Origin of the sequence: Micromonospora sp. DT63, from assembly GCF_049841615.1 — a bacterium.
GTDB lineage: Bacteria > Actinomycetota > Actinomycetes > Mycobacteriales > Micromonosporaceae > Micromonospora.
In genome coordinates, this window is the sequence record NZ_JBNCKQ010000003.1 from 168225 (window position 1) to 396296 (window position 228072).

Genomic DNA, 228072 nt, shown 5'->3' on the forward strand with positions numbered 1-228072 from the left:
TACGCCCAGCGGTTGCTGACTCTCGCGGTGCTGGCCCTGGCCGCGGCGGCGCTGGTGGCGGTGGCCTTCGCCTCCGTGCTGACCTCGCTCTACGCCAGTAAGAAGACCGGAGCCGACTTCCGGGATCTGGTCACGGCGCTGTCCTACCTGATGTTGCCGATGATCTTCTTCACCGGCCTCAGCGCGCTGATCAGCGCGGTACTCAACACCCGGGGGCACTTCGCCGCCCCGATGTGGGCGCCGATCCTGAACAACATCGTGGTGATCGCCACGGCGGGCCTCTACATCGCGATCTTCGGCGCGACGATCGTCAAGCCGGACGAGATGACCACCGGCCGGATCCTGCTGATCGGCGGCGGCACCCTGCTCGGTGTCGCCATCCAGGCCGCCGGGCTGCTGCCAGCCCTGCGCAAGGTCGGTTTCCGCTGGAAGCTCCGGTTCGACTTCCGCACCCTCGGGCTGCGTGAGCTGGGCCGCCTCGGCGGCTGGATGTTCTGCTACGTCGCGGTCAGCCAGGTCGGCCTGATCGTGCTGTTCAACCTGCTGAACCGGGCCGGTAAGGAGAACGCCGCCGGCCCACTGATCTACAACAACGTGTTCCTGCTGCTGATGATGGCGCACGGCATCATCGCCGTCTCGATCATCACGGCGCTGATGCCCCGGATGAGCGCGGCGGCGGCCGACGGCCGGTACGCCGACGTCGCCGCCGACCTGTCCCGCGGCACCCGAACCGTCTCGGCGGTGCTCGCCCCGATCGCGGTCTGCTACGCGGTGCTGGCCACCCCGCTGGCCGTGACGCTGTTCCGCTACGGCGCGTTCACCGACGAGAACGCCGCCGACACCTCACTGGTGCTGCTGCTCGCGGCGCTGGCGCTGGTGCCGTTCGCGATCAGTCAGCTCTTCACCTTCGCCTTCTACGCCCTGCCGGACACCCGCACCCCGGCGCTGATCAACATTCCGGTGGTGGCGCTGCGCATCGGGGTGCAGGTGGTGCTCTACGTCGCCTTCGCCGCACACTTCGCGGCGGCCGGGATGATGATCGGTAACGCCGTGTCCTACCTGGCGGCGGCGTTCGCCTCCGCCTGGCTGCTGCGGCCCCGGGTCGGCCGGATCGGGATGGGCGCCATCCTGCGTACCCTCGGCCGGGTCGTCGTGGCCGCGTTGGGCTCCGCCCTGGTCGGCCTGCTGGTGGTGAGCCTGCTGCCCGGGGGCGACACGCCGAGCTGGATGCAGGCCGTGGTCCAACTCGTCATCGGTGGCGCGGTGATCGGCGGGACGTACCTCGGTCTCGCCACGGTGCTGCGGATCGGGGAGATCACCGAGGTCGTCGGCATGGTCCGCCGCCGCCTCGGTCGCTGAGCGCAAGAAGACGGGCAACCGAGAGTCACAGCCACACGGAACGTGACAGCGGATCACCAGGCTGGGGACGCACCTGTGGATAACTCCGCGATTCGCCGGTCAGCAACCGGATCGGCCTGTGGATAACCAGCCGTACGGCTGAGCGTGGTCGCCCGATCGGCGGGAACAGGCGGTTGGCGGAGGGCACCACGCCAGGTCCAGCCCCAACGTCGGTCACTTGCGGTGAAGCCGTAGATTGGCTAGTACATGTGCCAGCAACGTGGCTGACAACGGTCGTAACCGGACGACTTCCCCGACTCCCGGCACCCCGCCGAGTACGGCAAGAAGATGACATGTCGGGGAGACGGGCAACCCGGGTAAGGTCGCTCTCGACGGGTACGGCAGGCGCCGACGCTGCGCGTCGACACCGGTTGGCCGGTTCCTTCGACGGCAGAGCGGGAAGCCACATGCCCAGCAGTGCGGGTCCATCGATCGACACGATCACCGAGGGAGGACGGGTGACCCAGGTCGGCGAGGGTCAGGAGGCGGACGAGAGCGCTCCTCCGGTCATGACCTTCGGTGCTCCCACGGCCGGTGAAATTCTCGCCGAGCGTTACGAGCTGGTCGAGCACATCAACAACGACAGCGCGGGTCGGCTGGTCTGGCGCGGGGTCGACGTCATCCTGCGCCGCCCCGTCGCGGTGGTGCTGCGCTACCCGGGTGGCGACTCCGCCACCGAGATGCTCCAGGCCGCCGTCGCGGCGAGCCGGGTCATCCACCCCAACCTGGTCGGCGTCTACGACGCCATCGACGAGGCCGAGCGGGCGTACGTGGTCCGTGAGTGGGTGGACGGTCAGTCGTTGCGCGACCTGGCCGCCGACGGTCCGTTGGACCCGGCACGGGCCACCGCGATCGGCAACGCCGTCGCCAGCGCGCTCGCCGCGGTGCACGCCACCGGAATGGTGCACGGCAACGTCCACCCCGGCACCGTCATGATCAGCGACGAGGGTCGCGTGGTCCTGGCCGACGCGCGCACCGACGGCGACGACAGCCAGGAGAGTGACATCCGGGCGGTCGGCGGCGTCCTCTACTTCGCACTGACCGGTCACTGGCCGCACGCCGAGGCACCGCTGCGCGGCGCCACCGCCGGCCATGGTCGGGCCGCCATCCCGGACGCGGTCCGGGACGCCGGGGGCACCCTCGCGGCACCCCGCCAGGTTCGGGCCGGGGTGCCCGCGTACCTGGACGACCTGACCATGGATCTGCTCGACGCCGAGATCGCGCCGCCGTCGTCCGACGTGCTGGCGGCCGAGTTGGCCCGGCTGGACGTGCCCACCGAGGAGGAGCACTACCTCGACAACGGTGGGCCACTGCGCTTCGCCGCCGACACCGAGGACGAGCCGTCGCCGCTGGCCGCGGCCGGTGGTCGCAAGGTCGCCATCGGCATCGCCGGCCTGCTGGCGGTCGCCCTGGTCGGTTTGCTCATCGGGATCAGCGCGCTCGGCGACGGCGACAAGGACCCGCAGAACACCGCCGGGCCCACGCCCACCGCCAGCGCTCCGGCCGGCGACGCCACCCCGGCGGCCGCCACGGTCCGCAACCTCGGCGTGCAGGGCATCCGGATCATCGACCCGGACAGCAGCAAGCGCGACGAACTCGGCGGCGCCGACAAGATCATCGACGGTGACAACGACAAGGGTTGGGAGACCGACCGCTACCCGAACGCCACGTACGGGAACCTCAAGGCCGGCATGGGTGTCTGGCTGGACCTGGGCTCGCCGCACACGGTGAAGTCGGTGCAGGCCGTGCTCTCCGGTCGAGGCGCCACCGCGAAGCTGCTCGCCGGCACGACCACCTACCCGTCGACCTCCGGCGGCGACAAGCAGATGGTGGCGAACTACAAGACCGAGATCGGTGTCCTGAAGGAGCACGACGGCACCACGATGACCTTCAACGGCTTCAACGCCGACCAGAAGTACCGCTACCTGCTGCTCTGGTTCACCGAGCTGCCGGCCATCGGCGACGAGGACGGCTTCCGGCTCGGCGTGCAGGAGATTACGGTCCAGGGTTCGTGATCCGGCCAGCACGACCCGGGCACCGCATCCGCTGGACGTGGTGATGGACGGGCGCGACGCGGCAACGGACCTCGAGCTGCTGCGCGCCCACGTCGCCGGTGACCGGGACGCCTTCGCGGTGCTGTTCCACAGGCACCGCGACCGGCTCTGGGCGGTGGCCCTGCGGACGCTCGGCGACCGCGAGGAGGCCGCCGACGCCCTCCAGGACGCCCTTCTGTCGGCACACCGGGCGGCTGGCCGTTTCCGTGGCGACTCCGCAGTCACCACGTGGCTGCACCGCATCGTGGTGAACGCCTGCCTGGACCGGATCCGACGCCGGCAGGCGCACCCCACCGTGCCACTACCCGACGGCAACCGGTCCGGCGACGGATCCGGCACCGGCGGTGTCGAGCCGGCCGCGCCCGCACAGGACCACGACACGGCGCTTGTCGTCCGCGCCGCGCTCGCCGCGCTGCCGATCGAGCAGCGGGCCGCCCTGGTGCTGGTGGACGTGCAGGGTTACCCGGTGGCCGAGGTGGCCCGCATCCTCGGTGTCGCCGAGGGGACTGTGAAGAGCCGCTGCGCGCGGGGGCGGGCACGGTTGGCGGTGCTGCTCGGGCACCTGCGGCCGGCGACGCCGTCGCAGCCGGCCCCGGCCGGACGGAACGCGGACGTGCCCGGCGTCACGCCGGGGAACCCGCGCCCGGCCGAGGGCGTCGGATCAGGGTCGGTTCGGTACCGGCAGGACGCCAACCAGGAGGACGCGTGACGAACGAGGGGTTCAGGGAGGTCGACACCGACCTGCTCGCTGACTACCTCGGCGGCGCGTTGGACGGCACACCACAGCAGGCCCGGATCGCCCGGCTGGTCGACACGGAGCCGGCGTGGGCAGAGGCGTACGCGCTGCTTGCTCCCGCGGTGACGCAGGTCCGCGCCGAGCTGGCCCGCTGGGCCGAGCCCTCCCCGGAGCTGCCCCCGGCCGTCGCCGAACGGATCTCCGCCGCGCTGGCCGCGGCCGACACCCCGACTGACGACGCCCCGGCCACCCTCGGCGGCGCCACCGGCTCGCCCGAGCTGACTGCTCCCGCGACGCCGGTCAGTGTCCCGGCGCAGGGCGGCCGTCGCCCCGGCGGCCCGTCGCCGACCGAGTCGGGGCGCGGCAGAGCCACCGGCCCGGGTCGCCGGCACCGCCGCTGGGCTCGGACCGTCACTCCGGTGGCCGCCGCGGCTGTCGCTGTCGTCGCTGTCGGTCTGGGCCTTGCGCAACTGTCGACGAACACCACGGACAGCGGCGCCATGGACCGCCCGGCCGCCGCACCAGGTGCGGCAGCGGCCGGGGCGGCCCGCACCTCCGGGCCCGCGCTGCACAGCGGAACCGACTACACCCCGCAGACTCTCGGCCAGACGGCGACCACACGGCCGTCGCCGCTGCTGGGGAACGGCAGCGACGGCCGCAGCGAGCAGCAGGGGGTGGACGCCGAAGGGGGTCGACGGCCGGCCCCTGACGGATCGGACCAGCTGGCCCGGCTGAGCGGCGAGGCGGCGTTGACCGGCTGCCTGTCGGCCGTGGCGGCGGAGCACGGCTCGGCCCCGCTGGTCGTCGAGGTGATCGACTACGCACGGTTCCAGGGCGAGCAGGCGCTGGTCATCCGGTTCACCGACGCGACGGGGGTCCGTTGGGCGTGGGTGAGCGGCCCCGAGTGTGGTGTACCCGGGTCCGGCTCGGACAGCCGGTATTCGTCGCGGGTAGGGTGAATCCGCGGTCATCGGTGCGATGTGCGTCCACGTGACGTGACCCACCGGATGCCCGGCTCGGGAATCCCCGCTTCGTACGATGACGTTCTGGAAGTCAGCTGCCGGCACCCCCCAGGCGTCGGCACTCGGATCAGCATCGGTGCGCGCGCCGACGCCGAACACACACAACTCGGGAGACGGCAGTGGACGAGGTCCGCAACCTGATCATCATCGGCTCCGGCCCGGCCGGTTACACGGCGGCGGTCTATGCGGCGCGCGCCAACCTGAAGCCGCTGATCATTGAGGGCGTGCAGTCCGGTGGCGCGCTGATGACCACTACCGAGGTGGAAAACTTCCCGGGCTTCGCCGACGGCATCCTCGGCCCCGAGCTGATGGACAACATGCGCAAGCAGGCCGAGCGGTTCGGCGCCGAGTTCCTCACCGACGACGTGACCCGGGTGGAGCTGGTCGACACCGGCGACGCCGGCTCCGGCGCGGTGAGCACCGTGTGGGTCGGCGAGACCGCCTACCGGGCCCGCTCCGTCATCCTCTCCACCGGTTCGGCCTGGCGTCCGCTGGGTGTGCCGGGTGAGCAGGAATACCTCGGCCACGGTGTCTCCTCGTGCGCCACCTGTGACGGCTTCTTCTTCCGCAACCAGCACATCGTCGTCGTCGGCGGTGGTGACTCGGCGATGGAGGAGGCCAGCTTCCTCACCCGCTTCGCCGACTCGGTCACCATCATCCACCGGCGGGACTCGTTCCGGGCCAGCAAGATCATGGCCGACCGGGCGCTGAGCAACGACAAGATCAAGGTCGAGTGGAACAGCACGGTCGAAGAGGTCCTGGGCGCCGACGGCAAGGTCACCGGCGTACGGGTCCGCAACGTGCACACCGGCGAGACCAAGGTGCTCGACGTGACAGGCGTGTTCGTGGCCATCGGTCACGACCCGCGCAGTGAGCTCTTCCAGGGCCAGGTCGAGCTGGACGACGAGGGTTACGTGAAGGTCCAGGCGCCCGGCACCCGGACGAGCGTGCCCGGCGTCTTCGCCGCCGGTGACGTGGTCGACCACACCTACCGCCAGGCGATCACCGCGGCCGGCACCGGCTGTGCCGCCGCGCTCGACGCCGAGCGGTTCATCGCGACGCTCAGCTGAAACAGGAAACACATCCCGGAGGAGGGCAATAGTGGGAAATACCAAGGCGGTCACGGACGCGAGCTTCGTCGCTGACGTGCTGCAGGCCGACAAGCCGGTGCTGGTGGACTTCTGGGCCGAGTGGTGCGGGCCGTGCCGCAAGGTGTCGCCGCTGCTCGAGGAGATCGCGGGCGAGATGGGCGACCAGGTCACCATCGTCAAGCTCAACATCGACGAGAACCCGGAGACCGCCCGGGCCTACCGGGTCATGTCGGTGCCGACCCTCACCGTCTTCAAGAACGGCCAGCCCGTGCAGTCGATCGCCGGCGCCAAGCCGAAGGGCGAGCTGGTCCGGCTCATCGAGTCGGCCCTCTGATCCGCAGAGACACCACCGAACCCCGTACCCGCTCGTCGGGTGCGGGGTTCGCTGTCTCCCCGGTCGGCACGGACGGAGTTTTTCCAGGCCGAGCCACCTGGCCGCCCCGGAGCGCATAACCTCAAGCCGGGGCCGCCCGGCCAGCCAGATTCGTGCAGAGGGGGTCGTGCGTGCGTCCGATCCGAGCCGGAGACCGGGGACCCGCGGTCACGGAGATCCGTACCATCCTCACCGGCCTCGACCTGCTCGCCGCCGCCGGTCCGCACACCGACGAATTCGACCTGGACACCGAACGCGCGGTCCGGGCGTTCCAGCAGTCCCGTGGGCTCAGCGTGGACGGCCGGGTCGGCTCGGAGACCTGGGGCGCGTTGGACGCCGCACGCTGGCGGCTCGGCGCCCGCACCCTCTACCACGCGATCCCCGAGCCGCTCACCGGCGAGGACGTCCGGTCGCTGCAGGAACGACTGCTGGAGATGGGGTACGACGTCGGCCGCGCCGACGCCATCTACGGCATCCGGACCTCCCGTGCGGTGGCCCAGTTCCAGCGCGAGGTCGGGCTCACCCCCGACGGCTCCTGCGGGCCGCACACCATGGACGCGCTGCGCCGGATCGGTCGCAAGGTCGTCGGCGGCCGCCCCCAGTGGTTGCGCGAGTCCGACGCGATCCGCCAGTCCGGGCCGGCGCTGGTCGGCAAGACGGTGGTCATCGACCCCGGCCACGGCGGCACCGATCCGGGCATGGTGGTGCCGGACGGGCCGCTGCGCTGGACGGAGGCGGACCTCGTACACGACCTGGCGAGCCGGTTGGAGGGGCGGCTCGCCGCGTCCGGGGTGCGGGTTCAGCTCACCCGCGGTCCCGCGCCCGACAAGTGCCTGCCGGACACCGACCGGGCGCTGCTGGCGAATTCGCTCGGCGCCGACGTCTTCATCTCGCTGCACCTGGACGGGCACGCCAACCCGGACGCGGAAGGGGTGGCGACCTACCACTACGGCACCGACAACGGGGTGACGTCGGCGACAGGTGAGCGGCTGGCCGGATTGGTGCAGCGGGAGATCGTGGCGCGGACCGGGCTGCGGGACTGCCGTACCCACGCCAAGGCGTGGGACCTGCTGCGGCTGACGCGGATGCCGGCGGTCCGGGTCGAGGTCGGCTACCTCACCTCGCCCGTGGACCGCGCCCGGCTCGTCGACCCCCGCTTTCGGGACCGGGTGGTGGAGGCGATCGTGGCCGCGGTGCAGCGGATGTACTACCCGATCGAACGGGACGTGCCGACCGGCTCCCTCGACGTCAGCGAGCTGCGCGCGGTGGTGACCGCCGGCACGGTGGTCGACTGACGACCGTGCCGCGTCAGCCGCTGGTGGAGCGGGTGGCCGGGGCGGGCCGGACCGGCCGGAGCAGGGTCTCCGGGCTCATCGACCCGAGCAGCTTCTCCAGCGCGTACTCGACGTCGGACTTCCAGCTCAGGGCCGTACGCAGTTCGAGGCGCAGTCGGGGGAACCGGGGATGCGGACGTACCGTCTTGAAGCCGACGGAGAGGAAGAAGTCGGCCGGCGCCACGCACCCGCCCGCCGGATCGTCCGCGTCACCGAACTTGGCGTCCCCGAACGCCTCGATCGCCTTGATCCCCCGCTTGGTCAGGTCCCGGGCGACGCCCTGCACCAGCATGCGACCCAACCCGCCGCCGGCGAACGCGGCGACCACGTTGGCGGTCATCAACAGGGCGGCGTCGGCGGAGACCGGCGACGTCGGGAAGGCCATCGAGCGGGGCACGTAGGCGGGCGGGGCGTACATCACGAAGCCCGCCGGCATGCCGTCGACGTACGCGAGCTTGCCGCAGGAGCCCCACTCCAGCAGGGTCTGGGAGACCCACGCCTCCTTCTCCAGGCCCGGGTCGCCGGCGGCGCAGGCCCGATCGGCCGAGACCGGATCCAGCTCCCAGTAGACGCACTGGCGGCAGGGGCGCGGAAGGTCCTCCAGCGTGTCGAGGGTCAGGCTGACCAGACGTCGCGACATATGGCGCATCCCCACAATAGGCTCGGTCGTGAGGCCGGCATGGAACGACAGTGCCGCCTTCCTGCCCCCGACGAGCGATCGTACGCCGCCGATCGACCGGACGGGAGGGGACGCGCAAATGCCCACCACACCGGGGACGTCCGCCATGTGGTCGATCCGTCCCGGCACGGCGGCAGCCTGGTCACGGCCGACTAGGATCGACAATCGGTGTCCCGTCGCCATGGTCAGGAGCGTGCGGGGTACCCGGGGCGGGAGCCACCCGAGCAGCGATCGAGGTGAGGTCATGACCGGCACGACACTCGACGACTACACCGACCGGTACGCCCGGCGGGTACGCGGGATGACCGCCTCCGAGATCCGAGCACTCTTCGCGGTGGCCAGTCGACCCGAGGTCGTCTCCCTCGCCGGTGGCGCCCCGTACATCGCCGCGCTGCCGCTCGACGCGGTCGGCGAGATGCTGGGCCGCCTCGGCTCCGAGCACGGGGTGACCACCCTGCAGTACGGCATCGGGCAGGGCACCCTGGAGCTGCGCGAGCGGATCTGCGAGGTCATGTCGCTCTCCGGGATCGACGCCGCGTGCGGTGCCTCACCGGAGGACGTGGTGGTCACGGTGGGCGGGCAGCAGGCGCTCGACCTGGTGGCCCGCCTCTTCCTCGACCCCGGTGACGTGGTGCTCGCGGAGGGCCCGACGTACGTCGGCGCCCTCGGGGTGTTCCAGGCCGCCCAGGCGCAGGTGGTGCACGTGCCGATGGACGCCGACGGGCTGATCCCCGAGGCGTTGGAGACGGCGATCGCCGACCTCGCGCGTACCGGCCGGCGGGTCAAGTTCCTCTACACCATCCCCACCTACCAGAACCCGGCCGGCGTGACGCTCAGCGAGGAGCGCCGGGAACGCGTGCTGGACATCTGCGAGCGCGCCGGCCTGCTCGTGATCGAGGACGATCCGTACGGCCAGCTGGGTTTCGAGGGTGAGGCCCCGGCGCCGCTGCGGGCCCGGCGGCGCGACGGTGTCTTCTACCTCAGCACCTTCTCCAAGACGTTCGCTCCCGGCCTGCGGGTCGGTTGGATCCTGGCGCCCCACGCGGTCCGCGACAAGCTGGTCATCGCGAGCGAGGCGCAGATCCTCTGCCCCAGCGGCTACGCGCAGGCCGCCGTGGCCACCTACCTCGGCACCATGCCGTGGCGGCAACAGCTCAAGGTCTACCGCGAGGTCTACCGCGAACGCCGCGACGCGCTGCTCGACGCGCTGGCCGATCTGATGCCCGAGGGCACCAGCTGGACGACCCCGGCCGGTGGCCTCTTCGTGTGGGCCACCCTGCCGGAGGGGCTCGATTCGAAGGCGATGATGCCGCGCGCCATCGCCGCCCGGGTCGCCTACGTGCCCGGCACCGGCTTCTACGCCGACGGCACGGGCACCGGCGCCATGCGGCTGAACTTCAGCTTCCCGCCCCCGGAGCGGATCCGCGAAGGCGTCCGCCGACTCGCCGGCGTCATGGAGCAGGAGATCGCGACGCGCCGTGTCTTCGGTGCCGTGGGCGGTGCCGCCGGCCGTCGGGGCCGGCCCGGCTCCGACGTGCCGGGTCCCGACTTGGCATGATGCCGGCATGGGTACGACCGCTGCCGAGCGCTTCTCCGTGACCGATTCCGCCGTCGCGGCCGACCTGCGTGTGCTGGTGCTCGCCGGCGGGCTCTCCTACGAACGGGACGTGTCGCTGCGCTCCGGTCGTCGGGTGCTCGACGCTCTGCGTGCCGTAGGCGTCGAGGCCGAGCTGCGGGATGCCGACGTGGCACTCCTGCCCGCCCTCGCGGCCGACCCACCGGACGCGGTGGTGATCGCCCTGCACGGCGCCACCGGGGAGGACGGCTCGCTGCGGGGGGTGCTGGACCTGTGCGGCATCCCGTACGTCGGCTGTGACGCCCGGGCCTCCCGGCTCGCCTGGGACAAGCCCTCCGCGAAAGCGGTCCTGCGCGAGGCAGGCATCCCCACTCCCGACTGGGTGGCCCTGCCGCACGACCGCTTCTCCGAACTGGGGGCGGTCGCCGTGCTGGACCGGATCGCCGACCGGCTCGGTCTTCCGCTCATGGTCAAGCCGACGCAGGGCGGCTCCGGTCTGGGCGCCGCGGTGGTCCGGGACGCCGCGTCACTTCCGGCAGCGATGGTCGGTTGCTTCGCGTACGACTCGACGGCCCTGGTGGAGCGGTACGTGCCCGGCATGGACGTGGCGGTCTCCGTGATCGACCTCGGGGACGGCCCGCAGGCGCTGCCGCCGGTGGAGATCGTGCCGCGCAACGGCGTGTACGACTACGCCGCCCGCTACACCGCCGGTCGAACCACGTGGCACGCTCCGGCCCGGCTGGAGCCGGAGGTGGCCGCGTCGGTGGCCGAGGTCGCTCTCGCCGCGCACACCGCGCTCGGTCTGCGGGACCTGTCCCGGGTCGACGTGATCGTGGACGCCGCCGGCAAGCCGCACGTGCTGGAGGTCAACGTCTCGCCCGGCATGACGGAGACGTCGCTGCTGCCGCTGGCCGTCCAGGCCGCCGGCCTGGACTTCGGCCGCCTCCTGGGTTCGCTGGTGACCCGGGCCGCCGCCCGTCTCACGGCCTGACTCTGGCCTCGACCCGTCGCACGGCCCGCGGCCGTGGGTCGGCGGGTGTCCTACGCGCGGACCTCTCGCCGACCCACTGCCGAACCGACGGTCAGCGCGTCGTGCGCACGTCGGGTGGGATGCGCCCGTCGTCGGTGACGATGGTGGGGGCGCTGCGCGGAGCCGGGATGACCGGGCGGTGCTCATGGCCTGCTAACTCGGGGGCCGTCTCGGGATCGGCCACGGCCTCGGCTGCCGGACTGTCGGAGGGCGTCGACGCGGCAGTGGACGCCGCCTCGACGTCGGTCGCCGGCTCGTCGGAGGGCGCGGCTCCCCGGTTGGCGTCCAGGACCGGGGCCTTCGGGCCGCCGCCCACGTCCCCGCCAGCGCCGGGGGCGGAAGCATCGGCGGCGTCGGGGCTGCCTTCGACTGCTGGTTCCGGAATCTCCTCGGCCGCCTCGATGACCGACACGGTCTCCTCCTGGGCGGCTGCGGCATGGGCCGCCGCCGCGGCGGACTGGGCCAGCAGGCTCGACGGCGCCTGCCACTGGATGCGAGGCGGCTCGGCCAACGGCCGGCCACCGAACTCGGCGAGCCAGGCAGCGACGAGCGCCAGATTTTCCCGCCACTGCTCCTCGGAGATCGGCGGCAGGATCGAATCCCACAGGGACAGGAAGGTCCCCCGCAACTGAAGCCGGCCGTACGGTCGAGCGAGGAACCACATGTGCAGGTGGGCGGAGCCGTCGCCCCATCGGTTGACGTGCACCCGCGCCACGCCGTCCAACGACCGGATGGCCCGCTCAAGACGTACCGTCATCACGCCCAGCTCGGCGGCGAGCAGATTCGGCAGGTCACCCAGGTCGAGGTGGGTCCGCGATTCCAGGATGAGCACCATCGGCAGGCCGGTCGGCCGGTCCATGGCGCGGACCCGCCATCGCTCTCCCACCCAGATGTAGGCGTCGTCCGGCGCGTTGCAGGCGGTGCATTCCCGGAGGCCCTCGCCCTTGCGTGGCGGTTCGACCGGGACCGGGTCGTCGAGCTGCTTCACGCGGAGGTCGCCCTCGAAGGGGAACGAGGGCCACTGGGTGAAGTCCGGGACTGAGGGAGGGGTGTCGTGCACGACGCTGACCCTAACCGAGTCTGGGACCGCTGTCCCTACCTGTTCGACAGGTCCCGGCCCTTCCGATCAGTGCTCTTCGTCAATCGCTGCTCCCGTCGACGCAGACCGCCAGAGCGATATCCACAGGCTGCCGAGATCGCGAACACAGGCCGTCATCCACAGGCTGGCACCCGCTTTCACGCGGGGTTTCACGTGAAACGAGGGGTACCTGTGGACAACGGGTGTGGATAACTTTTCCGCCCCTCAGTCGTTGCTGGCGCACCCCGTCGTCACCATCTTGATGAAGGGGTGTCGGAGTGGTCTCGCTCGGAGGGACGGGGGCCTCGGCGGCGTGCCCGTGGCCTCGCGGACGGTGCCGAGCGGTCGCCGTTTCACGTGAAACGGGATCGCTCTGAAGCGGTCCTGCGGCGAACGCCCTTCCGGGCAGACGAACAGATGCCCCACTGCGCCCCTCTCAGTGAGCCGCTGCCGCCCCGAAGACCGAGAAGGGTGCCTCAGGTCGACCTACTGCTCCGCGAGCGCTCTCGTCGCTCGTGGAGGTCATCAGCCTCCGGGCTGGCCCTCACGGACTCCGCGCGCCGACGGTGTGCCGGTTCCACGCGCTCAGCCGCAGGCGATTCGACGCTGCCCCTCGCTGACACGGGAGCGGGCGGGCCCCCGTCGACCTCGCAACGGTCGAGCCCTCGTGGCCGTGGCGCAGACGTCGGCGCTCACTCCCGCGACCTCGCAGGCGTGGGCTCCTACTGACATTCGCGGCCGGCCCACGTTGGTTCCGCCGAGTCGGCACTCGGCTTCCGGCCTCACGACTCCTGCGGTTCCAGGACCACGCTGTCACGCCGCGAAGATCGCCTGAGCCTCTCGGCACACCGCGCCGGCCAAGCGTCGTCTGCTCCCCGATGCGCTCCAACAGGTCCAGAGCCTCACCGAGGACCTACCTTCCCGGCCGCTGGTCCGGATACCGCGCCGCCGAGACCTCACCATCACGAAGCAGTTGTGGGCATCGGTACCGCCAGGTGCCGGCCATCCCGGTCTTGCGCTGGACAGCGCGCCGCCAAGGTGCCCAGCCTCCCGGCCCAAGCCCAGGGGCGCCGCGCCGGGTGTCCGCCATCCCGGCCGAAGCCCAGGGGCCCCGCGCTGTGGTGTTCGCCATCCCGGCCAGGTCTGGGCACTGCCCCGCCGACGTGCCGACCGTCCCGGCCTCGGTCTGGAGCATCGCGCCGCCGACGACATCGGCCATCCCGGCCTACCGAACCCTCATCAGCCGCACCGAGACGGCACCGTTCGTGCCCCGCCGCCCGGCACGGCGCCGGCGTCCCAGCCGAACGCCGAAGCCGGGTGGGCCCGGCCAGTCGAGAGGAGCGGTTCCTGGCCGCTGGATGAGCGATGCCGTTTCACGTGAAACGAGGACGGATGCGGAACGGCCGCGCACCCGAGGGGAAGCGCGGCCGTGAGTGGAGACGGGAGGCTCAGTCCTCCGTCTCCTCCTCCTGCGGAACGCCGATGATGCCGACGATCCGCTCCAGGTCGTCCACCGTGGCGAACTCGATCGTGATCTTGCCCTTGCTCCGGCCGATGTCCACCTTCACCCGGGTGTCGAAGCGGTCCGACAGCCGATCGGCGAGATCCGACAGCGCGGGCGCGTGCGGCTTCGGACGCCGCTTGGCAGCTTGGCCCTTCGCGGAGCCGTCGTTCAGGGTGAGGGCCACGATCTCCTCGGTCGCCCGTACGGACAGCCCTTCGGCCACGATCCGCAACGCCAACTGCTCCTGGGCCTCCGAGTCGTCGAGGCTCAACAGCGCGCGGGCGTGACCGGCGGACAGGATGCCCGCGGCAACCCGACGCTGCACCTGGGCCGGCAGGTTCAGGAGCCGGATCGTGTTGGAGATCTGCGGCCGGCTGCGGCCGATCCGGCGGGCCAACTCCTCGTGGGTGGCACCGAACTCCTCCAGCAGCTGCTGGTACGCGGCGGCCTCTTCCAACGGGTTCAGGTTGGCCCGATGGATGTTCTCCAGCAGCGCGTCGCGGAGCATCGCGTCGTCACGGGTGTCCCGGACGATCGCCGGGATGTTCTCCCGGCCCACCGCCTGGGCGGCCCGCCAACGGCGCTCACCCATCACCAACTCGTACTTCTCGTCGTCGAGCTGGCGCACGACGATCGGCTGAAGGAAGCCGACCTCCTGGATCGAGGTCTTCAGTTCCTCCAGCGCCTCCTCGTCGAAGACCTGGCGGGGCTGCTTCGGGTTCGGCACGATCGCGTCGACCGGGATCTCCGCGAACCGGGCACCCGGAACGGGACTGAGCGTGGACTCGGGCTGCTGGACGGTCGGCACGACGGAAGCCGTCGACTGGGGCCCGACTGTCCCCCCGTCATCGACGTCGACGTCAACGTGCCCGTTCTCCGGTTCGGCCGTCACGGTGCCGGCGGCACCCGGCACCGGCCCGGTCGGGATGAGCGCCCCCAGGCCCCGTCCCAGACCACCCCGAGGACGGTTCTTCATGCCACGCCTCCCAGCGACTTGTCCCCACTACGCATTCCGGCCCACCGGCTCCTTGACGCCCCGCTCGGCGATCTCCTGGGCAGCCTCGAAGTAACTCGTGGCGCCCCGCGAACCGGGATCGTAGGTCATCACCGACTGGCCGTAGCTGGGTGCCTCGGAGACCCGCACGTTGCGGGGGATGACCGCTTGGAGGACCTTGTCGCCGAAGTGGTTCCGGACGTCCTGCTCGACCGCGTCCGCGAGGCGGGTACGCCTGTCGTACATGGTCAGCAGGATGGTGGACACGTCGAGCTTCGGGTTGAGGTGTTGCCGCACCAGGTTGATGTTGTTGATCAGCTGGTTGAGCCCTTCCAGGGCGTAGTACTCGCACTGGATCGGGATCAGCACCTCCTGCGCGGCGACCAGGGCGTTGACCGTGAGCAGGCCGAGCGACGGCGGGCAGTCGATGAAGACGTAGTCGAACTGGCCCGGGTAGGCGGCGATCGCGCGGTCGAGGCGCGACTCCCGCGCCACCACCGACACCAGCTCGATCTCCGCGCCGGCGAGGTCGATCGTGGCCGGTACGCACCACAGGTTGGGGATGCCCTCGACCGCCTGCGCCACCTCGGAGAGCGGCACACTGTTGATCAGACAGTCGTACACGTCGGGGATGCCGGTGTGGTGCGGCACGTTGAGGCCCGTCGAGGCGTTGCCCTGCGGATCGAGGTCGACCACGAGCACCCGGTTGCCGTGCAGGGCGAGCGCCACCGCGAGGTTGACAGTGGTCGTGGTCTTACCCACGCCGCCCTTCTGGTTGGCGACGCACATGACCCGGGTCCGGTCCGGTCGAGGCATGGTCACCTCGCCACTGGGATTCAGGATCTGCACGGCGCGCATCGCCTCCATAGCCAACGGTGGGTCATCCTCTTCGCGCGTCGGGGTTTCACGTGAAACGTACGTGGGGTCGGCCGCTACCGCGGCCAGCGACTCGGTCGACGCGACCGGTACGTCCGGGACCACCGGTGCCGCATCGCGTGCCGCCGCGGCGGTCGGCTGGTGCGGCACCGCCGGCTCGAAGCGAACCGCCGCAGCCGTGTTCCGCCGGCCGAGCGGCTGTCGCACCTCGGCCGCGTTGACCGGTCGGCTGGGTCCGTCCGATGCTCGACGACCAGCCGTCGGCTCGGGAGTCTCCAGCCCGGCGGGATGAACCGCCGGGTCGTCCCGCGATGCCAGCGGATCGCTGTCCGCCGGAGGGGTGGACGCCCCGGTGGCACCGGGCGACCAGCTGGGGTAGTCGGTTTCACGTGAAACAGGGTCGCTGGTTGACCCGGTCACGCGTGGATCGTCGTACCTGCCGTCGTCATGCACCTGTCATCCCTGCCCGCTTCGGATGGTCGGTCCGCGCCCCGGTCAACTTGGCCACACCCGCGCTCGCACCCCGGAGCGTACGGCCCCTCGGGAGCGGTCGGAGTCCGCGACGTCCGTCGGCCGCTCCACATTATCGACGCGCGGTCAGCCTACGGCGGACGGGCGCGGCCGGTCCACGTCGGGTTCTCATTCCCTCGTCCATCCGTACCGGTACAACGAGGCAACCCTCCGACCGGACGCCCGATGGCGCGGTGGTCAGCGGCGTCGGGCTCGCCCGCCCCGGGAGCGCTTGCTGGCGGCCGGGCGGGCCGGACCGACCATCCGCTCGCGGACGATCTCCACCACGGTCGTGGGCGGGTCGATCACGCCGACCCCACAGAGGTGTACGGCGGCTTCCCCGCCACCGAGCCGCGCCACGACGTCGGCGTGCTCCTCGACCTCGGCGGCGGCGGACGATCCCTTGAGTGCCAGCAGCCGCCCGCCGCGCACGGCGAGCGGGAGGCACCAGGTCGCCAGCCGGTCCAGCGGTGCGACCGCGCGGGCCGTCACCACGTCGCCGCTGATCGGCTCCCGGCCACTCGATCCGCTGGCGGCTTCGTCGGCCCGGCCACGAAACACCCGTACCGACCGGGTCAGGCCGAGCCGTTCGACGACCCCGATCAGGAACGACGTCCGCCGAGCCAGCGGCTCGATCAGAGTGACCGTCAGGTCGGGGCGTGCGATGGCCAGCACCAGACCGGGCAGACCGGCGCCGGAGCCCACGTCGAGCACGCTCGCTCCGGTCGGAATGCGCTCGACCACCGCGGCGCAGTTGAGAAGATGACGGTCCCAGATCCGGGGCGCCTCGCGCGGGCCGATCAGACCGCGGACCACGCCGTCGGTGGCCAGGATTTCGGCGTACGCGGCGGCCAGGTCGAGCCGGTCACCGAAGAGAGTCAGTGCGGCAGGTGCCAGCTCGGGCGGCAGCGCGACGTCCGACGGCGACGGTGTGCCCTCGGTCGAGGCAGCCGCCGGTGGCGAACCGTCAACGGGGACAGCGGAGGACGGGTCGTGCCCCGTCGGGTCGGTATCGATGTCGGGGGTGGTACGCCGGACAGCGGACGGCCCGGACGGCGTGCCGCCCGGGCCGGTCACGGTGTCAGCCGTGGTGTCGTCGTGGGTCAACGGAGTCAGTCCGCCGGCCGTACGACGATGCGACGGTTGGGCTCGACGCCCTCCGACTCGCTCTCCACGCCGGCCATGGCGTTGACGACGTCGTGGACGCACTTGCGCTCGAACGCGGACATCGCCTCTAGGCGCACCGGCTCGCCGTACTCCTTGACCTTCTCGACGGCGTTCTTGGCGACGGCGGCGAGTTCCTTACGGCGGTTCGCCCGGTAGCCGCCGACGTCGAGCAGCAGGCGGCTCGGCGTACCGGTCTGCCGGAAGATGGCGAGCCGGGTCAGCTCCTGGAGCGCCTCCAGGGTGGCGCCGCGCTGGCCGACCAGGTTCTGCAGTCGGGCACCGACGACCTCGACCACCGGACGGCCGCCGGCGACCAGCTCATCGATGTCGCCGTCGTAGTCGAGGATGTCGAGCAGCCCTTCGACGTAGTCGGCCGCGATCTCGCTCTGCCGGAACAGGTCGGACTCGCCCACGGACTTCTTCTCACGGCCACCGGCGGTGGCCTCGGTCTCGTCACCGTCGACCTCGTCGGCCTCGGTGTCGTCGCCGTCCACCGCGAGCGTCGCGGTCTCCTCCTCGTCCAGGGACTGCTCGGCGCGGGGGATGCTGGTCTCGGTCACGGTCTCATCTCCGTACTCGCTCGGCCGGACCGTCGGGTCCGCTGGTTTCCCGGGGCCGGCGGGAGGTCGCCGGTGCCCACGGGCACGTCTGTACGGGCAGTGTCGCCCGTGACCGCGGCCTGCGCGGTCGGTTCCGCCCGGCGCCGGCCGTACGGCGGCTGCGCGGTGCGGGGTCGGGCCGCCGTCGGTTGCCCGACGGCGGCCCTACGGGAGTCAGCCCTGCCGCTTGGCCGGGCGGCTCTTCTTCGGGTTGGCCGGCTTGGCGCCCGGCTTCGGGCCCGCCACCTTCGGGGCGGTCGCCTTGACCGGGGCCACCGGGGCGGCCTTGCCGCGACCGAACAGGCCGCCCGACTTGGCGGGCTGCACCGGCCCGCGAGTGGCGGCGGGAGCGGCTGCCTTCTTGGCGGTCACCGGCGGCGGGAACTTCCGCAGCACCCACTGCTGCTGCCCGAGCGTGAAGAGGTTGTTCGTGACCCAGTAGATGATGACGCCGATCGGGAAGATCGAGCCGGAGATCAACAGCGACGCGGGGATGCCGTAGAGCATCAGTCGCTGGATCATCCGCTGCTGCGGGTCCTCGGCCCAACCGGTCTTGAGGATCATCTGGCGGCTGGTCAGGTAGGTGGTGGCGATCATGACCAGGACCAGGACACCGGCGATGATCTTGACCGTGGTGCCGTTGGCGCCGAGACGGGCCAGCTCGTCGGCGCTGGAGCCGAACTTGCCGGCGATCGGGGCGGTGAAGAGCTTGGCGTTCGAGGCGCTGTCGAACTGGTCGACAGTCCAGCCGTAGAGCGTCTTGCTCTGCTTGGCCGGGTCGAGGCGGCGCAGCACGTGGAAGAGGCCGAGAAAGACGGGGATCTGGAGGAACATCGGAAGGCAGCCCATGAGCGGGTTGGCCTTTTCCTTCCGGTACAGCTCCATCATCTCTTTCTGGAGCGTCTCCCGGTCACCCTTGTGCTTCTCCTGCAGCTCCTTGACCTTGGGCTGCAGCGCCTGCATCGCCCGCTGGGACTTGATCTGCTTGACGAAGACCGGGAACAGGATCACCCGGACGGAGACCACCAGGAAGACGATGGCCAGGATCCAGGCGAAGTTGGTGCCGATCACCGCGTCGACGGGCACCCCGATGGCGTCCCAGGCGGAGTGCCAGGTCAGCAGGATCCACGAAATCGCGTAGTAGATCCAGTCGAGACTCAATTCGGTGCTCCAGTCACATCGGCACGGCGGCGACCGCCCGGCTCCGGCACCGGGTCATGTCCACCAGGGTGGAAGGGGTGGCAGCGCAACAACCGCCGGACCGCCAGCGCGGCTCCCCGGAGCGCGCCGTGCCGGGCCACCGCCTCCTGGGCGTACGCACTGCACGACGGGTAGAACCGACAGCGGGCCGGCAGTGCCGGACTTATCCACCGACGGTACGCGATGATGGGCGCGATCAGCACCCTGGCACCGGTTGACGTCGGGCGCGTGGCGGTCGGGTCGGTGCTCACCGGGACCGCCTCTCCCGGGGCGTCCGGGCGACCGCGATGGCGGAGTCCAGGTCCGTGGCGAGCCGGGGGTACGAGGCGTCAGCCGCGGCGGGAAGCGCCCGGACGACAAGGGTGCTGCCGGCGGGCAGCGCGCCGAGCCGCTCCCGGACCAACGCCCGCAGTCGACGCCGGACCTTGTTACGGACCACCGCGTTGCCGACGGCCTTGGACACGACGAAGCCGGCGCGGGCCGGCGCGGAGGGCTGCTCCGCAACGGTGTCCCGCGCCGGCTCCGGCGAGGTCGTTGTGCTGGTCCCGGTGGTCGACGGCATGGTCAGGTGGACCACGATCGCGCCTCGGCCGACGCGTCGGCCACCGCGAACCGCTGCGGCGAAGTCAGTGCTACGCCGCAGTCGCTGTGCGGCGGCCAGCACGACTGCCCACGTCCCCCGGACCGGCCCGGTCGGCTCAGGCCGACAGGGTGGTGCGACCCTTGGCGCGGCGGCTCGAGAGGATGGCACGGCCGGCACGGGTGCGCATGCGCAGCCGGAAGCCGTGGGTCTTCGCGCGCCGGCGGTTGTTCGGCTGGTAGGTGCGCTTGCTCACGTCAGGCTCTCCGTTTTCGTACGCGCCCCGCGCGACGGGATCGCCGGGGTCGTGGGGTGGTCCAGGCCACCTCGACGGTGGCCACCGATCGGTGCTGCCCTGCGGAGCCGAACCTCGGAGGTGCGGGGATGCGACCGCGGACAGCAAGCACCCATCACCCTAGCAGAGGACGAGAGAGCAGCCGCTCCAGCCTACGCAGAGGTGCAATGACCGTCAAACACCCACAGCGGGGGACATCGGGACGCGCCCGGGACCGAAGGGGCGCTTTTCGCTGATGCCGACAAGGCCGCTGCCGCGTCGCCGGTTGATGGGGCAGGGACAACGCTGTTACCGTGCCCGATTGCGGTGAGCGTCGGAAGCTCCGGTCGTCGCGCGCAGGCAAGACCGGACACGCTGGTGAATCGTTCGGCACGGTGAACCCGCTTCAGCGCACGTCCAGGCAGGGGGCAGGTCCCACCCGCGCCCGGCGGGCGACCACAATCGGTCGGTACACAGGCTGTGGATAACCTGTGGACGACCGCTGGTCAGCTGTCCGGGTGGGTGTTGTTCCACCCGCGCACGCGGCGGGCCCGGGACGGCCGGCTGGCAGACAGCGGCGGCCGGGAGCAGAGGCGAGGGGGTGGCACGACGGTGGCCGGTACGACCGACCTTGCCGCGGTGTGGTTGGCGGCGACCGACGAGCTCGCCGACGAGATCATCTCCGCCCAGCAGCGCGCCTACCTCCGGCTGACCCGGCTCCGGGCGATCGTCGAGGACACCGCGCTGCTCTCCGTACCGGACGCGTTCACCCGGGACGTGATCGAGTCGCGGCTCCGCCCGGCGATCACCGAGGCGCTGACCCGCCGGCTCGGCCGGCCGATCCAGGTGGCCGTGACGGTGCGGGTGGCCGAGGACGCCACCGGACGCCCGGCCGGCACCGTCTACCGCAGCACTCCCGAGCCGGGTCTGCTCGACGTCGAGGACCCGCCGTCCGCCCCGCTCGGCGACGAGTACACCGGACGGCCCGCAGCCGACGAGTACAGCGGACGGCCCGCCGCCGACGACGCCATCGGTGAGCAGCAGCGCCCGCCCGCGACCGCCGTACCGCCGCAGCCGGCGGGCCCGCCTCCCGCTCCGGCCGTCGACGGGCACCGGTCCGGCCTGATCCCCGCCAGTCGGGACGGGCAGGAGGCCCTCTTCAGCGCGGCCTTCGTCGAGCCGATGCGGTCGCCCCGACCGGCACCCGAGCGGCGTGGGTACGACGAGCAGGCCGCCCGCCTCGACCCGCCCGGCCCGGACACCCGGCCGTACGAGCCCCGCTACCGCGAGGACGCCGCGTCCCCCCGGGACCAGCACGTGATCCGTTCGCTGCCCCGTGACGGTGCGACGGACAGCGGTCCGGGCCGCAGTGGGATGGAACACCGCGCGGGCGGCCGCGACGACCGCCGGCTGCCCGGCGCCGACACCGGCGGCAACCGGCTGAACCCGAAGTACATGTTCGAGACGTTCGTCATCGGCTCGTCCAACCGGTTCGCCCACGCGGCGAGCGTGGCGGTGGCCGAGTCGCCGGCGAAGGCGTACAACCCGCTGTTCATCTACGGCAGCTCGGGGTTGGGCAAGACGCACCTGCTGCACGCGATCGGGCACTACGCCACGACGCTCGGCAACGCCCGGTCGGTGCGGTACGTCTCGACCGAGGAATTCACCAACGACTTCATCAACTCGCTGCGGGACGACAAGACCAGCGCGTTCCAGCGGCGCTACCGCGACGTCGACATCCTGCTGATCGACGACATCCAGTTCCTGGAGAACCGCGAGCGTACGCAGGAGGAGTTCTTCCACACCTTCAACACCCTGCACAACGCCAACAAGCAGATCGTCATCACCTCGGACCGGTCGCCGAAGCAGTTGGCGACGCTGGAGGACCGGCTGCGGACCCGCTTCGAGTGGGGCCTGCTCGCGGACATCCAGCCACCGGATCTGGAGACGCGCATCGCGATCCTGCAGAAGAAGGCGGCGCAGGAGCGGCTGTACGCCCCGCCGGACGTGCTGGAGTTCATCGCCTCGCGGGTGTCGAACTCGATCCGGGAGTTGGAGGGCGCGCTGATCCGGGTGACCGCCTTCGCGAGCCTGACCCGGTCGACGGTCGAGCTGTCCCTGGCCGAGGAGGTGCTCCGGGACTTCATCCCGGACGGCGCCGGCCCGGAGATCACTGCGGACCAGATCATGGTCTCCACTGCCGACTACTTCGGCGTGAGCCTGGAGGACCTGCGTGGCCAGTCCCGCTCCCGGGTGCTGGTGAACGCCCGCCAGGTGGCCATGTACCTGTGTCGGGAGCTGACCGAGTTGTCGTTGCCCCGGATCGGGCAGGCGTTCGGCGGCCGGGACCACACCACAGTCATGCACGCGGACCGCAAGATCCGCCAGCAGATGGCCGAGCGGCGTTCGCTCTACAACCAGATCGCCGAGCTGACCAACCGGATCAAGCAGAACACCTGAGGGGTACGCCCGCACGACGCGGCGGACACGCCCGGCCGGAGATCCGGCCGGGCGTTCTTTTTTTCGTCTCCGGCGGGCCTCGGCTGACCTCCCGGGGCGGCTTCGGCTTGACCCTCGACATGGTGCAGGCCACAGGATCGACGCCGTGACCACCTTGATACTCACTCGTTGTCCACAGCTCGTTGTCCACCGTCGGTGGATAACTACGGTCCGTCCTCCGCCAGTTACCCACAGGCTGTGGAGAAACCCTGTGTACGACGCTGTGGACGGCTGGGGACAACGACGTCGTTGTCCACCGATGATCGTCGACCTGTGTACGAGCTGTTGAAGGTTCTGGGGACAACAGCAATGGTGATCTTCCCGGTCGTCCACAGGCATGGGGAGAAAGTCGGTGGATTACCGGTGGACAACCGGTGGACAACGGTGGACAACCAGCCGTCGTCGCCGGGCTGTGGACACACGAGGCAGTTGTACCCCCGGTTCTCCACAGCCAACTCACCGGTGGATAACCTGTCTGAGCTGCGCAGACCCGAGTTCTCCACAGTTTGCACAGGTGCGATGAAGACGATGGGTTATCTCTTCTAAGAGAACAAAAACCAATCATCACCGTTGGGCTTTCTGTGGATCGGGCCGAACGCTGCCGGACAGGCCGGTCAGCATCGACACGATCCACGGGGTCGGGCGCACAGCCGATGTCCCCGCGCCCTAAGGTGCGATGGACACCCGCACGGTCGGGCGGGACGGTAGGCAGCGGTCGGCATGAGAGAGTTGTCGCTGACGTCGACGCGGAGGCATTGATGAAGTTCCGAGTGGAGCGCGACGCGCTCGCCGAGGCCGTGGCGTGGACCGCGAAGAGCCTGCCGAACCGGCCATCCGTACCGGTGCTCGCCGGGGTGATGCTCCGCGTCACCGACGGCAACCTGCGGGTCTCCGGTTTCGACTACGAGGTCTCCAGCCAGGTGACCGTCGAGGTGCAGGGTGACGCCGACGGCGCCGCGCTGGTCTCCGGCCGCCTGCTCGCCGAGATCACCAAGGCGCTGCCGGCCAAGCCGGTCGACATCGCCGCGGTCGGCGCCCACCTCGAGCTGGTCTGCGGCAGCGCCCGGTTCACCCTGCCCACCATGCCGGTGGAGGACTACCCGGCCCTGCCCGAGATGCCGCAGAGCGCCGGCACCGTCGACGCCGCGGCGTTCGCCACGGCGGTCTCCCAGGTGGCCATCGCCGCCGGTCGGGACGAGACGCTGCCGATGATGACCGGCGTCCGCGTCGAGCTCTCCGGCAGCACGCTGTCGATGCTCGCCACCGACAGGTACCGGCTGGCGCTGCGCGAGATCCAGTGGCGGCCCGACGACCCCGACGTGAGCATCAACGCCCTGGTGCCGGCCCGCACCCTGAACGACACCGCCAAGGCGCTCGGCCCGCTGGGTGGCGAGGTCACCCTCGCGCTCGCTCAGGGCGCGGCGGGCGAGGGCATGGTCGGCCTCGCCGGCGGCACCCGTCGCACCACCAGCCGACTGCTCGACGGCGCGAACTACCCGCCCGTGCGCTCGCTCTTCCCGGCCACCCACAACGCCGAGGCCCGGGTGTCGGTCAGCACCCTGATCGAGGTCGTCAAGCGGGTCGCCCTGGTGGCCGAGCGCACCACTCCGGTGCTGCTCAGCTTCAGCGCCGACGGGCTGGTGGTCGAGGCCGGCGGCTCCGAGGAGGCGCGGGCGAGCGAGGCGATGGAGGCCACCTTCACCGGTGACGCGCTGACCATCGGCTTCAACCCGCAGTACCTCATCGACGGCCTGGCGAACCTGGGTTCGCAGACCGCCGTGCTGTCGTTCGTCGACGCCTTCAAACCCGCGGTGATCTCACCCGCCGGCGAGGATGGCGAGGCCATTCCGGGGTATCGGTACCTCATCATGCCGATCCGCGTGTCTCGCTGATCGCGCCAAGCAACACCCAGATCCACGGAGGTAGGAACAGATGCAGCTCGGCCTGGTAGGACTCGGCCGGATGGGCGGCAACATGCGCGAGCGGTTGCGGGCTGCCGGCCACGAGGTGGTCGGATTCGATCACAACCCGCAGCTGAGCGACGCGGCAAGCCTCGCCGAGCTGGCGCAGAAGCTGGAATCGCCGCGGGCGGTCTGGGTCATGGTGCCCGCCGGCGTCACCGACGCCACGATCGACGAACTCGCCGGGGTGCTCGGCGACGGCGACATCATCATCGACGGCGGCAACTCCCGCTTCAGCGACGACGCTCCCCGGGCCGAGCGGTTGAACGAGCGCGGCATCGGCTACGTGGACGTCGGCGTCTCCGGTGGCGTCTGGGGCCGGCAGAACGGCTACGGGCTGATGGTCGGCGGCGCGCAGGAGCACGTCGACCGGCTCATGCCGATCTTCCAGGCGCTCAAGCCGGAGGGCGAGTTCGGTTTCGTGCACGCCGGCCCGGTCGGTGCCGGGCACTACTCGAAGATGGTGCACAACGGCATCGAGTACGGCCTCATGCACGCCTACGCCGAGGGCTACGAGCTGTTGCACGCCTCCGAGCTGGTGACCAACGTCCCGGGCGTGTTCAAGTCCTGGCGCGAGGGCACCGTGGTCCGCTCCTGGCTGCTCGACCTGCTGGACCGGGCCCTCGACGAGGATCCGGAGCTGGCCGACCTGAGCGGCTACACGGAGGACACCGGCGAGGGTCGCTGGACCGTCGACGAGGCGGTCCGGCTCGCCGTCCCGCTGAACGTCATCACCGCCGCCCTGTTCGCCCGCTTCGCCTCCCGGCAGGACGACTCACCCGCCATGAAGGCCGTCTCCGCGCTGCGCCAGCAGTTCGGTGGCCACGCCGTCCACAAGCGCTGAGCGGTATCCACACCCTGTGTACGTCCACCGGCTGGAACTGGTCGACTTCCGCTCGTACGAGCGGGTCGCCGTCGACCTCCAGCCGGGGGCGAACGTCCTGATCGGCGCCAACGGCGTCGGCAAGACCAACCTCGTCGAGGCGCTCGGCTACGTGGCGACCCTGGATTCGCACCGGGTCGCCACGGACGCGCCGCTGGTCCGGATGGGCGCCACCTCGGCGGTGATCCGCTGCGCGGTGGTCCACGACGGTCGCGAACTCCTCGTCGAGCTGGAGATCGTGCCGGGCCGGGCCAACCGGGCGCGGCTGGGTCGCTCCCCGGCTCGGCGGGCCCGGGACGTTCTCGGCGCCCTGCGGCTGGTGCTCTTCGCGCCGGAGGACCTGGAGCTGGTCCGTGGCGACCCGGCCGAGCGCCGCCGCTACCTGGACGACCTCCTGGTCAACCGGCAGCCCCGCTACGCGGGCGTACGGGCCGACTACGAGCGGGTCGTCAAGCAGCGCAACGCTCTGCTGCGCACCGCGTACCTCGCCCGCAAGACCGGTGGCTCCCGGGGCGGCGACCTCGGCACCCTCGCCGTCTGGGACACCCACCTGGCCCAGCACGGCGCGGAGCTGCTCGCCGGGCGGCTGGAGCTGGTCGCCGCGCTCACCCCGCACGTCGCCAAGGCGTACGACGCGGTGGCCGCCGGGCGGGGCGCGGCAGGTATCGCCTACCGGCCGTCGATCGAGCTGGCCGAGCCGACCACCGACCGGGCCGCGTTGGCCGAGGCGCTGACCGCCGCGCTCGCCGCCTCACGGACCGCGGAGATCGAACGGGGGACCACCCTCGTCGGGCCGCACCGCGACGAGCTGGCCCTGTCTCTCGGGCCGCTCCCCGCCAAGGGGTACGCCAGCCACGGCGAGTCCTGGTCCTTCGCGCTCGCGCTGCGGCTGGCCGGGTACGACCTGCTGCGCGCCGACGGTATCGAGCCGGTCCTGGTGCTCGATGACGTCTTCGCCGAGCTGGACACCGGGCGGCGGGAGCGGCTGGCGGAGCTGGTCGGCGGGGCGAGTCAGCTGCTGGTCACCTGCGCCGTGGACGACGACGTGCCGGCCGCGCTGCGCGGCACCCGCTATCAGGTAGGCGAGGGGACGGTACGCCGTGTCGGATGAACCGGACGCCAGGCGGTCAGGCGCCAACCGCACCGGCAGCGGCCGGCCGGCCGGTGACGCCGCGAGCGCGCGTACCGCGAGGTCGGGAGCGACCGGAGGCGGTGCCGGCGGCCCGGACGCGGCCGGAAGCGGCGCGGCCGGTGTCGACGGCGGCGGGCCGGCGGACGGTGCGACGGGACCGGAGTTGGCCCGGGCGGTGCTCGACGCCGCGCTGTCGCGCCGGCAGGCGGCGGCGCGCACCCGGCGTGCCCCCGGCGGCGCGGGCGCCGACGGTGCCGGCGGCTCGGGTCGGCGGCTGCGGGGCTACTCCGGCCCCGGCCCTGACCCGCGCGACCCGCAACCCCTCAGTGCGGTGCTGAATCGGCTGGTCAAAGCACGCGGCTGGCAGCAGCCCGCGGCCGAGGCCACCGTGTTCGGTGCCTGGGAGCGGGTGGTCGGTGCCGAGGTCGCCCAGCACAGCCGACCGGTCAAGCTGGAGAACGGCGAACTGACAGTGGAGGCGCGCTCGACGGCCTGGGCGACCCAGCTGCGGCTGCTCGCCGGCTCGCTGCTCAAGCAGATCGCCCAGGAGGTCGGTCACAACGTGGTGCGCAAGCTGCACATCCACGGCCCGGCCGCGCCGTCCTGGCAGAAGGGGCCGCGCCGGGTGCGCGGTCGGGGGCCGCGCGACACGTACGGCTGAGCGGCCCGCTCAGCGCCGCCGGTCGGCTTCGCGGGCCGCCCGCTTACGTTCGCGCTGCTCCTGGGTGTAGCGCTTGCGCTCGGCCAGGTCGCGTTTCCACGCCTCGCGGGCCTCGGCCGAGCCACCCTGCACGGCGCCCGCGACCCCGTCGGCCGGGCCGGCGAGGTTCCGGAACGTCCACCGCATCAGGCGACCACCCTCGCCCGGGGTCCTGTTCGCCGCGCCGTTCTCGCTCATCGCAGTCCTTCCACGCCGTCAGTTGCCACACCAATGATTGGTGCACCAACGATCGCTAGAATAATCAGCATGCAGTCAGCGAGCAACCGATGAGCGGACAGCCGGAGGGCGTCGACCCGTTGGCGCTGGAACAACAGGTCTGCTTCGCCCTGTCGGTCGCCGCACGCAGCGTGGTGGCCGTCTACCGGCCGCTGCTGGAACCGATGGGGCTGACCCACCCGCAGTACCTGGTGATGCTGGCGCTGTGGCAGCACGCGCCGCTGTCCGGCCGCGACCTCAGCCGCCTGCTGCAGCTCGACCCGGGCACCCTGTCACCCCTGCTCAAGCGGCTCGAAGCAGCCGGTTACCTGCGCCGGGAGCGCGACGCCGCCGACGAGCGCAGCCTCGCCGTCACCCTCACCGCCAGCGGCGCGGCGCTGCGCGCCCAGGCCGAACGGATCCCGGCCGCGATCGTGCAACGCCTCGGGCTGCCCGTCGAGGACCTGCGGCATCTGCACGCGGTGCTCACACAGGTGATCGCGGCGGCGAACCGGCCCGCCGGCGACCCGGCCGCCCCGCCGAGCGGGACGGCCGCTCAGGCGTCGGCGTAGACGGCGAAGCCGCGCTCGGCGCAGCGGCGGTAGAACGCCGCCAGCACGCCCAGCTCCGCGCAGGTGAAGTTCCACTGCGGCGGATCACCGCGCTCGTCGCGCAGCGCGTCGAGTCGGGTCTCCAGCCAGCGCAGCTGCTGCTCGGCCAACCGGCCGTCGCCGAGCAGCGCCCGCAGGACCGTACTCACCGAGTCGAAGGTGACCGTCTCGCCGTACTCCCGGTGGCCGGCCACGAACCGCTCGATGCCGCCGGCGATCCAGGCGCAGCCGTCCGGGTCGATCACCGGATCCTCGTCCTCGGCGGCGGCGTCTGTGGCGTACAACACACCTTCGAGGCCGAGCAGGAGATCCACCAGCTCGGTGTACGCGGTCGCCCGGACGGTGCCGGTCTTCGCGATCAGCTCGGCCAGCGCCGCCGTCGGCGCGGAGATCCGCGGCAGGTCGACGATCTCGCCGAAGTCGACGAACTCGGCCGGCGCCACCGGATCGTAGAAGCGGCCGGTCCGCGGCCAGTGCACCGCGACGTTGTCCAGCCCCATCTGTCACCTCTTAATGAGCACGTGTCGGGTCGATCGGGTCGATCGTCCCGGTTCCGGCCGGTAAAGATCAAGGCCGCTTCCGGGGCGCCGCAAACGTACGGCACGGACGATCGGGCCGCGACCCCCGACCCGCCCGAGCGCGGGTCAACCCGTTCGGGGGCGGCGCGTCCGAACGGAGCCTGGCGTGTGGGGGGAGTCGCGGGTAACGGGGTTCTGCCGGCTACGGACATCTCAGCCGCCTCGTTGAGGGTGCCGAGTGGTGGTTCTGTCCTCCGCGCACAGTAGGATTGACAGCGAGACGAAGACCCGGTGCGGGGCGAGGGACGGGGCCGGTGGCCCAGGTTCATTCTCCACTCCGGGTCGAGCCGATCGCGATCCGCGGGCAACCGCGGCGACCGGCGCGTTCGACCCGCTGTCCGGAGGTCTCCGGCGCCGGTCCGCGCGCCGACGTCGCGTCCTGTCCGCCGAACCCGCGCCCGACGCGCCCTCCCGGCGCCGACGACGCGAGAAAGTGGCCGAGGGTGGCAGCGCAGGACAAGCAGGAGTACGGCGCAGAGTCGATCACCGTTCTCGAGGGGCTGGAGGCGGTCCGCAAGCGGCCCGGTATGTACATCGGGTCCACCGGCGAACGCGGTCTGCACCACCTCGTCTGGGAGGTCGTCGACAACGCGGTCGACGAGGCGCTGGCCGGATACTGCGACACCATCGACGTGGTGCTGCTCGCCGACGGCGGCGTCCGGGTCACCGACAACGGCCGAGGCTTCCCCGTCGACCTCCACCCGAAGCTCAAGAAGCCGGGTGTCGAGGTCGCGTTGACCATCCTGCACGCGGGTGGCAAGTTCGACGGCAAGGCGTACGCGGTCTCCGGCGGTCTGCACGGCGTCGGTGTCTCGGTGGTGAATGCGCTCTCCACCAAGATGTTCGTCGAGATCCACAAGTCCGGCTCCGTGTGGCGGCAGCACTACACCAACTCCAAGCCGAGCCCGCTGGAGAAGGGCGAGGCCACCGACCGCACCGGCTCGGCCGTCTCCTTCTGGCCCGACCCCGACGTCTTCGAGACCGTCGACTTCGACTTCCAGACCATCTACCGGCGCCTGCAGGAGATGGCCTTCCTCAACCGCGCCCTGCGCATTCACCTTCTCGACGAGCGGGTGGCCGAGGAGGACGGCCGGCAGCGCGAGGTCACCTTCTACTACGAGGGCGGCATCGCGGACTTCGTCCGGCACCTCAACGCCTCGAAGAGCCCGATCCACAAGACAGTGGTCGAGTTCGAGGCCGAAGAGGAGGGCATGTCCCTCGAGATCGCCATGCAGTGGAACGAGTCGTACGGCGAGTCGGTCTACACCTTCGCCAACACGATCAACACCCACGAGGGCGGCACCCACGAGGAGGGCTTCCGGTCCGCGCTGACCAGCGTGGTCAACCGGTACGGCACCGACAAGAAGCTGCTCAAGGGCGACGAGAAGCTCTCCGGCGAGGACATCCGGGAAGGGCTCGCGGCGATCATCTCGGTCAAGCTGGCCAACCCGCAGTTCGAGGGCCAGACCAAGACCAAGCTGGGCAACACCCCGGTGAAGAGCTTCGTGCAGCGGGTCTGCAACGACCGGCTCGTTGACTGGTTCGACCGCAACCCGGCCGAAGCCAAGATGATCATTACGAAGGCGTCCCAGGCGGCCCGTGCCCGGATCGCCGCGCAGCAGGCGCGCAAGCTGGCCCGGCGCAAGTCGCTGCTGGAGTCCGGCTCGATGCCGGGCAAGCTGGCCGACTGCCAGTCCACCGACCCGCGCGAGTCCGAGGTCTTCATCGTCGAGGGCGACTCGGCCGGTGGTTCGGCCAAGCAGGGCCGCGACCCGCGGACCCAGGCGATCCTGCCGATCCGGGGCAAGATCCTCAACGTGGAGAAGGCCCGGATCGACCGGGTTCTGAAGAACAACGAGGTCCAGGCGCTGATCACCGCGCTGGGCACCGGCATCCACGACGACTTCGACATGGAGAAGCTGCGCTACCACAAGGTGGTGCTGATGGCCGACGCGGACGTCGACGGCCAGCACATCCAGACGCTGCTGCTCACCCTGCTGTTCCGCTTCATGCGTCCGCTGGTCGAGATGGGGCACGTCTACCTGGCCGCCCCGCCGCTCTACAAGATCAAGTGGAACAAGCGGGGCGACGACGCGCAGTACGCGTACTCCGACCGCGAGCGGGACGGGCTCATCGCGCTGCGCCAGCAGAAGAAGCCGAACGCCAAGCCGGACGACATTCAGCGCTTCAAGGGCCTCGGCGAGATGAACTATCCCGAGCTGTGGGAAACCACGATGAACCCGGCGACGCGTACCCTGCGTCAGGTCACGCTCGACGACGCCGCAACCGCGGACGAGTTGTTCAGCGTCCTGATGGGTGAGGACGTCGAAGCGCGCCGGTCGTTCATCCAGCGCAACGCCAAGGACGTGCGGTTCCTGGATATCTGACGGGCCTCGGCGGGCCGGTCGGGCACCACCCGACCGGCCCGCCGGTCCACAGAGTTATCCACAGGTTGGTCGGTATCCACAGCCGTTATCCACAGCACGAAAACGACTCTGAGTCTGATAAGGGTATACAGTGACCGATTCCCCCGAGTCCACACCGAACGAGCCCGAGGTTCCCGCCGAGGCACTCGCCGCCGTGGTCGCGCACGACCGGATCGAGCCGGTCGGGCTCGAGGTGGAGATGCAGCGCTCCTACCTCGACTACGCGATGAGCGTGATCGTCGGGCGCGCGCTGCCGGACGTCCGGGACGGGCTCAAGCCGGTCCACCGCAAGATCCTCTACGCCATGTTCGACTCCGGCTACCGGCCGGACCGCGGCTACGTGAAGTGCTCCCGGGTCGTCGGCGACGTGATGGGTCAGTTCCACCCGCACGGCGACTCGGCGATCTACGACGCGCTGGTCCGGATGGCGCAGCCCTGGTCGCTGCGCTACCCGCTGGTCGACGGCAATGGCAACTTCGGCTCGCCGGGTAACGACCCGGCCGCCGCCATGCGATACACGGAGTGCAAGCTCGACCCCCTCGCCATGGAGATGCTGCGGGACATCGACGAGGACACCGTCGACCTGCAGGACAACTACGACGGCCGGGCCAAGGAGCCCACGATCCTGCCGTCGCGGATCCCCAACCTCCTGGTGAACGGCTCCGAGGGCATCGCGGTCGGCATGGCCACCAAGATCCCCCCGCACAACCTGCGGGAGATCGGCGCGGCGGTGCAGTGGTGCCTGGAGCACCCCGAGGAGGACGAGGAGACCACCCTCGAAGCCCTGCTCGGCATCGTCAAGGGCCCGGACTTCCCGACCCACGGCCTGATCGTCGGCACGACCGCCATCCAGGACGCGTACCGCACGGGTCGTGGCTCGATCCGGATGCGCGCCGTGGTGGAGGTCGAGGAGGACAAGCGGGGCCGGCCCTGCCTGGTCGTCAGCGAGCTGCCCTACCAGGTCAACCCGGACAACCTGGCCGAGCGGATCGCCGAGCTGATCAAGGAGGGCAAGCTCGCCGGCATCGCCGACATCCGCGACGAGTCCTCCGGGCGTACCGGCATGCGGATCGTGCTGGTGCTCAAGCGCGACGCGGTCGCCAAGGTGGTGCTGAACAACCTCTACAAGCACACCCAGCTCCAGGAGACCTTCGGCGCCAACATGCTGGCGCTCGTCGACGGTGTGCCGCGCACGCTCAACCTGGCCCAGTTCATCCGCTACTACGTCGAGCACCAGATCGACGTGATCCGCCGGCGGACGGCGTTCCGGCTGCGCAAGGCCGAGGAGCGGGCGCACATCCTGCGCGGTCTGGCCAAGGCGCTGGACGCCCTGGACGAGGTGATCGCGCTGATCCGGCGGTCGCCGACGGTGGACGACGCCCGGCAGGGCCTGATCCGGCTGCTGGAGATCGACGAGATCCAGGCGACCGCGATCCTGGACATGCAGCTGCGCCGCCTGGCTGCCCTGGAGCGGCAGCGGATCGTCGACGACCTGACCAAGCTCGAGATCGAGATCGCCGACCTCAAGGACATCCTGGCCAAGCCGGAGCGGCAGCGCCGGATCGTCTCGGAGGAGCTGGGCGAGATCGTCGCCAAGTGGGGCGACGAGCGGCGTACGCAGATCATCCCGTTCGACGGCGAGGTCTCGATGGAGGACCTCATCGCCCGGGAGGACGTGGTCGTCACGATCACCCGGACGGGGTACGCCAAGCGGACCAAGGTCGATCTGTACCGCTCGCAGCGGCGCGGCGGCAAGGGCGTCAGCGGCGCCACGCTGCGGCAGGACGACATCGTCAGCCACTTCTTCGTATGCTCCACGCACGACTGGATCCTGTTCTTCACGAACAAGGGCCGGGTGTACCGGGCCAAGGCATACGAGTTGCCGGAGGCCAGTAGGGTAGCCAAGGGCCAACACGTGGCCAATCTGCTCGCCTTCCTACCCGACGAGCAGATCGCGCAGATCATCGAAATCCCGAACTACCAGGTAGCCCCCTATCTGGTACTGGCCACGAAGAACGGCCTGGTGAAGAAGACGCGGCTCGAGGAGTTCGACTCCAACCGTTCCGGCGGAATCATCGCGATCAACCTGCGCGATGAGGACGAGCTGGTCGGTGCTGCGCTGGTGGCGCCGGAGAACGACCTGCTGCTGGTCTCCAAGAAGGCGCAGGCGATCCGGTTCAACGCCTCCGACGAGGCGTTGCGGCCAATGGGCCGGGCCACCTCGGGCGTGATCGGCATGCGCTTCACGGACGACGACGTCCTGCTCGCCATGGAGGTCGTTCGGGACGGCTTGGACGTCCTGGTGGCCACGAACGGGGGATACGCGAAACGTACCCCGATCGAGGAATACCCGGTGCAGGGCCGGGGAGGTAAGGGCGTGCTGACTGCGAAGATCACCGAACGGCGCGGTGGTCTGGTCGGTGCCGTGGTGATCGACCCAGACGACGAGTTGTTCGCGATCACCAGCAACGGTGGTGTCATCCGGACTCCGGTGAAGCCTGTACGCCGTACGCGTGACCGGAACACAATGGGGGTCAAGCTGATGGACCTCCCGGACGGCGTGACTATCGTGGCGATTGCTCGCAATGCCGACGAGCCTGACGAACAGGACTAGTTGAATGACGGAGACACAGGCGAAGTCGGGGAACACGGGGACCTCGGCCAACCCGGTCGACGAGGAGGCCGCCAAGGGCGGCACACCAGCGACCGGCCGCGCGGCCGTGGGCCGGGCCACGGTTCCCGCCGACGCGCCTGCCCCGAAATTCACCCGGGCTCCCGGCATGACACCTCCGCCGGAGCAGACCGGCGAGGACGGGGGATCGGGCGACGCCAAGGCCGAGACGTCGCCTGTCGAGGCACCGACGTCCGCCGGGGTGGCCCCTGCGGCGGCCGCACCGACCCCGGGTCGTCCGACGACCACCCAGCCGACCAACACGCGGCCCGGTCAGGCGACGTCGACCGGGGCCACCGGCACCCAGCCGCGGATCACGCCGGGCATGACCCAGCCGGACTCGGGGCGTACGGCCGCTGGCGGTCGCCCCGCGAGCGGTGGTGGCCTGCCGCCGGGGATCGGCAACGCGTCGGCCGTCGGTGCCGCTCGCGTCGGTGAGGCGGTACGCGCCGCGCGTACCTCGGTCAGCTCGGCGGCGTCCCGCGGTCCGCGTCGGGCCCGGCTGAACCTCAAGCGGATCGACCCCTGGTCCGTGATGAAGTTCGCGTTCGCCGTCTCGGTGGTGCTGTTCATCGTCGTGGTGGTCGCCACGTCGGTGCTCTACCTGGCGCTGGACGCGATGGGTGTGTTCCAGAGCGTCAACGACAGCCTCAGCGACCTGGTCAACGCGGGCGGTGGGCAGAGCACCAGCGGGTTCCAGATCACCGCCAAGGGCGTGATCCTCAGCTCGGCGCTGATCGGCCTGGTCAACGTGGTGCTGTTCACCGCGCTGGCCACGCTGGGAGCGTTCGTCTACAACGTCTGCGCCGACCTGGTCGGCGGGATCGAGCTGACGCTCGCCGAGCGGGACTGAGTGTGACCGGGGCGTCGGGGCACCGCGAAATGCGGTCGCTCCGGCGCCCCGTACTCGGGTAGTTTTTGCAGGCGGCGACGGCCCGGCTCGCAGGTTCGGACCCCGATTTGGGGCCGGCAGAGCGGATGGGTTAATCTTGCTCGTCGCAACGCGGGGCTATAGCTCAGTCGGTTAGAGCGCAGAGCTGATAACTCTGAGGTCGATGGTTCGATTCCATCTAGCCCCACCGCACATCGTCCGACGCTAGTCGAGCGCGAGGGGTCGCCCCATGTTCAAGAAGCTGCTGATCCTGGCCGGCGTCGTCGGCGTGGCTGCCGTCGTCTTCAACAAGGTCAAGGCCGCCAACGACGAGCGTGCCCTGTGGCACGAGGCGACCACCGCACCCGACCTGCGCTGACGTCCGACCGGCGGTGAGCGACGCATCGCCGCCGCCGCTCACGGGGCCCTAGCTCAACTGGCAGAGCACTGCCTTTGCAAGGCAGGGGTTAGGGGTTCGAGTCCCCTGGGCTCCACCAGCACTTTCCTTGGTTGATCTCGGGTCCGAGTACAGCCAAGCCGTCACGCCGTCCCCTCCTCGCCCAGCACCCGGTCGATGGCGAGGCAGCCTGACGAGCCCGCGCCGGCAGAACGTGGCCGTAGCTGTCGGCAGTCATCCGGATCGCGGAGTGCCCGAGCAGCTCCATCACCATCCGCAGCTCCTCGCCCTGGTCGAGCAGGAACGTGGCGAACGCGTCCCGCAGGTCCTGCAGGTGCAGCCAGTCGCAACTGGTGCAGCCGAGGCTCAAGTCGCCACCGAATCCTTAGCTGTCGCCCTCAAGCAACGCCGCCGCGTAGGCCCCACTCATCAAGCCCTGAGTAGATCCGTGCGGTGCGACCCGCAGGGAAGGAAAGGCACTGCGCTTCCCCTGTGTAGATCGCCACCAGCGAGTCAGTGCCCCGCCACCAGGTGTCCGCCAGCCCCATGACCTCTCGCACCGGCTCGTGGTCCTCCAACGCGATGTCATCCACCTCATCGCCGTTGACCTTCGTGATTCGCTTCGCCCAGCTGGCTGCATGGTCAGCCAATGCAAGAGACTCCACCCAACCCTCGATGGAGGCATGTAGAGGAACCCAGTCCCCTGCGTGAATCCCGAACTCTCCGGCAGGTCCGATCATGAAGGCATACGGAACGGCTGTCCGCTGTGTGCCAGCTTCAAACCGCCATCCCTCAGTTATCGACCCTTCCGGCGTATGGGCACCGAGGTACCTGGGGCCGCCGTCGTACTGCGGGGCTGGAGGCAAGACCAGACCACCCCAGCGCTCTTGATACACCGCCACCCGGTCGACCTCTGTCGAAGGAATCCCCAGCGCAACCCATCGCTCCCGGCACTGCTCGACCTGCAGGCAGTCGACCTTGACGCCGTTCGCGCGGATGAAGGACCGGGCCCGTAGCGTCAGGCCCTCGGGCACATCGTTGTAGAGATTCAGATTCACCGGGCCGACCCTACTCAGCGTGTCCGGTCAAGAGGATCAACGGACGACACCAACGGCGCTGTAACGCCCTTCAACGCAACGCGCCCGGCCCGACGAGGTGTCGGACCGGGCGCGTCAGACCGGGCTACGCCACGAAGCGGGCGCGGCGCCGGCGTGCGGCCACGAAGCCCACACCGCCGACGAGCAGGAGCGCACCGCCGATGCCGGCGATGGTCGCGGTGTCGGCGCCGGTCAGGGGCAGTCCACCGCCCTCGCCGCCACCAGCGACCGGGCTGGTGGAGGTGGCCGCGGTCGGCGGGACGGTCGACGTCGCGCTCGGCGTCGCGGTGGGCTGCGTCGTCGGCGTCGTCGTCGGCGTCGGGGTGGGCTGGGACGCGCAGTCGAGCGCACGTGCGGCGTACACGCCCTCGTTCAGGTAGGCCAGGAAGGCGTCGACGGATCCGTCGTCGAGCGTCGTCTGCGCGGCCTTTTTCACGTTGGGACCGGCGCCGGTCATCGTCTGCCCCACCTTGATCCGCAGATCCACCTCCCAGATGTTCTGCACGTCCTTCTTGAGGAAGGCGCGCAGGTCGTCCGAGGCGCCGTCCAGCCGCTTCTGAACGGCGTCAGGCAGGGTGGTCAGGGATTCCTTCTTCGCCGTGGCCTGGATCTGGTTGGCCAGCACGCGGAGCTGGGTGTCGGTGGCGGTGTCCAGGTCAACGGTGAACAGCTCGCGGATGTCCTTGAACGTCTTGCGCTCGACCGTTTGGCAGCTCTCGTTGAGGCCGGGCGTAACGCTCTGCGCCACCGCAGGTGCCGCCGGGACCATGAAGGCCAGCGCTATCGCAACGCCGGCCGGGATCTTCCATCGCATGTGGATCTTCCTCCCCGCTGTAGATCAAAGCCCGGAGATACTACCGTCGTGGGTGGATCGGCAGGACCCCGAGAAGCTCGCGTTTACCTGGATCGGCGGCGGGGATCCGCGATCGTGCGGATTGACGTGGACGACCCGAATTCAGCCGAGAACTTCTGGGATGGGATGCGGGAAGCGGCCGCTGCCGCTACGCGGCACCAGGACCGCGACCTCTTCGAGGCGATCATCAAGATCGGCCGGGCGGCCCTGGCTCAGGGTGTCGAACTGGTGCCGTCGAGCGGGTTCTTTCTCCTGTGCCCAGTGTGTGCTGCCCTGTCGGGCCAACGCTGCATAAACGTTCCAGGCCACCCCCTGGACGACAGCAGGCTCCACCCGGAGCGCGTCGAGTTGGCCGAGAAGGCTATGCGAGGAGAGGTGCCGCTTCCCAGACCGCTTCGGTAATGACCTGTCGGGTCGCACATCGGGCTTGCCATGATCCGCGGATGGATGAGCAACCAACTCCCGTCACCGTGCACATCTACTGTCGGGTCGAGGTGGTCGTCAGCGACCCCGCAGCGGTCACCGGTCACGCGATCGCCGACCTGCGTGCGGCAGACATCGACTGGTCCGAAGAGGAAGACGATCTCGGGACGGCCGTCGAGGAACTGCGGTCGGACCTCGTCACCTCGTTGGCGGGCGTGGTGGACATCAGCCGACTCGGTGACGGCATACCGGGGGTGGAGTTTCGTGGCGGTCTCTGTTGGGCCGAGCAGGGGCCGGCCCGGGACCCGTTCCGTGCCGAAGAGCGGTGACTGTCGCATCAGTCAGGAGCGGGAGCGCCGCCGGCTGGACAGCCGCTGGAAGCGCGGACCGGCCCAGAGCCAGAGGAGCGACACCGTCAACCCGATGGCCCCCATGGCGACGATCACGCCTCGGGGCATCGGCTTCGGCATGCACCTGGCCGGCGTGTAGTCGACGGTCAGTCGCTCGTCCAGCGGCGGCAGCCGTCGGTCCGGGAACGACCGCTCGTAGATGCCGCAGGTGGTGGGACCGTCGACCGGATTGACGCGTAGCAGCACGTAGGGGCCGTCAGCGGTCTGGGCCGGTTCCACCGCGATCACCGTCGCCGGCAGCAGCACGCCGACCGGTGGGGGCGGCTCGCGGTCGTCCGTGACACCGAGCAGAATCAGCAAGCTGCACGGCAGCAGCAGCGCGAGCGGCAAACTGGGCCAGGCCTTCGGGCGGGTTCCGTTGGCCAGGAGCGACGGCATGGCGTCAGGCTAGTCAGCGAGATCAATCCCGTCGGAACGACCTTCGACGAGAGTCGGGGTGAGCGACGCGGTCTCGCCGCGCGCGATGGTGCGTACCTGCTTGACCCAGCCCCGGCGGCGGGCCTCGTCGACGAAGTGCGCCAGCGGGGAGCGGAAGACCCGGTAGTCGTCGTAGTGGATCGGCACCGTCAGCTTCGGGCGGATCAGCTCCACCAGGTCGGCGCCCTGGCGGGCGTCCATGGTGAGCAGGATTCCGGCGACCTTCGTGCCACCGAGGTGGATCAGCATCGCGTCGATGTCCGGATAGCGCTCAGGAATGTCGGTGAGCAGCGGACGGTTGAGCGTGTCGCCGGTGACGTACAGCCGGAACCCGCGCCGCCCGTCGCGTTCCACGTCGATCATCGTGCCCATCACGTCGGGCAGCAGCCGGTCCAGCGGGCCGGGGCCGTGCTTGCCGGGCATCGAGGTCAGCCGCACTGTCGTACCGTCGCGGTGCAGCTCTCGTGACGACCAGGTCGGCAGGCCCTCGGCGGCGTGGAAGCCCCAGCGGCGCAGTTTGCGTTCGGCGGCGGGCGTGGTGACGATGGGCAGCTCCCGGTCCAGCTCCCGGCGGGCCACCCGGTCGAAGTGGTCGCCGTGCAGGTGGGACAGGACCACGGCGTCCAGGTGGGGAAGCTGGGCGATCCGCAGCGCCGGGTCCGTGCGTCGGCGCGACCACAGACCCTTTCCGAGGTACGCCCGCTGGCCGCGGTGCAGGAAGTTCGGATCGGTCAGCAGGGTGAACCCGCCGATCCGCAGCACAGCCGTCGCGGTGCCGATGAATGTCACCTGTGGATGCTCGGCCATCATGCCCACCTCCCCCGGCTCCCGTACCCCAGCCGGCCCCGCTCAAGCGTCAGCCGTCCGTGGCCGTCTCCTCGGCCGCGGAGGCGGGCCGCGCGAGGTCGGGTCGTGCCGACGGAAGGTGCTCCACCAGTCTGGTGAGCGCGTCGTTGGCGAAGGTGGCACCGAGCGCCGATCCGGCGCCGATGGTCCAGCCGACCGGGCCCAGCGGCGTGCAGCCGAAGAACTGGCTCACCCCCGGCGTCTGCACCACCACGACCAGCACTCCCAGCGACGCCGCCGTGGACGCCAGCACGGCGGGGCTGGTGCCGCCGGCCAGGATGGTCTGGCCGAGCTGGGTGCCGACGAGCGAGACGAGGGCGACAGTTCCGGCCCGGCGCTGGCGGCCCGTGTACCGGGCCAACGTCCAGCCGACTGTCGCGCCCAGCGTGGTGGACGCCGCGCGGAGCCCGATCTCCCGGCTGAGGGACGCACCGAGCGACGCGTCCGGGCCCTCCCGGAGCAGAGCGTCGGTGCGGTCCGAGGCGGGTGGGCGGACCGCGATGGCCAGCGCCGGCGCCAGGTCGGTGAGCAGGTTGACCAGCAGCAGTTGCCGGCCGGTGAGGGCGGAACGGCCGGTCACGGCGGCGCTGAGCACGCTGAACGCGATCTCGCCGAGGTTGCCGCCGACGAGGATGCTCAGCGCGTGGCGGACCGACGACCACATCGCGCGACCCTCGACGAGGGTGGCGATGATGGTCTCCAACCGGTCGTCGGTGACCACCAGGTCGGCGGCGGCGCGCGCCGCCGGCGTGCCGCGTTGGCCGAGGGCGATGCCGACGTCGGCCAACCGGATCGCCGGGGCGTCGTTGGCACCGTCACCGGTCATCGCCACGGTCCGCCCGCACTTCTGCAACGCCTGGATGATGCGCACCTTGTGCGCCGGGGTGCAGCGGGCCACGACGTCGGTGTTGGCCAGCCGTTCGGCGAGCGCGTCGTCGTCCAACTGGTCGAGTTCGGTGGCGGTGACCACCCGCTGCTCGTCGTGTTCGCTGATGGTGGCGGCGATCGCCTCGGCGGTGGCCGGGTGGTCACCGGTGATCATGATGGTGTGGACCCCGGCCTGCCGGATCCGGCGTACTGCGGGGGCCGCGCTCTCCCGGACCCCGTCCGCGAGGGCCAGGAATCCCACGAAGGTCAGACCCCGGACGTCGGAGTCGGTGATGTGCGCGGCGTCCACCTGGCACTCCGCGACGGCGAGGATCCGGTGCCCCGCCCCGGCCCGGTCGGCCAGCAGGCGGTGCAGTTCGGCGCGACCGGCGTCGTCCAGAGGCTCCTGCCGGCCGTCGACACGCCGCGTCGCGCAGCGTGGCAAGACCGTCTCCGGGGCACCCTTGACGCTCAGCAGCAGGCGACCCCCGGTCTCACCGATGCTCGCGTGGTAGCCGCGCGACGGTTCGAACGGCAGCCCGCCGGCAGCCCGCCAGCCGGCGGCTCCGGTCTGCTCCACCACGTGCGCCGTGGCGGCGCCCCGCCGGACCGCCCGGTCGGTCTGCAACGCCAGGTCCTCCGGATTGGCCGCGGCGGGCGTGGCCCGCAGCGCCGTGGCGAGGGTCAGTCGGAGCCGGTCGTCGAGCCGGTCCACCGGGGCGTACCGGTCGCCGACGCCGTCGCCGACCCCGGCGAGCAGCAACTTGCCCTCGGTGAGGGTGCCGGTCTTGTCGAAGCAGAGCACGTCCACCCGACCCAACGCCTCGATCGTGCGTGGGTTGCGGACCAACGCGCCGTGCTCGGCCAGCCGCCGGGCGGCGGCCAGCTGCGCGGCACTGACCAGGAACGGCAGGCCCTCCGGCACCGACGCGACGGCGAGGTTCGCGGCGGTCGCCGCCGTTTCGGCAAGTGGTACGCCCCGGAGCAGCCCCGCACCGGCCACGGCGATCGCCGAACCCGCCGCCAACGGAATGGCGCTGCTGGTCAACGAGCCGAGCCGGGCCTCCACCCCGCTGGTCGGGGGCGCCTGCCGGATCAGCGCCAGGCTGCGTCCGGACTCGGTGTCCACGCCTGTCGCCACCACCACGGCGGTTCCGTGGCCGGCGGCGACGGTGGTGCCGTCGTACAGCATCGAGTGCCGGTCGGCGATGGCCGCGGCGACGACCGCCCGGCTGCTCTTGGCGACCGGCAGCGACTCGCCCGTCAACGACGACTCGTCCGCCTCCAGCCCCACCGATTCGAGCACCCGGCAGTCGGCCGGCACCGCGTCTCCCGGTTCGAGGCTGATGACGTCTCCGAGGACGAGGTCCTCGGCTGCGACGACCCGCTCGGCGCCGTCGCGGCGGACCCGCGCGGTCACCGCCGAACGGGACAACAGCTCCGCCAGCGATCGTTCGGTGTTGCGTTCGTGCACCGCCCCGATCAGGGCCGACCCGCCGACGACGCTGCCCACCAGCGCGGCGTCGACGAGCGAGCCGAACGACGCGGAGAGCACCGCCCCGGCGGCCAGGACGGGGGTGAGCGGATTGGACAGCTCGTCCAGGAACGCCCGCAGCAGGCCACCGCCGGCGGGTGAGTTGCCGCCGCCAGCCCCCTGGCCGTCGTGTCGGCGCTGCGCCTCCGCGCTGGTCAGCCCGTCCGGCGTGGTGCCCAGGCGGTCGAGCACGGTCCGGACCGGCATCAGGTGCCAGGCGGTCGCCACCGGCGCCGGCGTGTCCGACCGGTCGGGCAGCCGGTGGGCCCGCCAGACCCCGTTCGCGAAGGCCAACCCGGCCGCGCCGTTGACCGCGACAAGCGTCCGGAAGGGAAGATCGGCAGGTGGGGCGGTGAACGCCCCCAGTGCCCCGAGCCCGGTGCCCGCCATCGAGAGCCGGATGTTCTGCTGCGTCATCCGCCGGGCCGCCCCGGTCGCCTCGATCATCAGGGACACCACCCGCAGGTCGCTGCCGACCAGCAGGTGCGCCCCCCACGGCGGCAGGTCGTCCGGAGCGGACATCCCCAGCCCGCAGTCGGACGCGCCGAGCGCCGCCCGGTCCCCGGACACCAGCATCACGACCGCCCCGTCGCGCTGCAACGCGCGTACGGAGTCGGCCAGCCGATCCCCGCCGGGCAGCAGCGCGTCGGCGAAGCCGTACCGCTGCTCGTCGCCGCCGGCCACGATCAGCTTCAGGCCGGCGTGGCGGGCAGCGGCCGGCAGGCCGTCGACACCCGGCGCGGGTTCGGGTTCGACCCGCAGCAGCGCCGTGAACCGACCGGAGTGGGTGAGCCCCAGCAGTTGCCCGCCGGCCGTGCGCAGCCGCTCGCCGTCCGGCACGTCGCCGGGACCGCCCGCCTGGAGTTGGTCCAGTGGTGCCAGCCGCCAGCCGTCCCGCTCCTGTGCACCTGTCGGGTCGCTCGGATCGAACAGCGCGAACGCCCGCTCCGCCACCTCGTCGACGTCCGCGTCGGCCGCCGGGGCGAGGTCGGCGAGTACGCCCCGCTCCGAGCCGAGCACCGCGGCGTCCAGCACCAGCGTGTCGATCCGGTCCAGTTCCCGCAGCACGCTTCGGTCCATCGCGATCACCCCGCGCCGGGCGAGGACCCGGCCGAGCTGTGCCGCGTACCCCTCCCGTCCGCTGCCCGGGGCCTTGGGCAGCGCGGACAGGCCGAGCGCGGTGGCTCGCTTGCGTCCGGCGAGCGGTGTCGCCGCCACGCCGGCGGCCACGCCAGCGGCCAACATCCGGTTGATGTAGCGCTCAGCCGGGCCGTCCGGTTTCGGACGAGGACGTTCAGCCGCCGGCCACCGAGCGATGGCGCGCTCGGGGTCGCCGGTCAGCTGCGGCTCGGCCTTCTCCCACGCGGCGAGCTGGGCCCGCGCCTCACCCCACTGCACCAACCGTTGGGCACCGTCGAGAACGATCCCCGTCCAACGGCCGGTCAGGCCCTGCGCCACCGCCTCGGCCAGCGGAAAGATGATGTCGGCGCGGGGGTCGGAGCGCAGCCGCCTGCCCACGAACGCGTGCAGCTTCGGTTGCAGGTCCGCGGCCGTCAGCAGACCGGCGATCTCGGCGGGCATCGGCGCGAACGGCAGGAGCCGGGTGGCCGCCGAGATGGTCAGGCCCAGTGCGTCCGAGGCGAGGCCGCCCAGGGTGCGCGGAGTGCGCGGCCCCTCCTCCGGCGGATGCGGGGGCGGGATCTCCGGATCCGGTTCGTGGTCGCAGGTTCCCTCGATCTGCCCGATCGTGGCGATGAGGTCCCGCAATTTTGGTTCGGGGGCCTGCACGGCCACCACCACCCGGCCGGACGGGGCGTTCACCCGGGCCCAGGCCACCCCGGGCAACCGTTCCAGCGCGGCCTCCACCTGCCGGGCCAACCGGTCGCCACCGTCCTGGCAGACGCCGTGCACCTCGATGTGGTGCCGGCCGGGGCGGGACCAGACCCGCCGCCGGGTCAGCCCGACGGTCCGGGCCAGCCGGGTCGCCGCCGACCCGAAGGTCCGGGACGCCTCCCCGACCAGGTGCGGCACGCCGATGGACGGCAGGAGGCGGCCGGCGGCGCGACCAGCCGCCGTCATCGAGGCGTACGGCCGGACGGACGCCGACCCGACTCTCCGTTGTCGCTGCTGGTGCCGTCGGTCATCTCGTCCTCCCACCGCCTCGCGTCCGGCGGCCTGGCTTCCCGACCTGCCGTCCGTTATGCCCCTTCGAGCACCGGAACTTTGCGGGCCGGGCCGCGCATGGACGGGGTGGGTGGTGGAACCCGACAGCCATCACCGGACACGGGGAGGCCGGAATGAGCACCTTCACGCGACACCTCAACGGTTCACGCGAGAACATCCGGATGTATCGCCGCCGGGTCGCTCTGCCAATGCTGGGTGAGATGGCGGTGCCACCACCGGACAAGATCGCCTATTACGCCGGGCTCGGCGTGCTGGCCGCGTTGCAGGTGATCGAATGGCCGCTCGCCGTGGTGGTCACCGCCGGGCATCTCCTGGCGGACCAGCACCTGTCGGGACTGGTACGCGGCGTCGGAAGGGCATTCCAGGACGCCTGACGAGAGCCGGGTCACCGCCGGTTGACATGAATCCGGGTTGAGGTCGCAGGCTCGGTGCATGTCGAGCCGAACCGTCACCCCCGTTCCGATCCCCGCCGGGCTGTTCGCACCCCGGCTGCGGGCGATGACGGTGGGCAGCGTCGCGCTGGTGTCGCTGCTGGCGTTCGAGGCGTTGGCGGTCGGCACGGCCATGCCGACGGTCGCGCGCAGCCTGGACGGGCTGGCGCTGTACGGGATCGCGTTCGGTGGCCCGTTTGCCGCAGGTGTGCTGGCCATGGTGGTTTCCGGGATCTGGTGTGACGCACGGGGGCCCAGCGGGCCGATGTGGCACGGCGTCGGCTGGTTCGTGGTCGGGCTGCTGATCGCCGGGACCGCGCCGATGATGACGGCGCTGGTGGTCGGACGGGTCGTGCAGGGGTTCGGCTCCGGGTTGCTCTCGGTGGCGCTCTACGTGATCGTCGGGCAGGCGTACCCCGAGGAGTTGCATCGGCGCATCTTCGCCGCGTTCGCCGCGGCGTGGGTCGTACCGTCGCTGGTCGGGCCGGCGTTGGCCGGCCTGATCGTCGAGTACCTGGGCTGGCGGTGGGTCTTTCTCGTGGTGCCGGCGGTGGCCGTGCCGGCGGTGTTGCTGATCCATCCGGGCTTGCGGTCGCTCGACCGGACCGTGCCGACCCGGCCGCCGGCCGGCGCGATGGCCCGCATCGGCTGGGCCTGTGGGGCGGGCGTGAGCGCCGCACTGCTGCACATCGGGGGTCAGCAGCGTGGCGTGGTGGCCCTGGCGGTGATCGCGCTCGCCCTGGCCGGCCTGCTGGTCTGCGCTCCGCGCCTGCTGCCGCCGGGGTTCCTGCGGGCGGCCCGCGGGCTGCCCACGGTGGTCGGTCTGCGTGGGCTGGCGTCGGCGGCGTTCGTCGGCGCCGAGGTGGTCATCCCGTTGATGCTCTCCCGGGAGCGGGGGTTGTCGCCGACCGCCGCCGGGCTCGTCCTCACGGTGGGCGCCCTGGCCTGGTCGGTGGGCTCCTGGGTGCAGGGCCGTTTTCCCGTGCCGGCCTCCCGGGCCAGCTTCCCCCGCGTCGGGTTGTGCTGCATCACGGCCGGCACCGCGACTGTGGCGTTGGCCGTACGGCCGGAGCTGCCGGTGGCCGTCGCCGTGCTGGGCTGGGCGGTGGCGGGGCTCGGTATGGGGCTGCTGTACCCGTCGTTGTCGGTGCTCACCCTGGAGCTGTCCGCGCCCGGCGAGCAGGGGCGCAACAGCTCGTCGCTGCAACTGGGCGACTCGCTCTTCGCGGCGACCGTGCTGGCGCTCACCGGTGCCGTCCTGGCCGCCGGGAGTGCGCCCGGACCGGCCAGCTACGTGGTGACCCTGGTGGTGGCGGCCGGTCTGGCGCTTGTCGGCGCGCTGCTGGCGGGTCGCGTGGTGGTGGGCGGGGCCACCCGGCCGGGCGGGTGATCGGCTGAGGATCCGCCATGGCGGTACCGGGCGGGCGCGAGGATGGCAGGCGATGAACTTCCTGACCGTCCTGCCGCTGGCCGTGGTGATGGTCGCCGGGACCCAACTGGTCGTGGCGGTCTTCCTCGCCTCGTCCGACCGGCCCCGGGCCGCGTCGCTGGGCTTCCTCGCCGGCGCGGGCCTGGTGGTCGCCGCCGGGGTGACCGTGAGCTGGTTGTTGACCCGGTTGCTGGGCGGGTTGGCGACCGACGCCAGCGCGGCCGCCAGCAGGATCGATCGCGGTCCGGTCATCGATCTGGTGGTGCTCGCGCTGCTGGTGAGCCTGGCCCTGGTGGTCTGGCTGCGCCGCGACCGGTCCGGGCCGCCGCGCTGGCTGGGCAGCGTGGGCCATGCCGATCCGCGCTGGGCCTCGCGGATGGGTGCCCTGCTCTTCGTGGTGACACCCACCGACGACCTCACCATGGCGACGGTCGGCGCGACAGTGGCCCGACACAACCTCCCCTGGTGGCACCTGGTGCCGTTCGTGCTGCTCACCGTGTTCCTGCTCGCGGTGCCGCTGCTGGCGTTGGTGCTGCTCGGGCAGAAGGCGGCGCGGGTGCTGGCCCGGATGCGGAAGTGGGCCGAGGGGCACTCCTGGATCGTCAACGAGATCGTGATCGCGTTCTTCGCGCTGCTGACCGTGCTGGACCTGATCCGTTCGAAGTGAGCCGTCACGTGTGGCGTCGCGCGGCCGTCATCAGCACGACGGGTCCGCGGAACAGGAGGGGACGATGAGGGTTCTGGTCACCGGGGCGGGTGGTCGACTCGGGAGCCACGTGCTGGCGCGGCTGAGCGACGACGGGATGAGCGTCCGGGCCAGCAGCCGCCGGCCGCGTACCGGCTCGGACGTGGAGTGGGTCGTGGCCGATCTGGCCAGCGGTGCCGGGGTGGTCGAGGCGGTGACCGGCGTGGACGCGGTGCTGCATCTGGCGTCCTCGCCCCGGGGGCGTACCTACCAGGTGGACGTGCTGGGCACCCGTCGGCTGGTGGTCGCTGCCGGCGCGGCCGGCGTGGGGCATCTGGTCCACATCTCGATCGTCGGGGTGGACCGCGTGCCGTTCCCGTACTACCGGCACAAGCTGGCAGCCGAGCAGGTGGTGGCCGCCGGCCCGGTGCCGTGGTCGGTGCTGCGCGCCACCCAGTTTCCCCAGTTCCTCGACGATCTGCTGACCACCAGCGCGCGGCTGGGCCCGGTGGTCGGCGACCGTGCGGTGCTCGCCCAGCCGGTCGACCCGGGTGAGGTGGCCGCCCGGCTCGCGGCCCGGCTGGCCGCCGGCCCGCTCGGGGGTATCGAGGAGTTCGGTGGGCCGCAGGTGCTCCGCTTCGACGAGGCCGTCCGTGCCTGGCGGGAGGCACGCGGGTCACGCCGACCCCTGCTGCCGGTACGGATTCCCGGCCGGCTCGGCCGCGAGCTGCGCGCCGGTGGACTGGTCACCGAGGCGCTGCCTCGCGGTGTGCGTACCTGGGCCGATCACCTCGCGGACACGTACGGGGGAACCGAGCGGAGATGAGAGGGATGCCGGTTCACGTTCGTCTTACGGTGACGCCATGTTCGTTGTCGTCACCACGGTGATCCTCTACGTCTTCGGTTTCGTCTTCCTCTACGGCGTGATCCGGCTGGGTGTCCGGCACGCGCTGGAGGACTTGGAGCTGCAGCGGGCCCGAGCCCGACGCGAGGAGGAGTTGGCGGCCGCCCGCGACCGTTCCTTCCTGCGCGACAACGCCTTCCTCGCCGGCAGTTGAGTCGCGACGTGGAGGTGGCGTCGCGGGACGGCTCGGGAGTCGGCGGGCGGTCCGGCGGTACGGGTGCGAGGATCGCACCCGTGATGGGAACGCTGAAGACCGAACCGGCCCGTGCCCGCCTCGATCTGCTCGCCGCGCCGGTGGCGGAGGCCATCGCCCAGTGGCCGGCCAGCGCGCCGGTGGACGTGGACGACGTGCTGGTCGCGCCGATCGACGCCGACCTCGCCGACACGGCGGCGTTCTGCGAGGCGTACGAGGTGGGGCTGGACGTGTCGGCCAACTGCGTGGTGGTGGCCGGTAAGCGCGAGGGCGTGGTCCGCTACGCGGCGTGCATCGTGCTGGCCACCACCCGGGCCGACGTGAACGGCGTGGCCCGGCGGGCACTGGACGTGCGCAAGGCGAGCTTCGCCCCGATGACCGACGCGGTCGAGTTGACCGGCATGGAGTACGGCGGCATCACCCCGATCGGGCTGCCGGCCCAGTGGCCGATCCTCGTGGACGCGCGGGTGATCGCCACCCCGCACGTGATCATCGGGTCCGGCGTACGGCACAGCAAGATCGCGCTGCCGGGCCCGGCGCTGGGCGCGCTTCCCGGCGCGCAGGTGGTCGAGGGCCTGGCCAGACCTGCCTGACCAGGCACCGACATCGATACCGTTGCACGTGAAACATCACGCCGGTCAATGTCTACCGCGCGGTGGCCTCCCGCTGCTCGACCTCGGCCAGCGCGGCGAGGAGCGTGGACGTCTCCTGGGCGCCGCTGACCGCGTACTTTCCGGCAAGCACGAACGTCGGGACGCTCGTGATGCCCAGGTCGCGGGCGGCGGCCAGCTCGGCGGCGAGTTCGGCGGTCCCCTCGTCGGAGTCGAGGAAGCGTCGGGCGTCGGCCGCGTCCAAGCCGATCCCGCCGGCGACAGTGGCCAGCGCCTCCCGCGAACCGAGGTCGACGCCCTCGGTGAAGTGCGCCCGGTAGAGGGCGTCCACCATCTCGGCCGCCCGGCCGTGCTCGGTGGCGTAGGCCACCAGCCGGTGGGCGTCGAAGGTGTTCGCGGCCACCGCACGGTCGTAGTCCAGCCGCAGCCCGTCACCCGCCGCGGCCTGGGTCACCCGCGCGACCATCTGCCGGGCACGCTCCGGGCCGCCGAACTTGTCCCCGAGCGCGTCGAGGATCGGGCGGGGCTCGGGAACCGGCGACGGGTCGAGTTGGAACGGCCGGTACCGGACGGTCACCTCGCCCTCGTAGCGGGCGAGCGCCTCATCCAGTCGGCGCTTGCCGAGGTAGCACCACGGGCAGACGACGTCGGCGTAGATCTCGATCTCCATGATCGGTGCCAACTGCCCGCTCAGTCGAGTTGTTCCCGGACCTGCCGCTTGAGCCGGCCCAGGATCGCCGTGCCGCCACGCACCCGCAGCGGGCTGATCGCCTGCGCCAGGCCCATCCGCTGATAGAGGTCGTCCGGCACGGCCAACACCTCCTCGGCGCTCGCGCCGGCCAGACCCTCGGCGAGGATCCCGGCGAACGCCCGGGTGGTGGGCGCCTCGGGCGGGCAGTCGAAGAGGGTCTCGACGGTCCCGTCCGGCGTCACCCGGGCGCGCAGGAAGAACGCGGTCTGGCACTCGGGCACCTGCTCCATGCCCTCGTGCCCGGCGGCGTCGGCGGGCAGCGGCGGGATGACGTCGGCGTACTCCAGCAGCATCTCCAGCACCAGGTCGCGTGGCGCGGCAGCGAACTCGTCGACGATCTCGGCCAGTCGGGCCGGCATGTCAGCCATGTGTCGAGGCTACCGCCGGCGATTTCTAAACCGTCGGTGACTGTTCGCTGATCTCACTCAGGGCGCTGGTCGGATCGAGCTGCATGGCCAGGTCACCGAGCGAGACGATCCCCACCAGCTTGCGGTCGCTGTCGCAGACCAGCACCCGACGGATGCCCCGGTCCCGCATGAGGGCCGCGGCCTCACCCGCCGTGCAGTGCTGCTCGATCATGACCACCTCGCGGGTGACGATCGAGCCGATGGTGGTGGCCGCCGGCGAGCTGTTCTCGGCCACCGCCCGCACCACGATGTCCCGGTCGGTGAGCATGCCGGCGAGGGTCGCGCCATCGGTGACGACCACGTCGCCGATGTCCGCCTCCTTCATCACCCTGGCCGCCTCGTCCAGGGTGGTCTCTGCCGACAGGTACACGACCTGCTTGGTCATCACATCGCTGACCCGGTAAGCGGTCATGAGGTCCTCCGAAGACGTATCCACCCGATCCCCTTGCACTACCCCGTGACGCGGTGGCTACACCAGGTTCGCACGCTCGCGGCGAGCCTCGTCGACGATCCGCTCCACCACGGCGTCCACCGGCAGCTCCGCGCGCCCGTTTCCGGCCCGCTCGCGCAACTCCACGTACCCGTCGGCAAGTCGGCGCCCGACCACTACGGTGCGGGGGATGCCGATCAGCTCCGCGTCGGTGAACTTCACCCCGGCCGAGACGTGCGTCCGGTCGTCGACAAGCACCCGCAGGCCGGCGGCGGCCAGGCGCCCGCCGAGGTCCAGCGCCGCGTCGAGCTGGGGGCCCTTGCCGGCGACCACCAGGTGTACGTCACACGGGGCGACCGCCGCCGGCCAGATGAGTCCCCGCTCGTCGTGGTGCTGCTCGGCGATGGCCGCGACCGCTCGGGAGATCCCGATGCCGTAGCAGCCCATGGTCGGCCGCACCGGCTTGCCGGCCGGGCCGAGCACGTCGACCGCGAACGCGTCGGTGTACCGGCGACCGAGTTGGAAGATGTGCCCGATCTCGATACCCCGCCGGATGGTCAGCTCGCCGTCGCCGCAGGCGGGGCACGGGTCACCGGCGCGCACCTCGGCCGCCTCGACAGTGCCGTCGGGCGTGAAGTCCCGCCCGCAGACCACACCCGTCGCGTGTCGACCCGGCTCGTTCGCCCCGGTCAGCCACGCGGAGCCGGCCACCACGCGAGGATCGACCAGGTAACGGATGCCCAGCTTGCCGAGCATCTGCGGCCCGATGTACCCGCGCACCAGCTCCGGATGCTCGGCCCACTCCTCGAAGACCGCCACCTGGGCCGGCTCCAGCGCGGCACCCAGCCGCTTCAGGTCGACCTCCCGGTCACCGGGCAGCCCGACCACCAGGGGTTCGGCTCGCTCGGCGCCCGGCTGACGCACTGTCAACACGACGTTCTTCAGGGTGTCGGCGGCGGTCCAGTCATCGCGGTCCCCGAGCCGGCGGCTGTTCGCCAGCTCGACCAGGCTGGCGATGGTCGCGGTCTCCGGGGTGTCGTGCACCTCGGCCTCGGGCGCGCTGGTGGGGTCGCCGGCGGCGGGTGCCCGGGTGACGACGGCCTCGGTGTTCGCCGCGTAGTCGCAGGCGGTGCAGCCGACGTACGTGTCCTCACCGACCGGGGTCGCGGCCAGGAACTCCTCCGACGCCGAACCGCCCATCGCACCGGACATCGCGTGCACCACGGTGTGCTCCAGGCCCAGCCGGTCGAAGATCCGCTGGTACGCCGCCCGGTGCCGGGCGTACGCATCCCGCAGCCCCGCCTCGTCCAGGTCGAAGGAGTACGCGTCCTTCATCAGGAACTCCCGGCCGCGCAGCACGCCGGCCCGGGGTCGCGCCTCGTCGCGGAATTTCGTCTGCACCTGGAACAGCGTCACCGGGAAATCCCGGTACGAGGTGAACACGTCCTTGACCAGCAGCGCCGCCATCTCCTCGTGGGTGGGCGCCAGCAGGTGCTCGGCGCCGCGCCGGTCGGCCAGGGTGAAGAGGAGGTCGCCGTACTCCGTCCACCGGCCGCTGGTCCGGTACGGCTCGGCGGGCAGCAGAGCCGGGAAGTGCACCTCCTGGTCTCCGATCGCGGTCAGTTCGGCGCGTACGACGTCGGTGATCCGGTCCAGCACCAGCTTGCCCAGCGGCAGCCACGTGTAGCCGCCCGGCGCGGCGCGACGGAGGTAACCGGCGCGCAGCAGCAGCCGATGGCTCGGCACCTCCGCGTCGGCCGGATCCTCGCGCAGGGTCCGCAGCAACAGAGTCGACATGCGTAGCAGCATTCGCGCAGCCTAAGACCGCCGGTCCCGCTGCGGCGATCCAATTCGGTGGTGGGTCACGTGTCGCCGGGAAGGCGGCCCTCGCAGCGGACGTCCGGGTCGGCCACCGGACGCCGGGGCATCATCCAGTTCAGCGCGGTCTCCTCCACCGGCCAGCCCCGCACCGACACCAGGCTGTACGGAACGGCCGCGGGCTGGGGGCAGAGGACCTGCGACTCGACCCACCCATTCGGCAGGAACCGCACGGTGGCCGTCCGGTCCAGCACGATCGTCGACGTGTCGGTCACCGTGATGAGCGCGCCGAGCACCACCTTCCGGCCGCCGTCGGCCTTCGGCGGGCCGTCCCCACCGGCCAGGCTCGCCGTACCGCCGCCCGTCGGGGCAGCGCCCGGGGTCGCCGGGGCCGGGACGTCCGGGGCTGTCGAGGTCGACTGCTTCGGGACCACCTCGACCGCGGCGGTGGGCAGCAGCGGCACCCGGAGGAAGACCGCGCCCATCACCACCGGGAGCACGGCGGCGACCGTGAACGCCAGACCGTGGGTCAGCGTCGGGGCGATCCAGCCGGGGATCGGGCCGGTGAGCAGCACGGTGGCGGCGGGCGGCACCGCCAGCAGCGCGGCCGTGGCAATCTCGCCATCCTGGTACGCCGTCCAGATGGCCGGGCCCAGCACGGTGTACGCCAGAACCGCCGCGGCCAGCGGCAGGGCCACGCTTACCAGCAGGACCCGGGTCGGCTGGTCAGGATGCAGGTAGCGGGTGCGCAGCGCGAGCAGCCAGAGGCCGAGCATCAGCAGTGACGGCAGGAAGCGGAGCTGCCAGGTGAGCGCCCCCAGCGCGACCGCCGCGCTGATCACCCAACCGGGGGTACGTGCCGTCCCGGAGGCCAGCAGTGACCGTTCCGGGTCGAACCGGTCCGGAGCGCTGAGCCGGAGCAGCCGACCGAGGACACCGAAGGTGAGCACGACCACGGGGAACGCCCACACCAGGGCGATCAGCAGGGCACTGAGCAGGCCGAGCGGACTGACGTACTGGACCAGCAGCAGCATCGTGGACATGTCCTGTTGGCTGAGCTGCCACAGCCGCAGCACCAGGAGCAGGACGGGGAAGGTGGGAAGGAGGGTCAGCAGCCACTGCTGCGCCTGCCGCGCCCCCGCCATCCGGCGCGGGCGGACTGCCTTGGCGGAGCTGGTGGTGAGCCGGGGTACGCCGGGGGCGGTAGCGCGATCCTCTCCCACGGCCACTGTCGCACCTCCACCTTCCTCGGATCGGGTTGCTGCTGTTCCGCGACCGGCTGCGGGAGGTTGTATCCCTGCTGCCAACGGAGGTTGGCGTTGTACGCGTTCTCCCAGGCCGAGTCGTTCTCGTCGTTGGCCGACTTGTAGAGCGCGAGGTCGACCAGGTCGAGCAGCGCCTGGTTGGGGCCGGTGTTGATGCCCCACCGCTCCTGGGGCGACGAGCCGATGTCCCAGTGCCGCAGCGGTTTGACGTTCTTGAGGGTCACCGGGAAGTGTTGACCGTCATCGTCCGGCTGATCGCCGGTGACGAAGCCGGCGAGGATCGCCGCGTCGGTGGTGACGGCCTGCACCTTGCCGTCGTACAGCTCCTGGATGCATTCGCTGATCCGGTTTCGACCCACCGGGGAGGCGCCGGCCTCGGCGAGGCGCTGGATGGACGTCGACGTGGTCAGCGAGCAGACCGTCAGCCCACGCAGATCCTCCAGGCTGCTCACCTGCTTCTGGTAGCTCTTCAACGTCACCACCGACTGCTCGGTGTTCAGGTAGGGGGCCGAGAAGACGGCGCCCTCCTCCCTGCGCTTGTCGTTGATGCTGTACGAGGCGATGACCAGGTCGACGATGACGAACCCCTCGCCGTCCTGGGCCTGTCGACGGGCCCGGTCCTCGCTCTCGATCGGCACGAAACGCACCTGGGAGTGGTCGAACCCGAGGTAGCTCGCGATCATGTACGCGATGTCGACGTCGAAGCCCTTCCAGACGTTGTTCGTAAGGCGCTGCGAGATGCCCGGCTGGTCGTCCTTCACGCCGATGACGAGCTGCTGCTTGCCCTTGAGGTGGGCGTCCTCCAGCAGCTCGTCCCGGGTCGGTGGGCCCGCCGCGAGGACGATCGGGACCAGGGCGGCGGCCAGGACGGCCAACGCGACGATCAGCCCGACGAGTCGGATCTGACGGGTCCGTACAGTGCGCGGCGACACGGGTGCCGCCGGGGCTGGCCCGGCGGGGCTCGGCTCGCTTGCCTGACTCACCTGGGCCCTCCCCACTGCGCGGTCCGGTGACCGGCCCCTCATTGTGAGGCCTCAATGCGAGCCACGGCACTCCACCACCAGCCGGATAGCCGACACGCCGCCCGGCGTCGCGGGTGATTGTCGAAACTGGTCCGCTGACGCATGACGTCCGCCACCTCGGCCGGTCGGGGCACCGGCCGCCGTGCCTCCGGTGACAGACTGGTCGCCGCAGGCAACGGGTGGCGTGAGGGGGGCGCGGGTGCGCTGGCGCAGTTTTGTCGCGGTCGGGGACAGCTTCACCGAAGGTATGGACGACGCGTACCCGGACGGCACCTACCGGGGCTGGGCGGATCTGGTGGCGACCCGTCTCGCCGCCGAGGCGGGCCCCGACTTCCGGTACGCGAACCTGGCCATCCGGGGCCGGCTCTTCCCCAGCGTGGTGGCCGAGCAGGTGCCCTCGGCGGTGGCGATGAAGCCCGACCTCATCAGCTTCGCGGCCGGTGGCAACGACGTGCTGCGGCGCACCTTCGACCCGGACACGTTGGTCTCCCGCTTCGACGAGGTCGTCCGGCAGCTGCGCTCGGGTGGCGCGGACGTGCTGCTCTTCCGGTTCGCGGACGTGATGGCGCGGCTGCCCGGTCAGCGTCTCGTCGCCCCCCGGGTGGAGCTGCTCAACCAGGCGGTCGGTGAGACCGCCGAGCGGCACGGCGCGATCCTGGTCGACCTGTACGCCGACAACACGTTCCTCAACCCGATGCTCTGGAGCACCGACCGGCTGCACCTCTCCGCGGCGGGGCACCGGCGGGTCGCCGGGCAGGTGCTGAACGCGCTCGGGGTGGGCTGCGACGAGGAGTGGCTGATGGTCCCGCCGCACCCGGCGCCGTCGCCGTGGCTGGCCGCCCGCGCGGCCGACCTGCGCTGGGCCGGGCAGCACCTGGCCCCGTGGATCAGGCGGCGACTCACCGGCCGGTCGTCCGGCGACACGGTGACGGCGAAGCGTCCGCTGCTCGGCCCGCTCGTCGACTGAACGTGCGCACCCTGCACACCGCGCCGCTGCTGCGGCGTACCCCCGACGGCGAACCGGTGCCGGGCCAGGCCGTGCTGGTCGGCGGCGACCGCGTCGAGGCCGTCGGTCCGCTGGCCGAGCTGAGCGAGACGTACGCGGGCGTGCGGGTACGCCGATGGCCCGGCGTACTGGGTCCGGGCCTGCTCCACGACGGCCCGCTGCCGGCGGCGCCCACCCCACGCGAACGGGTGTACGCGTTGCTGCGTACCGGGGTGACGGCGGTGCTGGCCGAGCATCTGGCCGACCCGGTGCTGCGGGCCGCCGTCGACCGGAGCGACCTGCTGGTGCTGCCCGCCGCCGTGGCACCGACGCTGCGTCCGGGCGGGCGGGCCGACCTGGCGGTCCACGACGCCAACGGCGCCTGCCTGGTGACCGTGGTCGCCGGTCGGATCGCGCACCGTCGCGCCTGAACGGACCGTTGTAACTCCTCTGTGGAGGTTGTTCATCGAATCGGGTTCGCCCGATGTCCGCCGTCCCCGATAGCATCCGCTGCCCCCGCTGATCGGAAGGCGGGGACATCGGGGAAAGGTGGATGGGGGATGGCCCTCATGCGCAGCACGACGACATCCGGAAGACCGGTCCGAGCCCTGCTGGCCACAGCGCTGTCCATGACGGTCGCCGGCGGGATGCTCACGCTCACGGCCACGCCGGCCGCGGCCTACGACATGCGGTACGAGAAGAACGCCTCGTGGGCCTACACGGACGCGCACCGGCCCACGAAGATCACCATCGACCAGGCCGGCGACGTGCCGGTCGGGTCCTGGAAGGACGCCCAGGGGCGCAAGCACACGGCCCGCGCCTACTTCACGTTCGACATCTCCCGCTACCGGGGGGCGGAGATCGAGTCGGCCGTGTTCTCCGTCAAGGAGACCTCGGTCGTCGATTGCACCAAGCGGCCGGCGGTGGAGCTGTGGCGCACCGCGGCGTACACCGCCACGTCGAGTTGGGCGAAGCCGCCGGTCGAGGTGGCGAAGCTGCACACGACCACGCTGCCGGCCGAGGCCGGCTGCCCGGCGCCGTACGTGGAGTGGAACGCGGTCGAAGGGTTGCGGCAGGCGGTGGCCGAGGGCGCTTCGACGCTCACCCTGGCGCTCCGGTTGCCGGCCGGGGCGGAGGCCAATCCCGCGTTGGGTCGCCGCTACGCCAGTGCGGCAGGCATCTCCATCGACTTCAACTACCCGCCGGGCGTGCCGACCGAGCAGCAGACCTCCGGCACGCCGTGCACGACTGCCGAGCCCTACCAGTTCCAGCGAAGCGGTGATCTTGCGCTTTCGGCGATCCTGCACGACCAGGACAAGAACGCCTCCGGTGGCACCGACATGCTGACGACCACCTTCGCGCTCTGGCCGGTCGACGAGCCGTCGGCCCGGGTCGAGCGGATTGGAAACGGTCGGGACGGCGAGCGGGCCAACGTCATCTTCGACCGCGACACCCTGACGCACGACCGTGTGTACGCCTGGCAGGTGCGGGCGGCGGACAGCCGGGCAACCGGTGGGTGGAGCGGCCTCTGCTACTTCCGTACCGACTTCCAGGGCCCGGCGACCGCGCCGATCGTCTCCTCCACCGACTTCCCCGCCGACGGGAGCTGGCATCCGGCGCTGCCCGGCCAGTTCACCTTCGACGCCGGTGCGGCGGCGGACGCGGTCGGCTTCCGGTACCGGCTCGACGGAGGCGTCGAGGGGACGGTGTCGGCGGATCGCCCCGGCGGCACGGCCACGGTCACCATCACCCCGGACGCGGGGCCCAGCAGCCTCACGGTGGTGAGCGTGGACGCGGCCGGAAACCGTTCGCCCGAGTCCCGCTACGAGTTCCGGGCCAGCGACGTCGCGCCGACCGTCACCGGCAACCTGACCGCGATCGGCGTGCCGACCACGTTCACCGTCGCGCCGCAGATGCCCGGGGTGGTCAGCTACCGCTTCAACCTGGACGGCGACCCGGAGCAGACGGTGCAGGCCGAGGCCGACGGCACCGCCACGCTTACCGTCACCGCGACCCGGGCCGGCAACCGCACCCTCTCGGTGACCAGCGTCACCGCCGACGGCGTAACCGCGACGGCGACGCGCACCTTCCGGCTGAGCACCGCTCCGACGATCTCCGCGACGGTCTACGAGCAGGGCGGCACCAGCGGAGGTCAGGGTGTTCCCGGGATCTTCACCTTCACCCCGCGTCAGCCCGAAGTGGTCAGCTACCGCTACCGCTTCGGCACCGTGACCAGCACCGTGGCCGCCGCAGCCGACGGGACCGCGTCGGTGACCTGGACGCCGACCAAGCCGGGCTTCACCTCCCTCACGGTGTGGAGCGTCAATCGGGACGGAGTCCAGTCGGACTCGACCAGCTTCGTCTTCTTCGTGCGTGACCTGCTGCCGGTGATCCAGGGTTTCCTCTACGACCCCGGCTACCCCGCCGGTGGCCCGGGTCAGCCGGGTGACTTCTGGATCAGCTCGGAGGTGCCCGGCACGACCGAGTTCCGGTACCGCTTCGACGACGGCCCCGACCAGGGGATCGCCACCGACGTCAATGGCAGCGCCATCGTCACCTGGACCCCCGAGCAGGCCGGCACGCACACCCTGACCGTTCGCAGCCTCTTCGCCGACGGGACGGCGTCCCCGGAACGGACGTACACCTTCCTGGTCGCCGACGCCCCGGAGGCCACGTCGGGGCACTGACCGAGACGCGCTGGGAGACGTACGTCCCAGTGGCCCGGCCCACCATCCCGTGCCCGGTGGTGGGCCGGGCCCGTTACAGCGGTCGCGGGCGGCGATCCGGCGTACCTTGGGGATCATGTCTGTGCCGAACGATCCTGATCCCCGCCTCCAGTCGTACGCCGACCCGCAGCGGTTGGTCACCACCGACTGGTTGGCCGAGCACCTGGGCGACGAGGGCCTCGTCGTGGTCGAGTCCGACGAGGACGTCCTGCTCTACGAATCCGGTCACATTCCCGGTGCCGTCAAGGTCGACTGGCACCTCGACCTGAACGACCAGGTCACCCGGGACTACCTCGACGCCACGAGCTTCGCCGAGATGTGTGCCGCGAAGGGCATCGGCCGGGGCGACACGGTGGTCTTCTACGGCGACAACTTCAACTGGTGGGCCGCGTACGCCCTCTGGGTGTTCTCGCTCTTCGGCCACGCGGACGTGCGCCTGCTCGACGGCGGCCGGCAGAAGTGGATCGCCGAAGGGCGCGAGGTGACCCGCGACAAGCCGGCCCGGCCCCGCGCCGACTACCCCGTGCCGCTGCGGGACGACGCGCCGCTGCGGGCGTTCCGCGAGCAGGTCATGGCGCACATCGCCGTGGGGCGGCCGCTTGTCGACGTCCGCTCCCCGGGCGAGTACACGGGCGAGATGCTGCACATGCCCGACTACCCGCAGGAGGGCGCACTGCGCGGCGGGCACATCCCGGGCGCGGTCAGCAAGCCGTGGAAGTCCGCCGCGAATGAGGACGGCACGTTCAAGTCCGCCGACGAGCTGAAGGCCATCTACGCCGACCAGCTCGGGCTGAGCCCGGACGACGACGTGATCGCGTACTGCCGCATCGGCGAGCGCTCCAGCCACACCTGGTTCGTGCTGCGACACCTGCTGGGCTACCCGCAGGTGCGTAACTACGACGGCTCGTGGACGGAGTGGGGCAACCTGGTCCGGGCACCTGTCGTGAAGGGCGACCAGCCCGGCGGCATCGCCGCCTGAGCGTCGCGCGGGAGCTGGCCGGCTGAGCGTTCGACCCGTTCGACGGCCCTCAGCCGGCCAGCGCCAACACGCCGCGCAGGTCCCGGATGACCCCGGTGATCTCGCCGGTCTCCGGGTCCCACCGCGCGAGGGCGGCCGGTTCCAGGCGGAGCAGCACCGCGCCCTTGTTGTCCCAGCCCAGCACCGGGCAGCAGCCCTTGCCACGCTCCCGACCGAGGTCGAGCAGATGGGTCACCTCGCCGGTACGGGAGTCCAGCACGGCCACCCCCTCGGCGCCGTCGATCTCGTTGCTGGTGATCCACGCGGCGCTCGCCAACCGGCCGCCGTGCAGCCAACCCCGGCCGTAGAACTCGTTGACCTGGTACGGCGGGGGCAGCGCGTCATGGGTGATCCGTTGTTCGGAGCGGATCGTGGCCTCGCGGGCGCTCCGACTCCGCAGCGTCAGGCCACCCCGTTCGCCGGTCAGCTCGATCAGCGCCGCCTCGCGGCCGGCCTCCGGGTCGGGTGCCACCACGTCCCAGGCCGACACGTCGATGGTGCCCGCCGCCTCGGTGTCGCGCTCCACCGCGTACGTCCGGTTGTCGCCGCCGACCAGCACCCGGTCGTGCGCCCAGACCACCAGCTCCAGGTAGCCGTCGAGCGGGATCCGGCGTACGCCCGCAGTGGTGAGATCCACCATGATCAGCTCATTGGTCTGCGCGAAGGCCGCCCACCGGCCGTCCGGCGACAGGACTCCCGGCTTCACGGCGGTCGCCTCGTTGCCGCCGGCGTCCCGGGTGGGGGCCAGCGTCACCACGTCGAGACCGCGCACGACACCGTCGTCGCCGAGGATCCGGACCGGTCCGTCCGCGCGGTTCTCCTCGTCCACGGGCTGAAACAGCGCCAGCGCCCGCTGGACCGGTCGCTCGGACAGCGGCACCGTCGCCGGGCCGCTCAGCCGGTTCAGCGGATCGGGTGGGAACGTCAGCTCGGCCGGCGGACGCTGCACGGGATCGGCGTGGGTGGGCTCGACACTCGGCGCCACCGTGTGGTTCAGGGGCGGATCGGGGGACGGCTGGCGGACGGCCATCGTGCCACCGCCGAGCAGCGCCACGGCCAGGACGGCCGCGCCGAGCACCCGTCGGGTACGACGCGTGCGCCGCGCCCGGTCCCAGCCGGCCGTCGCGGGTCTGCTGGGCAGCACGTCCTCCACGCTGACGGCGAACAGTCGACGCAGATCCTGCTCGTTCACTGGTTCACCTCCAGGCCGGCGGTCGGGTCGTCGGAGCGGGTCGCGCCCCGGCTCGGTCGGCCATCTCCGGTGAGATCGGGGGCGACCTCGCGGAGCCGGCGCAGCGCCATGTGGCACTGGCTCTTCACGGTGCCGACGGTCACCCCGAGCGCCTCCGCGGTGGCGACCTCGGTCAGGTCCTCGTAGTAGCGCAGCACCAGCACGGCCCGCTGCCGGGGCGGCAGCAGCCCCAGCGCGTCGTGCAGGGTGAGCCGCAGCGCGCCGTCCCGGTCGGGGGCCACCTGCTCCGGCGGTGCGGCGCTGAGCCATTCCCGGCGTCGACGCCGCCACCACGACACCGCGTCGCGGTAGAGGATGGCCCGCACGTACGCGGCGGGATCACCGTCGCGGACCGAGGGCCAGCGCAGCGCCAGCTTCAGCAGGGCGTCCTGGAGAAGGTCCTCGGCCTGGTGCCGGTTGCCACAGATCAGGAAGGCCGCACGCAGCAGACGGTGCTGGTTGCTCTCCACGAAGGCGAGGTAGCCGTCGCGGCCGTCGTTCGCCGTCGATCCCATCCGCACCCCTTCCGGCCGCCATGGTGCGCGTCACCCGACAGACGCATGGGGAGGGGGAAAAGGTTGGGTCAGGTCTGCGGCAGCCCGGTCAGGTAGCGCTGGAGGGTCGGCGCGATCCAGGAGACCAGCTCCTCGGGCTCGGCGTCCACCATCGGTGGGAGCCGGACGACGTAGCGGGTGAAGGCGAGGCCCAGGATCTGGCTCGCCACCAGGCCGGCACGTCGGGCGGTCAGCGCCGGGTCGGTGCCGAAGGCGGCCACTGCCGCGGTGAGCTGGTCGGCGAAGATGCCGCGCATCCGTTCGGCAGCGCCCGGGTTGGTGCTGGCGGCCCGCAGCAGCGCCACAAGCGTCTCGTCGCCCTCCCACCGGACGAGGAAGTGCCGCACCAGCACCTCGCCGAGCTGCTCGGGCGACACGGCGGTCAGGTCGGGCAGACGGAGGTCGAACTCGGCCGCCGCCGCGAACAGGCCCTCCTTGCTGCCGTAGTACCGCATGACCATCGACGGGTCGATCCGGGCGTCGGCGGCGATGGCCCGGATCGTGGCGCGCTCGTATCCGTCGGCGGCGAACCGCTCGCGGGCGGCGCGCAGGATCGCCGCGCGGGTGGCGTCCGAGCGGCGCGGCTGGGTCGGGTGGGCGGGCGCGGTCATGCCAACGACCGTATGCCAACGGCTGTTGACACACAACGACAGTGGTCCTAGCGTTGCCAACAACCGTTTGCCAACACCCGTTGGCAACAGTCGTCGCGGAGGTGGCCATGCTCCCCACGAGCACCGACGTCCTGGTGGTGGGTGCCGGCCCCACCGGCCTCGCCACCGCACTGACGCTGGCCCGGCGCGGGGTCGACGTGACAGTGCTGGACCAGCAGGCCGAACCGCCACAGACGTCTCGCGCGGCAGTCGTGCACGCGTACACCCTGGAGGTGCTGGACCGGATCGGCGTCGCGGCGCCACTGGTGGCCCAGGGGGTGCGTGCGCCGCGTTTCACGGTCCGCGACCGGGACCGGACGCTGCTGTCGGTGCCGTTCCACCGGTTGCCGTCCCGGTTCCCCTACGCGCTGCTGATCTCCCAGGCGGTCACCGAGGCCGTGCTCGTCGGGCAGTTGGCCGACCTCGGCGTCCGGGTACGACGGCCGTGCCGGCTGACCGACCTGAGCGTGACCGCCACCGGGGTGCTCGCGCGGGTCGACGGAGTGGACCTGCGCGCCCGGTACGTGGTCGGCGCGGACGGCCTGCACAGCACCGTCCGGCAGGCGGCCGGCATCGGCTTCGCCGGCCCCAGCGACGAGGAGTCCTTCGTGCTCGCCGACGTACGGGTCGACAGCGCGCTGCCCCGCGACGAGGCCGCGCTGTTCCTCGCCCGCCCCGGGCCGCTGGTCTGGGCGCCACTGCCCGGCGGCGTGGTCCGGCTGGTCGCCGCCGTGCCGACGGCACCGCCCGAGCCGGACGCGGCGTACCTCCAGGCGCTGCTCGACGAGCGCGGTCCGACCCGCCGGCCCGACCGGGTGACCGAGGTGCTGTGGGGTTCCCGGTTCCGGGTGCACCACCGGATCGCCGACACCTTCCGGGCCGGGCCGGTGCTGCTGGCCGGGGACGCCGGCCACGTGCACAGCCCCGCCGGCGGGCAGGGCATGAACCTCGGCATCTGCGACGCGGTGGCCCTCGGCACGGCCCTTGCCGAGGTGCTCGCCGGTGGCCCGGAGACGCTGCTCGACGACTACACCGCGCGGCAGCGCCCGATGGCCGAGGACGTGGTGAGTTTCGCCGCCGGGCTGACCCGGCTGGCCACCACCTCCCCGGCCCGCCGACCGGCCCGCGACGCGCTGCTCCGGCTGCTCGGGGCCGTACCCCCGGTCCGGCAGCGGATCGCGCTGCGCCTGTCCGGGCTGTCCCACGCCGAACGCCGCGCGGGCTGAGGTGCACGACGTGCTGCTCAGCGCGACGGCTGGGGTGCTGTGCTGTCGTCGGTGGGGGCGACGACCGGCGGCACCGACGCGACCGGCCGGAGCGTCCGCCACGCCACCAGCGTGACAAGCGCGAACGTGCCGGCCGCGGCGCCCGCCACCGGCACCGTCCCGTACGCGGCGGCGGCCAGGCCGGCGAGCGCCGCGCCGACGGGTGCGGTGAGCAACCCGACCATCCGCTGCGCGGCACTGACCCGACCGAGCAGCCCGCCCGGCACGTGCCGCTGCCCGTACGACGCCGACAGGCTGTTCCACACGACAGTGCCGGCGGCGAAGACGGCAAGCGCGATCCCGCCCGACACCGGTTGCCGGGCCAGCGCGAACACGACAAGCGCGACGGTCTGCACGGCGAGCACCACCCGCAGCGCGGGCACCGTGCCGAGCCGGGCGGCGAGCCGTCCCGCGGCGAGCGCCCCGCCCACGCCGCCGAGAACGGCACCCGCCGCGAACAGTCCGTATCCGGCCGGCGGCACGCGCAGCACGTCCAACGCGTAGAGCACCATCACCGCCATGAGACCGCTGATCGCCAGGTTGCTCGCGGCGGCCAGCAGGGTGACCCGCCACAGTGTCCGGTCGCCGCGCAGCCACCGCACACCCTCGGCGATCTCGCTCCACACCGACAGGCGTCGGACAGCCGACCCCGTGCTCACGGCGGACGTCGGAGTGAGGGCCAGCACGAGCAGGGCTGCCACCGCGAAGGTGACCGCGTCCAGAGCGAACGGCAGGGCGGGGGCTGCGGCGAAGAGGACGCCGGCGGCCGGCGCACCGAGGAAACCGCCGGCCACCGCGCTCCCCGCCTGGAGCCGTCCGTTCGCCCGGGGCAGCGCGGCCGGCGACACGACGGTGGGCAGCAGCGCGAACGAGGCCGAGTCGAAGAGGGAGCCCAACGCGGCGAGGAGGAACGCGGCCGCCAGCAGCGTCACGACGGTCGCCCGGTCCAGGACGACCGCCACGGCCAGCGCCGCCACCACCGCCGCGCGTACGCCGTCGATGCAGGCCATCGTCCGCCGGCGGTCCCAGCGGTCCGCGTACACGCCGCCGAGCAGACCGAAGAGCAGCGGGGGCAGCTGCCCGGCCACGGTGACCGCCGCGATGATCCGAGGGTCCCGGGTCAGGGTGGCGGCCAGCAGGGCCAGAGCCGGCGTACGCAGCGCGTCCCCGAACCGGGACGAGACCGCGGCGGACCAGAGCAGCCGGAAGTCCCGGCCCAGAGCGGAGGAGGTCATGCCGCCGAACGTGCCCTCTCGACCGGGTCGAGGGTCAAGCCGCCGGGCGAAAGGGGGACGCGAGCCGTCGGTGATCATCGGTACGGTGGGCGCCGGCATCGGGACCGGGGAGAACTCAGGCGTGGACCACACTTTCCAGGTCGACCTGCGTGGCGTGGTCGACCTGCTCAGCCATCACCTCTACGGCAGCCCACGGGTCTACGTCCGTGAGCTGCTCCAGAACGCCGTCGACGCGATCACCGCCCGGCGTACGACCGATCCGGACGCGCCGGCGCTGGTCCGCATCGAACCACCGGAGATCACCGGCGACGGCACCCTGCGGGTGCACGACACCGGCATCGGGCTGACCGAGGCGCAGGTGCACGAGCTGCTGGCCACCATCGGTCGCAGCTCCAAGCGCGACGAACTGGGCTTCTCCCGGCACGAGTTCCTCGGCCAGTTCGGCATCGGCCTGCTCTCCTGCTTCCTCGTCGCCGACGAGATCCAGGTGCTCACCCGGCACGGCGACAACCCCACGGTCCGGTGGACCGGGTACGCCGACGGCCGCTACGCCGTGACCGTGGCCCCGCCGGAGGCCGCCCGCGTCGAGCCGGGCACCACTGTCACGCTGGTGCCCCGCCGCGACGCCGACCAGTGGTTCGCCACCCCGACCGTCACCGACCTGGCGCGGCTCTTCGGCTCGCTGCTGCCGGTCACCGTCCGGGTCGGCGACACGGTCACGACCACCGGCGAACCCCCGTGGGCGACCGCGCCGGGGGCACCGCTCGACCGCGCGGCGCTGATCAGGTACGCCCGGGAGACGCTCGGCGTGGAGCCGTTCGACGTGCTGCCGCTGGCCGTGCCGGAGGCGGGGCTGACCGGTGTCGCAGTCATCCTGCCCACCCCGGTGAACCCGGCGGCCCGGGCCGGGCACCGCGTCTACCTCAAGCGGATGCTGCTCACCGAGAACGCCGACAGCCTGCTGCCGGACTGGGCGTTCTTCGCGCACTGTGTGGTCGACGCGACCGAGCTGCGCCCGACGGCCAGCCGCGAAGCTCTCTACGAGGACACCCTCCTGACCGCGACCCGGGAAGCGCTCGGCGACCAGGTACGCGGCTGGCTGGTCCGGCTGGCGCGGCACGACCCGCACCGGCTGGCCGAGTTCCTCCAGGTGCACCACCTCGGCGTGAAGGCGCTGGCGCTGCACGACGACGAGATGCTGCGGCTCGTCGACAGGTGGTGGCCGATGGACACCAACGTCGGCACGCTCACGCTCGCCGAGTTCCGGGAACGCCACGGGGTGGTCCGCTACGCGGCCAGCCTCGACGAGTTCCGCCAACTCGCCGCGGTGGCCGCCGCACAGGACCTGGCGGTGGTGAACGCCGGCTACACGTACGACACCGAGCTGATCGAGCGGCTGCCGGCGGTGGACCGGTCGGTGCTGATCGAACGGCTGGAGCCGAGTGACCTCACCACCCGGTTCGAGGCCCTCGACCCGCCTGTCGAACTGGCGCTGCGGCCGTTTCTCACCGCCGCGCAGCGGGCCGTCGAGCGGTCCGGCTGCGAGGTGGTCATTCGGGCGTACGACCCGGTTTCGCTGCCCGCGCTGTACCTGGTCAGCCGGTCGGCGGCGTTCAACGACCAGCTCGCCGCCAGCCGCGACCGCGCCGACGAGCTGTGGGGCGGAGTGCTTGACGCGCTCGCCGCCACCGCCCCACCGGACCGCCCGCAACTGGTGCTCAACCACCGCAACCCGCTGGTCCGGCGGGTCACGATGCTCGGCGACCCGGAGCTGGTCGGCCTCGCCATCGAGGCGCTGTACGGGCAGGCGCTGCTGCTCGGCCACCATCCGATCCGCGCGGCCGACGCCGCGCTGCTGAACGATTCCTTCCTCGGCCTGCTCGGCCGGGCCGTGCCGGGACGGGAGTGACAATGAGCGACGAGGACCTGTGGCGGGTGCTGCGTGGCATCGCCGACATGCCGTACGGGGCGGGGCAGATCGCCGCGCTGGAGCAACTGCTGCGCCGGGTCGACGCCGCCGACGACCGGCACCTCGCCTTCGTCACGCGCATGCAGGCCACCACCGGGTACGTCTACGGCGGTGAGCCGGCGAAGTCGTTCGTGACCTTCTCCTGGTGCCTGTCCGAGTTCGACCGCGACCCGCAGCCCTACCACCAGCGCCACCTGCACCAGTTGCTGTGGCACTTCAAGTACATGGTGTCCGGCCTGCTGAAGTTCCCCGAGGTGCCGCTGGACCGCACGTACGCGGTGCTCGACGACATGGAGCGCCGTTATCGCGCCGGCGGGCACAGTCTCCAGACCGTCCACAAGCACCGGTTCCGGGTCGCCGACCACGTGGGCGACGCCGAGGCCGCCGCGCACTGGTACCGGCTCTGGCAGACCACGCCCCGCGACGAGCTGTCCGACTGCGCCGGCTGTGACCCGACGAGCCAGGTGGGCTACCTCGCCGACACCGGGCGGGACGCCGAGGCCGTGGCACTTGCCGAGCCGGTGCTCGCCGGCAGATTGACCTGCACCGAGCAGCCGCAGGCGATCCTCACGGCGCTCCTTCTGCCCTACCTGCGTACCGGTCGCGGTGAGTCGGCCCGCGACGCGCACCGGGAGGCGTACCGCAAGCTGCGCGGCAACCTCGCCGACCTGTGGGACATCGGCGACCACATCGAGTTCTGCACGCTGACCGGCAACGAGGCGCGGGCGGTCGAGCTGGTCGAGCGGCACCTGGACTGGCTGGACCGGCCACCGTCGCCGGCAGCCGCCATGCACTTCGCGGCGACCGCCGCCGCCGCGCTGCGTCAGGCGGGTGCGGCGACGGTGTACCGCCGGGCCGCCGAGGGCCGGCCGGCCGCCGAGGTGCCCGCGCCCACGCTTGCCGACGAGTTGGCCGCTACCGCGACCGGGCTGGCCGCCCGCTTCGACACCCGCAACGGCACCACCCACCAGTCGGAGTGGATCGCCCGCCGGCTCGCCGTACGGCCTAGCGGCGAGCACCTGCCGCTCTCCGCGAGCGTCCGCCGCCGTCCGGCCCGCCCGACCGGGGACGAACCGACAGTCGCTCCCGGTGCGGCCGCGCCCGCGCCCGCCGACCGACCTGCCCGGGAGCGGGGCGGCGCGGCGACCGTCGCCCTGCCCGCCGACGCCGACGCCGACGGGTTGCTGACCCTCGCCGAGGAGAGCTGGGGCCGACACGACCGGGCCACGTTCCGGGCGGCGCTGGCCGCGTGCGACGAGCGGTTCGGCACCACCGACCTGCCGGCGTGCACGGTCGCGCACCGGCTGGCGTTGCGGGCCGCCGAGCGCGGCGACGAGGACGACATCGAGGGCGCGGTCGAGCTGAACCGCGAGGCGCTGGACCTGTACCGCTCGGCGGGTGAGGAGGTGCCCGCCCAGGTGGTCGCCGGGCGGCTCGGCGTGCTGCTGACCAGCACCGACGAGCACGCCGAGGAGGGGCTCGCGCTGGTCCGGGAGGCCGCCGAGGTGCTGGACCGGCTCGGTGACTCCCGGCAGCGGGCCGCGGCGCACGACCGGCTGGCGTTGGCGCTGCTGCACCAGCAACGGTGGGCGGACGCCCTGGCGGCGCTGGACCGGGCACCTGCCGACGCGGGTGGCGACCGGCACCTGGCGGCTCGGATGGCGCTGCACCGGGCGCACCTGCTGGAGCAGTCCGACCGCGTCGACGAGGCCCGCGCCGCCGCCGAGGAGGCCCGCGGCATCGGTCGCGAGCTGGTCATCGGTGAACTGCTCACGGCGGCCTGCCTGGCCTGGGCGCGGACTGTCGACGACCCGGCCGACGCGGTGGCCGCCTGCGACGAGGCGCTGCGGGTGGCGCCGGCGGACGCGGAGCTGCCCGTCCGGGTCGCCCGCGCGCGGGCGCTGCTCTCCGCCGGTCGCGCCGCCGACGCGGTGGACGATTTCGTCGAGGCGGTGACGCTCTGCGTGGAGCGCGGCGCCGAGGGGGACGCGTTCCTGCGCTGGGAGCTGGCGAACGCGTACCGGGTGGTGGGCCGACTCGCCGAGGCGGCCGAGGTCGCCGAGGAGGCAGTGCTCGGCCTGGACCGGCTGGGCGCTCAGGCGGAGGCCGACCGCTGCCGGCACCTGCTGGCCGGCGTGTACGCCGGGCTCGGCGAGATCGATCCGGCACTGGCCCTGCTGGAGCAGTTGTCCACCAACCTGGACGGCCCGGACAACCTCCCGCACCGGGCACAGGTGCTGGAGGAGGCCGGCGGGATCCTCTACGACGCCGACCGGGATGCGGTTGCCGCCGAGCGGTTCGCCGCCGCCGCCACGGCGTACCGGCTGGCCGACCTGCCGTTGGACGAGCTGCGTGCCCGTCGGCGGGAGGCGTACGCCTGGTTCTGGTCCGACGACCGACCGGCGGCGGTACGTGCCATCGAGGTGATGGACGGGTTGGCGGCCGCGGTGGCCGGGCAGCCGGAGCCGGAGCCACCGGTCATCTACGAGCTGGCGATGGCGGCGGAGGCCGGTGCGCGGGTGCTGGTCGGCGAGGGGCGGCCGGACGAGGCGTTGGACCGGCTCGCGGGTGTGCCGGACCGGCTGCGGTCGATCGAGGCGTTCGGCGAGGCGGCGCAGGTCGAGGTCCTCGTCGGTGAGCTGCTGCTGCGCCTGGACCGGCCGGCCGAGGCGGAGCCGCTGCTGCGCCGCGTACTCGGTGGGCTCCCGGCCGGCTCGCGACCGGTCCGCCAGACGGCCTGGCTGCTGGCCCGCGCCCTGGACCTGCTGGACCGACCCACGGACGCCGCCGCGCTGCGCGCGGAGCACGACCTCGACCCGGACGAGTGACCTCTGCGCCGACCGGGTCGGCCCCGCCCGATCGGGTGCCGGCCGGTGGCGTGGCGCGCGCAACCGACCGGTAACCGCCGCCCCACCGGGGTCAGCTCGCGGTCTACGCTTGCCCGGTGACGGTGGAGCAGCAGGCACGGGGTGCGGCGGGTGCGGGCCGGCGCCGGTCCCGCAAGGACGAGATCCTGGAGATCGCGGTCGGTCTGTTCGCCGCCCGTGGCTATCACGGCGTGTCGATGGACGACATCGGTGCGGCAGCCGGGGTGACCGGCCCCGCGCTCTACCACCACTTCGCCGGCAAGGAGGCGATGCTGGCCGCGGCGCTGATCCCGGTGAGCGACGGGTTGTTGGCCGGCGGTCGGGAACGCGCCGCCGGGCATCCGGACGACCCGCGCGGCGTGCTGGAGTCGCTGATCGACTTCCACGTCGAGTTCGCGCTGGCCAACCCGGCGGTGATCGCGCTGCACCTGCACGAGCTGGACCGCCTGCCGGAGGAGCCGCGACGACGGATCCGCCGCCTGCAGCGGATGTACGTCGAGGAGTGGGTGACGGTGCTTACCGCGCTGCACCCGGGCATGCCCGACGGTGAGGCACGGGTGTTGGCCCACGCCGCGTTCGGCCTGATGAACTCGACCCCGTTCCTGGGCGGCGAGGTGGACCGACGGCGTCGCGCCGAGCTGCTGCGCGGTGCGACCCTGGCCGCGCTGCTCGCCTGAGCCCGACCGCGCTGCGGCTCTGATCCCGGCCGCGCTGCGGCTCTGAGCCCGGTCGCGCTGCGCGTCTGAGCCCCGGCTCGTCAGGAGTGGGCCGGTCGTGGTTCCCTGGCATCGTCCCAACATCCGGACGCCGGGAGGAAACATGATCGAGTCACTGCTGGTCGCCAATCGGGGCGAGATCGCCCGCCGGGTCATCCGGACCGCCAAGCGGCTCGGCATCCGCGCGATCGCGGTGTACTCGGAGGCCGACGCCGACCTGCCCTTCGTCGCCGAGGCGGACGAGGCCGTCCTCATCGGCCCGCCGAACCCGGCCCAGAGCTACCGCAACGTCGAGGCGATCCTCGCCGCCGCGAAGTCGACAGGCGCGCAGGCCATCCACCCGGGCTACGGGTTCCTGTCGGAGAACGCCGACTTCGCCCGTACCGTCGAGGCGAGCGGCCTGATCTGGGTCGGGCCCGGCGCGGACGCGATCACCGCGATGGGCGACAAGATCAACGCTCGGAACCTGATGGCGGCTGCCGGCGTCCCGGTCGCGCCCGGCACCACCGACCCGGCCGCCGACCTGGAGGCGGCGGTGACGGCCGCCGCCGAGATCGGCTACCCGGTGATGGTCAAGGCCGCAGCCGGCGGTGGCGGCATGGGCATGGGCGTGGCCGTCGACGAGGCCGCGCTGCGCACCGAGTACGACAAGGTGCGCGCGTTCGCCGAGCGGATGTTCGGCGACGGTTCGGTGTTGATCGAGCGGTATTTCCCCCGGGTGCGCCACGTCGAGGTGCAGATCCTCGGCCTGGCCGACGGTCGGGTGGTGGCGCTCGGCGAGCGGGAGTGCTCGGTGCAGCGGCGCAACCAGAAGCTGGTCGAGGAGTCGCCGTCCCCGGCGGTCTCGCCGGAGCTGCGCGCACGCCTGCTGGCGGCGGCCGTGCGGGCCGGTGAGGCGGTGAACTACCGCAACGCCGGCACTGTCGAGTGTCTGCTCGATCCGAGCACCGGTGAGTTCTTCTTCCTGGAGATGAACACGCGGCTTCAGGTGGAGCACCCGGTGACCGAGTACGTCTACGGCGTCGACCTGGTGGAGGAGCAGTTGCGGGTGGCTGCCGGCCTGGCGCCGACGTTCGACCCGGACGCGCTCGCGCCGAGTGGGCACGCCATCGAGCTGCGGATCAACGCCGAGGACCCGAAGCGCTTCCTGCCCGGCCCCGGCAAGGTCACGACCTGGGTGGAGCCCACCGGCGAGGGCATCCGGGTGGACTCCGGCTACACCGAGGGCAACACCGTCACCCCGTTCTACGACAGCCTGCTGGCCAAGCTGATCATCAGTGGTGCCAGTCGTGACGAGGCGATCGCCCGCGCGCGGGACGCTGTCGCCGGGTTCCAGATCGTCGGCCCGAAGAACAACCTGCCCTTCTTCGCCGAGTTGCTGGAGAACGACGAGTTCCTCTCCGGCGCCTACGACACGGCGATCGTCTCCCGGATGCGCTGAGCCCTCGCCGGTCGCCGGCCGTCGCGCTGTCGTCCTCCGGCGGCGCGGCGGCACTGGCATCCGCGTCCTTTGCTCTGCTTACCTGGAGGCAACAGAGGATGTCCGGATACCGGACGATCGGTGTTGCGTCAGTTGAAGCAGTGCAAAGGGCGCGCATGGCACCCCGACCCTCCGTACCGATCCGACGTCACAGCGAGGTGACCGAATGAGCCAGTTGCCAGATTCCGTCTCGATTCGTGAGGTCGGGCCGCGGGACGGGCTGCAGAACGAGGAGCCGATCCCCGCCGACGCCAAGGTGCGGCTGCTCGACGCGCTCTCCGGCACCGGCGTACGTCGGATCGAGGCGGTGTCGTTCGTGCACCCGAAGGCGATCCCGCAGATGGCCGACGCCGACGAGGTGTGGCGGCGGGCCACGAAGGCCGACGGGGTGCGCTACTCGGCGCTGGTGCCGAACACCCGGGGCGCGCAGCGGGCCCTGGCCGCCGGGTTCACCGAGATCGAGGTGGTGGTGTCGGCCAGCGACACGCACAACCGGCGCAACGTCAACCGCTCGACCGACGAGTCGTTGGACGACATCGCCGAGCTGATCGACCTCCTGCACGGGGCGTCCGCACGGGTCGAGGTGATCGTGGCGACCAGCTTCGGGTGCCCGTACGAGGGGGACATCGACCCGCGGCGCGTCGCCGGCATCGTCGACCGCGTGGTCCGCGACGGCGCGGACCGGGTGGCGTTCGGCGACACGACCGGCATGGCCACTCCGCGTCGGGTCCGTGAGCTGCTGACCGCGGTACGCGACCGCAACGCGCACGTGCCGGTGCTGCTGCACTTCCACAACACCCGGGGTACGGCGCTGGCCAACCTGCTGACCGCGCTGGAGCTGGGGGTGACCGAGTTCGACGCCAGCGTCGGCGGCCTGGGCGGCTGCCCGTACGCCCCGGGGGCCAGCGGCAACCTCGCCACCGAGGAGGCCGTGCACATGCTGCACGACATGGGCATCGACACCGGCATCGACCTGGCTGCCCTGATCGAGGTGGCCGAGCTGGCCGAGGAGCTGCTCGGCAAGAAGCTCCCGTCCGGTGTGCTGCGGGCCGGGCCGCGTACCCGGCTGACGCCGATGCCGGGCTGAGGACGCGACGAAGGGGCCGGCGAACACGCCGGCCCCTTCACCGTGTCAGGTCGGTCAGCTCACCGGGGTGAGCACGCTCGGCCAGCTGTCGCGGAAGATGTCCGCGCTGCGGCCGGTGCTGCGCTCGGTGGCGCTGAGGGTGCCGGCGAAGAGGTTGCTCACCCGGTTCGCCTCGGCGCTGCTCGGGTACGGGTTGGTGCAGCTGGTGCCGGCGCTGCCGCCGGACATCAGGATCGAGCAGTTGCCGTTGTAGTTGTCCGGCAGGCCGAGGATGTGCCCGATCTCGTGGGTCATGATCCGCAGCGGGCTGTACTGCGCCGCCTGCTGGGTGTCGATGTAGACCCGGCCGTTGCCGAGGCTGGTCCGCTGGGCGTAGGAGCCGCCGCCGGTGATCTGGTAGATCCGCAGGTTGGAGCCGCAGTTCGCGGAGAGCGTCAGGTTCGTGGTGGCGTTGTTCCAGATCGAGGCGGCCTGGCTGGCAGTGCCGGCGTAGGCGCCCGCCTGGCTGGTGTTGTAGCAGATGGTCATCGCGGCGGACGCGGGCGCGGGGTTGGCGACCGTGATGCCGAGGGTGGCAACTGCCGTCGCGACAAACGCGACAGCGAGCCGACCGAGTCGTGAGGTCATCGCTGACTCCTATCCGAGAGGGGTGCCAGGAGCCTATCCACAGAGATTAATAGATTTCAATGTTTCGTTCGAAGAAGCGTCGCTCGGTCAGCGGGTCGCCGGGAGGTGCGCGAATGCGATAGCCTAACGATCGTTCAGGTCAACACGGGCGAGGGAGTCGGCGTGACGCTCGACGGTGAGGCGCTGGAGCAACTGCGCAAGCGGGCCCGGTCCGGCGGCGCGGACAAGTACCACGCGGCCAACGAGGCCAAGGGCAAGCTCTTCGCCCGCGAACGCGTCGCGCTGCTGGTCGACGAGGGTTCGTTCGTCGAGGACGGCCTCTACGCGAACGCGCTCGCCGACGGGCTCCCCGCCGACGGCGTGGTCACCGGCACCGCGACGATCGACGGTCGGCAGGTCTGCCTGATGGCCAACGACTCCACAGTCAAGGCCGGCAGCTGGGGCGCCCGGACCGTCGAGAAGATCATCCGGATCATCGAGCGGGCGTACGGCGCCGGCGTGCCGATGGTCTACCTGGTCGACTCCGCCGGCGCCCGGATCACCGACCAGGTCGACCTCTTCCCCGGCCGACGCGGCGCCGGCAAGATCTTCTGGAACCAGGTCCGCGCCTCCGGCTCGATCCCGCAGGTCTGCGCGCTGTTCGGGCCGAGCGCCGCCGGTGGGGCGTACATTCCGGCGTTCTGCGACGTGGTGGCCATGGTCGACGGCAACGCCAGCATGTACCTCGGCTCCGACCGCATGGTCGAGATGGTCACCGGGGAGAAGACCACCCTGGAGGCGATGGGCGGGGCCAAGGTGCACACCGCCGAGTCCGGCGTCGGGCACTTCCTCTGCAAGACCGAGGCCGACGCGCTCGACGTGGTCAGGACCTACCTGTCGTACCTGCCGGCGAACTGGACCCAGGCGCCGCCGGCCGCGCCGGCCGTCGCCGCGCCCGCGAAGGCCGACCTGTCCGCGCTCGTGCCGGGCAGCGAGCGGCAGGCGTTCGACATGCGGCGGTACGTCAAGGGCCTGCTCGACGAGGGTTCCTTCTTCGAGATCCAGGCGCTGTGGGCCAAGGAGCTGACCATCGGGTTCGGCCGCCTCGACGGCCAGGTCGTCGGCGTGCTCGGCAACAACTCGATGTTCAAGGGCGGCGTGCTCTTCGTCGACTCGGCCGACAAGGCGACCCGGTTCGTGCAGCTCTGCGACGCGTTCAACGTGCCGCTGCTCTTCCTCAGCGACGTACCCGGTTTCATGGTCGGCAGCGCCGTGGAGAAGCAGGGCATCATCCGGCACGGCGCCAAGATGATCACCGCGATCTCCGAGGCGACGGTCCCGAAGATTTGCGTGGTGGTCCGCAAGGCGTACGGCGCTGGGCTCTACGCGATGGCCGGCCCCGGCTTCGAGCCGGACGCGACGATCGCGCTGCCCACCGCGAAGATCGCGGTGATGGGCGCCGAGGCCGCCGTGAACGCCGTCTACGCCAACAAGATCGCGGCGATCGGGGACCCGGACGAGCGGGCCGCCTTCGTGGCCGCCAAGCGGGCCGAGTACGAGCAGGACATCGACGTCGTCCGGCTCGCCAGCGAGCTGGTGGTCGACGCCATCGTCGAGCCGCACGACCTGCGTGGCGAGCTGGTCCGTCGCTTCGCCGCCGCACGTACGAAGGACCGGCACTTCTCCCGGCGTCGGCACGGCGTCACCCCGGTCTGACCCCAGCCCCACCCCCACAGCGATCCGCCCTGCGGCGTCACGAGCGCCGGGGCGGCCGTCCCCACAGGAGGATGAGATGGACTTCCGGCTCACCGACGAGCAAACGGCGCTGCGGGAGAGCGTGCGGGACTTCGCCCGCGAGGTGGTCGCCCCGGTCATCGCCGAGCACTACGAGCAGCACACCTTCCCGTACGAGGTGATCCGGCAGATGGGCAAGATGGGCCTGTTCGGCCTGCCCTTCGGCGAGGAGCACGGCGGGATGGGCGGCGACTACTTCGCGCTCTGTCTGGTCCTGGAGGAGCTGGCCCGGGTCGACTCCAGCGTCGCCATCACGCTGGAGGCGGCGGTCTCGCTCGGCGCGATGCCGATCTACCGCTTCGGCACCGACGAGCAGAAGGCCACCTGGCTGCCGAAGCTGCTCAGCGGCGAGGCGCTGGCGGGCTTCGGGCTCACCGAGCCGGGCACCGGCTCCGACGCCGCAGGCACCCAGACGCGCGCCGTGCTGGACGGCGACGAGTGGGTGATCAACGGGTCGAAGGCGTTCATCACCAACTCGGGGACCGACATCACGGCCCTGGTCACCGTCACCGCCGTGACCGGCACGAACGCGGACGGCTCCAAGGAGCTGTCGACGATCATCGTGCCCACCGGCACGCCCGGATTCACTGTGGCCCCGGGTTACTCCAAGGTCGGGTGGACCGCCTCCGACACCCACGAGTTGACCTTCGACGACTGTCGGGTGCCCGCGGCCAACCTCCTCGGCGCGCGCGGCCGAGGGTTCGCCCAGTTCCTGCGGATCCTCGACGAGGGCCGGATCGCGATCGCCGCGCTGGCCGTCGGCCTCGCCCAGGGCTGCGTCGACGAGTCGATCAAGTACGCGCAGGAGCGGCAGGCGTTCGGCCGCCCGATCGGCACCAACCAGGCCATCCAGTTCAAGATCGCCGACATGGAGCTGAAGGCGCACACCGCCCGGCTGGCCTACTACGACGCCGCCGCCCGGATGCTGGCCGGCGAGCCGTTCAAGCGGCAGGCCGCCATCGCGAAGCTGCACGCCAGCACCATCGCTGTGGACAACGCCCGCGAGGCCACCCAGATCCACGGCGGCTACGGCTTCATGAACGAGTACCCGGTCGCCCGGTTCTGGCGGGACTCCAAGATCCTGGAGATCGGTGAGGGCACGAGCGAGGTTCAGCGCATGATCATCGCGCGCGACCTGGGCCTCTGAGCCCGGCCCGGCACCGGCTCGCTGGCTGACGTCGGCCTGCCGTCGTGGGCCGGCCAGCTGTTCGGCTGTCGGATTTCGGCGAGCGGACGTCGGCAGACCGACGTTCGACTGCCGATGGTCGGAGTCGATCCGTACTCTTCGTGGCCATGACTCCGGAGCATGATCGGTCGCGGAGCCCGGCCGGTCGTACCAGGCTGCCGGAGCTGCTCCGTGCGCACCGGCGCGCGGCCGGCCTGACGCAGGCGGAGCTGGCGTCCCGCGCCGGGGTCGGCGTGCGGACGGTGCGGGACCTGGAGCGCGGCCGATCGGTCCGGCCGCAGCGCACCACCGTCGAGTTGCTGGCCACGGCGTTGGAGCTGGCCGGCGGGACCCGCGCGGCGTTCCTGGCCACGGCCCGTGGCGCTGCCGGCGGTGAACCCCGGCCGGACGTCATCTCGGGCACGCCCGGGGCTGGCGCCGGTGGCACGTCGACAGCCGGAGCCGCCCGGGCCGGCGCTCCGGTGGCCCTCCCACCACCTGTCGCCCTGATCGGCCGCGACCGCGACGTCACCGAGCTGGCCGGAATGCTGACCGCGGAACGCGGCCCCCGACTGGTGAGCCTGGTCGGGCTGGCCGGTGTCGGCAAGACCGCGCTCGCGCTCGCCGTTGCCCACGCAGCGGCCCGCGCCCATCCGGGCGGTGTGGCCGGCGTGCTGGTCGGCGAGGGCTCGGACGGACCGGACGTGCTCGCCGCCACGATGACCGTCCTCGGCGCGGCCCGGCTGCCGGAACTCGTCGCCCGGCTCGCCGGCCGGCCGGCGCTGCTGGTCATGGACGCGGTCGAGCGCGCTCCCGGCCCGGTGGCCGAGACGCTGCACCGGCTGGGCGTCGTGCTGCCGTCGTTGCGGGTGCTGGTCACCGGACGGCACCCGGTCGGGCTGCCCGGCGAACGGGTGTGGCCTGTCGCGCCGCTCGAGGTGCCGCCGCCGGACGCCGAGCACTCCGGACCGGCCACGCTCGGCTCGTGGCCGGCGGTCGCCCTGTTCACCGCGCGGCTCGCCCAGGTCCGTCGGGAGCCGCCGACTCCGGACGAGCTGCCGGCGTTGGCCGCACTGGTCCGTCGGCTGGGCGGCCTCCCGCTGGCCATCGAGCTGATGGCCGCCCGGGGCCGGCTGCTCGACCTCACCGAACTGCTCGACCGGTACGGCGATCGCGTGCTCGATCTGACCACCTCGGCCGACCCGGCGGCCCGTACCAGCTGGGACGGGCCGGAGGCGGCCACCCGCCGTCCGTATGCCACCGATGCGACCCGGGCGGCGGTGGCGGTGACCCTGCGGGACGCGGTGGCGACCAGCTACCGGCTGCTCGCGTCGGATGAGCGCGACGCGCTGCGGCGGCTCGCCATGTTCGGCAACCGCTGGTCGGTGGAGCTGGCCGAGGAGATGCTCGTCGACGAGGCCGACCGGGACGGCACTGTCGCCATCGATCCGGTCCCACTGCTGGACCGCCTCGTCGAGCTCGGTCTGCTCAGCGTTCGCGGCACCGGCCCGTTCCGGTTCCGCCTGCTCGACGCGGTCCGCGACTTCGCCATCGAGCAGGCCGTGGGTGGTGGTGAGCTGGCCTGCGTACGACGTCGGCATGCGGAGGTGGTCGCCCGCCTCGTGGCGCGGACGGCCTCCGAGCTGGCCGGCCCCCGGATGCTCGACGCGGTGCACCGGCTCGACGAGGTGAGCAGCGACATCAGTACGGCGCTGGCCCACGCCGCCAGCGACGACCCGCTGACCGCGCTCCGCCTGGCGGCCTGCCTGCCCCGCTGGTGGCGCTTCCGTGGGCGCGATGTCGCCGGGCGGCAGTGGCTGCGGCGGTTGCTGGCCGACCCGCGAACCGCTGACGCGGACCCGATCCTGCGCGGCTGGGCCAGCCTCGGGGTGGCCCGGCTCGCTGCCGAGCACGGTGCCGAGGCCGACGAGTTGCCGACGGCGCGGGCCGCGTTGGAGACGTTCCGACAGGCCGGCGACGTGACCGGCGAGCTGGAGGCGCGCAGCGTTCTCGGCGCACTGCTGACCACCGTCGGGGAGCACGCCGAGGCCCGGGAGCAGGCCGAGGCGGTGCTCCGGCTCGCCGCCCGCAACGGGCGGACCCGGGACCTGGCGGTGGCGCAGAACAGCCTCGCCTGGCACGAGATCCGGATCGGTGACCTGGGCGCGGCACGTCGTCGGCTGGCTGCCGTGGACCGGCTCGCCGCCGAGGGTGGTGAGCAGCGGTTCCGGGTGCTGGCCTGGGCCAACCGGGCCGAGGTGTCCCGCCTGGAGGGCCGGTACGCCGACGCCGTCGACCAGGGCCGGCGCGCGGCGGCGGCCCTGTTCGAGTTGGGTGACCCGGGGCATCGACGGCGGGTGCTCGGGACTGTCGGCCTGGCGCTCGCGCAGGACGGGCGTGCCGTGGAGGCGACCGAGGTGCTCACGGAGCTGCGCGCAGGGGCCGCCGAGGCGACGGTTGTCGTGCCGGGTCAGCAGTGGGTGGAGCGGATCGGACTCCCGCGACCGCGCTCGGACGACACCGTGTTGTCCTGGGGCGGCCCGGAGGCGGGAATCTGTGCGTTGATCGAGGGCAACCTGGCACTGCACCGGGGCGACCGGGAACTGGCGGCGGAGTGGTTCACCGCAGCTGTCGAGGCCGGTCACGACCGGCGGGACGTGGTGGAGGCGCTGGTGGGCCTTGCCGCGAGCACCGCGGACCCGGCTGTCCTCGATCGTCTCGACCGGGTCTGCGAGGAGAGCGGCATCCGACTGCTGCCGCAGGAGTCCGGGCTGCTCTATGCGCTGATGGCCGCGCGGGGCGGGTCCGCCGAGCGCTAGTGCGGCACCCGTCGGCGGCCGGCCCGACGGAGAGTGGCGCGAGCGAAGAGCCCCCTTGGTGCTACCCCTCGCTGTTCGCCCGCGCCGTCACCCCCCGGTGATTCCCCGGTGGACGAAAGCCTGCCACCGCTGCCGGGGCAGAAGGTGCTCTTCAAGAAGTTTGTCCCGTCTGCAACGTCAGTTCTGCCGGTCTTTCTGCCGGTGCTGCCGGCCCTCGCCATACCCGCCGCCGAATGCCCGGACGTCGCCCCGACCGGGCTCCACCGTCGCCGACAATGCGGCTCGACCACCGCCGACAATGCGGCTCGGCGCCGCCGACAATGCGGCTCGGCGCCGCCGACAATGCGGCTCGGCGCCGCCGACAACGCGGTTCGGCGCCGCCGACAACAACCGGATGAACGCCGCCGGGCAGGCCGGGTCGCCACGATGCGCCAGGCCCGGGCGTCAGCGGTCAGGCCGGGTCGCTGTCGTCCGCGGCGGCGATGTCCTGATCGGTGCTGCCGGCGGTGGCACCGGGATGGACGGCGTCCCGCACGCGGCGCAGGCCGTCGAGCAGTGCCGCCAGCGCCTCGGGGTCGAGCTGGCCGGTGAACCACTGCTCGATGATCCGCAGATGGCCGGGCAGCGTCTCGTCGAGTCGCTGCATGCCGGACGCGGTGACCACCGCGTACGAACTGCGGCGATCGTTCGGGCAGGCTCGGCGGGTGAGCAGCCCGTCGCGTTCCATCCGGTCCACCACACGGGTCACCCCGCTGGTGGACAGCGACGTCTGCGCGGCGAGGTCGGTCATCCGCAGCTGGTTGCCCGGCGAGCGGGCCAGTCGGGTGATCACCTCGAACTCGACCACGGAGAGGTCGTGCTCCTCTAGTTGGGCGGCGAACCGGGCCGAGAGCCCGGCGTGGACCTCGTAGAGGAGGCCAACCGCGGTGATCCGGGGGTCGTCGAACACGTTGGTCACTCGTTAACCCTACCAGTACTTGACAGAGGGAATGTTGTTGCGGTTATATTTGCTCAAGCAGTCGTTGGGCTACTAAACAATCTCCTGGAGGACAGCAGCATGACCAGCAGCACCGATGCGGTTACCCGCGACTGGGACGGCCTCACCATCCCGACGGCCGGCACCTACGTGCTGGACGCGGCGCACAAGCGGGTCGGCTTCGTCGCCCGGCACATGATGGTGAGCAAGGTCCGCGGTGAGTTCAACGAGGCGACCGCCACCATCACCGTTGCCGAGGACCCGCTGCAGTCCTCGGTCGTCGCCACCATCCAGGGTGCCAGCATCGACACGACCCAGGGCGACCGGGACGCGCACCTGCGCAGCCCCGAGTTCCTGGACGTCGAGAAGTACCCGACCCTGGAGTTCCGCAGCACCGGCGTCAAGTCCCGCCGCGGCAACGAGTTCGTGCTCACCGGTGAGCTGACCATCAAGGACGTCACCCGTCCGGTGGAGCTGGAGGTCGAGTTCGAGGGCGTGGGCCGCAGCCCGTTCGGCCAGGACATCTTCGGCTTCTCCGCGAGCACCGAGATCGACCGCGAGGAGTTCGGCCTGACCTGGAACGTCACCCTGGAGACCGGTGGCGTGCTGGTCGGCAAGAAGATCAAGATCGAGATCGAGGGCGAGGCCGTCCGTCAGGCCTGATCCCACTGATCACCGGTACGCCGGGCCCGCGCCGCACGTCGGCGCGGGCCCGGCGTCGTCCGTACCCAGCGCGTGTGAATTGTCACGACTTGTTGGCACCGTCACGGGGTCCGGCGCGGCAGCGACGGGGTAGAGATGGCGCCACGAGCGCATCCGCTCCGGCCGGCGTCGGGTCATCGTCGTCGGCCTCTGGCCCTGGCCAGGCGAGCGCTCTTAACGTGGATGGTTCACAATGCGCTTTCCGGGACGGCAGGATCCCGACCGCGCCGGTTGTCGGGAGGACACATGGGCAGGGACGTCTCGCAGGGCGCCTTCACCCCGGAGGACCGCGTCCGCTACCGGCAGAAGGTCCGACGGTGCCTGGACGTCTTCGCCCTGATGCTCGACGACTTCGGCTTCGACGCGGACCGGCCGATGACCGGCCTGGAGATCGAGTTGAACCTGGTCGACTCGCGAGCCGAGCCGGCGATGCGCAACGAGGAGATCCTCGCCGACATCGCCGATCCGCTGTTCCAGACCGAGTTGGGGCAGTTCAACCTGGAGTTGAACGCCGAGCCCCGACTGATCGAGGGCACCGGTTTCGCCGACTACGAACACGACCTGCGCAGCAGCCTCACCCGGGCCGACGAGCGCGCGGCCAAGTCCGACGCGAAGATTGTCCTGGTCGGCATCCTGCCCACCCTCACCGAGGGTCACCTGGTCGAGGACAATCTCTCCACCAACGAGCGCTACCGGGTGCTCAACGACCAGATCGTCGGTGCCCGGGGCGAGGCCATCGAACTCGACATCCGTGGCGTCGAGCAGTTGCGGACCCACACCGACTCGATCGCCCCCGAGGCGGCCTGCACGAGCCTCCAGTTCCACATCCAGGTCGCGCCGGACAGCTTCGCCGACTACTGGAACGCGTCCCAGGCCATCGCCGGGGTGCAGGTCGCGGTCGGAGCGAACTCGCCCTTCCTGTACGGCCGTCAACTCTGGGCCGAAACCCGGATCGCCCTGTTCAAGCAGGCCACCGACACCCGCCCGGAAGAGCTCAAGGCTCAGGGCGTACGTCCCCGGGTCTGGTTCGGCGAGCGGTGGATCACCTCGATCTTCGACCTGTTCGAGGAGAACGTCAGGTACTTCCCGCCGCTGCTGCCGATCTGCGAGGACGAGGACCCGGTGGAGGTGCTGCACGCCGGCGGAGTGCCCAAACTGGGCGAGCTGCGGCTGCACAACGGCACCGTCTACCGCTGGAACCGCCCGGTCTACGACATCATGAACGACCGCCCCCACCTGCGGGTGGAGAACCGTGTGCTGCCCGCCGGTCCGACGGTCGTGGACATGCTGGCCAACGCGGCCTTCTACTTCGGGCTGGTCCGCGGCCTGGCCGAGGCGGACCGCCCGATCTGGAGTCAGCTCACGTTCAGCTCGGCCGAGGAGAACTTCCACGCGGCGGCCCGACGTGGTCTGGACGCCGTGCTGCACTGGCCCCGGTTCGGTGACGTGCCGGTCACCAAGCTGGTGCTGGAGCAGCTGCTGCCCGTCGCCGCGACCGGCCTGGACGGGTTCGGCGTCGACCCGGCACAGCGGGACCGGCTTCTCGGCATCATCGAACAGCGCTGTCGTACCGGCCGTAACGGCGCCGTCTGGCAGACCGAGACGGTCTGGGCGGCCGAGCGCCACCGGGGCATGGACCGCAGCGCCGCCCTGCACCACATGGTGCAGCGCTACGCGGAACTCCAGCGCACCAACGAGCCAGTCCACACCTGGCCCGTCAACTGACCCTCCCCTCCACCCGCCCGGAGCGCAGCGGGGTGAGACCCAGGGTCAGGTGGTGGGGCGGCGGGGTGGGCGTGCTCGGTGGGGGGTCGGGGCGTCGGTGGGGGCTGCGGCGTCCGGGGCGGGGCGTGGGGCGGGGACGCGGGGCGGGGTGGTGGTCGCGTCGTCCGGCTGGGTCTCCGGCGTGGCCGGTGCCGCGGCGGTCCTGCCTCGCCGGGTTGCCGTACCGGTCGCGGCGTCGCTCACCGAGCGGGCACGACGTCCCGGCCGGGTGCCGCCCGCCCCGCCCTCTTCAGTGGCCGTGGGTGTCGGGCTAGAGGTCCTGTCGAGCCCCGCGCCCCGGCTGGAATCCGCCGGAGAGGTCGACGCCGATTCGAGTGGGCCGGCCGCAGGAGCCGACGTCGGTCTGCGTTGTCCGGTCGACCCGGTCGGCGTCGGTTCCGGTTGGTCGGCCGCCGTGGTCGACGCCCGTTCGGGCTCCTCGGCCGGAGCGGTCGGTCGTCGGTTGGCAGCACGTCGGCGGCCAACCCGTTCCGCGAGTCGGGCGGCCAGGATCGAACCGCCGACGCCGGCGATCACCGCGTACGGGGCGATGAGCTGGGTGGAGAACTGTGCGGGCCCCGGGGTCGCCCAACGTGGCACGGTGGTCAGGTAGGCGAGCGCGACGAGCAGCGGGCCGGCCGCGCCGGAGGCGGCCGCGCCGATCCGGTGCCCGCCCGACCGCGCGGCGCCCCGAGCGGCCAGGGCACCGATCACAAGCGCGGGTACGAGCGCCAGCAGCGCACCGGGCCAGTAGAGCTGGCCTCCGATCCAGTACCGCGCGTGGTCCGGGTCGAGCTGCCACGTGCCGAGCTGAGCGCCGGTGAGCCCGCGCCCGACGCGTACTCCGTCGATGACCGACACCACCGCGAGCAGCCAGAGCCAGGCGGCCGTCGCGGTGACGTTCAACGCGGCGGCGCGGGAGCGCAGCGCCCAGAGCGCGACGAACACGCCGATCAGGATGCCGAGCACCGCGTGCAGAGCGGCGATCCGCTGCGGCGCGTCGGTGTCGGCGCCCACGGCGACCCGGGCCGGTACGGCGACCAGCAGCACGGTGACCAGTCCACCGAGACCGGCGCCGAGCGCGAGGGACAGCCTGCGGAACAGGCCGCCTCGCTCGTCGGGCAGCGTGCCGGCCACCGGCGCGGATCGATCGACCCCCGAGGTCGGCTGGGCCCGTGCCACGTCGGTGTCCTCGACCCCGCTCGGCGAGCCCTCTTCGAGCGCCGCCGGCTGTGGTGGGGCCGCCTCGGTCGCCGGAGCGGGTGCCGTCGGCCCGGCGACGCCGGTCGGCTGGTCACCAACCTGGGGTACGGCACGCTGGTGCAGTCGCTGCGCGCAGACCGCGCCGAGCACCGTCGAGCTGGCGGCGAGCCAGGTGGCCCAGGCCAGGCCATCGGCCCAGGCCGTGTCGTTGGCCCCGGCGTCGGTGGGCGTCCAGGTGATGACGCCGAGCCCGTAGCCGAAGCCGAGCTGCGCGGCGCCCGCGCCGGCAGCGACCCCGATCGCCGTCACGATCGATACTCCCCAGCCCCGTCTGGCCATGCCGGGCAGCGTAACGTCCCGTCGTCGGTGCGGCGAGTCGCAGTGACCCGCCGGTACGGACCGTCGGCACAACGTGATGGGCGGCGGACGGTACGGTCGCCGGTGATGAGGCGGTGGGCGGTATGACGGACGCGAACACGGGTCGGCAGGATTCCGCCGGCGGCCAGGCCGGCGGCGGAAGCCGGGCCAGCGTGCTGCTCGGTGGCGGGCTGGTCGCGGTGCTGCTGGCGGTGGTCGGTGCGACAGGTGGCTGGCTGCTGGCCGGCGAGGATGACGAATCTCCGGTGAACCCGCAGGCGGTGGCCACCACGGCCGGTACGCCGACCGACCGGCCCACCTCGTCCCGGCCGACCACCGGCCGGACCACGCCGTCCGCCCCACGGACGACCGCCGCCACGACGAAGGGGACCGGGCTGACCGTGCCACCGGTGGTCGGCACCGACTTCGTGCAGGCACGCGAGATGCTGCGTAAGCAGCGGTTGGGCTGGCGTCTGGTCTTCGGCGGTGGCACCGGCCGCACGGTGGAGAGCGCCTCGCCGGCCGTGGGCACCGAGGTGACCCGGGGCACCACAGTTCAGTTGCAGGTGGCCGGTCCGGCCCCCGCCGCCGAGGTGCCGGACGTGGTCGGCGACGACTGCGCCGAGGCGGCCGACGAACTGGTCGAGGAGGGGCTCTACCCGCGTTACCGCAGTGGGCGTAGCGGGAAGGTCAGCCAGCAGGAGCCGGCCGAGGACGGCCCGGCCCGCTGGAACGACGAGGTGAGCATCTGGTGCGGGGCGGCGGCCCCGCCGAGCCAGCCGACCGTGAAGCCCACCCTCTGACCCGTACCGCTGAGCGCGGCGACCCGCCCCGGCCTGGCCCGTCGACACCACCTGACCCGATCGCGGCGCGCGGTTCGCACCACCGATACCGGCCGATGTCGACGTGGGCGGTTAGGTTGACGGTCGAGGGCCACGGCGCCCGCCCGGTTCGGGAAAGGACGTGCGATGAGCGACGACCGCCAGGAGCCGCCCGCCGGGGAGCCCGAGGACGACCGCACGCGCCCCCTGCCGCCCTCCGGCGGCAGCCGTCCGCAGCCGCCGGACCGCCCCGCGTCGCCCGACGAGACGATGCCGATCGACCGGGGCGCTTCGGGTGGTCGTAGTGGATCGTCGGACGAGACGATGCCTATCGACCGGGCCGCCTCGGGGCCGTCGGGCGATCGGACGGCGCGGATGCCGCTGGAACGGTCGACGACGCCGCCGTGGTCCGGGCGGGCCGAGGTGCGCGCGCCCCGACCAGCCGAACCGGCCCCGGACTGGTACGTCGAGGAGCAGGGTGGCCGGCGTTGGTGGCTGCCGATCCTCTGGGGCGTACTCGCTCTGCTGCTCGCCGGGTTGCTCGGGGCGGCTCTGTGGGTGGTGCTCAACGCCCGGGACGACGACCCCGACGACCCGGCGACGCCGTCCGTCCCGCCGACCAGTGCCACCGCCGCGCCGAGCAGCAGCGCCCCGACCTCGGCGGCGCCCAGCAGCGCGACGCCGAGCAGCCCGGCGGCCACCACCGAGGAGGCGCAGATACCGGTGCCGCCGCTGACCGGCCTGACGCAGGCCACCGCCGAAGGGCTGCTGGAGCGGCTCGGCCTGAGCTACCGGGTGGTGTACCGCCCGTCCCAACTGCCGCCGGGGACCGTGGTCGGCACCGATCCGGAGGCCGGCGCGACGGTAGGTGCCGACGAGGAGGTGCTACTGGTGATCTCCCAGGCGCGACCCTCGACCTCAACCAGCCCGACCAGGCCGACCAGCTCGAGTCCGACGGTGACGACAACGCCGTGACGGTTGTTCACCACATCCGGCGGCGGGTGCCGACGAGGCCGAGGCCGGCGAGCGAGATGGTGAGGCCGAAGATTCCGGACCAGAACAGCGAGCGGCGGACGTCCGTGGCGGCGTGCCCGGCGGGCGCTGCCTCGGTGAGTTCCTGCTGTCCGTCGGACTGACCACCCGCGCCGGCCCCGGCTGCCGGGCCGGGCGTGTCGGCCGCTCCGACGCGTCCGTCGGGGGCGTCGGCGCTGATCCAGCCGGGTTCGTCGGTCGGCGGGTCGGAGTCGACCACAGTGATCTCCGGAGCCGGCACCGGAACGGCCAGCCGGGTGGACGACAACGCCGGGTCGCGGACCAGGACCACCATGGTGGTCACTGCGCCGAGGAGAGCGAGTAGTCCGAGAGCGTAGGTGATACTCCAGCGGTGGTGCCGCCGCACGGCGGGCTGATTGACCATGACCATCCCAGGCTCAGGGTCCTGGACGTGCGGTGAAACATGCCGGGGTGGGCGTACCAATTCTATGGCGACGGCACGCCTACCCGCGGCGGTTCGCGCTGGTCAGCCGACTCTGACCGGCGTACGAGAGACAGGGCGTCGGGTCCGTACGGTGTGCGGGCGGGGCTCCGGTGCGGCCTGCACCTGTTGCAGCCCTTCCCGCTGTACGAAGATCGACCGGCGGCTGACGGCGTCGCCGGCGGCGTTGAGCTCGTAGCCGTCGAGCCAGAGCCAACCGTCGTAGGTCGGCCAGTCGAGCACCCGGATCACCCGGAACATGATCGGCCTGAGGAACTGGACACTCGCCGCGCGAGTCACGTGCAGAACGTCACCGGAGCGGGGAAGCACATGGGCTCCTGGGGAGGGAGAGCCGGCGTGGTGCCGGCGGGGTGACTGGTCTGGGATGTCTCGGCCCGGTGACGGGATCGCGCCTCGTGGACCGGTTGGTGCGTGATGGTGGTCGGGCCGTACCCGCTGGTGGCGTGCCGCCACCCGACCATCACCTGACTGCTTCCGGGAACCGCGCCCACCGCCGCAGTCAGCTGGCTTGCAGCGGTGGGGTCATCACCCCGGCGCAGGTCTGGGTGGCGCCGGCCGGGCCCGCGTGCCGCCCGGCCGTCCGGGGTCGGTGGGGTCACCACACCCGGAGAGCGGACGGAGACGCTGAGTGATCCGTGCCATACGGACAGACTGCATCAGCGACGTGCTTCATGCAAGTTGCACGTCGACTTTTGCCGATACGTGAGTCCGCCACGCAAAGCGGCGCTTGAAGCCATCCGCGTACGGACGGCACACTGAGGGCCGGTTTCGCCCGTCGCGGCCGGCCGATGACCGGCACCACCCCTCGTCGCGAACGCTCGCCGGTCGACGGTCGCGCCCCCGGTGAGCGGCAGCCAGTGGCGCGTCGACCGGAGGTAGCCCGAGAGTGGGGTCGAGCAACCAGCGGCGAGGACCAGAAACACCGAGGCCGCGCAATGAGTGAGCGGCGCAGCCCGACGATCCGACGGCGGCGGCTCGGTGCCGAGCTGCGCCGGCAGCGGGAGTCGGCCGGCATCACCATCGAGGTTGTCGCCGAGCAGTTGGAGTGCTCGGCGTCCAAGGTCTCCCGGATCGAGACGGGGCACACCACGGCCACCCCGCGCGACGTGCGGGACATGTTGAGGATCTACGGCGTCGTGGGTGCCGAGAGCGACGAACTCGTCCAGATCGCCCGGGAGGCGCGGCAGAAGGGCTGGTGGCACCCGTACAGCACGGTGCTGGTCGGTGCGTACGTCGGGCTGGAGGCGGCGGCGAGTTCGATCCGGGCGTACGAACAGCAGGTCGTGCCGGGCCTGTTGGAGACCGAGGAGTACGCCGGGGCGATGATCCGGGCCGCCCGTCCGGACTTCACCGCCGATCAGGTACATCAGAGGGTGCGTGTCCGACTGGGCCGTCAGTCGTTGTTGACGCAGGACGATCCGGTCGATCTGTGGGTGGTGCTCGATGAGGCGGTGGTAAGTCGGCCGGTGGGCGGGGACGAGGTGATGCGCGGCCAACTCAGGAGGTTGGTCGAGGTGGCCGAGTTGCCGAACGTGACGCTCCAGATCCTCCCTTTCGAGGTGGGTGCGCACGCCGGCATGGACGGGACCTTCACGATCCTCAGTTTTCCCGAGCCCGGTGATCCGGATGTCGTGTACGCGGAGAACGCCACGGGTGGGCTCTTCCTCGAGAAGAGCGACGAACTGCAGAAGTACAGCTTCATCTTCGATCACATCCGCGCTGCGGCCATTCGTCCAGAGGAGTCCGTCGCACACATCGCAAAACTGGCAGAGGAGCCGAAATGGCGACCAAGGGGTTCCCCGTGGACCTGACGCAGGCGACGTGGTTCAAGAGCTCGAAGAGCGGGCCGAACTGCGACAACTGTGTGGAGGTGGCGTACGTGACCGGGGCGGTCGGGGTGCGGGACTCGAAGGACAAGGCCGGCCCGGCCCTGGTCTTCGCTCCCGGCGACTGGCACGCCTTCGTCGCCGGCACCAGGGATGGTGTGTTGGGCTCGGTCTGACCGAGTGAGCAGTCGAGTCCCCGTCCGGTCCCGACCGGACGGGGACTCGCCGTGTCCCGGAGCGCCGCCGACCCGGGGCGACCCGCCGGCTCAGCGATGTTCCGCCGGGATTCCCGTCGCCACAGCGGGTCCGCCTCGTTGAACCCGTCGGTACGGCGCTGGTCGACGACCCGCCGCACCGACCCGCACCCGAGCGAGGTAGGCGAGACGGATGACGACGATCGGTTCAGAGAACCTCACCAACGGTCCGGGCAAGCCGGAACGGTTCGGTGGCAAGTACCGCGGGGCGCGTCGGGACACCGTACTGACCGAGGTGGTCTCGACCGACCAGGATCTGAACGGGCGGGAGGCGGCGAACCCGGAGGCGGCCGACGCGCCGCTCTCGCTGCCCTCACTGGACCCGAATCCGCTGGTCGAGCCGTCGTTCCCGCCGACCGGCTGGCCGATGGAGCCGACCGGTTCGCTGGCCGACCACCCGCTGCTGCGCGGCCTGCTGCTGGAACTGCCGCCGAAGGGCAGCATCCCGCCGCCGGGCTGGCTGGACCGCTGGTTCGAGGCGACCCGCGCGATCCTCGAACTGCTATACGTGCAGGGGTCCGGCCGCTCGCGCTGACCGGGGCGCGGCAGGCTGAGCCCGCTCGGTGAGCCGGCTGTGCCGCAGCGCGTGCCGGACACCGATCGCCGCCACGGCGAGCGCGCCGACGGTGATCGCCGGCCCGGTGACCCCGGGCTCGGCGCCGAGGTCCGCGCCGACCGCCGCGATCACCGCCGGCACCGTCGCGAGGGCGGTCACCTGCAACGGCAAACCGATGAGCGGGTGTGCCGCGGCGGCGCGCAGCCCGTGCGGGGCGGGTGTACCGGGTGCGGTGTCGAACGCGCCGGCCCCGGCCCACAGGCGACGGATCCGTCGTACGGAGCAGACGGCCACCACGAGCGCCGGCCCGGTGGCGAGGGTGAGCCCGGCGCCGGCCCGGTCGAACGGCGTGCTGCCGGCGCTCAGCAGCCCGCCGACGGACACGGCCGCGACCAGCGCCACGCCCGCCAGCGCGAGCGCCAGCAACCATCCGGTACGCCGACGAAGCGCACGCGCGTCGCGCAGCCGGGGCAGTCGATCGGCCAGGACGCCGGCGGCCAGCCAGACGGCGGCGACCGGCAACAGGATGGTGAGCTGACTCTCCATGTCGGAGAGTCTTTCCCGTCCCCGAGCGCGGCGAATCCGGGCCGGACCCCCGTTGGCCCCGGAAGCCGGCCCGTAGGGGACATCCCATCGACGTGATGGACGTTTCGACATGTTTATCTGCCGGGGCCGTCGATCTACTCTCGGCTCGATCGGCAAGCGTCGATCAGTGTGGTACCGGTGGTCGCGCTTCGCCGCCGGTCGGAGGGAGGTAGGGAGATGGGTCTTCCACGCAGGTCCGTACTGGTCGGGGTGACCGCCGCGACCGTACTGGCCGTCGGCACCCCGGCCCTGGCCGCCGAGCCCGTCGGCGTCGTTCGGGAGGCCGGTGGAGCCACCGCCGTGCCGGACAGCTACATCGTCGTCCTCAAGGACACCGCCGTGGCCCCCAGCCGGGTCGGTGACACCGCACAGCGGCTGACCGGCCGGCACGGCGGAAGGGTGGCCCGCACCTACGGCACGGCGCTGCGTGGCTTCGAGGTCACCGTCAGCGCGGGCGCGGCGGCACGGATCGCCGCCGACCCGGCCGTCGCGTACGTCGAGCAGAACCACACCGTGTCGATCTCCGGAACGCAGGCCAACCCGCCCTCCTGGGGCCTGGACCGCATCGACCAGCGCAACCTGCCGCTGGACAGCTCCTACACCTACCCGAACACGGCGAGCAACGTGCACGCCTACATCATCGACACCGGCATCCGCTTCACCCACAACGACTTCGGCGGCCGGGCCACCTCCGGCTACGACGCCGTGGACGGCGGGTCGGCCGACGACTGCAACGGGCACGGCACGCACGTCGCCGGCACCGTCGGCGGATCCTCGTACGGGGTGGCCAAGGGCGTCCAGCTGGTAGGCGTACGGGTGCTGAACTGCTCCGGCAGTGGCACCAACGCCGGCGTGATCGCCGGTGTCGACTGGGTCACCCAGAACGCGATCAAGCCGGCGGTGGCGAACATGAGCCTCGGCGGTGGCGCGAACAGCTCGCTGGACACCGCCGTCCGCAACTCGATCGCGTCAGGTGTCACGTACGGCCTCGCCGCCGGGAACGACAACGGCGCGAACGCCTGCAACACCTCGCCGGGGCGTACCGCGGAGGCGATCACGGTCGGCTCGACGACCAGCTCGGACGCCCGGTCGTCGTTCTCCAACGTCGGCACCTGCCTGGACATCTTCGCGCCGGGGTCGTCGATCACCTCGGCCTGGTACACGAGCAACACCGCGACCAACACGATCAGCGGCACCTCGATGGCCACGCCGCACGTGGTCGGCGCGGCGGCGCTGCTGGCCAGCGCCAACCCGAGCTGGAGCCCGCAGCAGATCCGCGACCAGATGGTGGCCAACGCGACCCCGAACGTGGTGGGCAACCCTGGCTCGGGCTCGCCGAACCGGCTGCTCTACGTGGGCAGCGGCGGCACCACCCCGCCGCCCACCGGCTGCACCGGCACCAACGGCACCGACGTGTCGATCCCGGACGCCGGTGCGGCGGTGACCAGCTCGATCACGATCGCGGGCTGTGGGCGCAACGCCTCGTCGGCCTCCACCGTGGCGGTGAACATCGTGCACACGTACCGCGGTGATCTGGTCATCGACCTGCTCGCCCCGGACGGCAGCGCGTACCGGCTGAAGAACAGCAGCACCTCGGACAGCGCCGACAACGTGAACACCACGTACACGGCCAACGTGTCAGGTGAGGCCGCCGACGGCACCTGGCGACTTCAGGTGCGCGACACCTACTCGGCCGACACCGGCTACATCAACAGCTGGACCCTGACCGTCTGAGCGGTCTTTCACGGGCGAGGCCCCACCCGGCTGTCCGGGTGGGGCCTCGTGTCGTACGGGATCGGGGGTCAGACCGCGAAGGTGGCGGGCCGTTCGGTGGCCGGGGCCGGCGGGCGGGCCTTCCACAGACCGGTCTTCTGACCGGCGAGCCGGGTCAGGTAGGCGGGGTTGAGGATCACGTAGCGGCGCCAGAGTCGTTTCGGCTCCAGACCGAGCCGCCAGAACCACTCCAGACCGGCGCGCTGCATCCACGGCGGAGGCTGCCGCAGCAGCCCGGCGTGGTAGTCGAAGGCCGCGCCGACCGCCATCAGCGGCATGTCGAGCAGCGGGCGCATGGCGTACGTGAAGACCTCCTGGCGCGGGCAGCCGAGCCCGACCAGGACGAGCCGGGCGCCACTGGACCGGATCCGGTCGGCGATCTCGGCGTCCTCGCCCGGCTGGACCGCGCGGAACTTCGACGGCTCCACACCGGCGATCTTCAGCGCGGGGAACATCCGCTCCAGCGCCGGGATCAGCTTGGCCAACGTCTCCTCGGTCGAGCCGTACAGGTAGACCGGCAGCCCCTCGTCGGCGAAGCGGGAGAGCACGTGCAGGGTGAGCGTCGGCCCGTAGACGCGGTCGGTGAGCCCGGCGTGGTGCAGCAGGTTGAGCGCCCAGCGCACCGGCTGTCCGTCCGGGGTGACCACGTCGAAGGAGTTGAGCCGGGCATTGTGCGCGGGGTCCAGCACACCTGTCATCACGCCGTGCACGGCCAGCGCGGTGAGCGCGAGTGGCCGACGCTCGTGCGCCGCGGTCACCACCGCGTCGGTGGCCGTGGCGTAGTCGGTGGCGTCGACGAGGACGCCGAGCACGTTGCGCTTGGTCCTGGCCGTCACGACTGTGGCACCCACTTGTCCACGTTGGCCTCGTAGATCTCCCGCAGGATCATCGGCACGTCGTACGTGATCTTCCACTCCGGGTACTGCTCCTCGAACCGGGCCATGCTGCTCACGTACCACTGGTGGTCGCCGGTGCGGTTCTGCTCGACGTAGTTGATCTGCGCCTCGCGGCCGGTGATCTCCTGGGCGATCGCGAACGCCTCGATGTGCGAGGTGTTCGAGTGCCGGCCGCCGCCGAGGTTGTAGACCTCGGCGGAGCGGGGCGACCGGAAGAACGCCTCGAACGCGGTCAGCACGTCGTGCGAGTGGATCGCGTCGCGGACCATCTTGCCCTTGTAGCCGAACAGGTTGTACGTCCGGCCCTCCATGACGCAGCGCATCAGGTAGGCCAGGAACCCGTGCAGCTCGGCGGCCGAGTGGGCGGGGCCGGTCAGGGTGCCGCCCCGGAAACAGGCGGTCTTCATGTCGAAGTAGCGGCCGTACTCCTGCACCATCACGTCCGCGGCGACCTTGGAGGCGCCGAAGACCGAGTGCAGCGAGTGGTCGATCGACATCTCCTCGGTGATGCCCTGGTACCAGCGGTGGTCCTCGGGCAGCTCGTACCGGGTCTCCAGCTCGATCAGCGGCAGGCTGTTGGGCCGGTCGCCGTAGACCTTGTTGGTCGAGCAGTGGATGAACGGCGCGTCGATCGCGTGACGGCGGGTGTTCTCCAGGATGTTGAGCGTGCCACCGGCGTTCACGTCGAAGTCCGTGTACGGCTCCTTGGCCGCCCAGTCGTGGCTCGGCTGGGCCGCGCTGTGGATCACCACGGCGATGTCCGACCCGTACTTCTTGAACACCTGCTCCAGGCCGTCCCGGTCCCGGATGTCCACCGCGAAGTGGGTGTAGGAGTTACCCAGGTCACGGGCGAGCCGTTCCAGGCTCCACGAGGTGGAGCCGTCCTCGCCGAAGAAGTACCGACGCATGTCGTTGTCGATGCCGACGACGTCCAGACCGAGGCCGGCGAAGTGCCGGACCGCCTCGGAGCCGATCAGACCGCCCGACCCGGTCACCAACGCGACACTCACACGCCACTCCTGGTCCATCGGAGGCAGAAACCATCGGAGCATAGCGTGACGTCCGGCCCGCCCCGATATGACGGAAGGGCCCCGCATTTCGCGGAGCCCTCGTCTTTTGGTGGGGATGGGGGGAGTTGAACCCCCACGCCCTTTCGGGCACACGGACCTGAACCGTGCGCGTCTGCCATTCCGCCACATCCCCGTGGCACGACCCGGGACACTGTAACCGCCCCGGACCCGCTGTCTCCAACAGGCCCCGGGAATACTACGCTGTCCCAGACGCTCGCCACGAGCGGTTACCGTTCGTGGCGGACGAAAGATTAGCACGGCGGTCCCGGTCCTTCCGAACGGGCCGGGAGCAGCCGGCCGAGCGGCGTGTGAGCTGCGCGCGCGCCGGCCGGATACCATCATGTCCTCGGGACCCGAGGAGGAGCCGGTGAGCGTGCTGCAACGCTTCGAGAAGCGTCTGGAAGGCCTGGTCGAGGGGGCCTTCGCCAAGGTCTTCAAAGGGGTGGTCCACCCCGTGGAGATCCTCAACGCCATGCAGCGGGAGGCCGAGGCGCACAAGGCGATCCTGGCCGGTGGGCGCACGTTGGTGCCCAACCGCTACGTGATCGATCTCTCGCCGTTCGACCACAGTCGTCTGGCGCCGTACGCCGCCGCGCTGGCCCAGGAGCTGGCCCAGTCGCAGGCGGAGTTCATCGGCGAGCAGGCCTGGACGGTCTACGGCGACGTGATCGTCGAGATCGAGCGGGGCGAGGGCCTGGACACGGGGATGTTCCGGGTCACCGCCGAGGTCTACACCGGCGGCGAGGTCGCCCCCGTGTCGGCGCCCGGCTACGACGCCGGCCCGCCCGCCTACCCCGCGTACGACCAGGGTGGCGGCTACGGCCCGCCGCCCGGGCACGGTGGCGGCCGCAACGTGCGGCTGGTCTCCGGTGACGGCCGCACCTACCCGCTCCAGATGGGGTCGACGGTGATCGGTCGCGGCGACCAGGCGAACCTGCGCCTGCCCGACGTCGGCATCTCCCGGCGACACGCCCGGCTGGATTTCGATGGCGGCCAGGTTGTGCTGACCGATCTGGGGTCCACCAACGGCACCATGGTCAACGGGCAGCGGGTCTCCGCCGTCGCCCTCAACCCGGGTGACATGGTCCAGCTCGGCACCACGACGCTGACCTTCCGCGTGGACGGCTGAGCCGCCTTGCCGGCACTGGTCATCACCGTTGCCCGGTTCGGGTTCCTGATCCTGCTGTGGATCTTCGTGTTCACGGTGGTCGGCGTGATCCGTCGGGATCTCTTCGCGGGGGCCCGGTCCGGTCGCCTGGTGGCGGCACCACGCGCGGTTGGCGCCTCGACGGGGCAGGCGGCCAAACCGGCGAAGGTGAAGCGGGGCAGGGCGGCCCACCAGTTGGTGGTCACCGCAGGTCAACTGGCCGGCACCCGCATCACCCTCGGTGAAGCGCAGATCACCATCGGTCGGGCCGAGGACTCCACCCTGGTCATCACCGACGACTACGCCTCGGCGCGGCACGCGAGACTCGTGCCGCGCGAGGGCCAGTGGTTCGTCGAGGACCTCGGCTCGACTAACGGCACGTACCTAGATCGCGCTAAGGTCACCGGACCAACCCCCGTACCCCTCGGCGTGCCGATCCGGATCGGCCGCACTTCCCTCGAATTACGGCCATGACTCTGACCCTGCGCTATGCGGCCCACAGCGACCGCGGTCTGATCCGTGACGGCAATCAAGACTCCGTCTACGCCGGGCCGCGGCTACTCGCCGTTGCCGACGGCATGGGCGGCATGGCCGCCGGTGACGTCGCCAGCAACATCGTCATCGGTGCCATGGCGCCGCTCGACGAGGACGTCCCAGGGGACGCTCTCGTCGACGCGTTGCGTTCGGCCGTGGGCACCGCCAACCAACAGCTCCGCGACACGGTGGACGCCAACCCGCAGTTGGAGGGGATGGGCACCACTCTGACGGCGACCCTCTTCTCCGGCAGCAAGCTGGGGATGGTCCACATCGGCGACTCGCGGGCCTATCTGCTGCGCAATGGTGAGTTCGCCCAGATCACCAAGGACGACACGTACGTCCAGATGCTCGTCGACGAGGGCCGGATCAGCGCCGAGGAGGCCAGCAGCCACCCGCAGCGGTCCCTGCTGACCCGGGCCCTGGACGGCCGGGACATCGACCCGGAGTACTCGGTGCGCCAGGTGCTGCCCGGCGACCGTTACCTGATCTGCAGCGACGGCCTCTCCGGCGTGGTGAGCGCCGAGACCATCGGCGAGACCCTGCGGGAGTACACCGATCCGCAGCAGTGCGTCGAGCGGCTGGTGCAGCTCGCGCTGCGCGGCGGCGGTCCGGACAACATCACCGTGATCATCGCCGACGCCACCGACCACGACATCGTCGAGGCCACCCCGATCGTCGGCGGCGCTGCCGCCCGGGACCGGGGCATGGCCACCTCCGCCGACGACTCGACCCCGGCCGCCCGGGCCTCGGCGCTCTCCGCGCCGCGTCCCGCCGCGCCGGAGGAGCCCAACGCGTCGGACGACGAGCCGGAGCGCCCGAAGCGCCGGCCGGTGCGGACCGCCGCGATGGCGCTGGCCCTGCTGGTCATCGTCGGTGGCGCGGCCTTCGGCGGCTGGACGTACACCCAACGCCAGTACTACGTGGGCGCCACCGACGAGGGGCAGGTCGCCGTCTTCCGTGGCATCCAGGGGCAGATCGCCGGGATGGACCTCTCGACGGTGCACCGCACCAGCGGCACCCGGTTGGACGACCTGACCGTCGCCGCTCAGGACACGGTCAAGGTGGGCATCCGGGCCAAGAACGAGCCGGACGCCGAGCGTCAGCTCGCCGAGCTGACCAGCGACACCCCGACCAACCCCAACCTGAAGCCGATCTGCCCGTCCGACACGGGCGCGGTGACCGGCACGCCGACGCCCACTCCGCCCCCGACCCCTCCCGCGACGTCGCCGACGCCGAACACCAGCCCCAGCACCGGCGCGTCCGTGAACGGGGTCGTCAGCGCGAGCCCGACCAACGCGGCCACCGCCGGCGGCACCGATCCGACCACCGCACCCGACGCCACGCCCTCGGACTCGGCCACGCCGGCGCTCGACCCGGCCGGCTGCCGGTCTCCCGAGTGAGCGTCGGCTGAGATCCCAAGGACTCCACCCGTGACCGTAGCGGCCACACCGGCACCCTCGCCCGCCACCACGGGCGGGGATTCCGGCGTACGCCTGGCCCGGTCCCGACGCAACGCCGAGCTGTCCCTGCTGCTGCTGGCCATGGTGCTGGTGGCCGCGTACATGGCGACCGTCGAGGCGAACCTTCTGGACACGGTCACCCCGGACTTCTGGATGCCCGCCGCCGCCCTCGGCGCGGTCTTCCTCGGCCTGCACCTGGTCATCCGGTTCCTCGCCCCGTTCGCCGACCCGGCTCTGCTGCCGGCGGTGGCCCTGCTCAACGGTCTCGGGGTGGGCTTCCTGCGCCGGATCGACCTGGGCGAGGCCGCCCCGGTCGACCGGGAGGACCTGGCCACGTTCGCCGGCATCGGCGGCCGGCAGCTCGCGTGGACGCTCGCCTCGGTGATCCTCGCCGCGGGCCTGCTCGCCATCATGCGCGACCACCGTTCGGTCTCGCGGTACGCGTACACCCTGGGGCTTGCCGGCATCGTGCTGGTGATGCTCCCGGCGGTGCTGCCCAGCAGCATCTCCGAGATCAACGGCGCCAAGCTGTGGATCCGGGTCGGCGGCTTCTCGCTCCAGCCGGGTGAGTTCGCCAAGCTGGCGCTGCTGGTCTTCTTCGCCTACTACCTGGTGCGCAAGCGTGAGGTGCTCTCGCTGGCCAGCCGGCGGTTCCTCGGCATCGACTTCCCGCGTGGTCGGGATCTCGGGCCGGTGGTCGTGGTCTGGCTGATCAGCCTCCTGGTGCTGGTCTTCGAGAAGGACCTGGGCACCTCGCTGCTCTACTTCGGCATGTTCGTGGTGACGCTCTACATCGCCACCGAACGGGTCAGTTGGCTGCTGATCGGCCTCATCCTCTTCTTCGGCGGCGCCTACCTCGCGTACGTCCTCGGGTCGACGGTCGGCGGGCCGTTCGCCAACTTCTACCTGCGGGCCGAGATCTGGCTGGACCCGTTCGCCGATCCGCACGTCAAGGGCTACCAGCTCGTCCAGGGTCTGCTGGCCCTCGGTACGGGCGGGCTCTTCGGCGCCGGGCCGGGTGGCGGTCAGCCGGACATCCTGCCCGAGGTGCAGAACGACTTCATCTTCGCCGGCATCGGTGAGGAGATCGGCCTGTTCGGCCTGTCCGCGTTGCTGGTGGTCTACCTGCTGATCGTGGAGCGGGGCCTGCGCGCCGCGCTCGCCGTGCGTGACTCGTTCGGCAAGCTGCTCGCCGGTGGCCTCGCCTTCACCCTGGGCCTGCAGGTCTTCGTGATCGTCGGCGGCATCAGCAAGCTCATCCCGCTGACCGGCCAGACCACCCCGTTCCTGTCCGCCGGTGGGTCGTCGCTGATGGCGAACTGGCTGCTCATCGCGGTGCTGTTGCGGGTCTCCGACGGGGCCCGGCGACCGGTGACGGGCGGCGCCGGCAAGGCGAGCCGGCCCGCGGGCGGCCCGCCCGAGCAGTTGCACGGTGCTCCCACGGAGGTGATCAAGCCGTGAACGCACCCCTGCGCCGTGTCGGCATCGTCGTCATGGTCCTGTTCGGTCTGCTCTTCGCGAACCTCAACTGGATCCAGGCGTACAAGGCCGACGAGTACCGCACCAGTGACTACAACGGCCGGGTCCAGGTCGCCGACTACAAGCGCAAGCGCGGCAACATCGAGGCCGGCGGAACGGCGGTGGCCACCAGCAAGGAGACCACCGGCAAGCTGAAGTTCCAGCGCACCTACCCGGGTGGGGCCAAGTACGCGCACGTGCTCGGCTACAAGCCGGTCAACCTGGCCGACACCGGCATCGAGCAGGTGGAGAACGACTTCCTGGCCGGCACCAGCGACCAGTTGATCGGCGACCGGTTCAAGGACATGTTCACCGGCGACGAGACCGGTGGCGGCAACGTGCTCCTCACGCTGTCGAAGCGGGCGCAGGACGTGGCGTACGACCAGATGCGCAACAACCAGGTGGACGCCAAGCGCGGCGCGGCGATCGCCATCGACCCGCGCACCGGTGCGGTGCAGGCCCTGGTGTCCATGCCCAGCTTCGACCCGAACCCGCTGGTCAGCCACAACACGAACGAAGCCGCAGCGGAGATCAACAAGCTGGAGCAGAACCCGGACGGCCCGCTGAAGAACCGGGCCCTGTCCGAGACGCTCCCCCCGGGCTCCACCTTCAAGATCGTGGTCGCCGCGGCGGCGCTGGAGAACGGGGTCACCAAGTCGACCCCGATGCCGGCCGGCTCCAGCTACACCCCGCCCACCTCGGGCAGCCCGATCCGCAACGCCGCCGCGTCGATCTGCCCCGAGGCGCAGGTCACCCTGCTGGAGGCGGTCACCGAGTCGTGCAACACCGGCTTCGCGCAGCTCGGTGTGCGGCTCGGCGCCGACAAGGTCAAGGAGAAGGCCCGGCAGTTCGGCTTCGAGCAGGAGGACCTCACGGTCGGGCAGCTCGGCGAGGGCGGTCTGCGGACGGCGGCCAGCCGGACCGGCGACATGCTGAACCCGGACGGCAGCACCGACCCGGCCGCGCTGGCCCAATCGTCGATCGGCCAGAACAACGTCCGGATGACGCCGCTGCAGGGCGCGATGATCGCCGGGTCGGTCGCCAACGGTGGCAGCCAGATGCGGCCGTACCTGGTCCGGCAGCTCCTCGCCCCGGACCGGACCACCAGCTACTACACCGCGAAGCCGCGGGAGCTGCGTCAGCCGGTCAGTGGTCCGGTCGCCAGCGACCTGCGCGAGATGATGGTCAGCGTGGTGCAGAAGGGCACCGGCCAGAAGGCGGCGATCAGCGGCTACACCGTCGGTGGCAAGACGGGCACGGCGCAGTCCGCCCCGGACCGCCCCGACCACGGCTGGTTCATCGGCTTCGCGCTGGACAAGAACGGCAACCCGGTCTCCGCGGTGTGTGTCGTGCTGGAGCAGGCCGGCAGCGGCGGCAGCGCCGAGGCGGCCCGGATCGGCGGCCAGATCATGAAGGCCGCCATCAACGACCCCGGAGGCCGCTGACATGCTCAGCCCCGGCGTCCAGCTCGGCAACCGCTACCGCCTCGACGAGCGGATCGCCAGCGGCGGCATGGGTGACGTCTGGCGCGGCACCGACCAGGTGCTCGGCCGGACGGTAGCGGTCAAGAGCCTGCTCCCCGCGCTGCTCGACGACCCCGACTTCGCCGAGCGGTTCCGGGGCGAGGCCCGGACCATGGCGACCATCAACCACCCCGGCGTGGTGGACGTCTACGACTTCGGCAACGACCAGCAGATCGCCTTCCTGGTCATGGAGTACGTCGAGGGCGACGCCCTGTCGTCCACGCTGAGCCGGGTCGGTCGACTCACCCCGGCCCGGACGATGGCGCTTGTCGCGCAGGCCGCCGACGCGCTGCACGCCGCGCACGAGAAGGGCATCGTGCACCGCGACGTGAAGCCGGGCAACCTGCTGGTCCGGCCGAACGGCACGCTGGTGCTTACCGACTTCGGCATCGCCCGCTCCGACATCGTCGGCCAGCTCACCGCCGCCGGCTCGGTGCTCGGCACCGCCTCGTACATCTCTCCGGAGCAGGCCACCGGTCAGGTGGCCACTCCGGCGTCCGACGTGTACGCGCTCGGCGTGGTCGCCTACCAGTGCCTCGCCGGGCGGCGACCGTTCGAGGGCGACAACCCGCTCGACATCGCCATGCGGCACGTGCGGGAAACACCCCGGCCGCTGCCGTCCGACATCCCACCGCAGGTCCGGGCCGTCGTCGAGCGGGCGTTGGCGAAGGACCCGGCTGCCCGCTGGCCGAGCGCCGCCGCTCTCGCCGGGGTGGCCCGTCAGCTCAAGGCAGCGCTGTCCCAGCAGGCCCGGGCCGGCGGTCACACCGGCCCGGTCTCCGGTGCGCCGTCCTCACCCGCGGCTCCCGGTCGGGCCCAGGTGCCGCAGGCGCAGCAGCTCCGCCCGCCGAACGCCCCGCACCGGCAGCCTCCCGTCGGGCAGCGACCCACCACTGTCGCGCCGGCCCAGCAGCCCCGTCCGACCGCTGTCGCGCCGGCCGTACCGCACGCGCGCCCGCCGGTCGCCGCTGCCGGCTACCCGCGCGGCGCCGCGGCGGTGCCGCCGGCACCGACCCGGCAGGAACACCCACCGGCGTACGCCCGGCAGGCCGGCTCGGGGCTGCCGGCGTCCGAGCCCCGCCGGTCCCGACCCGGGATGGTGCTCCTCGCCGTCCTGCTGGCCTTACTGGTCCTGCTCTGCTCCGGCGTGATTTCCTACAACCTGCGCAAGCAGTCGCAGAACGGTGCCGCCGGGACGGCAGCTTCACAGACCGTGACGTCCGGCGCGCTGCGGCTCGACGAACGCGACGATGCGACCCGGACGTCGTACCGTCGTGAGGTACGACTCCGGCCGGGTGACGGCGGGACGACGACGAGCGAAGGACGACAGACGCGATGACAGCGCAGGCCCGCCTGCTCGGTGGCAGGTACCAGGTCGGCGAGCTGCTCGGCTATGGCGGCATGGCCGAGGTGCACCGCGGTCGCGACCTCCGGCTCGGTCGGGACGTCGCGATCAAGATGCTCCGCACCGACCTCGCCCGGGACGCGACGTTCCAGATGCGCTTCCGCCGGGAGGCGCAGAACGCCGCATCGCTCAACCACCCGGCGATCGTGGCGGTCTACGACACCGGCGAGGAGACCGCGCCGACCGGCGAGACACTGCCCTTCATCGTCATGGAGTTCGTCAACGGACGGACGTTGAAGGAGGTCCTCGGGGCCGAGGGCCGCCTGCAGCCCCGCCGTGCGCTGGAGATCTGCGCCGACATGTGTGCGGCGCTGGAGTTCAGCCACCGGCACGGCATCATCCACCGGGACATCAAGCCGGGCAACGTCATGCTCACCCAGACCGGCCAGGTCAAGGTGATGGACTTCGGCATCGCCCGGGCGCTGGCCAGCGGCGCGACCACCATGACGCAGACCAGCGCGGTGATCGGCACTGCCCAGTACCTGTCGCCCGAGCAGGCGCGCGGCGAGGCCGTGGACGCCCGCTCCGATGTGTACGCGGCCGGCTGCGTCCTCTTCGAGCTGGTCTGCGGGCACCCGCCGTTCGTCGGGGACAGCCCGGTCAGCGTCGCGTACCAGCACGTGCGGGAGACTCCGCCGACCCCGAGCGACATCAACCCGGACGTCACCCCGGCGGTCGACGCGATCGTGCTCAAGGCGCTGTCGAAGAACCCGCTCAACCGCTACCAGAGTGCCGGCGAGATGCGTGCCGACCTGTTGCGCGCCGCCGCCGGCCGTCCGGTGCTTGCCACTCCGGTGCTGCGCGAGGCCGAGACGGTGGCGATGGCCCCGGCCGGCGGCGGTGCCGGCTACGCGCCCGCCGCCGCCGGGCAGCAGACCCGGCAGATCCCCGCCCGGGTCGGCGATCCGCGCCAGCGCAAGGCGTCCTCCTGGCTGATCGCCCTGTTCAGCGCGGTCGGCGTGCTGGCGGTGATCGCCCTGGTCGCCGCCCTGCTGTGGAGTCAGCAGCAGGACAAGGACCTGAAGGCGGTTCCCAACCTCACCGGCAAGACACGGGACGCCGCGTTCGCCGACATCACAAAAGCCGGTCTCAATCCGGTTGTCGGCGAGCCGGTTCTGAACAGCACCTGCGCCGAGGGCACGGTGGTCGGCCAGAACCCCCAGCCGAACGCTCGCCTGAAGGAAGCCAGCACGGTCACCATTCAGCTTTGCGGCGGTAGGCCCGACGTGGCCGTCCCGACCGGACTCAAGGGCAGCAAGGAGGAGAGCGCCGTCGCCCGCCTTGAGGAGGCGAAGCTCGACTCCACGGTCAAGCCGGTCGACAGCACGGAGAGCGAAGGCATCGTCGTCAAGGTCAGCCCACCGGAGGGTCAGAAGGTGCCCGAGGGCACGAAGGTGACCCTCGAGGTGTCGAAGGGCAACGTCCGCGAGGTGCCGGACGTCGTCGGGCTGAGCGAGGACGAGGCCACCCGCACCCTGCGCAACGCTGGCTTCGTGGTGAGTGTCCAGGATGGCCCGGAGGTGCCGGCGGACCAGGCCGGCAAGGTCACCGACCAGAGCCCGAACGCCAAGGACAAGAAGGCGAGCGGCACCAGGGTGACCATCAAGGTGAGCCAGCCGAAGGAGGTCGAGGAGACGCCCAGCCCGCCGGTGACGCCGACGCCGACGCCGAGCGGCACGCCGACGACGCCGGGTACCGGTGGTGGCTCCGGTCAGCCGATCTTCCCGCCGCCGGTCCGGCTTCCCGAGGATTAGCAGTCCGCGCCTGGGTGCGGAGCCTCCGGCGGGGCTCCGCCGTCGATCGTCCGAGGACGGGCCGGTGGCGTCGGCATCTGCTGCGCGGGATCGCGGTGGTCGTGGTCCTGCTCGTCCTGAGCAGCGTCCCCTGGCTGTGGACGACGTTCGGAGCGCACGGGCACACGTACGGCGAAGCTGACGCTCCCGCTGCCGACGTCGTGATCGTCCTGGGTACGGCGGTGACGGCGGACGGGCGGCAGCCGGGCGAACGGCTCGCCGGCCGCCTGGAGACCGCCGCCGAGCTGGTGCGTACCGGGCGGGCCCGGGTGGTACTGGTCTCCGGCGACGGGGGTGGCACGTCCGGCGACGAGCCGACGGTGATGACCGCGTATCTGACCGAGACGCTCGGCGTGGACCCTCGGCGGGTGGTGGCGGACCCGTTCGGCCTGGACACGTACGACAGCTGCATCCGCGCGAAAGACGTGTACGGCGTCCAGCGGGCTCTGGTCGTGACGCAGTCGTACCACCTGTCCCGGGCGGTGACGCTCTGCCGGCACCTCGGCCTCGACGTCGACGGGGTCACCGCACGATGCGACGGCTGCGGACCCGGCCTGCTCGCACGCAAGGCCGTCCGCGACTACTTCGCCAGTGGCAAGGCCGCCTGGGACGCGGTGCGCGGCCGACCCCCGGCGGTCCGTTCGTCGGTGAGCCCCGCCGTCCGGGACGCCCTGAGCAGCTGACCGGCCGCTGTCGGTCTACGCGGTGGCGAAGGCGGCGAGTCGCCGGGCGTCCACCTCGGCGGCCAGCGCGGGGGCACGCTCCAGTGCCTCCGGGTGGCCGCAACCGGCCAGCCAGTTGGCGAGCATCAGGTGGCCGCCCTCGGTGAGTACCGACTCCGGGTGGAACTGCACGCCCTCGATGGGTAGCGTCCGGTGCCGCATCGCCATCACCACACCGGAGCCGGTCCAGCCGGTGACCTCCAGCTCGTCGGGCAGTGTTTCGGGGAGCACGGCGAGCGAGTGGTAGCGGGTGGCGGTGAAGGGGTCGGGTAGGCCGGCGAGCACGCCTACCGAGTGGTGCCGCACCTCGGAGGTCTTGCCGTGCAGCAGCTCCGGGGCGCGGGTCACGGTCGCCCCGAAGGCCTCGCCGATGGCCTGGTGGCCGAGGCAGACGCCGAAGATCGGCAGCTCGCCCGCGTACTTCCGGATGACGTCCAGGCAGATGCCGGCCCGGTCGGGGCTGCCCGGTCCGGGTGAGAGCAGAATGCCGGCCGCGCCGACCCGGCCGACCTCGGCGACGTCGATCTCGTCGTTGCGGCGGACGTCGCACTCCACGCCGAGCTGGCCCAGGTACTGGACCAGGTTGAAGACGAACGAGTCGTAGTTGTCGATCACCAGGACGCGCATGGTCACCTGCTCGGAGTGGACGGCGCGGGATTGTTCCGGTCGGTGTCGTACGGCAGCTCGTGCTCGTCACCGGCCGGAGCGTCTCCGGTCACCGCGTCTCCGCCGCCCGGCTCGCCCGGCTCCCCGGGAACGCCGGAGTCCTGGGTGACCTGCACGTCGTCGAAGGGCAGCAGCGGCTCGGCCCACGGGAAGGCCACGTACCAGAGCAGGGCCACCGTGGCGGCCGCGAGCAGCACCGAACCGATCAGCTTGCCGGCCAGGCCGAACGGGAGCTTGCGCCAGATGAAGGCGTACATCGGGTCAGCCTCCCAGCTCCGCCGGACGGCCCGCCGACTTGGACACGATGTAGTCCAGCTCGGCGTGGATGATCAGGCGCTGGTAGTTGTCCCACTTGGGGTTGCAGGTGGTCAGCGTGAGCATCCGTTTGGTCGGCCGCTTGTTCGGCTCGCCGGGAACCGGGGCCACGACCTCGACCTGGGTCGGCTTGACGATGCGGGTCTGCGACACCCGGTAGACGTACCAGTCGGTCTTGCTCTCGACCACGATCGGGTCGCCGTCGTTCAGCTCGTCCAGCCGCCAGAACGTGGCCCGGTTACGGTGGCCGGCGACGGAGAAGTTGCCGACCTGACCGGGCAGCGCGCTGGTCGGGTAGTGGCCCGGGGCGTACCGGATGTCGGCCTGGGTGACGCCCTCGACCACCACCCAGTTCTTGTCGAGCTTGGGGATGTAGAGGCCCGCGATCGGCTTGCCGTGCACGGGCGGGGACGGCTTGACGCTCGGAGTGGCCGACGGGGCGACCGTGGGGTCGTCGTTGGGACCCCACACCTGGGCAAGCTGGTTGCTGAGGTCGTGCTGGTGGGCGTCGACGGCGGCGGACTTGCCCCACACCTCGTAGCCGGCGAAGAGCAGCACCACCAGGCCGAAGGTGATCAGGACCTCGCCGGTGGCCCGGATGCCGCTGCGCACGCGGGAGGCGAGCGTCGGGCGGGTGAGCTCCGAGTAGACGCTCTTGTAGCCCTCGCCGGTCTGGTGCGGCCGGAGTTGGACCACCCGCTCGCCCCGACGGGGTCGGGGAGGCTCGCCGGCGCTGTCGTCCGCGCCGGCCGGCTCATCCGGCGTCGCCGTACGGGGGACGGCGCCCATCAGCGCCGTGGAGTCCATGGCCGGAGGCCGGGGTGCCGGCCCGGACGGGACAGCGGGGATGACAGCTGTGGCGTTCGGGTCGGCGGGGCGGCCCGGCCCGGCGGGAGAAACCGGGGCGCCCGCCGCGCTGCTCGGGCGTCCGGGGCCCGACCCGACCTTCGGGATGAACGCGGTCGGCGCGTCGCCGCCGGACGGGGTGGTGCCGCCGGGGGGCGTCGGGGCGCCGGCCGGGCCGCTGGCGGTCGCCGGGCGGGTCGGCACGGCGCCGGGGGCCGGGACGCGCGTGGGGTCGGTGCCCGGGGCGGCCGGCCGGACCGGCCCCTGCGTGGGGGGCGCGGTCGGTCGGCCGGGAGCGGCGGCGGAGGGCTGGCTGGATCCGCCGTGCGGAGCTGAGCCGGTCGCAGCGGCGCCGGGCCAGGGCGGCGGTGCCGCCGGGCTCGGGTGCTGCGCAGCGCGCTGCGGGTCGGGCCGGCCGGCGCTGGGCGCGACCGGGTGGTCGGCGCGCGGACCGGGGCCGGGACGGACCGGCGCTACGAGGCCGTCGGCCGGGGGTGGGCCGGCGGCGCTCGGCGGCTCGGGAGCTGCCGCCGGACGCGGTGCCCGTGGCCGGCTGGGCAGCACGGGCTCGGGCCAGTTGCCGGTCCGGGACCGGCCCGACGTCGGCTCGGGCTGCTCCGGCGTCGGCTCAGGTCGGTCGACCTTGGGCAGGAAGGCGGTCGGGTCGTCCGCCTGGTCCCGGTGTCGCCCGTCGCGGCGGTCTTCCGGGCTGCTCACCTGGGCACCGTCGCCGAGCGCAGCGCGGTCGAGTCCTCGAAGGCCTTGATGGTCACCGTGGAGACGGACTCCTTGTAGCCGAGTTGATAGTCGTCGACTGCGTCCTTGAACAACCGGACTCCCTCAGAGCTGGCGAGGGCCTGCTGGAGGGCAGCGGGATCGCCGATTGCTACGATCTTGAACGGTGGGGAGTACACCCGCCCATGGAGCAGCAGGGTGTTACCGACGCAGCGTACCGCGCTGGTTGCGAGCACGCGGACGTTCATGATTGACATGGCCTCCGCTCCACCCGCCCAGAGCGCGTTGACCACTGCCTGTACGTCGCCCTGGTGCACGACCAGGTCGTCGTTGGTGGCGTCGGAGTGTGCCTCGTCGTCGTGCTGGGGCGCGTCGTTCAGCTCGACTGTCACGGCCGTGCCGGTGACGGCGGTGAACCCGGCCGCCTTGAGGCTGCCCTGGGCGCGGGCCTGCTGGGCCTTGATCGGGGCGTCCGAGCCGGCAAGCGTGTCGGTGCGTTGCTGGACCTCGTCGCGCAGGGTGGCAGCGCGGCGTTCGCTCGCCTCGACCTGCTGCTCGCGCTCCTCGATGAGCTGGTTGAGCTGGGGCCGCCGGTCCTCACGGAGAGCGGTGCCGCCCGCCGTGGTCGCGGTGGTGGTGAAGAGCAGCCCCGCCGCGGCGGCGATCAGGGGCACCCCGATCGACCAGCCTGGTCGCCGTTGGCGTGGCCGCCGGGGCAGCAGCCCGGCGACGGCCCGTCGGAGGGCCTTCTGCCAGGAGGCGGCGCCGGATGTGTACTCCACCGAGCGTTCCTTCCGCGTGTCGGGGATCGGTTCGTGCCGGCCGGGCCGGTGATGCGAACAGTCCCGCCCTTTTCGGTCACTCCATGTACCTGCCTGACCCCATTCGTGGTCCAGGCGGCCGTTCCGGACTACGCTAGCTGTCGAACATTATTGGCCATGAACCGTCGCCTCCGCGTCCGGTTGTCAGGCCGGACGAGGTCGTCACCCCCTCTGGAGAGCGCCGTGCCCAAGTCTCAGGTCCGCAAGAAGAAGGTGTACACCCCGCCGACGGACGTCCGTCCGACGACGACGGCGGCGTCGCGCAAGCCTAGCCCGGTGTGGCTGCCGATCACCGCTGTCGCCCTGATCGTCGCGGGCATCGGCTGGCTGGTCGTCTACTACCTCTCCGAGCAGGAGTACCCGGTCGCCTCGTGGCAGTACTGGAACCTCGCGGTCGGCTTCGGTGCGATGGTCGCGTCGCTGGTGCTGCTCTCGCGCTGGCGCTGAGCCTCTCCGGCTGTCGCTGGGCCTGGCCCGGGGCGTCGCCGCGACGAAGGATCCAGGTCACCCGCCACGCCCCTGCCCGGCGGGACCGGGCCGGGCACCCTATGGTGTCCGCAGGCAGCGTGACCTACTGCGAGATGACTCACGTTACCGCTGGGTAACCTTGCGCGTAGGCTGCACTGCATGACCGAGCGGAGCGAGGTCATCGACCGGTCCGGTCGCAGGTGTGCAAGCGGCGCGACGCCGGCTTCGTCCTGCTCCGGTCCCGGTTGCTGAACCGCTCGACAGGCAGCAGACCGGGGAGGCCAACTCGATGGGCAGCGTCCAGATCGTCACCACGATCCTCGCGGCCGGCATCACCGCCGTGGCGGTGTGGCTGGCGGTGCGCGCGGTCATGAAGATGACGGCCGTCATCCGGCTGGGGCAACCCGCTCCGGAGCGGTTCGCCGACAAGGGCGCCCGCACGAAGACGATGCTGGTGGAGACCGCTGGTCACACCCGCATGCTCAAGTGGGGCGTGGTGGGTGCCGCGCACTGGTTCGTGATGGTCGGCTTCATCGTGCTGTCGCTGCTGGTGCTCGAGGCGTACTTCGAGGTGGTCACCCCGACCGGCGGCCTGCCGATCATCGGGCACTGGACGATCTTCGGGTTGGCCACCGAGATCATCACCGTGCTGGGCCTGGTCGGCATCCTGGTGCTGATGGCGATCCGGCTGCGCAACCGGCCGAACCGGCTGGGCGGGCGGTCCCGGTTCACCGGCTCGACCATGTGGCAGGGCTACTTCGTCGAGTGGATCGTGCTGCTGGTCCTGATCTTCGGCCTGCTGATCCGCGGCTTCAAGGTCGCCACCGACCACTTCGAGTACCCGTTCTGGGCCACCCCGGTCAGTCACGCGGTCGGCGCGGTGCTGCCCGACTGGTCGGACGGGGCGAGCGTCGCCGCGCTCATCAAGATCGCCATTTCGATGACCTGGCTGATCGTCATCTCCCTGAACGTCACAATGGGTGTCGCCTGGCACCGGTTCCTGGCGTTCCCCAACATCTTCTTCAAGCGCGAGCCGACCAAGCCGGCCGGTTCCGGCCTCGGCGCGCTGCGCCCGATGACGAGCCAGGGCAAGCCGCTCGACTTCGAGGAGGCGGACCCGGAGAAGGACCAGTTCGGCGTCGCCCACGTCGAGCAGTTCACCTGGAAGGGCCTCCTCGACTTCAGCACCTGCACCGAGTGCGGTCGCTGCCAGTCGCAGTGCCCGGCCTGGAACACCGGCAAGCCGCTGTCGCCCAAGCTGCTCGTGCTGAGCCTGCGCGACCACGCGTACGCCAAGGCGCCCTACCTGCTGGCCGGTGGCGGCAAGGACCTGACCGGCGAGGAGAAGGCCACCCAGGCGCAGCTCGCGCACCTGGACGTGCTGTCGCTGGCCGAGGCCGACAAGCCGTTGATCGGCACCGCCGAGGAGGGCGGTGTCATCGACCCGGACGTGCTCTGGTCGTGCACCACCTGCGGTGCCTGCGTCGAGCAGTGCCCGGTGGACATCGAGCACGTCGACCACATCGTCGACATGCGCCGCTACCAGGTGCTGATCGAGTCGAGCTTCCCCTCCGAGGCCGGCGTGATGCTGCGCAACCTGGAGAACAAGGGCAACCCGTGGGGCGCCCCGCAGAACACGCGCGAGGACTGGACCAAGGGCCTGGACTTCGAGGTGCCCCGGGTCGGCGAGGTGGACGACTTCGAGTACCTGTTCTGGGTCGGCTGCGCCGGCGCGTTCGAGGACCGGGCCAAGAAGACCACCCGCGCCGTGGCCACGCTGCTCAACGAGGCCGGCGTGAAGTTCGCGATCCTCGGTGAGGGCGAGACCTGCTCCGGCGACCCGGCGCGACGGATCGGCAACGAGTTCGTCTTCCAGATGCTCGCCCAGCAGAACGTGGAGACGCTCAACGAGGCGTTCGAGGGCCGGGAGAAGGCCAAGCGCAAGATCGTCGCGACCTGCCCCCACTGCTTCAACACCCTGGGCAACGAGTACGGCCAGCTCGGCGGCGAGTTCGAGGTGGTCCACCACACCCAGCTGCTGGCCCACCTGGTGTCCACCGGCAAGCTGACGCCGGTGCAGCCCGTCGACGGCGGCGTGACCTACCACGACCCCTGCTACCTGGGCCGGCACAACCGGATCTTCGCGGCCCCTCGCGAGGTCCTCGGCGACGCCATCGAGGGCGAGATCACCGAGATGCCGCGCAACAGCGAGCGCTCCTTCTGCTGCGGCGCCGGCGGCGCCCGCATGTGGATGGAGGAGAAGATCGGCAAGCGGATCAACGTGGACCGGGTCGAGGAGGCCATGGCCACCGGGGCGAAGACCGTCGCCGTCGGCTGCCCGTTCTGCTCGACGATGCTCAACGACGGGGTCAACGGCAAGGGTGCCGGCGAACAGGTCGAGGTGATCGACGTGGCGAGCGTGCTGCTGCGCTCGGTCAAGCCGGAGCAGCCGCGGGGCGACAAGGAGTCCGCGCCGGTCGCCGGCTGAGACGCGTACAACCGGGATCTGAACATCGACGGCGGTGGCCCCTCCGGGGGCCGCCGCCGTCGTGCAAGAATCTCGCCGAGGTGAGGCGACATCGACGGCCTGCTCTTGATGACGCTGTTGCCCCTGGTCGGCTTCATAGCCCTGACCGCGGGCAACGCGTTCTTCGTCGCGGCCGAGTTCGCCCTGGTCACGGTCGACCGGGCGGAGATCGACCGCCGGGCCGCCGCTGGCGACCAGGCCGCCCTGACGGTCCGCACCGCGCTGCGTGAGCTGTCCTTCCAGCTCTCCGGGGCGCAGCTCGGCATCACCATCACCGCGCTGCTCACCGGCTACCTGGCCGAGCCCGCCCTGGCCCGGATCTTCACCCCGCTGCTACGACCGGTCGCCGGGGACAGCACCGAGCGTTTCACCCCGTTCCTGGCGCTGGCCCTGGCCACGCTCATCTCCATGCTCTTCGGCGAGCTGGTGCCCAAGAACGCGGCGCTCGCCCAACCGATGCCCGCCGCGCTGGCCACCGCCGGGCCGATGCACACCTTCTCCCGGACGTTCGGCTGGGTGATCCGGGGCCTGAACGGTTCGGCGAACCGCCTCGTCCGGGCGCTCGGCGTGGAGCCGCAGGAGGAGCTGGCCAGCGCCCGCTCGCCGGAGGAGCTGGGCCTGCTGGCCGCCATCTCGGCCCGCGCGGGCGCGCTGCCCCCGGACACGGCGATGCTGCTGCGCCGCACCATCCGGTTCGGCGACAAACGGGCGGCCGAGGCGATGACCCCGCGGGTCGACGTGGTGGCGCTGCGTGCCACCGCCACCGTGGCCGAGCTGCTCGAGGAGTCCCGGCGGACCGGACGGACCCGCTTTCCGGTGTACGAGGAGACCCTGGACCTGGTCACCGGTGTGGCCGGCGTGCCGGACGCGCTGGGCGTGCCGCTGGCCGCGCGGGCGTCGACGATCGTCGGATCGGTGGCCCGGGAGCCGGTGTACGTGCCGGAGAGCCTGGACCTGGACGGCGTGCTGGCGGCGTTGAAGGCGGCCGGGGCCGACCTGGCCATCGTGGTCGACGAGTACGGCGGCACGGACGGCGTGGTCACGATCGAGGACCTGGTCGAGGAGCTGGTCGGGGAGATCGCCGACGAGTTCGACCCGGCAAGTGTGGACGACACCGGGCCGGTCGAGCTGACCGTGCCGGGTGGGGAGCGCACGGTGCTGGTGGACGGGGTGCTGCGCTCCGACGAGCTGGCCGAGCAGACAGGCTTCCGGCTGCCCGAGGGGCCGTACGAGACGTTGGCCGGCTTCCTCATGGCGCAACTGGGGCACATCCCGCTGGCGGGCGAGACAGTCGACGCGGACGGCTGGGAGTTCACAGTGGTGGAGGTGGAGCGGCACCGGATCGAGCAGGTCCGGGTGCTGCGCCCGGCGGAGCCGGACGCCGATGACTGAGCTGCTGGTGACAGTGCTGCTGCTGCTCGGCAACGGGTTCTTCGTGGGCAGCGAGTTCGCGCTGATCGCGTCGCGGCGGACGGTGATCGAGCCGCTGGCCGCCAGCTCGAAGCGGGCCCGCTGGGCGCTGTCGGCGATGAACCAGATCCCGCTGATGATCGCTGGCGCGCAGCTCGGCATCACGGTCTGCTCGCTGGGCCTGGGGGCGATCGCCGAGCCGGCGCTGGCTCATCTGCTGGAGTCACCGTTCCACGCCGTCGGCCTGCCCGAGCGCGCGGTGCATCCGGTGGCGTTCGTGCTGGCGCTCGGCGTCGTCGTCTTCCTGCACACGGTGGTCGGCGAGATGGTGCCGAAGAACATCACGCTGGCTGGTCCGGAGGTCTCCGCGCTCTGGCTGGGCCCGGCCATGCTGGCCTTCTGCGTGGCCACCAAGCCGTTGCTGCTGGCGATGAAGTGGGCGGCCCGCCGGGTGCTGGCGTTCTGGCGGATCGAGGCGACCGAGGCCGTGAAGACGGTGTTCACCGCCGAGGAGTTGGCCGGGCTGGTGTCGCAGGCGCGTACCGAAGGGCTGCTCGACGCCGAGGAGCACGCCCGCATCACCGGGGCCCTGGCCCTGCACACCCGGACGGCGGCGGACGCGTTGCAGCCGTGGTCGACGGTGGTCACGGTGGCCGAGGACGTCTCCCCGGCGTCGCTGGAGGTGCTGGCGACCCGGACCGGCCGGTCCCGGTTCCCGGTGGTGCAGCGGTCCACCCGACGTGTCCTGGGTTTCGTGCACGTCAAGGACGTGCTCGGGTACGCCGGGCAGGGCCGTCGGGCGCCGGTGCCGGCCCAGGTGTACCGACCGCTGGCGGTGGTGCCGCCGGAACGTACGCTGGCGGATCTGCTGCTGGCCATGCGCCGCGAACGGCGGCACATGGTGCTGGTCAGCGACGGTAGGCGTCCGCTCGGAGTGGTCACGCTCGACGACGTATTGACCGCAATCGTTGGGTAATTGACCAACACCCTTGGTGTGCAAGCGGTTGCGTGACAGTGACGGTGACTCGGCTCGCCTTGATTCCGGCCCACCGCTTCCCTAATGTGGGGCACCGACCGCTGTGGGTCGTCTGCCTCGGCCCTTCCCTCACGCGAGGCGCCCGGCGGTCGGTTGCAAAGGAGTCGGTGCCGGTGGCAACCATGCCCCCTCATCGTCACGCCCCGGGACTGCCCGTTCGGCCGGGCGGTCTGCGTCGGGTCGCCCACCGTCTGCTCGTGCTGGTCGCCGCTGCCGCGGTCGGCGCCGGAATGCTCGCCGTGCCGGCTCAGGCCGAGCCCACGGTCGACGAGATCGAGGCGCAGATCGACAAGAAGTGGGAGCAGTTGGAGCCCACCATCGAGCAGTACAACAAGGTCCGGGCGCAGCTGAAGGTCAACCGGAAGAAGTCGTCCGACCTGCAGAAGAAGATCGAGCCGCTGGCCCTGCAGAGCGAGTTGGCGCTCAACCGGGTCGGTGACCTCGCGTCCCGCTACTACATGTCGGGCCCGTCGCAGGAGATCGGCGCGCTGCTCGTCAGCGCCAAGCCGGACACCCTCACCGAGCAGCTCACCCTCCTCGACCGGCTGGCCGCGCAGGAGCGCAAGCAGGTCGAGGGCGTGCTGGCCGTGCGGGCCAAGTACGACGGCGAGAAGCAGAAGCTCGACGCGCTGATCGCCACCCAGACCCGGCAGCAGAACGAGCTGGCGGCCAAGAAGAAGCAGATCGACGCCGAGATCAAGAAGCTCGAGGCGTCGATGCCCAAGACCACTGTCAAGACCGTCGGCTGCCCGACCATCAACGGTGTGCTCGCCGTCGCCGCCCAGAAGGCGATCAAGACGGCCTGCCAGCAGGTCGGTGACCCGTACGTCTGGGGCGCCACCGGCCCGAACTCGTTCGACTGCTCGGGGCTGACCCAGTACGCCTACAAGTCGGCCGGGATCTACCTCACCCACCACACGGGTGACCAGTGGAACGAGGGCAAGGCCGTGTCGCGCGCCGACGCCCGTCCCGGTGACCTGGTCTTCTTCTTCTCCGGCCTGAGCCATGTCGGGCTGTATCTGGGTAACAACCAGATGGTGCACGCGCCTCGTGCCGGCAAACCGGTGCAGGTGTCCAGCATCAACACCATGCCCATCGCCGGGTTCCGCCGACCCGGCTGATCCAGCTGACGTCACGAGGGCCCCCGGTCGGATGACCGGGGGCCCTCGTCGTTTGTCGTCGTCAGCGGGGTGCGCCCACCGGGGACGGCAGGAGCTGCACGTCGGCGAGATCGACGTACATGATGCGGTGGCCGAACTGGATCTGCACGTACCGGTTCTTGCCGCGGATCACCGTCCAGTCGCCGGGCGAGGAGCCGTCGAACGTGCTGGCCCGGTAGTACTCACCGGCCAGCACCGCGCCGACGGCGTACCGCTGACCGGCGGCGAGCGTGTACTGCAGTGGTGAGATCGCCTGGTACGGCACACCCTCGGGGTAGGCGGCCTGCTCCGGGTACGCCCGACCGTAGACCGGGATGGTGGCCCGGCCGGGCTTCGGGACGGCCACCACGCCGACGGTCCAGCTGGCGGTCGGCGCGGACGCCGGGTTGTGGAACCAGGCGCGTTGCCCGAGGTACCAGATGGCCGTCCAGTCGCCCTGCCGTCCGGCCAGGGCGTACGTCTGGCCGGCGGAGGCCCGGGCGCCATGGTCCGACACGTCCATCGTGTTCGGGGTGCCGTCCGGGCGCAGCGCGATGTCGTTGACCAGCGGCGCGTCCTCGGACGGCGCGGTGTGCAGCACCACCGACGAGGAGCCGCGCGGCGCGCACGGCGTCCCAGGGGTGACGCAACCGGTGAACGCCGGTTGGTTGGTCGCGTAATCGGGGTCGATCCGGACGAGCCCGGTGGCCGGGGTGCCGGTGTCCAGGCGCGGTGCGTGCAGCAGGTCGAAGTAGTGCGTCCAGTCCCAGTACGGCCCCGGGTCCCAGTGCATGCCGCGCACTGTCGACGCGATGGTGCCGGGCACGTTGTCGTGGCCGATGATGTGCTGGCGGTCCAGCGGGATGCCGTACCGCAGCGCGAGGTGCCGCACGAGCTTCGCCGAGGTCCGGTACATCGCCTCGGTGTACCAGGTGCCCTGCGCGGCGAAGCCCTCGTGCTCCAGCCCGATCGACTTCGCGTTGACGTACCAGTTGCCGGCGTGCCAGGCGACGTCCTTGGTCTTGACGTGCTGGGCGATGTTCCCGTCCACCGAGCGCAGCGAGTAGTGCCAGCTCACGTAGGTCGGGTCCTGGACGAGTTTCAGGGTGGTCGCCCAACTCGCCTCGGTGTCGTGGATGACGATGTACTCGATCTTCTGCCGGGCGGGCCGGTCGGAGAGGTCGTGGTTGCCGTAGTCGCCGTCGCCGAACGCCTCGTAGGGTGCCGGGATCCACTCACAGGAGACGGTCCGTGGGCACTCCAGCCCGTCGGGGCGGGCGAGTCGTCGTAGGCCCAGCCGGTCCAACCAGGACCGCTGGGGCTGGACCGCGCGGGCCGGCAACGTCACTCGCTGGCCGTCGTCGGTCACGCGGGACTCGCCGGCGCCGATGGTGGTGAAGACCTCGTCGGCGAAGGCCGCCGCGGCGTCGGCGCTGTCCGCGCCGGCGTACCGGGCCACCGCGCCGTACCAGGTCGCGGGGTCGGTGCCGGCACCCACCGGGGCGCCCACCTCCCGTTGGTACGCGGCCAGCAGCGCCGCCCCGCCCCGAATGTTTGTCGTCGGGTCGCTGCGCAGCGCCTCGGGGGCGGCCCCGGTCAGCGCGGCGGCGGCGTCGACGGTCTGCAACGCGGCGGTGGGCGGCGCGGGATCCGTGGCCGTTGCGGGTGCCATGGGGGCACGGGAGTCGTCGCCGCGCGGATCCTCGGCGCCGGCGTCGTGGTGGCCGCGCGCGGGTAGGGCGGCCACGTGGCGGGCATCGGTCAGGTGCATCGGTCCGTAGCCGCCGCTGGTGCTCGGGGTGCCGGCGTTGCTGTCCCAGCGGGACTCCAGGTAGGAGACCCCGAGCAGCACGGCGGTCGGCACGCCGTACTCGGTCGACGCGGCGGCGTACTGCTGCTGACGGTCGGCGGAGGGTGCTGCGGAGGCGGTGCCGGCGCTCAGCGGTACGGCGGCCGTGGCGATGACCACCGCGACCGCGAGCGATGCGCGCCGGCCGGCGGACAGGGTTGGACTTTCCATCGAACCCCCTAGATTTGACTGGTAACTGTGTCGTCACCTTCGCGCCGGTCGGGAGTCTGCGTCAATACCTTTCCATATATCAAACTGCATCGAAAGAAACCTTCACACACGCTCGGTGATCTCTTCCAATCGGTACGGAGTGTCACGGCCGCACGGGTTGCGGATCGGTAACGGCCGTCTCTACTCTGGTCATTTGTCGGCCCGGTAGCAGGTCCGCCCATCCCGGGCGGTAACGGACCGACACCGCCGAGTCGCTTTCGAGCGAGCCGGGGACCCAGGTTCCCCCGGGGTGAATCCGCAGCCAATGCGGTAGGGCGCCAACTTCCCGCCCGAACCCGTCAGCTAACCCGGTAGGCGGTCGGGAAGAAGGAGTACGGAACCCCGGTGGCCCTCCATGCCCCGCGGCCGTCGTCCGAACGGTCGGCCCCGGCCGACCCGACGTCGACAGTGCCGCGTCCACGCTGGTCCCGCTTCACCACCGCCCTCGCCGCACTGGTCGGCGTTGCCGTCGTCCTGACCGGCAGCGCCACGGCGGCCCACGCGGACCCGTCCGTCGCCGAGATCGAGCGCCAGATCGACGCCGACTGGAACAAGCTCGAACCGGTAATCGAACGGCACAACGCCACCCGCGCGGACCTGGCCGCCAAGCGCAAGCAGGCCGACGCGCTCGCCGCCCGCATCGCGCCCCTGGAGCGCCAGGTCGACGCCGCGATGAACAAGGTCAGCGCGCTGGCCGTGCGCGCGTACATGGGCGAGAACCTGTCGACGGTCAACACGATGCTCGGCAGCCGGTCGCCCGGCGAGGTGGTCGGGCAGCTCGAAATGCTCGACCGGTTCGCCCACAACCAGCAGCAGGACGTCCGGCAGGTCGCCGATCTCCGCGACGAGCTGGCCCGGCAGAAGGCGCCGCTCGACGAGATGGTGGCCCAGCTGACCCGGACCGAAGCGCAGCTGGCGGCGAAGAAGAAGCAGATCAACGACGAGATCGACAGGCTGCAGAAGCTGCGCCTCAAGGTGTACGGCAACGGCGGCGGCGGTCCCCTGCGTCCGGCGCCCTGCCCGGCCAGCTACCCCGGCGGCGGCGCGGGCATTGCGGTCAAGTTCGCCTGCGCTCAGATCGGCAAGCCGTACGTGTGGGGCGCCGAGGGTCCGAACTCGTACGACTGCTCCGGGCTGATGCTCGCCGCGTGGGCGAAGGCCGGTGTGTCTCTGCCGCACAACGCCGCCGCGCAGAGCCGGGTGACCAAGAACGTCAGCAGAGGTGATCTGCGCCCCGGTGACCTGGTCTTCTACTACAGCGACATTCACCACGTCGGCATGTACGTCGGCAATGGCTGGGTGGTGCACGCCTCCCAGGCCGGTGTGCCCATCAAGATGAAGAAGGTCGACGACGGGCCGATCCACAGCTACGGCCGTCCCGGCTGACCGACGCCGGACACAGCGAGGGCCCGTCGCGATCTCGTCGCGGCGGGCCCTCGTCGTGCGTCAGCGCGTCGGCCAGGCACGCCAGTTCTGCCAGGAGCGGCTCGGCGTCGGCCCCCGCTGGCCCTGGTAACGCGAGCCGTAGACCACCGAGCCGTACGGGTGCTCGGCCGGCGAGGAGAGCCGGAAGATGCAGAGCTGGCCGATCTTCATGCCCGGCCAGAGGGTGATCGGGAGGTTCGCCACGTTGGACAGCTCCAGCGTCACGTGACCGGAGAAGCCCGGGTCGATGAACCCGGCGGTGGAGTGGGTGAGCAGCCCGAGGCGGCCCAGTGAGCTCTTGCCCTCCAGCCGGCCGGCGAGCTGGTCGCCGAGCGAGATCACTTCCAGCGTCGAGGCGAGCACGAACTCCCCCGGGTGCAGCACGAACGGCTCGCCCTCGGGCACCTCGACCACCGAGGTCAGGTCGTCCTGCTGCATGGCCGGATCGATGTGGGTGTAGAGATGGTTGTTGAAGACCCGGAACAGCCGGTCGAGTCGTACGTCGATGCTGGACGGTTGGACCAGGGTGGGCTCGAACGGTTCCAGGCCCAGCGTGCCGGCCTTGATCTCGGAGACCAGGTCGCGGTCGGAGAGCAGCATCGGACCACCATAGCGGCGTCGGCCGGATCGGCCGGATTCGGTGCCGGTGACCAGCGCGTCGAGGTCGCTGCTCGTACATTTGTTCGATAGAATGCTCGCATGGCTTCCTGGTCCGAATTCGCCGCCGACGAGCCCCGCCTCGCCGACGGGATCCGCGTTCTCCTGCAGCAGTACGGGCCGGGCTTCGGCTACCTGGCCACGGTCCGCGCCGACGGCGGGCCCCGGGTCCATCCGGTCTCCCCGGTCATCACCGACGAGGGTCTCTTCTGCTTCATCATCGACTCGCCGAAGCGCCGCGACCTCGAACGGGACGGCCGCTACGCGCTGCACTCGTTCCCCCCGGAGGAGAGCGACGACGAGGCGTACGTGGCGGGCCACGCCTGGCCGGTCACCGACCCGGTCCAGGTGGCCCGACTGGCGCAGAGCGCCCGGGCCGAGCCCCAGGTCGACTGGCGGCTGTTCGAGTTCACCGTCGACGTGGCGATGTTGACCCGTCGCGAGCAGCACGCCGCAGGCGTCCCGGGTGTCGCCCCGAGCCGTCCGGCCGTGCGGGTCTGGCTGGACCCGCAAGCCCCGCCCGCGCCGGCGGCGCCGGTCGCCGTACCGCAGACGCGCCCGGCCCGGCGCAGCCGTGACGTCCAGTGCACGGCCGCCTGACCACGGCCCTGTTGTCCCACAAAGCGCCGGTGCCGGCTCCGTCGTGACGGAGCCGGCACCAGGTGTACGCGAGGAGAGTTACGCCGCGCGGTACGCGTTCCACGCGGTGAGCATGCGGCTCGCCTGACCCGGGGTGAACTGGTACATGCACGAGTCGTAGGTGTAGTCCATGAAGTTGGTGATCGGGTCCAGGCCGGTCGCCGAGCAGGTGTCCCGCCCGGTCGGGCACTGGTACGCCGGCGACGCCTCGGCCGGGGTGTCGCTGACGCCGTCACCGGAGCCGCCGCAGCCACCCTGGAAGGTGTGGTAGAGGTTCAGCCAGTGACCGATCTCGTGGGTGCCGGTGTCGCCCTGGTTGTAGTTGGTGGAGGTGCCACCCGGCAGGGACTCGTTCAGCACGACCACGCCGTCCATGCTGCTCAGCTTCCGCTGCGGGAAGGTCGCCCAGCCGAGCAGGTCGTCGCTCAGCTCACCGAGGTAGATGTTGAGCGTGTTCTTGCCGCCCACCCGCAGCGACGACTTCATCGACCGCTCCGCCGACGAGCCGTCGACGATCGGGTACCAGGACGGGTTCGTCACCCGGTTGATCTTGTCGAGCCGGAAGGCGAAGGCGGTGGCAGCGCCGCCGGTCCCGCCCGCGTAGGCCTGGTTGAGCACGCTGATCTGCGAAGTGATCATCGAGTCCGGGATGTTGCCGCCGGCCCGGGTGCTGTCCTCCTGAATCACGTGCACCACCACCGGAATGGTGACGGTGGCCAGCGTCGTGGCGCCGGCGCCGGCCCGGAAGTTGGCGCGCTCACGCAGCGCCGCCGCGAGGTCGGCGTCGCGTTCCCGGACCTGCTTCGCGGTCAGCTCGTTCGGGTCGTGCGTGGCCGCCGCGCCGGGCTTCACCCGAGCGTTGGCCTGGCTGTCGGCCGGCTCCGCACAGGCGCCGCCCGGCGCCGCGGAGAAGGCCGAAGCGGCCGGAACGACGCCCACCGCAGCGGTGCTGAGCAGCAGCGCGAGGGTCGTCGACGCGACACCGGCGGCACGCCGGGTCAGCAGGTTGGGACGGAGTCCCATGAGCCCACCTCTTTCTGGTGGCGCGGCAGGGGGTGTGTCACGCCATGGCTGGAACGTGTGGCAGACGTTACAACCCATCAATGCATTTGAGAATGGCCATATGTTGCCGCGAGGAAACTTCTTCCGAGGCGAGGGCGTCCCGCCGGCGCGCGGGGGTGGCTGGGTGCACCGGTTCGACGACTCGGGTACAGTGGTGCCGCCTGCGGGTGTAGTTCAATGGCAGAACATCAGCTTCCCAAGCTGACAGTGCGGGTTCGATTCCCGTCACCCGCTCCACGCACGGAAGCCCTGATCAGGACCGATGTCCCGTCAGGGCTTCCGTGGTTCTAGGTCATGCTGAAACAGGGATGGGCCATTAGCGGGCCATTAGCTCGCCTCGGCGGCCGGTCCGTCGCCCTCGACAACCCGCTTGACCTTGCGCTTGCTCGGCTTGCGCCGGGCCGCCTTGACCGCCTTGTCGATCGCGTCGGCGATGCCCTGGTCGGCCTCCCGATTGGCGTGCTGGTAGATCAGCGCGGCACGCGGACTGTCGTGCCCCATCCGCGCCATGATGTCGCGCAGGCTAGCCCCTGGTGCCCGCGACGCGAGTGTGTTGCCGGTGTGCCGCAGGTCGTGGAAGTGCAGCCCGGCCGCGCCGATCGCCGCTACCGCCTCGGGCCACTTGACCAGCTTGTTGAAGTTGCCGCGCCAGAGGTTCCGGCCGCTCTCGCCGGTGAACACGAACGCCTCGGGTGCCTCGCCGACGTGGCTGGCCATGTGCTGTTTCAGCACAGGTAGTGCCGCCTTGGGTAGTGCGACGGTTCGCACACCTGCCCGCGACTTGGGCGGGCCGAGAATCAGGCCGGTTCCCCGGTGCTCGACGAACGCCTGTCGCACGCGCACCGTGCCGGCCGACAGGTCGACGTCGCAGCGTTGCAGGGCGACCGCCTCGCCCCACCGCAGGCATCCGAACGTCGTGACCAGGATCAGCGCCCGGAAGCGCTCCGGCATCCGCTCGGCCAGCTCGAAGAGCTGCGGGACGGTGAGGACCGGCCGTTCTGCTGCCTTCTCCTGGTCGGCACCGACGATCCGGCACGGGTTGACCCTGATTAGTTCGTCCTCCTTGACGGCGGTCATCAGGACCGCGCGTAGCAGCCGGTATGCCTTGGCGGCCATGGTCACCGACACGCCCTCGGCCAGCAGCAGTGCCCGCCACTCGCGGACCATGGGCGTGTCGATCCGGTTGAGCGGCATGTCGCCGAGGTGCGGCGTGATGTGCCTGCCGAGGGTCCACCGGTACAGGTGCACGGTCCGGGGCCGCAGGTTCGGCCGCTCGGCGATCCACCGCTCGGCGTAGTCGCGTAGCCGGATCTTGCCGCGCTCAGGGTCGATCCACTCGCCCCGCATCATCTGAGCCTCGACCAGCGACAGGTACTTCTCGGCCTCGGACTTGCGAGCGAACGTCTGCGGAGCGGAGCGCATCCGCCCGTCCGGGCCGGGGTAGCGAGCCTGGTAGCGGCCGGACTCGCGCTTGCGGATGTTGCCGAATCGGCGGTGTCCCTCTTGGTTTGCCATGATCAGGCGACACTCCTCAATCCGCGCCAAATGGTCTCTGCGGTCATGGGCTCGACTCGTCCGGCGTGGACGAACGCGGCCAGGTCGGCGGGGTCGATCCGGATCGATCGGCCGAGGCGATGGAACGCGATCTGTCGCTCGGCAACGGCGCGGCGTACGTAGCGCACGCTCATGCCGATGCGGCTTGCGGCTTCATCGATGGTCAGCAACTCGGCGGGCAGCTTCAGAACCGGCGCGTTCTGGGTGATCCGCTTAGCCATCGGGTGTCCTTTCCGGGCAGTGCGGCCTATCGGGGGTGGTTCGGCAAGGCGTTGAGAGCGCCGGTAGCGGCATCTCTGGTGGTAGGGGCGGTTCGGTGAGGGGCGGCGGGCCGCGTTGGCAGGAAGCCGTACGGCGGCCCGCTGAGAGCCACGCTGAGCCAAGATCTCGTGCGTCCTGGTGTCTTCGTATAGGTCTGTGCTGAAACAGCCCTCTACGCCCCTGTTTCAGCGTGTTCGGCAGGGTCACGGCCAGAGTCCGGCTGTCCCCGAGGTGTCCCCCTTGTTTTCGCTGCTCAGGGCAGGTTGGGGGACACCGGGGACAGGGGAGACACCAGGGACTCGGTACCGGCCGCCGGTGTCGGCGGCGAGTTGCCCGTCGGCGAGCATCCGCTGACAGGTCCGCTTGACGTTGTCGTAGGCGAGACCGACTCCGTCGGCGATGACCTTGGGGGTACTGCCGGGGGCGGACCGCAGGAACCGCAGGATCGTCGCGCGGGTCTCGCCGATCTGGTGATCCTCGGCCGGGCCGTCGAGCATCTGCCAGGCACCGGCGGCGGGGTCGAATGTGAGGGCGTACTCGTTCTCGTCGACGTCGCGGCCGGTGACGTGCAGCACGCCGTCGCCCTGGTTACGCGCCCGCTTGAGTACGAGGGTGGCGTCAGCGGCTCCGGCGAGTCCGTTGGTCCCTGAGACCTCGGTGAGGAAGTCGTCGGATCCGGCCTTGCGTACGTGGTGGACCAGGACGAACGCGACGCCGTAGTCGTCGGCGACCTTCTTTGCCCGGCCGACAGCGGCGTAGTCGGCATCGTAGGCGGACGCGCCGGGGGCGGAGTGGCCGCGCAGCTTGGCGAACACGTCGATGATGACCATGCGGGCGTTCGGGTTGCGGTCGAGCCACGCGGCGATGGCCTGGTCGCCACCCTGCGGCAGCGGCGGGCACTCGGTGGCGAGGGTGAGTCCTGCCGGGGCCTTGCGCTGGCCGAGGACCTTGCCGAGCCGGTTTTGCAGGCGGCGGGCGGTGTCTTCCAGGGCGAGGTACAGCACGGGGCCGGGCTCGACCGGGATCGCGCCGAACGCCTTGCCGCCGAGGGCGACGTCGAGGCCGAGGCCGAGCGACATCCACGACTTGCCGACCTTGGGCGGGCCGCAGAGCAGGTTCACGCCCTCGGACAGCACACCGGGCACAGCCCACTTCGGCGGGGCGAACTCCATTGCCATGATGTCGGCGGCGGTCCACGACGTGCGGATCCAGGCGGGCCGCTTCGCCTCTGGCGACAGCACCTCGGCGGCGTCGTCCGGTCCGGCGACGTGCAGGTGCGGGCGGTCGGCGGGCATGGCGCTCATGCGGCCACCGTCCGGGGGCGACGGGCACCGGCGGCGAGGCCAGAGCGGATCGTGCGTAGCGTCTCGAACCGGCTGAGGCCGATCGACAGTGCGGTCTGCTCCAGCGGCGCGGCGGCCTGGTCGACGGACAGCGCTCCCCCGGCGGCAAGCTGGCCGAGGGCGACCGCGGACACGTAGAGCGTGTGGTTACGCTCGCCCTCGGCCGCGTGCCGCAGGTGGTCGAGCTGCCGGCCGATCGCGGCGTCCAGGTAGGCGCCGGCCCGGCCGGACGGCAGGTCGACGGCCACCGGGCGTTGCGGCGGCAGCGGCGCGGGGGCGAGGCGTTCGGCGAGCCAGCCTGGTAGATCAGCGACCGGCAGGTCACGGGCGACGGCGTAGGGGCGGCCCGCGACGGTGCTTCCGGCCGCAACGACGTAGCCGCCGTGGGCGCGGGTGTCGACCAGCCAACCGAGGCCGTTGCCGCGCTCCCCGGCCGTGTTGCGCAGGGCCGGACCGGTGGCCGGGTGCCGGAAGTAGAGGTGCGCACCACCTCCGCCGGTGGTCACGGTGTGCGTGTCGGTGGGGACCGGCTGTCCGGCGTCGGCGCACAGGTCGGCGAGTACGGGCCACCCGTCCAGGTAGCCCGCGAACCTGGTGGGCGCGACCTGGTCGGGCTTGCGCACGTCCAGGTCGACGACGAGCAAACCGGATGGGCCGCAGGCGATGCCGACTCCGTACGGCGTGCTGGCCCAACCGCGCCGGATCCTGTCGGGGTCGATGGTGGCGCGGGCCTCCCAGCCGGTGTGCCCGTTGCGGCAGCGCGGGTCCCGGCCGGTGCAGGCGTCGGCGGGGTGGTCGGGAAACGCGGGCCGCTTGTCGTTTGGACGCAGGGGGAAGACGTGCCAGCCACGCGCGGCGGCGGCGAGAGCCACGTCGCGTAGGGATTCGTTGTCGGGCATCGGTTTCGGCCTCCTGATGTCGGGTGCGGACGGGTGTTCGCGCTGGTAGTTCTCGTCGGCGCAGGCGGCGCAGTAGCGGGTCTTCTCCCACCGGGCGACCTGCAACGGCTGACCGGACACGGTGTCTTCGGCGGCGACGGTGCGGTCGCAGATGTGCGGGTAGGGCAGATCGGCGGGCACGAGGCGATCGAGGGCCTTGCTCGCGCCGATCCAGTGCCCGCCGGTCATCGGCCCGGCCGCTCGTCGTGGCAGTCCAGGCATTCGCCGAGAGAGCGCGGGATGTAGTAGTCGCGCAGCTCGCCGCAGGCCGGGCAGATGCGGCGGGCGCGCAGCGCGGCCGAGATCCCGCGCCGCTGTGCCGGGGTGGCGGTGCGCTTGGGCCGGGCGAGGTCGAGCCGGTACAGGTACGCGGTCCGGGTGCCGCCGACGCCCCGCCAGAGGATCTGCGCGGCGACCGGCTGACCGCCCGGCCGCAGGCCGCGCGCCCGGAGCTGCCTGCGGGTGGCGTAGCCGTCCGGCGCACCCTGCCACCAGAATGTCGGGACGTCGTGCCGCTCGGCGTCGGGATCCCAGTAGGCGGCCCGGATCCGCGACATCAGCCGGCCCTCCGGTCAAGCGCCGGCCGGTCGGTGGCCCGGCCTCGCAAGGCGGCGGGCCGGATCGCGGCGACAGCGGCCAGCAACTCGCGGCACAGGTGCAGCACAAGGCCGAGTTGCCGCCGGGCGGTGTCCTCGGTTCGGCTGAGCGGGACGCGGATGCGGATCTCGGCGTAGTCGACGTCGGCAGCGCGGACGCGGGTGATGACGGCCCGGCCGCCGAGCGGCCCGTCGGCGATGATGTCCGGGGCCTGGTGCAGGGCCACCCCGCACCGGTGATCGCGGGTGCACCAGTTGGTGTGTGGCGTCTCGGTCCGGGTGAACCGGGCCATGGTCCGGGCGGCCATCAGCGCGTGCCCTTGCCGTGCAACTCGCGCAGGCTGTTGATGATCCGGCGGCCGACGCGCAGGCGGCGTCCGTCGCCGTGGCAGCGGCGGCAGAGGCCGAACGCGCGGCCGAACGGGGAGCGTCGCGTGCCGGTGCCGGAGCACTTGCGGCAGGCTCCGAACGGCCAGAGCCAGCAGCCGAGGGCGTAACAGAGCGTGGCGATCGCGGCGGCGAGGATCAGTACTCCGATCACGGTGGTTCCGGGGGTCGCGGTCGCGGCGAGGGCAGACACAGTGAGCCTCCAGAGGGCGTTCTTGGGCGTGAAGGGCTGGCGACGCAACCCGCGACCGGTCAATGTCTGCGCTGACCAGGCCGGTCGCGGGTTAAGTCGCGGTGACGCGACCGGTCGCGGGCGGGCCGCGACCGGCTATGCGGCCTTGCGGCGGGTGATCGCGGCGTCGATGTCGTCGGCCTTGGCTCCCTTGAGGGCCTTGCCGGAACGCTTGACGTCTACGCTGCGTACACCGAACGAGCGGACCTGAGCCGAGATCGATTCGGCGGTCACGTCCGCGTACGCCTCGGGGAGCCGGTCGGCGAGGCGGGCCGCGATCTCTTCCCACTGCGCGCCGGTCTCGCCGCGCTCGATCACGCTGCGAACGTCGGCGAGCACATCGCGGATCTCGCGGGCGACGTCCTCCCCAGCCGCCATGCCAGAGAGCGTGCCGGCTGCCTCGCGCAGCTTCCGGGCGGCGATCAGGATCTTCTCCGCGTCGTCCGCGTCGGCGAGGTACGTGCGAACCGTCGGGGTGGCGTCCGACGCGCCGCGCAGGATGCCGACGCCCTTGTAGCTGGGCAGCAGCGTCGACGAGTCGTAGCCCTCGGAGTTCGCCCCCGCGCCGAGGACCAGGTCGGAGACGTTCCACGAGCCGGTACGCAGGGAGAACCTGACCTGGTGGTTGTCCCGGAAGCTGATGAACTGCGTGGCAACCTGCCCGCCGCCCACACCCGAGGGGCGCTGGGTCGCGTCGACGAACCCGACACCGGCCGCCGGGGCAACCTTGACCAGGTAGACGAGCAGGGACGCGATCTCCTTGCTGATGTCGCCGAGGTCGAAGTACTCCTGAAACTCATCCAGGACCACCAGCCGCACCGGCATCCGGTACTTCGGGTCACGGGCGATCTCGCGGGTCAGCTTGCCCTCGGGGCAGATGTCGACCGGCAGCTTGGACAACCGCTCGTACCGGTCCTGCACGTCGGCTTTGATCTCGCGCAGCGCTTCGAGCGCGATCTCGGCGGGGTCGCCGTCGCGGGTCATCGCCATACCGAACGCGTACCGGTCGGCGACCAGCGCGAACTTGCGCCAGTCCGGCTTGCCGCCGCCGTCCAGGACCGTCAGCTTCACGTACGGGTCCAGCGCGGCGTACAGGGCCAGCGAGCGAGCAGCGAACGTCTTGCCCTGCCTCGGTTGCGCGCCGATCAGGATGCTGTTCCACATCAGGTCAACGGCGACCTTGTTGCCGCGCTCGTCCAGCCCGAACGGGGCAGGCTGCCAGATGTCGGTGGGCTTGCAGCGCAGCAGCGGCGTCCGGCCCGCACCCTGGGCGAGCGGGTCGCGGTCGGCGACCCACAGCGTGTGCCGTCGGTGCGAGCTGGGATCGCGGGTGATGAACACCTGCGAAACCGCGACGTCCAGGCCCGAGGCGATCGCGCCGCGTGCCTTGACCGCGTCGTCGAACGTCTTGCCGTACGGCAGGTCGATCGACACCTGAGAACCGGTGCCCGAGGCGTCACGGGCCATGGTCGAGCCGAACCCGATCTGCTGGTGCGCCTTGTCCGGGTGCCCGAGACCAGCGGCATAGTAGGCCCGCAGGATGATGTCCGGGTTCACCCGGCGGAAGCGGCCCGAGACGGTGGCCGGGGTGATGATGCGCCGGTCCTCGGGACGGCCGATGTGCGCCAGGAACGCGACCAGGAGGCAAGCGGCGAGCACCAGCGCCCACACCGGGGCGACGGCGTAGAGCACCGGGCCGCCGACGCACACCGCGACGGCCTCGGCGGCGAGCACGATGCCGCGCCACATGCGGGTGGCCTTGACCTCGCGGTGCAGCTTGAGCCACATGGCCGGGTCGTTGGCGTCGGCGGCGGCCTGCCGCAGCCCGTACTGCTCCGACACCCACCACCACTTGAGCTGCCGGCCGATCAGCCGGAACGTGCCTACCCCGGCCCAGAACGTGGCGAGGGTGGCGTACCAGGGTGCGCGGACGGCGTGGAACCCGGCGCGGTAGCCGGTCAGGGCGGCGGCCTGCGCGAGGCTGTGTCGGATGTTCGGCCACGTCGACCAGTTGGCCGGCACGATCGGCCGCTTGCCGGACGCGTCCACCGGAGGCAACTCGACGGGCATCCCACCGCGCTGCGGGGTCTCGTCCAGGTTCACCTCGAAGTGCGTGCCCGCGTCGGCGGTCCGGCGGGTGCGCTCGGCGTTCAGGTCGACCACCTCGGCGACGTCGTTCTCGGCGGCCGTCCAGTCGAACTTGTCGGGGTTGGGGTTGGGAGCAGTCATGATGGGGGTCTCTCCTGAGGTCTAGTGACTGATGGCGGGCCGGTGACGCGGCGCTTGCTTGGCGGCGGGTGGCCGCGTCACCGGGCGAAGCTATGCGGCGATGAGGGCGGGCGTTTCCGCAGGAAGCGGGGCAGATGGTGACGCATCGGTGGTGCGCAGAGCGGCGAGATGACGTCGCGCGGTCGAGACCGAGACACCGGCCTTGGCGGCGATCTGCGAGACCGGCGCGTCGGGCATCTTGGCGGCGGCCTTGGCGACCTTCTCGGCCGACACCGGGCGCGGTGTGACCCGCTTGACCGGCGTCTTCTTGACCGCCGAACCCGAAGCGACTTCGACCGTGGGCACCGGCGCGGCAGGCGTCTCCGGTTCCCCGATGTCCTTGTTGGTGTAGGCCGACTTTGACTCGGTCAGGTAGGCGGGGACCGGGGCGGGCTCGCTGACCGATGCGGCCTCGGTCGCGGTCTCGGTTAGGGTGCGGATCCGGCCGCCGATCTCGACCAGGCTGATCGACGCGACCACGATTAGGCCGTCCACGCTGAACGGCAGCAGGTAGGCCGAGGAGTCGGCCTCGCCGTACCGGGTGGCCACGCCCACCATGTGCCAGTACGACACCCACGCCGCGATGCCAGCGATGACGGCCGTAGCTCCCAGCCGGACGGCTGACAGTGCACCGCGCCGCGCCGGGATCCGAGAGATCAGCTCGACCGCCAGCAGCAGCGCCACGGGCGACCACGCGGCGATTGCCTGACTGATCACGTTGTCGCTGGCGTGCAGCACGTTGCCAGCCAGCGAGGCCGCGATGCCGAGAGCGAACACCGAACGAACGCCCCAGCCGATGCGCTTGAGGCGCTTGAGGTCCTGGGCCATCAGGCGACCGCCTTCCGGTCGGCGGGCCGCACGGCCAGCGCGACAGCGACGCGGGTCACGCGGGCCTCGGCCCGACGCAGCCGCCGCCAGTCCAGCGGCGACGGGCCGCCGTGGGCGGCAGCGTTAATCAAGCTGATCTCGGCGTCCAGAACGGACAGCTCTGCCTCGATCAGCGGCCACTCGGCCTCGATCGCGGCCAACTCGGCCGGCGTCGGTTCGTCGACCTGGAGCGGGTACTTACGCACAACCAACCTCCGAAGTTGACGAGCCTGGCTAGTCAGGCTCGATGCGTTCGACAGTAGGCTGGCTTGGCTAGTCAGGTCAAGCTCCGCGTGGGAACTTTCCTGGCTTGGCTAGTCAGAGGTAGTGTCGATTCGTGGCCGAGAACCTTGAATTCCTGGGTGACCTTGATCCCGACGACCCTCGACAGGCGTCGCAGCAGATCGCGAACATGCTCCGGGCCGCGATCTTGACCCGGAAGCTCGCGCCCGGTGACAAGTTGCCGTCGCAACCCGAACTCGCGAACCGGTATGGCGTCGCGCGCGAGACGATCAAGCGCGCGCTTGAGGTGCTGCGCAACGAGCGCCTGATCGTGACTAGGCAGGGGAGCGGAGCATTCGTCCGTGCGCAGACACAGCGGCCGGTCGAGCTTCGGCCCCTGATCGAGGCAGCGTTCGAACACGAGCACGTGGCGATCGACTTTGCCGGGTTCTCGGGTGAGACGCTGCGGGACGCAATCGCCGAGGCACTCGACATGGTGCGTGCCGGTCGATCTGCTCCCGAGACCATCAGCGTCCGCCTGCTGATCTCTGACATGTCGGTGCCAATGGCGCTACCGGCCCTCGCTGCGACCGGGTCGGACGATCCTGCTGTCCGGAAGCGGGCAGAACGCATCACCCGGCGGGCCGCCGACGGGATCATCGATCAGGTGCAGGAACTCGCCGACCTCGGCCTCGTAAAGTCCGCGACGGTGGACGTGCGGACGCACAGCATCGCGCCGACCTTCAAGCTCTACATGCTGAACGGGCGAGAGGCGTTCTTCGGCTTCTACCCGGCAGTCAAGCGTGAGGTGACGATCGGCCGAGAGCCGGTCGAGATCTTCGACCTTATGGGCAGGGATGCGACCTTGTTCCACTACGCCGTCGACGAAGACGAGGCGTCGCACGGCACGCAGTTTGTCGAGTCTGCGCGCCTCTGGTTCAACTCAGTGTGGGACAGCGTCGCGCGCGAGTACCGGTCGTGAGCGCGCCGACGCTGTCCGACCTGGTGGGCGGCGGGCCGTTGCTCCTGGACTTCGACGGGCCGGTCTGTTCGATCTTCGCGGGATACCCCGCGCCGCGTGTCGCGGCCGAGCTGGTCGCGCTACTCGACGTTGAAGGCGTCTCCATGCCGCCGGAGGTACGCAGCGAGGGCGACCCTCTTGCCGTACTGCGGTGGGTTGGCGAGACCTGCCCACATGATCTGACGATGGCGGTTGAGGAAGCCCTATGTGCAGCCGAGGTGCACGCCGCTGGCATCGCTGCGCCAACACCGTTCGGGCGTGAGGTGATCCTCGGTGCGAACGCCCGAGGCTTGCCGGTTGCCGTGGTGAGCAACAACTCGGCGACGGCGATTGAGGCCTACCTGATGGCCCATGGTCTAGCCGCATACGTCAGGCCGATCATCGGCCGGGCGTACGCGGATCCGAGGCGGATGAAGCCGAACCCCGGCCCGGTGCTCGATGCTGTGCGCACCCTCGGGGCTGAGCCGGGCTCCTGTGTGTTGGTCGGGGACTCGCTCTCCGATATCGAGGCAGCCCACGCCGCCGGGGTCGTCGCAATCGGCTACGCCAACAGAGCGTGGAAGGCCAGCGCCTTCACAGCAGCCGATATCGTGGTCACGTCGATGGGGGACATCGCCGAGGCATTGTCCCCCGTGTCACCCGACTGCCCTTGAATTGCGGGCATTCGTAGGGCATAGCCCCGAAATTGTCCCGACCGTTGCACACCCCGTGAGAGAACAATGAAACTAATCAACCAGATCAGGTGGAAATCTTGGCTATGGAGCTCAACAGCCAAGTACTATCTATGGGATCGGTGGCGCTATGGCGATCTTCTTAGTGCTCCGTTAGGAGAGTCTGAGAAGGTGCGCTTCGAACTGTCGGGCGAAGACGGGCCGACCGGCGAAAATATGTGGGCAAAGAAAGTTGGCCGCGACACCTACGAGTTGGGCAATAACGGCTTCTATGCCCACGTGGCGGCTGGTGACATAGTCAGGGTAAAGGTGCGTTGGCCGTATCTGGAAGTTGTAGAGGTCGTCGAACGGAACCGCAAGACGACGCGCATATTCTTCGAACTCCCATGGCCCGACAGGGAGGAGCGCTCAAAGCTTATCGAGGCACTGCGAACAATGAATTATGAAGTCGAGTGGGGGTATCCTAATCTTTTGAGCGTAAGCGTCCCCGTCGACCATGATCCGTACGAAACTATCGCCCCGTTACTCGGTGAAAATGCCAGAATCTTTGAGGTAGACTGACGAGAAGTAAGTCGACATTTAGGATTCCGATTCCCTGGGCTTCCACAAATCCTTGGGTAGCCCCTGAGGTTTATCGCCTTTCACGTCCTCCATAATCAAGCGCGCATCACCATAAGAGGCATACCCGAACTCGACCACTCCGATTTTGAAGTCGGCATGGCTGAAATCGACGCGCCCAGCCGCAAAATCAGCTTTCGTGAAATCCGCAGTACCTTTTGCAAATTCAGCGCCGGAGAAAAACACATCAGCTCCCTCGAAGGACGTCGCTTCAAACCGCAGTGTCCCGCCTTCGAGTCGAAGGTTGCTGAAGTTGAACTTGCCGCTTTGGAGGCGCGCGCGGTTGAAGTTCAGGTCACCGCATGGGTAGATACCCCTTATTTCTACTCGCGCCTCCTTGAAAATTGACTCCCTGAAATCGACAACATTTAGATCATGTTTATGGTCATTCTGTATCCAAACGCGGCATTTAGAAAATGTCGACTCGGAGAGATCAATGAAACCCTCACCGGGGCCGTCAGGCATAAAAAAGTCGGAGTCGAAAAAAGAACCCTTGAGGCTATAGTCATAATTGCGCCAAGAATTTGAAGCGGTAGGATCGAGCCGGTCAAGGAGCGCATCTAGAATGGTAACCCTTACCTCCTTCTCTCCAGCCGGCAAATCGTCACCTTCCTTGTACATCCTAAAGTAAGCGCACAGGACGTTGATGCAGGTTTGCCGTTGTTCCGGCCAATCATCTGCAAGCCTCGAAAGCGCATACACACCCGCCAGCCTAACCGCCGCTTTGTCGCTGCCGAGCTGGTCTGCGGCGTCTTGATATCTTGAAGAAAAGTGCTCCTCATCGCTTCGCCGACTTGCAGCTTCTTCTACCCTCTGCTTGCGGTAGGCGTAGACAGCTGCGAAAACACCAGCGGCTAAACCTGCAACGGCTACAGCACTTCGGGTTAGATCGTATATATCCGATGACGTCAGCGGCTTCGGATTCTTCTGAACCGGGAGCAGTGGGACGTTTGCGCCGCGTGTCCACGCAAGAGCAATAAATACAGCATAAGCCGCAAGTGCGGCACCCGAGATGGCGAGTGCGAGGGTTACCGAGAATCGCATCATCTTCGGCGAATACCGACCAAGCTGCCTCGGTCGCTCGTCGGCGTAGAACACCGATCGGACGATGCGCCGGAGTTGGGCGCGGATTGATCGGAGGAAGGAAGACAGCACCCGATCAGGCTACCGGTCGCGGCAGTCGTGTCCCCACTGTCCCCCGTGTCCCTGCTGTCCCCCGAGAGGGATTGAACTGGGAGGACGAGGGGGACAGCACCGACGACCTAATCTCTTGTGTCCCCGGCAATGCCCTCGATTCCATCGACTAGCGGTTAGTCCGATAGGCGATATAGCCAACGAGGACAAGGGCTAGCCCGGTCGCAATCCCAACGAGATAAGCTCGCCAAGTAACTCTCCAATTAACGACAATCTGCGCAGGTGGAGGGGTAACTACTCCCTCAATCCTGTCAGCCTCGTATCGGAAATTGGTTAGAACATTGTCGAGGTTGCCCGGCAAGTTCTCAAGGTCTCGGTTGTCCAGTGAGCTTGAAACCGTTTCAAATCGCTGAACGAGCGACTCTACTCGTTGAGCGACACCGTTCAGGCCATCACCATAGTCATGGGATGCGAGTTGTTCCAGCTTGTTTGCGGCGGCCATAAAAGTTGTGGCGTTATCCTCGTTGATGTTGTGGCTTGCGCGGTTAAGCATGACAGCAACATCCTCATTAATGCTGCGGGCCGCGAATTCCAGGGCGTACACCACGTCCGGCGACACGAGACCCTCCTTAATTGCCCTCCTCAGGATCTCGTGCAGCGCTGGAGCTTCGTCCGCAAGCTTCTTTAGAACCTCACGGGTAGCATCGTCGATATTGTGAATTGGGCCGTAGTTGTCTCGGCCGATGAAAACACCGTTCTTCTCGTTACGTTGCACTCCAGGGCCCGGCCAGTTATCCGCAGATGTTGCCGACATCAGATTCCCCCAGGGCGCGAAATATCGCCGTGGTTATCGCGTCCGATAAATACACCACCCGACTCATTCCGCTGAGTCCCTACGTACATGCCGTCCGTCTTGGCGGGTGCGCTGGACGCTAAGGCCTCAATTTCCGGCCGAACCTCCGGGTGTTCGGAGAGATAGGTTTCAAGGATGGCTTTCCATCGGATTCTCGTTTCCGTCTCCGACAACGCGCCCTCAGTAAGCGCGGCACAGTCGCGTACGATTGAGCCGACCTGAGTTGCTTCGCTGCTTCCGCTCGCAGGTCGGAAGATGCGTTTCGCCCATGTTCGCAGTGTGTCCACCTCACCGTTTAACATGTACGCAACGACGTTGCCTGCCGCGCCTGTGACGATGGCCATGGCTTCAGGGTCAAGCATCTATTCGGCCTTCCTGCCGGTTGAGCGCGATGACTCTGCGCTTCCTCGCACTGACTTTAGGTGGCGGGTGGGGCGGTGCCCGGCGCGTCGCGGGTCGGATCAAGGACAGGCGAGGGCGCGATGCGGCGCAGTACACGGAACTCCGTCAGCAGAGCCGCCAGCGCGCTGTCGGTCTAAGCTGGGCAAGGGCTGGGCCATTGGCGGGCCATTAGGCCGGGACACCTGGTGTCACTCCAGGCCAATTGCAGTCGAACCCGTAGATAGGCTGTCCTGCGCACCTTCGCGCAGTCGAGGGATCTTGTACGGTTCCCAAGCTGACAGTGCGGGTTCGATTCCCGTCACCCGCTCCACGATCAAGGCCCTGACCAGGACGCGAGTCCCGGTCAGGGCCTTCGACGTTGCTGCGGCCGGCCGCGCCGAGGAGCGTGCTGCCCGGCCGCCTGCGCTGAGTCGAAGGCTCATCGACGCGGAGCCCCGGCCCCGTCGGCCGATTCTCCCGGCAGAGCTGCGCGGTTAGCGTCCGGGAATGCTCCCGTCCCAGACACCCCGCTGGCCCGCTGTGCCACCCGACGGTTCCGGCCCTGTCTCCTACCGGGCGGTGTACGTGCTCGCCGGGCTGGCCGCGCCGTGTTGGGTGGCCGCCGCCTGGGGCGGCATCCAGATGGCTGAGGGCCGCGACCTCCCCGAGGGGATGCTGAGCCTCTTCGGCTTCCTCTGGCTCGCCTTTTTCGAGATGTTCGCATTGCTGTTCCAGCTGACCGCGGCGTGGGAACTGCGCCGACGCAACTCGCCTCGCGCAGCCCTGGTCACCGTTCTCATCGCGGTCGCCGGCGTTGTCGCGTCGATCGTGTTGCTGTTCTGGGTCGCGACCTCCGCCAAGCCCTACGGAACGTAGCGGGAGCCGAGGACGCGCACCCGCTCGTGAGCGATCTCAGGAAGCGCGCGGCAGTGCGAGCCCGCAGATCTTGGACAGTTTCCGTTCTGTCTGAACGGAAACTGTCCAAGATCTGCGGTGCGCAGCCGTTGGTTGGGGGATTGGCCGGCTTGTTGTACCGGTTAGGGTCCGAGCAGGAGGTGGTCGCGTGTTCACCGAGGCATTCCCCATCGTGACGACGCCCGACCTGCCGCGACTGATCGGGTTCTACCGGGACGTGCTCGGGTTCGAGCTGACCTACCGGTTTCCCGAGGACGGTGAGCCGGAGTTCGTAGCCCTGCGGTTGGGCAACAGCGAGCTGGGCCTGGCCGCCGACCCGCATGCCGGAGATCCTGCCCTGTCGCGCCGTTGGGAGCTGTGCGTGTACGCCGACGACTGCGACGCGGCCGTGCACGTTCTGCGCGCGGGCGGCGCGACGGTCACCGAGGAGCCGGTCGACCAGCCCTGGGGCGAGCGGTCCGCCCGGGTCACCGACCCGGACGGCAACCGGCTGCTGGTGCTGTCCCGCCTGTAGATCGGCTGGGGGTCATCGCCGCCCCCGAAACAACGCGGGTCATCGTCTCCAGAACAGGAGGTGGGTGACTCCGTTGGGGCTGGGCACCGACTCCAGGTGGAAGCGGTCGAGCAGCTCGTCGGGGCTTTCCCACAGGCGCTCGCCGCGCTCGAGGTCGACGGGCGCGACGGCGATGTGCATCGTGTCGACCAGGTCGGCGTCGAGGAACTCGCGGATGGTGGCCACCCCGCCGCCGAGGCGTACGTCCCGACCGTCCGCCGCCTGCTTGGCCTGGGCCAGCGCCTCTGCGGGGCTGGCGTCGAGGAAGTGGAACGTGGTGTCGGACAGGCTGAACGACGGCCGTACGTGATGGGTGAGCACGAAGACCGGCGTGTGGAACGGCGGGTTGTCGCCCCACCAGCCCTGCCACTCGTGATTCTCCCAGGGGCCACGCTGGGGGCCGAACTTGTTGCGGCCCATGATCTCCGCGCCGATGTTGCACTCGGCGTCGCGGGTCAGGTAGTCGTCCAGCCCGCGAGTGCCGCCCGGCTCCGTGCGGTACACGAAGCTGGCGGTGGCGGAACGCCAGGAGAACAGCGGGGTGGGGTCCGCGTGACCGAAGGGCCGTTCCAGGCTCTGACCCTCCCCGGTGCCGAACCCGTCCCGTGAGACGTTGAAGCACTGCACCCGCAACAGTTGTGGCATGAAAAGCTCCTCGTGAGGCTGATGAAGGCGCGGGTCAGTTCGCGGTCGCCGTCGGGCCGCCGCCGCGGCCCCGGTCGTCGAGCACGAGCGGGGCGCGACCGCTCACCTCGTACCGGATGTGGGTGACCTGCGGGGTGGGGATGACCCGGGTGGGCGTCAGCTCGATGGCCTCCTTGTCGGCGAGGTCGAGGTCCGCGTCGAACAGCCGCAGGCCGGTGCCGAGCACCACCGGTACGACGTGCAGTTCCAACTCGTCGAGCAGGCCGGCCTTGAGCACCTGCCGCACCAGGCTGCCGCCTCCGGCCACTGCGACGTTCTTGCCGCCGGCCACTGCGCGGGCCTGTTCGACGGCGCTGGCCACGCCGTCGGTGACGTAGGTGAAGCTGGTGCCGCCACCGCGCAGCAGGGTCTCGCGGGGTCGGTGCGTGACGACGAAGACCGGCGCGCGGAACGGCGGCTCCTCGCCCCAGGGCACCTCACCGCCGTCGGCCATCCGCCGGCCCATGACGTACGCGCCGGCAGCGTCGAACGTCTCGGCCATCACGTCGGAGTTGGCGTCCTGCTCGCCGCCGGCGAAGCCCAACCGCTCGCGCCACGCCATCGCCTCGGTCGCCCAGCGGGTGACCCGGAAGAAGGCTGCGCTCTCGGCCGAGTCGATCCAGTCGCCGTCGCCGTCGAACAGCGGGCCGGCGTAGAAGCCGTCCACCGACACCGACAGTTGTGCGGTCACCTTCGTCATGTCGCTTCGTCCCTCTCCTCGGGCGGCGCCCATCGGGTGCCTGCTCGCAACGAGGTCGGAGCCGATCAGGACGCCCCTACCGTGCCGGATTGTGACCTGGGACACACAACGGCTTGTTGAGTAGGGTGCCCGAGGGCGCGTAGCCGTGGCGACTGTAGAAGCGCACCGCGCCGTCGTTGCGGTGGTGGATGCCTGCCGACAGGCTCGTGATTCCGTTCTCGGTCGCCCACCGGGCCGCCGCGTCGAGCAGCGCCGAGCCGATCCCGAGTCCCCGGGCGGCGCTCGACACCACCGTGTGGATCTGCGCCGACGGTTGCGGGCGCAGGATCTGGTGTGCGGGCGGCTCGGGAAGGCGCAGCACCTCGACCATCCCGACGATCTGTCCGTCGTGTTCCGCGACGAGGATGGCGTCCCCGCCGGCCCGGTCGCCCAGCACTGTGGTGAAGTGGCTGACGACCGCCTCGCGCTGCGGCAGCCGGTAGACGTCGGGGTCCAGCGCGAGGTGCGCCTCGGCGTTGGCCCGGCGCAACTCCACCAGCGCGGGCACGTCGGACCGGGTCGCCTGTCGCACCACCGTCGGCGTCCTTCGCATCACCGGGATGCTAAGGCAGGTGTATCGGACGCGGCTAGGCTGGCGATCATGCGGATTGGCATCGTGATCCTCCCGGACCAGCGTTGGGTCCAGTCGCAGCGTCGCTGGCGGCAGGCCGACGAGTGGGGCTTCGACCACGCCTGGACGTACGACCACCTGGGCTGGCGGGACCTGGTCGACGGTCCGTGGTTCGACTCGATGACGACGCTGACCGCCGCCGCCACGGTGACGTCCCGGATCCGGCTGGGCACGCTCGTGGCGTCGCCGAACTTCCGGCACCCGGCCGCCTTCGCCCGGCAGATCACCACTGTGGACGACGTCTCGGGTGGCCGGCTGCTGCTCGGCCTGGGCGCGGGTGGCATCGGCTTCGACTCGGCGGTGCTGGGCGGCGAGACGCTGCCGCCGCGCCAGCGCGTCGACAGGTTCGCCGAGTTCACTGAACTGCTCGACCTGATCCTGCGGGAGGACGGCACCACCTGGCGTGGGGACTGGTTCTCCGCGGTGGACGCCCGCAACAACCCCGGCTGCGTGCAGCAGCCCCGCGTGCCGTTCGTGGTGGCCGCTAACGGTCCACGGTCGATGCGGCTGGTGGCCCGGTTCGGTCAGGGTTGGGTGACCACCGGCACCGAGGCCGACGATGTGGAGGGCTGGTGGGGCACGGTGTCGGCGCTGTCGGCCCGGATGGACCGGACGCTGGACGAGGCCGGCCGCGACCCCGCGACGCTGGACCGCTACCTGTCGATGGACGCGGCCCCGGTGTTCTCGCTCAGCAGTGCGCAGTTCTTCGCCGATCAGGTCGGCCGGGCCGCCGAGTTGGGCTTCACCGACGTGGTGACGCACTGGCCACGCGAGAGCAGTTGGTACGCGGGCGACGAGGCCGTCCTGGCCGACGTGGCGACCCGACTCCTGCCCGAGCTGCGCGGATAGCGCCGGCTCAGGTGCCGAGGTCTCCGGTGGCCACGCCGCCCTCGCCGCCGGAGACCAGGCGCAGGCGTAGGCAGACGATCGGGGTGTCGTCGTCGACGGGGGTGCCGAGCCGCGCCCAGTAGGCCGAGTGCCCGGCCCGCCACTCCTCGATCGAGCGGTCACCCTCGCCCTCGGCGCGGGCGAACTCCCAGGGCACGTCGCCGAAGCGCACCACCTCGACCCCGGTGATCTCGACGACGCCGGCCAGCGCATCGTTGTCGTCGACGAGCGCGAGCCGTTCGCCGACCTGCTCCAACTCCTCGCCCTCCTCGGCGTACTCGGCGAGCCGGCCGGCCGTCGCGGTCTTCACGCCGGCCAGCACCAGGGTGTTCAGGGTCGCCCGCAGCTCGCCGGGGGTGCCGAGGGCGAGCGTGCGCAGATCACCGATCCGAGGCCACATCCTGCCGAGGCTAGGCCAGCGCGGCCGGCGCCGTCGCCGCAATTCGTCCGGCGCCGCTCAGATCAGCTGCCCGGCGTAGCCCGCGGCGTCGAGCAGCCGCTGGTCACCGCTGGCCGCGTGCGCGTCGAGGACCGCGTCGGCGAGCTTGACCACATGCGCGTCGCCGTGTCGGGCGGCACGGGCGAAGACCTCCGCCGGGGTCGCGGCGGTCACCGACGGCGGGGCGATCGCGGCGGTCGGGGCGTACACCGATGTCACGGCCGCCGTCGCGGCCCAGGCCGCGGCGAGGCTCGGCGCCCACAGCGCGCGGTCCAGTGCCGGCAGGGTGCGCAGCACGGCGGTCGGCGCGGTGACCGCGTGCACCAGCATGACCGGCTCCGCGTGAGCGAAGCGCAGGTAGTCGAGGCCGGCGCGGTGCACGAGCGAGACGAGCCCGCGCTCCGCCTCGGCCGGCGTCCGCGCGGGGCGCAGCGCCGCGAGCGCCGGTTTCCATCGGGGTACGCCCACCAGCCGACCCAGCCGATCCCGGATGCCCCCGGTCTGGTCGTCGATCCGGGGCACCCCGGCCAGCGCGGCGGCCACGTCCGGTCCCGCGGTGTCCGGGTGGGTCTCGGGGGTGGTCGACGGGACCGAGGCGAGCAGCCGGTCGGCGCCGGGCACGGGCTGCCAGCGGGCCGCCCAGTAGCCGAGGGCCTGACCCAGTTCGGTGAGCCGCTGCGGGTTCGCGTCGTGCAGGTGCAGGGCGTTTACGGCGTGCCCGACCCGGATCACCCCGTGCGTGGCGCCGGCGGCGATGCCCGGCAGCAGTCGGGGCCACCAGGTGCCGAGCACGTCCCGCCACGGCTGCTCGCGCAGGTGCCGGTCGAAGTACGCCAGCCAGTCACCGGCCCGCTTCGCGTCGCCCAGCGCCGCCCGCCAGTCGTCGATCGGGCGCAGGCCGCGGGGCAGCTCGTCGAGCCGGGTGAGGTAGTCGTCCAGCCAGCGGTGCACCCGTTGCCCGTGCCCGTGCCGGGCCAGCGCCTCGACTGCCATCGGGCCGTGGTTGGAGAGCCAGCCCTCGTATTCGGGTCCGGTGCGGTGCAGCCGCTCGTACGCCTCGTCGAGAATTCCGTCGCTCATGCGTCGATCGTCGAAGGTGAAGTGGACTTCAGGTCAACCCGGCAGATCCGTGGCGGCGATCAGGCCGGTGATCCGCAGTGCGGTGGCGGTCTCGGGCGGGCAGTCGACGGCCACCACCGCGGTGCCGAGCACCTGCGCACCGCGCTTGGCGCAGATGTCGTAGAGGGCGTGGAGCTGGGCGCCCGTGCGTACCCAGTCGTCCACCACCAGAACGCGGTCGCCGGCGCCGAGGTGCCGGTCCCGGACGGCCAGGTCGACGCGCCGGCCCCGGTAGTCCGGCGGGCTCTGCGCCCAGGTGAGCGGGCCGGCTGGCAACCTCCCGTCGCCGGGCTTGTGCGCGGCCACGAAGCCGACCCCGAGGGCGGTGGCGGCCAGTGGCCCGAGCAGCAGGCCGGTGACCGCCGGGGCGAGCACCACGGTCGGCCGAGCGGCCCGGTACGGCGCCACCAGTGCCGGTCCCAGCTCGGCCAGCACTGTGGGGTCGCGCCACCAGCCGGAGATGTCGCTGACCAGGTGGCTGGCGCCCGGGCCGGGGTCGATCCAGCGGAACAGGGCAGCCAGGCGGGCGGTCAGATCGGCGGGCATCCGTCCATCGTGCGGCACGGCCGGGCGGTGCGTCCGCATCTGGGCCGGTCGACCCACCCCGGCTCGGATGATCGGCTATACGTACCAGGGCAAATACCGGCATACCACCATGATCACGTTGACTTCGGAAGTGCTTCTCTCGTTACGGTCCGACCCGGTTTGTTCAGTCGACGAAAGGACCGGGCCGGTGGCAGGCAGGCACTCCCGTACCCGCATCTTCTCCTCTCCGGCGGGCATCGCGGCCACCGCGGCGGTCGGCGTCGCCCTCGCCGTCGGTGGCACCGTCGGTGCCGTCCAGCTGACCTCGGGTTCCGGGCAGTCGGGTCAGACGACTCTCGACCTCACCCCGACCACCGCCCCCGCCAGCCTCGCCCCCAGCTCCCCGACCGCGTCGCCGAGCGCCAGCGCCAGCGCCTCGCCGAGCGTGACGGCGAGCCCGTCCGCCAGCCGGTCGCCGCAGGCCGCCTCCCGGGGTAAGGCCCGCACCGAGTCGCCGAAGCCGCGCCCGACGGCGAAGAAGACCACGGCGGCGGCGAAGGTGCTGGAGAGCGGCTCGTGTGGCGCCTCCTTCTACTCCGACGGGCAGCTGACCGCCAACGGCGAGTCGTTCAACCCGAACGAGTTGACCGCGGCGCACAAGACGCTGCCGTTCAACACCAAGGTCCGGGTGACCAACCCGAGCAGCGGCAAGTCGGTGGTCGTGCGGATCAACGACCGTGGCCCGTTCATCGACGGTCGCTGCCTGGACCTGTCCCGCGCCGCGTTCGCGACAATCGCCTCGACCGACGTGGGCGCGCTCACCGTCCGCTACGAGGTCCTGGGCTGATCGCAGCCGGGAGTACCGATCCGGCTGCGAGCCTGGGCCGGCCGGACAGAACATCCTCAGACGACGGGCCAGGTTCATTCACCGGTTCACGTCCATCAGGCATGCTGTCCCTCGTACCCACGCGACTCCTCCAGTCGGGCCGTAGCCCGCTGAGCCCCGGATCCCGCGCCGGCCTCGGCGCGGCCCTCGCCCTGCTCGCGATCGTCTCGGGGCTCGAACTGGCCGACGGGCGTCGGGTGCACTACGTCGCCCTTCTGGCGGCGGCTCCGATCCTGGCCGCCGCCCTGGCGGCCTGGCGGGTGGTGCTGGGCGTGGGTGCCGCGGCGACTCTGATCGGGGTGGGCTTCGCCCTGGTGGACCCGAGGATGATGCTGGTGACCTCGGTCAACGTGCTCGGCGTCGCGGTCGCGAGCGCGCTGGCCGTGGCGGTGGCCTCGATCCGCCAGCGGCAGGCGGAGCAGATCGCCGAGCTGACCAAGCTGGCCTCGGTGGCCCAGCAGGCGGTGCTGCGCCCGCTCGGACCGCAGGTCGGCATGCTCTCGGTGGCCGGTCGCTACATCTCCTCCACCGCCACGGCCGAGATCGGCGGCGACCTGTACGAGGCGATCGACACCCCGTACGGCGTCCGCATGATCATTGGTGACGTCCGCGGCAAGGGCCTGGATGCGGTTCGGCTGGCCAGCATCGTCCTCGGCTCGTACCGGCACGTGGCCTACGAGCGGGCCGACCTGCGGGCCGTCGTGGCGGACCTGGACCGCGCGGTGGCCCGCAACGTCGGCGACGAGGACTTCGTGACCGCCGCGCTGGTCGAGGAGCGGGGCGGGACGCTCACGATCGTCAACTGCGGGCACCCGTCGCCGTTGCTGCTGCGCCGGGGCGCGGTCATCCCGCTGGAGCCGCCGGCGCCGGCGCCGCCCCTCGGGTTCATGCCGGTGGTGCGCCCCCGTGTGGAACGCCTGGAGCCCGGCGACCGCCTGCTCCTGTTCACCGACGGTCTCGGCGAGGCCCGGCGGGACGGTGAGTTCTTCCCCACCGCCGACCGGGCGTGGCGGTTGCTGGGGCACGGCACGGTCGCCGACGGGCTCGCGTCGCTGGAGACGGCCCTCGTCGAGTGGGTGCACGGGCACCTGGACGACGACATCGCCCTGGTCCTGATGGAGTACGTCGGTGCCCGTACGGGCGCGACGTCGGCGGTGCCGAGCTGGGAAGTCGGCGCCGCCGAGAGCTGAGCGGGGCTTCCGGCGCGCAACTGTGTAATCGCCGTCACTTACGTGATCGGCTTGTCGCTGCCTACCCGCGAGTAATACAGTTGGGGTTACTGATCGGTAACACCTGTCCGGAAGCGGGGCCAGCGAGCATGACCCACTACAAGAGCAACCTGCGGGACCTCGAGTTCAACCTGTTCGAGGTCTTCGGGGCGGACCGGGCGTTCGGCCAGGAGCCCTATTCGGAACTCGACGCCGACACCGCCCGCAGTTTCCTCGCCGAGCTTGACCGCCTCGCCCGCGAGGACCTGGCCGCCAGCTACACGGACAGCGACCGCAACCCGCCGGTCTTCGACCCGGCCACGCACACCGCGCCGCTGCCGGCGTCGTTCAAGAAGTCGTACCAGGCGTTCATGGACTCCGAGTTCTGGCGCCTGGACCTGCCGCCCGCGCTGGGTGGCACCAACGCGCCCCGCGCGCTCTGGTGGGCACTCGCCGAGCTGGTGCTGGGCTCCAACGCTCCGATCTGGATGTACGCCTCCGGCCCGTCCTTCGCGCACGTGCTGCACGTCGAGGGCACCGAGCGGCAGAAGAAGTGGGCCAAGCTCTTCATCGACAAGCAGTGGGGCTCCACCATGGTGCTCACCGAGCCGGACGCCGGCTCGGACGTCGGCGCCGGCCGGGCCCGTGCGACGCAGCAGCCCGACGGTTCCTGGCACATCGAGGGCGTGAAGCGCTTCATCACCTCGGGCGAGCACGACCTGACCGACAACATCGTGCACTACGTGCTGGCCCGCCCGGTCGGCGTGGAGGGCGTCGGTGGCCCCGGCACCAAGGGCCTGTCCCTCTTCGTGGTGCCCAAGTTCCACTTCGACGAGACCACCGGCGAGCTGGGTGAGCGCAACGGCGTCTACACCACGAACGTCGAGCACAAGATGGGCCTGAAGGTCTCCAACACCTGCGAGCTGACCTTCGGTGAGCACGGCGTACCGGCCAAGGGCTGGCTGCTCGGCGACAAGCACGACGGCATCCGGCAGATGTTCATGATCATCGAGTACGCCCGGATGCTTGTCGGCACCAAGGCCATCGCCACCCTCTCCACCGGCTACCTCAACGCCCTGGAGTACGCGAAGAGCCGGGTGCAGGGCGCCGACCTGGTCCAGCAGGCGGACAAGACCGCCCCGCGGGTCACCATCACCCACCACCCGGACGTCCGCCGCTCGCTGCTGCTGCAGAAGTCGTACGCCGAGGGTCTTCGTGCCCTGGTCCTCTACACCGCCACCTGGCAGGACAAGGTCGCCATCGCCGAGGCGGCCGGCGACGAGAAGGCCACCAAGCTGGCCAAGCGGGTCAACGACCTGCTGCTGCCGCTGGTCAAGGGCGTCGGGTCGGAGCGGGCCTACGAGATGCTCGGCCACGAGGCCCTGCAGACCTTCGGCGGCTCCGGCTTCCTGCAGGACTACCCGCTGGAGCAGTACGTCCGGGACGCCAAGATCGACACGCTGTACGAGGGCACCACTGCCATCCAGAGCCTGGACCTGATCTTCCGCAAGATCGTCCGGGACAACGGCAAGGCGCTGATGGCGGTCGCCGCCGAGATCCAGGAGTTCATCTCCTCCGAGGCGGGCAACGGCCAGCTCAAGGAGGAGCGGCAGGCGCTCGGCAAGGCGCTCGCCGAGATCCAGAACATCCTCGGCACGATGACCGGCTGGCTGGGCGAGGCACAGGGTGGCGACACCCGCGCGCTCTACAAGGTCGGCCTGAGCAGCCGGCGGTTCCTGCTGGCCATCGGCGACCTGGTCGTCGGCTGGCTGCTGCAGAAGCAGGCCGACGTCGCGCTCAAGGCGCTGGCCGGCGAGGTCTCCGCCACCGACAAGGCGTTCTACACCGGCAAGGTGGCCGCCGCCCGATTCTTCGCCCGTGAGGTGCTGCCGCGCATCGGCGCCGACCGGCGGATCATCGAGGGCACCGACCTCGACATCATGGACCTCCCGGAAGAGGCCTTCTGACCGTGCCGCGGCACGCGTGAGCGGTTCCGGGTCGCACCACCCGGCGCCGACACCGACGGCCGGTGGGGCAATCGCCCCGCCGGCCGTCGCGCTTCACGTCCGAGACATTGGCTGAGCCCGGTCGGGTATGCCGGTGCCGTGGCGGGTAACCCGCCGTGACCACGAAAGGGAACGCCCAGAGCCACCGCACGGGGGAGTGCAGCGCACATGGGTGTAGGAAGCGGCATCTTTCTCATCGCGCTCGGCGCGATCATGACCTTCGCGATCAGGGCCAACGTCTGGTGGATAGACCTGCGCGCGGTCGGCTGGGTGTTCATCCTGGCCGGGCTGGCCGTGCTGCTGACCACGCTCTGGTTCTGGCAGGACCGGCGCAAGCGGGCCCGGACCCTCATCGTGGAGGAGAACCGGCTGTCCCATCCGACGGCGATGATGCCACCGCCGCCGGACCCCCCGCCGCCGACCGCGCCGCCGTCCTGACCCACGCACGCCTGAGGACGTACGCCTGAGCCACCCGTCACGCGCGGCGGGTGGCTCAGCCGCGTGCGGTGTACCGCTGCGCGACCGGCGCCCCGCCTCTGCCCCACTCAGTCCACGCGGACACGCTGCGGTGCACCGCCAGCTCGGCGGTCCGTAGACCCTCCTCGTCCGCAGTCTCCGGGTCGAGAAACGCGGACAGCAGCGAGACACCCGGATTGTGGGCGATCAGCAGCACGACCCGAGCCTCCGAATCGGCGGTACGGACCAGCGACAACAGCTCCTCGGGGTGGGCGTCGTACGCGCCGGGCTCGTAGCGGACGGTCGGGCGGGGACCGGTCGGCCCACCCTCCGGCGGCGAACCGGCCATCCCCATCGCCACCCCGTGCCAGGTCTGGCGGGTGCGCCGGGCCGTCGAGCAGATCACCACGTCGGGCAGCAGATCGTGGTGGGCCAGCCACGCGCCGGCCGCCGCCGCGTCGGCCTCCCCGCGGGCGCTGAGCGGGCGCTCGGCGTCGTCAGTGCCCTCGCTGCCCTGCTCGGCCTTGGCGTGCCGGAGCAACACCAGTGTCCGCGTGTCGGCATGGCTGTCCGTCATACCACCAGCTTGCCCGATTGGCGATCTTCCTGCCGGGGTAAGTCCAGGGATGCCGCACCCCTATCAACGGCCGCGGCGGACCGTACGCCTGGTAAGAGCCGAGGAGCGAGACATGGGCATTGGTGGCAGCATCTTCCTGATCGCGCTGGGCGCGATCTTCGCGTTCGCCGTGGAGGCCGACCTGGGTTGGCTGAACCTGGCCGTCGTCGGCTGGGTGTTGATGCTCGCCGGTGTCGCCGGCCTGCTCACCACCCTCTACTTCTGGAACAGCCGCCGTCGCACGGTGGTCGCCGCCCCGGTCCGCGAAGAGCGCGTGGTGGCCGACCGGGTCGTTCCCGTCCAGAACGACCAGGTCGTGCAGGAGTACCGCGAGGTGCGTCGGCCGGGTCGCCCCGTCTGATCCCTCGCCCGCACACTCCGGGGTCCCGCAGCGTGGCGGGGCCCCGGCTCGCGTCTGTGGGGGTCGGCCTGAGGCGAACAGCGGTGCCCTGTGGGGTCTGCCTCAGGCGAACAGCGCGAAGTAGATCGCGATGTGGTGGCACAGCGCCGCCAGCAGGGTGCAGGCGTGGAAGAACTCGTGGTGGCCGAAGACGGTGGGCCACGGGTTGGGGCGGCGCAGCGCGTAGAAGACCGCGCCGACGCTGTAGATGGCCCCACCGACGATGAGCAGCACCAGTGCGGTGACGCCGCCGCCGTGCAGGATCTGCGGCAGCATGGCCACCGCCACCCAGCCCAGCGCCAGGTAGAGCGGCGCGGAGACCCAGCGCGGCGCGTGTGGCCAGATCACCTTGAGCGCCACACCGGCCAGTGCGCCACCCCAGACCAGGGCCAGCATCAAAGTGGCCTGCCCGGTCGAGAGGAGCATGACGCAGAGCGGGGTGTACGTGCCGGCGATGAACACGAAGATCATGCAGTGGTCCATCCGGCGCATCACCTGGTAGCCGCGCTCGGACCACACACGACGGTGGTACAGGGCGCTCGTGCCGAACAGCCCGCAGACCGTCAGGCTGTAGATGACGCAGCTCACCAGGGGTGCCCAGCCCGGTCGGGTGGCGGCGATCGAGCAGAGCACGATGCCGCCGACCACGGCGACGAAGAAGGCGTACGTGTGCAGCCAGCCGCGCATCCGGGGCTTGCCGATGTCGACCGGCTTCAGACGAAGCGGGGCGGAGGTGGTCACGACATCAGGTTACGGCACCGTAGGTTACTTTCAAGTAGTCAGGCCGGTGACTCCGAGCACCGTCACCGTGGACACCGTGCCGGCACGGCGTCGGCGAGGATGAGCGGATGCGGATCCGACCCGCCGGTGCGCACGCTCTGCTGCTCGACTGCACCGCCCCGGCCGACATTCCCGAGGCGGCAGTGGTCGAAGCGTGGCGGGCCGAGCTGTGGCGCCGCCGCGAGCAGGGTGACCTGAGCGCGGTCGAGATCGTGCCGGGGGCCCGCACCGTCCTGCTCGACGGCCTGCCCGACCCCACCGCCACCGCCGACCTGCTGTCCCGCTGGACGCCAGCGGTCGCCGCCGCCGCCACTGAGCGTCACGGCATCGCGGCGGGCGCCGGCGGCTCCGGCGCGGAGGTCGTCGTGCCTGTCGAGTTCGACGGGCCGGACCTGCCGGTCGTCGCCGACCACTGGGGCGTCGACGTGCCGGCCGTCCTGCGCCGCCTGACCGGCACCCGGTTCCGGGTCGCGTTCTGCGGGTTCGCTCCCGGATTCCCCTACCTGACCGGGCTCCCCACCGACCTGGCGCTGCCCCGGTTGCCCACTCCCCGCCCCCGGGTGCCGGCCGGCTCGGTCGCGCTGGCCGGCCCGTACGCCGGCATCTACCCCAGCGCATCCCCCGGCGGCTGGCTGCTGGTCGGCCGGACCGACCTGCCCCTCTTCGACGTCGACGTCGACCCGCCCGCCCGGCTCGGCCCCGGCACCCGCGTCCGGATGGTGGCGATGTGACCCGGCCCGCAGCGATCGAGGTGCTCCGCGCGGGCGCGCTCACCACCGTCCAGGATCTGGGTCGGCCCGGCTGGGCGCACCTCGGCGTACCCCACTCCGGCGCTCTCGACCCGACCGCCCTGCGGCTCGCCAACCGGCTGGTCGGCAACGCCGAACAGGCCGCCGGCCTGGAGATCACCCTAACCGGCTGCACACTGCGGCTGACCCACGCCACGACCGTGGCGATCACCGGCGCCGAGGTGGCGGTCCGCGCCGGGGACCGCCCGGGCGACATCGGCCGCCCGCTCACCGTCCCGGCCGGGACCGTGCTGCGCGTCGGCCCCGCCCGTCGGGGCGTACGGAGCTGGCTCGCCGTGGCCGGCGGGATCGACGTACCGCAGGTGCTCGGCAGCCGCGCCACCGACACCCTCGCCGGGCTCGGCCCGCCCGTGCTGCGCGACGGCGACCGGCTGCCGCTTGGCGTGCCGCTGGCCGAACCCGCGCCGGTGGACGTGACCGTCGGCCCGGCACCCGCGACCGAACTGCGCCTGAGCGTGCGCCTCGGACCCCGCGACGACTGGTTCACCCCGAGCGCGCTCGACCTGCTCTTCGGCACCGCGTACACCGTCAGCCCGGTCAGCAACCGGGTCGGCGCGCGGCTCGCCGGCGCGGCCCTGCCCCGCGCGGTCGCCGGCGAACTGCCCAGCGAGGGCATCGTGCTCGGGGCGGTACAGGTGCCGGCGGACGGCCAACCCCTGATCTTCCTCGCCGACCATCCGACCACCGGCGGTTACCCGGTCATCGGGGTGGTCACCGACGTGACCCCGCTCGCGCAGGCCCGGCCAGGTACTACCGTCAGATTCCATGGACCTCAACGCTGACCTGGGCGAAGGATTCGGTATCTGGCGGCTCGGTGACGACGACGCGCTGCTGGACCTGGTGACCTCCGCCAACGTGGCCTGTGGCTTCCACGGCGGTGACCCGTCCACCATGCGGCGGGTCTGCGAGGGCGCGGCGAAGCGCGGCGTCGCGGTGGGCGCGCAGGTCGGCTACCGGGACCTGGCCGGCTTCGGCCGGCGACGCATCGCGTACGACTTCGCCGAACTGCGCGACGAGATCACCTACCAGTTGGGCGCGCTGGACGCCTTCTGCCGGCTCTTTCGCACCCGGGTCCGCTACCTCAAGCCCCACGGCGCGCTCTACCACGCGGCCGCCACCGACGAGTCCCAGGCGGCGGCGGTGGTCGCCGCCGTCAGCGGCCACGACCCCGAGATGCCCGTGCTCTGCCTGCCCGGCTCGGTGCTCGCCCAGCTCGCCGTCGGCGCGGGCCTGCCGGTGGTCGCCGAGGCGTTCGCCGACCGCGGCTACCTGCCCAACGGGTCGCTGGTGCCGCGCGGCGCACCGGGCGCGCTGATCACCGATCCGGAGGAGGTGGCCACCCGGGCGGTACGGATGGCCACCGAACGGACCGTCGTGGCGGTGGACGGCACAGTGGTTCCCTGCCCGGTGGAGTCGATCTGCGTACACGGGGACACACCGGGGGCGGTCTCCGCCACCGAACTGGTCCGCGCCTCCCTGATCGACGCCGACGTCCCGCTCGCCCCGTTCGCCGCCTAGGCGTCCAGGCCGCGCAGGACCAGCGGGAGCCGGGACGCCGCCCCGTCGACCACCCGCACCGGGACGCCCCAGTCCTGCCGGGTCAGGTGGCAGGCCGCGTGCTCGACGTCCGCGTCGCAGGTCGCCGCCTGGGCGGTCACCTGAAGCACCCCGCCGGTCGCCTCGCTGTTGAGCACCAGCCGGCGGGACAGCTCGGTGCCGGTGCCGGCGCCGTCCAGCAGCAGCTCCGGCGGGGACGCGGACACCACCAGACGGGTCGACGGCCCGTACGTTTCGTCCAGCTTCTGCCCCGGCGCGGGCGTGAAGACGATGTCCAGGGTGACCTCGCCCGCCGCCACGTCGGTCGGCCTCCGCTCGGTGCGGTGCCGGGGGCCGTCGACGGTGCTCGCACCGGCCGCCGACAGCGCTCCGGGCGCCAGCCGGGTCAGGCGGTGCGCGGCGGACTCCACCACCAGCACCTCACCGGCCGGGGTGAGCACCAGGTCGCTCGGCTCGGCCAGCCCGTCCGCGACCGTGGACACCTGGTTGCTGGCCGGGTCGAAGCGGCGCACCGCGCCGTTGTAGGTGTCCGCGATCAGCACCGAGCCGTCCGGCAGCGCGCACACCCCCAGCGGGTGCTGGAGCAGCGCCGACTCGGCCGGCCCGTCCACATGCCCGAAGTCGAAGAGCCCCTGCCCGACGGCGGTGCCCAGCACCCCGTTCTCGACGTACCGGACGGCACTGGTCTCGCTGTCGGCGATCCAGAGCCGGGCACCGTCGGCGGAGACGGACAGCCCCGACGGCTGCGCCATCCACGCCTCGGCCAGCGGGCCGTCGCGCAGCGCCTCCACCGTGGTGCCCGCGTACATGCCGGCGGTCCGCTTGATCGGGTCGAACCACCAGAGCTGGTGGATGCCCGCCATCGCGATGATCAGCTTGTCGTCGTACCAGGCCAGGTCCCAGGGGGACGACAGGTCCACGGAGAGCGCGTCGTGCGCGTGGTCGTCGACCGAGGCACGCCACTGTCGGCCGCTGCCGGCCACGGTGACCACCTCGCCGGACTCCAGCCGCACGCCGCGCAGCAGGTGGTTGACGGTGTCGGCGACCACCAGGTCGTAGCCGGCCACCTCGGCGACGTGGGTGGGCAGCAGGCAGAGGCCCTGCGGCTCCGAGAAGGTCGCCGCCTCGGCCGGCCCGTCGGCCCGACCCCGCTCGCCCGAGCCGATGCGGCGAACCGGCGTCTCGCCGTCCGGGGCCACCTCGACCAGGGAGTGCCGGGCCGAGTCCGAGACCAGCAGGTTGCCGTCCGGCAGCAGCACCGCCTTACCCGGGAAGCGCAGCGCGGTCTCCGGGGCGGGCGGCGGGACGTACGGGCCGGTGCCCCGGTGCAGCGTGCCCTTCGCCTCGTGGGTGGCGATCAGCTCGTCGATCAGCCGGGCCAGCCCTTCGGCGTGGCCCTCGCCGGCCATGGTGGCCACCACGTAACCCTCCGGGTCGATCACCGACAGGGTCGGCCAGGCCCGGGCCGCGTACTGCTGCCACATGTCCAGCTCGGGGTCATCGAGTACGGGGTGGTGCACGCCGTACCGCTCGACGGCGGCGATCAGCGCGTCGGCGTCCTTCTCGTGCTCGAACTTCGGCGAGTGCACGCCGATCACGACGAGCACGTCGCCGTACTTCTCCTCCAGCGGCCGCAGCTCGTCGAGCACGTGCAGGCAGTTGATGCAGCAGAAGGTCCAGAAATCAGCGAGGACGATCTTGCCGCGCAGATCCTGCAGGGTCAGGTCCTTGCCGCCGGTGTTGAGCCACTGCCGGCCCCGTAGTTCGGGTGCCCGTACGCGCGCTGTCGTTCCCATGCCTGTCAGCCTGCCACGCCTCGCGGGCCCGCCCGCCGTGACCCGGACGACAGGCCGTCGCGGGGCCACGCTGGCTGTGTGGTGCTGGGCGGTCGAGGCGGGTGCGGCGGATGGCCCTGGTGAGTCGGCCCGCGGGACGGGCGCCGCTCTGCCACCCGTCACCTGTCGAGCTGCCCCATGTCTGGGGCGGGGTTACCGGTCTTGATCCGCCCCATATTCGGGGCAGCTCGACAGGCACCAACGAAGGTGCGGCCGGGGGCGGCTCGACGATGCAGCACCGACGCTCCGACCGACCGTCCGTGCGCCTCCACGCACAGAACGGCGGGGCCACGGTTGCCCGTGGCCCCGCCGTTGATGCGTCCTACTTGGTGGCCGGCTTGAGGCAGAGCACCCGGTTGGTGCCCTCGCCGGGCAGCACCACGTGGGGCTGCGCGGGGTCGGCGCACTTGTCCTTGGCGTCCACCTTGGAAACGATCGTGAACGCGCCGGCCTCGCCGCAGTCCACCGCCGAAGCGCCCTGGCCGGCCTGCTTCACGCAGGTGCCGACCGCCGGGTCGAAGGCCGGTGAGTCGTCCCCACCGCTGAACTTGCCGAGCAGCATCAGCAGGCCGAGCGGCACCGCCAGGATCAGCACGGCGGCGACCAACACCGCGGCCAGGACCCGACCGTTGCGCACCTTCGGCACCGGAGGCTCCGCCTTGGGCTCGTCCGCCTCCGGCTTGAAGGAGTCGAAGCGGCCCTGGTCCGATTCGGTGGCCTCCTGGCCCCAGGACGGCACCGGCTGCTGAGGCGGCGGGAAGGCCCCGAACTGACCACCCGGCGCCTGCTCGATGGCCGGGGCACCGAAGCCCGGCGCTCCGTTCACCGCGGCCGCGCCGGCGGCCGGTGCGCCGAAGCGGTCGGCTGGGCGATCACCGCCGGACTGCGGTCGAGTGCCGTTCACCGGCCGGTTGTTGCCGGGCGCGTCAACGAAGGACGGCACACCGGGTGGGAACGCCGGCGGCGCGGCAGCGGCCGAGGGGGGCTCGCCCAACCCGTTGGGCGCCGACGACCGTTCCCGGTCGTCGAACTGCGGCTCGGACGGCGAATCGTCGCCCCAACCGGGGAAGCCCTGCCGATCCGGCCCGTTCTGCCAGTCCGGCGGGCCCTGACGCTCCGGTGCCTGCTGCCAGTCGGGCGCGGCCGGGCGGCCGGCGTCCTGCTGCCAGTCGGGCGTGGCCGGGCGCTCCGGTGCCTGCTGCCAGTCCGGCGTGGCCGGGCGCTCCGGTGCCTGCTGCCAGTCCGGCGTGGCCGGGCGGCCGGCGTCCTGCTGCCAGTCCGGCGTGGCCGGGCGGCCGGCGTCCTGCTGCCAGTCCGGCGTGCCCTGGCGGCCGGCGTCCTGCTGCCAGTCGGGCATGCCCGAACGCTCGGGCGCCGGGTCGGCCTGGAACGCCTCCGGGGCCGCCTGCTCCGGCTCGTTGTCCGACTCGGGTCGGGCCGGGCGGCCGTACACCCGGGGTTGTGGCGTGGCGGCGCTGGTCGGCCGCATGGCCTGGTCGGCCGGGGGCATCACGCGGCTGGCCAGCGGCACCGAGGCGCTCGCCGAGGCGCGGCTCGCCGCGCTGGCGGCCGACTCGGCGTCCGATGCCGGTACGACCGCGCGGCCGGCCCCCGACTCCGGGGAGGTACGCGGAGCAGGCACCGCGGCGGCGCTCGCCGACGCCTCGTCGGCCCGGCCCCAGCCGGCCGGCTCGGCCTCGTACGGTGCGGGGGCCTCCGGGGTGTCCCGCTCGGAGTACGCCGGCTGCTCGGGGATCGGGGGGTACTGCGTCGACGGCGCGTAGTCGGCCGGCGGGGCGGCGGCGAGGCTGGCACCCGGCACGCGCTGCTCCTGCGGCGGCAGCGGCACGGCGTTGGCGGGTGAGATGCCGGGCGCGGGTGCGGGCTGGTAGACCGGCGGCTCGTCGGCCCGGTCGGCGTCCCAGCCGCCTCGCGACTGGGCCTCCGCCTCGGCGCGGCCCCACACCTCGCCCGGCGCCCACGGCTGAACCTCACCGGGGTTGGCCTGCACCGGGTTGTCCGGCCCAGCCGCGGCCCAGCCGGGCGTCGCGTCGCTGCCGGGCACGCTGACGCTGGCGCGGGCGGCCGCGGGGCCAGCCTGCTCGGCCTGCGGCCAGGCGGCCGGTTCCGGACGCTCGGCCGGCTGGTCCTGGGGTGCGAGCACCCAGTCCGGCTGCTGCGGGCGGCCCTCGGCGCCACCCCAGGCGGCGGGCTGCTGGGCCTCTTCCTGCGCCTGCCAGTTGGCGGCCGGGACCTGGGCCGCGCCACGGGAACCGGCCGACTCGGCCTGCCCCCAGCCGGGGGACGGCTGCTCGGTCTGCCCGGCGGGCTGGCCCCAGGTCTGCGGGGCCTGCTCGGCCGGCGTCCAGACGGGCTGGTCATCCCGGGCGGCGGCAGCGCCGACGGCCCAGCCACCGGACCCGGACGGGTCGTCCTGCGGGCCGGGTACGCCGGCTCGGCCGGCGGGCTGCGCCGGCTCGGCGTGCCACTCACCGGCGGCCGGGTTGGCCTGCCCCCCGCCAGCCCATCCGCCGGAGCGGGACGGGTCGTCCGGGGCGGCGGGCCAGGCCGCGGGGGCCGGGGGCACCTGCGCAGCGCCCCGGGCGGCCGGCTGGGCCTGTGCCCAGTCGGGCTGCTCCGCGGCACCGCCGGACCAGGCGGGTGCGGCCTGCTCGGGCGGCGTCCAGCCCTGCTGCGGGGGAGTCCATGCGGCGGGCTGCCCCTGCTCCGGCGCGGCGCCGCCGGTGGCCCACGCGGGCTGTACCGGGTCGCTGGGCTGCGGTGCGGCGGCGGCACCCCAGGCGGGGTTCGGCTGCTGCTCGGACTGGGTCGCCCAGGCCGGAGCGGACGGGTTCGGCCGCGCGGGTGGCGGGGGTGCCCAGCCCAGGTCGGGGCCGGCGGCGTTGTAGCCGTTGTCCGGCTGCGCCGGGCGGTCGCCGTACGGCGCCGGTCCGCCGGCGCCCGGTGACACCTCGTCCGGCTCCTGGCCGGGGCGGTGCGGGCCCTCGGACGTCATGGGTGCGCCTCCTCCATCACATGTCGGCCGCCGGTGCCGATCGGTCTCCTCGGCATGGCTGCCGGCGTCACCGGCGTACCGCCGTGCCGGCTCCCCGCACCGTATCTGGTGGCCGCACGAGGCGTCCAAAGGAGCACCGGTCGTCACTGCCCGTCGCCGGGTGGTGTCGAGCAGCTTCTATCGGCTCGGCGTCGGCCGGGCCGGCGGGCGGCGACCGAAGCCCACCGTACCGGGCGCTGCGGCAGGGCGGAATCCCGGTGTCAGGTGCTGGCGGAACGCCGATGGCCCACCCGGTGGGCCGGGTGGGCCATCGATCTGGAGGAGGTGAGGAATGTCGTGGAGCGTCAGCTCATGTGACGCTGGGCGATGACGAGGAGTTCCTCGCGAACGGCCGGCGAGTTGGCCGAGCGCAGCGCGTGCTCGATGGCACGGGCGCGGCGGTTGGCGTCGCGGTGGTTGCGGATTCGCTCGATCATGCTCATTGGTGGGTCCCCCTGGCTATTCGGTTGTCGGCCCCTGATGCATCTATTCAACCGCAGAACCCGGCCAACTTCCATCGATTATTAGGTGAGCTGGGACACCTGCCTAACAATCAAAGGTCAACGGGGGTTGTGGCCGACGGTTTCGTCGCCCAACGGACACGGCCGGTGTGCCGGGCGTTAACCCGTGGCACACCGGCCGTGGCTGGCGTTTCGGACCGGTCAGGTCCAGGCGAGCAGCGCCGCCTCGGGGTCGGCGAGAAAATCGCCGATGTCGCGCAGGAACTTCGAACCCAGCTCACCGTCGATGATCCGGTGGTCGAAACTCAGACCCAACGTGGTGACCTGCCGGACCTTGACCTTGCCCTTGTGCACCCACGGCATCTCCCGCACAGCGCCGAAGGCGAGGATCGCCGACTCGCCCGGCGGCAGGATCGGCGTGCCGGTGTCCACCCCGAACACCCCGACGTTGGTGATGGTCAGGGTGCCGCCGGACATGTCCGCGGGCGAGGTGCGGCCGGACTTCGCCGTCTGCACCAGGCCGTTCAGCGCGTCGGCCAACTCCCGCAGCGAGAGCCGACCGGCGTCCTTCACGTTCGGCACGATCAGGCCACGCTCGGTGGCCGCCGCGATGCCGAGGTTGACGTACTCCTTGACGACGATCTCGTCGCCGGCCCAGGTCGAGTTGACCATCGGGTGACGCTTGACAGCCAGCAGCACCGCCTTCGCCACCAGCAGCAGCGGCGAGACCCGGACGTCACGCCACTCCCGCCGGCCCCGCAGGCGCTCCAGCGCCTTCATCGCCCGGGTCACGTCGACGGTCAGGAACTCCGTCACGTGGGGAGCGGTGAACGCCGAGCGGGACATGTTCTCGGCGGTGAGCTTACGGACGCCCTTGACCGGGATGCGCTGCTCACGGTCGGCGCCGAAGCTCGCGGCGCTCGTCGCGGTCGAGGTGACCGCGACCGGCTCGGCCGCCGCCACGGAACCGCTCGCCGCCCGCTGTACGTCCTCCCGGGTGATCGAGCCCAGCGGCCCCGACCCGGTCAGCGTGCTCAGGTCGACGCCGAGGTCCTTGGCGAGCTTGCGCACCGGCGGCTTGGCCAACACGAGCCCGCCCGTCACCGGGCCACCGTTTCCGTTACGGACCGGCTCCGGCGTGACCGGCTGCGGTGCGACAGGTGCGGGGGTGACCGGCGCTTCGGCCTGCGCCGGGACGGCACCCTTGCGGGGCCGACGCTTCGCGGCGGTGGTACGCGGGCCGTAGCCGACGAGCACCGCCGTCCGCCCGCCCGGGGCGGCACCGCCGATCAGGCCCGGCTCGATCATGCCCTCGGCCGGGGCCACCTCCACCGCCGCCAGCGAGGCCGCCGACGGGGTGGGCAGGTCGCCGCTGGGCGTGGCCGTGGTGGACGGCGCCTCCAGCGGGCCCGCGCCCGGGTCGGTGTCGATCGCGATGATCGGCGTGCCGACCTCGACAGTCGCGCCCTCCGGGTGGTGGATCGCCTGCACCTGCCCGGCCCACTTCGCCGGGATCTCCACCGCCGCCTTGGCCGTCTCGACCTCGACGATCGGCTGGTTCAGCTCGATGGTGTCGCCGACCTTGACCAGCCAGGCCAGGATCTCGCCCTCGGTCAGCCCCTCGCCCAGGTCGGGCAGGTTGAACGTCTTGATCCGGGACATGTCGCTCACCAGCCGAAGGTGCGGTCGACGGCGTCGAGCACCCGGTCGAGGTCGGGCAGGTACTCCTCCTCCACCCGGGCGGCCGGGTAGGGGGTGTCGAAGCCCGTGACCCGCAGCACCGGCGACTCCAGGGAGTAGAAGCACTCCTCGGTGATCCGGGCGGCCAGCTCGGCGCCCAGGCCGATGTTGGACGGCGCCTCGTGCACCACCACCGCGCGGCCGGTGCGCTTCACCGACTCGTACGCGGCGGCGAGGTCCAGCGGGGACAGCGAGCGCAGGTCGATGACCTCCAGCTCCCGGCCGTCCTCGGCGGCGGCCGTCGCGGCCTCCAGGCAGGTCCGCACCATCGGCCCGTACGCCAGCACCGTCACGTCGGTGCCGGGCCGCACCACTCGGGCCGAGTGCAGGGGGTACGCGTCGGAGAGCGGCGCGTCCAGGTCGACGGGCCCCTTCTCCCAGTACCGCCGCTTGGGCTCCAGGAAGACGATCGGGTCGTCCGAGGCGATGGCCTGCTGGATCATCACGTACGCGTCCTGCGGGTTGGCGCAGGTCACCACCTTCAGGCCGGCGGTGTGGGCGAAGTACGCCTCCGGCGACTCGGAGTGGTGTTCGACGGCGCCGATGCCACCGCCGAACGGAATCCGGATGACCATGGGGATGCTGAGCCGGCCGCCCGAGCGGTAGTGCATCTTCGCGACCTGCGACACGATCTGGTCGTACGCGGGGTAGACGAAGCCGTCGAACTGGATCTCGCAGACCGGCCGGTAGCCACGGATGGCCAGGCCGACCGCTGTGCCGATGATGCCGGACTCGGCCAGCGGGGTGTCGATCACCCGCTGGTCGCCGAAGTCCTTCTGGAGCCCGTCGGTGATCCGGAAGACGCCGCCGAGCTTGCCGACGTCCTCGCCCATGATGACGACCTTGGGGTCGGTCTCCAGGGCGCGGCGCAGGCCGGTGTTGAGGGCCTTGCCGAGGGTGAGCGTCTCCGTGGCCATCAGTGGGCGCTCCCCTCGAACGACTCCATGTAGCTGTTGAACTGCGCACGCTGCTCGTCGAGCAGCGGAGACCCGTTGGGGTAGACGTTGTCGAACATCGTCACCGGCTCCGGGTCGGGCATGGTGAGCACCCGTTCGCGCAGGTGCACCGCCTCCCGGCGGGCCTGCTCGTCGACCTCGGCGAAGAAGGCCGCGTCGGCGATCTGCTGCTTCTCCAGGAACGCCTTGACCCGCAGGATCGGGTCCTTGGCCTGCCAGGACTCCACCTCGCTGGCGATCCGGTAACGGGTCGGATCGTCGGAGGTGGTGTGCGCGCCCATCCGGTAGGTGTACGCCTCGATCAGGCTCGGGCCCTGCCCGTGCCGGGCGTTGTCCAGCGCCGTGCGGGTGACCGCGTACGACGCCAGCACGTCGTTGCCGTCCACCCGTACGCCGGGGAAACCGAAGCCGGCGGCCCGCTGGTAGAGCGGGACGCGGGTCTGCCGCTCCAGCGGCTCGGAGATCGCGTACTGGTTGTTCTGGCAGAAGAAGACCAGCGGCGCGTTGAACACGCTGGCCCAGACGAACGCCTCGTTCACGTCGCCCTGGCTGGTGGCCCCGTCGCCGAAGTAGGCGATCGCTGCCTCGCCGTCGTCGGTGCCGACCTTGCCGTCCATGGTGATGCCCATGGCGTATCCGGTCGCGTGCAGGGTCTGCGCGCCGATGACGATCGTGTACATGTTGAACTTGAACTCGTTCGGGTCCCAGCCGCCCTGGTCGACGCCGCGGAACAGACCGAGCGGCATGATCGGGTCGATGCCCCGGCAGTAGAGGACGCCGTGCTCCCGGTAGGTCGGGAAGGCCATGTCCTGCGTCCGCAGCGCGCGCCCGGAGCCGACCTGCGCGGCCTCCTGGCCGAGGAGGCTGGCCCAGAGGCCCAGCTCGCCCTGCCGCTGGAGCGCGGTCGCCTCGGCGTCGAGCTTGCGGACCAGCACCAGGTCGCGGTAGAGCCCGCGGTACTCCTCGTCGGTGAAGTCGACTCGGTACTCGGTGCCGTCCGGCCCGGTGGCGCTGTCGATCCGCTCGCCTTCGGGGGTGAGCAGCTGCACCAGCTCGGGGTCGCCGGTCGCGCCCTTCTTGGAGCGGGGAGCTGCCCGCCTGCTGCGGGTGGTGCCCCCGGGGTCGCCCTTTGCCATCGGTCTCTCCCTGTCGTGTCTGCGTCGGCACCGGGGGATCACCCGGCCACGCAACTCGTGCGCCTGCCCGGCTGCTGCCGGACCGGTTCCTGGCGGCCGCGCCTAGCCCCGGTGGGGGTTGCCGCGCGGCGTGAGCCGGGTTCTGGCCGAACCCGGATCGGGAGCGCCGGCGCCGGGCCGCGCCTGCCGCGAGGGTGCGCGGAGGTCACGGCTGCGTTGCCGTCGTGCTCCATATTCGCAGAGCAGGTGAGCGCGCCCACAGTACGCCCGCCTCGCATTCCGACCGCCTACGGTTTGATGTTTTTTGTCGCTATCGTGCCGCCCTGCGTCCACCGGGCGTTCCGGTGCTGATTCGTCACCGTTCGGTCAGTGCCGCGTGTCGACACGCGGTGGATGTTGGCTGACGGAGGGTGACTGGGCGAGGCTGATTACCGCAGGAACGTGCCGATCGGGTGATTAGCCGGATTCCGCCGGTGAGCGCCCGGCGAGTTCTTCAGGCGGCGACGACAAGGGGTGTGCGGTGGACGAGCCAGGTGACGGTCCCGGCACACCCATGCTCGGCCGCCACCGGTCGCCGGGCGGCTACCGCCGGGTGATCGGGTCGCACCGGGCACCCGGCGCGGGCGGGCCCTCCCGGGGTTACCTGCTCACCGTCGCCCTGTTGGCAGGCACCGCGTCGATGCCCGTCCTCGCCGCGGTCAGCGCGGGCTCGGCCACCCCGGGCAGCAGCGCGTTACCGGACACCAGCACCCCGTTCATCCCGACCCCGTCGGTCGGGCCGGTGGTCATTCCGATGCCGGTGACCAGTCAGCCGCCGCCGATCGCGTTGCCGTCACCGGGCACGCCCAGCGCCGGTCCGACCGCGACCGCCGACTGGGTGCCCGCCGCTCCCTGGCGTCTCCCGGACGAGTCGTGGTCCGGCCCGAGGGCCGACGACCGGGTGCCCGCCCCCCGCGAGGTGCCCGCGCCGCCAGCGCCGCGACCCACCCGGAGCGCCCCGCCGGCCGCACCGCCGTCCCCGCACCCGGCCAGCCCGTCGCCGTCGCCGGCACCGACCGCGTCACCGGACCCGGACCCGACCGGAACGTCCGACCCGAGCCCGTCGCCGACCGATCCGTTGACACCGACCACGAACGACCCGTCGACACCTACAGCGACCGACCCGGCAACACCCTCATCGACCGACCTGCCGACGGCTACGGCCGTCCCCACCAGCACCCTCTCCGCGCCGGCAAGCCCCGCCGCACCACGGGCGACGCCGAGCCCGCCCGAGCCCACCACGGCGCCCACGCCGTCACCACCGCACAGCGCCCCGGCCGCCCCGGTTCTGGCCGCCGGGCCTCGGTGATCAAGAGGTTCGGGTCAGGAATCGGGGTCGCGGTGACGCAAACTTCTTGATCATCACGGTGAGCGGCGACCGGTCGTGGTGGTCCCGCGCCTCCCTGGCTCACCCCGGCGGTACGGTGACGAGCAGGCGGTGGTCGGCGGTAGGCGCGTAACCGGAGGGGGTGGCGTGGGCGGCGGTGTGGAACCCCGCCCGGTCGCCGTCCGGCCCGGTCCGGGGCTGCGGGTCGCCCGACTGGTCACCGAGCTGACCGCCCCGGCAGTGCTGGTGTCGCTGCTGATGATCGCCGTAAGCTGGCACAGCAGCCGGGGCAGTGCCCGCGGTCTGCTCTGGGGTCTGCTCGCGACGTTCTTCGTCACCGGCATCCCGTTCGCCTACATCGTCGGCGGGGTCCGCCGCGGTCGGCTCACGGACCACCACATCGGCCGTCGGGAGCAGCGCCGGGTGCCGCTGCTGGTCGGCCTCGGCTCGGTCGCCGCCGGGCTCGCCCTGCTCGTCGTCCTCGGTGCGCCCCGGCCGTTGCTGGCGCTGGCGGTGGCCGGGCTGGTCGGCCTGGTGGTCGCCGTGTCGGTGAGCCACTGGTGGAAGATGTCGATCCACTCGGCGGTCTCCGCCGGCACCCTGGTCATCCTGGCGCTGACCTTCGGGCGCGGGTTCCTCGTCGCCGCGCCGCTGTTGGGCGTGGTCGGCTGGTCCCGCGTACGCCTGCGGGACCACACCGTCGCGCAGGTGCTCGCCGGCGGTGCGCTCGGCGCGCTGATCGCCGCGGTCGTCTTCGGTCTGCTGCGCTGAGCGACCGTCGCCGGGCGGGCGGCGCGGTGCCGCCCGCCCGACGGTCGTCAGGCGCCGTCGTCGGCGAGGCGGTGGCGGTTCGCCTCGATCCACGCGTCCAGCGCGGCCGGGTCGTCCGGGTCCACGCCGTCGGCCATCAGTTGCGCGACCGCGGCGGTGGCCGGGCTGCGCCGCTCGCCGGTCGAGTAGAGCCGGGCGAACTCCGGCACCATCTCCTCGATCGCCTCGTCGGTGCGCGTCGCGGCCGCCTCGGGCAGCCCGCGCTGCCGCGACGCGTACCGGGCCCAGGCGCGCAGCACCCGGGGCAGCATCGCCGCGTCGTCCATGTCCAGCACGGCACGGCGGTGCACCCAGTCGAGCAGGAAGAGCCCGGACACGGCCGGGCTCCACCGCATCGGGTCGGCGTCCGGGAAGCTCGCCGAATGGTCCAGCAGCAGGCTCAGGCAGAAGTGCAGCGAGGCGAGTTCCGGGCCGTCGACGCTGTCGAGCCCGAACCGGGCGGCCTCCGGCGCCGCCAGGAACCGCCGGACCAGGTCGGTGCGCTCGGCGGCGGACAGCGGCTCGACTTCCGCCGGGCCGGTCGGGTCGGCGGCCGTGGGGAGCAGCGCCAGCCGGGCGCCGACCAGCGCGCGGTCGGTGGCGAGCGAACCCTCGCCGGGCAGCTCGGTCAGGTCGTCGGTGACCGAGAGGTGCCGGGCCACCTCGCCCCGCAGCCGGGACGGGTCCTCGGTGCGGAACCAGGTCAACTCGTCGTCGGCGCACATCTGCCGGACCTGGTCCAGGATCCGCTCCGCCGGCCCGCCGACGAAGATGTCCTTGGTGATCCCGATGTTGTGGTCGATCAGGGCCACCAGGGCGTGCTCCGGGCCACCGGCCGCGTCGTCGTACGCGAACGTGGCGAGGTAGGAGGTCTGGTCGCCGTACACGTCGCCGTACGCCCAGCTGCCGGTGAGGTGCACCCGGCCGAGCTGCCCGGACCAGGCGGGCGCCTGGCTGCCCGGACGCACCCGCTCGGTGCCCTCGGCGGTCGGGACGAGCGTGGCGAAGACCTGCCGGATGGTGGTCGCCGCCGCGATCCGGCGGCGGGCGGTGGCGGCGAGGAACCCGGTGACGAACTCCCGCACGGCGGTGTCGCGGTCGGTCTCCGCGATCGAGTAGACACTGCCCAGCAGCGCGCTGCCGAGCATCTCGGCATCCAGGGCGGACTCCAGCTTGGTCACGTCGCGTGCGGCGTGCAGCACCGCGTCGTAAGGGGTCTGAGGCGTGGCCATGCTTCGACCCTACGCCGGTCGGGGCGTACGCAGAGGCGTCAGCGGCGGGCGGCGTCCCGCAGCGCGTCGCGTGCCTGCGCGTAGGAGGCCAGCACGATCCGCACCGGGGCGAGCACGTACTCCTCGCCGACCTCGGCGACCCGGACCGTCAGCCGTTGCCGGGCGCGGGCCCGCGCCCGCTGAGCGGCCCAACGCACCACCGGCCGGGTCAGCGCCGCCACCAGCAGCCCGGCCAGCAGGCCACCGAGCAGCAGCACGGTCGGCATGGGCACCTGCCCGACAGTCGGGTTGTCCAGCGCGGGCAGGCCGAGCGCCCGCAGCGCGTAGCCGAGCGCCAGCCAGCCCAGGCCGACGAGGGCGGCCAGGGTGACCAGCCACTGCACACCCCCGACGACACGCCACCACACCGGCTGACGGTCCAGGCCGAGGTCCGTGCCGGCGATCGCGCCGTCCAACGCGTCCGGTAGGTCGTCGAGACGGGACCGGGCCGCGGAGGTGACCGCCGTCGGCCAGGCCGCGGGCAGACCGCTGGCGGCCCGGTCAGCCACCGCGCGGATCGCCAGGCCGAGCGCCGAGCGTTGGGCGGCGGTCGGATCGGGCACCGAGGTCGCCGCGACAAGGCTCTCCGCCGGGTCGGCTCCGCCGCCGGTCGGGCCGGGCAGGTGCAGCCGGCGCAGCGGGTCGGGTCGGAGCCGGCGCCAGCCCCGCACCACCGGCCAGCCGGTCGCCGCGCCGGCCCGATGCCGGTACGCCCGCTCCACCGCCTCACTCACCGCCGGCACACCTGCCGTGCCGGCCAGCGCCCGGTTCAGCGCGGCGACGCTCGCGTCGTCCGGGCCACCCGCCGGTCGGGCCGAGCCGACCAGCTCGTCCAGCCCTGCGACCACGGTGTCGACGTCGCCGGCCAGTCGACGCAGGGCGGCCTGCCGCTCGGCGACCGTACGCTCCAGCGCGGTGCGCAGCCCGACCATCCCGGCCGGGTCGATGGCGGTGGTGGCGAGCAGTGGCACGCCGGTCAGCCCGTCGGTGTCGAGCAGCCGGCGCAGGTCGTCCAGGACGCGGGGCAGCTCGGTCGGTGGCAGCCGGTCGGCCTGGTTGAGCACGACGAGCGTGACGTCGCGGTGCCGGTGGAACTCGCGCAGGTAGCTGTCGTGGATGACCCGGTCGGCGTACTTCTGCGGGTCGACCACCCAGACCACCTGGTCGACCAGGCCGAGCAGCCGGTCCACCTCCAGCCGGTGGGACCGCTGCACCGAGTCGAAGTCGGGCAGGTCGAGCAGGATCAGCCCGTGCAGCGCCGTCTCGTCGTCCCCGTCGAGCGCGCTCTCCCGGACGAAGCGATGCCGGGGCAGCACCCCGGTCCAGTCGAGCAGCCGGTTGGCGCCCTCCAGCGGCCCCCACACGCACGCGTGCGTGACGCCGGTGGTCGGTCGGCGGACCCCGACCGGGGAGAGTTCCAGCTGGGCCAGCGCATTGAACAGGCTGGACTTGCCACTGCCGGTGGCGCCGGCGAGGGCCACCACGGTGTGGTCGCGGGACAACGCGAGCCGGGTGCCGGCCCGCTCGACGAGGGTGTGCGCGGGCACCAGCTCGGAGTCCGGCAGCAGGCCGTCGACGGCGGTCAGGAACCGGCGTACGGCGTCCAGGCGGGCGATCAGCGCGTCGGGGTCGACCCGCTGGTCACCGCGGAACGCCTCGCGTACCCGGCCGGCGATGTTGGTCACCGCGAACCCTCCTCGTCGCCGACCGGCAGCGCGCCGTCGCCGGTGGCCAGGCCGCTGCGGTGCCGGGCCAGCTCGACCCGTCCGGCGGCCCGGCGCAGCGCGTCACCGGCCGCCTCGGCGGGCCGGGCTTCGGCGGTGCGGGCCAGGAACCGCTCGGCCTCCGCGTCCAGCAGCGTCCGGACCCGCGCCACCAGGTCGACCCGGGCCTTGGCGGCGAGGGTACGCACCGCCTGGTCGCCGAAGATCGCCTGGAGGACGGCCTGCGCGGCGACAGTCGTGCCGGCCCCGGTGGCCAACTCCAGCCCGGTGGGGATGAAGGCGGTCGAGGCGAACACGGCGATCATCACGGCCAGCCCGGTGGCGTTCACTGCGTAAGCGGCGGTGCGGGCCACGAACCGCTTGTCGCCGCCCTCGACCCGGACCAGCTCCAGCACGCCGCGTTGCCAGTCGCGGACCATCCGTTCGGCGCGTTCGGGCAGGTCGTCGCTCGGGTGGGCGAGCCCCGGCTCCAGCAGGTCCGCTCCCGCCGGGTGTGCCTTCCACCCGGTGTACGCGGATTCGGCGGCCTCGGACGCGACGCCCCGCAGCAGGGTGACGAGCTGCGACTCGATGGCGTTGCGCAGCTCGGCGGCTGGCGCGGGCCGACCGGTGACGGCGGCCACCACCCGGTCGCGGAGTCGCCCGATGCGGGCCTCCAGCGTGCGGAAGAACTCGCCGGTGCCGACGAACTCCTGCCAGCGGGCCAGGACCTCACCGCGGAGCAGTCGACCGTCCTGCAGGCCCTGCTCGACGGTCCGCTCGGCTCCCCGGTACGCGGCCCGGACCCGTTCGTCCAGCCCGTCGGCGGCGGTGACCTGCTCGTCGGCCGCGTCGGCCAGCTCCTCGACGGCGGGGTGCAGGGCGGCCAGCGCGCCGTCCAGGGTCTGGCGGACCACCGCCGCGCGGGCGTCGGCGTCGGCGGCCAGCCGGGCGAACCAGTCGGCCAGCGGCGCGGTGGCCCCCTCGGGCAGCAGCCCCTGACCGTCGACCCAGGTCTCCGGGAGGACGAACAGCGGCGCCCGGCCCAGATCCTGCGCGGCGAGCATCTCGGCCAGGTGGGCGGCGATCTCGTCGCTGGCCTCGGCGGGCACCCGGTCGAGCACCATCGCGATCACGGCGCCCCGGGCTCGCGCGCTGCGCAGCAGCTCCCACGGCACCGCGTCGGCGTACCGGGCGGCGGTGGTGACGAAGAGCCAGAGGTCGGCGGCGGCGAGCAGTTGGCTCGCGAGCGCCCGGTTGGCGTCGACGACGGAGTCGATGTCCGGTGCGTCGAGGAAGGCCAGACCCGGCGGCAGGGCGGGGGCGGTGACCAGGTGCAGGGAGCGTGGATCGTCGCTCGGCTCGGTGGTGCGGGTCAGCCCGGGCAGCAGGTCGCCCTGCCGGAACCAGGACGCGTCGGCCGGGTTGCAGACGAGCACCGGGGAGCGGGTGGTGGGCCGCAGCACACCTGCGGCGCTGACCCGGGCCTTGACCAGGCTGTTGACCAGGGTCGACTTGCCCGCGCCGGTGGAGCCGCCGACCACCACGAGCAGCGGGGCGTCCAGTCGGGCGAGCCGGGGCAGCAGGTAGTCGTCGAGCTGGTCGGTGAGGGCGCTCGCGGCGTGCCGGGCGGCCTTGGCGGAGGGCAGGGCTAGCGGATAGCGGGTCGCGCCGATCGCGGCCCTCAGGCCCGACAGCGCGCCGGGGAGGCTGTCGTCCCCGGTGGTGGCGGGCGGCTCCTCCGCGGCGTCCGGCGGGCCGGTGCGGGCTGCGACGGCGGGCACGCCGGAACGGGTGGCGGAATCGCCGTGCGTCGTCACCGCTAAAGCGTGCCCGACCGATGCAAGGGAAGACAACCGGACGGTAATAACGGCTGGGTTGCGTCGGGTCGGCTCAACTCGACTTGACGATTCGCCAACGCGTGGCACTATTGAGTCAAGTTCACTCAACTTGTGGTGGGGTCCGCTGCGGGCGGCGCCCGCCGAGCAGTCGCGGGCGGTGCCCGCCACCTGCACAACCTTACGAAGCGAGGAAGCGAAGATGGCACGTGCGGTCGGTATCGACCTCGGCACGACGAACTCCTGCGTCAGCGTTCTCGAGGGCGGTGAGCCCACCGTCATCGCCAACGCTGAGGGCTCGCGGACGACCCCGTCGATCGTCGCGTTCGCCCGCAACGGCGAGGTGCTCGTCGGTGAGGTCGCCAAGCGCCAGGCGGTGACCAACCCGGACCGGACGATCCGTTCGGTCAAGCGCGAGGTCGGCACGAACTGGTCCGTCGACATCGACGGCAAGAAGTACACCCCGCAGGAGATCTCGGCCCGGACGCTGATGAAGCTCAAGCGGGACGCCGAGGCGTACCTGGGCGAGCAGATCACCGACGCGGTGATCACCGTCCCGGCCTACTTCAACGACAGCCAGCGCCAGGCCACCAAGGAGGCCGGTGAGATCGCCGGCTTCAACGTGCTGCGGATCGTCAACGAGCCGACCGCGGCCGCCCTGGCGTACGGGCTGGACAAGGGTTCCAAGGAGCAGACCGTCCTGGTCTTCGACCTCGGCGGCGGCACCTTCGACGTGTCGCTGCTGGAGCTCGCCGAGGGCGTCATCGAGGTCAAGTCGACGAGCGGTGACAACCACCTCGGTGGCGACGACTGGGACCAGCGGATCATCGACCACCTGGTCAAGACGTTCCGCGGCGAGCACGGCATCGACCTGGGCCAGGACAAGATGGCCCTCCAGCGCCTCCGTGAGGCCGCCGAGAAGGCCAAGATCGAGCTGTCCGCGGCCACCACGACCAACATCAACCTGCCGTACATCACCGCCGGCGCGGCCGGCCCGCTGCACCTCGACGTGACGCTGAGCCGCGCCGAGTTCCAGCGGATGACGCAGGACCTGCTGGACCGCTGCAAGGGCCCGTTCGAGCAGGCCGTGAAGGACGCCGGGATCAAGATCTCGGACGTCGAGCACGTCATCCTCGTCGGTGGTTCCACCCGGATGCCCGCCGTGACCGACCTGGTCAAGCAGCTCACCGGCCGCGACCCCAACAAGGGCGTCAACCCGGACGAGGTCGTCGCCGTCGGCGCCGCCCTCCAGGCCGGTGTGCTCAAGGGTGAGGTCAAGGACGTCCTGCTGCTCGACGTGACCCCGCTGAGCCTGGGCATCGAGACCAAGGGCGGCATCTTCACCAAGCTCATCGAGCGCAACACCACCATCCCGACCAAGCGCTCCGAGGTCTTCACCACGGCGGACGACAACCAGCCGTCGGTGCTGATCCAGGTGTTCCAGGGTGAGCGGGAGATCGCGGCGTACAACAAGAAGCTCGGCACCTTCGAGCTGACCGGCCTCCCGCCGGCGCCGCGCGGCGTGCCGCAGATCGAGGTCGCCTTCGACATCGACGCCAACGGCATCGTCAACGTGCACGCCAAGGACCTGGGCACCGGCAAGGAACAGAAGATGACGATCACCGGCGGCTCGTCGCTGCCGAAGGACGACATCGAGCGGATGCGCCGGGACGCCGAGGAGCACGCGGAGGAGGACAAGCGCCGCCGCGACGACGCCGAGACCCGCAACGTGGCCGAGGCGCTCCAGTGGCAGACCGAGAAGTTCCTCGCCGAGAGCGGCGACAAGCTGCCCAGCGAGAACCGGGAGCAGCTCAACGAGGCGCTCGGTGAGCTGCGGGGTGCCCTCGGCGGTCAGGACATCGAGAAGATCAAGACCGCCCACGAGAAGCTGGCGCAGGTCTCCCAGCAGGCCGGGTCGCTGCTCTACTCCCAGCAGGCCGAGCAGGGCCAGCAGCCGGGTGGCGAGGCCGGCCCGGGTGCGGCAGGTGCGACCGGTCCGCAGGCCGGCGCCACCGGTGGCGCCGACGACGTGGTCGACGCGGAGATCGTGGACGAGGACGGCAAGAAGTGACCAACGGCCTCCGACACGTATCCACGGCGAAGGGATGAGGTAGCCGCATGACGCAGAAGCCACGAGCCGCCGACCCGGGCGACACCGGGTCGACGCCGGGTGGCTCCGCGCCCACGGAGCCGACCACCGGCGACGGGGAGCGGGTCGTCATCCGCAACAACCGCAAGCTCACCGACACGTCGGAGCCGGAGGGCACCGCCGCGGACGCGGGCAGCGACGTACCGGCCGAGGGCCTGGTCGAGGACGCCGAGATCGTGGTCGACGAGATCGAGGTCGAGGTCAACGCCACCGACGGGCCGGAGCCGTCCGGCCCGCCGGTGGTGGACGCCCCGGCGCAGCCGGTCGACGGCGGTGGGGTCGGCACGTCGCTCGGCGCCGAACTGGAGGCGCTCCGGGCTGAGCTGGACGAGCGGACCAGGGACCTCCAGCGGGTGTCGGCGGAGTACGCCAACTACCGCAAGCGGGTCGACCGGGACCGTGCCCTGGTGCAGGAGCAGGCGACCGGCTCGGTGCTGGCCGCGCTGCTGCCGATCCTCGACGACCTGGACCGGGCCCGGGAACACGGCGACCTGGTCGGGCCGTTCGGAACGGTGGCGGAACAGCTCACCACCGCGCTGGGCAAGTTCGGCCTGAACGCCTTCGGCGAGCAGGGCGACCCGTTCGACCCGACCCGGCACGAGGCGGTCGCGCACCAGACCTCGGCCGAGGTCAGCGAGCCGACCTGCGTGCAGGTCATGCGGCGCGGCTACCAGCTCGGTGAGCGGCTGCTGCGCCCCGCGCTGGTCGCGGTCGCGGATCCGGAATAGTGCGAGACAGTGACCGGGCCGTCCCGTCCCCCGCACCGCGGTGGACGGGACGGCCGGGCCACGACTGTCGGAAGGGGGTGGTGGACCGGTGAGTTCGAAGGACTGGCTCGAGAAGGACTTCTACGCCGTGCTCGGCGTGGACAAGGCCGCCTCCGCGGATGACATCAAGAAGGCGTACCGCAAGCTGGCCCGGGAATCGCACCCGGACCACAATCCGGGCGACCCGAAGGCCGAGGAGCGGTTCAAGGCCGTGTCCGAGGCGTACAACGTGCTGTCGGACGCCGGCCGTCGCCGGGAGTACGACGAGATGCGGTCGCTGTTCAGTTCCGGCGCGTTCCGGCGTAACGCCCGGGCGGGCGGCCAGCCGGGCGGGGTGCCGTTCGACGTTTCCGACCTGTTCGGTGGTGGTGCCGGCGGTGGTGGTGACCGCCGCTTCGGCGGGGCCGGCTTCCAGGACCTGTTCAGCTCGATCTTCTCGGGCGGGCAGGCCGGTGGGCAGGCCGCTCCGCGTGGGCCCGCGCGCGGCCGGGACGTGGAGACCGAGGTGGCTCTGGACTTCGGCGACGCGGTGCGCGGGGTGACCCTGCCGCTGACGTTGCGCGCCCCCGGCGTCTGCGACACCTGCCACGGCAACGGCGCAAAGCCCGGCACCCAGCCGCGTACCTGCCCGGTCTGTCACGGGGCCGGGGTCACGACCCGCAACCAGGGGTCGTTCAGCTTCTCCGAGCCGTGCGGCAACTGCCAGGGCGTCGGCACCGTGGTGGAGGAGAAGTGCCCGGAGTGCCACGGCAGCGGCGGGGTCACCAAGACCCGCACGATGAACGTGCGCTTCCCGGCCGGTGTGGCCGACGGGCAGCGCATCAGGCTGGCCGGGCGCGGTGAGCCCGGTGAGCGTGGTGGCCCGGCCGGCGACCTCTTCGTACACGTCAAGGTCCGGCCGGACGAGCTGTTCGGGCGTACCGGAGACGATCTGACGTTGACCGTGCCGGTGACCTTCGCGGAGGCCGTGCTCGGCACGGACCTGCGGGTGCCAACGCTCGACGGCGCGGTGACGCTGCGGGTTCCGCCCGGCACGCCCAGCGGGCGGGTGCTGCGGGCCCGGGGCAAGGGTGTGGTCCGCCGCGACGGGCAGGCGGGTGATCTGCTGGTCACCCTGGACGTGGTGGTGCCGGCCCGGCTGTCGGACGAGGCGCGGGCGGCGCTGGAGGCGTTCGCCGAGCAGAGCCCGCCGGCGGCGCGGGAACATCTCGACGCCCGGGTGCGTCGGGTCGGTTAGTCCGGTGGGATGGACGCGGAGGTGAGCGGGATGTCGGGCGAGTTCCTCGGTTCGGGTGACCCTGCCTACGAGGCCAAGGTGCTCATGATCTCGGTGGCGGCACGGATGGCGGGGATGCACCCGCAGACGCTGCGCCAGTACGACCGGTTGGGGCTGGTGCAGCCCGGTCGGGCTGCCGGCGGTGGCCGTCGGTACAGCGTCCGGGACGTGGTGCTGCTGCGCGAGGTGCAGCGGCTCAGCCAGGACGACGGGATCAACCTGGCCGGCGTCAAGCGGATCATCGGGCTGGAGCGGTTGCTGGAGCAGGCGCAGCAGCGGGTCGCACGGCTGGAGGCGGAGCTGGACGCCGCGTACCGCCGGGTGGCCGAGCTGGAGTCGCTGGCCCGCTTCCCGGGCCAGGATCTGGTGCCGACCAACCGCACGTCCACCGCTCTGGTGGTCTGGCGTCCCCGCCGTACACCCGACCGCTGAACCTGCTTCTCGGCCTGGCCCGTGCCGGAATTTCCGGCGCGGGCCAGGCCGTTTCCGTTAGCCTGTCGATACGGGTCCTATCGCCTTAATTCGGGCCTATCGGCGCGGTTGGGGGAGCGATGACGGAACCGGCGAAGAAAGTGGCCCAGCAGACGGAGGACCGGCTGGAAGACCTGGCCGACACCGTCCGGGAGAAGTTCGACAAGGTGACCGAGGGCAGTTTCCGGGACCGCATCAGCGAGGGGCGGTTCGCCGAGCAGTCCGACGGCGACCACCGCCGAGCCGAGACCGAGCGCAAGCAGGACTGATCCGGTGACCGACGTGCGGGCCGGGACCCACGGGGGGTCCCGGCCCGTTCGCCACGCCTGTTCCGCGCCGGCTCAGCCGAGGCGGCGGTTCTCGCGGACCAGGCCGCCCTCGCACCAGTCCCGGTAGACGAAGAGATCCGGCCGGGCCAGCAGGACGCGGCCGTTGTGCGCCCAGATCCTCATCAGCTCGTCGCCGTCGCGCTCGGCCTGCTCGACCAGCTTGCGGAAGCGGCGCTTGGGATGGGCCCGGAAGTTCGTCCGGATGCCGTCCGCGGCGTAGATGTAGAGGCAGTGCAGCGCGAAGCGCCGCGCGGGGCAGGTCGGGTCCATCGCCAGCTCGAAGAGCGTCAGCACCAGGCGGTCGCCGGAGACCAGGAGGTCCCAGTCGGGTGGCATGGAGGACAACGGCACCGAATCGGGCTGGTACGCCCAGGCTCGCAACTCCGCCGGCGTCGGATCGACGGGGTTGGCAAAGCCGTGGAACGTCGACTCCTGCACGCTCACCGGCCAACCTTCCGCTCTCGCCCGCGTCTGGCAACGCTGCCTGCGGACCGTGGCTGCTGGGGCGAAACGGTAACCCGCCGCCGGGTGCTGCGGTAGTACCCGCAGGGAGCAATTCGGCATCCGCCGGCCGGCCCGGCCCCGAACGGCCGTTCGGGTGTCCTGGCCAGCGCCGCCACCGCGCCCACCGGGGCGCGGCGGCGGCGCTGAGCGTCAGTCGTGGACCGGCACCGGCTCCCGCCGCTGGGCCGCCGCGCGGTTGCGCAACCACCGCTTGAACCACGGGAAGTCGGGCAGTCGAGCCAGGATCGGCCCGGTCACCACGGTGATCAGGACGTACGTCGCGGCGAGCGCGGCCAACCGCGGCTCGACGCTACCGGCCGCCACCGCGAGCCCGGCGATGACGATCGAGAACTCTCCTCGGGGTACGAGGGCCAGGCCGGCTCGCCAGCGACCGGGTTCGGCGATGCCGACGCGGCGGGCCGCGAGGTAGCCGGTAAGCGTCTTCGTCGCCATGGTGACCACGGCCAGCGCGAGCGCCGGCAGCAGCACCGGCGGGATCTCCCGTGGGTCGGTGACCAGACCGAAGAAGACGAAGAACACCGCGGCGAACAGATCCCGCAGCGGCGAGAGCAGTTCGGTGGCGTGGTGGGCCACCGGACCGGAGAGCGCGATGCCGACCAGGAACGCGCCGACCGCCGCCGACACCTGCAGCTTCGCCGCGATGCCCGCGATCAGCAGGGTCAGGCCGAGTACGCCGAGCAGCAGCGCCTCCGGGTCCTTCGCCGACAGGGCGGACGAGATGAGGTGGCCGTACCGGATGGCGACCACCAGCACGATCAGCACCGTGGCCACCGCGACGGTGAGCGCGATGCCGCCGCCGAGCAGGCCGGTGCCGGCCAGTACGGCGGTGACCAGCGGCAGGTAGAGCGCCATCGCCAGGTCCTCGATCACCAGGACCGAGAGGATCACCGGGGTCTCCCGGTTACCGAGGCGGCCGAGGTCGGCGAGGACCTTGGCGATCACCCCCGAGGAGGAAACCCAGGTGATGCCGCCGAGCACCAGGGCGGCCACCCAGTCCCAGCCGAGCAGCAGGGCGAAGATGGCACCGGGTAACGCGTTGAGGACGCCGTCGATCAGACCGGCCGGTGCCGCCGAGCGGAGGTTGCCGACGAGCTCGTTGGCCGAGTACTCCAGGCCGAGCATCACCAGCAGCAGGATGACGCCGATCTCGGCGCCGACCGCGAAGAACTCCTCGCTGGCGGCGAGCGGAAGCAGCCCGCCGTGCCCGAAGGCGAGCCCGGCGAGCAGGTAGAGGGGGATGGGCGAGAGGCCGACCCGGCGGCTGAGTCGGCCGAGGAGCCCGAGCAGCAGCAGCAGCGCGCCGACTTCGACGAGCAGTGTGGTGGATTCGTGCATCCGCCTCAGCCGTCCGGGTCACTGTCGGCGAGGATGGCGGACACGCCGTCGAGACCCTGACGGGTCCCCACGACGACCACCACGTCACCGGCCGCGAAGCGGAAGGATGGCTCGGGCGACACGTTCACGTTGCCGTCGCGCAGCACCGCCACGATCGAGGCGCTGGTGCGGGTGCGAGCCTTGGTGTCACCGAGCATCCGGTTGACGTACCGCGAACCGGCCGGGATGGCGATCTGCTCGGTGAGCAGACCGGCAGCCTGCTCGCGCAGCCCGGACAGCTGACCGAGCATCAGCGACGCGCCGAGGATGTCGGCCAGCGCCTCCGCCTCGTCGTCGGTCAGCGGGATGTCCGCCTGGCAGGAGTCGGGATCATCCGGGTCGTAGAAGACAAGATCACGGCGGCCATTGCGGTGGGAGACCACGCCCAGGCGGCGTCCGGACTCCGTCACCAGATCGTGGCGTACCCCGATCCCCGGTAAGGCGGTCTGCTCGACACGTACTCGCACCCGCCCAGGCTACCGCGAGGTGAACGGCACACAGATCTTGGAAGGTTCCGCCCGGCGCCCTTGATCAACACGAGATCGCCGATATCGCGGTATCCCGGGCGGCGGGACACCCCGGGATCAGCGATCCCGTGTCGATCTACTTGGGGTCGGTGACGTAGGTGCCCTTGCCCTGGTGTCCCTCGATCAGGCCTTCGGCCTGCAGGATCAGCAGGGCCGACCGGACGGGCTCGGCGGACACGCCGTAGTGCGCGGTCATCTCGCGCAGCGAGGGCAACTTGTCACCGGGCGAGTATTCGCCCGAGCTGATCTTGTCGCGGATGTCCTGTGCGATGCGCTGGCGGTCGGAAATTCGGGGCATGGGGCAACTCCTGGTAGGCCCCAAGATCCTCCCATGCGCTCGACCGGTAGGCCAACACTTTGCGTGCTAAGCATGGTCACTGCTTATCCTACAATGCTTTGCATTGTATGTTGACCTCACGGACGCTCGGGAGCGGAAAGCCTGGTAGGCAACCGGCCTCCTCGGCCGGGTCGTCCGTGTCACCGCTGGCACGGCCGTGCGCTCCCCTCGGGTGACCGGCCGTGCCAGCGATCCCTGCGAGGAGGACGACGCTCATGCCTGACCTGGTACGACGCTGATGACCGGGCGGTTCGTCATCCACCTGCCGATCTCGGCGCCCGATCTGGCGCGGGCCAAGATGCTGGGTCGGACGGCCGGACGCTCGCTGGCCTTCCTCGCTCGGATCGACCTCGGCGGGATCACCGTCTCCACCGAGGACGATCAAGGGGTTCGGCACTGGGTCTTCTGCGACCGGCGGCTGGATGGTGGTCGTCGCTGCGTGCTCCGGGCTGACCACGAGACGCCCTGCACCGCCCGCCTCCCCCGCCGGGCCGGCGGCTGACGGCGGCCACTGCCGGAGTTGATCGACTCGGTTTCGGCGATATCGGGGTGTCCCGGGGGCCCGGATACCCCGTTTTCCAGGACGACGTGTCGATCTACCGGCCGTGCACGCGCCAGCGCCCGCCCCGGAGACGGGCGGGCACTGGCGGCACGGGCCTGGTCAGCGGAGGCTGGCGAAGAACTCGCGGATGTCACCGACCAGCACGCCGGTGGCCTGGTGAGCGGCGTAGTGACCGCCGACGTCGCCGCGTCCATCGACGTCACTCTCGTACGCCGTCCAGCGGACGATGTTGGCGTGGTCCCGTTCGGCGAAGCGGCGGATGGACTGGAAGTCGCCGGGGAACATGGCCAGCGCCATCGGTGTCGTGGTCGGCTCGGACGGCTGCTGACCGGCGTGCGCGTCCTCCCAGTAGAAGCGGATCGCCGAGGCGGCCGTGCCGGTGAACCAGTAGAGCGCCACGTTGGCCAGGACGAAGTCGTCGTCCAGGCTCTCGTCGAAGAGTTGCGCGTTCCAGGCGAGCAGCCCGACGGGCGAGTCGGCCAGTCCGTACGCCAGGGTCTGCGGCTGCTGGCTGTGCACCTGGTTGAAGGAGAACTTGTTCTCGTAGAACCACTGGAGGTGTCCGAGCGCCGCATGGTCCGCCTCGGACAGCCCGGCGAACTCGGCCGGGTCGCCGGACGGGAACGAGAAGAGTTGGGTGACGTGCACGCCGAGGACGTGCTCGGTGTCGATGCGGCCCAGCTCCGGCGCGATCATCGAGCCGGCGTCGTTGCCGACCGCGCCGTAGCTGTCGTACCCCAGGCGGTTCATCAGCTCGGCCCAGGCGCGGGCGGTGCGGAAGCGGTTCCAGCCGGCGCTGCGGGTGGGGCCGGAGAAGCCGTAGCCGGGCAGCGACGGGATGACCAGGTGGAAGGCCGGCGCGGCCGGGTCGGTCGGCTCGGTGAGCGGGCCGATCACGTCCAGGTATTCCAGCACCGAGCCCGGCCAGCCGTGGGTGAGCACCAGGGCGGTGGCGTCCGGCCGGGACGACCGGACGTGCAGGAAGTGGATCTGCTCACCGTCGATCTCCGTGACGAACTGCGGGTGGGCGTTCAGCCGGGTCTCGACGGCCCGCCAGTCGAACCCGTCCCGCCACCTGTCGGCGAGCGCGCGCACCCGGCCGGCGCTCATCCCGTACGCGTCGCCGGCGCCGGGCAGCTCGGCCGGCCAGTTCGTGCGACCGAGGCGGGCGGCCAGGTCGTCGAGGGCGCTCTGCGGGATCTCGACGCGGAACGGACGGATCGCGGTGCCGGTCATCTCGAACTCCTTCGGAACGGAATGTTTCGTTCTGCAACGACAGTAGCAGACCGGAACGATCCGTTCCACTGCTATCCTCTGGTCATGTCGACGACGCCCCCCAAGGCCCTGGCCGGTCGCCGTGCCCAGGCCGCCCGCAACGACGAGGTGATCCTCGAAGCCGCCCGCGCGGTCTTCCTCGACGACCCGAAGGCGCCGATCGCCGCCGTCGCGGACCGCGCGGGCGTCGGCATCAGCGCGCTCTATCGGCGGTACGCGGGCAAGGAGGCCCTGCTGCGCCAGCTCTGTCACGACGGGTTGCGCCGCTACATCGCCGTGGCCGAGGAGGCGCTCGCCGAGCCGGACGACTGGACCGCGTTCGCCGGGTTCCTCGCCGCTGTGGTCGACGCCGACGTGCACTCGCTCACCGTCCACCTGGCCGGCACCTTCACGCCGACCGAGGAGATGGGTCGGGACGCGCTGCGCGCCGGCGAGCTGGCCACCGCGCTCGTCGAGCGGGCGCACGCCAGTGGGCGACTGCGGCCCGACGTGGTCGTACAGGACCTGGGGCTGGTGCTGGAGGCGTGCGCGGCGGTGCGCGTACCCGATGCGGAGCGGACCGCCCAGCTGCGCCGCCGGCAGCTCGCGGTGCTGATCGGCGGCCTGTCGACGACGCCGGACTCCGACCCGCTGCCCGGCCCGCCCCCGGCGGCCGGGGAGTTCGACTGGCGGTGGCGGCTCCGGGAGTGACGGCCGTCACAGCGGTAAGGTTGAGCGGAATACGCTCAACTCTGGTTGTGTCCAACCCAGTGGACAACGCCGATCCGGGGGAGCCCATGAACACCGAGAAACTGACCACCAAGAGCCGCGAAGCCATCACCGGCGCCGTCGCGCTGGCCAACCAGCGTGGCCACGCCACAGTCGAGCCCTGGCACCTCCTGCTGTCCCTGCTGGACACCGACGGCTCGACCGCCGCCGGCCTGCTGCGCGCCGTCGGGGCCGACCCGGCCGAGCTGCGCCGGGCCGCCCAGCGGGCGGTCGACGCCCTGCCGGCCGCGCGGGGTTCCAGCCTCGCCGAGCCCACCCTGGCCCGGGAATTCGTCAACGCCATCGGCGCCGCCGAGCAGATCGCCCGGCCGCTGGGCGACGAGTACACCTCCACCGAGCACCTGCTCGCCGGCCTGGCCCGGGTGGGCGGCGCGGTGTCCGACTCGCTGAAGTCGGCCGGCGCCACCGAGGAAGCCCTGGTCGCCGCCTTCCCGACCGTCCGGGGCGGAGACCGGCGGGTCACCACCGCCGACCCGGAGCAGACCTACCAGGCACTCACGAAGTACGGCGTCGACCTGACCGCCAGCGCTCGCGACGGCAAGATCGATCCGGTGATCGGCCGGGACTCCGAGATCCGCCGCGTCATCCAGGTGCTCTCGCGGCGTACGAAGAACAACCCGGTGCTGATCGGCGAGCCCGGTGTCGGCAAGACCGCCATCGTCGAGGGCCTCGCCCAGCGGATCGTGGCCGGCGACGTCCCCGAGTCGCTGCGCGACAAGAAGCTGGTCTCGCTGGACCTCGGCGCGATGGTCGCCGGCGCGCAGTACCGCGGCCAGTTCGAGGAGCGACTGAAGTCCGTCCTGGAGGAGATCAAGAACTCCAACGGGCAGGTCATCACGTTCCTCGACGAGTTGCACACAGTCGTCGGCGCCGGCAAGGGCGAAGGTTCGATGGACGCCGGCAACATGCTCAAGCCGATGCTGGCCCGCGGTGAGCTGCGGATGGTCGGCGCCACCACGCTGGACGAGTACCGCGAGCACATCGAGAAGGACCCGGCGCTGGAGCGGCGCTTCCAGCCGGTGCTGGTCGGCGAGCCGACGATCGAGGACACCATCGGCATCCTGCGTGGGCTCAAGGAGCGCTACGAGGTGCACCACGGCGTCCGGATCACCGACGCCGCGCTGGTCGCCGCCGCGACGCTCTCCGACAGGTACATCACCGACCGGTTCCTGCCGGACAAGGCGATCGACCTGGTCGACGAGTCCGCGTCCCGGCTGCGGATGGAGATCGACTCCCGCCCGGTCGAGGTGGACGAGATCGAGCGGGCGGTCCGCCGGCTGGAGATCGAGGAGATGGCGCTGGCCAAGGAGCCGGACGCCGCGTCCGCCGAGCGCCTGGCGCGGCTGCGCCAGGAGTTGGCCGACAAGCGCGAACAGCTCACCGTGCTCTCCGAGCGCTGGCAGACCGAGAAGAGCCACATCACCAAGCTCTCCACAGCCAAGGAGGAGTTGGAGCGCCTGGGCGGCGAGGCCGAGCGGGCCGAGCGGGACGGGGAGCTGGAGCGTGCCGCCGAGCTGCGCTACGGCCGGATCCCCGCCCTGAAGGTCGAGCTGAAGCAGGCCGAGGAGGAGCTGGCCCAGCTCCAGGCCGACGGCGCGATGCTCAAGGAGGAGGTCGGCGCGGACGACATCGCCGCGGTGGTCGCCTCGTGGACCGGCATCCCGGCGGGCCGCCTGCTCGAAGGTGAGACGGCGAAGCTGTTGCGGATGGAGGAGTCGCTGGGCGGCCGGGTGGTCGGCCAGGCCGAGGCCGTGGGCGCGGTGTCCGACGCCGTACGCCGGGCACGGGCCGGTGTCGCCGACCCGGACCGCCCGACGGGCAGCTTCCTCTTCCTCGGCCCGACAGGTGTCGGCAAGACGGAGCTGGCCAAGGCGCTCGCCGAGTTCCTCTTCGACGACGAGCGGGCGATGGTCCGCATCGACATGAGCGAGTACGGCGAGAAGCACTCGGTGGCCCGCCTGGTCGGTGCCCCGCCCGGTTACGTGGGCTACGAGGAGGGCGGGCAGCTCACCGAGGCGGTGCGCCGCCGGCCGTACTCGGTGATCCTGCTGGACGAGGTGGAGAAGGCCCACCCCGACGTCTTCGACGTGCTGCTCCAGGTGCTCGACGACGGTCGGCTCACCGATGGTCAGGGCCGCACGGTGGACTTCCGCAACGCGATCCTGATCCTCACCTCCAACCTCGGGTCGTCGGTGATCAGCGATCTGACGCTGGCCGAGGAGCAGCGCCGGGAGGGCGTCCTGGCAGTGGTCCGGTCGCACTTCAAGCCGGAGTTCCTCAACCGGCTGGACGACATCGTGGTCTTCGCCGCGCTGCGTGGGGACGATCTGCGCTCCATCGTGGACATCCAGCTCGACCGGATGCGGCGGCGGTTGGCCGACCGGCGGCTCGGCCTGGAGATCACCGATTCCGCGCGTCAGTGGCTGGCGGAGCACGGCTACGACCCGATCTACGGTGCCCGCCCGCTGCGCCGCCTGGTCCAGACCGCCATCGGCGACCAGTTGGCCAAGGCCCTGCTGAGCGGATCGATCCGAGACGGCAACACGGTCAAGGTAGACCTCACCCCCGCCACCAACACGCTCACGGTAACCCCAGCCTGACCCCGCCCTGATCACGGTGATCAAGAGGTTTGCGTCATCGGAACGTCTTCTCATGACGCAAACCTCTTGATCAACAGGGTGAGAGGTGGGCGGGGAGGGAAAGGGTTGGGGCATGTTCGGGATGCGTAAGGCTTGGGAGCGCGAACTCGGTGCGGCGGTGGACGAGCTGGTCGCCGCCGACACGCTTGCCTTCGGTGGGGTGGGGATCGCCGGCGCGACCCTGCCGGTGACCGAGGCGTACCAGCGCGTCGAGGCCGCGCTCGACGACCACCCCGAGGAGGTACGCCGGCAGCTCGACCGGCTGCTCGCCAAGGGGTCACCCGCCGGTCGGGCGTACGCGGCGACGCTGCTGGAGCGCGTCGACCCGGCGGCGGCCCGAGCGGCGTGGACGTCGCTGCGGGACGACCCCACCGAGTTCACCACCTTCGTCGGGTGCGTCATGGGGCGCTCCACCCTCGGCGACTACGCCACCCAGCGACTCGCGGCGGCGTGACCCGCCCGGGTCGTGCAACCCGGCCCATCCGGCACGGCGGAGTGGCGCGAACCCAGGCATCCACAATGACCACGGCCGGCGACACCCCGGCTGCCGTCGGTAGCTGAGCTTTCGGTCACGACGCGACTCATTTCGGTGCGCGAGGTTGTTACCGTCTGCGCCGACGTACCTGGGGAGGTGGTCGGTGGACGGGTCGCAGGCGTACCTGGTGGCGGCGGTGGTCGTACTCATCGTGGTCGTGCTCGTGATCGTCGTGCGAGCCCGGCGGCGGGCCGCGGCCCGGCCCACCGGGGTGCCACCGGCCGCCCGACCCACCCTCGACGGCGCCAACCGACTGGCGCCGGGTGATCGCGTGCGGATCGGCCAGCGGGAGTACGTCGTGAGCGGCACCATCCGCCTGGTCGAGGGGGACTGGAGCTGGGTGCAGCACCTCCTCGACGACGCCTCCGGCACGCCACACCGGCTCTCCGTCGAAGGCGACGGCGACCCCGAGCTGGAACTTGTGCTCTGGACCGCCCAACCCGGCGCGACCGTCACCCCCGGCGCCCCGACCATCGACCTCGGCGGGCTGCGCTACACCTGGGCCGAGACCGGGCAGGCCCGCTACACCGCCACCGGCGAGACCGGCCTGCCCTCGGCCGGGACCATGCGCTACCACGACTACCAGTCGGGCCCGAACGCCCGGCTCTCCTTCGAGGCGTACGGCGAAGAGGGCTGGCGGGTCGCCCGCGGCGACCTGCTCGACCCCGCCGATCTGGCGATCCGACCCACCGGCGACGGGCGCTGAGCGACCCGACGCGCCCGCCGCCTTCGGCACGGCATGCCGGACTGGCCGGTTGCCGATACGGTGTGGGCCCGATCTAGGGAAGGAGAATCGTGGTCGATTCCCAGAGCACGCCGGCCCGCCAGCGGCCATCCACCGTGACGATTTCCAGCTATCTGCTCTACCTGTTCCTGGCGTGCCAGGTGATCAGTCTCATTGTCACCCTCTCCACCATCGGCAAGACCCGGGACGTGCTCCGCGACGTCTACTCGACCAGTACGGCCGAGGGCGCGGACCAGGTGGCGAACTTCGTCTTCGCGTTCGCCCTCGGCGCCGGCATCCTCGTGCTCCTGCTCGCGGTCGTGCTGGCCGTGCTGGCCATCTTCAACAACCGTGGTAGCAACGGTTCGCGCATCACCACCTGGATCGTCGGCGGCATCATGGTCTGCTGCACGGGTGGCACCGTGCTCAACGGCGCGGGCGGCGGCAGCTTCACCACCGGTGGGAACACCAGCGGCGACATGCCGAGCAGCGAAGAGGTCCAGCGCCGCCTCGAGGAGGCGCTGCCGTCCTGGATCGCCCCGGTCAGCATCACGCTCGGCGTGATCAGCCTGCTCGCGCTGCTCGCGGCGCTCATCCTGCTGGCACTGCCGAAGTCGAACGAGTTCTTCCGCAAGCCCGCCGCGGCCTGGGAGCCCCCGACCCCCGGCACCAGCTACCCGGGCTACCCGCAGGCATCCGGCCAGCCCGGCTACCCGCAGGCTCCCGGCCAGCCCGGTTACCCGGCGGCGCCCGGCCAGCCGGCCCATCCGTCCAGTGGCGAGCCGGGTTACCCGCCCAGTGGCGAGCCGGGCTACCCGTCGACGCCGGGCCAGGCACCCGGGTCGGAGCAGCCGCCGTCCGGCACCGACCGGCCGGACGACACGCCGCCGGCGGACCGCCCCGGCCCGACCCCGCCGTCGACCAGTTGACCGCTGGATAAGCACGACGCCGACGATCCCTCCGAGTAGGTTGCAACCCGACGCCTACCGGAGGGATCCGTCGTGTCGTACCCCGAACCGGCACCGCCCCGCCGGCCCGCCGTGGTCCTGCTGGCCTCGGCCGTGCTGCTGGTGATGGCGGTGGCCGCGCTCGCGTACACCGTCGTGGACCTGGCGGTGCTGGGCCGGACCGTGGACGCGTTCCGGGCTGCCGCTCGGGACACGTCGGCGACCCCGCAGCAGATCGACGACGTGGTGACCCTGCTGCGCGCGTCGGCGGCGCTGACCGCGGTGGTGGCGGCCCTCTCCGCGCCCGTGCTCGCCGGCCTGGCCCTCGGGCTGCTGACGGGCCGGCGGGGCGTACGGGTGGCCACCTGGGTGGTCTGCGGGCTCGGGCTGCTCGCGGGATGCTGCAGCGTGGCGGTGCTCGTCGGCGAGCGGGCCGCGCCGCTGCGGCTGGGCGCCGACGAGCGGGCCACCGCCGAGCTGCTCGGCCTCATCTCGGACGCGTACCCGTCCTGGTGGATCCCGCTCAACGCCGGGCTTTCGGTCGGGCAGGCCCTCGGTTACCTTGTGGTAGCAACGCTGCTGACCCTGCCGGCGGCGAACGCCTGGTTCGGTCGACACCGCCCCACGTCACCCACCATGCCGTCCGCCCCACAGGCGTTTCCACCCGCACCGCACCAGCCCCCGCCGGCGTCCGCCGCGCCCCCGTACCCGCCCAGGTGAGGACCTGCCCGTGACGCTCGATCCCACGACCGCTGAGCGACGGGCCCTGATCACCGGCGCCACGGCCGGCATCGGCGCTGCCTTCGCCCGACGTCTGGCGGCCGACGGTTGGCAGCTGGTGCTGGTCGCCCGGGACGCCGGCCGGCTGGGCGAGATGGCCACGGAGTTGGGCTCCCGGCACGGTCGTGCCGTGGAGACGTTGTCGGCGGACCTGTCCACCGACGACGGCTGCGCGACAGTCGAGCAGCGGCTGACCTCCGACAGCCCCGTCCACCTGCTCGTCAACAACGCCGGCATCAGCCTGAACAAGCCGTTCCTGCGCTCCACAGCGGAGGACGAGGCGCGGCTGCTCCGGCTCAACGTGCACGCCGTCATGCGACTGACCCTGGCGGCGCTTCGGCCGATGACCGAACGGCGCGACGGGGCAGTGATAAATGTCTCTTCGGTTGCGGGTTTTGGCGCGGTGATGCCCGGGTCGACCTACTCGGCCAGCAAGGCGTGGGTCACCAATTTCAGCGAGTCCGTCGGCCAGTCGGCACGCCCATTCGGTGTCCGGGTGATGGCTCTGTGCCCCGGCTACACCCGCACCGAATTCCACGAACGGGCCGGCATCAACATGTCGAAAACGCCTGAGTGGCTGTGGCTGCGAGCCGAGGATGTCGTCGACGACGGCCTACGTGACCTGCGGAAAGGCAAGTTGGTAAGCATCCCGGCATGGAAGTACAAGGTGGCGGTCGCCGGTCTGCGACACGCGCCGATCCGGCTGCTCCAGGCGGTCGCCCGCGACACCCGCAGCCGGATCGGCCGCGACGAGCACTGAACCGTCGGAGCCCGCCAGCGCCGAGAACGCCGTGGTCGGGCGTTGGCGCACCGCCTCCAGATCGGTCGCTGAGCGTAGTCGAACATCGCCAACCGTCGGTTCCTCGCGGGGCTGATCAGGGAGGGCCGTGCACACGCCGTTCAGACTTGCGCAGTAACCTCTATCGCCATGGGGGACCACGACGACCTGCGTAAATTCATTACCGACCTGGCTGTGGTCCACGGACGGGTCGTGCTCTCCTCGGGGCGCGAGGCAGACTGGTACGTCGATTTGCGGCGTGTCACGCTCCATCACCAGGCCGCTCCGTTGGTCGGTCGGGCGCTGCTCGATCTCACCGCCGACTGGGAGTACGAGGCCGTCGGTGGGCTCACCCTGGGCGCGGACCCTGTCGCGCTCTCGATGCTGCACGCCGCCGCTCCGACCGGCCGCGCCCTCGACGCCTTCGTGGTGCGAAAGGCGGGCAAGGCGCACGGTCTGCAGCGACGGATCGAGGGACCGGAGGTGGCCGGCCGCCGAGTGTTGGCGGTGGAGGACACGTCCACAACGGGCGGAAGTGTGTTGACCGCTGTCGAGGCGCTTCGTGAGGCCGGAGCCGAAGTCGTGGGCGTGGCGGTTATTGTTGATCGAGGCGCCGGCGACGCGGTGCGAGCCGCCGGATTGCCGTACAGGGCGGCCTATACGTTGGCTGACCTCGGCCTTGTGGCGTAAAAGTTTGCCGATTCGGATCTGCTGATATGCAGGCGGATCGATGCTGCTGGTGGAAGGATGGAATACGTGGGAACTGCGTTGGCCGAAATGACAATGCCTCAGATCTCGCCGCTTGCCGGTGAGCCGATCGAACGTGCCGATGCCGAGCGTCTCGCGGGGGTCCTCAAGGCCCTCGCGGATCCCGCCCGGTTGCGGCTGCTCAGCCTGATCCAGTCGGCCCCCGAGGGCGAGGCGTGCGTCTGTGACTTGACCGCACCGCTCGGCCTCTCTCAGCCGACGGTCAGTCACCACCTGCGTATCCTCACCGAGGCCGGCTTGCTGGAGCGGGAGAAGCGCGGTGTCTGGGCGTACTACCGGCTGGTCCCGAGTGCGATCGCGACGATCGCCGACCTGCTGACCCCGCCGCGTAAGCGGGCCACCAAGAAGGCCCGCTGACATAGGCGCTGCGGACCGTCCCACGCCGGGGCGGTGTCCGGTGGCGAACCAGGGGTGGCGCCACCGGTAGGTGATACCTGCTCGTCCTCGGCCGCACCGCCGGAGGGCGGGCCTGACATGCCGACGGCCGACCCCCTCACCAGGGGGCCGGCCGTCGTCGTACCTGCGATCAGCGCTCCTGGCCGTGCCCCCGACGGTCGTGGTCGTGCGGGTGCTCGTCGTGGTCGAACTTCTCGCGTACCGCGTCGACCGCGCCCGCGGCGCTGGCCGCCGCGACCACCGCTACCGCCTCACCGCGCTTGCGCGCCCGCCGGTCGCGCAGGAACTCGAAGAAGATCGGCAGCACCGAGATCAGGATGATCAGGGCGACCACCGGCAGGATGTAGTGGTCGATCTTGTCGCCGATGGCCTTGTAGATCCGGTCGGCCAGCAGGTAGCCGATCAGCAGGATGCCGTCCACCCAGAGCACCGCGCCGACGATGTTCCACATCAGGAACTGCCGGGCCGGCATGCCCAGCGCCCCGGCGACCGGGTTGAGGAACGTCCGCACGATCGGGATGAAGCGCGCCAGCACCACTGCCTTCGCCGGGCCGAACTTCTGGAAGTAGTACTCGGCCTTCTCGACGTACTCCTTCTTGAAGAGCCGCGAGTTGGGCCGCTCGAACATCCGCCGGCCGTACCGCGCGCCGAGCCAGTGCCCCAACTGGGCGCCGAGGATCGCGCAGATCGGCCCGCCGATGAGCAGGCCGGCCAGCGAGAGCCGGGTGCCGTCACCGAAGATGGCGTCCGCCACCGGCGAGGCGGCCACGCCAGCGAGGAACAGCAGCGAGTCGCCGGGGAAGAAGAAACCCACCAGCAGGCCGGTCTCGGCGAAGAGGATCACCCAGACGCCCACCAGCCCGAAGGTCTGCAACAGGTCCTTGGGATCGAGCGGGTTCAGGGCGACGCTCTCCGTGAGAGCGCGGGTCTTCTCAGCTGTGTCCACGGCCACAAAGGGTACCGAAGCCCGGTGCCCGTACCGCGCCGGACCGGCCCCCACCACCCGCTGGCCGTAAACGGCGGTGCCCCGCCGACAAGCGTTGTCGGCGGGGCACCCGTGGTACGGGATGGAGCAGATTGTTCGGCTGGATCAGGCGACGAAGCGGGTCCGGCGGCGCTTGGCCACCAGGTAACCGCCCACGCCCGCGACGAGCAGCAGCGCGCCGATGCCGGCGATCAGGCCGGTCGACTGACCGGTGATCGGCAGCGCGCCACCGTCACCCTCGCCGCCGCCCTGGCCGCTGGCCGCGTTCACCAGGATCTTGGCGGTGTCATTGGCCGGCTTCAGGTCCTCGTAGAAGCCGCCGTCGCACTCGCACGGCACATTGACCTTGACCGTGCCGGTGGCGTTGGCGATGACCTTGTCGATGCGGAACGTGAACTCGCCGGTCAGCTCCTCGCCGGCCGGGGCGAACGGACCCGGGTAGCAGCGGTAGGCGGCGGCACCCGGGGTGCCCGCCTCGGCCCACTCGGCGTCGTTGCCGGTCCGCGGGGCACACTCGAACGGCACCTCGACGGCGGTGGTGCCCTTCGGGACCGTCACGTCGACGTAGGTCACGTTGGCGCCACTGCGGAAGTAGTCGAGCGTCGCCGGGCCGTTGTTACGGAAGCCCAGCGGGGCGGTCACCACCGCACCCTTCTTGCCGGTGAGCGTGGCGCCGATGGCCTCCAGGTCAGCCCCGTTCTTGCCGGTGACCTGCACATTTACGGCGGTCCAGTTGTTGGACGGGTTGACGTCCGTCTGGAGGGCGCGGGCATTGCGCTTGCCGGGCACCGGGGCCAGTTCCAGGGTCTTGCCGTTGCCTTGGCGCGCTGCCGCGACGCCGGCCTTCCTACGGACACCGTTGAGTGCCTCAAGGTCTCCCGGGACCATCCACCGGACGTTGCTTTCCTGGCTCCCCGGTGCGTAGGTGTCCTTGGCGAGCTCGTAGTTGAAGGTCGCGGTCCTACCCTCGCCCGCGGGAATCTTCTCGTCGAATTCGCACGCGAGCAGGTAGTCCTCTACGTAGAAGCAGTTGTCGAATCGCTCCTTGGTGCGGATGCCGTAGTCGGGCTCGAAAATCGCCACGACACCGTCGACCGCCGTCGTGCCGACGTTCTGGACCGAGAAGGGGGCCTTGAACGCGCCGCCCGGCGCCGCCTTCACCTCGATGGCGGGGCCACCCGCGAGGTCCACGCCCTCGGCGATCCGGATCTGGGAGGTGTAGCCCGCAACCTCCTTGCCGGCGGACCGGAGGCTGATCTTCAGCCCGCCGGTGTCCCCCACGGCTGCCTTGTCGGTAGGGGCGATGACGACCTTCGACGGGAACCCGCCGAACTCCTCATCGACGACGAACGGGGAATGCTCGGTGCAGACCAACACCGCGTCGCCGTCGGCGGAACAGTCGTTGCTGGTGTCACCGGCCAACGTGACCTTGCCGGCCAGGGAGCGGTAGTCGTAGCGGACGGTGACCTCGTTGAGCACGGCCGGCTCGGAGGCGAGCACGGTCGCTCCACGAACGACGCCGGCGGAGCCGGGGGCGACGCTGACGTCCTCGAAGAACATGTAGAACTCGGCCGCGGGCTCGGCGAGGGCCGGGCTGGCGGAGGCGGCGACGAACGCGCCTGCGACGCCCAGGCCGGCGAGCCAGCGCCGAGTGGAGTGGGTGAGCATCAGGGGGATTCCTCCGGTAGGGGGATTCAGGTGCAGCCTGCGGATCTTAAGGAATCGCTAAGGTTCGCTGTCGCCCCTGATCACCGCTCGGTCGGCAACATGAACCGAAAGGTTGATCAGCGTCGCCGCAACGTTCAGGCCGTCCGCTCCCGTCATCTGAGGCAGGACCCCGGGAGGTGCAGTGACGTACGAGGAGTTCGCGGACACGCGGCTTGCCCCGCTGCTGCGGTACGCGGTGATGCTCACCGGCGATCCGCACCAGGCGCAGGATCTGGTGCAGGAGACGATGGTCCGGGTCCAGCTCAACTGGCGGCGGGTCGTCCGCGCGGACTCGCCCGAGCGGTACGTGCGCCGGATGCTCACCAACCAGTACGTCGACTGGAAACGCGGCTCGTGGATGCGCCGGGTGCTGCTGCGCGGGGAGCCCGACGAGTCCCTGCCGGCGTCGGTCGACCACGCCCAGTCCGCCGTGGACCGGGACCAGATCTGGTCGTGGCTGTCCCGGCTGCCGCGCCGGCAGCGCGCCACTCTCGTGCTGCGCTACTACGAGGACCTACCCGACGCCGAGATCGCCGAAATTCTCGGCTGCGCCGTCGGGACCGTACGTTCGTCCATCTCCCGGGCCCTGGCCACGCTCCGGGCCGAGTATGTGGAGGTTCGCTCATGATCGAGGATGACCTGCGGGCCGCCTTCGCCCGGCACGAGCCGCTGACCCCGCCGACCGGTCCGTTGCGGGCCGCCATCGACCGCCTGGCGATCGGCCGGCGTCGACGCCGTCGCCGCTGGCAGGCCGGTGGCACCGCGCTGGCCCTGCTCGGGGTGCTGGGGCTCGGGGTGCCGCTGTTGACTCCGGAGCGCGCGGGGCCGCCGCCGACCGCCGAGCTGCTCGGTGAGTCGGCTCGGCCGGCACCGTCCGGAGCGCTGAACATCCTGCTGCTCGGCATCGACGGCGACGGGCGGACGGCGGCACGCGCGGACGCGGTCCTGTTGGTGCACATCCCCGCCGACCGCAGCCGCCCCTACCTGGTGTCGCTGCCGCGTGACCTGGGGGTGCCGATTCCGGGCCAGGGAACCGACAAGCTGAACGCCGCGTTCCCGTTCGGCGCCGGTTTCACCCGTCCCGAGCTGACCAAGGGGTACGAGCTGACGCGTCGTACGGTGGCCGAGCTGACCGGGGTCCGGGTGGACGCCGGCGTGGTGCTGACGTACCGCGCGGTGCGCTCGCTTACCGACGCGGTCGGCGGGGTGCCGGTCTGCCTGCCTGAACGGGTTCGCTCCGTCCACACGAAGCGGGTCTTCCCGGCCGGCTGCCAACGTCTCGACGGCGCCGCGTCGGTCGACCTGCTCCGCCAGCGCTACGGTCTGCGAGAGGGAAGTCAGGACCGGGACCGCAACGCCCGGCTCTTCGCCGCCGGGCTGGTCCGCCAGAGCACCGACCAGGGCGTGCTCACCGATCCGGTACGCCTCGCCAAGCTGCTGACCACCGTCGGCCCGGACCTCGTCGTGTCACCCGACCGGGGGGCCCTGCTGGACCTGCTGCGGCTCGCCCCCACGCTGCGATCGGTGGAGCCGGTCGGGTTCGGCCTCCCGGTCGCCTGGCCGACCGGGACGGAGCGCTACCTGCGGACCGACCCGAAGCTCGCGCCGGAGTTCCTGACCGCGCTGCGGGACGACCGGCTCGGCGACTGGACGGCCCGGCACCCGAAGCTGGTCGACGAAGCCCGCTGAGCGGTCAGCGGTAGTCGTCCTCGTCCCCGGTGACCACCCGGGCCTGCTCCATGGCGTCCCAGTCGTCGACCTCCATGCCGCGCTGCGGCTCGACGTCGACGTGGGCCGGGTCGACCACGGTGGCCTGCTCGACCGCGTCGGCCGGCTCCGCCTCGGGGTCGCGTTCGTCGGCGGCGAGGTGGTCGCCGGGGGTGAAGTCCTCATCGGGCTGACCCATGGTCCCTCCCGGGTTCTCGGGGCACGATTCCCACCACCGTACGGGCTGCGTCGACGCGGCGCGCGGAAGCCGAGTCGGCGGAATCAACCCATGACGGCGCGCGCCGATGCCAGGATGGTGCCGTGGGCTTCCTCATCCGACTGGCGATCACCGCTGTCGCGTTGTGGGTGACCACCCTGATCGTGCCCGGCGTCGACGTGCACGGCCGTTCGGGTGGCAACACCGTGCTCACGCTGATCGTGGTGGCGCTCATCTTCGGCGTGATCAACGCGGTGCTCAAGCCGATCATCCGGGTGGTCGGCTGCGTGTTCTACCTGCTGACGCTGGGCCTGTTCGCGCTTGTCGTCAACGCGCTGCTCTTCCTGCTCACCGACCGGATCGCCCGCGGGCTCGACCTGCCGTTCCAGGTGGACGGCTTCTGGCCGGCGTTCTGGGGAGCCATCGTGATGACAGTGGTCACCTGGCTGATCACCGTCATCGTGCCGGACCGTCTGGACACCCGGTGAGCGGCTGACACCCCCCTCGGTTGGTCCTGCCCACCACACCTGCGGGATACTGCCGGGCGGAGGACAGCGCGGTCCGGCGCACAAGTGAACAACAGCGGCCAGCACGGCCGAGAGTGGTAAGTAAGGAGCGCATCACATGCCCATCGCTTCCCCCGAGGCCTACGCGGAGATGCTGGACCGCGCCAAGGCTGGCCGGTACGCGTACCCCGCGATCAACGTGACCTCCTCCCAGACGCTGAACGCGGCGCTCAAGGGCTTCGCCGACGCGGAGAGCGACGGCATCATCCAGGTCTCCACCGGTGGTGCCGAGTACCTGTCCGGTCCCTCGATCAAGGACATGGTCACCGGCGCGGTGGCGTTCGCCGCGTACGCGCACGAGGTGGCCAAGAAGTACCCGGTCAACATCGCGCTGCACACCGACCACTGCCCGAAGGACAAGCTGGACAAGTTCGTCCGGCCGCTGATGGGCATCTCGCAGGAGCGGGTGAAGCGCGGCGAGCAGCCGCTGTACCAGTCGCACATGTGGGACGGGTCGGCCGTGCCGGTCGCCGAGAACCTGCAGATCGCCTCCCAACTCCTCGACGAGGCCGCCAAGGGCAAGATCGTCCTCGAGATCGAGGTTGGCGTCGTCGGTGGCGAGGAGGACGGCGTCGAGAACGCCATCAACGACAAGCTCTACACCACGGTCGAGGACGGCCTGGCCATGGTCGAGGCGCTCGGCCTGGGCGAGAAGGGCCGCTACATGGCGGCGCTGACCTTCGGCAACGTGCACGGCGTCTACAAGCCGGGCAACGTCAAGCTCCGCCCCGAGATCCTCAACCAGATCCAGGAGGCGGTCGGCGCCAAGTACGGCAAGGACAAGCCGCTCAGCCTGGTCTTCCACGGCGGCTCGGGCTCCCTGCTGAGCGAGATCCGCGAGGCTCTCGACTACGGCGTGGTGAAGATGAACATCGACACCGACACGCAGTACGCCTTCACCCGGCCCGTCGCGGACCACATGCTCCGCAACTACGACGGCGTGCTGAAGATCGACGGCGAGGTCGGCAACAAGAAGCAGTACGACCCTCGTACCTGGGGCAAGGCCGCCGAGGCCGGCCTGGCCGCCCGGGTCGTCGAGGCGTGCGAGCACCTGCGCTCCACCGGCACCACGATGTCCAAGTAACGACGTACGCCCGACGGCCGGCTCTCCCCTCGGGGAGCCGGCCGTCGTCGTCAGGTGGTCAACAGGCGGACGGCCTCGTGGACGTCGTCGGTGAGGTGGATCGTCGACGACAGGTCGCCGAACGGCGAGGCGGCCAGCAGCGGACGCAGCAGCGCTTCCACCGGCAACTCCCGCGTCCAGTAGTCACGGTCCAGGAAGATGTACGCGCCGCTGGCCCCATCGGTGCCGTAGTAGGTCTTGGTGGCCGCCTGGAACACCTCCTGCACCGTGCCCGCCCGACCCGGCGCGAAGACGATGCCGCCCCGGGCGAGCCGCAGGATGGTGTCCTCCCGGATCGCGTTCGAGAAGTACTTGGCGATCCGCCCCGCGAACAGGTTCGCCGGCTCGTGCCCGTACAGCCAGGTCGGGATGGCCAGCCCGCCGGCCCGCGCCCACCCGGCGTCCCCGGCGCGCTGGCGGGGCACGCCCGCGTACCGCTGCCGGACCGTCAACGCCGCGGCCGTGTACCGGTGGTGGTCGGTGAAATCGGGCGCGGTGGCCAGCAGGTCGATCGCCGCGGTCAGGTCCGCCGCCGCGTGGTCCGCCAGGTACGCGCCGAGGTTCGCCGCCTCCATCACCCCGGGACCGCCGCCGGTCACCACCAGCCGGTCGGCCCGCGCCAGCTCCCACCCCAGCACGGCCGCCATCCGGTACGCCGCACTGCCGCGCCGCACGGCGTGACCGCCCATGATGCCGACCACCGACTGCGGCCCGTACCCGCCCAGCCAGGCGCGGGTGGCGTCGGCGAGCGCGTTGTCCACGCCATGGTCGTGCAGCCGCTGACCGAGCGCCTCCTTCACGTCCGGCAGCGCCCCGCCGTGCGCCCGGTAGTGCTCGTACACCCGGGTGTCGTACATCCCGGTGAACCCGCCCTCGGCGAACCCGTCGGCGAGGTCGTCCGGCGTGTAGAGGTGCGACGGCTGGGTCGGGTACGGCAGCCCGGAGAACGGCGGCACCACGTTCGCGCCGCGCCGGACCAGGTCGGCGCCGACCTCCCGGGAGGCGAACCGGCAGCCGACGAAGAGCGTGCCGGTGACCTCGACGCCGGTCAGGTCGGGCACCGGGGCGAGGTCGAGGCGCAGGCCCTGCACGGTCAGCCCGGTCAGGCGGCCGGTGACCAGCTGCCGGTCGAACTCGTCCCGGGTCTGGATCTCGTCGGCGTGCAGGTGGGGCTCGATGACATCGGTGGGAGGTGGGGTCGGCACCCGGCCATCCTGCCCCTTGGACGAGGCCCGCCAAACCCCGGGCGGGGTGGACGCGACAGGAGCCCGGTGGTCGTGGCCACCGGGCTCCTGCGTAACCGGTTCCTGGGGAGGCTCCGGACCATTAGTTGTAATGGAAAACACCTGGCCGCGGCATAGGCCGCAGGCGTGATGAACTCCTCAGCCGTTCAGCGGAACGCGTCGGCCGACCCGCTCGCGTGTCGCCCTGTCCAGCGGGTTGAATGGGGCGATGCAGAACCTTTTGCCGGAGCCACCGGCCACCCTCCTGCCCGCGAACGACGAGGCCGACGCCGCCCTGGCCGCCGCCCAGGAGGCCGGCACCGACGAGGCGTTCGCCGCGGTGGCGGCCCGCTTCCCGACCTTCAGCGCGGCCTGGGGTGCGCTCGCGGCCCGGGCGTTCGCGGCCGGCGCGGTGGTGACGGGGTACGCGTACGCCCGCACCGGCTACCACCGTGGCCTCGACCAGCTCCGCCGCAACGGCTGGAAGGGCCACGGGCCCGTGCCGTGGTCGCACGAGCCCAACCGGGGCTTCCTCCGCTGCCTGTACGTGCTCTCCCGGGCCGCCGACGAGATCGGCGAGGCCGACGAGGCGGCCCGCTGCGCCCAGTTCCTGCGCGACTGCGACCCGGCCGCGGCGGACGCGCTGGCCAGCAACTGACACCGCCGTCGAAGGCCGGCCCGGAGCCGGGCCGGCCTTCGACGGGCTACAACCCCTCGGCGACAGCGGCGGCGATCTTCAACCAGGCGTCCCGGGTGGCCGAGGAGAGCCCGCCGTACCGGATCGGCTCGCCGCTGTCGATGAGCCGCTCGTACGGCGCCAGCAGCACCGCCCTGGTCCGCGCCGCGAAGTGCTCCTGGATGGCCGGAAGGTCGATCTCCTTGCGCGACGGCGGCATCGACACCACGGTCACCGCCTGCCGGACCAGCCGCTGCCGGCCGCTCTGCTCCAGGTGGTCGAGCATCCGGGCGGCCGTCTCCGCCGAGTCGTTACGGGCCGACATGGTGACCACGAGTTGGTCGGTGGCGTCCATCGACGCCTGCCAGTTCTGCGCCCGCACGTTGTTCCCGGTGTCCACGAAGATCAGCTTGTAGAACCGGCTGACCACCTCGCGGATCTCGGCGAACGCGGCCGCGGTCAGCATCTCGCCACCGGTAGCCGACTCGTCCGAGGCCAGGACGTCGAACATCCCCTCACCCTGCGAGCGCACGTACTGCGACAGGTCACCGACCCGCCCGTGCGCGCCCTGGAACTGCCCGAGGTCGCGCAGCATGTCCCGCACGGTGCGGGAGTGGAAGTCCTGCTGGGCGCGCATGCCGAGCGTGCCCTGGGTCTCGTTGTTGTCCCAGGCCAGCACGTAGCCGCCACGCTTCTGCCCGAACGTCATCGCCAGCAGCAGGATGGCCACCGTCTTGCCGGCGCCGCCCTTCGGGTTCACCACTGTCACCTGCCGCAGCCCACCGAAGTTGCGGCGCACCATCTCGATGTCCCGCTTGAGCTCCTGCTCGTGCCGCCCCGGCGAGAGCCGGACCAGACCGATCTTGTTGACCACCGCACGTACGCCCATGGTGGCCACCGGGTCGGCGGGCCGTACCTGCCGGCGGCGCGCGAAGTCCTCGGCCGTCGGCGCGGCAGTGGTCTCCGGAGTCCAGGTGGCGTCCGGGTAGCCGGTGGCCGGCACCCGCGCCACCGGGTCGGTCTCCTGGTACTGCTGAGGCGGCGCCGGTGGAACCGCAGCCGCGGCCTGCTGCCAGGGCGGCGGATACCAGCCCGGCGACGGCGGGAACGGCCCCGGCGGCGGGGTCGGCACCGCGCCCTGCTGCGGGGGCTCGACCGGCGCCGGGCCGGCCTGGCCGGGAATCGCCGCCGAGTACGTCTGACCGGCGTACGTCTGGCCGGCGTACGTCTGCCCCGCTCCGGTGCCCTGGTCGACGGCGGGCGGCGGTGGTGGAGGTGGAACGGGCGGCGCGGGAATCGGCGGCGGCGCGACGGTCGCCTGGTCCTCGGTCGACGGGGGTGGGCTGGCCGGACGCTGCGGCGGGTACGCCCAGGGCGACTCGGCCGCCGGCCGTGCCGCCCCGACGGCTGGGCCCTCCTCCCCGGTGCCGGTCGGTCCGCCAGACTGCGCTGCCGGCCCCGCCGCTGTCGAGCCTGCGGTGGTCGGGTCGGTGGTGGCCGGCCCTGCGGTGCTTGGGCCTGCGGTGCTTGGGCCTGCTGTGCCGGGGTCTGTCGTCACCGGCCCTGAGATGGGCGGGCCTGCCGGGGTCGGTCGGTCGGCGGGCGTGGCTGTTGCCGCCGGGCGGTCCAGGGAGAACGGCAGGTCCAGGTCCACGCCGCCCGACGCGGCGGGCGGATCGTTGACCGGACCGGGGACAGGCTCGTCGGCGGACGCCGCTCCGGCTGCGGTGCCTGCAGCTCCGGTCGCAGTGTCTACCGCTCCGGTCGCGGTGTCTGCGGCTGCCGCTGGGGTGCCTGCGGCTCCGGTTGGGGTGGCCGTCGCCTCGGTTGGGGTGGCTCCCGGGCGCGTGCCGGTGGCTGGAGTGCCGGAGGTCGGCGGGAACGTGTCCCTACCCGGCCCGACGAGGGCACCCACCCCCGGCGGTACCGGTGCTGTCGACGGAACGGGAGGCACGGGCGGAGTGGCCGGCGCGGGTGAAGCGGTCGGCGCGGGTGGAGTTGCCGGCGCGTCGGCGGGTGGCCAGCTCGGCTGCGCCGGTGCCCAGCCCGTACGCGCGCCGTTCGGGCCGGTGGCTCCCCAGCCGCTCGGCGGCGGCACCGCCCCGGTCAGGGACGGGTAATCCGACGGAGACGGCGGCGGCAGAGCCGCCGCCCCCGGCTGCCCGGGGACCGGCGGACGGCCGGTCGGCGGCGCGGCCACCGGTGGCGAGACGGCCGACGACGGCGCGGACGGCGGTGGGCCGCCCCGCTGCTCGGCGACCGCCGCCCACGGCGGCACCACGTCACCCGCGCCCTGCTCGGCCGGATCCGGTGGCCAGAGTGGTTCGATGTCCCGCTCCGGCACCGGCTGCTGGCCGGGCACCTGCGCCCGGTCGGCGTTCTTGTCCATTACGGTTCCTCCCCAGTCCTCCTGCGAGGATAGGCCCACCGGACGACCGGGGCCGGTCGACGCAGTCGGGGTCAGACCACCCAGACCGCCCAGGCACCCGGTTCGATCCACCACGAGCGCTTGCGGGTCAGCTCACCCTCGACGCCATCGTCGAGGTAGGGCACCTTTCCCTCCCGGGGCAGCACCGACACGGCCCGTCCCCGGGCCCGCCGCACCTCCAGGCGTACCCGCTTGCGTCCCAACGCCGAGCGGACGACCACCGGGACGGCCACCGCGACCTCGACCTGGCCGTCGGCCGGGTCCGGCGCGGCCAGCAGCGTCACGTCGTCGAGCGACGCGTACCCGCCGGCGTTGCCGATCGCGCAGGCCAGCAGCGGTTCGTCGCCGTCGGTGAGGATGGCGTCGTCCACCTCCACCCGGGCCCGCCAGTGCAACGGGCGACCCGCATCATCGGCAGCGCCGAGCAGAGCGCCGTCCAGGGTCACCGAGCCGCCGTCGTTGCGCAGCAGATCCAGCCGGCGTGGCGTGCCGTCCAACACGGCGGCCGCCACGGCCACCGGGTCGCGGGGCAGCCCGAGCTGCGCGGCCAGGTCCCGGTGGGTGCCGCCGCGCGCCGGGTCGAGAGGGAGTACGGCGACCGGCGGCAGGTCGGGCAGGGTCCGGTCATTGCGCAGGTCAGCCGGACGGCGACTCGGCGGTGGGGCGTACCGCCGGACGAGCCGGCGCAGCACGGCGCGCAACTGCCCGTCGCTCGCCGTGGCGACGACCAGCCGGGTCTTGCCGTCCGAATCCGGCCAGGTGAGACCGTCCGGGCGGGCCGGACCGTCGAGCTGGGCCAACACCGCGTCGATCTCCGCGTCCGAGCGGGCGGTGACCGTCTGCACCCGGGCGCCCCGGGCGGTCAGGGCATCGGCGCAGGCCAGCACCGGCACCCGGGGTCGATCGGTGGCGCACCGGTCGCCGTCGCCCGACGTCCCGCCGGGGTCGGTGCCGGCGTCGGTCGCCGTGCCATCGGCAGCCCCGTCCGACCCGTTGACGCCGGTGTCGGTCCCGGTCGCGCCGCCGCAGCAGGCCCCGCCGCTGCCACAGCCCCCGGGAGCGTCGCGCTCCGAGGAGAGAGTGAGCAGCACCACGTCGTACACGGAAGGAGCCTCCTGCCTCTCGACGCGACCCCTGCCGGTCGCGCCGTCACTACTTGTTAACCTGACACCCCGGGCTCGCCAACCGGTCGCCACCTGGCACCCGAGCCTTCTGGAGGCGGAAAAGATGCCAGCGATCGTGCTCATCGGCGCTCAGTGGGGCGACGAGGGCAAGGGCAAGGTTACCGACCTGCTGGGTGAGCGGGTCGACTACGTCGTGCGCTACTCCGGCGGCAACAACGCCGGGCACACGGTCATCACCCCGGACGGCCAGAAGTACGCGCTGCACCTGATGCCCTCCGGGGCGCTCTCGCCGAGCGCGATGATCGTCATCGGCAACGGCGTGGTCGTCGACCCGAAGGTGCTGCTCGCCGAGATCGACGGTCTCGCCGAGCGCGGGGTGGACGTGTCCCGGCTGCGGATCTCCGGCGACGCGCACCTCATCATGCCGCACCACCGGGCACTGGACCGGGTGGTCGAGCGGTACCTCGGCTCGTCCCGGATCGGCACCACCGGCCGGGGCATCGGCCCGGCGTACGGCGACAAGGTCGCCCGGATGGGCATTCGACTCCAGGACCTGCTCGACCCGGGCATCCTGCGCAAGAAGCTGGAACTCGCGCTGCGCGAGAAGAACCAGATGCTGTTCAAGGTCTACAACCGCAAGGCGATCGACCTCGAGGCCACCGTCGAGGAGTACCTGGAGTACGCGGAGCGGCTCAAGCCGTACATCGCCGAGACCCGGGCCATGCTCTGGGACGCGCTGGACCGGGGCGAGACGGTGCTGCTGGAGGGCGCCCAGGCGACCATGCTCGACATGGACCACGGCACGTACCCCTTCGTGACGTCGTCCAACCCGACGGCCGGCGGCGCCTGCGTGGGCGCCGGCATCCCGCCGACCGCGATCAACCAGGTGATCGCGGTGAGCAAGGCGTACACCACCCGGGTCGGCTCGGGGCCGTTCCCGACCGAGCTGTTCGACGCCAACGGCGCGCACCTGCGCAAGATCGGCGCGGAGTACGGCACCACCACCGGCCGGGAGCGCCGGTGCGGGTGGTTCGACGCGGTCGTGGCCCGGTACGCCTGCCGCCTCAACGGCGTCACCGACCTGGTCATCACCAAGCTGGACGTGCTCACCGGGCTGCCCAAGGTGCCGATCTGCGTCGGCTACGAGATCAACGGCAAGCGCGTCGACGACATGCCGATGAGCCAGACGGACTTCCACCACGCCACCCCGGTGTACGAGGAGCTCGACGGGTGGTGGGAGGACATCACCAAGGCCCGCACCGTCGACGAGCTGCCGGAGAACGCCCGCCGCTACATCGCCCGCGTAGAGGAACTCTGCAACACGAGGGTGAGCGTCATCGGCGTGGGCCCAGGCCGAGAAGAAAACGTAGTCCAACACCCCCTCCTCCCCTAACCCCAACCCACCCCGGGCCCCCCCCGGGCCCCCGCCCCGCCCCGCCCCGGTGATCATGAAGTTATTGCCACCCGTTCCGGCGTGTCGTGGCAATAACTTCATGATCAACCCAGGCGGGGGCGCCTGGTTATCCACAGGGAAGCGCTGGTTGTCCACAGGGGTGTGTCTGGGGTTCCCCGGTGGGTCAGGGTGGCCGGGTGGATGCCTTGGACGCGGTACGGCGGGTTGCCTCCGCGCGGGACGGGATTGTGACGCTCAGGCAGGCGCGAGCCGCTGGTTTCACCACCCACGAAGTGCAACGGCTCTGTCGCGCGGGCCGTTGGCGCGTCGTGGCGCGTGGCAGCTACCTGGTGGACGCCGACCTGTATGACGGGGTGCCCCGACGGGCGCGGATCAGGGCGGCGTTGGAATCCTTTGGGCCGTCGGCCGGCGCAGTGCTCGCAACAGCCGCCGAACTGCACGGGATGGCTGGTCTGAAGGCCACCGATGTGATCCACCTGTCGGTGCCTGGCCCGGTCGCCAGGCCAGCCCGGATCGCTCATCCGGAGGTGGTGGTTCATCAGCTGGTCGTTCCGTCCGGGCAGTTTGTCCGGGTGGACGGGCTCACCGTGACCGAACCGCTCCGGACCCTTGCCGACGTGAGCCTGCGGGTTGATCGTTTCTCGGCGGTGAGTGTGCTGGACTCGGCATTGAACCGTCGGTTGGTGACCGCCGAAGATCTGCTCTCCTTCCCGCGCCTGATCCGCGGGCGGCGTGGCGCGGTCGCGGCACGCGGCTTCCTCAGCGAGGTGGACGGGCGGGCGCAGTCGCCACTCGAGACGCGTGCCCGACTCCGATGCGTCGACGGCAGAGTGCCGCCCGATGCGCTGCAACTTGAGGTGCGTGACGACGACGGCTATCTGCTGGGCATCGGTGATCTCGCGTGGCGTCGCCACCGGATCATCGCCGAGGCCGATGGCCGAGGCCCGCACGGTCTGCCGGAAGCCGTGTTCGTCGACCGACGACGCCCAGAACCGCCTGGTGAACGCCGGCTGGACGGTCCTCCGATTCACCTGGCAGGACACCCTGCGCCCCGATTACATCCCGTGGACGGTCCGCCAGGCAATGGCCGCGGCCCGAGTTTGTTGATCATGAAGTTGTTGCCACGACACGCCGCGACAGCGGGCAATAACTTCATGATCACCGGCGCGATGCGCGGCGGTGGGTGGGGCGGCCAGTAGGATGCCGTCGTGCGGGTTCTCTTGGTGGGTGGTGGTGGGCGGGAGCATGCTCTCGCGCTCGGGTTGGAACGCGATCCGGCTGTTTCGGCGCTGATTGCCGCGCCTGGTAATCCGGGCATCGCCTCGGTTGCCGAGTTGCGGGCCGTCACCGCGACCGACCCGGCCGCTGTCGCCGCGCTGGCCGTGGAGACCGCGGCTGACCTGGTGGTGATCGGGCCGGAGGCGCCGCTGGTCGCCGGTGTCGCCGACGCGGTACGCGCCAAGGGCATCGCCGTGTTCGGCCCGTCGGCCGAGGCCGCCCAGTTGGAGGGCTCCAAGGCGTTCGCCAAGGACGTGATGACCGCCGCCGGTGTGCCGACCGCCCGGGCGTACGTCTGCACGGACGAGGAGACCACCGCGCGGGCGCTTGACGAGTTCGGCGCCCCGTACGTGGTGAAGGACGACGGTCTGGCCGCCGGCAAGGGCGTGGTGGTGACCGACGACCGGTCCGCCGCGTTGGCGCACGCCGCCGAGTGTGGCCGGGTGGTGATCGAGGAGTTCCTCGACGGTCCGGAGGTCAGCCTGTTCGTGGTCACCGACGGTGAGGCGGCGCTGCCGCTGCTGCCCGCACAGGACTTCAAGCGGATCGGCGACGGCGACACCGGCCCGAACACCGGCGGCATGGGCGCGTACGCGCCGCTGCCCTGGGCCCCGCCCGGTCTGGTCGACGACGTCATGCGCGACGTGGTCCACCCCACCCTGGCGGAGTTGCGCCGTCGGGGCACGCCATTCGCGGGCCTGCTCTACGTGGGCCTCGCGATGACCGCCGCCGGTCCTCGGGTGATCGAGTTCAACGCGCGCTTCGGCGACCCGGAGACCCAGGTCGTGCTCGCCCTGCTGGAGACCCCGCTGGGTGGGCTGTTGCACGCGGCGGCCACCGGCACGCTTGCCGAGCACCCGCCGCTGCGCTGGCGCGACGGCGCGGCGGTGACCGTGGTGGTCGCCGCGCAGGGCTACCCGGCCGCGCCGCGCACCGGCGACGTGATCACCGGCGCGGACCGGCCGGGCATCATCCACGCGGGCACCGCCCGCCGGGCGAGCGACGGCGCGTTGCTGTCCGCCGGCGGTCGGGTCCTCTGCGGTACGGCCACCGGCCCCGACCTGGCGAGTGCCCGGGATGCGGCGTACGCGTTGGTGGACGGGGTGGAGTTGGCCGGCTCGCAGCACCGCACCGACATCGCCACCGCCGCGGTCGAGGGTCGGATCACGATCCCGGGCTGAGGCTGGCGCCTCAGCCGTAGTAGCGGCGTAGTTCCCGGGCGAGCACCTTGCCGGTGGCGTTGCGGGGCAGGTACTTCACGAAGACCACGTCGCGGGGTACGGAGAAGCGGGCCAGGTAGCGCCGGACGTACTCGCGGACCGCCTCGGCGTCGAGGGTCTCGCCGGGGTGCAGGGCGAGGAACGCGGCCAGTCGCTGGCCGTACTCGGGATCGGGTACGCCGATCACGGCGGCCTCGCGTACCTGCGGTAGCTGGGCGAGCAGGTCCTCCACCTCGGACGGGAAGACGTTCTCGCCGCCGGAGACGATCATGTCGTCGGCCCGGCCGTCGACGAAGAGCAACCCGTCGGCGTTGAGCCGGCCGAGGTCACCGGTGTCGAGCAGGCCGTCGCGGCTCTCCCGGCTGGCGCCGGAGGTGTAGCCCTCGAAGAGCATCTCGTTGCCGACGAAGATGCGGCCGACCTGACCTTTCGGTATCGGCTGGCCGTCGGCGTCGAGGATTTCCAGGCGGGTGCCGTGCGGTGGCCGGCCGGCAGTGGTGGGTGCCTGGCGCAGGTCCGGGGGACCGGCGATGGACGCCCAGGAGACCTCGGTGGAGCCGTAGAGGTTGTAGAGGACGTCTCCGTACACGTCCATGAACTTGGGGGCGAGCCCGCCGGGCAGTGCCGATCCGCTGACCGCGACGACCTTGAGTGCGGGGCGCGGGTCCGGTGGGGGCACTTCCAGCAGCCGTTGGAGCATCACGGGTACGGCGAAGAGGGCGTCGCAGCGGTGTGCCACCAGGGCGGCGAGCGTGGCGGCCGGGTCGAAGCGGCGGTGCAGCACGATGGTGGCCCGCAACGCGAAGCACACCTGCAGGGCGGCGAATCCCCAGGTGTGGAAGATTGGGGCGGCGATCAGCACGCGGTTTTTGGCGTGCAGCGGGATGCGGTCGATGATGGACACGAGTGGCCCGAAACCGCTGGGTGTGGGCCGGCGGGCGCCCTTGGGGGCGCCGGTGGTGCCCGAGGTGAGCACGATGATCCGGCCGTCGCGCTCCGGCGGGCGCAGCTCGCCGGGGAGCGCTCCGGCCACCAGTTCCTCGCGGGCGCGTTCGTCGAGGCGGGGCAGTTCGGCGGGGAGGCCGAGGACCCGTTCGGCGAACTCGTCGTCGTGCACCAGCAGCCGTAGCCGCTGCTCCTCGGCAACGGTGGACAGTTGGGCGGCGGAGAGCCCGGTGTTGACCAGGACCGCGTCGACGCCGAGCAGGGTCGCCGCGACGATGGTCTCGATCAGGCCGTGGTGGTTGCGGCACAGCACGCCGATCCGGTCCCCGGCCTGTACGCCGAGCCCGGACCGCATCGACCGGGCCATCCGTTCGGCCCGGTGCAGGAGCGCCTGGTAGGTCAGCTCGACGCCGTCCTCGTCGATGATCGCCGGTCGGCCGGGGTCTCGGGCGGCTGCCTGGCGTAGTTCGCCGGCGAGACTCCACCCCCAGGTGCGCAAGGCGTTGAGCTGCGAGGCGATCCGGACCGGGCGGCCCGGCGTGAGCAGCCCGCGACGGGTCAGCGTGGCGACGACGAACGGCAGGTCCATGCCGCAGACCTCCTTGGGGTGGTACGCGGACAGGCAGGTGACTCCCGTCCGGCAGGGCGTTCTTCCTTGATCATGCACCCGACGCGGCACCAGGCCCAGCCAGCATCGGCGTGGGGTGACGAAGACGGCACGGATAGGTAGGACGCCGCCCCTGGCCCGGCCGGCGGTCGGGCCAGGGGGTGGCTGACCGGAGGCTCAGCGGATCTGCGTGCCGGAGATCGCCCGGGAGATCACCAGTCGCTGGATCTCGGACGTACCCTCGAAGATGGTGTAGATCTTGGCGTCGCGGTACCAGCGTTCGACGGGGTGGTCGCGCAGGAAGCCGGCCCCGCCGAGCAGCTGCACCGCCTTCTCGGTGACCGACACCGCCACCTCGCCGGCCTTGAGCTTGGACATCGAGCCCTCGCCCGCCGTGAACGGGCGGTTGTTGCGGCCCATCCAGGAGGCCCGCCAGACCAGCAGCCGGGCCGCGTCGATCTCCATCCGCATGTCGGCAAGCGCGAACGCGACAGCCTGGTTCTCGATGATCGGCCGTCCGAACTGGACCCGGTCCTTCGCGTAGTCCAACGCGTACTCGTAGGCGGCCCGGGCCACGCCGAGCGCCTGCGCGCCGACGGTGGGTCGGGACAGCTCGAAGGTGCGCATCGCGGCCTGCCCGCTGGCCCGTTGCCCGGAGCGGGCGCGGTCCAGGCGTTCCAGCAGGGCGTCGCGGCCGCCGAGCAGGCAGCGGCCGGGTACGCGTACCTCGTCGAGGAAGACGTCGGCGGTGTGGGACGCGCGCAGGCCGAGTTTGCGCAGCTTGCGGGTCGCGGCCAGGCCGGGGGTGCCGGGCGGTACGACGAACGCGGCCTGGCCCCGGGAGCCGAGCGTGGGGTCGACCGAGGCGGTGACCACGTGCACGCCGGCGATGCCGCCGTTGGTGGCGTACGCCTTCTGGCCGTTGAGCACCCACTCGTCGGTGGCCTCGTCGTAGACGGCCCGGGTGCGCATGGCGCCGACGTCGGAGCCGGCCTCGGGCTCGCTGGTGCAGAACGCGGCGACGGCCGGGGAGTCCACGTCGCCGAAGCACTGTGGCACCCACTCGACCATCTGGTCGGGGGTGCCGGCGCCGTAGATGGCGGCGACGGCGAGCGAGGTGCCGAAGATGCTCAGGCCGATGCCGGCGTCACCCCAGAAGAGTTCCTCGCTGGCGATCGGCAGGGAGAGCCCGGTCGGGTCGGCCCAGCAGGTGGCGAGGAACTCGAAGCCGTAGAGGCCGACTTTCGCGGCCTCCTGGATCACCGGCCACGGGGTGTCCTCGCGCTCGTCCCACTCGGCGGCGGTCGGGCGCACGACCTCGGCTGCGAAGCCGTGCACCCAGTCGCGTAGATCCCGCTGTTCCTCGTTCAGGTCAAGCGAGAACTCAGCCATGTCAGGCCTTGGGGATGTCGAACAGGTTGGCGATGTTGGCGGCGAGGCCGAGGTCGCCCTTCGCCTTCAGCTTGCCGGTCATGAACATCATCACCGGGTTGGCGCCACCGGAGACGATCTTCAGGAACTCGACCGGGCCCATGGTGAGGGCCAGCTTCGGGTCGTGCTGCGGAGTCTCGTTCACCTCGCACTTGCCGTCGGCGATGACCACCTCGTAGGTGTCGCTGCCGCCGTCCGGACGACCGGTGATGATCCAGTGGATGACCGCGTTGGTGGAGCCGGCCCGGTCCGCGCGGAACAGCGACGGCATCCGGCCGAACACCTCACCGAGGACCTTGCCGCGCAGGTCACCGGACATCACCTGGGCGATCTTGTCGTCCGGGGTGGACTTGACCAGCTGGGCGAACTCCTTGGGGCCGACGTTGGCGAAGGTGGCCGGGTCGAAGTCAGTCATGAGATGTGCCTTCCGGAAGATTTGGCTACTCGCGCGTAACCCTACGCACGAGTAGGTATGCTCGCAAGGTGTCCAGTGTCCCCGCCTTCAAGCGCCTGCCCCGCGCCGTCCGCGAGCAGCAGATGCTCGACGCGGCAGTGAAGGTCTTCTCCCGGCGCGGCTTCCACGCCGCAAGCATGGACGAGATCGCGGAGGACGCCGGCATCTCCAAGCCCATGGTGTACGCGTACCTCGGGACGAAGGAAGAGCTGTTCGTCGCCTGCCTGCACCGGGAGGGCACCCGGATGATGCAGGCCATCGCCGGCGCCGCCGCCCCCGACCTGCCGGCCGACGAGCGGCTGTGGCGTGGCCTGCGGGCGTTCTTCGGCTTCGTCGGCGCGCACCGCGACGGCTGGGCGGTGCTCTACCGGCAGGCCCGGGGCGAGCAGCCGTTCGCCGGAGAGCTGGCCAGCATGCGGGCCCGGCTGGTCGAGGTGGTCGCCGGGATGCTCGACCACGCGCTGCGCGCCGAGGGCCGCGAGATCGCCGCCATCGACCTGGAGGTCGTCGCGTACGCCCTGGTCGGCGCGACCGAGTCACTTGCCGACTGGCTCGCCGACCACCCGGACGCCGACCCGGAGAAGACGGCCACCCGGATGATGAACGTGGCCTGGCTCGGCGCCGCCCAACTGCTGCACGGCGTCACCTGGCGTCCGCCGGCCGACTGACGGTCCCGACGGAGGCAGCGTCGGTGCCCGGCTCGCCGGCCCGCGCCGCGCGGTGCCGCCCGTGGAGCCAGCGAACCACCTCGACGACCACAGTCACCGTCAGGGCGAGGCCCAGACCGAGCAGGAGGCCACGCAGCGGGTCCTGCTCGAAGGCCAGCCCGCCGACGTAGCCGACCAGCGCCGAGTAGAGCCCCCACGAGCCGGCGGCCAGCGCGTCGAAGGCCAGGAACCGTCGCCGGGGATAACGCACCGCGCCCATGGTGAGGGTGACCGCGGTCCGGCCGCCCGGGATGTAGCGGGCCACGGTGAGGATCAGACCGCCCCGGGTGGCGATCCCCCGCCGGGCCCGGTCGATGGCGGCCCGGCGTCGACCGTCGGACGGCAGCCGGTCGAGCAGTCGCCCTCCACCGCCCCGCCCGATGGCGTACGAGACGTGGTCGCCGACCAGCGCGCCGGCGGCGGCCACCACGATGACCGCCGGCAGGTACGGCGCTCCCGAGGCGGCGAACACCCCGGCCGTGATCACTGCCGTCTCGCTCGGCACGACCGGGAAGAAGCCGTCGAGCACGGCGATCGCGAAGATCGCCAGGTACACCCAGGGCGAGGACATCGTGTCGTGCAGCAGGGCCAGCAGATCCATGATCCCGATGCTCGTGCGGGCGGCGGCCGCTGCCATCGGCCAAGGGTCAGGTGGGCGGCACTACTTAGGTAGCGGCCGGCCCGGACCGCGCGTCGGGGTCATCCCCCACCTCACCCGGGTCCGGCGCCACGGGCCGGTGCGATCGGCCGGTTGAGCCCTAGGCTCGCTGGGTGGCCTCCAGCGCCCTCGCCCTCCGGCGGGTCGTCCACCGGTACGCCCCGCAGATGCTCGCCGTCCTGGTCGCCGCGGCCGTCTGGGCCAGCGCGACAGGTGACATCGGGGTCCGTTCGCCGCTGCCGGGCGCGGTCGTGCTGCTGATCGCGCTGGGCTCGGCGGGGGCGGCCGGCATGATCCGCACTCGCCGCTGGCCGTTGTTCCTGGCCGCGGCGGTCGGCTGGCTGGTGCTCGCCGCGGCGGCCGCCGGGGTGCTGGCCTCGTACCAGGCGGGTCTGCGGTTACGCGGTCGCCAACTCGCCGGCTACCTCGCCGGTGCGGCACTGGTGCTGACCGGTGGGGTGCTGGTCGGCCTGGCGGTGGGTGGCGTACGCCGGATCACCACCGCCACCAGCGGCAACGTGCTGCTGCTCGCCGCCTGTCTGGTCGGGCTGCCGTTGGTCCTCGGCCTCTGGGTGCGGGCCCGTCAGGACACGCTCGCCGCTCTGCGGGACCGCGCCGAACGGCTGGAACGCGAGCAGGAGGCGCGCGCCGACCGGGTTCGCGCCGAGGAGCGGACCCGGATCGCCCGGGAGATGCACGACGTGGTGGCACACCGGGTCTCGCTGATGGTGGTGCATGCCGGCGCGCTGGAGGTGACCGCCGTGGACCCGGGGACCGTCGAGGCCGCCGCGCTGATCCGGACGACCGGCCGGCAGGCGCTCACCGACCTGCGCGAGGTGCTGGGTGTGCTGCGCCAGACCGACCCGGCGGTGACGCCGGAGCGAGGGCTCGACACCTTGGACGAGTTGATCGAGGAGTCCCGTGCCGCCGGGCTCCGGGTGTCCCGGCAGGACGAGGGCGTGCCGACGGCACTACCCGCGACGCTGGGGCGCACCGCGTACCGGGTGGTCCGCGAGGCGCTGACCAACGTGCGCAAGCACGCGGCCGACGCCGAGACGACGGTCTGCCTGCGCTATCTGCCCGACGGGCTGGAGGTGCTGGTCCGCAACGGCCCGTCCGAGGGGACGTCGGCGCTGCCCGGTGCCGGGCAGGGGCTGCTCGGGCTGCGTGAGCGGGTGGAACTGCTTGGCGGCCGGTTGGAGGCAGCTCCCGTGGACGGTGGTTTCCTGGTCCGGGCCCTGATCCCGCTGGCGGGTGCGGCGTGATCCGGGTGGTGGTGGTCGACGACGAGCAACTGGTTCGTGCCGGGTTGCGGTTGATCCTGGAGGCCGCCGAGGACATCACCGTCGTCGGCGAGGCGGCCGACGGCGTCGGCGCGCTGGAGCAGGCCAGGCGGTTACGCCCCGACGTGGTGCTGCTCGACGTGCGGATGCCGGGCGTCGACGGGTTGACCGTCGCGCCCGAGGTGGTCGCCGCCGGCCCGAAGGTGATCATGTTGACCACCTTCGACCTCGACGAGTACGTGCACCAGGCGCTGCGGGCCGGCGCGGTCGGCTTCCTGCTCAAGGACACCCCGCCCCGCGAGCTGGCCTCCGCCGTCCGGACGGTGGCCGCCGGGAACGCGATGCTCGCCCCGACGGTGACCCGCCGTCTGATCAGCTCGTTCGCCGAGCGTGGTCCGGCCCGCCGGGACGCGGCCCGGGAGCGGTTGGCGCCGCTTACCGAGCGGGAGTTGGCGATCGTCCGGGAGGTGGCTCGGGGGCTCGGCAACGCGGAGATCGCCCGACGGCTGACGATGAGCGAGGCGACAGTGAAGGCACACGTCAGCCGGGCACTGGCGAAACTGCACGCGGGCAACCGGGTGCAGTTGGCCATCCTGGTGCACGATGCCGATCTGCTGTGAGGCGTCCCGGGCGGCGACGCAGCGGACGACCGCGTGACTGTCAGCGGCGGGCGGCGGCCCGGCGGTGCGCTCGACGGCGCAGCCAACGGATTCCCTCCAGCCCGAACGTAATGATCAGCGAGACCCCCACACCGACCAGTACGCCCTTCACCGGCTCACGTTCGAAGGCCAGCCCGCCGAAGTAGCCGAGCAGCCCGCAGTACAGCGCCCAGGTGACCGCGCCGATGCTGTCGTACAGCAGGAACGCCCGGCGGGGATAGCGCACCGCGCCCATGGTGAGGGTGACCGCGGTCCGGCCGCCCGGCACGTAGCGGCTGGTGGTCAGGATGACGCCGCCGCGCCGGTCCACGGCCCGGCGGGCCCAGTCGGAGCCGGCCCGCCGCCGGCTGCCGTCGGGCAGCCGGGCCAGCCGGTGTGCCCCGCCGCCGCGACCGATGGCGTAGGAGATGTGGTCGCCGACCAGCGCGCCGACGGCGGCGCTCACGATCACCAGAGTCAGGCTGGGGTGCCCGTCGCTCGCCGCGAGCACCCCGGCGGTGATCACCGCGGCCTCGCCCGGCACCGCGGGGAAGAACGCGTCGACAGCGGTGAGCCCGAAGATCAACAGGTAGACCCACGGCGACGTGACCGTCCCACGGAGGAGGTCGAGCAGGACGTCCATGCCCCCATGCTCGGGGGCTCGGCGGCGGTCGGTGCCGCTTCGCCGACATTGCCGACTGGTCAGCCGAGCGCTGCCACCGTCGCTGTCATGGGCGACGAGGCGTCCGGGGGGAGTTGCGTCGCTGGCGGGTAGTGGGCGCCGTTGAAGGTGACTCGCAGCGTGTACACCGAGGTCCCGGCGGTGACGAACAGGTGGTTGCGCTTCGGGCCGCCGAACGTGAGGTTGGCTGCCGGTTCGGGTAGCAGCAGCTTGCCGATGAGGGTGCCGTCGGGGTCGAAGCAGTGCACGCCGTCCCAGGCTGCCGCCCAGACCCGCCCGACATGGTCGAGACGGAGGCCGTCGAACCGTCCGAAGTCACACTCAGCGAAGATCTTTCCGCCGCCGAGGGTGCCGTCGGCCGTGACGTCGAAGACGCGGATGTGGCTGGGCTCCTGCCGGGTGTCGGCGATGTAGAGCCGCTGCTCGTCGGCAGAGAACGCCAGGCCGTTGGGGCGGGAGAAGTCGTCCGCCACGACGCGTACGTCGCCGGTGGCGGGGTCCAGGCGGAACACGTAGCAGGCCCCGCCGAACTCACTGTCGCCCTTGTTGCCCTCGTAGTCGCCCTGGATGCCGTAGCTGGGGTCGGTGAAAAAGATCGTGCCGTCGGCGCGGACGACCACGTCGTTGGGGCTGTTGAACCGCTTGCCGTGGAACCGGTCGGCGAGCACCGTGACCGTGCCGTCGTGCTCGGTGCGGGTGACCCGCCGGTTGCCCTGCTCGCACGTGACAAGCCGACCCTGACGGTCCACGGTGTTGCCGTTGGCGTAGCCCGAGCCGTGGCGGTAGACACCGACGGCGCCGGTGGTCTCATCCCAGCGCAGCAGTCGGTCGTTGGGGATGTCGCTCCACACCAGGTAGCGGCCCGCCGGGAAGTAGGCCGGCCCTTCCGTCTTACGTGCGCCGCTGTGTAGCCGTTCGACAACGAAGTCGCCGTCGCAGCTGCGAAACCGCTCGTCCAGCAGGCGGAATTCGGCGGGAACAGTGTCGACCATCGCTGCGCCTCCCAAGCGCCGGGGGCTCATTCGGCAGAATCATATCTCTGCCATACTTGATATGGTCAACGGGAATTCCTCCCGAATCATATTCAGTAAGGTGTCCCGGTGGTAGATGACGTCGACCGCGCGCTGATAACGCAGCTTCAGCGCGACGCCACCCAGTCCTACGCGACGCTGGCCAGCGCGGTGGGTCTGTCCGCCGGCTCGGCCCATGAGCGGGTACGCAAGCTGCGCGAACGAGGCGTGATCCGCCGGAGCACCGTAGACGTCGATCCGGCCGCCGTGGGCCGTGGCGTGTCGGCCTTCGTGCTGGTCAGCGCAGACTCCTGGATGGGCGACGCCCCTACCCGGGACGCGCTTGTGGCCATCCCCGAGATCCAGGAGGCGCACATCATCGCCGGTGCGGCGTCCCTGCTGGTGAAGATCCGCACCGCGACCACCGAAGACCTGCAAGCGGCGCTGCGCCGCATCTTCGGCGTCGACGGGGTAACCGGCACCCAGGCCATGGTCGTGCTGGAGACGTTCTTCGAACGCCCGGTGAGCGTGGTCGAGAAGCCCGACAAACCGCGCCCGGTGGATGCGCCACCGCGTCCGGACCCCAGTCGTCAGACCGAGTGAACCAGCGCCGGTGGGGTGAGCAGCGGGCCGTGCGGGACCTTGTCGTCGGCGGTGGGGCCGTGCGAGGTCAGCACCACAGGTGTGCCCAGCTCCGCCCCCACCGCCTCGGCCCAGTCCGCCGGCGGGTCGTCGTACACCGGGCGGGAGCGCAGCAGGCGGTCGGTGAGCGCGGCCTGGCGGTCCAGGTCGCCGGGTGGGCCGGGGTCGAGCCGGTCGGTGGTGTCGTAGCGGCGGCAGATCCGCAGGTCGGGGCCGGCCAGGTCGAGGTGGGTCAGGGCCAGGCCGTCCACGCCCCCGGCCGCGGCGAGGGCGTACCGGTGGGCGACCGCGTCGAAGTGGCCGAACCGGAACCGGCCCTGCCACGGGTTCGTCGGGTTGTGCGGATCGGTCAGCGCCAGGCTCGGGTCCTCGGTCACCAGCGGGCCGGCCCCGTGCCGGGTGGTGACGATCCGCAGCACCCCGAGCCGGGTCAGGTCGCCGGCCCGGCCCGCCTCGGCGAGCAGGCTGTCGACGTTGGCGAACGTGGTGGTGCTCCACGTCGTGTACGGGTGGAAGCCGTGCCACTCGTCGAGCAGCACGCCCTGCGCGCCCTCGAAGACGCAGGTCCCGGCACGCAGCGCCCCGGCCAGCCAGCTCCCGTCGACGATGGCGACCCGCCCGGCGAACCCGGTGAACGCGGGCAGGCAGTCATCGACAGGTGGCGCGTCCAGCGGGCCCAGCTCGGCGGTCAGCCGGTCCCGCAGGGCAGTCAGCCGGCGGCGCAGCTGCGCGGGGCGGTGGCAGTCGGCGACGCGGGGCGCGTCGTCGGGGTGGGCGAGACCGTACGCGACGGCCTCACCCACCCCCAGCCCGCAGGAGCCGTGCCGGTCGGCGCCCCGGGCGATCTCCCGGGCGCGGTTGGCGGCCCGGTGGTACGGGGTGGCGAGCAGCGCGTCGGCGTCGACGGTCAGCCGGTCGAGCGCGTCGGGCACCCCGATCGTGGCGAGATGGTCGGCCTCGGCGGCCAGTGCCAGCGGGTCCACCACGACGTGCCGGGACAGGTGCGTACCGACACCGGGATGGAACGTGCCCGCGCCGAACTGCGCGAACGTGTGGTGCCGCCCGTCGCGTAGTACGACGTTGTGCGCCGCCTGCGCGCCCCCGTTGAAGCGGACCACCGTGTGCACCGGGCGGGTGGCGCAGAGCCAGTCCACGACCGTGCCCTTGCCGGCGTCGCCGAAGCCGAGGTCGACCACCGCCACGTGATTCACAGCCGGGTCACCCCGCCGGTGGTGTCGGTGAACGCGGGCAGCGTCGACACCTCGGCCCGCCGCCCCCGGCCGAGGCGGGCCAGGGCCTTCGAGACGGTGCCGGTGGCGCGGGAGCCGGCGTGGTCCAGGTGGCGAAGGCCCTCGTCCAGGTCGATGGCCTGCTCGCCGAGGCCGATGGTGAGCGCGATGGTCTCGCAGACGGCGTCGAGGTCGTCGAGCACCACGGCGTTCTGCCCGAAGAGGTCCCGCCAGAAGTCGAGCACCTTGGCGTTGCCGGCGTAGTGGCTGCCGGCGGGGAGCAGGTAGTAGGTGTCCCAGCGGCGGGTCACCTCGTCGACGACCTGCCGCAGCGGCACGTCTTCGGCGAGGTTGTCGCCAATCAGCCCGGCCACCTCACGAGCCTTCACCTGCGGGTACGCCAGCTCGTCGCCGATGATGAACAGGTAGCCGCGCCGGCCGCGCTTCTCCCAGTTGTCGGTCACGGTGTGCCGGGCCATGAAGTACAGGGCCAGCTCGTACGACTCGCTCATCTGCCCGCCACCACCGCCTTCGAGGACGATCCGGCCGAGGTCGTCGTCCATCCGGTTGTCCGACTCGAACTGGCCTACCTGCAACGGAACCCGGTCGCAGGTGGCGTCGCCGATCGCGCCGAACATGATCTGCGGGTCGCTGGCGTACCCCTGCCGTTGCAGCAGCCCGAGCAGCTGCGGCAGCTTGGTCTGCAGGGCGCGCGGCACCCTGCGCATGGAGCCGGTCACGTCGAAGAGCACAGCGATGGGCGTCGATCGCGGGTGCTCGTCGGAGTCCCGGCTCTCCCGGCTCGCGTCGCGGGGGTCGAGCGCGGGGTGCACGGTGCGCGCCCCGCTGTCGCTGTAGGAGAAGGCGCTCCGGCCGGTGGACCGGCGGTAGCGGTCGGCGGCGTCGTACACGTCGGTGGACCAGATTCCACTGCCCATGACAGCTCCTTAGGGGGTGAGGGTGAAGGGTCGGAAGGTGCGTGGCCCGTAGAGCCGTTCCAACACCTGGTCGAGTTCGCGCAGCAGTGCCCAGGCGTCGTCCGGTCGGGCGTCCAGGGCCCGCTGCCGGCAACCCTGCGCGAAGGCGTGCAGCTCGCGGGGCGCGCGCGGGCCCATCAGCCAGCTCATGCAGCGGCTGGCCATCGCGATGTCGGTGCCCGGGCCGCAGGGCCGCTTGCCGGGGACCTCCTGCGGATACCAGTCCTGGTGGCCGGGCACCATGGCCGGGATCGTGCTGCCGACGGGCGCGGAGAAGCACCAGTCGACAAGCACCACGCCGTGTGCGGCCGGCTCGATCAGCACGTGTCGCGGCAGGACCGCGCCGTGCACCACGCCCGCCCGGTGGGCCAGGCCGAGCACCACCAGCAGCCGCCGCCACATCCAGGCCACGTCCCGGGCGTCCAACCCGTCGGGGTACGCGTGTCGCACCTCGTCGAGGTCGTGCAGGCCCGGCGCGGTGGCGAGCACGGTGATCCGCCGTTCGGCACCGGAGGTGGCGTCGCGGTGCGCGAACTCGTCGACGAGCCGAGGCACGTACGGCAGGTAGCGCGGGTCGCCGCGCTCGGCGATGGTGCGCAGGGCGTGCGCCTCGCGGGCCATGAGGTCGTTGTCGGTGGGCCGTCGGGGGAGTTTGAGCAGCCGGTCGTCGCCCACGTCGTAGAGGTCGGCCAGGTCACCCGAGTGAGCCGGCGTGCCGAGGCGGTAGTCGCCGAGGACTGTGACCTGCCGGGCCTGCCACCGGGTGGTGACGTGGATGAACGCGTCGAGGGCTTCGGCGCGTACCGCCGGGTCGGCCGGCAGGCGGTCGGGGTGCAGGGCCGCGACCAGCTCGCGGTAGCGGCGGGCCGGCTGGTCGGCGCCGAACAGGTCGGCGTCGGTGCGGGCGGCCGCGACCAGGCCGATGGCCTCGGTGGCCCTCACCGCACGGTCTCCTCGCGGGCGGGGCGCAGCAGCGCCGGGTGCAGCAGGCGGGCGTCGCCGGCCCGGTAGAGCCGTGCGCGTGGGCCGCCTCGGGCACCGCCGCGCTCGGTGCTGGCGCCGGTGCTCTCCACGAACCCCGGCACGGAAAGCACCTTGCGGTGGAAGTTGCCGGCGTGCAGCGGGTGCCCCCAGACCGTCTCGTAGACGGCGCGCAGCTCGCTGATCGTGAACTCGGCGGCGAGGAAGCGGGTGGCGAGCGGCGTGTACTCCAGCTTGGACCGGGCCCGCTCCAGCGCGTCGTCGATGATGCGGTTGTGGTCGAAGGCGAGCTGCCGGCTGGTCAGCGCGGTCACCGGCAGCCAGATCGCCTCGTCGGCGTCGGTGCCGGCGGCCGGGTCCGGCAGGTCGGGTGCGAACGCGAGGTGGGCGATCGAGACGATCCGCATCCGCGGGTCGCGGTCCGGAGCGCCGTAACTGCCCAACTGCTCCAGGTGTACGCGTCGCAGCGCCTCCCCGCCGAGCCCGGTCTCCTCGGCCAGCTCGCGTCGAGCGCCGGCGGCCAGGTCCTCGTCGGGGCGGACGAAGCCGCCGGGCAGCGCCCAGTGCCCCGCGAAGGGCGCCTCGCCGCGTCGGATCAGCAGCAGGTGCAGCGCTTCGTCGCGGATGGTCAGCGCCACCACGTCGACTGTCACGGCGACCGACGGGTAGGCCCGCGGGTCGTACGCGGCCAGGAAGTCCTGCTCGTTCATCGGGTCTCTCTCATCTTGAGATTATCTCGCTCTGAGAACAACTTAGCGCATGCGAGCACCCCTGCCAAGAGGGGCGCTCGTCAGCGCACGAGACCCGCCAGGTGCGGCCGGCCGCGCGAGTCGTGCAGGGCGAATGCCCCGTCCGGCAGCAGGGTGAAGTTCACCGTGCTCGGCAGCGGTACGGGCAGCTTGAACGCCACCTCGACGGTGCAGGCGTCCGGCAGCCGCGTCTCCAGTGCCGCGAGACAGCGCGCCTTGCTCCACATGCCGTGCGCGATCGGCCGGCGGAAGCCGAACAGCCGCGCCCCGAGCCGGGAGGTGTGGATCGGGTTGTGGTCCCCGGAGACCCGCGCGTACTCGGTGCCCACGCGGGGTTCGACCCGCCAGCGGGCCGTGGCCGTGGGCGCGGGCGGACGCTCGCCCCGATCGCGCCCACCGGGTGTGCGGTCCCGACCCAGGTACGTCGAGACGCCGCGCCACACCTCCTCGCCGTCGACCGAGCCGACCAGCACCACGTCCACCTGCCGCCCCCGGTCGTGCGGACGCAGGTCCTGGGCGAACGTCGTGAAGTCGAGGGCCTCGTCGGCCATGATCGGGCGGTGCGTGGTGATCCGGTTGCCGACGTGCACCACACCGGTCAACGGGATGGGAAAGCCCGGCGCGGTCATCAGTCGCAGGGCCAACGGAAAGCCCAGGACGTGCGGGTAGGTCGCGGGCAGCCGATCGGTGAGCCGGAACCCGCAGACCCGGTCGTAGTCGGCCAGGTGGGCGCGGTCGGTCCGCACCCCGGCCACGGTGAACTCGACCGCCGGCAGGTCCGCCCCGCGCCGCCCACCGAGTCCGGGCAGCGCGCCGAGCGCGGCCCGCCGGTACAGCGCGCCGGGCGCGGGCATCCGGGGCAGTTCGACGCGCTCTCGGCTGCCCGGGCCGGCCGATCCGTGGCCGCTGAGCTCGCTTGTCACCTGGGCCGCCGACGCGCTCAGGTCGTGCGTCCGCTCGTCGGCGTCGAGGGCCTGCGGCCGGCGGATCGCGTCCAGTGTCTCGGACGACAGGATCTCGGTCGGGCCCTCGATCAGCTCGTGGACCGACAGGTCGTCCGGCTCTCTCCGTTCGCCCATCACGCCCCCAGCAGGCTCTGGCCACAGACCCGGACGACGTTGCCGCTGACCGCGCCGCTGGCCGGCCAGGCAAGCCAGCCGATCGTCTCGGCCACGTCCACCGGCAGCCCGCCCTGGGCCAGGCTGTTCATCCGCCGGCCCGCCTCCCGGACCACCAGCGGGATGCGCGCGGTCATCTGCGTCTCGATGAAACCCGGGGCCACCGCGTTGACACTGATCCCCCGGTCACGCAGGGCCGGGGCGAGCGAGTCGACCAGGCCGATCACGCCGGCCTTGCTGGTGGCGTAGTTGGTCTGCCCCCGGTTGCCGGCGATCCCGGCGATCGAGGAGACGCCGATGATCCGCCCACCGGCCGGGATCAGCTCCCGCTCCAGCAGTACGTCGTTGATGCGTTCCTGACTGGACAGGTTGACGTCGATGACCTGGTCCCACCGGTCGGCGTCCATCCGGCCGAGCGTCTTGTCCCGGGTGATGCCGGCGTTGTGCACCACCACGTCGACCCGGCCGTGCCGACTGGCCAGGTGGTCGGCGAGACGGGTCGGCGCGTCCGGCGCGGTCAGGTCGAGTTGGACTGCCGTACCGCCGATGTCGTTCGCCACCGCGGCGAGGGCGTCCCCGGCCGCCGGGATGTCCAGGGCAACCACCTGTGCGCCGTCGCGGGCGAGCACCTTCGCCAACGCCGCGCCGATGCCCCGAGCGGCCCCGGTGACCAGCACGACCTGCCCGTCCAGCGGGCGGTCCCAGTCGGCCGGCGCGCTCGCCCCGCCGGCGCCGACCCGGATGACCTGCCCCGAGACGTACGCGGACCGGCCGGACAGGAGGAACCGCACTGTCGATTCGAGGCCGGTGCCGGTGGCGTCGCGGGTCACCTGGACGAGCTGGGCGGTGGTGCCGCGACCGAACTCCTTGCCGATGCTGCGGACCAGTCCTTCCAGGGCGCGCTGTGCGGTCGCCGCACGCGGCGTCGGGCACTCGCCGGGCGGGGTGCCGAGCACGATCACCCGGCCACTGGGCAGCAGGGCCCGGGCGTGCGGGTGGAAGAAGTCGTAGAGCTGGCGCAGTTGCGTCGAGTCGGTGATCCCGCTGGCGTCGTACACCAGGGCGCCGAAGCGGTCCTGCGCTGCGGCCGTGCCGGTGTCCCGCAGCTCGACCCCGGCGGCGGTCAGGATCGTGGTGACCTGCTCGGCGAGCCGGCCGCCGTCGGCCGCGCCGAGCAGCGCCGGCCCGGGCAGCAGCGGGTCGCCGGGGTGGTGTCGGCGCAGTCGCGGCGGGTCGGGCAGCCCGAGGCGCTTGACCAGCGCGCGGCCGGCGGCCGATTGGACGAAGCTCGCGTACCTGTCGGTCATGGGCGTAGCCTACTGGCGAGTAGGGTTCGAGCAACACTTGTCGAGGAGGCGGATCGTGCAGAGCATCCGGCGGGTCGCGGTCATCGGGGGCAACCGCATCCCCTTCGCCCGTTCCAACTCCCGCTACGCGGACGCGTCAAACGCGGATCTGCTCGGCGCGGCGCTGGACGGTCTGATCGCCCGCTACGGGCTGGCCGGGCAGCGGGTCGGCGAGGTGGTGGCCGGGGCGGTGCTCAAGCACTCCCGCGACTTCAACCTCACCCGCGAGGTGGTGCTCGGGTCCCGGCTCGACCCGCACACCACCGCGTACGACATCCAGCAGGCCTGCGGCACCGGCCTGGAGGCCGCGATCCTCGTCGCCAACAAGATCGCCCTCGGGCAGCTCGACGTCGGCATCGCCGGCGGTGTCGACACGACCTCCGACGCGCCGCTCGCGGTCAACGAGGAGATGCGGCGCACGCTGCTCAAACTCAACTCCGCCCGGACGGTCGGCCAGCGGATGAAGATCGCCGCGAAGCTGCGCCCGCTCCAGCCGTTCAAGCCGGAGATCCCGCGCAACGCCGAACCGCGTACCGGCCTGTCGATGGGGGACCACGCCGCCCAGACCGCGCTGCGCTGGCAGATCGACAGGCGCGCGCAGGACGAGCTGGCCCTGCGCTCGCACCAGCGGTTGGCCGCCGCGTACGACAGGGGTTTCTTCGACGACCTGATGACGCCCTACCTGGGGCTCACCCGCGATCAGAACCTCCGCCCAGACACGAGCGTGGAGAAGCTCGGCACGCTCAAGCCGGTCTTCGGCACCCGCGGGCCGGACGCCGAACACGCCACCATGACCGCAGGCAACTCGTCGCCGCTCACCGACGGCGCGTCCACGGTGCTGCTGGCCAGCGAGGAGTGGGCCGCAGCGCACCACCTGCCGGTGCTGGCCTGGTTCAGCTGGTCCGAGACGGCGGCCGTGGACTTCGTGCACGGCGACGAGGGGCTGCTGATGGCCCCCGCGTACGCGGTGCCCCGGATGCTGGCCCGTGCCGGGCTGACGCTGCAGGACTTCGACTACTACGAGATCCACGAGGCGTTCGCCTCGCAGGTGCTGGCCACCCTCGCCGCCTGGGAGTCGCCGGAGTTCTGCAAGGACCGACTCGGCCTGGACGCGCCGCTGGGCGCGATCGACACCGACCGGCTCAACGTCAACGGCTCGTCGCTGGCCGCCGGGCACCCGTTCGCCGCGACGGGCGGGCGGATCGTGGCGACGCTGGCCAAGCTCCTGGCCGAGAAGGGCGGCGGACGCGGGTTGATCTCGATCTGCGCGGCCGGCGGCCAGGGCGTGACGGCGATCCTGGAGCGCTGACGGGCGACGCCCGCCCGGTTCTGTGCCGGGCGGGCGTCGTGTGTCGTGGACGGCTCAGCCGACTGTGAACTTCTCCCAGATGCCGATGGCCGGGCGATTGGCGATCAGTGGCTTCGACCCGGCGCCGTCTGCGGTGACGTAGCGGCCGTTGACGACGGCCTTGAAGCTCACCGTGCCGTCGCTGTTGCGGGTCATGGTGAACCGCTCCCAGGCGCCGACCGTGGGCCGGTTCGCGATCAGGGGTTTGGTGCCGGCACTCTCGGCCGTGACGAAGCGGTTGTTGGCGCGGGCGAAGAGGCCGACCTGACCGGCGCCGAGGTCGACCACGTCGAACCGCTCCCACGCGCCGGCGGTCGGCCGGTTCGCGATCAGCGGCTTCGCACCTGCGCTCTCGGCCACGACGTAGCGGCCGTTGACGCTGGCCTTCAGAGACCTGTTCGCGTCCGCGACCGGCACCTGGTGGAACTTCTCCCAGGGGCCGATGGCGGGTCGGTTGGCCGACAGGGCGACGGCTCCGCCGGGCTCGGCGGCGACGTACAGCCCGTTACTCGCCTTGAGGCTGACGGTGCCGTCGCTGTTTCGGACGACCGTGAACGCTTCCAGGGTGCCGACCAGCTGGCTGGTGGCGTTCAGCGTTGCCAGGTCGGATGGAGTCTGGGTGACGTAGAGGCCGCTGGCCCGGGACAGGAGGGCGACCTGACCGTTGCCGGCGTCCGCCAGGTCGTACTGCGCGGTCGCCGTCAACCCGACCTGGTTGGGCAGGAGGTTCGGCGCGGTGGTGCCGACGTAGCGGAGGTTGGACAGGGCGAGCAAGCCCACGGTCGCCGTCCGCCGCAGCACGCTCACCTTCTTGGTGCTGCTGCCCGACAGGCCGTCGGCGCCGCTGACGCTGACGGTGACGTCGTAGGTGCCCGGCGTGGCGTACTTGTGTGTGACGCGCGGGCTCGCCTGGCTGACGGAGGTGCCGTCGCCGAATGTGAACTCGTATCGATCGATCGGGACGAAGCCCGGCTGGGAGGCGGAGGCGTCCAGGCTGACCGTGCTCGTGCCGAGGTCCAGGGTCGCCTCGAAGGACGACACCGGATGCTTGGCCGGCTCCGTCGCGCCACGGTCGGCGTACGTGATCGGGCCGGCGCCGGTGTTCGGCACGGCCGGGTCGTCACGACGTGACAGGCCAGCGGTGTCGACTTCCTGGTAGCCGGGTGCCGCTGAGTTCGCCGAGTCGACGTTGTCCTGATTTCTCGTCGTTTCCCGGTCGTGTGCGGCCTGCCCGGAAACGGTGCGGAACCGGGTGAGCCCCATCAGGGTGCCGTTCCAGGAGTAGCTGGGCGCGGACGCGGCCCAGTGCCAGACGTTGTTGTACTCGATCACCGTGCCGGCCGGTGCCTCGTCGTAGACCCCGACCTCGACTCCTACGGGGGCCTGTCGATCGCAGTAGACCTGGGAGAAGGCGCCGTTGTTGCGGAGCACGTTGTTCTGGATCGAGACGCGGGAGGACGCCCCGTCGATCCGGACGCCGCCGAGGCAGCGATCCTGGATGTCGTTGTTCGCGATGGCCGTACCCGTGGCTCCGCGGTTGTGGATGCCGTAACCGATCCCGCCGAGAATTCGGTTGTTGGCCACCACCGTGTCGGAGGCGCCAGGGCCCACCTCGATGGCGGGGCCGGAGAAGCCGCCAACATCGCTGCCGAGGATGGTGTTGCGTGGCCCGTCGACGCGGATGCCCACGCTCCCCTCGGTAGCGGCTTGGATCGGCGTGGCGGACACCAGCACGTCGTCGACGACCACCCCGCTGGTGGCAGCATCCATGGTCAGCCCGCCGGGGAGGGCAGCTCCGGTGGCCCTGACCTCTTCCAGCAGCGCTCCCGTCACGTCGACGAGTCGGATGGCGGGCACCGTCGCGACGGCCGCCATCGTGAACCTGCCGCCCGCGACCAAAATGTTCGAGGCGTTGCGTAGGTCGAGGGCTGGCACGTCGGCCGCCCCGCTGACGTTGAACCCCTCGATGTGGATGTCGTGTTGCCCGTCGACGACCAGGCCGGCGGTCGGCCCGACAAGCGTGACCGACGCCCCGGAGGTCCTGGCGATGAAGGCGATCGACGCCTCCGGCGTGCCGCTGCGGGTGACGGTGACCCGCTCGGCGTAGAGGCCGGCGTCGACGTAGACCGTCGTGCCGGCGGTCACCACGGCAGCGGCAGCACCGATCGTGCAGAACGGCGCTGCTTCGGATCCGGGCCCCTGGTCGGAGCAGTTGGCGGCAGCCTTCTTGACGTAGAAATCCGTTGGTTCGACCGCTTGGGCGGGTCCGCCCGTCGCCAACAGGGTGCCGCCGGTCACCGCGGTCACGGTGAGACCGGCGAGGAGATTCTTGCGCATGCGTGCCCTCTGTCGAGGTGGAGGATCCGGCGTCGCCGGAGTCGGAGGGAAAAGATGATCCACTACCGGTGGGTAGCGCACGATCCTGGGCGACAAAACGGCCACGCGGTCCCACCGGCACCCGTGGTGGCCTCCTGGCCGGCCGGACCGCCGGGTAGGAGAGAATGAGGTACGTGACGACGATCCCGAACGTGCTCGCCAACCGGTACGCCTCGCCCGAGTTGGTCGCCCTCTGGTCACCGGAGGAGAAGGTCCGGATGGAGCGGCGGCTCTGGCTCGCCGTGCTCCGCGCCCAGCGCGACCTCGGGGTGCCCGTGCCGGACGGTGTGGTCGAGGCGTACGAGCGGGTGCTCGACCAGGTCGACCTCGCGTCGATCGCCGAGCGGGAGCGGGTCACCCGGCACGACGTGAAGGCCCGCATCGAGGAGTTCAGCGCGCTGGCCGGGCACGAGCACGTGCACAAGGGGATGACCTCCCGCGACCTCACCGAGAACGTCGAGCAGCTTCAGGTGCGCGCCTCGCTGGAGCTGATCCGGGACCGGGTGGTGGCCACCCTGGCGCGGTTGGCGTGGCTGGCGTACGAGCACACCGAGCTGGTGATGACGGGCCGCTCGCACAACGTGGCGGCGCAGGCCACCACGTTGGGCAAGCGCTTCGCGTCGGCGGCGGAGGAGCTGCTGATCGCGTACGAGCGGCTGGAGGAGCTGATCGCCCGCTACCCGCTGCGCGGGATCAAGGGGCCGGTCGGCACGGCCGCCGACCAGCTCGACCTCTTCGACGGCGACGCCGACAAGGTGGCCGAGCTGGAGCGACGGGTCGCCGAGCACCTGGGCTTCGCGCGGGTGCTGGACAGCGTCGGGCAGGTCTACCCGCGCTCGCTGGACTTCGACGTGCTGTCGGCGCTGGCGCAGACCGCCGCCGCGCCGTCGTCGCTGGCGACCACGATCCGGCTGATGGTCGGTCAGGAGCTGGTCACCGAGGGCTTCAAGCCGGGTCAGGTCGGCTCCAGCGCGATGCCGCACAAGATGAACACCCGTTCGTCGGAGCGGGTGAACGGCTTCGCGGTGATCATCCGGGGTTACCTGTCGATGGTCGGGGAGCTGGCCGGTGACCAGTGGAACGAGGGGGACGTGTCCTGCTCGGTGGTCCGCCGGGTGGCCCTGCCGGACGCGTTCTTCGCCGCCGACGGGCTGTTCCAGACCTTCCTGACGGTGCTCGACGAGTTCGGGGCGTACCCGGCGGTGATCAACCGGGAGTTGGAGCGGTTCCTGCCGTTCCTGGCGACCACCAAGATCCTGGTGGCGGCGGTGCGGCGCGGCGTCGGCCGGGAGGTCGCGCACGAGGTGATCAAGGAGCACGCGGTAGCCGTGGCGCTGGCCATGCGCGAGAAGGGCGCCCCGGAGAACGACCTGTTCGACCGCCTGGCCGCGGACGGCCGCCTGGGCCTGACCCGCGCGGACATCGACACCCTGGTCGCGGACCGCTCCGCCTTCGTGGGAGCGGCACGATCCCAGGTGGAATCGATAACCCGCCGCATCACCAAGGTCGTGGAAACCCACCCGAACGCGGCAACCTACTCCCCGCCGCCCATCCTGTAACCGCGCCGCCTTGCCCGGTGATCAAGAGGTTTGCGTCATCTTTGATCTCCTGAATGACGCAAACCTCTTGATCACCGGGCAAGGGCGGGGGCGGGCTGGGGTTACTCGCCGGTGGGGGTTTCTGCGGCTGTTCTCAGGTTGGGGGCGCTCGCCGGTTCGGCGATGCCGCCGAGGGATTCCGCGAAGGCCGGGTCGGTGGCGGTCTCCGCGGCCACGGCCGGCTGGTCGGCCGGCATGACCGGGGACATCGTGGGTACGGCGATGACCGCCGTGCCGTACGCGCAGATCTCCATCCACATCTCACCGCAGTCCCGGCTGTCGAAGCGCATGCCGATCACCGCGTTCGCGCCGAGGCGCAGGGCCTCCTCGCCGAGGCGGGTCACCGAGTCGGTACGCCACCGGGTCAGGTTGTCCGGTGCCATCGGGTCGTACGCGCCACCGCGCAGGTTCTTGACACCCTCGCGGTACGGGTTGCGCGTCCTGGCCATCGATGACACCACCTCACCGAGAATCTGGCGGATCTCGTAGCCGGGCAGTTGCTCTGTCGTCACGACCAGCACGGTTCCGATGCTGTCAGGAGTTGCGCGACCCGATCGTGTGCCGTGTTCACCTGATCGGATGCTGCAAAACGACGCGGCGCGGACGGTCGGCACGCCGCCGACCATCCGCGCCGACCGGGCGCTAACTGTCAGACACCGGCCGTCGAGGTGATCCAGGCCCGGTTGTACGCGACACTGCCGTAGTTCTGGATGCTCGACCCGTCGGCGGTGGAGGCCACGCCGACCTGCTGGCCGTTGTAGAACTGCGGCCCGCCCGAGTCGCCCCGCCAGGCGTTGCCGTTGATCCGGGTGCTGCGGATCGCCTGCCCGCCGTACGCGTCGGTGGCACTGTTGCTGGTCACCCGGACGGTGGCGGTCTTGAGCTGGCTGGAGGCGTCGCACCCGCTGTAACAGGTCATGCCCCACCCGTAGATCGAGTTGGTCGAGTTGATCGGCGGGTTGCTGCTGGCCAGGGACACCGCCGAGGTGCTGACGGTGCTGGAGAGCCGCATGAGGGCCAGGTCGTTACGGGTGTAGGTGGCGCTGACGGTGCGGGTGACCCCGCCCGAGGCGCGGTAGACGCTGCCGACCCGGACCGACATCGTGCCGTTGATGCAGTGTCGGGCGGTGAGCACCCACTGCGCGGCGATCACACTGCCCGAGCAGGTGAACGAGCCGTTGCTGAACACCGCGGCCGCCCAGGGGGCGGACGAGACGGTGCCGCCGCCGATGATGGGTTGGGGGCCGGCCGGGGCGGCGGACGCGCCGGACGCGGCGGCGAGGGCGCCGACCAGCGCGGTGCTGATCAGGGCGAGCAGGGGACGAACGCGCATCGGTGGACTCCTTGGAGGGGCTGGGGCCCGGGGTCGCCGGGTGCCCGGTGGCGACAGCGGGAGGTCCCCGCCGCCACTGGCATCGAGCCATGTCGATGTACTCTAGGGCCGACGAGCATCGTTTTCAAGAAGCTCATCGAGATCAACCAATGTAACGATTCGGCTACCCAGCGCGCCGTATATGCCCTGCTGGGGCCGCCTGTCCCGCCCTGCCGGCCGCCCCCGCCGCCGGTTATGTGGATCACTGCCTGAACTGCGCCCGGCCGGTGCGTCCGCGGCGGTATCTGCCAGGTACGCTGGCTGCGCTCGCCCGTTGTGGGTCGGCACCCAACTGCGTACACAGTCAGGAGTGCCCAGTGCCTCGCGTCGTCGTCGACGTCATGCTCAAGCCCGAGATCCTCGATCCGCAGGGCCAGGCCGTCGCAAACGCGCTGCCCCGGCTCGGCGTCAGCGACGTCGCCTCAGTGCGGATCGGCCGGCGCATCGAGATCGACTTCACCGGTGAACCGGACCTGGACCGGGCCCGGGAGATTGCCGACAAGCTGCTCGCCAACCCGGTCATCGAGGACTTCACCGTCCGCCTGGTCGAGACCGACGAGACCGCGGACGCCCGCTCGTGACCGCCCGGGTCGGTGTGGTCACCTTCCCCGGCTCGCTCGACGACGGGGATGCGGCCCGCGCCGTCCGGATCGCCGGCGCCGAGCCCGTCCGGCTCTGGCACGGTGACCCGGATCTGCACGGCGTGGACGCGGTGGTGCTGCCCGGCGGCTTCTCCTACGGTGACTACCTGCGCTGCGGCGCCATCGCCCGGTTCGCCCCGGTGATGGAGACGCTCGTGGACGCCGCCCGGGGTGGCCTGCCGGTGCTCGGCATCTGCAACGGCTTCCAGATCCTCTGCGAGGCGCACCTGCTGCCCGGCGCGCTCACCCGCAACCAGCACCTGCACTTCCGCAACCGGGACCAGGTCCTGCGCGTCGAGTCGGCCGGCACGGCGTGGACCAACGCGTTCCAGCCCGGCCAGGAGATCCTCATCCCGGTGAAGAACGGCGAGGGCTGCTACGTCGCCGACACCGCGACGCTGGACCAGCTCGAAGCCGAGGGGCGGGTCGTCGCGCGCTACGTCGGCGGCAACCCCAACGGGTCGCTGCGCGACATCGCGGCCATCACGAACTCCGCCGGCAACGTCGTCGGCATCATGCCGCACCCCGAGCACGCGGTGGAGGCGCTCACCGGCCCCTCGCTGGACGGCCTGGGCTTCTTCACCTCGGCCCTCAAGCACCTGGTGGGGGCGCCCGCGTGAACGCGAGCAGTCGGTCAGGCGGGCACGAGCGCAGCGAGGAGAGGTCATGACCACCCATCCGGACCCGGTACGGGACACTCCGGAGGCGTACTCCGCCCCGGCGCAGCCGACCGAGCCGCTGGCGCAGCCCGCCGCCCCGTCCCAGCCGGCGACCGCCGACTGGACCGACGGCGTGGACACCGTGCCGCGCGCCGGTGGTACGCCGGGCGAGCTGCAGCCGTACACCGAGCTGGGTCTGCGCGACGACGAGTACGACCGGATCCGGCAGATCCTCGGCCGTCGACCCACCCAGTCCGAGCTGGCGATGTACTCGATCATGTGGAGCGAGCACTGCTCCTACAAGTCGAGCAAGGTGCACCTGCGTCAGTTCGGTGAGAAGGCCCCGCACAGCGACCGGATGCTCGCCGGCATCGGCGAGAACGCCGGCGTGGTGCAGGTCTCCGACGAGCTGGCGGTGACCTTCAAGGTCGAGTCGCACAACCACCCGAGCTTCGTCGAGCCGTACCAGGGCGCGGCGACAGGCGTCGGCGGCATCGTCCGGGACATCCTCGCCATGGGCGCCCGCCCGATCGCCGTGATGGACCCGCTGCGCTTCGGCGCGGCGGACCACCCGGACACCGCCCGGGTGCTGACCGGCGTGGTTGCTGGCGTGGGCGGCTACGGCAACTGCCTCGGCCTGCCCAACATCGGCGGCGAGCTGGTCTTCGACCCGTCCTACCAGGGCAACCCGCTGCTCAACGCGCTCTGCCTGGGTGTGCTGCCGGTCAGCCGGCTGCAGAACAAGGCCGCCGCCGGCCCCGGCAACGTCGTGGTGCTGATGGGCGCCAAGACCGGCCGGGACGGCATCGGCGGCGTATCGGTGCTGGCCAGCGCCACCTTCGACGAGGGCAGCGAGGCCCGTCGCCCGGCCGTGCAGGTCGGCGACCCGTTCACCGAGAAGCTGCTGATCGAGGCGTGCCTCGAGCTGTACGACGGCCAGCTGGTCGTCGGTATCCAGGACCTCGGCGGCGCCGGCCTGACCTGCGCGCTCACCGAGACCGCAGCGGCGGCCGGCACCGGCATGCGGGTCTGGCTGGAGCGGGTGCCGCTGCGCGAGCCCTCGATGGACCCGCACGAGATCCTGGCCAGCGAGTCGCAGGAGCGGATGCTGCTGGTCGTCGAGCCGGACAAGCTCGAAGCGGTGCTCAAGACCTGCGAGAAGTGGGGCGTGCTCGGCACCGCGATCGGTGAGGTCACCGCGCCCGAGCCGGACGGCCGCCCCGGCCGACTGCTGATCACCTGGCGGGACCACCTGGTCGTCGACGTGCCGCCGGGTTCGCTCGTCGACGACGGCCCGGTCTACGCCCGGCCGATGCGGGAGCCGGCCGACCTGATCCTGCTCCAGGCAGACCGTGCCGAGACGCTGCCCCGCCCGGCCGACCCGGAGGCGCTGCGGGAGACCGTGCTGCGCATGATCGCGTCGCCGAACCTGGCCGACAAGACCTGGGTCACCGAGCAGTACGACCGCTACGTGCTGGGCAACACGGTGCTCGCGCAGCCGGAGGACGGCGGCGTGATCCGGATCGACGAGCGGACCGGGCTCGGTGTGGCGCTGTCGGTGGACGGCAACGGCCGGTACGCCCGGCTCGACCCGTACAACGGCACCAAGCTGGCCCTGGCCGAGGCGTACCGGAACGTGGCGGTGACCGGCGCGAAGCCGATCGCCGTCACCGACTGCCTCAACTTCGGCTCTCCGGAGGACCCGGGCGTGATGTGGCAGTTCGCCGAGGCCGTGCGCGGCCTCGCGGACGGCTGCCTGGAGCTGGGCATCCCGGTCACCGGCGGCAACGTCAGCTTCTACAACCAGACCGGCGCGGCGGCCATCCACCCGACCCCGGTGGTCGGTGTGCTGGGTGTGCTGGACAACGTGGCGGACCGGGTGCCGATGGGCTTCGTCCCGCGTCCCGGCGGCGAGCACGACCAGCTCTACCTGCTCGGTGAGACGAACGTCGAGCTGTCCGGCTCGGAGTGGGCCTGGGTGACGCACGAGCACCTCGGCGGCATCCCGCCGCAGGTCGACCTGCTCCGCGAGAAGGCGCTGGCCGAACTGCTGGCCGAGGCGGCCCGGGTGGGTCACCTCAGCTCGGCGCACGACCTGTCCGACGGTGGCCTCGCCCAGAGCCTGGTCGAGTCCTGCCTGCGCCGTGGCGTCGGCGCCCGGATCGCGGTGCCGGAGCAGTTCGCCGACGGTTCGATGCCGTTCGTGTACCTGTTCAGCGAGTCCGCCACGCGGGCGCTGGTGTCGGTGCCGCGGGGCCACGACAAGGCGTTCGCGGCGCTCTGCGCCGAGCGGGGGGTGCCGTTCGAGCTGATCGGCGTCACCGACCCGACCGGCGGCGCGCTGGAGGTGCACGGCCAGTTCCGGATCGGTCTGGACGAGCTGCGTGCCGCGCACACCGAGACGCTGCCGCGTCTCTTCGGCGGCGTTGCGGCCGTCGACGTGCCCGCGCCGGCGGCCGGCGTGGCGGGCGCGGTCGAGGCCGTGCCGCTGCCGGGTGCCCCGGCCGAGCCGGTGGACGCGTCGGAGGTGCTCTCCGAGCCGATCGCCTCGGCCGGTCCGTCCCCGCAGACCGGAGCTGTCGACCCGGTCGGGTCGGAGCAGCCGGGCGAGTCGTCCGAGTCTGACCCCGGTGCCGCCGAGCCGTCGCCTGACGAGCGCTGAGGCGTTGACCGCGGCCGTCTACGGCCAGCCCGGGTCAGGCGCCCGTTTCGACTGGGGCCTGACCGGGGCGGCCGAGCTCGGTCGGGTCTGCGCGGCGCTGGTGGTGGTGGACGTCCTCTCGTTCACCACCGCCGTCGAGGTGGCGGTCGCCCGGGGCATGCGGGTGCACCCGTTCCCCTGGGGCGAGCAGGCCGCCGAGTACGCGGTGCGGGTCGGCGCGGTCGCGGCGGTGGGCCGTCGCCGGGTGACAGCCGACCATCCGTGGTCGCTCTCGCCCGCCGCGCTGAGCACCGCGCCCGTCGTGGCCGACCTCGTGCTGCCCTCACCCAACGGCTCCGCGATCAGCGCGGCCGCGAGCGCCACCGGCCTGCCGGTCGTCGCGGCGTGCCTGCGTAACGCCCGCGCCGTCGGGCGTTGGCTGCGCCGCCAGGGGTACGGCACGACGGACGCCCCCATCGGCGTCGTCGCCTCGGGTGAGCGGTGGCCGGACGGGTCGCTACGACCGTCGGTCGAGGACCAGCTCGGCGCGGCGAGCGTGCTGGACGCCCTGTCCGGTGTGCCGGGTGGCCTCTCCGTGGAGGCGGCCATGGCGCTCGCCGCGCTGGCCAGCACTCCGGACGTGCCCGCCGCGGTGCGCGGCAGCGTGTCCGGTCGCGAGTTGACCGAGAGCGGCTTCGGCGCCGACGTCGACGTCGCGGTCCGGGTGGGCGTGTCGGACGTCGTGCCGGTCCTTCGCCAAGGCGTCTTCTCCGCCGCCTGACCCGACCCGCCCGGCCCGTGACACGCCCCCGCCCCCTCCCCGGCGATCATGAAGTTATTGCCCACGCGCCCGGCGTGTCGGGGTAATAACTTCATGATCGACAGGGTGTGGTGGGTGGGTGATAGCCGGAACGGCCGCCCGGGGGACCCGGGCGGCCGTTGTCGTATCTGTTGTGGTGGGGTCGTTCAGTCGTCCAGCCAGTCGAGGCGTCGGCCACCCCGCTCGGTGGGCGGCGGGTTGTCCGGCCGGGCCCGGCCGCCCTGCTGCTGTCCGTAGCCGGCCTGGTCGTAGCCCCGGTCGTCGTAGCCGCCGCGTTGCTGCGGGGCTTCCTGTCCGTAGCCGCCCTGGTCGTATCCGCCGGCCTGCTGCTGGCCGTAGCCGGCCTGGTCGTAGCCCCGGTCGTCGTATCCGCCGCGTTGCTGCGGGGCTTCCTGTCCGTAGCCGCCCTGGTCGTACCCGCCACCCTGCTGCTGGCCGTAGCCGCCCTGGTCGTACGCGCTGGTCGGCTGGCCGTAGCCGCCGGCCGGCTCCGCCGACCGACCGCCGCCGTACGGGGCCGTCGGCTCGGGCTGGCCGTAGCCCGGCGCCTGCTCCGGCTGGTAGACGCCTGTGGCGTACGGGTCGGCCGGAGCCGGGTACTGGGTGCTGTCACCGGTGTACCGGCCGGTCGGCTCGTCGAAACGCTCGCCGTAGCCCGCCCCACCGGCGGGAGCGGGCGGGTAACCCACGCCACCGGCCGGGGCCGTGTAGTCACGGCTGCCGTAGCCGCCACCGGAGGAAGGCGCGCTGCCGTAGCCGCCACCCGGGGCCGCGGCACCACCGTAGCCCGCCCCCGAGCCGGGTGCCGCGCCGTAGGCGTCCCCCGCCGGGCCGGCGCCGTAGCCGCCCCCCGGCATTGCCGTCGTGCCGTAACCGCCGCCCGAGGAGGGCGCGTTGCCGTAGCCACCACCGGCGCCGTAGCCGCCCGGGGCGGGCTCGTCGCCGTAGCCGGTGCCACCCCAGCCCTGCTGGTCTGCGGCGCCGTAGGGCTGCGCTGGCGCACCGTACGGGTCCGGAGGCACGTCGTCGACCACCGGGCGGTGCATCATCGTCGGCGCCTCGCTGAGCGCCGCGCCACCGACCATTGTCGGGTCGGGACCGCCACCGGCGGGGTTGACCACCCGGGTGCGGTCGTCCGCGCCGTGGAAGGCACCCCGGGCCGCCGGCACAGCGCCGGCCGCACCGGCCGCGCCAGCGGTCGCCGGCTCGTCATCGTCGTCGCCGCTCTCGCGGCGCTTCATCCAGAGCAGCACGATAGTGCCGACACCGGCCGCGACCAGCAGGCCGCCGAGCAGGATGATCAGGTACGACCCGAAGCCGCCGCCGTCGTCCTCGTTGGCGGCGTTCGCCGGGGCGCCCGGGCTGGCCTCCTCGGACGGCTGCTCCTCGCCGTCCTCCTCGGTCGCTTCCTCGGTGGGGACGGCCTCGGCGCTGGCGGACGGCGTGGCGCTGGGCGTCACCTCAACCTTGATCTCCAGGCTGATCCGCTGGCCGGTGATGGACTGCCCCGCGCTGGCGTTGAAGCTCTTGAACGCCTTGATGTTGTCGGAGGACGCGCCCAGGTCGATCCGCCCGGGAGTGATCGGAGCGGAGGTGCTGCCGGTGAAGCGGAAGTTGCCGCTGCCGTCGCTCAGGGCGTCGTAGCGGTGACCCCCGCTGTCCTGAAGGACGACGAAGGCGTTCGGCACCGCGGTGTTGTCGGCCTTCTTGACCACCTTGCCGGAGACCGACTTGACGGTCTGCGTCTGCTGCGGCGTCGGCGGTGCCGCGGCCTTGCCCTTCACGGTCAGCGAGACGTTGGCGGTGTCCGGGCCCGAAGCGGCCTCCACCGCCACCGTGATGTTGGTGGTCGCGTCGCCGGCGTTGTCGTTGGCCGCGATCCGGACCAGCACCGAGCCCTTCGGGCCGCCCAGGCCGCCGCCGGAGAGTTTGACATCGCCACAGCCACTGGCGCAGCTGACGCCGGACGGCAGCCCGGAGAGGCTGACCTTCGCCGACTCGTCGTTGTCACCGCCCGTGATGCGCACGGTGATCGTGGCGTCGCTGCCGGCGTTCACGGTGACCGAGCCGGGGGAGACGTCGACCTCTGCGGCCAGGGCTGGTGTGGCGGGGACGGCGAGCAGAGCGCCGGCAACCAGCGCTACGACCACACCGGCCCGCTGCTTCCAGGCACGTCGGTGTGTTGACACGTCCACCGCCTTCCGGGCTGACTTCCCTTGACCGGCGGGGCGCCGGGCCGGGGATCATCACGGTACGAATACGCCGTCGGCCACTATGCCTTGTCTGACTGGATCGGCGCGACCCAGGGCCAGCGTCGAGTGCTTCACCTGTGCGTCGTATCGTCCCGTCGTGTCCTCTCCGCACAGTAAGTCCGTCGCCGTGGTGGCGGCTTTGTCGGCGCTTGACGAGGGGCGTACGCCCGAACGGCCGGTACTCCGGGAGGCGGTCCGGTCCTTGTTGGCCGTCCTCGCGGAGCGCGCCCCCGGCCGATCGGTGGAGGTGCGCGTCCCACCATACGGTGCGGTCCAGTGCGTTCCCGGTCCTCGACACACCAGGGGAAACCCGCCGAACGTGGTCGAGATGTCGCCGCAGACCTGGTTGGAGTTGGCCGCCGGCCGGATCACGTGGGCCGAGGCGGTCACCGATGGTCGTGTTCAGGTGAGTGGCATTAGGGCGGACCTCTCGGCGTATCTGCCCCTCTAGCTGCACGGATGTCCGGGTGATCGTGACTCTCGGCAGGGAAATCGTGACTATCTGTATTGACGGCGACTCGCGTACACTGTCAGGCGACGACAGTGGTCCCGGCCGAGGAGTGTGGATCCGCACCGTGATCCCCGCCAGGCCGGTCCAGACCAGCATGAGGGAGCGGTAGTGCCCCGAGGCGACGGCCGGCTGAGCCACGACCTTGACCCCCAACGACCCGGCCCCCAGGACGCCTGCGGCGTCTTCGGTGTCTGGGCCCCCGGTGAAGAGGTCGCCAATCTGACCTACTTCGGCCTCTACGCCCTGCAGCACCGGGGCCAGGAGGCCGCAGGCATCGCGGTGAGCGATGGCTCGGGCGTGGTGGTCTACAAGGATCTCGGCCTGGTGGCCCAGGTCTTCGACGAACCCACCCTGGCCAGCCTGCGTGGCCACCTGGCGATCGGGCACGCCCGATACTCCACGACCGGCGCCTCCAACTGGGAGAACGCCCAGCCGACCATCCGGTCGACCAGTTCCGGCACGACAATCGCGTTGGCCCACAACGGCAACCTGGTCAACACCGCCGAGCTGGAGAAGGAGGTCGCCGAGCGCGGCCTCGTCGCGGACGGTTCGACGAACGACACGTCGCTGGTGACCATGCTGCTGGCCAGCCATCCGGACCTGTCCGTCGAGGCGGCCGCGCTCAAGGTCCTGCCGCAGCTGCGCGGGGCGTTCAGCTTCGTCTTCATGGACGAGTCGACGCTGTACGCGGCCCGCGACGCGCACGGTGTGCGCCCGCTGGTGCTCGGCCGGCTGGAGCGTGGCTGGGTGGTGGCGAGCGAGACCGCCGCGCTGGACATCGTCGGCGCCAGCGTGGTGCGCGAGGTCGAGCCCGGTGAGCTGATCGCGATCGACGAGGAGGGGCTGCGCTCCACCCGGTTCGCGTCGCCGGAGCCGAAGGGCTGCCTCTTCGAGTACGTCTACATCGCCCGCCCGGACGCGACCATCGCCGGGCGCAACGTGCACGCGGCGCGGGTGCAGATCGGCCGTCAGCTGGCCAAGGAGCACCCGGTGGAGGCCGATCTGGTCATCCCGGTGCCCGAGTCCGGCACGCCGGCCGCGATCGGTTACGCGGAGGCGTCCGGGATCACCTACGGCGCGGGCCTGATGAAGAACCCGTACGTGGGCCGCACCTTCATCCAGCCGTCGCAGACCCTGCGCCAGCTGGGCATCCGCCTCAAGCTCAACCCCCTGCGCCAGAACGTGCGCGGCAAGCGGCTGGTGGTCGTGGACGACTCGATCGTGCGCGGCAACACGCAGCGGGCCATCGTGCGGATGCTGCGCGAGGCGGGGGCGCTGGAGGTGCACGTCCGGATCTCCTCCCCGCCGGTCAGCTGGCCGTGCTTCTACGGCATCGACTTCGCCACTCGGGCGGAGCTGCTGGCCAACGGGTTGGACAACGACGGCATCCGGCGTTCCATCGGCGCCGACACGCTGGGTTACGTCTCGCTTCCTGGCCTGATCGCCGCGACCGAGCAGCCGAAGACCCGGCTGTGTCGGGCGTGTTTCGATGGGGAGTACCCGATCGAGCTGCCGGCCGGCAACCTGATCGGCAAGCACGTCCTCGAAGGGGTGGGCCGCCGGGTCGCCAACGCGACGTCGGAAGCCCCGGACAGCTTCGGCCCGCTCGTCGCCACTCCGGGCGGCGTGACCGCAAACCGCCCGTAGCACCAACCGGCGCGGCCCGGCCACCGCCGGCGCGGCACCGAGAACCACAAAGGGGAGAACCGTGACGCACGTGTCCGAGCGCAGCGGCGCAGGAAGCAGCCCGACCGGCGCTGGCGGCGACCACCAGCCGTGGACGGGCGGTGCCGGCCGTCAGGCCCGTAAACGCTCGGTCTCGTACGCCGACGCCGGGGTCTCCATCGACGCGGGCGACCGTGCGGTGGAGCTGCTCAAGTCGAAGGTGCGCCAGACCCGTCGCCCCGAGGTGCTGGGTGACCTCGGCGGCTTCGCCGGCCTGTTCCGGCTGGACACGAAGAAGTACAAGAGCCCGATCCTGGCGTCCTCGACCGACGGTGTGGGCACCAAGCTGGTGATCGCCCAGCAGATGGACATCCACGACACGGTCGGCATCGACCTGGTCGCGATGGTCGTCGACGACCTGGTGGCCTGCGGTGCCGAGCCGCTGTTCCTGCTCGAC

The 228072-nt window shown here is 71.6% G+C and carries 214 protein-coding genes, 4 tRNA genes, 1 pseudogene and 1 riboswitch (2 of these 220 running past the window's edge); of the genes and pseudogenes, 116 read left to right on the forward strand and 103 right to left on the reverse strand.

Translation table 11 applies throughout. From position 1 onward, the window contains the following. The 7 genes from murJ to ACLQ27_RS13120 all read left to right on the forward strand — a co-directional run. Positions 1–1359: the 3' portion of a murein biosynthesis integral membrane protein MurJ gene (gene murJ, locus ACLQ27_RS13090; RefSeq protein ID WP_357573716.1), read on the forward strand. Its footprint begins 399 nt before the window's first position; 1359 of the gene's 1758 nt are visible here — the last part of the coding sequence; the start codon falls outside the window, past its left edge; it ends in the stop codon at positions 1357–1359. A gap of 446 nt (positions 1360–1805) precedes the next feature. Then, entirely contained in the window at positions 1806–3413 is a 1608-nt protein-coding gene (locus ACLQ27_RS13095; protein WP_357491729.1) for a protein kinase family protein, read from the forward strand. Positions 3414–3456: 43 nt separating this feature from the next. Next, on the forward strand, positions 3457–4161 hold the full coding sequence (gene sigM / locus ACLQ27_RS13100; protein ID WP_357573715.1) for an RNA polymerase sigma factor SigM: 705 nt from the start codon (positions 3457–3459) through the stop codon (positions 4159–4161). Then, positions 4158–5147: a hypothetical protein gene (locus ACLQ27_RS13105; RefSeq protein ID WP_357491725.1), complete on the forward strand. Its 990-nt coding sequence runs from the start codon at positions 4158–4160 to the stop codon at positions 5145–5147. The genes sigM and ACLQ27_RS13105 overlap by 4 nt, the downstream gene beginning before the upstream one ends. 182 nt (positions 5148–5329) lie before the next feature. Continuing rightward, positions 5330–6280 (forward strand): thioredoxin-disulfide reductase, encoded by a 951-nt coding sequence (gene trxB / locus ACLQ27_RS13110; RefSeq protein WP_234588684.1) that lies wholly within the window; start codon positions 5330–5332, stop codon positions 6278–6280. A gap of 31 nt (positions 6281–6311) precedes the next feature. After that, positions 6312–6635, forward strand: coding sequence for a thioredoxin (gene trxA, locus ACLQ27_RS13115; RefSeq protein WP_007453873.1), 324 nt, complete (start codon positions 6312–6314; stop codon positions 6633–6635). Between the two features lie 170 nt (positions 6636–6805). Continuing rightward, positions 6806–7969 carry an N-acetylmuramoyl-L-alanine amidase gene (locus ACLQ27_RS13120; RefSeq protein ID WP_234588685.1) on the forward strand — a complete coding sequence of 388 codons (1164 nt, stop codon included), beginning with the start codon at positions 6806–6808 and terminating at the stop codon, positions 7967–7969. Positions 7970–7982: 13 nt separating this feature from the next. Here ACLQ27_RS13120 and ACLQ27_RS13125 read toward each other — a convergent pair whose 3' ends face one another. Then, positions 7983–8648 (reverse strand): GNAT family N-acetyltransferase, encoded by a 666-nt coding sequence (locus tag ACLQ27_RS13125; protein ID WP_234588686.1) that lies wholly within the window; start codon positions 8646–8648, stop codon positions 7983–7985. A 283-nt stretch (positions 8649–8931) separates the two neighbouring features. Between ACLQ27_RS13125 and ACLQ27_RS13130 the strand changes: the two genes are divergently transcribed. Then, positions 8932–10245: a PLP-dependent aminotransferase family protein gene (locus ACLQ27_RS13130; protein WP_234588687.1), complete on the forward strand. Its 1314-nt coding sequence runs from the start codon at positions 8932–8934 to the stop codon at positions 10243–10245. A gap of 7 nt (positions 10246–10252) precedes the next feature. Next, on the forward strand, positions 10253–11254 hold the full coding sequence (locus tag ACLQ27_RS13135) for a D-alanine--D-alanine ligase family protein (RefSeq protein WP_357573714.1): 1002 nt from the start codon (positions 10253–10255) through the stop codon (positions 11252–11254). Between the two features lie 91 nt (positions 11255–11345). On the opposite strand, the gene ACLQ27_RS13140 is transcribed toward ACLQ27_RS13135, so the two are convergent. The 9 genes and pseudogenes from ACLQ27_RS13140 to rpmH form a co-directional block, all read right to left on the reverse strand. Continuing rightward, entirely contained in the window at positions 11346–12353 is a 1008-nt protein-coding gene (locus ACLQ27_RS13140) for a hypothetical protein (protein ID WP_357573713.1), read from the reverse strand. 1466 nt (positions 12354–13819) lie between these two features. Continuing rightward, positions 13820–14656, reverse strand: a pseudogene (locus ACLQ27_RS13145) (ParB/RepB/Spo0J family partition protein); the annotation flags it as partial. Between the two features lie 222 nt (positions 14657–14878). Beyond that, positions 14879–15952 (reverse strand): ParA family protein, encoded by a 1074-nt coding sequence (locus tag ACLQ27_RS13150; protein ID WP_374109318.1) that lies wholly within the window; start codon positions 15950–15952, stop codon positions 14879–14881. 501 nt (positions 15953–16453) lie between these two features. Further along, positions 16454–17164: a 16S rRNA (guanine(527)-N(7))-methyltransferase RsmG gene (rsmG, locus tag ACLQ27_RS13155; RefSeq protein WP_425867325.1), complete on the reverse strand. Its 711-nt coding sequence runs from the start codon at positions 17162–17164 to the stop codon at positions 16454–16456. 203 nt (positions 17165–17367) lie between these two features. Continuing rightward, complete coding sequence (locus ACLQ27_RS13160) at positions 17368–17916, reverse strand: protein jag (protein ID WP_425867327.1); 549 nt, start codon at positions 17914–17916, stop codon at positions 17368–17370. A gap of 279 nt (positions 17917–18195) precedes the next feature. Continuing rightward, positions 18196–19182, reverse strand: a complete 987-nt coding sequence (yidC, locus tag ACLQ27_RS13165) for a membrane protein insertase YidC (RefSeq protein WP_357491713.1) — start codon at positions 19180–19182, stop codon at positions 18196–18198. Then, positions 19179–19472, reverse strand: coding sequence for a membrane protein insertion efficiency factor YidD (yidD, locus tag ACLQ27_RS13170; protein WP_007453899.1), 294 nt, complete (start codon positions 19470–19472; stop codon positions 19179–19181). The genes yidC and yidD overlap by 4 nt, the downstream gene beginning before the upstream one ends. After that, a complete protein-coding gene (gene rnpA / locus ACLQ27_RS13175; protein ID WP_357491711.1) occupies positions 19469–19885 on the reverse strand; it encodes a ribonuclease P protein component in 417 nt (138 codons plus the stop codon). The genes yidD and rnpA overlap by 4 nt, the downstream gene beginning before the upstream one ends. Positions 19886–19919: 34 nt before the next feature. Continuing rightward, positions 19920–20057: a 50S ribosomal protein L34 gene (rpmH, locus tag ACLQ27_RS13180; RefSeq protein WP_007453904.1), complete on the reverse strand. Its 138-nt coding sequence runs from the start codon at positions 20055–20057 to the stop codon at positions 19920–19922. A 630-nt stretch (positions 20058–20687) separates the two neighbouring features. On the opposite strand from rpmH, the gene dnaA reads away from it, so the two are divergent. The 5 genes from dnaA (at position 20688) to ACLQ27_RS13205 (ending at position 27211) form a co-directional block, all read left to right on the forward strand. Beyond that, a complete protein-coding gene (gene dnaA / locus ACLQ27_RS13185; protein ID WP_357491709.1) occupies positions 20688–22535 on the forward strand; it encodes a chromosomal replication initiator protein DnaA in 1848 nt (615 codons plus the stop codon). Positions 22536–23332: 797 nt separating this feature from the next. Continuing rightward, positions 23333–24466, forward strand: a complete 1134-nt coding sequence (gene dnaN / locus ACLQ27_RS13190; RefSeq protein WP_234588696.1) for a DNA polymerase III subunit beta — start codon at positions 23333–23335, stop codon at positions 24464–24466. A 40-nt stretch (positions 24467–24506) separates the two neighbouring features. Beyond that, on the forward strand, positions 24507–25379 hold the full coding sequence (gene gnd / locus ACLQ27_RS13195) for a phosphogluconate dehydrogenase (NAD(+)-dependent, decarboxylating) (RefSeq protein ID WP_234588698.1): 873 nt from the start codon (positions 24507–24509) through the stop codon (positions 25377–25379). 16 nt (positions 25380–25395) lie between these two features. Beyond that, positions 25396–26529: a DNA replication/repair protein RecF gene (gene recF, locus ACLQ27_RS13200; RefSeq protein WP_425866963.1), complete on the forward strand. Its 1134-nt coding sequence runs from the start codon at positions 25396–25398 to the stop codon at positions 26527–26529. Continuing rightward, positions 26519–27211 (forward strand): DUF721 domain-containing protein, encoded by a 693-nt coding sequence (locus tag ACLQ27_RS13205; RefSeq protein ID WP_357573709.1) that lies wholly within the window; start codon positions 26519–26521, stop codon positions 27209–27211. The genes recF and ACLQ27_RS13205 overlap by 11 nt, the downstream gene beginning before the upstream one ends. A gap of 9 nt (positions 27212–27220) precedes the next feature. Here the strand turns inward: ACLQ27_RS13205 and ACLQ27_RS13210 are convergent, their stop codons facing one another. Beyond that, positions 27221–27448 carry a hypothetical protein gene (locus ACLQ27_RS13210; protein ID WP_234584447.1) on the reverse strand — a complete coding sequence of 76 codons (228 nt, stop codon included), beginning with the start codon at positions 27446–27448 and terminating at the stop codon, positions 27221–27223. 89 nt (positions 27449–27537) lie between these two features. Here ACLQ27_RS13210 and ACLQ27_RS13215 point away from each other — a divergent pair, with 89 nt between their 5' ends. Then, the gene (locus ACLQ27_RS13215; RefSeq protein WP_357491701.1) at positions 27538–28038 is read left to right on the forward strand and encodes a MarR family winged helix-turn-helix transcriptional regulator; all 501 of its coding nucleotides are present in this window, start codon (positions 27538–27540) and stop codon (positions 28036–28038) included. Here the strand turns inward: ACLQ27_RS13215 and ACLQ27_RS13220 are convergent. Next, the gene (locus ACLQ27_RS13220) at positions 28023–28577 is read right to left on the reverse strand and encodes a hypothetical protein (protein ID WP_234584449.1); all 555 of its coding nucleotides are present in this window, start codon (positions 28575–28577) and stop codon (positions 28023–28025) included. The two genes, ACLQ27_RS13215 and ACLQ27_RS13220, sit on opposite strands and share 16 nt — an antisense overlap. A 521-nt stretch (positions 28578–29098) precedes the next feature. Between ACLQ27_RS13220 and gyrB the strand changes: the two genes are divergently transcribed. The 6 genes from gyrB (at position 29099) to ACLQ27_RS13250 (ending at position 35120) form a co-directional block, all read left to right on the forward strand. Further along, on the forward strand, positions 29099–31042 hold the full coding sequence (gyrB, locus tag ACLQ27_RS13225; RefSeq protein ID WP_234584450.1) for a DNA topoisomerase (ATP-hydrolyzing) subunit B: 1944 nt from the start codon (positions 29099–29101) through the stop codon (positions 31040–31042). Between the two features lie 130 nt (positions 31043–31172). Continuing rightward, complete coding sequence (gene gyrA, locus ACLQ27_RS13230; RefSeq protein WP_234584451.1) at positions 31173–33695, forward strand: DNA gyrase subunit A; 2523 nt, start codon at positions 31173–31175, stop codon at positions 33693–33695. Between the two features lie 4 nt (positions 33696–33699). Then, positions 33700–34605: a DUF3566 domain-containing protein gene (locus ACLQ27_RS13235; protein ID WP_234584452.1), complete on the forward strand. Its 906-nt coding sequence runs from the start codon at positions 33700–33702 to the stop codon at positions 34603–34605. 152 nt (positions 34606–34757) lie between these two features. After that, a tRNA-Ile gene (locus ACLQ27_RS13240) sits at positions 34758–34831 on the forward strand. 42 nt (positions 34832–34873) lie between these two features. Next, complete coding sequence (locus ACLQ27_RS13245; RefSeq protein WP_007453934.1) at positions 34874–35002, forward strand: DLW-39 family protein; 129 nt, start codon at positions 34874–34876, stop codon at positions 35000–35002. Between the two features lie 42 nt (positions 35003–35044). After that, positions 35045–35120, forward strand: a tRNA-Ala gene (locus ACLQ27_RS13250). On the opposite strand, the gene ACLQ27_RS13255 is transcribed toward ACLQ27_RS13250, so the two are convergent. The 3 genes from ACLQ27_RS13255 to ACLQ27_RS13265 all read right to left on the reverse strand — a co-directional run bounded on the left by ACLQ27_RS13255 (position 35091) and on the right by ACLQ27_RS13265 (position 36931). Further along, complete coding sequence (locus ACLQ27_RS13255; protein WP_357491697.1) at positions 35091–35390, reverse strand: tyrosine-type recombinase/integrase; 300 nt, start codon at positions 35388–35390, stop codon at positions 35091–35093. The two genes, ACLQ27_RS13250 and ACLQ27_RS13255, sit on opposite strands and share 30 nt — an antisense overlap. Positions 35391–35418: 28 nt before the next feature. Next, a complete protein-coding gene (locus ACLQ27_RS13260) occupies positions 35419–36078 on the reverse strand; it encodes a hypothetical protein (protein WP_425866966.1) in 660 nt (219 codons plus the stop codon). Between the two features lie 124 nt (positions 36079–36202). Next, complete coding sequence (locus ACLQ27_RS13265; protein WP_357491693.1) at positions 36203–36931, reverse strand: LPXTG cell wall anchor domain-containing protein; 729 nt, start codon at positions 36929–36931, stop codon at positions 36203–36205. A gap of 482 nt (positions 36932–37413) precedes the next feature. Between ACLQ27_RS13265 and ACLQ27_RS13270 the strand changes: the two genes are divergently transcribed. Continuing rightward, positions 37414–37722, forward strand: a complete 309-nt coding sequence (locus tag ACLQ27_RS13270; protein WP_425866967.1) for a hypothetical protein — start codon at positions 37414–37416, stop codon at positions 37720–37722. Between the two features lie 12 nt (positions 37723–37734). On the opposite strand, the gene ACLQ27_RS13275 is transcribed toward ACLQ27_RS13270, so the two are convergent. The 3 genes from ACLQ27_RS13275 to ACLQ27_RS13285 are packed head-to-tail and all read right to left on the reverse strand — an operon-like array spanning position 37735 to position 43546. Beyond that, entirely contained in the window at positions 37735–38181 is a 447-nt protein-coding gene (locus ACLQ27_RS13275) for a hypothetical protein (protein WP_425866968.1), read from the reverse strand. Positions 38182–38190: 9 nt separating this feature from the next. Beyond that, entirely contained in the window at positions 38191–39027 is an 837-nt protein-coding gene (locus ACLQ27_RS13280; protein ID WP_425866970.1) for an MBL fold metallo-hydrolase, read from the reverse strand. A gap of 49 nt (positions 39028–39076) precedes the next feature. Then, the gene (locus ACLQ27_RS13285) at positions 39077–43546 is read right to left on the reverse strand and encodes an HAD-IC family P-type ATPase (protein ID WP_425866971.1); all 4470 of its coding nucleotides are present in this window, start codon (positions 43544–43546) and stop codon (positions 39077–39079) included. Between the two features lie 218 nt (positions 43547–43764). Here ACLQ27_RS13285 and ACLQ27_RS13290 point away from each other — a divergent pair, with 218 nt between their 5' ends. The 6 genes from ACLQ27_RS13290 (at position 43765) to ACLQ27_RS13315 (ending at position 47886) form a co-directional block, all read left to right on the forward strand. Further along, positions 43765–44025 (forward strand): hypothetical protein, encoded by a 261-nt coding sequence (locus tag ACLQ27_RS13290; RefSeq protein WP_234584461.1) that lies wholly within the window; start codon positions 43765–43767, stop codon positions 44023–44025. A gap of 58 nt (positions 44026–44083) precedes the next feature. Then, on the forward strand, positions 44084–45472 hold the full coding sequence (locus tag ACLQ27_RS13295) for an MFS transporter (RefSeq protein WP_357573703.1): 1389 nt from the start codon (positions 44084–44086) through the stop codon (positions 45470–45472). A 52-nt stretch (positions 45473–45524) separates the two neighbouring features. Next, positions 45525–46178, forward strand: a complete 654-nt coding sequence (locus ACLQ27_RS13300; RefSeq protein WP_425866973.1) for a GAP family protein — start codon at positions 45525–45527, stop codon at positions 46176–46178. A gap of 64 nt (positions 46179–46242) precedes the next feature. After that, positions 46243–47022, forward strand: coding sequence for an SDR family oxidoreductase (locus ACLQ27_RS13305; protein WP_425866975.1), 780 nt, complete (start codon positions 46243–46245; stop codon positions 47020–47022). Positions 47023–47059: 37 nt separating this feature from the next. Next, a complete protein-coding gene (locus ACLQ27_RS13310) occupies positions 47060–47254 on the forward strand; it encodes a hypothetical protein (RefSeq protein WP_234584465.1) in 195 nt (64 codons plus the stop codon). An 83-nt stretch (positions 47255–47337) separates the two neighbouring features. Then, positions 47338–47886: a YbaK/EbsC family protein gene (locus ACLQ27_RS13315; protein ID WP_234584466.1), complete on the forward strand. Its 549-nt coding sequence runs from the start codon at positions 47338–47340 to the stop codon at positions 47884–47886. Positions 47887–47938: 52 nt separating this feature from the next. Here the strand turns inward: ACLQ27_RS13315 and ACLQ27_RS13320 are convergent, their stop codons facing one another. The 6 genes from ACLQ27_RS13320 to ACLQ27_RS13345 are packed head-to-tail and all read right to left on the reverse strand — an operon-like array spanning position 47939 to position 53558. After that, positions 47939–48574 (reverse strand): DsbA family oxidoreductase, encoded by a 636-nt coding sequence (locus ACLQ27_RS13320; RefSeq protein ID WP_357573701.1) that lies wholly within the window; start codon positions 48572–48574, stop codon positions 47939–47941. Between the two features lie 20 nt (positions 48575–48594). After that, positions 48595–49023, reverse strand: coding sequence for a SufE family protein (locus ACLQ27_RS13325; RefSeq protein WP_234584468.1), 429 nt, complete (start codon positions 49021–49023; stop codon positions 48595–48597). A gap of 25 nt (positions 49024–49048) precedes the next feature. Then, positions 49049–49474 carry a CBS domain-containing protein gene (locus tag ACLQ27_RS13330; RefSeq protein WP_357492087.1) on the reverse strand — a complete coding sequence of 142 codons (426 nt, stop codon included), beginning with the start codon at positions 49472–49474 and terminating at the stop codon, positions 49049–49051. A gap of 57 nt (positions 49475–49531) precedes the next feature. Beyond that, the gene (locus tag ACLQ27_RS13335; protein WP_357573700.1) at positions 49532–51301 is read right to left on the reverse strand and encodes a proline--tRNA ligase; all 1770 of its coding nucleotides are present in this window, start codon (positions 51299–51301) and stop codon (positions 49532–49534) included. Positions 51302–51354: 53 nt separating this feature from the next. After that, complete coding sequence (locus tag ACLQ27_RS13340; protein WP_357573790.1) at positions 51355–52533, reverse strand: hypothetical protein; 1179 nt, start codon at positions 52531–52533, stop codon at positions 51355–51357. Next, a complete protein-coding gene (locus tag ACLQ27_RS13345; RefSeq protein ID WP_357491668.1) occupies positions 52419–53558 on the reverse strand; it encodes a transporter substrate-binding domain-containing protein in 1140 nt (379 codons plus the stop codon). Before ACLQ27_RS13345 ends, ACLQ27_RS13340 begins: the two co-directional genes overlap by 115 nt. Positions 53559–53796: 238 nt before the next feature. Here ACLQ27_RS13345 and ACLQ27_RS13350 point away from each other — a divergent pair, with 238 nt between their 5' ends. The 4 genes from ACLQ27_RS13350 (at position 53797) to ACLQ27_RS13365 (ending at position 58287) form a co-directional block, all read left to right on the forward strand. Then, entirely contained in the window at positions 53797–54564 is a 768-nt protein-coding gene (locus ACLQ27_RS13350; RefSeq protein WP_234584472.1) for an SGNH/GDSL hydrolase family protein, read from the forward strand. Positions 54565–54566: 2 nt separating this feature from the next. Further along, complete coding sequence (locus tag ACLQ27_RS13355; RefSeq protein ID WP_425866978.1) at positions 54567–55013, forward strand: hypothetical protein; 447 nt, start codon at positions 54567–54569, stop codon at positions 55011–55013. A 129-nt stretch (positions 55014–55142) separates the two neighbouring features. After that, a complete protein-coding gene (locus ACLQ27_RS13360; RefSeq protein ID WP_425866980.1) occupies positions 55143–57269 on the forward strand; it encodes a hypothetical protein in 2127 nt (708 codons plus the stop codon). A 115-nt stretch (positions 57270–57384) separates the two neighbouring features. Continuing rightward, positions 57385–58287 (forward strand): sulfurtransferase, encoded by a 903-nt coding sequence (locus ACLQ27_RS13365; RefSeq protein ID WP_234584475.1) that lies wholly within the window; start codon positions 57385–57387, stop codon positions 58285–58287. Positions 58288–58336: 49 nt separating this feature from the next. On the opposite strand, the gene ACLQ27_RS13370 is transcribed toward ACLQ27_RS13365, so the two are convergent. From ACLQ27_RS13370 to ACLQ27_RS13380, 3 genes are all read right to left on the reverse strand, one after another. Further along, positions 58337–59518 carry a hypothetical protein gene (locus ACLQ27_RS13370; RefSeq protein WP_357491661.1) on the reverse strand — a complete coding sequence of 394 codons (1182 nt, stop codon included), beginning with the start codon at positions 59516–59518 and terminating at the stop codon, positions 58337–58339. Beyond that, a complete protein-coding gene (locus tag ACLQ27_RS13375; protein WP_234584477.1) occupies positions 59515–60072 on the reverse strand; it encodes a SigE family RNA polymerase sigma factor in 558 nt (185 codons plus the stop codon). Before ACLQ27_RS13375 ends, ACLQ27_RS13370 begins: the two co-directional genes overlap by 4 nt. Positions 60073–60140: 68 nt before the next feature. Continuing rightward, positions 60141–60722 carry a TetR family transcriptional regulator gene (locus tag ACLQ27_RS13380; protein ID WP_234584478.1) on the reverse strand — a complete coding sequence of 194 codons (582 nt, stop codon included), beginning with the start codon at positions 60720–60722 and terminating at the stop codon, positions 60141–60143. Between the two features lie 107 nt (positions 60723–60829). Here ACLQ27_RS13380 and ACLQ27_RS13385 point away from each other — a divergent pair, with 107 nt between their 5' ends. Further along, positions 60830–61987, forward strand: a complete 1158-nt coding sequence (locus tag ACLQ27_RS13385; RefSeq protein ID WP_425866983.1) for an FAD-dependent oxidoreductase — start codon at positions 60830–60832, stop codon at positions 61985–61987. 17 nt (positions 61988–62004) lie between these two features. Here ACLQ27_RS13385 and ACLQ27_RS13390 read toward each other — a convergent pair whose 3' ends face one another. After that, on the reverse strand, positions 62005–63261 hold the full coding sequence (locus tag ACLQ27_RS13390; RefSeq protein WP_425866985.1) for an MFS transporter: 1257 nt from the start codon (positions 63259–63261) through the stop codon (positions 62005–62007). Between the two features lie 121 nt (positions 63262–63382). Here ACLQ27_RS13390 and ACLQ27_RS13395 point away from each other — a divergent pair, with 121 nt between their 5' ends. The 5 genes from ACLQ27_RS13395 (at position 63383) to ACLQ27_RS13415 (ending at position 71380) form a co-directional block, all read left to right on the forward strand. Beyond that, the gene (locus ACLQ27_RS13395; protein ID WP_357573692.1) at positions 63383–65170 is read left to right on the forward strand and encodes an HSP90 family protein; all 1788 of its coding nucleotides are present in this window, start codon (positions 63383–63385) and stop codon (positions 65168–65170) included. A gap of 2 nt (positions 65171–65172) precedes the next feature. Further along, positions 65173–68058, forward strand: a complete 2886-nt coding sequence (locus ACLQ27_RS13400; protein ID WP_425866987.1) for a hypothetical protein — start codon at positions 65173–65175, stop codon at positions 68056–68058. Between the two features lie 116 nt (positions 68059–68174). Next, positions 68175–68774: a TetR/AcrR family transcriptional regulator gene (locus ACLQ27_RS13405; protein WP_357491650.1), complete on the forward strand. Its 600-nt coding sequence runs from the start codon at positions 68175–68177 to the stop codon at positions 68772–68774. A gap of 142 nt (positions 68775–68916) precedes the next feature. Next, positions 68917–70254 (forward strand): acetyl-CoA carboxylase biotin carboxylase subunit, encoded by a 1338-nt coding sequence (locus tag ACLQ27_RS13410; protein WP_357573690.1) that lies wholly within the window; start codon positions 68917–68919, stop codon positions 70252–70254. A gap of 205 nt (positions 70255–70459) precedes the next feature. After that, positions 70460–71380, forward strand: a complete 921-nt coding sequence (locus ACLQ27_RS13415) for a hydroxymethylglutaryl-CoA lyase (RefSeq protein WP_234584484.1) — start codon at positions 70460–70462, stop codon at positions 71378–71380. A gap of 54 nt (positions 71381–71434) precedes the next feature. Here the strand turns inward: ACLQ27_RS13415 and ACLQ27_RS13420 are convergent, their stop codons facing one another. Beyond that, positions 71435–72007: a snapalysin family zinc-dependent metalloprotease gene (locus tag ACLQ27_RS13420; protein WP_357491644.1), complete on the reverse strand. Its 573-nt coding sequence runs from the start codon at positions 72005–72007 to the stop codon at positions 71435–71437. A gap of 162 nt (positions 72008–72169) precedes the next feature. Between ACLQ27_RS13420 and ACLQ27_RS13425 the strand changes: the two genes are divergently transcribed. The 3 genes from ACLQ27_RS13425 (at position 72170) to ACLQ27_RS13435 (ending at position 77764) form a co-directional block, all read left to right on the forward strand. Then, positions 72170–73702 carry an acyl-CoA carboxylase subunit beta gene (locus tag ACLQ27_RS13425; RefSeq protein WP_425866990.1) on the forward strand — a complete coding sequence of 511 codons (1533 nt, stop codon included), beginning with the start codon at positions 72170–72172 and terminating at the stop codon, positions 73700–73702. Positions 73703–73778: 76 nt separating this feature from the next. Next, positions 73779–74927 carry an acyl-CoA dehydrogenase family protein gene (locus ACLQ27_RS13430; protein ID WP_357491640.1) on the forward strand — a complete coding sequence of 383 codons (1149 nt, stop codon included), beginning with the start codon at positions 73779–73781 and terminating at the stop codon, positions 74925–74927. A gap of 146 nt (positions 74928–75073) precedes the next feature. After that, positions 75074–77764, forward strand: a complete 2691-nt coding sequence (locus ACLQ27_RS13435) for an ATP-binding protein (protein ID WP_425866992.1) — start codon at positions 75074–75076, stop codon at positions 77762–77764. Positions 77765–78215: 451 nt separating this feature from the next. Here the strand turns inward: ACLQ27_RS13435 and ACLQ27_RS13440 are convergent, their stop codons facing one another. Then, positions 78216–78722 (reverse strand): MarR family winged helix-turn-helix transcriptional regulator, encoded by a 507-nt coding sequence (locus tag ACLQ27_RS13440; protein WP_357491636.1) that lies wholly within the window; start codon positions 78720–78722, stop codon positions 78216–78218. A gap of 99 nt (positions 78723–78821) precedes the next feature. Between ACLQ27_RS13440 and ACLQ27_RS13445 the strand changes: the two genes are divergently transcribed. Further along, positions 78822–79403 carry a YceI family protein gene (locus tag ACLQ27_RS13445; protein WP_357491634.1) on the forward strand — a complete coding sequence of 194 codons (582 nt, stop codon included), beginning with the start codon at positions 78822–78824 and terminating at the stop codon, positions 79401–79403. A gap of 285 nt (positions 79404–79688) precedes the next feature. Continuing rightward, positions 79689–81167, forward strand: coding sequence for a glutamate--cysteine ligase (locus ACLQ27_RS13450; RefSeq protein WP_357491632.1), 1479 nt, complete (start codon positions 79689–79691; stop codon positions 81165–81167). Positions 81168–81212: 45 nt separating this feature from the next. Here ACLQ27_RS13450 and ACLQ27_RS13455 read toward each other — a convergent pair whose 3' ends face one another. Next, positions 81213–82748 (reverse strand): hypothetical protein, encoded by a 1536-nt coding sequence (locus tag ACLQ27_RS13455; protein WP_425866995.1) that lies wholly within the window; start codon positions 82746–82748, stop codon positions 81213–81215. A gap of 122 nt (positions 82749–82870) precedes the next feature. Between ACLQ27_RS13455 and ACLQ27_RS13460 the strand changes: the two genes are divergently transcribed. Then, positions 82871–83569, forward strand: coding sequence for a PASTA domain-containing protein (locus tag ACLQ27_RS13460; RefSeq protein WP_357491628.1), 699 nt, complete (start codon positions 82871–82873; stop codon positions 83567–83569). A 165-nt stretch (positions 83570–83734) separates the two neighbouring features. Further along, positions 83735–84562, forward strand: a complete 828-nt coding sequence (locus ACLQ27_RS13465) for a PASTA domain-containing protein (RefSeq protein ID WP_425866997.1) — start codon at positions 83735–83737, stop codon at positions 84560–84562. A 7-nt stretch (positions 84563–84569) separates the two neighbouring features. Here the strand turns inward: ACLQ27_RS13465 and ACLQ27_RS13470 are convergent, their stop codons facing one another. Both ACLQ27_RS13470 and ACLQ27_RS13475 read right to left on the reverse strand, forming a co-directional pair. Next, a complete protein-coding gene (locus ACLQ27_RS13470) occupies positions 84570–85010 on the reverse strand; it encodes a hypothetical protein (RefSeq protein WP_357491624.1) in 441 nt (146 codons plus the stop codon). Positions 85011–85106: 96 nt separating this feature from the next. After that, the gene (locus ACLQ27_RS13475; RefSeq protein ID WP_234584496.1) at positions 85107–85391 is read right to left on the reverse strand and encodes a hypothetical protein; all 285 of its coding nucleotides are present in this window, start codon (positions 85389–85391) and stop codon (positions 85107–85109) included. Between the two features lie 626 nt (positions 85392–86017). Here ACLQ27_RS13475 and ACLQ27_RS13480 point away from each other — a divergent pair. From ACLQ27_RS13480 to ACLQ27_RS13490, 3 genes are all read left to right on the forward strand, one after another. Further along, on the forward strand, positions 86018–86893 hold the full coding sequence (locus tag ACLQ27_RS13480) for a helix-turn-helix domain-containing protein (RefSeq protein WP_234584497.1): 876 nt from the start codon (positions 86018–86020) through the stop codon (positions 86891–86893). Then, positions 86863–87084 (forward strand): DUF397 domain-containing protein, encoded by a 222-nt coding sequence (locus ACLQ27_RS13485; protein ID WP_007454112.1) that lies wholly within the window; start codon positions 86863–86865, stop codon positions 87082–87084. The genes ACLQ27_RS13480 and ACLQ27_RS13485 overlap by 31 nt, the downstream gene beginning before the upstream one ends. 211 nt (positions 87085–87295) lie before the next feature. Further along, entirely contained in the window at positions 87296–87697 is a 402-nt protein-coding gene (locus ACLQ27_RS13490) for a hypothetical protein (protein WP_234584498.1), read from the forward strand. On the opposite strand, the gene ACLQ27_RS13495 is transcribed toward ACLQ27_RS13490, so the two are convergent. Continuing rightward, positions 87665–88264, reverse strand: a complete 600-nt coding sequence (locus tag ACLQ27_RS13495) for a hypothetical protein (RefSeq protein WP_425867000.1) — start codon at positions 88262–88264, stop codon at positions 87665–87667. The genes ACLQ27_RS13490 and ACLQ27_RS13495 overlap by 33 nt on opposite strands. Positions 88265–88480: 216 nt before the next feature. Here ACLQ27_RS13495 and ACLQ27_RS13500 point away from each other — a divergent pair, with 216 nt between their 5' ends. Then, entirely contained in the window at positions 88481–90037 is a 1557-nt protein-coding gene (locus ACLQ27_RS13500) for a S8 family peptidase (RefSeq protein WP_234584500.1), read from the forward strand. A gap of 68 nt (positions 90038–90105) precedes the next feature. On the opposite strand, the gene ACLQ27_RS13505 is transcribed toward ACLQ27_RS13500, so the two are convergent. From ACLQ27_RS13505 to ACLQ27_RS13515, 3 genes are all read right to left on the reverse strand, one after another. Then, the gene (locus tag ACLQ27_RS13505; protein WP_266247620.1) at positions 90106–90912 is read right to left on the reverse strand and encodes a WecB/TagA/CpsF family glycosyltransferase; all 807 of its coding nucleotides are present in this window, start codon (positions 90910–90912) and stop codon (positions 90106–90108) included. Continuing rightward, positions 90909–92024: an NAD-dependent epimerase/dehydratase family protein gene (locus ACLQ27_RS13510; RefSeq protein WP_357491616.1), complete on the reverse strand. Its 1116-nt coding sequence runs from the start codon at positions 92022–92024 to the stop codon at positions 90909–90911. Before ACLQ27_RS13510 ends, ACLQ27_RS13505 begins: the two co-directional genes overlap by 4 nt. A gap of 65 nt (positions 92025–92089) precedes the next feature. Next, positions 92090–92175: transfer RNA gene (locus tag ACLQ27_RS13515), tRNA-Leu, on the reverse strand. A gap of 207 nt (positions 92176–92382) precedes the next feature. Between ACLQ27_RS13515 and ACLQ27_RS13520 the strand changes: the two genes are divergently transcribed. The 8 genes from ACLQ27_RS13520 to ACLQ27_RS13555 are packed head-to-tail and all read left to right on the forward strand — an operon-like array spanning position 92383 to position 102108. Continuing rightward, complete coding sequence (locus ACLQ27_RS13520; protein ID WP_007454122.1) at positions 92383–93171, forward strand: FhaA domain-containing protein; 789 nt, start codon at positions 92383–92385, stop codon at positions 93169–93171. Positions 93172–93177: 6 nt separating this feature from the next. Next, positions 93178–93663, forward strand: a complete 486-nt coding sequence (locus ACLQ27_RS13525) for an FHA domain-containing protein FhaB/FipA (protein WP_007454124.1) — start codon at positions 93178–93180, stop codon at positions 93661–93663. Next, positions 93660–95126 carry a PP2C family protein-serine/threonine phosphatase gene (locus ACLQ27_RS13530; RefSeq protein WP_357491614.1) on the forward strand — a complete coding sequence of 489 codons (1467 nt, stop codon included), beginning with the start codon at positions 93660–93662 and terminating at the stop codon, positions 95124–95126. Before ACLQ27_RS13525 ends, ACLQ27_RS13530 begins: the two co-directional genes overlap by 4 nt. Positions 95127–95156: 30 nt before the next feature. Continuing rightward, a complete protein-coding gene (locus ACLQ27_RS13535) occupies positions 95157–96647 on the forward strand; it encodes an FtsW/RodA/SpoVE family cell cycle protein (RefSeq protein ID WP_234584504.1) in 1491 nt (496 codons plus the stop codon). After that, positions 96644–98149, forward strand: a complete 1506-nt coding sequence (locus ACLQ27_RS13540; protein ID WP_425867004.1) for a peptidoglycan D,D-transpeptidase FtsI family protein — start codon at positions 96644–96646, stop codon at positions 98147–98149. Before ACLQ27_RS13535 ends, ACLQ27_RS13540 begins: the two co-directional genes overlap by 4 nt. A 1-nt stretch (position 98150) precedes the next feature. Next, entirely contained in the window at positions 98151–99566 is a 1416-nt protein-coding gene (locus tag ACLQ27_RS13545; RefSeq protein ID WP_425867006.1) for a protein kinase domain-containing protein, read from the forward strand. Then, on the forward strand, positions 99563–101386 hold the full coding sequence (gene pknB / locus ACLQ27_RS13550) for a Stk1 family PASTA domain-containing Ser/Thr kinase (protein WP_425867008.1): 1824 nt from the start codon (positions 99563–99565) through the stop codon (positions 101384–101386). The genes ACLQ27_RS13545 and pknB overlap by 4 nt, the downstream gene beginning before the upstream one ends. Before the next feature lie 14 nt (positions 101387–101400). Then, positions 101401–102108 carry a SanA/YdcF family protein gene (locus ACLQ27_RS13555; RefSeq protein ID WP_425867009.1) on the forward strand — a complete coding sequence of 236 codons (708 nt, stop codon included), beginning with the start codon at positions 101401–101403 and terminating at the stop codon, positions 102106–102108. A gap of 15 nt (positions 102109–102123) precedes the next feature. On the opposite strand, the gene ACLQ27_RS13560 is transcribed toward ACLQ27_RS13555, so the two are convergent. Genes ACLQ27_RS13560 through ACLQ27_RS13575 form a run of 4 tightly spaced genes read right to left on the reverse strand, consistent with a single transcriptional unit; the run spans position 102124 to position 105491 of the window. Continuing rightward, positions 102124–102774 (reverse strand): aminodeoxychorismate/anthranilate synthase component II, encoded by a 651-nt coding sequence (locus tag ACLQ27_RS13560; protein ID WP_234591569.1) that lies wholly within the window; start codon positions 102772–102774, stop codon positions 102124–102126. A 2-nt stretch (positions 102775–102776) separates the two neighbouring features. Then, a complete protein-coding gene (locus ACLQ27_RS13565) occupies positions 102777–103070 on the reverse strand; it encodes a hypothetical protein (protein WP_234591570.1) in 294 nt (97 codons plus the stop codon). A gap of 4 nt (positions 103071–103074) precedes the next feature. Then, a complete protein-coding gene (locus ACLQ27_RS13570) occupies positions 103075–104691 on the reverse strand; it encodes a class E sortase (protein WP_425867012.1) in 1617 nt (538 codons plus the stop codon). Further along, the gene (locus tag ACLQ27_RS13575; RefSeq protein ID WP_234588926.1) at positions 104688–105491 is read right to left on the reverse strand and encodes a DUF881 domain-containing protein; all 804 of its coding nucleotides are present in this window, start codon (positions 105489–105491) and stop codon (positions 104688–104690) included. Before ACLQ27_RS13575 ends, ACLQ27_RS13570 begins: the two co-directional genes overlap by 4 nt. 222 nt (positions 105492–105713) lie before the next feature. Between ACLQ27_RS13575 and ACLQ27_RS13580 the strand changes: the two genes are divergently transcribed. The 5 genes from ACLQ27_RS13580 to ACLQ27_RS13600 all read left to right on the forward strand — a co-directional run bounded on the left by ACLQ27_RS13580 (position 105714) and on the right by ACLQ27_RS13600 (position 112092). Beyond that, positions 105714–105977 (forward strand): cell division protein CrgA, encoded by a 264-nt coding sequence (locus tag ACLQ27_RS13580; protein WP_007454145.1) that lies wholly within the window; start codon positions 105714–105716, stop codon positions 105975–105977. Between the two features lie 310 nt (positions 105978–106287). Then, complete coding sequence (locus ACLQ27_RS13585) at positions 106288–108486, forward strand: (Fe-S)-binding protein (RefSeq protein WP_357573679.1); 2199 nt, start codon at positions 106288–106290, stop codon at positions 108484–108486. Between the two features lie 108 nt (positions 108487–108594). Then, positions 108595–109917 carry a hemolysin family protein gene (locus ACLQ27_RS13590; protein ID WP_357491597.1) on the forward strand — a complete coding sequence of 441 codons (1323 nt, stop codon included), beginning with the start codon at positions 108595–108597 and terminating at the stop codon, positions 109915–109917. Further along, a complete protein-coding gene (locus ACLQ27_RS13595; protein ID WP_357491595.1) occupies positions 109910–110911 on the forward strand; it encodes a hemolysin family protein in 1002 nt (333 codons plus the stop codon). Before ACLQ27_RS13590 ends, ACLQ27_RS13595 begins: the two co-directional genes overlap by 8 nt. 167 nt (positions 110912–111078) lie before the next feature. Next, positions 111079–112092, forward strand: a complete 1014-nt coding sequence (locus tag ACLQ27_RS13600) for an NlpC/P60 family protein (protein WP_357491593.1) — start codon at positions 111079–111081, stop codon at positions 112090–112092. 61 nt (positions 112093–112153) lie between these two features. On the opposite strand, the gene ACLQ27_RS13605 is transcribed toward ACLQ27_RS13600, so the two are convergent. After that, the gene (locus ACLQ27_RS13605; RefSeq protein ID WP_425867015.1) at positions 112154–114130 is read right to left on the reverse strand and encodes an N-acetylmuramoyl-L-alanine amidase; all 1977 of its coding nucleotides are present in this window, start codon (positions 114128–114130) and stop codon (positions 112154–112156) included. Positions 114131–114364: 234 nt separating this feature from the next. Next, positions 114365–114501: riboswitch (cyclic di-AMP (ydaO/yuaA leader) on the forward strand. Between the two features lie 13 nt (positions 114502–114514). Between ACLQ27_RS13605 and ACLQ27_RS13610 the strand changes: the two genes are divergently transcribed. Further along, the gene (locus ACLQ27_RS13610; protein WP_425867017.1) at positions 114515–115555 is read left to right on the forward strand and encodes an NlpC/P60 family protein; all 1041 of its coding nucleotides are present in this window, start codon (positions 114515–114517) and stop codon (positions 115553–115555) included. Between the two features lie 60 nt (positions 115556–115615). Here the strand turns inward: ACLQ27_RS13610 and dcd are convergent, their stop codons facing one another. Next, positions 115616–116194 (reverse strand): dCTP deaminase, encoded by a 579-nt coding sequence (dcd, locus tag ACLQ27_RS13615; protein ID WP_234588933.1) that lies wholly within the window; start codon positions 116192–116194, stop codon positions 115616–115618. Positions 116195–116293: 99 nt separating this feature from the next. Between dcd and ACLQ27_RS13620 the strand changes: the two genes are divergently transcribed. Continuing rightward, positions 116294–116851: a pyridoxamine 5'-phosphate oxidase family protein gene (locus ACLQ27_RS13620; RefSeq protein WP_425867019.1), complete on the forward strand. Its 558-nt coding sequence runs from the start codon at positions 116294–116296 to the stop codon at positions 116849–116851. Positions 116852–116929: 78 nt separating this feature from the next. Here the strand turns inward: ACLQ27_RS13620 and ACLQ27_RS13625 are convergent, their stop codons facing one another. Further along, a complete protein-coding gene (locus ACLQ27_RS13625; protein WP_357491585.1) occupies positions 116930–117913 on the reverse strand; it encodes a zinc metalloprotease in 984 nt (327 codons plus the stop codon). 202 nt (positions 117914–118115) lie between these two features. On the opposite strand from ACLQ27_RS13625, the gene ACLQ27_RS13630 reads away from it, so the two are divergent. Then, a tRNA-Gly gene (locus ACLQ27_RS13630) sits at positions 118116–118189 on the forward strand. A 90-nt stretch (positions 118190–118279) separates the two neighbouring features. On the opposite strand, the gene ACLQ27_RS13635 is transcribed toward ACLQ27_RS13630, so the two are convergent. The 10 genes from ACLQ27_RS13635 to ACLQ27_RS13680 all read right to left on the reverse strand — a co-directional run bounded on the left by ACLQ27_RS13635 (position 118280) and on the right by ACLQ27_RS13680 (position 126604). Further along, the gene (locus ACLQ27_RS13635) at positions 118280–119467 is read right to left on the reverse strand and encodes a tyrosine-type recombinase/integrase (protein ID WP_357491583.1); all 1188 of its coding nucleotides are present in this window, start codon (positions 119465–119467) and stop codon (positions 118280–118282) included. Positions 119468–119469: 2 nt separating this feature from the next. Continuing rightward, the gene (locus tag ACLQ27_RS13640; RefSeq protein ID WP_357491581.1) at positions 119470–119727 is read right to left on the reverse strand and encodes an excisionase family DNA-binding protein; all 258 of its coding nucleotides are present in this window, start codon (positions 119725–119727) and stop codon (positions 119470–119472) included. A 243-nt stretch (positions 119728–119970) separates the two neighbouring features. Continuing rightward, positions 119971–121071, reverse strand: coding sequence for an AAA family ATPase (locus ACLQ27_RS13645; RefSeq protein WP_357491579.1), 1101 nt, complete (start codon positions 121069–121071; stop codon positions 119971–119973). Next, on the reverse strand, positions 121068–122237 hold the full coding sequence (locus ACLQ27_RS13650) for a bifunctional DNA primase/polymerase (protein ID WP_425867022.1): 1170 nt from the start codon (positions 122235–122237) through the stop codon (positions 121068–121070). Before ACLQ27_RS13650 ends, ACLQ27_RS13645 begins: the two co-directional genes overlap by 4 nt. Further along, positions 122234–122605, reverse strand: coding sequence for an RRQRL motif-containing zinc-binding protein (locus ACLQ27_RS13655; protein ID WP_357491575.1), 372 nt, complete (start codon positions 122603–122605; stop codon positions 122234–122236). The genes ACLQ27_RS13650 and ACLQ27_RS13655 overlap by 4 nt, the downstream gene beginning before the upstream one ends. Beyond that, complete coding sequence (locus ACLQ27_RS13660; protein WP_357491573.1) at positions 122605–122952, reverse strand: hypothetical protein; 348 nt, start codon at positions 122950–122952, stop codon at positions 122605–122607. The genes ACLQ27_RS13655 and ACLQ27_RS13660 overlap by 1 nt, the downstream gene beginning before the upstream one ends. Continuing rightward, positions 122952–123185 (reverse strand): hypothetical protein, encoded by a 234-nt coding sequence (locus ACLQ27_RS13665; RefSeq protein WP_357491571.1) that lies wholly within the window; start codon positions 123183–123185, stop codon positions 122952–122954. Before ACLQ27_RS13665 ends, ACLQ27_RS13660 begins: the two co-directional genes overlap by 1 nt. A 174-nt stretch (positions 123186–123359) precedes the next feature. After that, positions 123360–125492 (reverse strand): cell division protein FtsK, encoded by a 2133-nt coding sequence (locus ACLQ27_RS13670; protein ID WP_357491569.1) that lies wholly within the window; start codon positions 125490–125492, stop codon positions 123360–123362. 90 nt (positions 125493–125582) lie between these two features. Beyond that, entirely contained in the window at positions 125583–126359 is a 777-nt protein-coding gene (locus ACLQ27_RS13675; protein ID WP_357491567.1) for a DUF2637 domain-containing protein, read from the reverse strand. Then, positions 126359–126604, reverse strand: coding sequence for a DUF6284 family protein (locus ACLQ27_RS13680; protein ID WP_357491565.1), 246 nt, complete (start codon positions 126602–126604; stop codon positions 126359–126361). The genes ACLQ27_RS13675 and ACLQ27_RS13680 overlap by 1 nt, the downstream gene beginning before the upstream one ends. A gap of 131 nt (positions 126605–126735) precedes the next feature. On the opposite strand from ACLQ27_RS13680, the gene ACLQ27_RS13685 reads away from it, so the two are divergent. The 3 genes from ACLQ27_RS13685 (at position 126736) to ACLQ27_RS13695 (ending at position 128873) form a co-directional block, all read left to right on the forward strand. Continuing rightward, positions 126736–127602, forward strand: a complete 867-nt coding sequence (locus ACLQ27_RS13685; RefSeq protein ID WP_357491563.1) for a GntR family transcriptional regulator — start codon at positions 126736–126738, stop codon at positions 127600–127602. Continuing rightward, positions 127599–128294 (forward strand): HAD family hydrolase, encoded by a 696-nt coding sequence (locus ACLQ27_RS13690; protein ID WP_357491561.1) that lies wholly within the window; start codon positions 127599–127601, stop codon positions 128292–128294. The genes ACLQ27_RS13685 and ACLQ27_RS13690 overlap by 4 nt, the downstream gene beginning before the upstream one ends. A gap of 189 nt (positions 128295–128483) precedes the next feature. Then, the gene (locus ACLQ27_RS13695) at positions 128484–128873 is read left to right on the forward strand and encodes a DUF4265 domain-containing protein (protein ID WP_357491559.1); all 390 of its coding nucleotides are present in this window, start codon (positions 128484–128486) and stop codon (positions 128871–128873) included. Positions 128874–128891: 18 nt separating this feature from the next. On the opposite strand, the gene ACLQ27_RS13700 is transcribed toward ACLQ27_RS13695, so the two are convergent. The 3 genes from ACLQ27_RS13700 to ACLQ27_RS13710 all read right to left on the reverse strand — a co-directional run bounded on the left by ACLQ27_RS13700 (position 128892) and on the right by ACLQ27_RS13710 (position 131261). Beyond that, entirely contained in the window at positions 128892–130028 is a 1137-nt protein-coding gene (locus ACLQ27_RS13700; RefSeq protein WP_357491557.1) for a pentapeptide repeat-containing protein, read from the reverse strand. A gap of 205 nt (positions 130029–130233) precedes the next feature. Next, positions 130234–130878 carry a hypothetical protein gene (locus ACLQ27_RS13705; RefSeq protein ID WP_357491555.1) on the reverse strand — a complete coding sequence of 215 codons (645 nt, stop codon included), beginning with the start codon at positions 130876–130878 and terminating at the stop codon, positions 130234–130236. After that, positions 130878–131261 (reverse strand): hypothetical protein, encoded by a 384-nt coding sequence (locus tag ACLQ27_RS13710; protein WP_357491553.1) that lies wholly within the window; start codon positions 131259–131261, stop codon positions 130878–130880. Before ACLQ27_RS13710 ends, ACLQ27_RS13705 begins: the two co-directional genes overlap by 1 nt. Before the next feature lie 544 nt (positions 131262–131805). Between ACLQ27_RS13710 and ACLQ27_RS13715 the strand changes: the two genes are divergently transcribed. Next, positions 131806–132174, forward strand: a complete 369-nt coding sequence (locus ACLQ27_RS13715; RefSeq protein ID WP_234588938.1) for a hypothetical protein — start codon at positions 131806–131808, stop codon at positions 132172–132174. Positions 132175–132361: 187 nt separating this feature from the next. Further along, entirely contained in the window at positions 132362–132727 is a 366-nt protein-coding gene (locus ACLQ27_RS13720) for a VOC family protein (protein WP_234588941.1), read from the forward strand. Positions 132728–132766: 39 nt separating this feature from the next. On the opposite strand, the gene ACLQ27_RS13725 is transcribed toward ACLQ27_RS13720, so the two are convergent. From ACLQ27_RS13725 to ACLQ27_RS13735, 3 genes are all read right to left on the reverse strand, one after another. After that, positions 132767–133411, reverse strand: coding sequence for a dihydrofolate reductase family protein (locus ACLQ27_RS13725; protein ID WP_425867027.1), 645 nt, complete (start codon positions 133409–133411; stop codon positions 132767–132769). A gap of 34 nt (positions 133412–133445) precedes the next feature. After that, the gene (locus ACLQ27_RS13730) at positions 133446–134150 is read right to left on the reverse strand and encodes a dihydrofolate reductase family protein (protein WP_357573668.1); all 705 of its coding nucleotides are present in this window, start codon (positions 134148–134150) and stop codon (positions 133446–133448) included. 76 nt (positions 134151–134226) lie between these two features. Beyond that, positions 134227–134742, reverse strand: a complete 516-nt coding sequence (locus tag ACLQ27_RS13735) for a GNAT family N-acetyltransferase (protein ID WP_425867029.1) — start codon at positions 134740–134742, stop codon at positions 134227–134229. Positions 134743–134790: 48 nt separating this feature from the next. Between ACLQ27_RS13735 and ACLQ27_RS13740 the strand changes: the two genes are divergently transcribed. Beyond that, positions 134791–135669, forward strand: coding sequence for an LLM class flavin-dependent oxidoreductase (locus ACLQ27_RS13740; RefSeq protein ID WP_357491545.1), 879 nt, complete (start codon positions 134791–134793; stop codon positions 135667–135669). Positions 135670–135676: 7 nt separating this feature from the next. On the opposite strand, the gene ACLQ27_RS13745 is transcribed toward ACLQ27_RS13740, so the two are convergent. From ACLQ27_RS13745 to ACLQ27_RS13755, 3 genes are read right to left on the reverse strand one after another with little or no spacing between them, the layout of a single operon-like run. Next, a complete protein-coding gene (locus tag ACLQ27_RS13745) occupies positions 135677–136108 on the reverse strand; it encodes an ASCH domain-containing protein (RefSeq protein WP_357491543.1) in 432 nt (143 codons plus the stop codon). Positions 136109–136165: 57 nt separating this feature from the next. Continuing rightward, positions 136166–137227: a questin oxidase family protein gene (locus ACLQ27_RS13750; protein ID WP_425867032.1), complete on the reverse strand. Its 1062-nt coding sequence runs from the start codon at positions 137225–137227 to the stop codon at positions 136166–136168. Between the two features lie 33 nt (positions 137228–137260). Then, the gene (locus ACLQ27_RS13755) at positions 137261–137812 is read right to left on the reverse strand and encodes a phosphoribosyltransferase family protein (RefSeq protein ID WP_357491539.1); all 552 of its coding nucleotides are present in this window, start codon (positions 137810–137812) and stop codon (positions 137261–137263) included. Between the two features lie 187 nt (positions 137813–137999). Here ACLQ27_RS13755 and ACLQ27_RS13760 point away from each other — a divergent pair, with 187 nt between their 5' ends. From ACLQ27_RS13760 to ACLQ27_RS13775, 4 genes are all read left to right on the forward strand, one after another. Further along, entirely contained in the window at positions 138000–138638 is a 639-nt protein-coding gene (locus ACLQ27_RS13760; protein WP_357573664.1) for a septal ring lytic transglycosylase RlpA family protein, read from the forward strand. A gap of 101 nt (positions 138639–138739) precedes the next feature. After that, on the forward strand, positions 138740–139867 hold the full coding sequence (locus tag ACLQ27_RS13765) for a PP2C family protein-serine/threonine phosphatase (protein ID WP_234588960.1): 1128 nt from the start codon (positions 138740–138742) through the stop codon (positions 139865–139867). A 128-nt stretch (positions 139868–139995) separates the two neighbouring features. Continuing rightward, positions 139996–141852, forward strand: coding sequence for an acyl-CoA dehydrogenase (locus ACLQ27_RS13770; protein ID WP_357573663.1), 1857 nt, complete (start codon positions 139996–139998; stop codon positions 141850–141852). Between the two features lie 207 nt (positions 141853–142059). Then, the gene (locus tag ACLQ27_RS13775; protein ID WP_007454197.1) at positions 142060–142329 is read left to right on the forward strand and encodes a DUF6458 family protein; all 270 of its coding nucleotides are present in this window, start codon (positions 142060–142062) and stop codon (positions 142327–142329) included. A 55-nt stretch (positions 142330–142384) separates the two neighbouring features. Here ACLQ27_RS13775 and ACLQ27_RS13780 read toward each other — a convergent pair whose 3' ends face one another. After that, positions 142385–142924, reverse strand: coding sequence for a SixA phosphatase family protein (locus ACLQ27_RS13780; protein ID WP_425867034.1), 540 nt, complete (start codon positions 142922–142924; stop codon positions 142385–142387). A 112-nt stretch (positions 142925–143036) separates the two neighbouring features. On the opposite strand from ACLQ27_RS13780, the gene ACLQ27_RS13785 reads away from it, so the two are divergent. Then, complete coding sequence (locus tag ACLQ27_RS13785) at positions 143037–143324, forward strand: DUF6458 family protein (protein ID WP_234588967.1); 288 nt, start codon at positions 143037–143039, stop codon at positions 143322–143324. Between the two features lie 102 nt (positions 143325–143426). Here the strand turns inward: ACLQ27_RS13785 and trhA are convergent, their stop codons facing one another. Then, positions 143427–144104 carry a PAQR family membrane homeostasis protein TrhA gene (gene trhA, locus ACLQ27_RS13790; RefSeq protein ID WP_425867037.1) on the reverse strand — a complete coding sequence of 226 codons (678 nt, stop codon included), beginning with the start codon at positions 144102–144104 and terminating at the stop codon, positions 143427–143429. 107 nt (positions 144105–144211) lie between these two features. On the opposite strand from trhA, the gene ACLQ27_RS13795 reads away from it, so the two are divergent. From ACLQ27_RS13795 to ACLQ27_RS13805, 3 genes are read left to right on the forward strand one after another with little or no spacing between them, the layout of a single operon-like run. Next, positions 144212–144874: a 5-oxoprolinase subunit B family protein gene (locus ACLQ27_RS13795; RefSeq protein ID WP_425867039.1), complete on the forward strand. Its 663-nt coding sequence runs from the start codon at positions 144212–144214 to the stop codon at positions 144872–144874. Next, positions 144871–145734: a biotin-dependent carboxyltransferase family protein gene (locus ACLQ27_RS13800; RefSeq protein WP_357491524.1), complete on the forward strand. Its 864-nt coding sequence runs from the start codon at positions 144871–144873 to the stop codon at positions 145732–145734. The genes ACLQ27_RS13795 and ACLQ27_RS13800 overlap by 4 nt, the downstream gene beginning before the upstream one ends. Further along, the gene (locus ACLQ27_RS13805) at positions 145718–146470 is read left to right on the forward strand and encodes a LamB/YcsF family protein (RefSeq protein ID WP_234588971.1); all 753 of its coding nucleotides are present in this window, start codon (positions 145718–145720) and stop codon (positions 146468–146470) included. The genes ACLQ27_RS13800 and ACLQ27_RS13805 overlap by 17 nt, the downstream gene beginning before the upstream one ends. Here the strand turns inward: ACLQ27_RS13805 and ACLQ27_RS13810 are convergent. From ACLQ27_RS13810 to ACLQ27_RS13845, 8 genes are all read right to left on the reverse strand, one after another. After that, complete coding sequence (locus tag ACLQ27_RS13810) at positions 146467–148305, reverse strand: NHL domain-containing thioredoxin family protein (protein ID WP_357491522.1); 1839 nt, start codon at positions 148303–148305, stop codon at positions 146467–146469. The genes ACLQ27_RS13805 and ACLQ27_RS13810 overlap by 4 nt on opposite strands. A 361-nt stretch (positions 148306–148666) precedes the next feature. Further along, positions 148667–151360, reverse strand: coding sequence for an LppU/SCO3897 family protein (locus ACLQ27_RS13815; RefSeq protein WP_425867041.1), 2694 nt, complete (start codon positions 151358–151360; stop codon positions 148667–148669). Positions 151361–151704: 344 nt separating this feature from the next. Next, positions 151705–151842 carry a hypothetical protein gene (locus ACLQ27_RS13820; RefSeq protein ID WP_007454215.1) on the reverse strand — a complete coding sequence of 46 codons (138 nt, stop codon included), beginning with the start codon at positions 151840–151842 and terminating at the stop codon, positions 151705–151707. Between the two features lie 219 nt (positions 151843–152061). Then, positions 152062–153522 carry a dihydrolipoamide acetyltransferase family protein gene (locus ACLQ27_RS13825; protein ID WP_425867330.1) on the reverse strand — a complete coding sequence of 487 codons (1461 nt, stop codon included), beginning with the start codon at positions 153520–153522 and terminating at the stop codon, positions 152062–152064. Positions 153523–153527: 5 nt separating this feature from the next. After that, positions 153528–154517, reverse strand: coding sequence for an alpha-ketoacid dehydrogenase subunit beta (locus ACLQ27_RS13830; protein WP_234583103.1), 990 nt, complete (start codon positions 154515–154517; stop codon positions 153528–153530). Next, positions 154517–155692: a pyruvate dehydrogenase (acetyl-transferring) E1 component subunit alpha gene (gene pdhA, locus ACLQ27_RS13835; protein WP_234583104.1), complete on the reverse strand. Its 1176-nt coding sequence runs from the start codon at positions 155690–155692 to the stop codon at positions 154517–154519. The genes ACLQ27_RS13830 and pdhA overlap by 1 nt, the downstream gene beginning before the upstream one ends. Before the next feature lie 639 nt (positions 155693–156331). Continuing rightward, a complete protein-coding gene (locus ACLQ27_RS13840) occupies positions 156332–156481 on the reverse strand; it encodes a hypothetical protein (RefSeq protein ID WP_357491515.1) in 150 nt (49 codons plus the stop codon). Between the two features lie 18 nt (positions 156482–156499). Further along, entirely contained in the window at positions 156500–156982 is a 483-nt protein-coding gene (locus ACLQ27_RS13845; RefSeq protein WP_425867044.1) for a hypothetical protein, read from the reverse strand. Positions 156983–157205: 223 nt separating this feature from the next. Here ACLQ27_RS13845 and ACLQ27_RS13850 point away from each other — a divergent pair, with 223 nt between their 5' ends. Then, positions 157206–157829, forward strand: a complete 624-nt coding sequence (locus ACLQ27_RS13850; RefSeq protein ID WP_357491511.1) for a phosphoesterase PA-phosphatase — start codon at positions 157206–157208, stop codon at positions 157827–157829. Positions 157830–157876: 47 nt separating this feature from the next. On the opposite strand, the gene ACLQ27_RS13855 is transcribed toward ACLQ27_RS13850, so the two are convergent. Genes ACLQ27_RS13855 through ACLQ27_RS13865 form a run of 3 tightly spaced genes read right to left on the reverse strand, consistent with a single transcriptional unit; the run spans position 157877 to position 162662 of the window. Next, on the reverse strand, positions 157877–159100 hold the full coding sequence (locus ACLQ27_RS13855) for a hypothetical protein (protein WP_425867046.1): 1224 nt from the start codon (positions 159098–159100) through the stop codon (positions 157877–157879). 38 nt (positions 159101–159138) lie between these two features. Then, entirely contained in the window at positions 159139–160824 is a 1686-nt protein-coding gene (locus ACLQ27_RS13860) for a GTPase (protein ID WP_425867048.1), read from the reverse strand. After that, positions 160821–162662: a GTPase domain-containing protein gene (locus ACLQ27_RS13865; protein WP_357573656.1), complete on the reverse strand. Its 1842-nt coding sequence runs from the start codon at positions 162660–162662 to the stop codon at positions 160821–160823. The genes ACLQ27_RS13860 and ACLQ27_RS13865 overlap by 4 nt, the downstream gene beginning before the upstream one ends. 220 nt (positions 162663–162882) lie before the next feature. Between ACLQ27_RS13865 and dnaK the strand changes: the two genes are divergently transcribed. The 5 genes from dnaK to ACLQ27_RS13890 all read left to right on the forward strand — a co-directional run bounded on the left by dnaK (position 162883) and on the right by ACLQ27_RS13890 (position 167612). Continuing rightward, positions 162883–164751 carry a molecular chaperone DnaK gene (dnaK, locus tag ACLQ27_RS13870; protein ID WP_234583110.1) on the forward strand — a complete coding sequence of 623 codons (1869 nt, stop codon included), beginning with the start codon at positions 162883–162885 and terminating at the stop codon, positions 164749–164751. Positions 164752–164798: 47 nt separating this feature from the next. Further along, the gene (gene grpE, locus ACLQ27_RS13875) at positions 164799–165557 is read left to right on the forward strand and encodes a nucleotide exchange factor GrpE (RefSeq protein WP_357573655.1); all 759 of its coding nucleotides are present in this window, start codon (positions 164799–164801) and stop codon (positions 165555–165557) included. An 88-nt stretch (positions 165558–165645) separates the two neighbouring features. Continuing rightward, on the forward strand, positions 165646–166833 hold the full coding sequence (dnaJ, locus tag ACLQ27_RS13880; protein WP_234583112.1) for a molecular chaperone DnaJ: 1188 nt from the start codon (positions 165646–165648) through the stop codon (positions 166831–166833). Positions 166834–166863: 30 nt separating this feature from the next. Continuing rightward, a complete protein-coding gene (locus ACLQ27_RS13885; RefSeq protein WP_234583207.1) occupies positions 166864–167304 on the forward strand; it encodes a heat shock protein transcriptional repressor HspR in 441 nt (146 codons plus the stop codon). Between the two features lie 119 nt (positions 167305–167423). Further along, on the forward strand, positions 167424–167612 hold the full coding sequence (locus ACLQ27_RS13890) for a hypothetical protein (RefSeq protein ID WP_357491502.1): 189 nt from the start codon (positions 167424–167426) through the stop codon (positions 167610–167612). Between the two features lie 72 nt (positions 167613–167684). Here the strand turns inward: ACLQ27_RS13890 and ACLQ27_RS13895 are convergent, their stop codons facing one another. The 4 genes from ACLQ27_RS13895 to ACLQ27_RS13910 form a co-directional block, all read right to left on the reverse strand. After that, on the reverse strand, positions 167685–168116 hold the full coding sequence (locus ACLQ27_RS13895) for a hypothetical protein (RefSeq protein WP_234583114.1): 432 nt from the start codon (positions 168114–168116) through the stop codon (positions 167685–167687). 210 nt (positions 168117–168326) lie between these two features. Continuing rightward, positions 168327–169532 carry a cation:proton antiporter gene (locus tag ACLQ27_RS13900; RefSeq protein ID WP_234583115.1) on the reverse strand — a complete coding sequence of 402 codons (1206 nt, stop codon included), beginning with the start codon at positions 169530–169532 and terminating at the stop codon, positions 168327–168329. A gap of 5 nt (positions 169533–169537) precedes the next feature. Then, the gene (locus tag ACLQ27_RS13905) at positions 169538–170038 is read right to left on the reverse strand and encodes a cation:proton antiporter regulatory subunit (RefSeq protein WP_234583116.1); all 501 of its coding nucleotides are present in this window, start codon (positions 170036–170038) and stop codon (positions 169538–169540) included. Positions 170039–170174: 136 nt separating this feature from the next. Next, entirely contained in the window at positions 170175–170396 is a 222-nt protein-coding gene (locus tag ACLQ27_RS13910) for a winged helix-turn-helix domain-containing protein (RefSeq protein WP_357491499.1), read from the reverse strand. A gap of 277 nt (positions 170397–170673) precedes the next feature. Between ACLQ27_RS13910 and ACLQ27_RS13915 the strand changes: the two genes are divergently transcribed. After that, the gene (locus tag ACLQ27_RS13915; protein ID WP_357573654.1) at positions 170674–170937 is read left to right on the forward strand and encodes a hypothetical protein; all 264 of its coding nucleotides are present in this window, start codon (positions 170674–170676) and stop codon (positions 170935–170937) included. Between the two features lie 159 nt (positions 170938–171096). On the opposite strand, the gene ACLQ27_RS13920 is transcribed toward ACLQ27_RS13915, so the two are convergent. Then, positions 171097–172233, reverse strand: coding sequence for an epoxide hydrolase family protein (locus ACLQ27_RS13920; protein ID WP_425867052.1), 1137 nt, complete (start codon positions 172231–172233; stop codon positions 171097–171099). A gap of 84 nt (positions 172234–172317) precedes the next feature. Here ACLQ27_RS13920 and ACLQ27_RS13925 point away from each other — a divergent pair, with 84 nt between their 5' ends. From ACLQ27_RS13925 to ACLQ27_RS13965, 9 genes are all read left to right on the forward strand, one after another. Next, positions 172318–172962: a TetR/AcrR family transcriptional regulator gene (locus ACLQ27_RS13925; protein WP_357573651.1), complete on the forward strand. Its 645-nt coding sequence runs from the start codon at positions 172318–172320 to the stop codon at positions 172960–172962. Positions 172963–173048: 86 nt separating this feature from the next. Then, entirely contained in the window at positions 173049–175640 is a 2592-nt protein-coding gene (gene clpB, locus ACLQ27_RS13930; protein ID WP_357491491.1) for an ATP-dependent chaperone ClpB, read from the forward strand. 112 nt (positions 175641–175752) lie between these two features. Next, entirely contained in the window at positions 175753–176133 is a 381-nt protein-coding gene (locus tag ACLQ27_RS13935) for a hypothetical protein (RefSeq protein WP_357491489.1), read from the forward strand. A gap of 184 nt (positions 176134–176317) precedes the next feature. Continuing rightward, entirely contained in the window at positions 176318–176920 is a 603-nt protein-coding gene (locus ACLQ27_RS13940; protein ID WP_234583122.1) for a DUF4178 domain-containing protein, read from the forward strand. An 89-nt stretch (positions 176921–177009) separates the two neighbouring features. After that, the gene (locus tag ACLQ27_RS13945) at positions 177010–177867 is read left to right on the forward strand and encodes a hypothetical protein (RefSeq protein WP_357573649.1); all 858 of its coding nucleotides are present in this window, start codon (positions 177010–177012) and stop codon (positions 177865–177867) included. Between the two features lie 72 nt (positions 177868–177939). Further along, positions 177940–178605 (forward strand): hypothetical protein, encoded by a 666-nt coding sequence (locus ACLQ27_RS13950; protein ID WP_357573648.1) that lies wholly within the window; start codon positions 177940–177942, stop codon positions 178603–178605. A 10-nt stretch (positions 178606–178615) separates the two neighbouring features. After that, positions 178616–179425: an SDR family NAD(P)-dependent oxidoreductase gene (locus ACLQ27_RS13955; RefSeq protein WP_425867055.1), complete on the forward strand. Its 810-nt coding sequence runs from the start codon at positions 178616–178618 to the stop codon at positions 179423–179425. A gap of 168 nt (positions 179426–179593) precedes the next feature. Further along, a complete protein-coding gene (pyrE, locus tag ACLQ27_RS13960; RefSeq protein ID WP_007454251.1) occupies positions 179594–180133 on the forward strand; it encodes an orotate phosphoribosyltransferase in 540 nt (179 codons plus the stop codon). 57 nt (positions 180134–180190) lie between these two features. Beyond that, the gene (locus ACLQ27_RS13965) at positions 180191–180568 is read left to right on the forward strand and encodes an ArsR/SmtB family transcription factor (RefSeq protein ID WP_007454255.1); all 378 of its coding nucleotides are present in this window, start codon (positions 180191–180193) and stop codon (positions 180566–180568) included. Between the two features lie 169 nt (positions 180569–180737). Here the strand turns inward: ACLQ27_RS13965 and ACLQ27_RS13970 are convergent, their stop codons facing one another. Beyond that, entirely contained in the window at positions 180738–181559 is an 822-nt protein-coding gene (locus ACLQ27_RS13970) for a DedA family protein (protein WP_234583127.1), read from the reverse strand. A gap of 138 nt (positions 181560–181697) precedes the next feature. Then, a complete protein-coding gene (locus tag ACLQ27_RS13975) occupies positions 181698–183260 on the reverse strand; it encodes an LPXTG cell wall anchor domain-containing protein (protein ID WP_425867057.1) in 1563 nt (520 codons plus the stop codon). 181 nt (positions 183261–183441) lie between these two features. Between ACLQ27_RS13975 and ACLQ27_RS13980 the strand changes: the two genes are divergently transcribed. Then, positions 183442–183927, forward strand: a complete 486-nt coding sequence (locus tag ACLQ27_RS13980) for a SigE family RNA polymerase sigma factor (RefSeq protein ID WP_357491476.1) — start codon at positions 183442–183444, stop codon at positions 183925–183927. Next, positions 183924–184988 (forward strand): LCP family protein, encoded by a 1065-nt coding sequence (locus tag ACLQ27_RS13985; RefSeq protein WP_357491474.1) that lies wholly within the window; start codon positions 183924–183926, stop codon positions 184986–184988. Before ACLQ27_RS13980 ends, ACLQ27_RS13985 begins: the two co-directional genes overlap by 4 nt. Positions 184989–184992: 4 nt before the next feature. On the opposite strand, the gene ACLQ27_RS13990 is transcribed toward ACLQ27_RS13985, so the two are convergent. After that, on the reverse strand, positions 184993–185205 hold the full coding sequence (locus tag ACLQ27_RS13990; protein ID WP_234583131.1) for a hypothetical protein: 213 nt from the start codon (positions 185203–185205) through the stop codon (positions 184993–184995). Positions 185206–185327: 122 nt separating this feature from the next. Between ACLQ27_RS13990 and ACLQ27_RS13995 the strand changes: the two genes are divergently transcribed. Continuing rightward, positions 185328–185711 (forward strand): phage holin family protein, encoded by a 384-nt coding sequence (locus ACLQ27_RS13995; RefSeq protein WP_357491471.1) that lies wholly within the window; start codon positions 185328–185330, stop codon positions 185709–185711. 136 nt (positions 185712–185847) lie between these two features. Continuing rightward, positions 185848–186873: a class II fructose-bisphosphate aldolase gene (gene fbaA, locus ACLQ27_RS14000; RefSeq protein WP_234583133.1), complete on the forward strand. Its 1026-nt coding sequence runs from the start codon at positions 185848–185850 to the stop codon at positions 186871–186873. 50 nt (positions 186874–186923) lie between these two features. On the opposite strand, the gene ACLQ27_RS14005 is transcribed toward fbaA, so the two are convergent. Next, on the reverse strand, positions 186924–188117 hold the full coding sequence (locus ACLQ27_RS14005) for an LOG family protein (protein ID WP_425867060.1): 1194 nt from the start codon (positions 188115–188117) through the stop codon (positions 186924–186926). 247 nt (positions 188118–188364) lie between these two features. Here ACLQ27_RS14005 and ACLQ27_RS14010 point away from each other — a divergent pair, with 247 nt between their 5' ends. Then, entirely contained in the window at positions 188365–188793 is a 429-nt protein-coding gene (locus tag ACLQ27_RS14010; RefSeq protein ID WP_234583135.1) for a DUF3151 domain-containing protein, read from the forward strand. A gap of 46 nt (positions 188794–188839) precedes the next feature. On the opposite strand, the gene ACLQ27_RS14015 is transcribed toward ACLQ27_RS14010, so the two are convergent. Both ACLQ27_RS14015 and ACLQ27_RS14020 read right to left on the reverse strand, forming a co-directional pair. Beyond that, on the reverse strand, positions 188840–190726 hold the full coding sequence (locus tag ACLQ27_RS14015; protein ID WP_425867332.1) for a chromosome partitioning protein: 1887 nt from the start codon (positions 190724–190726) through the stop codon (positions 188840–188842). A gap of 545 nt (positions 190727–191271) precedes the next feature. Next, positions 191272–192342, reverse strand: a complete 1071-nt coding sequence (locus ACLQ27_RS14020; RefSeq protein ID WP_425867062.1) for a hypothetical protein — start codon at positions 192340–192342, stop codon at positions 191272–191274. 124 nt (positions 192343–192466) lie between these two features. On the opposite strand from ACLQ27_RS14020, the gene ACLQ27_RS14025 reads away from it, so the two are divergent. The 3 genes from ACLQ27_RS14025 (at position 192467) to purD (ending at position 196236) form a co-directional block, all read left to right on the forward strand. Next, positions 192467–193756, forward strand: coding sequence for an adenylosuccinate synthase (locus ACLQ27_RS14025; RefSeq protein WP_234583138.1), 1290 nt, complete (start codon positions 192467–192469; stop codon positions 193754–193756). A 197-nt stretch (positions 193757–193953) separates the two neighbouring features. Further along, a complete protein-coding gene (locus tag ACLQ27_RS14030) occupies positions 193954–194976 on the forward strand; it encodes a type IV toxin-antitoxin system AbiEi family antitoxin domain-containing protein (protein WP_425867063.1) in 1023 nt (340 codons plus the stop codon). Between the two features lie 9 nt (positions 194977–194985). Further along, positions 194986–196236, forward strand: coding sequence for a phosphoribosylamine--glycine ligase (purD, locus tag ACLQ27_RS14035; RefSeq protein WP_357491460.1), 1251 nt, complete (start codon positions 194986–194988; stop codon positions 196234–196236). 10 nt (positions 196237–196246) lie between these two features. Here the strand turns inward: purD and ACLQ27_RS14040 are convergent, their stop codons facing one another. The 3 genes from ACLQ27_RS14040 to ACLQ27_RS14050 form a co-directional block, all read right to left on the reverse strand. After that, positions 196247–197809 (reverse strand): AMP-binding protein, encoded by a 1563-nt coding sequence (locus tag ACLQ27_RS14040; protein ID WP_357491458.1) that lies wholly within the window; start codon positions 197807–197809, stop codon positions 196247–196249. 195 nt (positions 197810–198004) lie between these two features. After that, positions 198005–199219: an acyl-CoA dehydrogenase family protein gene (locus ACLQ27_RS14045; protein WP_425867064.1), complete on the reverse strand. Its 1215-nt coding sequence runs from the start codon at positions 199217–199219 to the stop codon at positions 198005–198007. Between the two features lies 1 nt (position 199220). Further along, complete coding sequence (locus tag ACLQ27_RS14050; protein ID WP_234583143.1) at positions 199221–199673, reverse strand: SCP2 sterol-binding domain-containing protein; 453 nt, start codon at positions 199671–199673, stop codon at positions 199221–199223. Between the two features lie 68 nt (positions 199674–199741). Here ACLQ27_RS14050 and ACLQ27_RS14055 point away from each other — a divergent pair, with 68 nt between their 5' ends. Continuing rightward, positions 199742–200380, forward strand: coding sequence for a TetR/AcrR family transcriptional regulator (locus ACLQ27_RS14055; protein ID WP_357491454.1), 639 nt, complete (start codon positions 199742–199744; stop codon positions 200378–200380). Here ACLQ27_RS14055 and ACLQ27_RS14060 read toward each other — a convergent pair. Continuing rightward, positions 200355–201056, reverse strand: a complete 702-nt coding sequence (locus ACLQ27_RS14060) for a DedA family protein (protein ID WP_425867065.1) — start codon at positions 201054–201056, stop codon at positions 200355–200357. The two genes, ACLQ27_RS14055 and ACLQ27_RS14060, sit on opposite strands and share 26 nt — an antisense overlap. Positions 201057–201190: 134 nt before the next feature. Between ACLQ27_RS14060 and ACLQ27_RS14065 the strand changes: the two genes are divergently transcribed. Both ACLQ27_RS14065 and ACLQ27_RS14070 read left to right on the forward strand, forming a co-directional pair. Beyond that, positions 201191–202342: a sensor histidine kinase gene (locus tag ACLQ27_RS14065; RefSeq protein ID WP_425867066.1), complete on the forward strand. Its 1152-nt coding sequence runs from the start codon at positions 201191–201193 to the stop codon at positions 202340–202342. Next, complete coding sequence (locus ACLQ27_RS14070; protein ID WP_425867067.1) at positions 202339–202980, forward strand: response regulator; 642 nt, start codon at positions 202339–202341, stop codon at positions 202978–202980. Before ACLQ27_RS14065 ends, ACLQ27_RS14070 begins: the two co-directional genes overlap by 4 nt. A 40-nt stretch (positions 202981–203020) precedes the next feature. Here ACLQ27_RS14070 and ACLQ27_RS14075 read toward each other — a convergent pair whose 3' ends face one another. After that, positions 203021–203641: a DedA family protein gene (locus tag ACLQ27_RS14075; RefSeq protein WP_357491448.1), complete on the reverse strand. Its 621-nt coding sequence runs from the start codon at positions 203639–203641 to the stop codon at positions 203021–203023. 59 nt (positions 203642–203700) lie between these two features. Next, a complete protein-coding gene (locus ACLQ27_RS14080) occupies positions 203701–204672 on the reverse strand; it encodes an SMP-30/gluconolactonase/LRE family protein (protein ID WP_357491446.1) in 972 nt (323 codons plus the stop codon). 108 nt (positions 204673–204780) lie between these two features. Between ACLQ27_RS14080 and ACLQ27_RS14085 the strand changes: the two genes are divergently transcribed. After that, a complete protein-coding gene (locus tag ACLQ27_RS14085; RefSeq protein WP_425867068.1) occupies positions 204781–205293 on the forward strand; it encodes an Lrp/AsnC family transcriptional regulator in 513 nt (170 codons plus the stop codon). Here the strand turns inward: ACLQ27_RS14085 and ACLQ27_RS14090 are convergent. From ACLQ27_RS14090 to ACLQ27_RS14115, 6 genes are all read right to left on the reverse strand, one after another. Beyond that, the gene (locus ACLQ27_RS14090) at positions 205281–206543 is read right to left on the reverse strand and encodes an adenylosuccinate synthetase (RefSeq protein WP_357491442.1); all 1263 of its coding nucleotides are present in this window, start codon (positions 206541–206543) and stop codon (positions 205281–205283) included. The genes ACLQ27_RS14085 and ACLQ27_RS14090 overlap by 13 nt on opposite strands. Continuing rightward, positions 206540–207499: a hypothetical protein gene (locus tag ACLQ27_RS14095; RefSeq protein WP_425867069.1), complete on the reverse strand. Its 960-nt coding sequence runs from the start codon at positions 207497–207499 to the stop codon at positions 206540–206542. Before ACLQ27_RS14095 ends, ACLQ27_RS14090 begins: the two co-directional genes overlap by 4 nt. A 9-nt stretch (positions 207500–207508) precedes the next feature. After that, a complete protein-coding gene (locus ACLQ27_RS14100) occupies positions 207509–208480 on the reverse strand; it encodes a serine/threonine protein kinase (protein WP_425867071.1) in 972 nt (323 codons plus the stop codon). After that, positions 208477–209229 carry an NUDIX hydrolase gene (locus ACLQ27_RS14105; protein WP_425867073.1) on the reverse strand — a complete coding sequence of 251 codons (753 nt, stop codon included), beginning with the start codon at positions 209227–209229 and terminating at the stop codon, positions 208477–208479. The genes ACLQ27_RS14100 and ACLQ27_RS14105 overlap by 4 nt, the downstream gene beginning before the upstream one ends. Before the next feature lie 80 nt (positions 209230–209309). Further along, positions 209310–210347, reverse strand: a complete 1038-nt coding sequence (locus ACLQ27_RS14110; protein ID WP_357491434.1) for a MaoC/PaaZ C-terminal domain-containing protein — start codon at positions 210345–210347, stop codon at positions 209310–209312. Further along, complete coding sequence (locus ACLQ27_RS14115) at positions 210347–211693, reverse strand: 3-oxoacyl-ACP reductase (RefSeq protein WP_425867074.1); 1347 nt, start codon at positions 211691–211693, stop codon at positions 210347–210349. The genes ACLQ27_RS14110 and ACLQ27_RS14115 overlap by 1 nt, the downstream gene beginning before the upstream one ends. Positions 211694–211748: 55 nt before the next feature. On the opposite strand from ACLQ27_RS14115, the gene ACLQ27_RS14120 reads away from it, so the two are divergent. Continuing rightward, entirely contained in the window at positions 211749–213041 is a 1293-nt protein-coding gene (locus ACLQ27_RS14120; RefSeq protein WP_357491430.1) for an acetyl-CoA C-acetyltransferase, read from the forward strand. Between the two features lie 54 nt (positions 213042–213095). Here ACLQ27_RS14120 and ACLQ27_RS14125 read toward each other — a convergent pair whose 3' ends face one another. Beyond that, entirely contained in the window at positions 213096–215417 is a 2322-nt protein-coding gene (locus ACLQ27_RS14125) for a PKD domain-containing protein (RefSeq protein WP_357491428.1), read from the reverse strand. Between the two features lie 173 nt (positions 215418–215590). Here ACLQ27_RS14125 and purB point away from each other — a divergent pair, with 173 nt between their 5' ends. Then, entirely contained in the window at positions 215591–217015 is a 1425-nt protein-coding gene (gene purB, locus ACLQ27_RS14130) for an adenylosuccinate lyase (protein WP_425867076.1), read from the forward strand. Positions 217016–217116: 101 nt separating this feature from the next. On the opposite strand, the gene ACLQ27_RS14135 is transcribed toward purB, so the two are convergent. Both ACLQ27_RS14135 and ACLQ27_RS14140 read right to left on the reverse strand, forming a co-directional pair. Continuing rightward, the gene (locus tag ACLQ27_RS14135; RefSeq protein WP_234583158.1) at positions 217117–217680 is read right to left on the reverse strand and encodes a YbjQ family protein; all 564 of its coding nucleotides are present in this window, start codon (positions 217678–217680) and stop codon (positions 217117–217119) included. Positions 217681–217703: 23 nt separating this feature from the next. Then, entirely contained in the window at positions 217704–218387 is a 684-nt protein-coding gene (locus ACLQ27_RS14140; protein ID WP_425867079.1) for a S1 family peptidase, read from the reverse strand. Positions 218388–218743: 356 nt separating this feature from the next. On the opposite strand from ACLQ27_RS14140, the gene purS reads away from it, so the two are divergent. Genes purS through ACLQ27_RS14160 form a run of 4 tightly spaced genes read left to right on the forward strand, consistent with a single transcriptional unit; the run spans position 218744 to position 223148 of the window. Continuing rightward, positions 218744–219007: a phosphoribosylformylglycinamidine synthase subunit PurS gene (purS, locus tag ACLQ27_RS14145; protein ID WP_007454310.1), complete on the forward strand. Its 264-nt coding sequence runs from the start codon at positions 218744–218746 to the stop codon at positions 219005–219007. Further along, entirely contained in the window at positions 219004–219687 is a 684-nt protein-coding gene (gene purQ / locus ACLQ27_RS14150; protein WP_234583160.1) for a phosphoribosylformylglycinamidine synthase subunit PurQ, read from the forward strand. Before purS ends, purQ begins: the two co-directional genes overlap by 4 nt. 46 nt (positions 219688–219733) lie before the next feature. Beyond that, positions 219734–222388: a phosphoribosylformylglycinamidine synthase subunit PurL gene (purL, locus tag ACLQ27_RS14155; RefSeq protein WP_425867081.1), complete on the forward strand. Its 2655-nt coding sequence runs from the start codon at positions 219734–219736 to the stop codon at positions 222386–222388. Between the two features lie 4 nt (positions 222389–222392). Next, positions 222393–223148: a 2-phosphosulfolactate phosphatase gene (locus ACLQ27_RS14160; protein WP_357492081.1), complete on the forward strand. Its 756-nt coding sequence runs from the start codon at positions 222393–222395 to the stop codon at positions 223146–223148. A gap of 185 nt (positions 223149–223333) precedes the next feature. On the opposite strand, the gene ACLQ27_RS14165 is transcribed toward ACLQ27_RS14160, so the two are convergent. Beyond that, positions 223334–225376: a hypothetical protein gene (locus ACLQ27_RS14165; RefSeq protein ID WP_425867083.1), complete on the reverse strand. Its 2043-nt coding sequence runs from the start codon at positions 225374–225376 to the stop codon at positions 223334–223336. 190 nt (positions 225377–225566) lie between these two features. Between ACLQ27_RS14165 and ACLQ27_RS14170 the strand changes: the two genes are divergently transcribed. From ACLQ27_RS14170 to purM, 3 genes are all read left to right on the forward strand, one after another. Further along, the gene (locus ACLQ27_RS14170; RefSeq protein WP_357492079.1) at positions 225567–225890 is read left to right on the forward strand and encodes a sterol carrier family protein; all 324 of its coding nucleotides are present in this window, start codon (positions 225567–225569) and stop codon (positions 225888–225890) included. A 168-nt stretch (positions 225891–226058) separates the two neighbouring features. After that, entirely contained in the window at positions 226059–227597 is a 1539-nt protein-coding gene (purF, locus tag ACLQ27_RS14175; RefSeq protein ID WP_234583164.1) for an amidophosphoribosyltransferase, read from the forward strand. 61 nt (positions 227598–227658) lie between these two features. Continuing rightward, on the forward strand, positions 227659–228072 hold the 5' portion of the coding sequence (gene purM / locus ACLQ27_RS14180; RefSeq protein ID WP_357491416.1) for a phosphoribosylformylglycinamidine cyclo-ligase. Its footprint extends 741 nt past the window's final position; only the first 414 of its 1155 coding nucleotides appear in the window; it begins with the start codon at positions 227659–227661; the stop codon falls past the right edge of the window.

Bases quoted from the DNA above. Each gene is read 5' to 3' on its own strand.
- ACLQ27_RS13095 (WP_357491729.1), top strand. From the start codon at position 1,806: ATGCCCAGCAGTGCGGGTCCATCGATCGACACGATCACCGAGGGAGGA.
- sigM (WP_357573715.1), top strand. From the start codon at position 3,457: ATGGACGGGCGCGACGCGGCAACGGACCTCGAGCTGCTGCGCGCCCAC.
- ACLQ27_RS13125 (WP_234588686.1), bottom strand. From the start codon at position 8,648: ATGTCGCGACGTCTGGTCAGCCTGACCCTCGACACGCTGGAGGACCTT.
- ACLQ27_RS13130 (WP_234588687.1), top strand. From the start codon at position 8,932: ATGACCGGCACGACACTCGACGACTACACCGACCGGTACGCCCGGCGG.
- ACLQ27_RS13135 (WP_357573714.1), top strand. From the start codon at position 10,253: ATGGGTACGACCGCTGCCGAGCGCTTCTCCGTGACCGATTCCGCCGTC.
- dnaN (WP_234588696.1), top strand. From the start codon at position 23,333: ATGAAGTTCCGAGTGGAGCGCGACGCGCTCGCCGAGGCCGTGGCGTGG.
- gnd (WP_234588698.1), top strand. From the start codon at position 24,507: ATGCAGCTCGGCCTGGTAGGACTCGGCCGGATGGGCGGCAACATGCGC.
- ACLQ27_RS13210 (WP_234584447.1), bottom strand. From the start codon at position 27,448: ATGAGCGAGAACGGCGCGGCGAACAGGACCCCGGGCGAGGGTGGTCGC.
- ACLQ27_RS13215 (WP_357491701.1), top strand. From the start codon at position 27,538: ATGAGCGGACAGCCGGAGGGCGTCGACCCGTTGGCGCTGGAACAACAG.
- ACLQ27_RS13220 (WP_234584449.1), bottom strand. From the start codon at position 28,577: ATGGGGCTGGACAACGTCGCGGTGCACTGGCCGCGGACCGGCCGCTTC.
- ACLQ27_RS13235 (WP_234584452.1), top strand. From the start codon at position 33,700: ATGACGGAGACACAGGCGAAGTCGGGGAACACGGGGACCTCGGCCAAC.
- ACLQ27_RS13245 (WP_007453934.1), top strand. From the start codon at position 34,874: ATGTTCAAGAAGCTGCTGATCCTGGCCGGCGTCGTCGGCGTGGCTGCC.
- ACLQ27_RS13265 (WP_357491693.1), bottom strand. From the start codon at position 36,931: ATGCGATGGAAGATCCCGGCCGGCGTTGCGATAGCGCTGGCCTTCATG.
- ACLQ27_RS13270 (WP_425866967.1), top strand. From the start codon at position 37,414: ATGGATGAGCAACCAACTCCCGTCACCGTGCACATCTACTGTCGGGTC.
- ACLQ27_RS13275 (WP_425866968.1), bottom strand. From the start codon at position 38,181: ATGCCGTCGCTCCTGGCCAACGGAACCCGCCCGAAGGCCTGGCCCAGT.
- ACLQ27_RS13280 (WP_425866970.1), bottom strand. From the start codon at position 39,027: ATGGCCGAGCATCCACAGGTGACATTCATCGGCACCGCGACGGCTGTG.
- ACLQ27_RS13285 (WP_425866971.1), bottom strand. From the start codon at position 43,546: ATGACGGCGGCTGGTCGCGCCGCCGGCCGCCTCCTGCCGTCCATCGGC.
- ACLQ27_RS13290 (WP_234584461.1), top strand. From the start codon at position 43,765: ATGAGCACCTTCACGCGACACCTCAACGGTTCACGCGAGAACATCCGG.
- ACLQ27_RS13295 (WP_357573703.1), top strand. From the start codon at position 44,084: ATGTCGAGCCGAACCGTCACCCCCGTTCCGATCCCCGCCGGGCTGTTC.
- ACLQ27_RS13300 (WP_425866973.1), top strand. From the start codon at position 45,525: ATGAACTTCCTGACCGTCCTGCCGCTGGCCGTGGTGATGGTCGCCGGG.
- ACLQ27_RS13305 (WP_425866975.1), top strand. From the start codon at position 46,243: ATGAGGGTTCTGGTCACCGGGGCGGGTGGTCGACTCGGGAGCCACGTG.
- ACLQ27_RS13310 (WP_234584465.1), top strand. From the start codon at position 47,060: ATGTTCGTTGTCGTCACCACGGTGATCCTCTACGTCTTCGGTTTCGTC.
- ACLQ27_RS13315 (WP_234584466.1), top strand. From the start codon at position 47,338: ATGGGAACGCTGAAGACCGAACCGGCCCGTGCCCGCCTCGATCTGCTC.
- ACLQ27_RS13320 (WP_357573701.1), bottom strand. From the start codon at position 48,574: ATGGAGATCGAGATCTACGCCGACGTCGTCTGCCCGTGGTGCTACCTC.
- ACLQ27_RS13325 (WP_234584468.1), bottom strand. From the start codon at position 49,023: ATGGCTGACATGCCGGCCCGACTGGCCGAGATCGTCGACGAGTTCGCT.
- ACLQ27_RS13330 (WP_357492087.1), bottom strand. From the start codon at position 49,474: ATGACCGCTTACCGGGTCAGCGATGTGATGACCAAGCAGGTCGTGTAC.
- ACLQ27_RS13335 (WP_357573700.1), bottom strand. From the start codon at position 51,301: ATGCTGCTACGCATGTCGACTCTGTTGCTGCGGACCCTGCGCGAGGAT.
- ACLQ27_RS13360 (WP_425866980.1), top strand. From the start codon at position 55,143: ATGGCCCTCATGCGCAGCACGACGACATCCGGAAGACCGGTCCGAGCC.
- ACLQ27_RS13365 (WP_234584475.1), top strand. From the start codon at position 57,385: ATGTCTGTGCCGAACGATCCTGATCCCCGCCTCCAGTCGTACGCCGAC.
- ACLQ27_RS13375 (WP_234584477.1), bottom strand. From the start codon at position 60,072: ATGGGATCGACGGCGAACGACGGCCGCGACGGCTACCTCGCCTTCGTG.
- ACLQ27_RS13380 (WP_234584478.1), bottom strand. From the start codon at position 60,722: ATGACCGCGCCCGCCCACCCGACCCAGCCGCGCCGCTCGGACGCCACC.
- ACLQ27_RS13385 (WP_425866983.1), top strand. From the start codon at position 60,830: ATGCTCCCCACGAGCACCGACGTCCTGGTGGTGGGTGCCGGCCCCACC.
- ACLQ27_RS13390 (WP_425866985.1), bottom strand. From the start codon at position 63,261: ATGACCTCCTCCGCTCTGGGCCGGGACTTCCGGCTGCTCTGGTCCGCC.
- ACLQ27_RS13400 (WP_425866987.1), top strand. From the start codon at position 65,173: ATGAGCGACGAGGACCTGTGGCGGGTGCTGCGTGGCATCGCCGACATG.
- ACLQ27_RS13410 (WP_357573690.1), top strand. From the start codon at position 68,917: ATGATCGAGTCACTGCTGGTCGCCAATCGGGGCGAGATCGCCCGCCGG.
- ACLQ27_RS13415 (WP_234584484.1), top strand. From the start codon at position 70,460: ATGAGCCAGTTGCCAGATTCCGTCTCGATTCGTGAGGTCGGGCCGCGG.
- ACLQ27_RS13420 (WP_357491644.1), bottom strand. From the start codon at position 72,007: ATGACCTCACGACTCGGTCGGCTCGCTGTCGCGTTTGTCGCGACGGCA.
- ACLQ27_RS13430 (WP_357491640.1), top strand. From the start codon at position 73,779: ATGGACTTCCGGCTCACCGACGAGCAAACGGCGCTGCGGGAGAGCGTG.
- ACLQ27_RS13435 (WP_425866992.1), top strand. From the start codon at position 75,074: ATGACTCCGGAGCATGATCGGTCGCGGAGCCCGGCCGGTCGTACCAGG.
- ACLQ27_RS13445 (WP_357491634.1), top strand. From the start codon at position 78,822: ATGACCAGCAGCACCGATGCGGTTACCCGCGACTGGGACGGCCTCACC.
- ACLQ27_RS13450 (WP_357491632.1), top strand. From the start codon at position 79,689: ATGGGCAGGGACGTCTCGCAGGGCGCCTTCACCCCGGAGGACCGCGTC.
- ACLQ27_RS13455 (WP_425866995.1), bottom strand. From the start codon at position 82,748: ATGGCCAGACGGGGCTGGGGAGTATCGATCGTGACGGCGATCGGGGTC.
- ACLQ27_RS13460 (WP_357491628.1), top strand. From the start codon at position 82,871: ATGACGGACGCGAACACGGGTCGGCAGGATTCCGCCGGCGGCCAGGCC.
- ACLQ27_RS13465 (WP_425866997.1), top strand. From the start codon at position 83,735: ATGAGCGACGACCGCCAGGAGCCGCCCGCCGGGGAGCCCGAGGACGAC.
- ACLQ27_RS13470 (WP_357491624.1), bottom strand. From the start codon at position 85,010: ATGGTCATGGTCAATCAGCCCGCCGTGCGGCGGCACCACCGCTGGAGT.
- ACLQ27_RS13480 (WP_234584497.1), top strand. From the start codon at position 86,018: ATGAGTGAGCGGCGCAGCCCGACGATCCGACGGCGGCGGCTCGGTGCC.
- ACLQ27_RS13485 (WP_007454112.1), top strand. From the start codon at position 86,863: ATGGCGACCAAGGGGTTCCCCGTGGACCTGACGCAGGCGACGTGGTTC.
- ACLQ27_RS13490 (WP_234584498.1), top strand. From the start codon at position 87,296: ATGACGACGATCGGTTCAGAGAACCTCACCAACGGTCCGGGCAAGCCG.
- ACLQ27_RS13495 (WP_425867000.1), bottom strand. From the start codon at position 88,264: ATGGAGAGTCAGCTCACCATCCTGTTGCCGGTCGCCGCCGTCTGGCTG.
- ACLQ27_RS13500 (WP_234584500.1), top strand. From the start codon at position 88,481: ATGGGTCTTCCACGCAGGTCCGTACTGGTCGGGGTGACCGCCGCGACC.
- ACLQ27_RS13510 (WP_357491616.1), bottom strand. From the start codon at position 92,024: ATGCTCCGATGGTTTCTGCCTCCGATGGACCAGGAGTGGCGTGTGAGT.
- ACLQ27_RS13520 (WP_007454122.1), top strand. From the start codon at position 92,383: ATGTCCTCGGGACCCGAGGAGGAGCCGGTGAGCGTGCTGCAACGCTTC.
- ACLQ27_RS13530 (WP_357491614.1), top strand. From the start codon at position 93,660: ATGACTCTGACCCTGCGCTATGCGGCCCACAGCGACCGCGGTCTGATC.
- ACLQ27_RS13545 (WP_425867006.1), top strand. From the start codon at position 98,151: ATGCTCAGCCCCGGCGTCCAGCTCGGCAACCGCTACCGCCTCGACGAG.
- pknB (WP_425867008.1), top strand. From the start codon at position 99,563: ATGACAGCGCAGGCCCGCCTGCTCGGTGGCAGGTACCAGGTCGGCGAG.
- ACLQ27_RS13560 (WP_234591569.1), bottom strand. From the start codon at position 102,774: ATGCGCGTCCTGGTGATCGACAACTACGACTCGTTCGTCTTCAACCTG.
- ACLQ27_RS13565 (WP_234591570.1), bottom strand. From the start codon at position 103,070: ATGTACGCCTTCATCTGGCGCAAGCTCCCGTTCGGCCTGGCCGGCAAG.
- ACLQ27_RS13585 (WP_357573679.1), top strand. From the start codon at position 106,288: ATGGGCAGCGTCCAGATCGTCACCACGATCCTCGCGGCCGGCATCACC.
- ACLQ27_RS13590 (WP_357491597.1), top strand. From the start codon at position 108,595: ATGACGCTGTTGCCCCTGGTCGGCTTCATAGCCCTGACCGCGGGCAAC.
- ACLQ27_RS13595 (WP_357491595.1), top strand. From the start codon at position 109,910: ATGACTGAGCTGCTGGTGACAGTGCTGCTGCTGCTCGGCAACGGGTTC.
- ACLQ27_RS13605 (WP_425867015.1), bottom strand. From the start codon at position 114,130: ATGGAAAGTCCAACCCTGTCCGCCGGCCGGCGCGCATCGCTCGCGGTC.
- dcd (WP_234588933.1), bottom strand. From the start codon at position 116,194: ATGCTGCTCTCCGACCGCGACCTGGTCTCCGAGATCAAGGCCGGCACG.
- ACLQ27_RS13620 (WP_425867019.1), top strand. From the start codon at position 116,294: ATGGCTTCCTGGTCCGAATTCGCCGCCGACGAGCCCCGCCTCGCCGAC.
- ACLQ27_RS13625 (WP_357491585.1), bottom strand. From the start codon at position 117,913: ATGGGACTCCGTCCCAACCTGCTGACCCGGCGTGCCGCCGGTGTCGCG.
- ACLQ27_RS13635 (WP_357491583.1), bottom strand. From the start codon at position 119,467: ATGGCAAACCAAGAGGGACACCGCCGATTCGGCAACATCCGCAAGCGC.
- ACLQ27_RS13640 (WP_357491581.1), bottom strand. From the start codon at position 119,727: ATGGCTAAGCGGATCACCCAGAACGCGCCGGTTCTGAAGCTGCCCGCC.
- ACLQ27_RS13645 (WP_357491579.1), bottom strand. From the start codon at position 121,071: ATGAGCGCCATGCCCGCCGACCGCCCGCACCTGCACGTCGCCGGACCG.
- ACLQ27_RS13650 (WP_425867022.1), bottom strand. From the start codon at position 122,237: ATGACCGGCGGGCACTGGATCGGCGCGAGCAAGGCCCTCGATCGCCTC.
- ACLQ27_RS13655 (WP_357491575.1), bottom strand. From the start codon at position 122,605: ATGTCGCGGATCCGGGCCGCCTACTGGGATCCCGACGCCGAGCGGCAC.
- ACLQ27_RS13660 (WP_357491573.1), bottom strand. From the start codon at position 122,952: ATGGCCGCCCGGACCATGGCCCGGTTCACCCGGACCGAGACGCCACAC.
- ACLQ27_RS13670 (WP_357491569.1), bottom strand. From the start codon at position 125,492: ATGACTGCTCCCAACCCCAACCCCGACAAGTTCGACTGGACGGCCGCC.
- ACLQ27_RS13675 (WP_357491567.1), bottom strand. From the start codon at position 126,359: ATGGCCCAGGACCTCAAGCGCCTCAAGCGCATCGGCTGGGGCGTTCGT.
- ACLQ27_RS13705 (WP_357491555.1), bottom strand. From the start codon at position 130,878: ATGTCGGCAACATCTGCGGATAACTGGCCGGGCCCTGGAGTGCAACGT.
- ACLQ27_RS13710 (WP_357491553.1), bottom strand. From the start codon at position 131,261: ATGGCCATCGTCACAGGCGCGGCAGGCAACGTCGTTGCGTACATGTTA.
- ACLQ27_RS13715 (WP_234588938.1), top strand. From the start codon at position 131,806: ATGCTCCCGTCCCAGACACCCCGCTGGCCCGCTGTGCCACCCGACGGT.
- ACLQ27_RS13725 (WP_425867027.1), bottom strand. From the start codon at position 133,411: ATGCCACAACTGTTGCGGGTGCAGTGCTTCAACGTCTCACGGGACGGG.
- ACLQ27_RS13730 (WP_357573668.1), bottom strand. From the start codon at position 134,150: ATGACGAAGGTGACCGCACAACTGTCGGTGTCGGTGGACGGCTTCTAC.
- ACLQ27_RS13735 (WP_425867029.1), bottom strand. From the start codon at position 134,742: ATGCGAAGGACGCCGACGGTGGTGCGACAGGCGACCCGGTCCGACGTG.
- ACLQ27_RS13740 (WP_357491545.1), top strand. From the start codon at position 134,791: ATGCGGATTGGCATCGTGATCCTCCCGGACCAGCGTTGGGTCCAGTCG.
- ACLQ27_RS13745 (WP_357491543.1), bottom strand. From the start codon at position 136,108: ATGTGGCCTCGGATCGGTGATCTGCGCACGCTCGCCCTCGGCACCCCC.
- ACLQ27_RS13750 (WP_425867032.1), bottom strand. From the start codon at position 137,227: ATGAGCGACGGAATTCTCGACGAGGCGTACGAGCGGCTGCACCGCACC.
- ACLQ27_RS13755 (WP_357491539.1), bottom strand. From the start codon at position 137,812: ATGCCCGCCGATCTGACCGCCCGCCTGGCTGCCCTGTTCCGCTGGATC.
- ACLQ27_RS13765 (WP_234588960.1), top strand. From the start codon at position 138,740: ATGCTGTCCCTCGTACCCACGCGACTCCTCCAGTCGGGCCGTAGCCCG.
- ACLQ27_RS13770 (WP_357573663.1), top strand. From the start codon at position 139,996: ATGACCCACTACAAGAGCAACCTGCGGGACCTCGAGTTCAACCTGTTC.
- ACLQ27_RS13775 (WP_007454197.1), top strand. From the start codon at position 142,060: ATGGGTGTAGGAAGCGGCATCTTTCTCATCGCGCTCGGCGCGATCATG.
- ACLQ27_RS13780 (WP_425867034.1), bottom strand. From the start codon at position 142,924: ATGACGGACAGCCATGCCGACACGCGGACACTGGTGTTGCTCCGGCAC.
- ACLQ27_RS13785 (WP_234588967.1), top strand. From the start codon at position 143,037: ATGGGCATTGGTGGCAGCATCTTCCTGATCGCGCTGGGCGCGATCTTC.
- ACLQ27_RS13795 (WP_425867039.1), top strand. From the start codon at position 144,212: ATGCGGATCCGACCCGCCGGTGCGCACGCTCTGCTGCTCGACTGCACC.
- ACLQ27_RS13805 (WP_234588971.1), top strand. From the start codon at position 145,718: ATGGACCTCAACGCTGACCTGGGCGAAGGATTCGGTATCTGGCGGCTC.
- ACLQ27_RS13810 (WP_357491522.1), bottom strand. From the start codon at position 148,305: ATGGGAACGACAGCGCGCGTACGGGCACCCGAACTACGGGGCCGGCAG.
- ACLQ27_RS13815 (WP_425867041.1), bottom strand. From the start codon at position 151,360: ATGACGTCCGAGGGCCCGCACCGCCCCGGCCAGGAGCCGGACGAGGTG.
- ACLQ27_RS13820 (WP_007454215.1), bottom strand. From the start codon at position 151,842: ATGAGCATGATCGAGCGAATCCGCAACCACCGCGACGCCAACCGCCGC.
- ACLQ27_RS13825 (WP_425867330.1), bottom strand. From the start codon at position 153,522: ATGTCCCGGATCAAGACGTTCAACCTGCCCGACCTGGGCGAGGGGCTG.
- ACLQ27_RS13830 (WP_234583103.1), bottom strand. From the start codon at position 154,517: ATGGCCACGGAGACGCTCACCCTCGGCAAGGCCCTCAACACCGGCCTG.
- pdhA (WP_234583104.1), bottom strand. From the start codon at position 155,692: ATGGCAAAGGGCGACCCCGGGGGCACCACCCGCAGCAGGCGGGCAGCT.
- ACLQ27_RS13840 (WP_357491515.1), bottom strand. From the start codon at position 156,481: ATGACCACCGGCCCGACCGACGGGGTCGGGATGAACGGGGTGCTGGTG.
- ACLQ27_RS13855 (WP_425867046.1), bottom strand. From the start codon at position 159,100: ATGGCCACGCCTCAGACCCCTTACGACGCGGTGCTGCACGCCGCACGC.
- dnaK (WP_234583110.1), top strand. From the start codon at position 162,883: ATGGCACGTGCGGTCGGTATCGACCTCGGCACGACGAACTCCTGCGTC.
- grpE (WP_357573655.1), top strand. From the start codon at position 164,799: ATGACGCAGAAGCCACGAGCCGCCGACCCGGGCGACACCGGGTCGACG.
- ACLQ27_RS13885 (WP_234583207.1), top strand. From the start codon at position 166,864: ATGTCGGGCGAGTTCCTCGGTTCGGGTGACCCTGCCTACGAGGCCAAG.
- ACLQ27_RS13890 (WP_357491502.1), top strand. From the start codon at position 167,424: ATGACGGAACCGGCGAAGAAAGTGGCCCAGCAGACGGAGGACCGGCTG.
- ACLQ27_RS13900 (WP_234583115.1), bottom strand. From the start codon at position 169,532: ATGCACGAATCCACCACACTGCTCGTCGAAGTCGGCGCGCTGCTGCTG.
- ACLQ27_RS13910 (WP_357491499.1), bottom strand. From the start codon at position 170,396: ATGCCCCGAATTTCCGACCGCCAGCGCATCGCACAGGACATCCGCGAC.
- ACLQ27_RS13915 (WP_357573654.1), top strand. From the start codon at position 170,674: ATGACCGGGCGGTTCGTCATCCACCTGCCGATCTCGGCGCCCGATCTG.
- ACLQ27_RS13920 (WP_425867052.1), bottom strand. From the start codon at position 172,233: ATGACCGGCACCGCGATCCGTCCGTTCCGCGTCGAGATCCCGCAGAGC.
- ACLQ27_RS13925 (WP_357573651.1), top strand. From the start codon at position 172,318: ATGTCGACGACGCCCCCCAAGGCCCTGGCCGGTCGCCGTGCCCAGGCC.
- clpB (WP_357491491.1), top strand. From the start codon at position 173,049: ATGAACACCGAGAAACTGACCACCAAGAGCCGCGAAGCCATCACCGGC.
- ACLQ27_RS13935 (WP_357491489.1), top strand. From the start codon at position 175,753: ATGTTCGGGATGCGTAAGGCTTGGGAGCGCGAACTCGGTGCGGCGGTG.
- pyrE (WP_007454251.1), top strand. From the start codon at position 179,594: ATGGGGGACCACGACGACCTGCGTAAATTCATTACCGACCTGGCTGTG.
- ACLQ27_RS13965 (WP_007454255.1), top strand. From the start codon at position 180,191: ATGGAATACGTGGGAACTGCGTTGGCCGAAATGACAATGCCTCAGATC.
- ACLQ27_RS13975 (WP_425867057.1), bottom strand. From the start codon at position 183,260: ATGCTCACCCACTCCACTCGGCGCTGGCTCGCCGGCCTGGGCGTCGCA.
- ACLQ27_RS13985 (WP_357491474.1), top strand. From the start codon at position 183,924: ATGATCGAGGATGACCTGCGGGCCGCCTTCGCCCGGCACGAGCCGCTG.
- ACLQ27_RS13990 (WP_234583131.1), bottom strand. From the start codon at position 185,205: ATGGGTCAGCCCGATGAGGACTTCACCCCCGGCGACCACCTCGCCGCC.
- fbaA (WP_234583133.1), top strand. From the start codon at position 185,848: ATGCCCATCGCTTCCCCCGAGGCCTACGCGGAGATGCTGGACCGCGCC.
- ACLQ27_RS14010 (WP_234583135.1), top strand. From the start codon at position 188,365: ATGCAGAACCTTTTGCCGGAGCCACCGGCCACCCTCCTGCCCGCGAAC.
- ACLQ27_RS14025 (WP_234583138.1), top strand. From the start codon at position 192,467: ATGCCAGCGATCGTGCTCATCGGCGCTCAGTGGGGCGACGAGGGCAAG.
- ACLQ27_RS14040 (WP_357491458.1), bottom strand. From the start codon at position 197,809: ATGGACCTGCCGTTCGTCGTCGCCACGCTGACCCGTCGCGGGCTGCTC.
- ACLQ27_RS14045 (WP_425867064.1), bottom strand. From the start codon at position 199,219: ATGGCTGAGTTCTCGCTTGACCTGAACGAGGAACAGCGGGATCTACGC.
- ACLQ27_RS14050 (WP_234583143.1), bottom strand. From the start codon at position 199,673: ATGACTGACTTCGACCCGGCCACCTTCGCCAACGTCGGCCCCAAGGAG.
- ACLQ27_RS14060 (WP_425867065.1), bottom strand. From the start codon at position 201,056: ATGGCAGCGGCCGCCGCCCGCACGAGCATCGGGATCATGGATCTGCTG.
- ACLQ27_RS14075 (WP_357491448.1), bottom strand. From the start codon at position 203,641: ATGGACGTCCTGCTCGACCTCCTCCGTGGGACGGTCACGTCGCCGTGG.
- ACLQ27_RS14080 (WP_357491446.1), bottom strand. From the start codon at position 204,672: ATGGTCGACACTGTTCCCGCCGAATTCCGCCTGCTGGACGAGCGGTTT.
- ACLQ27_RS14095 (WP_425867069.1), bottom strand. From the start codon at position 207,499: ATGGGCAGTGGAATCTGGTCCACCGACGTGTACGACGCCGCCGACCGC.
- ACLQ27_RS14105 (WP_425867073.1), bottom strand. From the start codon at position 209,229: ATGAACGAGCAGGACTTCCTGGCCGCGTACGACCCGCGGGCCTACCCG.
- ACLQ27_RS14110 (WP_357491434.1), bottom strand. From the start codon at position 210,347: ATGGGCGAACGGAGAGAGCCGGACGACCTGTCGGTCCACGAGCTGATC.
- ACLQ27_RS14115 (WP_425867074.1), bottom strand. From the start codon at position 211,693: ATGACCGACAGGTACGCGAGCTTCGTCCAATCGGCCGCCGGCCGCGCG.
- ACLQ27_RS14125 (WP_357491428.1), bottom strand. From the start codon at position 215,417: ATGCGCAAGAATCTCCTCGCCGGTCTCACCGTGACCGCGGTGACCGGC.
- ACLQ27_RS14135 (WP_234583158.1), bottom strand. From the start codon at position 217,680: ATGGTCGGCGGCGTGCCGACCGTCCGCGCCGCGTCGTTTTGCAGCATC.
- ACLQ27_RS14140 (WP_425867079.1), bottom strand. From the start codon at position 218,387: ATGCGCGTTCGTCCCCTGCTCGCCCTGATCAGCACCGCGCTGGTCGGC.
- purL (WP_425867081.1), top strand. From the start codon at position 219,734: ATGACCACCCATCCGGACCCGGTACGGGACACTCCGGAGGCGTACTCC.